The organism is Orientia tsutsugamushi str. Boryong, assembly GCF_000063545.1.
Classification (GTDB): Bacteria; Pseudomonadota; Alphaproteobacteria; order Rickettsiales; family Rickettsiaceae; genus Orientia; species Orientia tsutsugamushi_C.
On the sequence record NC_009488.1, the window covers coordinates 1,787,816 to 2,018,501 of the forward strand.

Here is a 230,686-nt window from a genome sequence, read left to right on the forward strand (position 1 = left end):
GGTCAACCTGAAACTTTTTTCAGGGACATATATAGATATATAAAAAAAATCTAAAATATCTAGATCTACTGAAGGTGAGTTAGTAGAGAATAACAAAAATGAAAATGAAGAACAAAATTTTCAAAATGTTGATGATTTTGAAAATGATATACGGACTTCAACTAAAAATCGCAATAAAGACATTGAATCACTAATAACAAAGATTCTCAAGTCTTCGAATGGTAAAAAAGAATGGTTCAAAAGGTACAAGCTAGAAGAATTTTACCCACTAACCCCAGAAGATGCAGTTACACTGCAACACAAGTCTGATAGAGCTTTTAACATATACTTTATCAACAAATTACTATTAAAGCTAGCAGATCAATATTCGAATTATCATTTTGGCTGTAAGGCATCAGTTCTAAACTATATGGCAAAAGCGTTAGCGAATGAATTACGAAATACTGATCAGGCAAATAGTGGCAACTTTAAGTTTGATAACGTAGAAAAATTTAATAAGGAAAAATATCTTTCTCAAATTGAAACAAGCACAAATCTTAGTAAGGAAAGCCAGTTGAAGCATAAAATTGCTGGTTCTTTTGAACCAGATATGGCTTATAAAATTTTGACTTCTTGTAGTTTTGGGCCAGCAGTTCGAACTAGGTTTTTTGTTAAGTTGCTTAAAAATATCACACTAACAGAATGTGATGAATCAAAGATATTACAAGCTGTACAAGATGTATATGGATACGAAATTCAAGAATTGCAAGTTACACCATTTGAGCAACTCAAAACTGTTTCACAGAAACAAATCAATGAAGAAGAGTATCTCTTGAATCTCAGTAAACAACTAGACTCCAACTCAATTTGGTACAAAGTACGAGAATCTTTGATTAAAAGTTATGGTCAAGCTATCGATAAATCATGGTTTAGTCCATTGAAAGTTGCAAATGAAGATAATGTTAATAAAAAAATATTCATTAAAGCAAAAACAGAATTTGAAGATAGTTACATCAGAGGGAATTATCTGAAAGATTTTGAGTACGCTTTTAAAGCTCAAGGGTTTTCTTTTGAGTTAGTTAAGTTCGAATAATTTTAATAAAATTTAAAGAGTGATATGGAAAAAGATCTTGCAAAGATTGCTCCAAATAATATTTAAGCAGAGCAAATGATACTTGGGGCAATTCTGATTAACAATCGTGCGCTATATAACATTAACGAATTTTTACTGCCTGAACATTTTTATGAACCATTACATGGTAAAATATATAAGTCAATTAATCTCATTATTAGTAAAGGAATTAGTGCTACTGTAATTTCGCTCAAAAATATGCTAGGCAATGAACTCGCTTTTGAGGAAATAGGTGGAGTAGATTATCTAGCTAAACTTACAACTTTAGCATTAAGTATAGTTAATGTTAATGAATACGGCAAAATAGTATATGATCTCGCACTGCGGCGTTATTTAATTGAAATTGCAGAAAAAATAGCAACGAATGTATATTCTTCTACTTTAGCAGATACAGCTATCAGTAAGATCGAAACTGCTGAATCTCAATTATATGATCTAGCTTCAAGAGGAACTTTAAGTCAAGGATTTATAAAATTATAAACTTCAATTGAAGAATCATGGACATCAATTTCATCTGCTATTAAAAATAAAAACTCTATTAACGGTATTAGTAGTGGACTACCTGACCTTGATTCAAAGCTTGGAGGATTTAAAAATTCTGACCTAATAATATTAGCTGGCAGGCCCTCAATGGGTAAAACTGCTTTAGGAGTTAACTTAGCAATAAATGCTTGTAAATATTTTCTTACTCAAAAAAATACTAAAGATAATGTACCATCAGTTGGCTTCTTTTCTTTAGAAATGTCATCTCAGCAAATCTCTACTCGAATTCTTTCTATAGAATCTGAAATTAATAGCTCTGCATTATTTAACGGTAAAATAGGTGAACAAGATGTTGATAAGTTAAAGACTGTACAAAATGAAATACAAAAGTGGAATTTTTTTATAGATGATGCTCCTGCAATCTCAATATCAGCAATTAGATCACGAGCTCGTAGACTTAAACGCACTCATAATTTAGCAATATTATTTATTGATTATTTGCAGTTAATTAAGATTGATTCAAATAGAAGTCAATATAATAGAGTAAATGAAATTTCTGAAATTACTCAAAGCCTAAAAGCACTTGCAAAAGAACTTAATATTCCAATAATTGCATTATCACAATTATCTAGAGCTGTTGAACAAAGGCCTGATAAAAAGCCGTTGCTATCAGATCTAAGAGAATCAGGCTCCATTGAACAGGATGCAGATATTGTAATGCTCATATATAGAGAGGAATATTACTTATCTAGATCAGAGCCAGCTCCTGGAACGCCAGAATATACGGAATGGATTGCTAAACAAGATAGATGTCATAATACTGCTGAAATAATTGTTGCTAAACACCGTAATGGGCCAGTTGGTACAGTGAAGTTACACTATACTAATCAGTATTCTAAATTTGGCAATATTGTTAAAAACTCTCAGCAAGGTTAATAAACACTAGATTATGCATAAATGAAAAAATGCTGGTCCAAAAAAAAAATTACAGCAAAATTTTACTCATTAACACCAGAGATATACAACTTAAGGTTAGTTTTAGCATCGTGATAACTGAATCAAAAATTTTATAATTTAATTTGCTTCTTTTCCAGTTTTTATCTGGGATTGGAGTATACAAAAAGTTTGAATTATGGTATAATTTATTAATAACCATTTAGAGATGGAAAATGATAGATTTTTATAGTGAGAGCTTAATAAATAAGCTGCTCAGAACCAACGTAAGATTTAACACCAAAATTGATCTTGATAAAGTTGAAAGAGCAATACTTTACGCTAAAAAATATCATGGCCAGCAAAAGAGAGATACTGGAGAACTATACTATACACATCCATTGAAAGTAGCTCACATGGTATCAGACCACAGCTTTGAAACAGATACAATAGATTAATTCTAGGAAATAGAATTGACAAAAAGTATAATTAACATTAACTGTATAAAAAATATTAAATTAGATAGATACTGCTATGAGTATTTTGAAATCACTTTTACAACCGTGTTATGCTGTTATATTAGCATTCGTTGTATTATCTTCACCATCGATATGTACAGCGAATAATAATGTAAACTTCAATACTTCTAAAGTTAGTATTGATACTTCACAATTCTATATAAAATTTTCAACTGGTATTGCTACTAACTACGATACATTAGAAGCTGGAATTGGTTATAGATTAGATCGTCACAGAATGGATGTAAGATTAGGATTTATGTGTCATCACAACTGTAGAGATAACTTTGTTCAAGGAAATTATTATTACAATATAATTGAAGGTAACAAAGCATCAATTTTTGTTACAGGTGGCCTAGTATCAGTTCTCGCGTGTTGCAGTGGTACTGGTATAGATTTGTGAGTTGGCACAACAATAAACTTATCAAGAGATGCATATTTAGATATTGAATGCTCCACAATAGCTAACTATAGACCACTTCCTATTCATATACGTGTTGGATGGCGGGTTCACATTTAATAACTAGCAAGTTTTATAGTTAGTAATGATTAGCTCATTAACGAGATTGCGTTTTTGATTGATTGAGTATGTAACTCCAATATGAGTAATGAAGAAGTCTTTGTATAAGTCTTTAATGAAGGTAGTGTTATTATTTGAAAGCATAATTTTAACACCTTTATTGTTTAGTTCATATACAAAATCTCGTAGTCTGATTTGCTCTTTTTCATCAAATGGAACTCTAGTGTAGAAACGTTCTCCTGATTGGTGGTAAGGCGGATCAAGATAAACGAAGTCACCTTTTTTAGGCTCTATAAATGAAAAATCTCTAGCATAAATTGATACACCAGCCAGAAGGTTACTACATTTGTTTATTCTAGAGCAAATATGAAGCTTAAGATATCACTTATCAGAAAATGTTTGAGCGGATGTGCCGTCTCTGTTTAGCCTATAAATTCCCCTAAAGGAATATTTATTAAGATATATAAATTTTGCAGTAATATCGTTAGGATCATTACTATAATAATTGTCCCTTATTTTATAGTAATAATTTTCAGAATGGTTTTTGTGATATAGATTTAGTAATCTATTAACCTCATTTGGATTCTTTTTTACAGCGTTATAACTAGTAATTAAGTTTGAGATTAATATCAGACAAAAAACATTGTTTAAACAGATGCCTAACTTGAAAAAATAAAGCCCCACCTCCAAGGAATGGTTCATAGTAATTATAGTATGGCCCTGAAGGAAGATGCTTTATTAGTTTAGCAACAATTCTCCTTTTGCCTCCAACCCAGTGAAGAAAAGGCTTTGGTTCATTAGAAATTGCTATTGACACAAGAATTTTTGATTAATTAAATCTCTACTATGAATTATAGTAGAAAATAAGCCTTAAAGCCAGTAATAATAACTGCTGCAGAGCTTTTTTTATAAATCTTTTTTGAATGATGTTTTTGAAGCTAGAGATACAATGTGATAATTTCGCATCTATTTTAAAAAAGATGAAAAAATCTTTCATAATTATGACAAAAAGTCATGTACTGACAAAAAATGAAATGATACTGTATACCTGATGTTATCTGAGATTCAAGATTTAGATAATATTCTGATAGAGATTAAAACTTAAACCGCAAAATTTTCTTTTTAATCTCTAGGAAGCAATTTAACAACTTAAATAGCAGGGTAATTCTATGCCTATAGAAGACGAAGGTCAAAACAAAATCAATAAATTAACTGAAAAATTATCTACAGAGGGAATTAATAGCACAACAATAAAACAGATAGATTCTGAAATGCAAAAACTATACTGTCAGCTGGAAAAATCTGGGCAAGTAAGCATAAATTTCATAGATTGGATACAATATTTTAGGCTAATAGTAAATAACTACGACAGAAAAAAAGTAAATATAATAGCTTCTTCTAAATGGAATGATTTTTTTATTTAGACAATACATAGCATCAACAAATATAAGGATTGAAACATTTAATAGACCTCTTTCGAAACTGGTTAAGGTAGTTCAAAATTATAAATGCCAGAGATCAAATTAAATCTAAGACCGAATCTTTTACGTCTATTTCGATATTTGTCAGCAATAATTTTGAACCGTTTTAGCATACCAATAACGTTTTCATTGACAACTCTTTCTCCTGCTAACCTACGATTATTCTTTTTATCATTTTTAGTTAAAGGATTTTTCTTGCTTTTTTTCTTTGGTAATGCAGAATTATTGTGAATTTTTTGTATACCTTGATATCCTATATCAGTAATCGCTTTAATCTTAGGATGGATAAGAATTTTGGATTCCTTAAATAATCTAAAGTCATGTTTTTTACCGTTAGAAAAATCTGTACATATTACTTGGTGTGTTTTCTTGTCTACCACTATTTGAGTCTTTAGTGTATGCCTTTTCTTCTTTCCTGAATAATAGAATTTTTGTTTTTTTTGGGTCTTTCTATTGGACTCTCAGTAGCATCAATCAAGACTACTTCATAATTCATATCGCTATTCATTAGAGCTTTACGACCTGGAAGAGCAAAGTTTGGGTGTTTAACTAAGGTGTCTTCTACCCATTTTACAGCTTTATATGCTGAACTTTCACTAATCCCATAGTTCTGACCTATATGAAAATAAGTACGGTATTCTCTAAGGTATTCTAAGGCCATCAATAACTGTTCCTCCAAATTGAGCTTATTTTTACGCCCTCCTTTTGATTTCTTAACACCATCAGCTTTCCTCAAAATATCCACCATCTTTGAGAATGTTCCCTTCCTTACTACTGTTAATCGACGAAATTTTTCATCCTTTAACTCTTTAATCTGATCTAATTTCATTATTACTTCAAATCAGATCTTTATAACACCATTTTACATCATTGTATAGTTTCGAAAGAAGTCTAATGAAGTTTGCGTATAAAATATCCTGTTAGTAAATCTTATGATGCTATTGTCGCTTTTTTTATGCTCAAACCTCATTGTAAATAACTATAGTTTATAATTCTAGAATAATAAAACATTCTTAGCTTATGAACATCTGATTCTCTGTGCCTTGATTCTAAAAATTAATCAGTTATGATGCGGAGATTGCTTTTTTTAATTTTTTTTGTAAGTTCATTTGCTAACTGGTATGCGTATACATTATCAGAATCATATTTGATAGCCAGGCTACAACTTTCAATTGCTTCTTGATGTCGCCCCAATTCATTCAAAGCAATTCCTTTATTATAGTAAGCCTCTGGAAAATCTGGTTGATACTTAATAGCCAAATCAAAATTCTCTATTACCTCTTGATATTGTTCTAGTATACATAAAGCAGATCCTTTATTATTGTAAGAGCCTGCGTAATTTGTGCTGTATCGAATAGCTTGATCATAATTGTTAATTGCTTCTAGTAGCTTTCCAAGATTTTTCAAAGCATTTCCTTTAGCATGATAAGCTTCTATCAAATCTGGTTTATACTTAATAGCTATATCATAATTTTCAATTGCCTCTTGATTGCGCCCTAATTCCTTTAAAGACGCTCCTTTATTAACATAAGCTTCTACAAAATCTGGTTTATACTTAATAGCTACATCATAATTTTTTATTGCTTCTTGATATTGCCCTAGTTCGTATAAAGAAGTTCCTTTACCAATATAATAGTCTGCATCATTTGGATTGTATTGAATAGCTGTATCATAATTCTTTATTGCCTCTTGATATTGTCCTAGTTCGTATAAAGAAATTCCTTTAGCATAATAAGTTTCTGAAAAATCAGGTTTATATCAAATAGTAGTATCAAAAGTTTCTATTGCTTTTTGATGTTGCCATAATGCCTTTAAAGCCATTCCTTTATTAATATAAGCTTCTATACAATCTGGATTACACTTAATAGCTATATCAAAATTCTTTATTGCTTTTTGATATTTTCTTAACTGAAAAAATGAATTCCCTTTATTAAAATATTTGTCTGCTAGCATATCTTTACCCTAAATTGAATACTGTTATATGAGCAGATTATTTTGATGCAATAGATGTAACTGTATTAATAATACTGTCATATATTTCATATGATTTATAAAAATTCCCCTTTAAATTTTTGATTAGCTATGATAATTGCTAAATCAAATGTGCTGTTATCAAATTTTCTTTTTTACAGCCTTATTTTTAACACTATCAGAAATTTCATCAAAATTCTTTATTTTTTTTTATTATTACCATCAGTTATGTTACTCTGGAATTCTTACTCTATATTTTCTATCAGTAGTGATATTGCTAGCTGCGCATATAGTTTGAACTATTATCTAAGACACAAGCTCAAGTTTATACTGAACATTGAGAAGGCCATTCTTTAAGGCCTCAATGTCCTTAACATTGCCGCACCATTCTTGACGAAAACTGTTCCATTTTAAGCCATGAAGGCGAATGTGGTGCTTAGTGTTTTCGTCTGGTTCAGAGGAAAATTTTAAAATCACAGCAGCTTTATTTTGCTGTTCTTTATCAAAAATATCTTTACCGATTGTAGTCCAATGATTCTGAACATTTGGATGTTGTGTTAAAGTTTCTTTTAGTGAAACCAATCGCACCAAATAAAGTGTTTGCTGATAAGTGATCAAGCTTAGCCTTAGCGACTAGTCCACCCATTTCGATAAGACGTCGAGTACGCATTTTACGTTCTTTGATTTTGAGGTTAACCTCATCCATGATTAGCTTAGCTTTTTTTGTTGGAGAGTAATTTTTTGCTGCATAAGATTTGCCATGTTAGTAATTCAGAAAGATAAAAAAATCAGGCAAGAATATATCAAAATAAAATTCCAGTAAAGAAAAAAACCGCACCTGCCAAACCAACATCAAATAATTATAGTCAAAAAAACGTGAATTCAGGTTAGAAGCTTCATTAAAGAATAAGCTTATACGCAATATGTAAACTTGAAAGTTTACTGCTAAAAAATGAGCACTCATTAGCCGATTGAGTGTTAAAAAAAAGAAGTTTGTGCTAGCAAAATCAAAAAAACCATGCTAACTTAAAACTCAGGTGAGAATTGGTGTTGAGATGGCTATACAGTTTGCAATGATTGAATTTTTAAGTAGAAGTAAAGGAGGAGATAGTTGTTGTAAGGCAGCGTATAATGCAAGAACTATTGTTAAAAATGAGCAGACAAATATAAGGTATAACTTCTCTTATAAGAAAGATAACGTATATCATACAGTACTGATACCAGATTATGTAAATCAAAAATTCAAGAATGTCCAAAGATTAATGAATGAGGTGGAACAAACAGAAAAACGAAGAAACAGTAAGTTGTTGAAGGATATCGTAATAGCACTGCCAGACGATAAGGAATTGAATTTAGAAGATAGAATAAAGATTACACATGAAATAGTTGATGCAATGGAATGGGTGCAAAATGGTCTTGGAGTACAGATAGACATTCATAAGCTTCATAGAGGAGATAAAAACTGGCATGCGCATATATTGGTTACTACAAGAAGATTAAAGAGAATGGCGAAGAATTAGGTGGTAAAGCTGTTGACTTGGAGCCTAAATTCAGAACATCAAAAGGTAAGGCATTTATTATTCTAGAAGCTGAGATGATTCATGAAAAAGTGAAGGAAATAATTAATGCATATTTTGCTAAATTAGGCTTAACAAATAGAGTTGATAAGATAAGTGCAGTACCGCAAGAGCATATTGGCCCTACTAGAATTAGGGGTTTAATTAATGAAGTTGCAAATGAAAATGAGTTACGTAAAGAGGCTAATTTAAAAATTATTAAGGATGTTGATGTAATAACGGATGCTATAACACATTACAAATCTATTTTTACTAAGCAGGATATTGAAAAAGCAGTAAAAGATATACCAGACCTAACAGAAAGGGGAATGTTAGTTCAGCAAGTGTTCAGTTCAAATAGAATACTAGAGTTATATCATGATGATGGTGAAAGTAGCAAATATTTTACTACAACTGATGTTAGAGACGAGGAAGTAAGAATAATAAGAATAGCTAATAAAATCAATAATCAAGTTTATTACAACGATATTTACAATCTTAAAAGTGATATAGAAGGTCTAGCAAATGTTAGTGAAGAACAGAAACAAGCTCTAAGGCATATTTTGCTTAGCACTAGTGGAGTTAGAGTACTAAGAGGAAGAGCTGGAACAGGTAAATCCACTGTTTTAGCAAAAGCATATAAAATTGCAACAAATCGTGGACAAAATGTTATTGGACTTGCTCCTACTCATAAAGCGGTATCAGAGCTGAGGAGCAAAGGTTATAAGGAAGTCTATACAGTAAAAGGATTTTTGTATAATCGAAAAAAAATTTTTATGCAAAATAGGTTAATAGTAGTAGATGAAGCTGGAATGGTTGCTACTAGAGAATATGCAGAGCTGTTTAGAGTAGTTAGAAACAATAATTGTCAACTGATACTTGCTGGAGATGAAAAGCAGTTAGCTTCAATAGAAAGAGGCGGAATGTTTGAGATGCTGAGTAATATTTTCAGTTCACATGTTTTAGTGAATATTCGAAGACAAAGTGAAAACTGGAGCAGAGAAGCAGCAACAAAGTTTGCTGAGAGTAATATTTTAAGCGGTATAACATTACTGAGACAAAATAAATGTATTAAGTTTGATAATACGTTGCAGGACTCAATGAGTAAGTTAAGATACAACTGGAGTCTAAGCAAGTTTAAGCTACATGAAAAATTGGTAATTACAGTACGTAATAAAGAGGTAGACATTCTTAATTCAAGTATTAGATCTTTGTTAAAAGCTAATGGCACGCTACAAGGCACAGAATATAGGCGTTCAATAGCTGGAAGGAAAGAGTCCTACATGGCTGGAGATCGAATTGTATTTCAAAAAAGCGATAAGGATTTACAAATACAAAATAGTGAATTTGCAACTTTAACTTCGGTTAATAAAAATGAATTTGTAGCTAAGACAGATGCAGGACAAGATGTGAGTTTTGACCCAAGCAAAATACAATTTAAACATGGTTATGCAAGTACTGTTTATAAGGCCCAGGGAGCTTCTATAAAAGATGTATACATTCTTCATAACTGAGTTGGTAATATAAGCAGCTCATACGTAGCCATGACAAGGCATATAGAACAGTTAAAGTTATATTGTAATAAAGAAGCTACTAGCAGTTTTAACAGCTTAGTATATCAGCTCAGCAGACCAAATGATAAATCAGCTAGCATAAACTTAAAAACTAATGAAGATTTAAATAAAGAAAATCCAACTATTTTAACTAAAATTGGTTGTTGGTTTAAGTCTATAGTAACTGATGTAGGAGACAGATTTCATAAAAACGCTAAATATTATCAGTACGATAAAAAACCAGAGCAATTAGCTGACATTAAGATCGAACAACCTAATATAGTTAATGATATAAGAAAATCAGAAATAAGTCCAAATAATGAATTAAAGGCTACAAAGACCGCAAACGATATTTCAACTACAGAAAAACTCAACACAAAGCCTGAACAACAAAATCCAAGAGTTAGTATTCGAAGGTAAAATGAGCTGCATAGAGCAGCTCAAGGATAATAAAGATATGAATTTACTAAGTAGAATGTGAAAGTTATGAAACTTAGAAAGATTCGTTAACAGAAATACTATCTCAACAATCACTCAGCAAAAATATTATACCATTTAAACGGTAAAAATACAAATAAATTTAGCGAAGGTGAGGTTCTGTATGACTGATAAAATCAATAATTCAAACAATCATAATTTAATGGAAGAATTGAGAAATAAAATAGCTTCTCATGCAGAAACCATAGCCTGTGATTTGCTTGGAGAGCCTAATAAACATTTCTCTAGACGTGGAGAAATACGTTGGGGAGATACAGGGAAAATTGTCGTCAATACTAGTGGCAAGCATGCTGGAAAATGGTATGACTTTAGTTCTGGCGAAGGTGGAGATTTATTTGACTTAGCCAGAAAAGAACGTGGGCGGTGATTTTGTTAAAGCCAAGGAATATCTAACAAGCATGGTAGGAATAACAAGTTATAAGCAGAATTACCAACGTAAAGAAACCACTCAAAACGCTGCTCAAAATGAGCTAGCTAAAATTCGAAAAGTTCAATACTTTTATAATCAGTCTTCTCCATTATATTTTACTAATAATACTGAAGTTCAAATCGTAAAAAGATATCTTGAACAACATAGAAGAATTGATTGTTTTACAATGAATTCTGACTTGAGAGCAAGCGTAATTCTTGATAGAGAAACGAATGAAAATTATCCAGCATTTTCAGCATTTGCTAGAAATGCGAAAGGTGAAATTACTGGTGTACAAGTTGTATATTTGAATTCGCAAACGTGCGATAAGGCAGATATTTCAGTCCCTAGGCGAGCTTTTGGCAAAATTTAGCGAATCGTTTGTTAGAATTAGTACATTGGCACCACATGATTCGCCTATAACAATCATAACAGAAGGCGTTGAAACAGCTTTAAGTCTAAAACAAGCAGGAATTAATGGAAAAATTATCGCTGCTGTTGGTATACATAATTTCAAGAACTATCAACCATTTGAAGGAGAAAAAATAATCATAGCGGCAGATAATGATGGACAAAATTCTATAACAATGAATACTGTTGATAAAGCGAAAAAAACACTCGAAAATAGTGGAGCAAAGGTGTTAAAAGTGATGCCAACACAAGAAGGTGATTTCACGACCTATTACAAATTCATGGGGCTGAAGCTATTAGACAGATCATAATACCTGAAATTGCTAAACTTACTAAATTTAATGAAATACAAAGTGAATTAATAACGAATCAAAGTGAGGTTAAAGAATTATATGCAAAATCTTTACCCCTATACGACTATAACAAAAAGGAAAAAGCTAATGCGGAAGTAACAACAGTCAACAAATTTTTAGAAAATCATACAGAAATTTATAGTTCAAAAATCTTTGACAATCCTAATTTAAGAGCAAATATGGTTTTTGATGAAAAGACTCAAAAATCCTGGCCTGCACTCACTATTTTTGTTAAAAATGACAAAGATGAAATTACTGGAGCTAAGATATTAGCCTTGAATTCAAAAACATGTAATAAAGCGGATGCAGCTGAAAATTCTGTTGGTACAATTAGTGGATCATTTGTTGAAATTGCTCAACAAAATTCAGACTACTCTTCTATAACAATTCTTACAGAGAATATTGAAACTGCTCTAAGCATTAAACATGCTGGAGTCGAAGGAAAAATCTTATGTGCCATTGAAGCCCAAAATTTGCAAAACTATAATCCTGCCTCAAAAGAAAAGATCATTCTAGCAGTTAAAAATGACGTAAATACTGAAAAAGCAGAAAAAGTTTTAGATGATAAGGGAGCAACAGTCTGCACAGTCAAAAATGACTTCAATAATCTATTAAAAACTCAAGGGTTATATGCTGTTAGAAATATTATCAGCCATGAAATAAGAAAACTTACTGAAAAGAATGAATCCATACAAACTAATATACAACCAAGATTATGTCTGAAAATTTAAAACACGATGGGCTATTTAAAGATTTAATGAATGAACCAAAAGCAGCTCTGGATTTTATAAATGACTTTTTACCAAATGAAGTTAAAAACGTACTAGATTTAAATACTATAAAAGTTGAGCAAGAATCGTTTGTTGAAGCCAATCTACGCCGTAGTATGTGTGACGTACTATTTTCAGTTAAAACAAAAAATAATAATAATGCATTTATATATGTACTTATTGAGGCAGAATTAAGATCTGATTATTGGATTGCGTTCAAATTATGGCAATACACATTATCAATATTAAAAAGGCATAAAAAAGGACTTAAAAAGCGTAAAAAAGAACGTGGAAAATTACCAATTGTTGTACCAATTGTAGTATATCATGGAGCTGACCGATTTAATGCTACGAGAAGCTTATGGGAACTGTTTGATGATCCTAAATTAGCTAAAGGAGTTGATGAGCTCTGAATACTTATTAATCGATTGGCAAGCAATGCCAGATAGTGAAATAAAAAGAAAAGCAACTGCTGCACTAGTTCATTTTATGAAGTATATTCATAATCAACAGGATATAATAGAGCTATGGGCAAAATTTTTTAATACACTACACGAAATAGCACAAAAAGATAAAGAAAATGGCTTTCTTTACATAAAAGCGTTATTGCATTATACTATAAGTAAGGTTAGTAAAAATGAGCAACCTAGGTTAAAACAATTACTGGACGAAAATTTATCAATTGAGGATAGAAAAAGGATTATGGAAACAATTGCTGCACAATATATTGATGAAGGCATAGCTAAAGGCAGAGCTGAAGCTGCACAAGGGCTTGCAAGGAACTTATTAAACGCTGGCTTTTCAGTTGAATTTATTGCTGAAAATACTGGGTTATCAAACGAAGAAGTGGTTAATTTAAAAGTTAGCATGGATAATTCTTGAATTAATAATTCACTAACTTAAGTTTTTTGAGCAATTTATATTCACAAACCTGACTTCCAAGCCCCTTTATCAACTTTGGGTTGGTATGTATTTTTCAACCATCATCTTAACCTTTAGATTGAAAACTGACCCCCAATTTCCTGAATTTTTTCTACCTATTTTCTACCTTTCGCCTTAATTTTTTTTGTTATATTGATAAATATTACAAATATGTTTATAGTTAAAGTTGAAGATTAATTATAAATATTAATAAAAGTTAACATAAGTTAATAGTAGGTTCTATAAAGTGCAGAAGTTAACAAAAATTAACTTTTCTTTTTCCTTATATTTAATATGTCTTTGCACCTTTACCTATAGACATGTTATATATATATGTCATATCCTTATTTTAATCTAGTGTTTATATGCCCTTATTGATATTTTTTTATTTAGCCATATCACATTTTTACGTTTAACTTAGGCTAAACTACTATATTAATTATCAACATAACAATAACAAAAGCATTTAATTTTAAAGATATGCATATTCAATCAAGGCAAAGAAAAATTTTATTTCTATATCAGCATTTTCTAAGCTATCAGACCCATGAACTGTATTTTCATCGATACTTTTTGCGATGTCTCCTCTGATTGTTCCTTTTTTAGCATCGCATGGATTAGTAGCCCCTATGATTTCTCTGTATTTTTTTACAGCATTTAGGCCATATAATACTTGTACTACTACTGGACCAGACGTCATATTTTGCACTAAACTTTGATAATATGCTCTATCCTTATGTATTATGTAAAAATTTTCTGCTTGTACTTTAGTAAGCAAAAGAGTTTTTTGAGCTATAATTTTTAGTCCAGAATTTTCTATGTAGGTGTTAACTTTTCCAATGATGTTTCTTTTAATCACATCTGGTTTTAAAATTGAAAGAGTGTATTCCATGTTCATAAACTTTAATTTAACTAATATAATAATAGTAAGAGTGTTAGTAGTATATATTTTTGAGTGTTTAATTTCTAGTAATTATTTATTTAAATAACATCTTATGTTATAATATAGCTAAACTACAATAAAACAGTTATGTTATACTGTTGAGAATAAATGTTGGACTAAACGAAGAAAAGATAAAAACAGTTGATTTAAAGAATGGTGAAATATTTAGCTTTCTGGATTTTGATTTTATGCTAGTGAAAACTAAGCAATGTAAAACTGAAATTTAGAAAATGCCTAGAATGAGAGCACGAACTTATCTGCTAAAAAGACTAAAAGAAATATTTCGCAAGTTTATATCGCAACCAGTTGATATGGTAATATAGTCATTTACAATGATGTTTGAGCATAGAAAAAAGCCATAATAGATTCATGAAATTTACTAAATTAAGTAATTTGATTTCTAATTCACAGCTTCATATCAGCTCAGCGCAAAACTTTTCTATCAGATTTAAATCTGGAGAATAAGGTAGCAAAAAAATAACTTTATAAAACCAACATATTATATTAATTTTTATCGCTTCTTTCTATGCTCAAACATCGTTGTAAATGACTATAATAATGGACTTGGTAGAGAAGAAAGTAAGACGTCATCTAATGCAATCACTTAGACTATATATCTAAACTCTTGTATTCAAATATTGATTTTTATTCAACTCTTTAAGTTGAAAAGGTATATTATAAAGTATTAATAAATTATTCTTTAGATCTGGTGGAGAGAAAGGGATTCGAACCCTTGATACGATATTAAACCGTATAACGGTTTAGCAAACCGTCGCCTTAAGCCTCTCGGCCACCTCTCCATTTGATTTTAAAACTAACTTTAATCTTATAGCATTGTTTAGTTAAGATTTCTAGTTTTATTTTTATTGCTAACAACTAAACATTGTGTATTGAATATGTAAAATTGTAATAAAAATATATATCATAAATCAAAAAGGAAGTATAGTAGAGAAAAAATAAAATGAGTTTGATAGCGAAAATCGCCTAAATCACCTGCTATATCTGATTTTTAGAGGTTAGAAATGGCGCAAAAATTGCTAATAATAACAGTAGCAATAATGACACAATATTTTATAACTTTATTGGAAATATCATTCCACCAGAATGGAGAAAGCTAAGTGGAGATAATGGAAAAGCATTAAGTAAAACATCTAAACAGCTTTTATCATTCATAGTATTTAGACTACATATCTATTACAACAAAGATATAGATGAATTACAGGAAAGTTATCAGCTTTATGAAGATAAGCTGAATGTTGGTCAAAGAAGAGTTAGGCAATGCTTAGTAGAATTAAGAGATGCAGGTTTTATTGAAGTTGAAAATAGGACAATAATTAAAGACAATGTTAAGTTACGTAATGTTCCTTGCATAAAAATTCTGAAAAATTTTCAGCACTATAGTGAAAAAGGAAAAGAAGAAAATATAGCCTTACCAGAAAAAAAATTTCGTCCCAACATGAAAGAAATTTCAGGTCAACCTGAAACTTTTTTCAGGGACATATATAGATATATAAAAAAAATCTAAAATATCTAGATCTACTGAAGGTGAGTTAGTAGAGAATAACAAAAATGAAAATGAAGAACAAAATTTTCAAAATGTTGATGATTTTGAAAATGATATACGGACTTCAACTAAAAATCGCAATAAAGACATTGAATCACTAATAACAAAGATTCTCAAGTCTTCGAATGGTAAAAAAGAATGGTTCAAAAGGTACAGGCTAGAAGACTTTTACCCAACTAACACCAGAAGATGTAGTTACACTGCAACATAAGTCTGATAGAGGTTTTAACATATACTTTATCAACAAATTACTATTAAAGCTAGCAGATCAATATTCGAATTATCATTTTGGCGGTAAGGCATCAGTTCTAAACTATATGGCAAAAGCGTTAGCAAATGAATTACGAACTACTGATCAGGCAAATAGTGACAACTGTGGACTTGATAACGTAGAAAAATTTAATAAGGAAAAATATCTTGCGCAAATTGAAACAAGGACAAATCTTAGTAAGGAAAGCCAGTTGAAGCATAAAATTGCTGGTTCTTTTGAAGCAGCTATGGCTTATCAAATTTTGACTTCTTGTAGTTTTGGGCCAGCAGTTCGAACTAAGTTTTTTGTTAAGTTGCTTAAAAATATTACACTAACAGAATGTGATAGATCAAAGATATTACAAGCTGTACAAGATGTATATGGATACGACAAGAATTACAAGTTACACCATTTGAGCAACTCAAAACTGTTTCACAGAAACAAATCAATGAAGAAGAGTATCTCTTGAATCTGAGTAAACAATTGGACTCCAACTCAACTTGGTACAAAGTACGAAAATACATACTTCAACATTACAAATATGAGCAAGTTATTGATAAAATATGGTTTAGTAAATTAAAAGTTGTAAATGAAGATAATGTTAATAAAAAAATATTCATTAAAGCAAAAACAGAATTTGAAGATAGTTACATCAGAGGGAATTATCTGAAAGATTTTGAGTACGCTTTTAAAGCTCAAGGGTTTTCTTTTGAGTTAGTTAAGTTCGAATAATTTTAATAAAATTTAAAGAGTGATATGGAAAAAGATCTTGCAAAGATTGCTCCAAATAATATTTAAGCAGAGCAAATGATACTTGGGGCAATTCTGATTAACAATCGTGCGCTATATAACATTAACGAATTTTTACTGCCGGAACATTTTTATGAACCATTACATGGTAAAATATATAAGTCAATTAATCTCATTATTAGTAAAGGAATTAGTGCTACTGTAATTTCGCTCAAAAATATGCTAGGCAATGAACTCGCATTTGAGGAAATAGGTGGAGTAGATTATCTAGCTAAACTTACAACTTTAGCATTAAGTATAGTTAATGTTAATGAATACGGCAAAATAGTATATGATCTCGCACTGCGGCGTTATTTAATTGAAATTGCAGAAAAAATAGCAACGAATGCATATTCTTCTACTTTAGCAGATACAGCTATAAGTCAGATAGATGTATGGTTTAAGAAAAATTAACTAACTAGAAGAAATAAGTTAGATTAAGAGCTATTATGAGCTTTATAAGCTTTATAAAATCTGCTATGTAGTTTATTCTCGTTTGAGTTGATACATGAATTTAACTGTAGCTGTATTAATATTATTTGTCAATATGACAATAATATCTTGATGTTAATTGCGGAAATATAACGTAAATTTATGTCTAATATTTGGCTAGTTGAAGTGCTAATTTTTAATCCAGCAACTTGAATTTATAGTTGATAAGCTTAGAGTAACCTTCAATTGATAACGTCGCTTAAAAATATTTTTTATTTTTACAAAAGTATTTGCTATTCAATAAAAACCATACTACAGACTATAAGTTTAAGCTAATTTTAAAAATTAATAAGTTATTATTTAATTACTTCAATTTTAAATTAATGAAGGGTGATAAATATGCCAGTAAAAGTATTTAAATTTACACAAGCAGCATTAAATAAAATAAAAGTACCAACCAAAGAAGAAAAAATAATCAAGTTTAGAGATATAACACAAAGGAACTTACTGTTTATAATATCATATACTGGATTTAGAAGACTATATTTATGAATAAACATTAATGGCATGTATTATAAAAAATAAAAATAGGAGATTTTCCAGATCTAACGGTAGCAGAAGCTAGAAAAAAGATACAGCAGTTAAAAAGTGATATTGCTAAAGGAATAAATCCAATGGATGAAAGACGGAAGATAAATAAAGAAAGAAGAGAAAAAAGAGAGAAGAGGCTTAAATTAAAGAATGAACTAACATTCGGACAGGTGCATGTAAAATATACTGAATATAGTAGTCTTTATCATAAAAGTTGGAAAATAATGGCTCAAAGAGTAAAGAGATATCTAGAATCTTTATACAATACAAAGATATCTGAGATTACCAAAGAAGATATTCAGAAGCTTTTTGACGAAAAAACAGCAAAGAAACACTATGTAACAGCAAACAGTATTCTAAAACTGTTAAGCCCTATATTTAATAAGGCTATAGAGTGGGGATTATTAGAAAAGAATCCTGTATGTGGAATAAAAAGGCACAAGCAAGAATCAAGATCTAGATATGTAACAAATGAAGAAATGAGAAGACTTATGGCCGTGCTAAAAGAAAAGGGAAATAGTCAATTAACAGAATCGCAAAAGCGAGCAGAACGATCAGGAAAAATTTTTACATTTATAAGTTTATTCACTGCAGCACGTAAAAGTAATGTATCAGGAATGAGATGGGACGAGATAAGCCTTAGCGAAAAAATATGGTGTATACCAAAAACTAAGAGTAAAAATGGTAAAACTCTATATATAGGGTTAGCTGATAAATTAATAGAAGTATTGCAAACCAGAAAACTATGCTCAAAAAGTGAATGGGTATTGCCAAGTTCAGCAGACAATAGTAAACACATATCAAGTTCAACAATGCATCGAGCATGGGCTAAGATTCGAAAAAAAGCCGGAATACAGAATGTAACAATACATGATCTTAGAAGAACGTTTGCAACTTGGATGAAAAATAATGGTGAAACACTAGATACAATATCTCAAATATTAGGACATAGTAATACTAATATAACTAAAATTTATACTATACATAGTTTAGATAAGGCAACAATTGCTACAAATAAAGTTGTCGAAAATATGCTGAGTATATTCGGTACCAATGTTTGTTTGAACGAGATACTATCTGGAATAGTGCCATAATTAAGTTGCGGAGAAGAAAAATTGACAACAACTTAGCTAAGTAGTTACTCTACATTAGATTTTGTAAATTTTTGAAAATCGCAGTAGCAGAATGAGAAATCTCATGCTACAATTGAGGCTGAAGGTAATTATACAAAATCAAAAATTATGTTGGGCATTATCGAGGCCGTTGAAGTATATGGGTTTGAGCATTGACGAATGGGGAGTAGTGCTAGCTGGAGTAGCTCCAGGAATTGTACTACTAAACAGCAGGCATGCTAAATTAGGCCTAGCCTTTATGGTTGGAGGAATTGCTCTATGTTATTGCTTTAAGAAAATTAAGAAGGTATCTGAGAATTTTTTGCTAAAAAGTTTTTTAGTAGCTAAAGGTTTATTGCCAGCTCCATTAGGATATCCAAGGCTTTTGGGCAAAAAAGTTGGCAAGTAATGAATCATCTCTTTAAGTAAAATGCTATACAAGAGCTGGTTAAATATAATAAATGCTTACTTTCAGTAACTATATTGCTAGCTGCAGCTAATATAATTGCGATAATGGCTGCAATTACCAAAGAAGAAAAGTGGTTATTAATTCCAGCAATGGAGCCTGATCGTAAAATGATGGTTTCATCAAAAAATTACCATGAAACCTATTTAAAGGAATGGGCAATTTATGTAACGAAACTCTTATTTACTACTTCTCCAAATGAGGTAGAAAGACAAATAGCAGACATGAAAGTTGCATCTAGTAATACTGAATCTTTAAATAAATTTTTTCATGATCACTTGCAATTTGTTAAAGGCTCAAATGTGTCTTCAGTCTTTTTTCCGAAGAAGGTTGAAGTGATAAAGGATGGAGTATTAATTAGTGGAACGCTTCGTTATTGGTTTAGCGATAGTAAACATATAGCTGTCGATAAGACTTACCTTTTGACTTACAAGCGAAGTCCTAATTACCTTTTGTTGTTAACTGGCGTTAAAGAGAATGGAATAAAAAAATGAGTATTAGAATTTTGAGGTTTATGATAGGGTTTATTGCTTTAGTCAAGTTTAGTGATGTATATGCGGTAGAATATGAGTTAGAAGTTGATAATTTGCTGAAGCTTGAGATTTCTGATAGTGGGCCAACAAGAATTAATCTTAAAGATGAAAAAATCAATGATATTTTTATGTATCCTCAAAATGCAGCCGAAGTTGTAGTTCATGAGTCTGGATGTTTGTTTATTGCTCCACGAGAAGAAGAAAAGAAGCTTTATTTAACAGTAATAGGAGAACACAAAACAATTCAAGATTTAATGTTAACTTTTACTCCAAAAACTCCAAGCCATGTAACGCTTATTAATGCTGCTACAGAAGAAGCTGAAAAGGATAATTCAAAAGGAAAAATAAAATTAGCTTAAAATGCTAGTTTTTACTTTAAAGCTTGTTAAGCTCAGCATCAAGCATATTAAAACTGCTTCAAAGTAAAATTTCATTATGGAGATATTATTGAAAACAAGGCGGAAGGCTGGTTGATAGGTGAAGATGGACGTTCTGGAATTAAAGGAATCGTGGTAGATAAATCGTCTAACATAGCAAGCATGGCTGCATTAAATGGAGTATTTAGCAATATTGCTAAGTTTCTACAAGCTAAGGCTATTAAACCTGATATGCTACCAACTTTAAACCTAGTAGCTGGAGGTCATCAACAACAAGAGTTTCAGATTGGAGATGCGCTTCAGTCTGGAGCTTACTCTGGAGCTAGTAATGCTTTTGATAAGCTAGCTGATTTTGCTATAAAACAAGCTGATTCTATGAGCCCAGTCGTTCTTATTGCGTCAGGTAGAGTCATCGATGTTGTATTTAAAAAAGGTTTTGACTTACGTGAGCACAAGAAGAAGCCACATAATTTAACTTATTCACAATCAACTAACAATGAAAAAGTTAATTTGCATAATAAATTCGACCAATCACAAAAGTTAGAGGAGCATTTATAATGAAGTTTTTATTATTGCTATTGGGCTGTATGAGCCTAACAAGCTTCTTTTTCGAAAGTAATTTTGATTGTAAAATTCCTAAAGGGCAAAAATGTAAGTCTTTATATGAAATAAAGAAAATGGCTGCTCAAGGAGTTTTTGACCCTGATAATGTTGAGAAAGTTGAAACATCAAAAATTAAATCAAAAAGGCGTTGTGTTCTATACTGTAAGCGATCTAAAGCAGTTCAAGGTGTAGCTGTTGTTAACACTTCACCTAAAAAACCAAAAATGAGTGATATTGCAACTTAAAAATGATTTATGTGATAATATAGGTTAAATTACTATATCTCTGTACTTTACAAACACTTCAATGCCAGATACTAATGCTTCTGGTAGACTTATATGTCTTTGTCCTAAGCCAGGGATTCCAATACCTGTACCTGGTATATTCCGGTAGGATTTTGGGAGCCAGTACGCCTTGTAGATGTTACAAAGTCGCCAATGTGTATGGTAAGTCTTGGAGGTTTGTCATTTGGAAGTGCTACTCAAAAAGGCATGAAAGATGAGGCTGAAGGAAGTGCTTTTTATCACATTCATTGGTATGTCTATCCTGTGATTTATTGGCTGGAAATTTTGCTTGATTTTATTTGTCTGGAAATGGCTGCAGTCGATATAGCATATTTAACAGAGTTTGATCCATTATGGAGTGATGACGCTAAATCTGCGATTTTAAATCCAGAAACGCTGTTGTTTCAAAATGTAGCTGCTTATCAAGCATGTATAGCTGATTGCATGAGTTGCAGCGCTGGTTTATTAGCAAGTGATTATGCTTTTTGGTGTGCTGAATGTCAAGGAATGCTTTACCCTTTTACTGGAACAGCTGCGGCGCATAATGGTGGAGTTGGAACATCTGTATTAATGGTAAGTAAGTTTATGGCTAGAATGCATAGGCAACTGATGTTATGGGGATATTATGGTTATAAAGGCTTATGTGGCAAGTATCCCATGCCTATTATGAAGAAAAGTCAGTATCGACTACAAATGACTTATCCGATTCCAGAAACCAGATCCTGCAAGAGCATAGGCCAAACAGAAGCTACATGGCAGGCTGGAAGAGAATTTCCAGTTAATGGTGAAGATTTTGGTTACTTGATTTGGCGAAAAAGAGATTACTGTTTGCTTTGATAAGGGTTAGAGAGGAATATGGTTATACGAGTAATGATGTTGATGGTTTTATTATTTGTTAATAATGCTAATGCTTTTTTTTGGGCCAGCAAAAAACTTTTATTTTTGTCTCATTTTCAATGAGTGATGAGGCTTTAAAAAGCTATTTTGCTGAATCTCAAAAGGCTGGAGCTCAATTGATTATGCGTGGGTTAATTAATAACTCATTTACACAAACAAAGAATAAAACTATGGAGCTTGGTATTAGCTTCGATATAGATCCTAGCTTGTTTGAACAATATAAAATTGATGTTGTTCCTGTGATAGTAATAGATGATGAAAAAAGAGGATTAACCAAGAAATTAACTGGCCATATTCCTTTAGCAATAGCATTAGAAATTATGAATGAGAATACTCAATGAGATTATTATCTATATTAACTTTTTGATAGTGCTCAATATTAGCTGTTGTTTAGCTTCAATGCAAAGCAGTTATAATGAAGCTAGCAACTATAATGTAAATCTTGGAAATTCTTCAAATACACAAGAATTATTTCATCAAGGTAGTAATGTCAATTATCCTAACAATGATGAGGATTTAACCTACCATGGCCGTAATCAGCTTGGTACAGAAAGTGGGGCAATGTTATTTCAAGCTGAAAACAGTAAAAACAATGCCTTAACTCAACATAATATCAACGATCAAAATTATATGATAGCTAATTCAATGAGAATTGAATCTGATCCTTTAAGTGCCCTTGATAGCAGTAACTTCGTAACTCAGACAAGTAAAACTAATACTGAAATTATTCAAAGTTGTAATGAAGGTAGTAATTTTAACATTGAACTTATTCGAGAATTAAATGTTGAGTGCAGATTAGAGAATGTATGGCTTTCTTGGCAAAACCGGCAAATGGAATTTGCAACAGAAGAAATAGTAGAGAATCATAGTAATTGGCTTAATGGTCGTGCAGATTTCCATGACGTAGATAAAAATAATGAAAAAATATACAAGTTAGCAGGTGATAGCCAAATGGCTGCAAGACGAATGAGGAGTGCTGTTGCTGATAGGCTTGGCGTATCTATAGAGCATATTGGAACAAAGTTTATATTATATCAAAAAGAGGTAAAATATGTATACTTCGCTATGACTACAGAGATAAGACTCAAGAACTAAGGGAAGTAGCAGAATATTGGCAAGTTGTAAAGCCTGAACTTGAACAATTAATAGAAAGTAATGAATGCTATGAGGCGAATAGACTCAACTATGAGAGTGGTGATAGAGTATTTTTTGACAAGTTTAGAGTCAATCGTTCATATTGGAAACAAAAGATTGTTTTTTCATGTACTAGCGATCCAAAAGATGGTTGCAAACACCTTAAAATTCAAAATTGTGAATTAAAAACAGCACTTGCCAAAAATCAGTAGCAAATATTTGTTTACTATGGCAGCACGATTATAGCTGTTCAACTGAGAAGCAAACAATGCTACACTCATCATTGCGTAATAACTCAATTTTTTGTTTAGGAGGTAATTGCAACACTCCAACTATTATACCAAATAGAGATATAGCTAAAGTAGCTCATCTAGCAATGCTAAATCAGATGAGCAAGGACATTAAAACAAATCCCGTTTCTGTATTTTCAGGTAAACATCGAAAATGCAAAAAAGATGTATTTAGTTTTTTGAATTGCTGCTCTTCAATGACTGGCTGGGGGCGTGATATAGGCTTATCGCAATGCAAATCTAAGGAACAAGAATTAGCTCTATATAGAAAAAAAGGTTACTGCTATTACATTGGAACCTATTGTTCTTCAAGAATTCCGATATTGGGTATTTGCCTAGCTAGAAAGTCTACTTATTGCTGCTTTCAGTCAAAACTTGCAAGAATTTTTCAGGAAGAAGCAAGAAAGCAGCTAAAAATAGACTTCGGTACACCTGAATGTCCAAAGTGTAGAGGCCTTACTGTTGAAGAGTTACAAAAAGTTGATTTCACTAAAATCAATATGGATGAACTATTTGGTGATATACTCACTAAGGCTCAAAGCAGCATGAACAAAGACATTATTGCAGGAATCAAAGATAAAGTTCATCGTATGCAACAAAGTTAGTCTAAATGAGCAGATTATTAATGTTTATGATATTAATTAGTCATTTATCCACTGTTGATGCTTCACCAACAAGATTTTTATGGTACAATGATAAACATGGTCATGAGCTTGATGACTCTGCTGCTAATTCTAAGTTGATGAGTGTGGCTCATGACCAGAGAATCGAGGAATTAAAGAAGCAATTTAATCGAGCTCAGCGTATAGCGCTGGATAATCCAACGCTCGAAAATGTGATTACAGCTCAAAGATTGCAGAAGCAAATCATGGAGAAGGCTCATAAGTTTGCTACTATGTGGCAACTAGCTACTCTACTTGATTACCAACTGATTAATGCTAATGAGCCTGCTAATAGCTTACATAGAAAGCTATATCAAGAAAAATCAGAGCAAAAAAATGATTTCAAACTCAAAAACATTGCTAAAAACTGGGGATTGATTTTGCAAGTTAAACAAGATTGCTTGCTCTGTAAGGCCTTTATGCCTATTGTTCAGTGCTTTGCTAATAAATATGCATTTCAGTTGCTAGCTGTCAGTAAGAATAATGAGTTGCTTAATAAACTAAATCCTAAGCATATTGTACCTGTATTATATTCAGTAGCTAGCGATGGTAAAAAAATATATGCAGTAGCTAGAGGCATAATCTCTGAAGATAAAATTATCGACAATATTCTAGCAATCGATAGATATTATCATAAGTTGGAGACTACATGAGCACCAAAATCAGAGTTTATGCCATTACAATGCTATTATTGCTACAAGCTCCAGTATCACTAGCTTGGAATATCGAAAACGTATTTCAAGGAATGAGTGTTAATGTTACTAGAGCTGGATCATATCAGGATCAAGCGGCTGGATATTATGCGGCTGGCGGATTATCTGCCAGAACAAGCCAAACATCATTTCAGCCATTTGCTATAACTCCACCATCTTTAAACATGAGCTGTAGCAGTATTGATGCCTATCTTGGTAGCTTCTCTGTTATTTCTGGAGAAGAATTAGTTCAATTGATGAAAAACATTGGTTCTCAAGCTAAAGTCTATGCTTTTTCATTAGGATTAAAAACCTTTGCTCCTCAAATTGAGAATGCTCTCAAAGACTTACGTAATCTAGCAATGGAGATGAATCAATTTGCCAAAGGAGATTGTGAATTAACAAAAGCATTATTTGCTACAGCTTTACCAAAGAACTGGGCTATGAGAGAAGCTGTTTGCCGTGATATACAGTCACAAAGCGGGTTTGATTATTTTGCTGCTGGTAAAAAATGTCGTAATGATTTAGCCCAAAAACAAGCTCTGCGACAAGCACAAAATAAGGATTCAGAGTTATGCTGGATGATTATAACATCTTCACTAAAGCAGCAGCAAAGGTTGGAATACCATCAAATATGCGTGATTCAATCATGTCTATGACTGGCACTATCGTGGTTACAAACAATAATGTGTACTTTTTTGACTCCTTAGCTCAGGATGAAAAAAGTTGGATTAGTCATTTAAAAGGTGGAGAATCAGCTTTAATTTACAGCTGTGATAGTGTTAGTTGCCTGCATCCAAGCCTACAACGAAATATCACAATATCACCAGAGCAGTCTTATGCAGGTAAAGCTAAGCAAAAATTGACTGATCTAAAAATTAAGTTTGATAATAATTTTGAATTTAGTAACCCTGAAATAGCCTTTTTATCTTCGATTTCGGTATTTATTATCGTGAGCCTAGTAATTTAGCCATTAGTTTCAAGACCTGTAGACAAGCTACTCCATTGATTAAAGCAGCAATTCATAAAGAATTAAATGAAGGACTTTTAACCAAGTTTGCAGCAGCGATTGGAATTCAATCTGATCAGTCAAACATGTTAAGTCAAAGACTAAAAGTCATGACTGGCGACACACTAAAATATTTACAGAGAGAGCAACAAGACATTCATGAATGGATGAAGCAAGCTATGCTTCTTAATGCTAATCGTGAGTCATATGATGACTGGCGTGAGAAGTTTTCGTTATCAAGAATTTATCCTAATCTGGCGTTATAAAGGATGTAGTATTGTTGATTTCAGTAACTATACCTAATTTAAATACAAATATCGATGATATGATTCGCAGACGAGATGTTTTAAAAGATACGTTTAGGTCAATTGGATTAAGTACTTAAAATGTGAATGCACAGCAATTATTAAAGTTTTTAAGAGTAATATTTGGCTGGCCTGATGAGGAGAAGAACATTCCAGAGATTAACCAGTATGAAATATTGTCTAAGCAAATTCTAAGTGGAGATTTTTCGTTATTTGAGAATGATGATTGTGTAAATGTAAATGATGATCAAATATTTATCAGCCTAGAAGCAAGAAAGAGGCCTGCAGAATTGAAATTATCTGCTATGGATCTGTTTTTAGGTAATGAAATGCGTCGTGATGAATATATAAAATCAAATTTCCTGATTCATTTTGGTCTGCAAATTTTACTAAATCAAGCGATGGAAAGAACTGCAGCCATAACTAAAAGAGAATCGCTAGAAAGAAATATTAAATGCAGGAATGGGTTTTTTCTGATATACAGCAAGAAGCAGAAGATTTAGCAGGCGTAGTAGCTGCTTTACAGAGTGGTGATAGAGTTGTTAATATTCACTTCAATGTTATTATGTTTGATAAAATAAAGAAAGCTAAGCAATCTGCATCAGCGTTTTGCTCTATGAAAAATTTTTTCATCTTTTTTAAAGTAGATGCGAAATTATCACATTGTATCTCTAGCTACAAAAATATCATTCAAAAAAGATTTATAAAAAAGCTATGCAAGAGTTATTATCACTGGCTTTAAGGCTTATTTCTGCTATAATCCATAGTAGAGATTAAACTAAATCAAAATTCTTGTGTCAATAGCAATTTCTAATGAACCAAAGCCTTTTCTCCACTGCGTTAGAGGAAAAAGAAGAATTGTTAATAAATTAATAGAGCATCTTCCTTCAGGGCCATATTATAATTACTATGAACCATTCCTTGGAGGTGGAGCTTTATTTTTTCAAATTAGGCGTCTGTTTAAACAATGTTTTTTGTCTGATATTAATCTCGACTTAATTACTAGTTATTATGCTGTTAAAAAGAATCCAAATGATGTCAATAGATTACTAATCTATATCACAAAAACCATTCTGAAAATCACTACTATAAAATAAGAGACAATTATTATAGTAATGACCATAATGATATCACGGCAAATCTATTTTAGATTTATCAATAAATACTATCTTATCTTTAAGTTTAAGAAAATATTCTAGAAATAAAATCATTATGTAAAAGTGCTAATACTACCTCTATAGCAATTAAGCCTACAATAATCATTTCTAACCTAGTTGAATGTAAGTAGTTTAATTCGTTTGATAGAATAGTATATAATTCATGAATCATATCTAAGCGATGATTCATAATGTTTTGTCTTAATTGAATATCTTGAAACTCTACTGTCATAAGGTATAGTGGTTCATATCTAGGTCTGCGCCAAAAAAATTGTGGAGTATCCAATATATCACTGTGTAAATTTATTGAATAACGCTCATTAAATAAAATACCTATTTGTTTTGATAATTCTTTTTTTGACAAAGATACACGCCCATTAGTAGCTAGTTCTTTTTGTAAAGGTGATGTTTTTTCTAACAGTTTTATAACTGATGACTCTAATATCTTCAATTTCACAGATTGTGCTAAAGCATGTGAAATAGATAGTTTGATTAGTACTGATTGATCATGTAGTATAATTTCATTTTCTTCTTCATCGATATAAGTTTTTTGAGCTTGGTAATCATAGCGGTAATATATTAAATCTGATACAAAATCTTGACTAAGTTCTTTATATTGAACCACAGAATCTACATCTATAATAAATTTTTGATCAATTTCTGTATCAACATTGTTTAACCAGTTCAATATACTGTGTTCATAGTTTTTATTTGTTCCCCAAATTACTACAGCTCCGAATGCGAAATAGAATACATCAACTAAATTATTAGTGAATTGTGTCTGAACATGTACTACATCATCAAAATACTTAGGCTCTAATCCAGCACTTACCAAGCTCTGTACAAGAGCTTGAATACTATAATTAGATGACTTGCAATAAGAAGAACATCTCATTAAAAAAATCTTATTGTTTTCAATTTTGCTTTAATAATGCATTGTGCTATAGCTTACCAAGCTATAAAAACCGCAACAATAAATATATCGCAGGTTAAGTATACATTTTTTAACTTAAACAATCAAACTATAAACTCTATATTAATATAAGTTTGATATAACTATAGTCATTTACAATGAGGTTTGAGAATAGACCTCTTTCGAAACTGGTTAAGGTAGTTCAAAATTATAAATGCCAGAGATTAAATTAAATCTAAGACCAAATCTTTTACGTCTATTTCGATATTTATCAGCAATAATTTTGAACAGGTTTAGCATACCAATAACGTTTTCATTTACAACCCTTTCTCCTCCGAATCTACGATTATTCTTTTTATCATTTTTAGTTAAAGGATTTTTTTGCTTTTTTTTGCTAATTCAGAATTATTACTGGTAAATATCGAAATAGACGTAAAGGATTTGGTCTTAGATTTAATTTGATCTCTGGCATTTATAATTTTGAACTACCTTAACCAGTTTCGAAAGAGGTCTAATAGAAAGAATCGATAATAGATTCATAAAATTTACCAAATTAAGTAATTTGATTTCTAATCTACATAACCAACACAGATTTATTAACTATTTTATCGCTTTTTTCTATTCTCAAACCTCATTGTAGATAACTATAAATGCTTCTCCAGCTTTTGTGATTAGTCGAATTTATTATGCAAATTAACTTTTTCATGGCTAGTTGACTATGAATAAGTTGAATTATGTAGCTTCTTTTTGCGCTCACGTAAGTCAAAACTTTTTTTAAATACAACATAGATGACTCTACCTGAGGCAACAACAATGACTGAACTTATGGAATCAGCCCAGTTTTATAGCAAAATCAGCTAACTTATCAAAAGCATTGCTAGCTCCAGAGCAAGCTCTAGACTGAAGTACATCTCCAACACTTAACTCTGATTGACCTGACCTTGAGTCATTATATTTAACGTTGGAGCTGTTGTCATATCAGGTTTTATAGCCTTAGCTTGCAGAAACTTAGCTATACTGCTAAATACTCCATTTAATGCAGCCATTCTTACTACTTTAGACGATTTATCTACCACGATTCCTTTAAATCCAGAACGTCCATCTTCCCCTATCAACTCAGCATTCCACCTGTTTCTCGATAATATCTCCTTGTTTATTGACTACTGAAAGAGTTTCGATGCGACATGTAGCTCTCTCTGAGGGAATCTCTCCGTTACAGGATCCAATTAAAATAGCCTTTTTGATTTGATAAGTTTTATATTTATCATAAAGAATTGCTGTATCAAGCAACTGCAGAACAATTTGTTTTGGTGATGAAGAGCTGTTTGTACCTGTACCTACAACGACTCCAGTAAGTAGCACATCTCTAGCAGAACTACCGCTAGTAACATAGTTCTCAACATTTTTTTTGGCTCAGATTCAGCTCTCCTAAGATTTACAAATGATTTTACTACTACTACAGGAACTTGCTTTGTTTTGTTATTATGTGGTAAATTTGAAATATGATGATTACAGAACTGAAGTCTTCGCTATCATTATTATATAGACATTGCTTAGGCTGATTTTTCAATATCTCAAGTTTTTGGTTAAAATTATTAATTTTTGTAGTAGTTTCTAAATATCTACTTTCTATTACACTTTCTAATCTATCTTCTAATGTTTTGACTTCACTAAGTATTTCATTTGTCTATTTTGCTCTCAAATCTACAGCTTGTTCTACTCCAGAAATCGTTTCTCTTGATTCACAATTTTCTGTAAAAGTTATAGATTCTTTCGTTTTACCACTTTCAGAAAAAAATACGAAACAAGCATTATTGTGATGCTTATAAAAGTTAAGGCAATTACTGGCTTTCGGCGAATAATACTCGCTAATTCTGATAACTTGCTATTAGACATAACAGATTCAGCTTTTGCTTTGTCATTTAGCTCTAAATCTTCTTCTTCTGACTCCTTATCCTAATCTTGCGTTTAAACACTTGTTTTTATATTTTTGTTCTAAACAAAGTGTTACTTTTCTACTAGATAATTTTCTTGCTCAAAGGCCCTTTACAACTTCATCACTATAGATTAGTACTGTTTTTCCCTCTAGAGTTTTAATTTTACTTAGTGCTAGTTTTGTAAACTTTAATGATATTGATGCCATAAATTGCCACATATATTAATGTTTATATTATTAATATATATATTACAATTACTTAAACAGATGATCTATATTATGCTTTTTTTGATAGCAAATTTTTTATACTAATTTGTTCATAATACATATAACTTGAAAATTACTTATCAAACCCAGGTTGCATATGTTTTTCGACCATCAGATTAACCTTTAGATTGAATACTGTCTCCCAATTCCCTAATTTTTTTCAACCTATTGCTTTAATTTTTTTGTTATACTGACAAATATTGCAAATATATTTACAGTTAAAGTTGAAGATTAATTATAAATATTAATAAAAGTTAACATAAGTTAATAGTAGGTTCTATAAAGTGCAGAAGTTAATAAAAATTAGCTTTTTTTCTTCCTTATATTTGATATGTCTTTGTAGCTTTATCAGTAGATTCAGTAGGTAAAGAATTTTTCTTTCCTTATCTTCATTGCCTTTGCAGCTGTTATGCTTACAATAAATTCAAGTACCTAGTGTAATAGCTCAAAATTAGTTACTATATTTTGAATAAAAAGGAAAGTTGTTAATATCAAAATAGCGCCTACTTGATGTGTTAAAGCAGCTAATATTGGGACATGATAAAGCAAAGTTATAATGCCAGTAGTAACCTGAACTAAAACTAAACATGCTGCTACCATCCCCATTCCTCTTAGAGCGTGTTTATTAAGAATAATTAGCCAAATAGCATAACATATTATTAAGCCGCTAATTAGTATGCCAAACCACCTATGTATAAATTGCATCAACACTTGATTATCAAACATAGTAAAATCTATAGATTGATTTAATATTTCAATTGGAATTAAACTATCACCCATATTAGGAAACTCATTGTATATTAATCCTGCATCAAGTCCAGCAACTAAAGCTCCAAACATAATCTGAGTATAAAGTAGAAAAATAATTATCTTGTTAAAGATTATTAATTTTATTTTTAAGTTAATAACATTAATACTTGTACTATTACTGTTATTAGCTTTGCTAGTTGCTAACGTATAGCATTTAAATGGTTGTATAATAATTAACAACTCAGCTATTAATTGATGATAAATAATAACTGCTAATAACAAATGCCCTGCTAGTCGGCAGTGATTAATATACGGGGTTTCTTTTAACCCACTCTTTACCATATACCATCCCATAAAGCCTTGTATTACCACTAAACAAGTAATCAAAAGTAACCTGTAATATTGCAACTTAGTTAAAGATTTTAAATAACAAAAGATTAAAAATGGTATAATGATTATTATTCCAGTTATTCTTCCCAATAATCGATGAATATATTCGATAAAAAAGATATATTTAAATTCAGAAATAGTTATCTGATTATTAATTAACTTAAACTCTGGTGAAGCTGTATATTTATTAAACTCATTGTTCCAATCTTCTGAAGATATCGGAGGGATAATTCCTGATACTGGATTCCATTCTACAATAGATAAACCAGCATTAGTCAATCTAGTTATTCCTCCTACTACAATCATAAGTAATAATAGCAATGTTGATACTATTAACCAGATTGACATTATTTGAGTATGTGGCTTATCCATTTAGTATCTAAATATAATTAATATGCCTTTATCAGCAATTTTAAAATCATTAATTGACTACTAAGCATGTAAACCTAACATACTATAAAAAATCAAAGAAGCAAGTTAGCATAAGCCTTTCATGTATAAGAATTATTAAGACAGTCTTTTTTCCACCATATTTTCACTCACAAAAAAACATCTTTTTAAAAGCTAAATATGCTCTGCACTACTGTTATGTCTGATATTTTTTGAGATAAGAATGCTACCAAGATTCCAACATTTTGCAAGCAATAATTGCAAATAATGATAGTAGTGATAATGCAACAATCTTTTATTAGACCTCTTTCGAAACTGGTTAAGGTAGTTTAAAATTATAAATGCCAGAGATCAAATTAAAACTAAGACCGAATCTTTTACGTCCATTTCGATATTTATCAGCAATAATTTTGAACTACCTTAACCAGTTTCGAAAGAGGTCTATTATTCTGTTGGAAATTTTCCTCTAGCAAAATTGTGATGGCTAACTAATGTTGATGAAAAAGCTGAAAAGCAGTAGCTAGCACTAATAGTTCGCTAGCTACAATACATAGCTATACTATTATAAAACAGTTATAATAGTATAGCTATCACGATGGCTTAGGTATGCTATTCAGAAAGTATATCATATAACTGTTTTATAGTGGCTTAGTTATAATTTTTCTCTCTTGCCTTTATCGTTAGCACTGTTTTCCAAAAATCTATAGAATTAGAAATTCTATTAAAAACTCTATTGCTGGAAATACGTTTGTTATGACAAATTCCTAACTTTGTAGAATCGATATAATATATACCAGTCTCTTCTCCTTTCAGATAATGCATTAATACGGCTGTTGTATTATCCTACTATAGCTTGGTAAACAAAAGTATTCTTTATACTTATAACTCACGTAATATAGATAATAATTTTTAAAATCTTTGCATGGAGACAAATAAAAATATATCACTATTGTTAATAACTCAGCTAAGGACAACTTCCCATCTCTGTTCCTTTGATTACTACTTGGTATTAATCTCTTTCTCTCCCACTCTTGATATATCTTGCAAAAATTGTCTATTAAATAGTATACTGTTATAATAGACCTCGTTCGAAACTGGCTAAGGTAGTTCAAAATTATAAATGTCAGAGATCAAATTAAATCTATGTGAGTAGACCTAACCAATTGCTCAATTAGGCCCCTCCTCAGAACCGGACTTGCAGAATTACCGCATCCGGCTCTCAAAAATAAGATAAGCATTATGCCTTATTTGTTGTCTAGAACATTGAGACAATCTTTCCAATTTTAGGAAAATTTACTCTTTTAAGTATCTCGGTTAGTCTTTTCCAATTCATCTTACGTTTTCCTCCCATTCTATTAAACCAGTTATATATTGCCCGTTTACTTTGGTTGATAAATGAACTTACTCGTCTTTTATTATCAGATATACCATGATAGTTGATCCATTCACCTAATAACTCTAATGACTTGTGATAATGCCTGCGTTTTGTCTTGCGTATTTAGCTGACCACGCAAATATTTTCTCAGTCCTTTCAGTTTCTCAGTAAAACGATCTCTTCTTGAGGTATATTTTAGTCTCCATGTTGTGCCAAATCTTGATTTACCACAATAGCAAGTAAATCCAAGAAAATTATAACTTGTGATCTTCTTGCCTTGTTTGGCTAAATTTGCAGCATGGTCTCTACCAGATTTTATCATTTGTGATTTAGCTTCATTGATATTTAGCCCATACTTATTTAACCTTTTAGGCAAAACATCATAAAACCTTTTCGCATCTGTTTCCTTTTCAAAGACAAATACCATATCGTCGCAGTACCTCACCATTCCTGTTTGTCCCATTAAGTTTTCTTTGCTGATTTTTGCAAACCAGCTATCTATAACATAATGCAGAAAGACATTTGCCAGAATTGGTGAAACTATTGATCCTTGACGACAACCTTCTTTGTTAGTAACTATAGTACCATTTTCTATGATTGGTGTTTCAATCAGTTTCATAACTAGTCTTAGAAATTTCTTGTCAGATATTCTCTTTCTTAGAAATTCCATCAACTCACAATGCTTGATTGTATTGAAACACTTTGTTATATCAATCTCTACTATAGCCCCTTTATTGAAGTTATACGTAAGTCTATTTAACTCCCTTAAAGCGTCGTGTGCATTTAATTTAGGTCGAAATCCATATGAATACTTTAAGAATATTTGCTCAAACACAGAGTTTAGTATCTTGCTTACTGTAGACTCGATTATCTTATCTTCAAAACATGATATTACCAAAGGTCTTTTGCCTCCATCTTCTTTTGGAATTTCTGTTATTCGTGCAGGTTTAGCCTGATATTTCCCATTGCAAATTCTAGTAAGAAGCGAGAGCAGATTTGCTTTCAACTTCTTACCATAATCCTCTTTGGTTATACCATCTATTCCTATCGCTTTCTTGCTATCGAGTTCCTTATATTGTTCTTCTAATATCTTTAAATCAATGATATGTCCAAGATTATTAAACTTTATGTCTTGATTTAGATTATTAAACTTTATGTCTTGATTTTTCGATGATAGCAACTTTATACGCTCAAGTTTCGTTAACCATGTATTTCTGTCTATGCTGTGTACAGCCATTGTTTCCCTCTTGCATTCTTACTTTTCTGCTAACCCTTTGCTCCACCCACATTACTAGGTTTCATCACTACTATGGCTAACTCAGCCATCCTTACACCATCTCCAAAGCCTTATGTTTCATCACTTGTACTTTGAATACTTACTTAATTACGTAAGAGTTATAAGGACTTCTCAAGTTGTGTCATTAATCTTTACAAACTCGCTGACGCCTGCGACCCCGGTGGTTGAAAATTTTTGGATTTTTACTAGTTTGACCTCCAATCTTCTTTTGCCTACTATGTGCTAGAACATATCGGCTTCCACTACATCTCACTTTCAGGGCTATCACGTTCACCATTTGGTTTCGGCTCGAATGTTTCACTGTCTACGCTTTACTACTGTCGTTACCTTCAGCAGCACAAGACTCGCTATATGGTGGATCTAGCTTCTCCTTCCATAACTGGACTTTCACCAGTGAGATTAATTCACCTTTTCTTGACGCACGGACCGAATCTTTTACGTCTATTTCGATATTTATCAGCAATAATTTTGAACTACCTTAAGCAGTTTCGAAAGAGGTCTAATATATTTTTTCATGTTGGGTTATTCCTTGTTTATTTAAATTTTTTTTATAACTCAACATTCTCTCTTTGTATACCTTTTATTCTATACATTTCATGTTTCCACTTATCCTAATCTTGCGTTTATAGTCATTTACAATGAGGTGTGAGCATAGAAAGATGCGATAAAAATTAATAGAATCTGTTGGTTATAAAGTTATTTTTCTGCTACTCTATTCTCCAGATTTAAATCTGATAGAAAAGTTTTGGGCTAATATAAAGATGGTGGATTAGAAATCAAATTACTCAATTTGCTAAATCTTATGATGAGGCTATTGTAGCTTTTTTCTATACTCAAATCTCATTGTAAATGACTATAATTAATAATAAAGGTGAAATAATGACAGTTAAAATGACTAAAGCTGATAAAAGTGACTTATCTGCAGCTTTAGTCATTTCAAAAGCTTTATCAGGTAGATTGTTTGCTGATAAAGCTTGCATATTAAAAGCGTTATTTCATCGACTTTTCACTAATGGTCTACTTTTATTCACTAATCTTAGTAAAGATATGCAAACATATTTATTTGGACATAAGATGATAAGCTTTTATTAAATAGACGTTTCTTACATCCTTCTCCTATTTAATTTCTTGGTTTATATAATTGCTTCTCTTGCAACTTATTCTATCTCCTCCAGCTTAATTCCAATCTTATCTCCTCTTCTTTCTCTTCTAACTCATTATCCTTGGTGTTTATAAATTGTTTCTCTTTTTGCGATTAAACAGTAGGAGGTTTTATTTTCTGAAAAATAAGCAAAGAAATTAATGAAAATACTACTACTAATATCGAAAGAGGTAATATCGTACCATTATAGAGATAACTGATTATTTTTATACCTAAGGATCCTAAAAGCATTTCAGTAGAACCTATGATTGCAGAGGCTGTTCCATAGTTTGTAATTTGCATTAAAGATAATGCTGATGCATTACCTAAAGTAAATCCAACTCCAATAGCAGCTGGTAACTTAAGAAGTAGAACTATATATGCTGTCAGAGTAAAATAGATTGTACCAAAAGTTAATGATATACCGCTGAATAGTATTAATACAATACCATATAGTATCATTTTTTCAGGTCCTTTAAATTGGACAAGTTTTTGATTGGCTACAATACCTATAATATAGACTGTAACATTTGCAATAATGTAATATCCGTAGTGCTCTGTTGGAACATTCATATCTTTAATAAAAATAAATGGTAAGTTTACTATATCTGCCCATAACCATCCAAATGTTAAAGATTGAATCAATAAATAACATATAAAATTTTTATTAGATAATACTTCCTTAAAGCTAGCTTTAATATTATTAAAATTAATTCCTATATTTGTCTGAGTTAAAGTTTCCTTGAATAAGGTTATTAGTAATAAAAGTACTGGAAATGCAAGAGAAGGAATGATAGCAAGCGGTAAATACCACCTATTATCATATGCTGCTATCTGACTACCAATTATAGGTCCAAGTGCTGGAGAAAAAGCAACTACCATATTTAGTCTTGACATCATTTTTGCTCTTTCGTTACCTTTATATATATCGCTTATTGTAGCCAACCCAACTGTAACTGAGGCTCCACCTCCAATTCCTTGTAATAATCTCCAAAATACTATTAACTCAATCGTGCTTACGTATATACAAAATAAACTCGAAAAACAAAAAATTGTTATTCCTAATAATAAAACTTTCTTACGCCCTATTGCATCAGATAATGGACCATATAATAATCCAGATAATGATAATCCCATTAAGTTGATACTTACAGTCAACATTACTTTATACTCTGATGTATTAAATGCGCTAGCTATTCTAGGTAAGCTAGGAACATAAATATCAGTTGCTAACTCTGTAATAAATATTAGCAGAGTGATTATCGTTAAATTATACTTCCAATGGTTATTTATCATTGTATCAACATTATAAAACTATTGTTTAACTTTACTTAGCATGATTTCTGCAAAAATGAGCATATAATAATACAATTAAACTACTTAATACATAAGCATTGATTATATCAGGAGTATTGTAGTTTTAATCTTGATTTATTTTTTACTTTAAAAGTAATTATAGGTATACAGTATCATTTCGATTTTTATCAGTACATGACTTTTTGTCATAATTATGAAAAATTTTTTTCATCTTTTTTAAAATAGATGTGAAATTGTCGCATTGTTATTTACAGCTGAAAAAAAACAAAATATCTCTTAAAATTAGATATACAATTTTGATTCTGAGTTATAAAAAGACTTTGATAATTTAGTATATTAACTGAAAAAGTTCTGGACTTATCTTATTGCTCTTAATTTAAACATCAGGTTCGAACACGTCTTTAAGAAGATAAATCTTTTTCCATTAAAGATTGAAAACGCTCTTGATGAGAGGTTATCATGCAATTCATAGCTTCAATTTTTTTTGGCATCATCATCACCTTGGCTTATACTATTGATTAATGCATTTAAAAAACTTTTCTTTTGTTCCTCATCACGCCAAAGTTGCTTGTTTTGCTCTTCACTATTTATATTCTGCTTACTTGCTTATGCTTCTGTTTATGTATAGCTTGTAACCTTATTTTTGCAAGCTTTACATGTCGTTGGGCTATCTTGTACACACTTGAAGAATTATGTAATTTTTCCTTACATTTACTTTTAATTTCCATATATCGCATGTTTATCAAATATTTTATAGATTAAGTTCAAAATAAACTTAGACAAGAAATAATAATAAATAATTATTCATGAATTTTCACCTTTTTGAGCCTTCACAATTTATTAAAGAATTATCATAATAATTGTAGCAGTTAACAAAACAATAAATAAAGCGCAACGATTATTCTGGCAGCACTCTGTATTTCACAGATATTAATCATTAATCTAACTTGCCACAAACTGAACTAATTCAAACGAAAACCCTTGAGCTTCAAAAGCACGCTCTAGAATGGGTTTAAAATTTGATTTGATATAGCTATCTGCAAAGCTTGTTAGAGCCTTAATGAATATCTTTTTATTAATAAGATGTTCTATAGGTAAAAATGCAAAGGTAGATCAAATATAAGGGAGAAGAAAAGTTAATTTTTATTAACTTCTATACTTTATAGAACCTACTATTAACTTGTGTTAACTTTTATTAATATTTTTAATCAAGCTTCAACTTTAACTATAAATATATTTCCAATATTTGTCAATATAACAAAAAAATTAAAGCAAAAGGTTGACAAAAGGTTGACAGAAAATTTAGGAAATTGGGGGCCAGTTTTCAATCTAGAGGTTAATCTAATGATCGAAAAATATATACAACCTGGGATTGATAAGTGATTTTTAAGTTATATGTATTATGAACAAATTAGTATAAAAATTTGCTATCAAATAAAAAGTATAATATAGATCATCTGTTTAATTAAACGTAATACTTTAATAATAAATATTAATATTATGTGGGGTGATTATGACTTCAATATCATCAAAGTTTATAAATCGAGCACTACGTAAAATTAAAATTCCTAAGGGAGAAAAATTATTAATTATCCACGATCCAGATATAATAGGACTTAAACTGAAAATCTCATGTACAGTCTGTGGAGGAATAGTAAGAAAAACATGGATTTTAGAACAAAAATATAAAAACCAGAGTTTAAAAATAAGGATAGTGGAATTTCCATATTTATCTATTAAAGAAGCTAGAAAAATAGCAAGAGAATTAAAGACATTAATGGCGAACGGAATAGATCCAAGAGCAGTAAAACATCAACAACAGATAGAAGAAAATGAGAATCGTATAAAAGAAAGAGAAAGAAAAGCTAACGATATTACATTCAAAGAGCTGTGTTATAAGTATATTGAAGAGTATGCCAAAATATATACTATAAACTGGAAAGAGAATGCTGACAGAGTACATACTTATGCACAAGCATTATATGAAAAAAAGATAAGCAAGATTCGAATGAGTGATATTGAACCAATATTCAATGATATCAGCAAAGAGGGAAAATATGCCACAGCAAATGCATTGCTAGCAACCTTACGCACTATATTTAATAAGGCAATAAAATGGGGATTAATAGAAAACAATCCTACTCTAGGGATAGAGCAGCATAAACTGCAAGCAAGAGAGAGACGTCTAAGTTACGATGAAATGGGTAGATTTTTACAAGTATTATGCGGAGAAGCAAGTCCATTGATAAGAGATTTTGCATTACTAGCGTTATATACTGGAGCTAGAAAAAGTAATGTGTTAGAGATGGAATGGGACAATATAGATTTTGAAAGAAAAATATGGCATATACCAAAAACTAAGAACGGAAAGGCGCAAAATATACCATTAACAGATGAGGCAATGGAAATATTGCAAGCAAGGAAATTAATATCTACAAGTAAATGGGTACTACCAAGTTCTACTAGCGAAAGCGGACACTTATCGCATCCAAATACCGCATGGAAGATAATTTGTGAAAAGGCAAGCATAAAAAATTTCAGAATACACGATCTAAGAAGGACGTTTGCAAGTTGTATGGGGGATGCAGGCGAAAGTCAGAGGACAATTAGTATAGCATTGAATCATATTAATCCAAACTCAACAATACCTTATACTATAGCTTGTATGGAGTTAGTACGAGAGTATATGTCTAAGGCTATACAAATAATTAGTGAATGTGCTAGAAGTTATAATATTTATAATACTATCTGACTGATATAAACGTTGTGGTAAGAATAGTGCGATTTCATGTCGCACATGCATATATGAACACTAATTATTGCAGGTAAAATCTGTGTTTGAAGATATTTAGCTAATTTAAACATTATAGTAGCAGAATGAGAAATCTCATGCTACAATTGAGGCTGAAGGTGATTATACAAAATCAAAAATTATGTTGGGCATTATCGAGGCCGTTGAAGTATATGGGTTTGAGCATTGACGAATGGGGAGTAGTGCTAGCTGGAGTAGCTCCAGGAATTGTACTACTAAACAGCAGGCATGCTAAATTAGGCCTAGCCTTTATGGTTGGAGGAATTGCTCTATGTTATTGCTTTAAGAAAATTAAGAAGGTATCTGAGAATTTTTTGCTAAAAAGTTTTTTAGTAGCTAAAGGTTTATTGCCAGCTCCATTAGGATATCCAAGGCTTTTGGGCAAAAAAGTTGGCAAGTAATGAATCATCTCTTTAAGCAAAATGCTATACAAGAGCTGGTTAAATATAATAAATGCTTACTTTCAGTAACTATATTGCTAGCTGCAGCTAATATAATTGCGATAATGGCTGCAATTACCAAAGAAGAAAAGTGGTTATTAATTCCAGCAATGGAGCCTGATCGTAAAATGATGGTTTCATCAAAAAATTACCATGAAACCTATTTAAAGGAATGGGCAATTTATGTAACGAAACTCTTATTTACTACTTCTCCAAATGAGGTAGAAAGACAAATAGCAGACATGAAAGTTGCATCTAGTAATACTGAATCTTTAAATAAATTTTTTCATGATCACTTGCAATTTGTTAAAGGCTCAAATGTGTCTTCAGTCTTTTTTCCGAAGAAGGTTGAAGTGATAAAGGATGGAGTATTAATTAGTGGAACGCTTCGTTATTGGTTTAGCGATAGTAAACATATAGCTGTCGATAAGACTTACCTTTTGACTTACAAGCGAAGTCCTAATTACCTTTTGTTGTTAACTGGCGTTAAAGAGAATGGAATAAAAAAATGAGTATTAGAATTTTGAGGTTTATGATAGGGTTTATTGCTTTAGTCAAGTTTAGTGATGTATATGCGGTAGAATATGAGTTAGAAGTTGATAATTTGCTGAAGCTTGAGATTTCTGATAGTGGGCCAACAAGAATTAATCTTAAAGATGAAAAAATCAATGATATTTTTATGTATCCTCAAAATGCAGCCGAAGTTGTAGTTCATGAGTCTGGATGTTTGTTTATTGCTCCACGAGAAGAAGAAAAGAAGCTTTATTTAACAGTAATAGGAGAACACAAAACAATTCAAGATTTAATGTTAACTTTTACTCCAAAAACTCCAAGCCATGTAACGCTTATTAATGCTGCTTTGAAAGAAGATGAAAATGATAATTCAAAACAAAACAATAACAATTTGTTCAGTAATGACGTTAATACAAAAGAATTAACAGCGAAACCTTCTAAAAAACAAAATAGAAATACTAAGAAAAAATAAAACTGGCTTAAAATGCTAGTTTTTACTTCAAAGATATCAAGCTCTGCATCAAGCCTATTAACACTACTTCAAAGTAAAATTTCATTGGTATGGAATAACTAGCATTAGGAGAATAATGCAAAATTTACTAATAAGCAATAACAATGTTCAGATATAAAAAATCGCGACTAAAAATGCTAAAACCTACATTTGGAATACAGTGGAATAATGTAGTTACAGGCCTGTTAATTATAATTACTGCTTGTGTTTTTTCTTTTGAGCCAGCATTAGCTGATACCCTTGAAGGGCAGCTTAATAAAATAGACGGACTTTTTAGTGGAAAACTAAAAACAATAGGTATATCAAGCGCAACTATTTTATCATCGATTTGGGCTGTAGCAAGAGGAAATATAAAGCTTGCCGGAGTAATGGTGGCAAAATTGGTGTTATTTTAGGCTTTTACCTAGTGAATTGCTGGTGGTATGAAAATAAATTAGCCTAAATTAATTTATTGATAAGGTAGAAATATCAACACTCAAAAAGCGGAGGAATAGTGCAACAGGACAATTCAGACAATGATAATACAAAAGAAGAAGAAGATTTAGAGCTAAATGATAAACCAAAGATTAGATCTACTGTAAGGTCTAATAGCAAGTTATCAGAGTTAACAAATATCATTCGCCGAAAGCCAGTAATTGCCTTAACTTTTATAAGCATAACAATAATGGTTGTTTCGTATTTTTTATCTGAAAGTGGTAAAACGAAAGAACCTATAACTTTTACTGAAAATCGTGAGTCAAGAGAATCAATTTCTGGAGTAGAACAAGCTGTAGATTTGAGAGCAAAATGGACAGAAGAAATACTTAGTGAAGTCAAAACATTAAAAGATAGATTAGAAAGTGTAATAGAAAGTAGATATTTAGAAACTACAGCCAAAATTAATAATTTTAACCAAAAACTTGAGATATTGGAGAATCAGCCTAAGCAAGGTCTATATAATAATGATAGCGAGGAGTTTCTGATCTTAATCAGCATATTTCAAATTCACATCATGATAACAAGACAAAGCAAGCTCCTGTAGTAGTAGTAAAATCATTTGTCAATCTTAGGAGAGCTGGAGCTGAACCAAAAAAGAATGTTGAGAACGTTACTAGCAGCAGTTCTGTTAGAGCTGTGCTACTTACTGGAGTCATTGTAGGTACTGGAACTAACAGCTCTTCATCACCAGAGCCAATTATTCTGCAGCTAGTAGATACAGCAATTCTTTACGATGAATATAAAACTGATCAAATCAAAAAGGCTATCTTAATTGGATCTTGTAATGGAGACATTTCCTCAGAAAGAGCTAAATGTCGCATCGAAACTCTTTCAGTAGTCAATAAACAAGGAGATATTATTGAAAAGCAGGTAGAAGGCTGGTTGATAGGTGAAGATGGACGTTCTGGAATTAAAGGAATCGTGGTAGATAAATCGTCTAAAGTAGTAAGAATGGCTGCATTAAATGGAGTATTTAGCAGCATGGCTAAGTTTCTGCAAGCTAAGGCTATTAAGCCTGATATGACAACGGCTCCAACGTTAAATATAATGACTCCAGGTCAGGCTCAATCAGAGTTAAGTGTTGGAGATGCACTAAAATCTGGAGCTTATTCTGGAGCTAGCAATGCTTTTGATAAGTTGGCTGATTTTGCTATAAAACGAGCTGATTCCATGAGCCCAGTCATTGTTGTTGCCTCAGGTAGAGTCATAGATGTTGTGTTTAAAAAAGGTTTTGACTTATGCGAGCACAAAAAGAAGTTAAAAAATTCAACTTATGTACCATCAACTAGCCATGAAAAAGTTAATTTGCATAATAAATTCGACCAATCACAAAAGTTAGAGGAGCATTTATAATAGACTTCTTTCGAAACTGGTTAAGGTAGTTCAAAATTATAAATGCCAGAGATTAAAATAAATCTAAGACCTAATCTTTTACGTCTATTTCGATATTTGTCAGCAATAATTTTGAACCGTTTTAGCATACCAATAACGTTTTCATTGACAACTCTTTCTCCTGCTAACCTACGATTATTCTTTTTATCATTTTTAGTTAAAGGATTTTTCTTGCTTTTTTTCTTTGGTAATGCAGAATTATTGTGAATTTTTTGTATACCTTGATATCCTGTATCAGTAATCGCTTTAATCTTAGGATGGATAAGAATTTTGGATTCCTTAAATAATCTAAAGTCATGTTTTTTACCGTTAGAAAAATCTGTACATATTACTTGGTATGTTTTCTTGTCTACCACTATTTGAGTCTTTAGTGTATGCCTTTTCTTCTTTCCTGAATAATAGAATTTTTGTTTTTTTTGGGTCTTTCTATTGGACTCTCAGTAGCATCAATCAAGACTACTTCATAATTCATATCGCTATTCATTAGAGCTTTACGACCTGGAAGAGCAAAGTTTGGGTGTTTAACTAAGGTGTCTTCTACCCATTTTACAGCTTTATATGCTGAACTTTCACTAATCCCATAGTTCTGACCTATATGAAAATAAGTACGGTATTCTCTAAGGTATTCTAAGGCCATCAATAACTGTTCCTCCAAATTGAGCTTATTTTTACGCCCTCCTTTTGATTTCTTAACACCATCAGCTTTCCTCAAAATATCCACCATCTTTGAGAATGTTCCCTTCCTTACTACTGTTAATCGACGAAATTTTTCATCCTTTAACTCTTTAATCTGATCTAATTTCATTAGACCTCTTTCGAAACTGGTTAAGGTAGTTCAAAATTATAAATGCCAAAGATCAAAATAAATCTAAGAACGAATCTTTTACGTCTATTTCGATATTTGTAAGCAATAATTTTGAACTACCTTAACCAGTTTCGAAAGAGGTCTATTATTACTTCAAATCAGATTTTTATAACACCATTTTACATCATTGTATAGTTTCGAAAGAAGTCTAATGAAGTTTTTATTATTGCTATTGGGCTGTATGAGCCTAACAAGCTTCTTTTTCGAAAGTAATTTTGATTGTAAAATTCCTAAAGGGCAAAAATGTAAGTCTTTATTTGCCAACTTTTTTGCCCAAAAGCCTTGGATATCCTAATGGAGCTGGCAATAAACCTTTAGCTACTAAAAAACTTTTTAGCAAAAAATTCTCTGATACCTTCTTAAATTTCTTAAAGCAATAACATAGAGCAATTCCTCCAATCATAAAGGCCAGTCCTAATTTAGCATGCCTGCTGTTTAGTAGTACAATTCCTGGAGCTACTCCAGCTAGCACTACTCCCCATTCGTCAATGCTCAAACCCATATACTTCAACGGCTTCGATAATGCCCAACATAATTTTTGATTTTGCATAATCACCTTCAGCCTCAATTTTAGCATGAGATTTCTCATTCTGCTACTGCGATTTTCAAAAATTTACAAAATCTAATGTAGAGTAACTACTTAGCTAAGTTGTTGTCAATTTTTCTTCTCCGCAACTTAATTATGGCACTATTCCAGATAGTATCTCGTTCAAACAAACATTGGTACCGAATATACTCAGCATATTTTCGACAACTTTATTTGTAGCAATTGTTGCCTTATCTAAACTATGTATAGTATAAATTTTAGTTATATTAGTATTACTATGTCCTAATATTTGAGATATTGTATCTAGTGTTTCACCATTATTTTTCATCCAAGTTGCAAACGTTCTTCTAAGATCATGTATTGTTACATTCTGTATTCCGGCTTTTTTTCGAATCTTAGCCCATGCTCGATGCATTGTTGAACTTGATATGTGTTTACTATTGTCTGCTGAACTTGGCAATACCCATTCACTTTTTGAGCATAGTTTTCTGGTTTGCAATACTTCTATTAATTTATCAGCTAACCCTATATATAGAGTTTTACCATTTTTACTCTTAGTTTTTGGTATACACCATATTTTTTCGCTAAGGCTTATCTCGTCCCATCTCATTCCTGATACATTACTTTTACGTGCTGCAGTGAATAAACTTATAAATGTAAAAATTTTTCCTGATCGTTCTGCTCGCTTTTGCGATTCTGTTAATTGACTATTTCCCTTTTCTTTTAGCACGGCCATAAGTCTTCTCATTTCTTCATTTGTTACATATCTAGATCTTGATTCTTGCTTGTGCCTTTTTATTCCACATACAGGATTCTTTTCTAATAATCCCCACTCTATAGCCTTATTAAATATAGGGCTTAACAGTTTTAGAATACTGTTTGCTGTTACATAGTGTTTCTTTGCTGTTTTTTCGTCAAAAAGCTTCTGAATATCTTCTTTGGTAATCTCAGATATCTTTGTATTGTATAAAGATTCTAGATATCTCTTTACTCTTTGAGCCATTATTTTCCAACTTTTATGATAAAGACTACTATATTCAGTATATTTTACATGCACCTGTCCGAATGTTAGTTCATTCTTTAATTTAAGCCTCTTCTCTCTTTTTTCTCTTCTTTCTTTATTTATCTTCCGTCTTTCATCCATTGGATTTATTCCTTTAGCAATATCACTTTTTAACTGCTGTATCTTTTTTCTAGCTTCTGCTACCGTTAGATCTGGAAAATCTCCTATTTTTATTTTTTATAATACATGCCATTAATGTTTATTCATAAATATAGTCTTCTAAATCCAGTATATGATATTATAAACAGTAAGTTCCTTTGTGTTATATCTCTAAACTTGATTATTTTTTCTTCTTTGGTTGGTACTTTTATTTTATTTAATGCTGCTTGTGTAAATTTAAATACTTTTACTGGCATATTTATCACCCTTCATTAATTTAAAATTGAAGTAATTAAATAATAACTTATTAATTTTTAAAATTAGCTTAAACTTATAGTCTGTAGTATGGTTTTTATTGAATAGCAAATACTTTTGTAAAAATAAAAAATATTTTTAAGCGACGTTATCAATTGAAGGTTACTCTAAGCTTATCAACTATAAATTCAAGTTGCTGGATTAAAAATTAGCACTTCAACTAGCCAAATATTAGACATAAATTTACGTTATATTTCCGCAATTAACATCAAGATATTATTGTCATATTGACAAATAATATTAATACAGCTACAGTTAAATTCATGTATCAACTCAAACGAGAATAAACTACATAGCAGATTTTATAAAGCTTATAAAGCTCATAATAGCTCTTAATCTAACTTATTTCTTCTAGTTAGTTAAATCATCTTAAACATGAAAGGTACATGATTGTTTCCAATCATACAGCGCAAGCCTCTTTAAGTTCAATTTCTGTTGAACCGGTGTTACACTTTGACCTTGGATTATGAATAAAATCTGGTGTAGATCAAGTTTCCCAATCTATATTAGCAGTTCTTTTTCCTCAGTTTTCTGTCACTCTTCTAACTGCAATTGTCTTACCGCTAAAAGAATGTGTAAGCAACCGTTGGAAAGCTTTCACTCTGTTCCATCTGCTTTCCTGTATTGCCTCTTTATGATATGCGTTTGATGACTTCTAATAACTTTATTAGACTTCTTTCGAAACTATACAATGATGTAAAATGGTGTTATAAAAATCTGATTTGAAGTAATAATGAAATTAGATCAGATTAAAGAGTTAAAGGATGAAAAATTTCGTCGATTAACAGTAGTAAGGAAGGGAACATTCTCAAAGATGGTGGATATTTTGAGGAAAGCTGATGGTGTTAAGAAATCAAAAGGAGGGCGTAAAAATAAGCTCAATTTGGAGGAACAGTTATTGATGGGCCTTAGAATACCTTAGAGAATACCGTACTTATTTTCATATAGGTCAGAACTATGGGATTAGTGAAAGTTCAGCATATAAAGCTGTAAAATGGGTAGAAGACACCTTAGTTAAACACCCAAACTTTGCTCTTCCAGGTCGTAAAGCTCTAATGAATAGCGATATGAATTATGAAGTAGTCTTGATTGATGCTACTGAGAGTCCAATAGAAAGACCCAAAAAAAACAAAAATTCTATTATTCAGGAAAGAAGAAAAGGCATACACTAAAGACTCAAATAGTGGTAGACAAGAAAGCACACCAAGTAATATGTACAGATTTTTCTAACGGTAAAAAACATGACTTTAGATTATTTAAGGAATCCAAAATTCTTATCCATCCTAAGATTAAAGCGATTACTGATACAGGATATCAAGGTATACAAAAAATTCACAATAATTCTGCATTACCAAAGAAAAAAAGCAAGAAAAATCCTTTAACTAAAAATGATAAAAAGAATAATCGTAGGTTAGCAGGAGAAAGAGTTGTCAATGAAAACGTTATTGGTATGCTAAAACGGTTCAAAATTATTGCTGACAAATATCGAAATAGACGTAAAAGATTAGGTCTTAGATTTATTTTAATCTCTGGCATTTATAATTTTGCACTACCTTAACCAGTTTCGAAAGAGGTCTATTACATTTCTTCCAGTTTATACTTTGCAAATGTATTTTGTTATCAGTAGACGTACTGGCTGTAAAATTTTCTCATAATAAGAGGCCATTTCATGTGGAATGATGTTTCAACTCCATTAGAAAAGATACAGGCTTATTGTGTTCTATCTATATGATATAAATGGGTTAGGTTCTACATATCTGCCGATGATCTTAAAGTCTACGTATTGCCATGGACTAGCTCAAATAACCAGATCACTTCTCTTTTGAGCAAAGCCTTTCAGTATCTTTTGCTTTTTATTAATAACGACATTTATTAGTAGTTCACTGTATGTTAGCCTGACCATTCTAGCCTAACCTCTGACCACATGAAACTAGTAGTCTAATCTTCCTCTCACAATTCTGATCCACTTTTGAGCCGAGTACATTGTCCTGATAGCTTTATACTTTATACATCAAATCACTTCTTTGCATATACCAGTAGGCTTATGTTGATAGAACAACAGATTTGATCTTTCCTTAGTCAAACAGTCATATATATAACCTTACATTGTACAATCTTCATAAAGATATGAAAACATACTTATTAGACATAGAAGATAAGCATTTATTAAATAGACGTTCCTTAATTGAGTCTGTCTTTAAATATACTAAAAAACCATATGCATTTAGAACATGCTAGACACCTAATTTCTTAGTTCATATAATTGCTTCTCTTGCAAGTTGCCACATCTCCAAACTTAATACCAATCTTATTACATCTTCTTTTTTTCTCATTCATTATCCTAATCTGACGTTTTAAATATAATAAATATAACAACAAAAGCTAAGAAATTAGTAAAAACCATTGTTGCTGTAGTAGGAGTATCAAGATATATAGATACCACTATTCCAATAAGATTAAACATTACAGATAGCAGATTAGAGTAAATTATCATCTTAGCTGCAGAATTGCTGATTATTCTTGCAGTTGCTGCTGGAATTACAAGCCATGCAGTTAGAAACAAGCCACCAAATATTTTTATAGTAACAATGATCGTAGTTGATAAAATAACCAAAAACATCATTTCAATAACTCTAGGATGTCTTTCTAAAATTACTACAGCAAGTTCTTTATTTAAAGACATTAATATAATTGCCTTAAAATTTGTATATATTAGCGCTCCTATTATTAATACTAAAATAAATAAAATTATTATGTCAGTTGAATTTATTAGCCATAATTCTCCACCAAACAAAAGGCTAGAAACAGTTGGTGCGCCTGGAACAATAGTTGATAAAATAGCTGATAAAGCCAACATACCATTTGAAACAATAAAAACTACTGTTGATTTATTGTAATTATTGTTACTAAAAAAAAAAATTGCTCCAGAATATATTAGTGCTACTAAAAATGCAGAAATTAGTGTTGGTAAATTAAATATAGCTACCATGCTTCCAGCTAATACGCAAGAATGTACTAATCCATCGCTAAAACTTGTGTAACGCTGCCACAATATTATGCACCCAAGTGATGCAAGCAGTATACTTATTAATACTGTTGCAATAACTAAATTAATTATGAGTATGGTCATGATTATGAGTATATATTCCTATTTGAGAATCTAACTCCATCAAATTAGCAACGCAGGCTCTATTCTCTTTTGAATATTTAAATAAATAGCTACTACAGCATATATGTTGATTAATACATAAAACTTGATCAGTATTTAACATAACAGTATGTAAATCATGCGAAATTATGAATATAGCTGTTTTTCTAATCTGCTTACATTTTTTCAATAGATCATACAGTTGTTGTTGAGCTATAACATCAAGCCCTTGAGTAGGTTCATCTAGAACTATCAAATCAGATTCTTTGAGTAAGCTAGCTGCTATTGCAACTCTTTGCATTTGGCCTCCAGATAAGTCAGTAAGCTGTTTATTTTTTATGAACTCAAAATTAATAAAGTCCATCACTTGAGTAACTGTATTCTGGTGATTAGAAGCTACATATGATAAAAATTCAGACACGTTAATTGGTAAGTTATAATTCAAGTGAATTTTTTGTGGAACATATGATAAAGATATCCAATCTTGTTTAACAATATCACCTGAAGTTGGTTGTTCAAGTCCTAGTAACAGCTTTGCTACTGTTGTTTTACCAGCACCATTAGGCCCAACTAAAGTAGTAATTTCATTGGCTTTAATCTTAAAGTTTATATCCTTAATTGCTTGATAATTATGGCTATAAGATTTTGATACTTTTTTAAACTCCGCTATTGTCATTGTTATTAAACCACTCCCGCAACTGCTATACTATCTAAAGATTTATTATTGCTCTTAACAAACAATCACCAACTATAACTTTATATTAAATTTGTATATAATAAGCTTAATCTAGCGCTACATAAACTGTAATTTAAAATAGCATGATTAATGGAATTTTATAAGCATAATTTATCAAAATAAGAATTTTGATTTAATAATTCACAAGTACTCAAATTATAGCAGAGTTAAACGAACTACTATATAAAACTAATCTCATTAGTTAAATCAAAATACTGATTTTCTTCCACCTAACAAATCTGACATTGCATTAGAAGTTTTAGCATCAAATTTACGTTTAGCATTAGAATAAGATACTACAAGCAAATCTTCTAACATAGCTTGATCATTAATCACGGAAGAATCAATTGTTATAGATTTAATATTGCCATTACCATTCAGTATAATGTTGACTAAATTTCCTCCAGCACTACCATCAAACTCAGCATTTCCTACCTTATCATCTATTTTATCAAGCTGAGGATACTTCATCTTAGATAGTTTACTAGTTAACTTACCTAACATATTTGACATCATCTTAGACGCTTCTGTATTAATCTGTTGAAAAGCATCATTAAAAGCTGTTATTACTAATTTTTCTAATAGTTCACTTGTAGTGTTACTAGTTAAAGCAAGATCAATAGAAATTGATTTAACATTTGCCTGCCCATCCAAAATTACAGTAACTACTTTCTTGTGCTCAATTACAGCACTCCCGCTATATTTTTTCTGCGAAACCTGCTTTTGAGCCTCTTCAACTTGTCTTAATAACTGTCTTAATTTTCTCATAGAGCGCCTAACTATTTTTTATTCATTATAATATCAACGACCTTAACATCTTTAAAATTAGTTGTAATTACACCCCAAGCTTTAGAAACTTTAAACCTTTGAATCAGCTCTGCTTTTAATGGCAATTTTGTATCATTTTCTACAGTTAAAACATTCCAATTATTAGGCTTCCAGTTACATAAATGCATTGTCAATTGACTGTTCATCTTTGCATTACTACCTTTGCTGCTTACAAAAACAGTACATCCATTAATATCAATAACTGAAACTATGTTCATTAAATAATAATAAAGATCAACCTCTCCAATTTGGTTAAGATACTTTAAAAAATCTACTAAAATCATCAAATAATTATTACTATTATTAGATTCACTCAACATTTTTCTATTATTTACATCAGAATAGCAGTCATAAGATTGTAGCTCATATTTATTCATGCTAGCAGGTAAAGATTCAGGTACAGCAGGCGAATTAGCGGCATTATCAACATTAGTTTTAGCATCAGTTAATTCATTCTGCAATTGCCTCAATGCATCTATAGGAGTAGGTAATGAAAAACTGTAAATAGCTTTTATAACAACAACCTCAAAACAAAGCCTTGTGTTATGACTAATCTTTAACTCTTGTATAGATTTACTGAATATTTGCCATAGTACAGTCAATCGCGATAAAGATAATTTCATACTAAGAGAATTTAATATATTATTATGGCTCGCATAAATAGATTCAGTATAGCCATCTATCGTTTTCACTTTAATTAAATACCCAATCAGATCTAGTATATTTTGACTGCATACTATAAAATCAGTCCCACTTATATATAAATCTGTAACAATATTAATACCTTTTTCTGCATTTTGCTCGGCAATTGCTGATAGAAGATCTGTTAATTTTCCTAAACATAATACCCCGCACATCTGTTCTACAGTGTTTAAACTAATCACTACTACATCAGAACTTGCAGTATCTGCAATATTTTGGGCTAATGCTCTAGCTTGCTCAAGTAATGATACTGCATCCCTTGCAGATCCATCTGCTTTAACAGCAATAAATTCTAATATTTCTTTAGTAGCACTAACATTTTCCTTAGCTATAATGTTACTCAAAATTTGAACAATATTATTTATATCCAATCGTCTTAAGTCAAATTTTTGACATCTAGAAATCACTGTCAAAGGGATTTTGTTAATCTCAGTTGTTGCAAAAATAAAAATAGTATGACTTGGAGGTTCTTCAAGAAGCTTTAACAATGCATTAAATGCACTCTTAGAAAGCATATGTACTTCATCAATGATAAATATCTTATATTTAGAAATTAAGGGCTTATATTCGCTATCATCAATTATTGTTCTGACATCATCTACTCCAGTTCTACTAGCTGCATCAATTTCATTAATATCAGGATGGCTATTATTTTCCATAGCTATACAGCTATTACACTTAGTACAAGCAAATATTGTTTTTGAAGTTACTACTGGCTGCAAACAATTAATTGTTGTAGCAATGATTCTAGCTGCAGTTGTTTTTCCGACACCGCGAATACCACTCAACAAATAAGCTTGCGATAAGCAGCCAGTAATCATACTATAAGTTAAAACTTTAGTTAATACTTCCTGCCCTATCAACTCACACATAGTTTTAGGTCTATATTTCCTAGCCCAAACTACATAGTTACTTTGCCTTTCTAGCATTAATTTAATTAAATTTCAAGAGAAAAAAGAATGTAAAAATACACTCATCGTTAAGATAAAACTACTAGCGTAACCCACCAAGCACTTACTACAGCTGCTTTTTTTCAAACCTGACTGGGTTTGTAAGGTTGATGCCTACGCCAGTTAATATAGTATAGATGAATTTAATCTTTAACGCAACTCAAATATAGCTTAGTGTACTAATGTAGTAATTTTTTGCAAAGCATAATAAAGATAGCCAAAGAATATTTAAAAACTACAATTGAAGTTTCGTATTTCATTAATATTGAATTAAAAAACAGAAACAGATCTTCAAGAAAAATCTCTATTGATAAACTAAAAGAAGATGTAAGTCAATATAGTGTGCATATCAATATAAAATAGCTGAACGACTAGTAGTAAGTAAGTCGTAGTATACAAAAAGCATTAAATCGTCAGCACTGTTTTCAGAAAATCTATAGAATATGTCATACTAATTACTTTTTTATTACATCTTATTATTATAACTGTTTTATAGTAGTTTAGCTATATTTCCAAACTTAATTCCAATCTTATCTCCTCCTTATTTATCTTCTACTTCCTTATCCTATTCTAGCATCTTTTAGGCTTCTGTGTAGTATTTGGTAGTATATATTTTTTTATTCATTCTTCAAAATACTTACAAAAGTTATTTATTAAGAAAAAATATTTAATATAGGGATTATATTCAGTTCTCCTTTTTTATTCTTCAGATCTTTATACTCTATCATATCTTTTTTACAATTCAGTTTTTGCTATTCATTCTATCATACTCATGTTAAACTACCACTCTAATCCTTATTTTGTCTATCTCTATTCTATCTTCTTATATCAAATTCTGGTTATATTTTTCTTAATCTCTACTCCATCCTAGTTTTAAAAGAGGTCTATTTTCTGCCTGATTTTTATATTGAACTGGAAAGTTACATTAATTATTATTTATTTAATATGTTATAAAATACTTGGCTTATGAATTAAATTATATTAATATTTATTTATATTATTTTTATATTTAATGAATAAATAGCCGCATATTATGAAAAACAACAAAAAAATAGCCATAGTAATTATTTCTACATTATTCTTTACCTATACGATTCAAAGTATGGCAAATGAACCAAATACTAAAAGCAGTACTGCCAATTTTAAAGAACAATTAAGTGAGCGACTACGAATGCATCAACAGTCACCTAATGAATCTGATGATGAGGATGATATGGAGGCAGACATAAAATCCCAACAACAATTTGCAGACTTCAAAAAACATCAAAACAGTAATAATAAATATGTATCAAAAATTTTTGCACCTGAAACTTTGATCACTAAAGTGCCTAGAATACCTGACAAAGAAAATAACACAACACCAAGCCAAAACAACGATGCAACTGATGAATGGGATGACGATAATATCAGCAGTAAAGATTTAAATTCTAGTCAGAAAGCTTTAACTTTTAAGGAAAGTGTAAATATCATCGGGACAAAATTAGTACCTATGTTTGCAGAAAAATCAAAGACTAACACTAAACAACAGACTGATAATAACGCCAAGAACAATGTCACAGCGATACCAAACTCTAATACAACTTCTATAGCTACTACGCATTCTAACTATAATATCAGCAGTAAAGATTTAAATTCTAGTCAGAAAGCTTTAACTTTTAAGGAAAAGGTAAATATCATCGGGACAAAATTAGTACCTATGTTTGCAGAAAAATCAAAGACTAACACTAAACAACAGACTGATAATAACGCCAAGAACAATGTCACAGCGATACCAAACTCTAATACAACTTCTATAGCTACTACGCATTCTAACTATAATATCAGCAGTAAAGATTTAAATTCTAGTCAGAAAGCTTTAACTTTTAAGGAAAAGGTAAATATCATCGGGACAAAATTAGTACCTATGTTTGCAGAAAAATCAAAGACTAACACTAAACAACAGACTGATAATAACGCCAAGAACAATGTCACAGCGATACCAAACTCTAATACAACTTCTATAGCTACTACGCATTCTAACTATAATATCAGCAGTAAAGATTTAAATTCTAGTCAGAAAGCTTTAACTTTTAAGGAAAAGGTAAATATCATCGGGACAAAATTAGTACCTATGTTTGCAGAAAAATCAAAGACTAACACTAAACAACAGACTGATAATAACGCCAAGAACAATGTCACAGCGATACCAAACTCTAATACAACTTCTATAGCTACTACGCATTCTAACTATAATATCAGCAGTAAAGATTTAAATTCTAGTCAGAAAGCTTTAACTTTTAAGGAAAAGGTAAATATCATCGGGACAAAATTAGTACCTATGTTTGCAGAAAAATCAAAGACTAACACTAAACAACAGACTGATAATAACGCCAAGAACAATGTCACAGCGATACCAAACTCTAATACAACTTCTATAGCTACTACGCATTCTAACTATAATATCAGCAGTAAAGATTTAAATTCTAGTCATAATCCTTTGACTGTTGAGCAAACAGAGAATATCGAACGAAAATTATTGCCTATCATATCAAAAACTGCAGCAGAATTAAAGAATATTAACACTAAACTGACATTAATATGTTCAGATCAATCCAACGCTGAAATAGACGATATATATCATGATGCTGAATATAATCAATCCAACGCTGAAATAGACGATATATATCATGATGCTGAATATAATCAATCCAACGCTGAAATAGACGATATATATCATGATGCTGAATATAATCAATCCAACGCTGAAATAGACGATATATATCATGATGCTGAATATAATCAATCCAACGCTGAAATAGACGATATATATCATGATGCTGAATATAATCAATCCAACGCTGAAATAGACGATATATATCATGATGCTGAAGATGTTCTAGATTGCTCAACAAATCAACCTTCATTACTGCTACCTAGTACTCTAAATAATTCCGCTGTTCAACCACTAAATAATAATAACCAACAGTTCGATAATTCTGAACAAAATAAAACTATAGAATCGGAACTAAAAGTAAAAGAGTATTTTAAAGAACAAGAGAAAGTACTGTTAAAGGCTGCACAAACCAATGAGATAGCAACAACTAGCGCTATTGCTGCTGTTACTGTTGCTACGGTAAGTGATATAACATCAAGCATATCTAAAATGTGTCAAAATCATCGAAATATTATAAGTTCTGGCTCAAATATCAATAATAATACTAGTTGGAGTATTCAAGGAAAATTTTTTACTGCTGCTATCAATCCAAATGAGTCTACAGAAAACAACCAATATAACTTAAATAGCAATGGTATATTTGTCACAGCAAATAAATATTTAACTGAAAAGATTATTATTGGTATTACAGGACTATATACAAATTCTAGCATTAACTATGATCAAAGTGTATTAACGACCACAGACTGTACAACGTACTCGTTATCTTTAAATGGAAGATATTATTTACAACGGAATATATTTATACAAGGAATAACAGGCTTTATCAACTATGATGGAAAAAATAAGTACACTACTCAGTCTTCTAGCAAAATTAGTGGCGTGAGTTACTATGGCGATTTTATGTTAGGCTGTGATTTATATCATACTAATTCACAATTAATTTTATCACCAATAGTTGGTATCAGATATAATAGGATTCATAACTCAAGTTATGAATTGTTTGATGATATTACTATAGGTAGTATGGATAGCAATATATTAGCTGGCAGAGTAGGATTGTCAACAAAATATACTATTAATAATATTAGTAAAAACATTTCAGTAATACCTGAATTCCAAGCATTTATTCATACTAATTTATACACTAATAGTAGTAATAATATCATGCTAGAGTATGCTAATTCTATTAATTATAATGATGTGGATAATGCTAAACCTATTAGTATAGAAGATACTAAGCCAACCTGTCAGTTAGGCGCTGCAATTACTCTACTACTAACTAATAAAATAGAATTAGGAGGATCGTATAACGTTTATTTTGCTGAAAAGTATATTGTTAAAGTAAGCACTATAAGTATAAAAGCTAATTTTTAGCTTTTATACTTTAGCAAGTATATGATCCAGAGTTCGATATTAATTTATGTTCTACCGACTTTACATCATTCTACTCATATCGAGTTCTGGATTATCTAAAACTAGCCCAATTACAAATTTTGTTGTTCAGCAATCTTTTTTTCCATAGTAAATAATGTATAGCTGTGCTAGTAATAAATACACCTAAAATTGCTATTACAATATCATATTGCATTTTTTCTAGATTTAACTCATTATATTGATAGTCAAGGCAATTGAGAAAAATAATAGTCCATATTACAATAACCATAAAATTAATTTCACTATAAACATCCTGTATTGCGTTATATCTACACAATACACTTCGAACAATACATCCTATGCTAGAAAATAATAATACAAACACAGGACCCCATAACATTATTGGATACATGGGAATCATTAATGATACAATAATTCCCACTATCATAAATATAGACTGCACCAAAGCATCACATATGATAAATAAATAACTTAAAAAGTTTTGGTCACACTTTATTTTACTACCTTGCCATCCTAATAATCTTACTAAAAAAAATCCTATTAACACAATAATGAGATTGCAATATATATATATTGGATTAGAAAAAACTCCTTGTGACTGCTTATGCATTATTATGTCTAATGCAATATTACTGAAACTTGCAGGTAACAATGCTAGCATTATTATGCTAAATAAAGAAGAATTGTTTGTTAAGGCTAAAATAATACTTGGTAAGGTAAATAATATTCCTGCAATAATACTTAACCCATAAAACCAACTTGAATGAATAGATTCAATTAATAAAAACAAGTAAATTCGGCTTTTAACAGTTTTAGCTTCAAATTTCTCTATTTCTCTCTTCAGATCTGTTATTAACCCGATAGGCAAAGTTTTTTTATTAAACATAAAATATACAGGTACTTTATTCGTAATAACAATGTGCTTTATTCTATTTATAGCATGATAACACTGAACTACCGAAGCTACTCCTGAAGAGGTTATTGTAATCCATCCATCAATTTCATTATTTAATAGAGCTTTTAATGCTTCATCATTAGTCTCGTATTCAAATATTATATCCTGATTGTCTGGACTTTGAATCAATTTGCTAATTTCGTTATCTTTATAAGCACAATTCTTCATTACTCCAAGACGAAACCCATGAAACCTAATAAGGTCAGCAAATTCAGAGCTATCACTAAATTCTAAATTTTTCTCACCTAATACAAACAATGAATAATTTTCATAACGATGTGGAGTAGATGATAAGTAAGCGTACTCCTTAATATCAGTAGGAATTTCTGAGCTAGAAATAATGTCAACACCACCATCAGATAAAGCATTTAATTTTTGGTCAGCAGGTACATGTTTAAGAAACAAACTTATATGCATCTTTGCAGCAATTTCTGACGCAATAGCAATATCTGTATTAGAAATACTTTCAGATTCTATTCCAAGCCTTAGATTGAATCTTTCTAACTGCAATTGAGCATAGCCTTGATTTTGTGTAAAAGCGAATAAACAAAGCAATAATAATATAAATAATGTACTTTTATAATGCGACATAATATAAGCTTAATAATCACATAAATTTTAAACAGTAAAAAATGCAGCTAATATTAATTAAGAATCAATTGTAGCTTGTCGTACTCCGTCTTGTAATTGTATCTTTATTTTGTCATTACTTTTAAGCTGAGACAATGAAGATACCACTGGCCCTTCTACTAACCTTATAATTGCAAATCCTCTTTTAAGTACTCTTGAATAATCCATATTATTTAAGAGGGAATCTAACAAATACACTTTGTTATCTAAGTTAACAAATAGTCTTTTTACAAGTTGATATAACTTATTATTAAGGTTTTCAAGTTTCAGTGCGTATAATTGCACCAATTTACTAGGATCAATAAGCACATTATTTTGTAAAATTCTTTTTTGAAGTTCTACAAATTGCTCTATTTTTGCATCAAATCGAAATACAAGCTCATCAAATTTTTGATAATTTAAATCTATCATTGTTTTTAGCTTTTGAACAATATTACCGCAATTATTCAGCAACATAACACTACATTTTAAATAATTGAAAGTAACATGATTTATCTGGTTCATTGAATTATTTAAACGCATTTTTATATCAGCTAAAACTGGCACTACCATCTCAGCAGCAGCTGATGGCGTTGGGGCTCTTAGGTCAGCAGCAAAATCTGCAAGAGTAAAATCTACTTCGTGGCCAATAGCTGATACTATTGGAATAACTGAGCTAGCTATAGCCCTAACAACAATTTCTTCATTAAATGACCATAAATCTTCCACAGATCCACCACCTCTAGCTATAATAATAACTTCTGGAGCTAGATCATGGTTACTAGCTAGCATATTGTTACATTCTTGAATAGCACTTGCTACCTCATTAGCAGAATTATTGCCTTGTACCGTTACTGGCCATATTAATAATCTGCTAGGAAAGCGGTCATTAACTCGATGCGCAATATCTCTGATAACAGCACCAGAAATGGATGTTATTACTCCAATAATCATTGGAAAGGCTGGTAGCTTTTTTTTTCTAGAATTATCAAACAGCCCTTCTTTCATTAATTTTTCTTTACGTTGAAAAAATATTTGCATCAATGATCCTAACCCAGCAATACAAATATTTTCAACTACAAGCTGATATCTAGATTGGCCTGAATAAGTAGTGAGCCTACCAGTAGCTATAACCTCTATTCCATCTTCAACCTTAATTTTCACAAGATTTAAAGTTGTTTTCCAACATACACAATTTAAAACTGCTTTATCGTCTTTTAAGTTAAAATAGCTATGACCTGAACTAGCAATTTTCAATCCAGAAACTTCACCTCGTACTTTTAGCACACCGAACTGATATTCAATAGCTGATTTTATGTGCAACGAAAGCTCATGAACTGTATATTCCTTAGCATTGAATTCGTCACTTAGATAGTTAACATCAAAACTACTTATATTTTTTGCATGCATAAAGATTCATTTTTATATAATCCATAATTTTATTTTATACTAAAATTTTTTATTTTATGATAAAAAATACGCTAACTTAATTTAACAATCACAATTATTTTAATCAAAAAACATGTTTAACTAGCGTTTTAGCTATGCCACAGTTAATTTATGTAAGATTATTGTTAACAATGACTTATAATATTATACCTTCGAAGATTGTTATCTCAAATTGTTTGGTTACATTAACTTATTATTATATATAAAACTCTAAACCATCATAAGCTAGTGCAATATTTCTTGAAAGCATTGGCTGAATGCCATAGTAATCTATAGTATGATTCATATTAGTCAAATAGATTTTTTTCGGCATAAACTGCTCATTCCATTGCATAACTTCATTCAAGCCAGCATGAGCATCAGTTGCTATTACCTGTAGGCAGTCTAACATCCAAACATCTATTTTACTGAGAAATTGATAACTTTTTCTAGGAAATTTTCTAACATCATTTGAATAAACAAAATTCTTAATTCTTATACCTAAGCTATTAATGTCTCCATGATTTTGCTGAAAAGTAGTTATTTCTTTACCTTTAATATTAACTGTACCATAGTCATCAATTTTTATAGCATTTAATAAATTTCTCTCAAATAAATAACTATAGTTTTTAGTAATATAATCAACAGTTTCTACATTAGCATAAACATCTAAAGAGCAGCCATTTTGATATGTAAAAACTCTCAAATTATCTATACCAGCAATATGGTCAGAATGAGGATGGGTAAGAATTACAGCGTCCAATTTTGTAATATTAGCTCGTAACAATTGAAACCTGATATCACAACCGCTATCAATTAAAATTGAGATTTCATGGTTATATTGAAGATATAATGATGAACGCAATCTTTTATTGAACTCGATATTAGACATACAAACTGAGCACTTGCATCCAATAACAGGCACTCCTAAAGACGGCCCGCATCCTAAAACAATAACTTTCCACATAAATTTTACAAATTTACCTTAAAATTATATTGATTAGTACTTATTTAACATATAATATACCAACCAATAATTTATATAAACTCAAATACAATAAGGAAAAATAATGAAACCGTGGTTATATGATTTTAATGGATGGAATGTCAAATTATTCTTAATCATCAATCAAATTACCAATAGTAATGAATGTATCGCTAAAATGTTCTACTATTTATCTAGAATAGTCTATGCTAAAAATTTTACAATATATTATTTATTACTAGCAGTTTATTTATTAATCAAACTTAGAAATTATCATGGTGAAAAACGCGCTTATCAATTTAACATAACTTGTAATTATTTGTTATATGTAGGAACAGCATACACTATATTTTTACTAGTATACAGCAAATTGAAACGTCTCTTCTCATTTACTAGGCCTTGTTGCTCACTTTCATCATCAGAAATACAAACAGTTATAGATTTTAATACAGAATATGTTAATTGTTTTACTAGTTTCCCTAGTGCTCATACTGGAATCACATTTTTCATCGTGGCATGTTTATGGCATAAACTAAACAGAATAGGTAAATTCGCAGGAGTAGTGCTAGTCATAATGGTTGGTATATCAAGATTGTCATTGGCAATGCATTATCCGTCTGATATTATATATTCTTGTATAATTACAGCAATGATTTTATATACTACTAAGGCTATATTAGAAATTCAAATAATAAAATCATTTACTCAAGCTATTCAAAATAAAATATATATGCTAGCTTGCAAAATAAAGTGATGTTATGAAAGTTATAGCAGCTTTTTTTATTAAGGATTATAAATAATCATCCTTAATTTATGCTGCTGTGTTTGTCATTGACTTCAGTAGCATAAATATATATTATATGGACATCGGATTAAAAGTAGGTATTTTAATGTTTGCAGTTATTAAAACAGGTAGTAAACAGTACAGAGTTGCTAAAGATAGCATAATAAAAATAGAAAAAATTGATGGTGAGCCAGGCTCAACTATTGAATTTAAAGAAGTTCTAATGATTGGAGAATATAGTAAGCCTTCCTTTATTGGCACTCCAATTGTTAAAGGAGCTTCTGTGACAGCTCAAATATTAAATCAATTACGTAATCAAAAAGTTATAGTTTTTAAGAAAAAACGAAGAAAAAACTATCGTAACAAAAGAGGTCATAAACAGGAGGTTACAAAAGTTAAGATTATAGATATCGCTAAAGCATCTAATTGCTAAAAGTCAAACTATTTTAAGTAAAGCAGTATTAAGGAGAGTTCAGATGGCAACGAAAAAAGCAGGTGGTAGTTCAAAAAATGGCCGTGATTCAGCTGGTAGAAGATTAGGTTTAAAAAAAACTGACGGTCAGTTAGTAAATGCTGGTAATATTATTGTTAAGCAAAGAGGTACAAAGTTTTATCCAGGAAAAAATGTAGGATTAGGTAAAGATCATACAATTTTTTCATTAGTCTCAGGAAAAGTAAAATTTTTTCGAAAAAAAAAGAACAGGGTTTTCATTTCTGTAGTAGTTGATGATTCTACTGCTGCATAGCATCTTTTTAACTTGGATCTTAGTATATTTGATCTTAAACTACAACTACTTCAAAAGTAGTATAATTAGCTTGCTATTGTAAATTACACATATCTAATTTACCTAATTTATTACATCATACGCTTTACTACTTCTATATATTCTTGTTTAATAGTATAAGGTAAAGCATGCTGTTTGTATTTCATCAATAAAAAAATATTCCTTGAACTTGCATACAGCATGCAAGAATAAGTCAGCAAATAATTTATTCATAGTTCTTTGCTCTTTGTCCTAAAATTAACATGAGATGTAACAAGGTAGCATTTAAACCTAAGTTACAGCTATTGATATACAAGATTAGCAACAATTTTGTACTAAGAGCGATATGAATCCTAACTAGAGTACTGATCTAGACAGGAAATAGTGGTAAAGTAAAGTTAAAATTGGTTAAACGAAAGTGAATCTTCGTATAAAAAATATATCATCAAGGCAAAAGCAGATACTCTAGATAAAGGCTGTTATATGGATAAAGCTGGAAAAGCTTAGCTGTAAGAATGGATTTCTTACCTTCTTTAAAAAATGCAAGTTTCACTGTATATATAAGGTAATATCTTTGATAAGTAAACCATAGCAAGCCTATTAGATATGCCTTTTGAAAAGTACACAGTATAACTGTTTTATAGTAGCTTAGCTATAGTAGGCAAGAGATATCTTGGAAAGCTAATGACACTGAGTTGAAAAACTACAGGAATTAATAACTGGATGTATAAGCATTTATATGGTTATGTAACACAAAGAAATGTTTACATATCTCTGTTTCCTAAGGTAAGATTGAGTAAATATGAGGTAGTTTAGTTATTCTCCTTTCCATCACCAGCAACATCAAACGCAATGTACGGATTTCATCAAGTATTACGCTTTCCTGATAACTTCATATCATTGCCTATAGCATATCGAAAGTTATTGCTTTTAAAGATCTATAATATCTAATTTAGTAATCATTACACAATCCAATTTTCTCATAATAATTCTCTTCTATTCCACCTTTTCCAGCCGAAGCTTTTCCAATCTACGTAATTGCATTAAACAACATCTTACTTTCCTCTCTACTAACTCCATTACATATCCAAAATAACTGCTAGAGTTACCAATACTAAAGTAAATTTATCCAGTCTCGTAATATCTTATTGATAAGATGTATTACTCCTATCAATTAGTTGTGATATAAATTTGCGAAATATTTCTTTTATAGTCATTTTAGCAGAGAAGTTTGGCTCTTATTTTAGGCATTTTCTGAATTCCAATTTTACATTGCTTAGTTTTCACTATCCTAAAATTAAAAACCAGAAAGCTAAATGTTTTACCATTCTTTAAATCAACTGTTTTTATCTTTTCTTCGTGTAGTTCAACATTTATTTTCAACAGTTCTTGTCTTAGCCATATATTAATTTCTTTTTCTAACCACTGCTATTTTCTATAGCCATCAATTAGTATGATCAAATCATCAGCACATCTAACCTACTCTAGGTTATAGCCATCTCTTAGCTTACTCACGATCTTTGCTCTTTCTAGCATTTGATCTCTACTTCATTAAGATAAATATTGCTTCAAAAATATGCTATAGTCATTTAGAATGTAGCTTGAGCATAGCATTCTGAAAAGAAAATCTAAAATCATATAGCCAAGACTTTCGAGAGAAAGTAATGAAATGTGTTAATTAAGGAAAAAATTGTAATGCTAACTCAGTAAAATTTGATATAGCGGCAAACACAGTAAGAAATTGGTATAAAAGATATAAATCAGAAAATCATTATAAAGAAAGAGCTTATCTTGGTAAAAAAGAAAAAATATATAAGATAGAATTTGAAAAATACATTTTGCTAAATCCAAATCTAACTCTGGTACAAGTAGGAAAACATTTTGGAATTTCAATAATGGTAGTGAGTTATTACATGATAAAACTTAGCTATAGTTATAAAAAAAACGTTTACCCACATGGAAGTAAAACTAGAAGTAAGAGAAAAATATCAACAAGTGATAAGTCGATACTCAAAGAAAACTTGGTACACATAGATGAAAGTTGCATTGAAATCTATATGCAAGGATAGATTGTGAAGTAAAAAAGGAACTCATATAACCAGCAAAAAGCGTGGTAAATATTTACGAGCGTACAAATATTATAGCTTGTTATGTTAATAATAAATCAATCGTACCTATGATATTTAATGGGGCCTATAATGCAAGATTATTTGAAACTTGGGTACAGCAGGTATTAATTAATGAGTTAAAGCCTGCTCAGTTTGTAGTAATGGACAATGCTGCGTTTCATAAATCTAAAAAACTAAAGAGTTAATAGAATCTGTTGGTTATAAAGTTATTTTTCTTCCACCTTATTCTCCAGATTTAAATCCGATAGAAAAGTTTTAGGCTAATATAAAGCGGTGGATTAAACATCAAATTACTCAATTTGCTAAATCTTATGATGCTATTAGGCCTCTTTCGAAACTGGTTAAGGTAGTTCAAAATTATAAATGCCAGAGATCAAATTAAATCTAAGACCAAATCTTTTACGTCTATTTCGATATTTGTCAGCAATAATTTTGAACCGTTTTAGCATAGCAATAACGTTTTCATTGACAACTCTTTTTCCTGCTAACCTACGATTATTCTTTTTATCATTTTTAGTTAAAGGATTTTTCTTGCTTTTTTTCTTTGGTAATGCAGAATTATTGTGAATTTTTTGTATACCTTGATATCCTGTATCAGTAATCGCTTTAATCTTAGGATGGATAAGAATTTTGGATTCCTTAAATAATCTAAAGTCATGTTTTTTACCGTTAGAAAAATCTGTACATATTACTTGGTGTGCTTTCTTGTCTACCACTATTTGAGTCTTTAGTGTATGCCTTTTCTTCTTTCCTGAATAATAGAATTTTTGTTTTTTTTTGGGTCTTTCTATTGGACTCTCAGTAGCATCAATCAAGACTACTTCATAATTCATATCGCTATTCATTAGAGCTTTACGACCTGGAAGAGCAAAGTTTGGGTGTTTAACTAAGGTGTCTTCTACCCATTTTACAGCCTTATATGCTGAACTTTCACTAATCCCATAGTTCTGACCTATATGAAAATAAGTACGGTATTCTCTAAGGTATTCTAAGGCCATCAATAACTGTTCCTCCAAATTGAGCTTATTTTTACGCCCTCCTTTTGATTTCTTAACACCATCAGCTTTCCTCAAAATATCCACCATCTTTGAGAATGTTCCCTTCCTTACTACTGTTAATCGACGAAATTTTTCATCCTTTAACTCTTTAATCTGATCTAATTTCATTATTACTTCAAATCAGATTTTTATAATACCATTTTACATCATTGTATAGTTTCGAAAGAAGTCTATTATCTCTTTTTTCTATGCGTAAACTTCATTGTAAATGACTATAAATACGTCTACTAAGATTATTAACCTTTTGTATAATTGCTTTCCAATCTATTGAACGCCAATAGATTTTCTTGAAATTATCTTTAGTCTCAATTGTTACATTTGCGTTTAGCATTCACTTTTCTAATTAATTCATAATCTTGTTTACCTATTTAGGGTAAAAATCACAAGTCTTAAGTTAGCATCATTTCTGATTAGCATATAAATGCCTATACACTCAGTTATTAATTCCTGTAGTCTTTCGACTTAGTATCATTTGCTTTCTAAGGCCTCTCTTACCTACTATCAGTTGCCTAATAATAGGCTTACCATGTTTCACTCACAAAGAGATACGTTAAGTTTGCTATCTTCTTTATACCGAGGAGGAGCTGGCATTTTTAAAGAAAGCTGCGTATTCCTTCTTACAGCTAAGCTTTTTAGCTTTATTCCTATAACAGAATTTATCTGGAGTATCTGCTTCTGCATTGACGATATTTTTCATATGAAGATTCACTTTCGTTTAACCAATTTTAACTTTACTTTTCCCCTATTTCCCATCCAGATTAGTACTTTAGTTAGGCTTTCTATCATGCTTAGTACAAGATCGTTACCAATCTCGCACCGCAATAGCGGGTAACTAAGGTTTAAATGCAACCTTGCTATATCTCTGTAGTCTCTGTTTGAGCGACCTCATGTCACACTACGCAATACGCAATCTATAAAGATTGCCGCTAAAAAATGAGTACTCATTAACCGATTGAATGTTAAAAAAAAGAAGTTTGTGCTAGCAAAATCAAAAAAACCATGCTAACTTAAAACTCAGGTGAGAATTGGTGTTGAGATGGCAATACAGTTTGCAAGAATTGAATTTTTAAGTAGAAGTAAAGGAGGTAATAGTTGTTGTAAGGTAGCGTATAATGCAAGAACTATTGTCACAAATGAGCAGACAAATATAAGGTATAACTTCTCTCATAAGAAAGATAACGTATATCATACAGTGCTGATACCTGCTTATGTAAATCAAAAATTCAAGAATATTCAAACATTAATGAATGAGGTGGAACGAACCGAAAAACTAAGAACCAGCCAGTTGCTAAAGGATATAGTAATAGCACTACCAGACGACAAGGAGTTGAATTTAGAAGATAGAATAAAGATTTACACATGAAATAGTTGATGCAATGGAATAGGTGAAAAATTGTCTTGGAGTGCAGATAGATATTCATAAGCCTCATAGAGGAGATAAAAACTGGCATGCACATATATTGGTTACTACAAGAAGATTTAAAGAGAATGGTGAAGAATTGGGAGGTAAAGCTATTGACTTAGAGCCTATAAATTCAGAACAGTGAAAGGTCAGCCGTATATTATTCGAGAAGTTGAAATGATTCATGAAAAAGTAAAAGAAATAATTAATGCATTTTTCGCTAAATTAGGCTTATCAAATAGAGTTGACGATATAAGCACAGTGCCGCAAAAGCATATTGGTCCTACTAGAATTAAGAGTTTAATTAATGAAGTAGCAAATGAAAAAGAGTTACGTAAAGAGGCTAATTTAAAAATTATTAAGGATGCTGATGTAATAACAGATTCTATAAACACATTACAAAGCTATTTTTACTAAGCATTGTGTTGAAAAAGCCGTATAAAAGATATACCCGATCCAAACTGTTCATCCAAATTGAGCTTATTTTTACGCACACATTTTGATTTCTTAAGACCATCAGCTTTCCTCAAAATATCTACCATCTTTGAGAATGTTCCCTTCCTTACTCTTGTTAATCGACGAAATTTTTCATCCTCTAACTCTTTAATCTGATCGAATTTCATTATTACTTCAAATCACATATTTATAACACCATTCTACATCATTCTCTAGTTTCAAAAGAAGTCTATTGTTCTATTATTAAGATCAATAAAACCTGCATTCTCTTAATTCTACTAAGCACTACCTAACCCTTCTGCGGCGAAGACCTAATGACTCTTCAAAAAAGTAATAACTCTCCTGTAATTCTTCTATATCTTTATTGTAATAGATCTATAATCTAAATACTATCAATGATAAAAGCTGTTTAGATGTTTTGCTTAATTCTTTTTCCATTATCTCCAGTTAGCTTTCTCCATTCGGCTGGTATAAAATTTCCAATAAAACGATAAAATATTGTGGTATTATTGTTACTATTATTTTTAACAAAATTACAACCATTAGTTAAAATATCGCGTACTATATGTTGCACTTTTTACCTCCAAAAATGCAGCTATAGCAGGTATTTTAGAAAATAATTTTTTTATAAATTATTCTAAAATTTTTATACAAAAGGTAGAAAATAGGTAGAAAAAATTTTTATACCAAACCTATATAAATCTTTATACTGATACTATCTACCCTAGAAGACCAATTTTACCTATAGATAATGTTATATGTAAAAACACACATTTTTTTATAATAAAATTATTATTTATTTTCTTGATTTTTAACATAGTATCTAATATAATTAAATTTATTAACTCTCTAGTAGTTTCTAACTACAGAATATTTTTTTAAAATCCTGTAACTACTTTTTTAGTTATGTTCAGAGTTTGAGCATAAAGTAAATAATTTAGTTATAAAACTATCTAAATTAGAGTATTACAGTGTAGTATTGTTTAACTTCAATGTCAAAAATGGGGCTATAGCTCAGTTGGTAGAGCTTTTGAATGGCATTCAAAAGGTCAGCGGTTCAATTCCGCTTAGCTCCACCAATTTTTTTTGATGAAATAACATAAAAGAAGTACTATGTAAAAGCAAACAATACTCTTATGAACTTAAATCCTATATTCAATAATGCTATAGACTGTGGATTATTAGATAAAATCCTGTATATAGAATAAAAAATCGTAAGCAAAAATCAAGATCTAGATATATAACAAATGAAGAAATGGAAAGACTCATGAAAGTGCTGAAAGAGTAGGAAGTCATCAATTAACAGAATACATAAATTTAGGATATAAATATATTACTTATAGTGGACAAAAATCTTATAATGGAGTAGCAATCTTATCCAGAATTTCATTTGAATCTACGTTTGCAATAAATCTATATAATGATGAAAAAAAGCATATTGCTATTAACATAGGAGAGTTAAGCATCCATAATTTTTATGTACCTGCAGGAGGAGATATTCCGGCTGCAAATGTAAATATAAAGTTTAAGCATAAATTATGCTATGTTGATTTTATGAATGCTTGGTTTTTGAATAATAAGTCTAAAAAAGATAAGATTATACTGCTTGGAGACCTTAATATTGCGCCATTAGAAAGTGATGTATGGTCAAGTTATCAATTACGCAATGTTGTGTCTCATACAGATATTGAACGAAAAAAATTAATGCATAATATTACTAGCTTTGATTGGATTGATGCAGTGCGCTTTTTTTCAGGTAAACACGAAAAATTGTATTCCTGGCGGAGCTATCAAAATGTCGACTGGAGTAAATCCGATCGCGGCCACAGGCTAGATCATATATGGATTAGTTATCCTTTAGAGAATCCAAAATTAAATCTTGTATAATCATCAAAGATGCCAGGGGATGGGATATGCCATCTGATCATGTTCTAGTTATGCTAGAAATAGAAACTTAAATGCTATATCAACCTACTGCGGTATTTAAAAACTAAGATACAAGCTCAAGTTTATACTGAACATTGAGAAGTCTATTCTTTAAGGCCTCAATGTCCTTAACATGTACTTTTCATGCAGTTGTTCGAACTAGATCGTTCTATATAGCAACCCTCTTCTCTCATTTCTTTATTTATCTTGCCTTTTTCATACATTTGATTTATTCATCTAGCAATATCCATTTTTAATTTCTGTATCTTCTTAAGTTAAATTATCTTTTCCTTTCTTTCTCAGATTATATTGAAACTCTAGTTTTCAAAGTTATTTAATTAAAAATATTTAATACATGCTTTCAAGTAAGAATATCCAGTAATAATAGTCAAGATTGCTGCTATCCACAAAGTAATTTGTCCTACTATATCTAACATATGAATTCCAGATCCCTTAGAACCTAATAGTAAAATAGCTAAAGCAGAAAATTGACATGTAGTTTTTATTTTTGCAAGCCTAGATACTGGAACACTAACTTTAATTTGGCTTAAGAATTCTCTCATGCCAGCTACTAAAAATTCTCGACATAAAATTAATAAGCATGGTAACTCTTGAGCTCTTCTAAATTTTACTATCATTATAAGAATGCTGCCAACTAATAATTTATCAGCAATATGATCAAGCATTCTACCAAAACTGCTATGTAAATTAAGTTTTCTAGCTATATACCCATCAAAAAAATCTGTTATACCAGCAATAACGAATAATGTAGCTGCCAATTGATGGGAAAAAATAACATCATCAAAATAAAAAGTAATTAGTATAATTGGTATTATACTAATTCTAGTAGCTGTTAGAATATTTGGTATTTTTCTGGTTAACTGCATATTGTTTTTAGCTCTTTAATAATTCTTTAAGACTACGGTTATAAAATTATTCTATAAGAAATTAAACATATACATATATACTGTTGCTTACTGCAACTATTTTTTGTTCTATTATATGAGATTTTTATTGTCTAGCATTACAAATTAATTTGTTTAAAGATATAAATACAATTGATTATTTGTGATAACAGAATTGGGATTTTATCTGAAAAAGCGAAAAAGATAAATCATTAGCTTAGATAGAAAGAGAAAATGTTGAGTTATGAAGAAAAATTTAAATAAAAAATTAATAATCCAACATAAAAAATGTATTGTGAAAGTATACTATTTAATAAACAATCTTTGCAAGATATATCAAAAGTTGGAAAGAAAGAGGTTAATACCAAGTAGTAATCAAAGAACCAGAGATAAACTGTTATCCTTATGTAGCTTATTAACAAAAAGATGTAAGTTTTTATAAAATTATTAAGCGAGTATGGAAGCACCTTTCTCCTAACAAAGAAAACAGTACGAGCGAATTAGTTCGTATACGGCTCAAGCACAATGTACCCTATAAACGTCAATTTAGGATAAGGAGTCAGGAGAAGAAGAAGAGATAGGATGGTGATTAAGTTTAGAGATAGAATAACTAGCAAGAGAAGCAATTATATGAACAAAGAAATTAAGAGGAGAACGGTGTCTCTAGTATGCTCTAAATGCATGTGTTTTTTTAGTACATTAAGGACAGACTCAATTAATGAACGTTTATTTAATAACTGCTTATCATCTATGTCTAATAAATATGTTTTCATATCTTTAAGAAGATTAGTAAATAAACGTAGACCATTGTAGAAGAGTTGATGAAATAACTCTTTAGATATGTAAGCTTTATCACCAAACAATTTACCAGATAAGCATTTAGAAAAAACTGAAGATACAGATAGGGTGCTTTTATTACATTTAGTAAATTTAACTAACATTTTATTTCACCTTTATTATTAATTACAAGATGAAGCTTAAAGCCTAAGAACCAGCCATAACTACTCTTACCAATTTTAGAAATTCTGTTGAAAAATCTATTACTGGAAATGCGTTTGTAATGAAGATCAGCAGCAAAATTTGAAGTTTAAATATACTGAATCTGATGATTTTATAGAAATTGAGTTAGTAGGAAATGAAAAAGAAGATCAACAGCAACAACAGAATTTGAATTTTTATGAGCTTAGTGATGTTAGTAATGACAAGCCATCAAACAATGATTATGAGCAAAACAGTAAGTTAGCAACTCCAGCTATTATCGATAATTCAGAGGTTGAAAAGAATGAATGCTGCCCCAAAAGAAAAAGACTAGCAGATTATTATCCACTAACACCAGAAGATGCAGTTATACTACAACGTATGTCTAGTAGAAGCTTCAACATATACTTCATAAATCAATTACTGTTGAAGTTATCAAATAAATATTCATTCCGTTATTTTGAAAATAAGATAGCAGTGCTAAACTATATGGCAAAAGCCTTAGCAAATGAATTACTAACTACTGATCAGGCTAATAGTGGAAATTTTCGATTTAATGATGTAGGAAGATTTAAAGAACAGTATCTAGCAAATATTGAATCTGATACAGATCGTAGTATGAAGGCTCAGTTGAAGCGTAAAATAGCTGGAGTCTTTGAAGCAGATATGGCTTATAAAATTTTAACATCTTGTGATTTTGGGGTAGCAGTTTAAAACAAATATTACATCAAGTTGATTAAGAATATTTCACTGTCAGATAATATTAAATTCAAGATATTACAGGAGGTACGAGCTGTATATGGCAACGATATTGAGCTGTTACAAGTTATACCATTTGATGAATCAAAACAAGTTACCAATAGTACAACGGAGTATCAAAAAACAACAGTTTTACAGCAACAAATAAGTGATGAAGATTACCTTTCAGAACTTAGTAAAGAGCTAGGTTCTAACTCTATATTGTTCAAAGTACGAAAATACATACTTCAACATTACGAATATAAGCAAGTTATTGATAAACTATGGTTTAGTAAATTAGAAGTTGTAAATGAAGATAGTGTTAATAAAAAAATATTCATCAAAGCAAAAACAGAATTTGAAGATGATTACATTAGAAACAACTGTATGCAAGGTCTTGAATATGCTTTTAAAGCTCAAGGATTTTCTTTGAGTTAGTTAAGTTTAGTAATTTTAATAAAATTTAAAGAGTGATATGGAAAAAGATCTTGCAAAGATTGCTCCAAATAATATTCAAGCAGAGCAAATGATACTTGGAGCAATTCTGATTAACAATCGTGCGCTATATAACATTAACGAATTTTTACTGCCTAAACATTTTTATGAACCATTACATGGTAAAATATATAAGTCAATTAATCTCATTATTAGTAAAGGAATTAGAGCTACTGTAATTTCGCTCAAAAATATGCTAGGCAATGAACTCGCATTTGAGGAAATAGGTGGAGTGGATTATCTAGTTAAACTTACAACTTAGCATTAAGTATAGTTAATGTTAATGAGTACGGCAAAATAGTATATGATCTCGCACTGCGGCGTTATTTAATTTAAATTAGAGAAAAAATAGTAACAAATGCATATTCTTCTACTTTAGCAGATTCAGCTATAAGTCAGATCGAAACTGCTGAATCTCAATTATATGATCTAGGTTCAAGAGGAACTTTAAGTAAAGGATTTATAAAATTACAAACTTCAATTGAAGAATCATGGATATCAATTTCAGCTTCCATTCAGAATAAAAACTCTATTAATGGCATTAGTAGTGGACTACTGGATCTTGATTCAAAGCTTGGAGGATTTAAAAATTCTGACCTAATAATATTAGCTGGCAGGCCCTCAATTGGTAAAACTGCTTTAGGAGTTAACTTAGCTGTAAATGCTTGTAAATATTTTTTATCATCATCTACTCAACAAAATAGCAAAGTTTCTAATATAACACTATCAGTTGGCTTCTTTTCTTTAGAAATGTCATCTTAGCAAATCTCTACTCGAATTCTTTCTATAGAATCCGAAATTAATAGCTCTGCATTATTTAATGGAAAAATAGGTGAACAAGATGTTGATAAGTTGAAGACTGTACAAAATAAAATACAAAAGTGGAATTTTTTTATAGATGATGCTCCAGCAACCTCGATATCTGCAATTAGATCTCGAGCTCGTAGACTTAAACGTACTCATAATTTAGCAATATTATTTATTAGACTTCTTTCGAAACTATACAATGATGTAAAATGGTGTTATAAAGATCTGATTTGAAGTAATAATGAAATTAGATCAGATTAAAGAGTTAAAGGATGAAAAATTTCGTCGATTAACAGTAGTAAGGAAGGGAACATTCTCAAAGATGGTGGATATTTTGAGACAAGCTGATGGTCTTAAGAAATCAAAAGGTAGGGGTAAAAATAAGCTCAATTTCGATTTCGATGAACAGTTGCTGATGGACTTAGAATACCTTAGAGAATACCGTACTTATTTTCATATAGGTCAGAACTATGGAATTAGTGAAAGTTCAGCATATAAAGCTGTTAAATGGGTAGAAGATACACTAGTTAAACACCCAAACTTTGCTCTTCCAGGTCGTAAAGCTCTAATGAAGAGTGATATGAATTATGAAGTAGTCTTGATTGATGCTACTGAGACTCCTATAGAAAGACCTAAAAAAACAAAAATTCTATTATTCAGGAAAGAAGAAAAGGCATACACTAAAAACTCAAATAGTGGTAGACAAGAAAACGCACCAAGTAATATGTACAGATTTTTCTAACGGTAAAAAACATGACTTTAGATTATTAGACCTCTTTCGAAACTGGTTAAGGTAGTTCAAAATTATAAATGCCAAAGATCAAAATAAATCTAAGAACGAATCTTTTACGTCTATTTCGATATTTGTAAGCAATAATTTTGAACTACCTTAACCAGTTTCGAAAGAGGTCTATTTAAGAAATCCAAAATTCTTATCCATCCTAAGGTTAAAGCGATTACTGATACAGGATATCAAGGTATACAAAAAATTCACAATAATTCTGAATTACCAAAGAAAAAAATTCTTTAACTAAAAATGATAAAAAGAATAATCTTGGTTAGCAGGATAATGAGTTGTTAATGAAAACGTTATTGGTATGCAAACGGTTCAAAATTATTGCTGACAAATATCGAAATAGACGTAAAAGATTCGGTTTTAGATTTAATTTGATCTCTGGCATTTATATAATTTTGAACTACCTTAACCAGTTTCGAAAGAGGTCTATTGATTATTTACAGCTAATAAAAATTGATTCCAGAGGAAGTCAGTATAATCGAGTGCAGGAGATTTCTGAAATTACTCAGAACTTAAAAGCTCTTGCTAAAGAGCTCAATATTTCAATAATTGCGTTATCTCAATTGTCTAGAGCTGTAGAACAAAGGTCAGATAAAAAGCCTATTCTCTCAGATCTACGAGAATCAGGTTCAATTGAACAGGATGCAGATATTGTAATGCTCATATATCGGGACGAATATTATCTATCTAGATCAGAACCAGATCCAGGTACTCCAGAATACACAGAATGGGTTACAAAACAAAATACATGTTATAACATTGCTGAAATAATTGTTGCTAAACACCGTAATGGGCCAGTTAGTACAGTGAAGTTGCACTATAATAGTAGGTATTCTAAATTTGGCAATATTGTTAAAAACTCTCAGCAAGGTTAATAAACACTAGATTATGGATAAGATGAAAAAATGCTTGTCCAAAAAAAAATTACAGCAAAATTTTACTCATTAACATCAGAGATATGCAACTTAAGGTTAGTTTTAGCATCGTGATAACTGAATCAAAAATTTTATAATTTAATTTGCTTCTTTTTCAGTTTTTATCTGGGATTGGAGTATACAAAAAATTTAAATTATGGTATAATTTATTAATAACCATTTAGAGATGGAAAATGATAGATTTTTATAGTGAGAGCTTAATAAATAAGCTGTTCAGAACCAACGTAAGATTTAACACCAAAATTGATCTTGATAGAGTTGAAAAAGCAATACTTTACGCTAAAAAATATCATGGCCAGCAAAAGAGAGATACTCAAGAACTATACTACACACATCCATTAGAAGTAGCTTATATGGTTGCAGACTACAGCTTTGAAACAGATACGATTATTACAGCAATACTACATGATACACTTGAAGACACAAAACTAACTAAAGAAAGAATAAGGTACGAATTTGGTGCTAATATTGCAGAACAGGTTTCAGACCTTACCAGGGTTAGGGATAATAAGAAAATCAGTGCTATGGAAATGATACAAATATTACGCAGCCAAAATAAAACAGAACTATTACTGATCAAACTTTTTGATAGATTCCATAATATTCAAACCATACACATAAAACCTTATGGAAAAAGACAAAAAATCGTCATTGAAACTCAGCAAGAATTTATACCTCTTGCTCAATATCTTAAATTACCAGAAATTACCATAGAGCTAAATAAATACTGTGAGCTTTATGTTAGTTAGAATGCAAACTTTTTCTAACTAGCAAACATAGCATTAATATATATTTCGCTTTGCAGAATCAAGCATAGCTGCTTGGCATAGATATATTATCGTTCAATTAATAATATATCACCTACAAAATCTCTAAATTGATCAATATCTAAAACACTAATGCTACTTTCATTGTGATTCATACATTGTTGAGTAAAAAAAGTCATCTAATTGTTTCTGTAAATTTTCATTGTAAGTATTGTATACAATAGTTAGGTTAGATTTATAAGGCATACACCATATAGATAAATAATAATGCTTTTCTACTATTAATCTTAGTGTATTAAAAGTAAAACTTACTTGTATATAATACATTTCGTTTACCTGGCTCTATACATATTCTAACGTAAGTTTATGGCAAAAAAAGATGAAAGGTATAATGTAATAGGTATACAAGAGATAATGTACAACTATAATTTTGTAATATATTAAACATAATTTTAATTAATAGTTGTTTCTATTGCTAATATATGTGCAATTATTCTTTTGTAATACTATACCTAATAACCTAACATTTACCATTGTATATTATCTCTTTCTACTTTTTCTTATCTTAATCCTGCGTTACAAATATAATTCTTATTCTTGTTATCATCTAACCTATCACTTTATATCAAACTCTAGTTTATATAAATAACTTCACGTAGAAACTTAAGATTTTTTAATAGATAATTTAAATTAATTTAATCTTGTTAGTTTTTTGTTTGATTTTGAGTTAAGTAATGCTATATTTGTGTTATTATTTATTTAGAAAATGAGTATATAGGAAGCAATTTTATTTAATGAATTAATAAAGAAGAGTTATATGACATATGAAAAACAAGATAGTTTATATACCTTCAACCAATACCTTGATAACAAAGATGCCTTAGAAAACAAAATTATTAGACCTCTTTCGAAACTGGTTAAGGTAGTTCAAAATTATAAATGCCAGAGATCAAATTAAATCTAAGACCGAATCTTTTACGTCTATTTCGATATTTGTCAGCAATAATTTTGAACCGTTTTAGCATAGCAATAACGTTTTCATTGACAACTCTTTCTCCTGCTAACCTACGATTATTCTTTTTATCATTTTTAGTTAAAGGATTTTTCTTGCTTTTTTTCTTTGGTAATGCAGAATTATTGTGAATTTTTTGTATACCTTGATATCCTGTATCAGTAATCGCTTTAATCTTAGGATGGATAAGAATTTTGGATTCCTTAAATAATCTAAAGTCATGTTTTTTACCGTTAGAAAAATCTGTACATATTACTTGGTGTGTTTTCTTGTCTACCACTATTTGAGTCTTTAGTGTATGCCTTTTCTTCTTTCCTGAATAATAGAATAGACTTCTTTCGAAACTATACAATGATGTAAAATGGTGTTATAAAGATCTGATTTGAAGTAATAATGAAATTAGATCAGATTAAAGAGTTAAAGGATGAAAAATTTCGTCGATTAACAGTAGTAAGGAAGGGAACATTCTCAAAGATGGTGGATATTTTGAGGAAAGCTGATGGTGTTAAGAAATCAAAAGGATGGCGTAAAAATAAGCTCAATTTGGAGGAACAGTTATTGATGGCCTTAGAATACCTTAGAGAATACCGTACTTATTTTCATATAGGTCAGAACTATGGGATTAGTGAAAGTTCAGCATATAAAGCTGTAAAATGGGTAGAAGACACCTTAGTTAAACACCCAAACTTTGCTCTTCCAGGTCGTAAAGCTCTAATGAATAGCGATATGAATTATGAAGTAGTCTTGATTGATGCTACTGAGAGTCCAATAGAAAGACCCAAAAAAAACAAAAATTCTATTATTCAGGAAAGAAGAAAAGGCATACACTAAAGACTCAAATAGTGGTAGACAAGAAAACATACCAAGTAATATGTACAGATTTTTCTAACGGTAAAAAACATGACTTTAGATTATTTAAGGAATCCAAAATTCTTATCCATCCTAAGATTAAAGCGATTACTGATACAGGATATCAAGGTATACAAAAAATTCACAATAATTCTGCATTACCAAAGAAAAAAAGCAAGAAAAATCCTTTAACTAAAAATGATAAAAAGAATAATCGTAGGTTAGCAGGAAAAAGAGTTGTCAATGAAAACGTTATTGCTATGCTAAAACGGTTCAAAATTATTGCTGACAAATATCGAAATAGACGTAAAAGATTCGGTCTTAGATTTAATTTGATCTCTGGCATTTATAATTTTGATCTACCTTAACCAGTTTCGAAAGAGGTCTAATTTTTGTTTTTTTTATGTCTTTCTATAGGAGTCTCAGTAGCATCAATCAAGACTACTTCATAATTCATATCGCTATTCATTAGAGCTTTACGACCTGGAAGAGCAAAGTTTGGGTGTTTAACTAAGGTGTCTTCTACCCATTTTACAGCTTTATATGCTGAACTTTCACTAATCCCATAGTTCTGACCTATATGAAAATAAGTACGGTATTCTCTAAGGTATTCTAAGGCCATCAATAACTGTTCCTCCAAATTGAGCTTATTTTTACGCCCTCCTTTTGATTTCTTAACACCATCAGCTTTCCTCAAAATATCCACCATCTTTGAGAATGTTCCCTTCCTTACTACTGTTAATCGACGAAATTTTTCATCCTTTAACTCTTTAATCTGATCTAATTTCATTATTACTTCAAATCAGATCTTTATAACACCATTTTACATCATTGTATAGTTTCGAAAGAAGTCTATTAGAAGGTCATCCATGGTCGAAGAAATTTTTAAGTAAAATTTTTCATGACAATCATGAAAGTGCTTACTCAAATGAAAATTTTGATAAATTCATTTCTAAGCTAGACTTAGATAATTTAGAAAAACTACTACAACCAGCTAGAATAATAGAAGCTGCAAGTATCACAAGTATGATATGTTATTCGAATCGTACGATCAATCTAGATGTATTAGCAGACACATTAACCGTATTAACTTCAAATATTGAGATATTAAAATACTTATACACCCTAGACATACCTTTTTCTGCTATTTCCGGTAAGTTAGGTCATATAGAATTTAGTGCTAAAGATTGTTTGGAGAAACTATTTAAAATTCTTGAGATAAAAAGAGAATCACAGAAAAATGTCAAAGATTTTGTAAGCTACTTCAAAACACTTGAACAGAAATTAGATATTGTGAAAAATAAGGATCTAGAAACTCGTAAAAACGTCATAGATAGTATGCTCAAAGAATATAGCAATATTCAAGAGACAAATAATGATAATGATGAAAAAATAAGCGAAACAGTATCTGAATTAACAAATAACTTAACAATCAATAATACTCAATCTCAGATAATAGATAAACACAGAGAAGATGATATTGAAACCAATAGTGATGAGATAAATACGCATAGTAATAGTCAAGAATTAGCTAACATATCAGATTCTGTTCTAGTAGCTACAGAAGAAGTACAATATTGTTATGAAGAATCTGTATCTACGCAGAATGAGATATAGTCATTTACAATGAAGTTTGCATATAAAATATCCTGTTGGTAAATCTTATGACGCTATTGTCGCTTTTTTCTATGCTCAAACCTCATTGTAAATGACTATATATCTAGAAGATGGTGATTTTGCAAAGAATAGTAATGAGATAAATACGAGTGATCCAGAATTAAATGATATATTAGAGCTTTCGCTAGCTATAGAGGATGTAAAAAATAATGTAGTATTCGAAGCAGTAAATAACTCAACTGTTAACAATCAATCTCAACCGATAGAAAGCTATCAAGAAAATAATATTGAAAATCTGCAAATAATAAGACAGATGCATACTGAAGAAGTTATGCCATCAGTAAGAAAAGCGAAAATTATGTTATGATAAGCATGAAGATCTTTATACTTATAAACGTCAGTGTAATAATCATGAGGTAAATAACGGTAATATCACAGAACTAGCACTAAATGAACAAGAAAATAGCATTAATGTAGATTGTCCTACTTCTGTTTCTATTAGTCATCTAGCAGGAGAATCGACTTACATCCTTAGTGATACAGCAGGGTATTAAGCTTACATCTTAGCATAAGTATCAAAAGAGGTATCAGATCAAGTAAGAATTAATAATAACTCTTTAATTATTATTTGGTATTAATCTCTTTTTTTCCACTCTTGATATATCTTGCAAAAATTGTCTATTAAAAAGTTATTTTTTTGCTACCTTATTCTCAAGATTTAAATCTGATAGAAAAAATTTGGGCTAGTATGAAGATGGGTACTAGAAATCAAATTACTCAATTTGCTGAATCTTATGAACCTATTGTTGCTTCTTTCTATGCTTGAACCTCATTGTAAATGACTATATATACGCCAGTTTAGGATAAGAAAAAGCAGGGAAAGCATAATGTAAAAGGTCTACGAGAGATAATGCACAATTAAATTATGCGATATATTTAAATATAATTTCAATTAATAACAGTTTATTTATTGCTCATATTTCTACAAGTATTAGTTCATAATACTATACTTAATAACCTGAACATTGACCATTGTAATACTTGTATATATATCTCTTTCTAACTGTTTCTTATTCTAAATTTGCATTTGCAAACATGCGAGCAATAAATAAATGGCTATTAATTAAAACTATATTTAATATATCACATAATTATAATTGCATATTATCTTTTGTATACCTTTTGTATTATGCCTTCCCTGCTTTCTCTTATCCTAAACTGGCGTTATATAACTTCACATTGCACTATGTTCTTATAGTTTGAAGTTGCATCAAAAAAGAATTGTGAAACCTACAGCTATACTATCTTGTATCTTAAAAGATCTTTATTACGAAATTATTTAATACAAATGGTTAAATCTCAAAGGTAGCTTTTGAGTAAATACTACTATTGTTGCTTTCTTTTATTTTTCAACATTATGTAATAGTAAGAAGTTTTATGTTTCATATTTAGTGATTTGATGTAGTAATCAGTACTACACAGTATATTTTTAGCTATTATACTCTTTGGTATATTAAATAAAATCATATTCAGTAGTTTCTGAGTTTCGGAATGCATTAATTCTATTTTAACTTTTGTTATACCTTGGCGTATAAACCCTAACAATTCTGCCCCACGTTTTGATATATCTAAAACTCTACGTTTTGCAAAAGGGCCACGATCATTTACCATTAAAATCAAGGTGCGAGTATTTTGCAGATTAGTTACTTTTATTATACTTGGCATAGGCAGTATATGATGAGCTGCGGTTAAATGAGATGGATTAAATGTATCTGAATTTGCAGTTTTACTGTTGCTATTCTTACAGCTATACCAAGATGCATAACCTACCTGCTGAAAATTATTAGCAACTTGCCTAGGACTATATACCTTTCCATTTATTTTATAAGGTTTGCCTATTTTATAATGTCCTTCAGACATAATTAGTAACTGCTTATTAATTTGGCATATTGAATTATTTTGTGCTGCTATGCATATAGAAGGAAGATTGTATAGTAGTATACTGACAGCAAAACCTATAAGTTGCATATTTATTTTCTGAAAAAGATTCATTTGATTAAGGTTTTATTTTTATGAATTAGCATTTACTACTACACATTAATTTAATATTTCAAGTAATCTCACAATAAAAAAGTATAAACTAAATCTTAACAAAATTAAATTTATTAAGCTAAAACTACAAAAAATTAGTAGATTTATATTTAAGAAAAAAATATAGCATAAATTAAAAAGGAAGTTATAACATGAAAGAAATGAGTCTGGTAACAAAGAAATGTTTCCATATCTTAGTCCTGTAAGGCAGGGATGAGTGAATGTTTGGTAGTTTAGTTATGCAAGTTTCCATCATCCGCCACATCAAACGTAATATATGAATTTTCCGTGTTATGCTTTCCTGATAACTTCATATGATTAAACTACTATAAAACAGTCATAATAGTTTGACTATCACTATGACCTGGATATGCTTTTTGGAAAATATATAATATAACTGTTTTATGGCAACCTAGCTATATATAGTGTTTTTCAATGGTTACTCTTAGTTTTTGGTATACACAATATCTTCCATCCAAATCTTATCTCTTCTTAACACATTTTTGCTATATTATCTTTAACGTGCTCCGGTGCATAAACCTATAAATGCAAAAAGTTTTACTAATCGATCTAATTTCTTTTCAGCTTCTGGTTAATTGGCTATTATTATTCTCATTCAGCGCTGTGATAAGTCTTACCATTTCTTTCTCTGTTACATATCTATCTCTTGATTCTTCTTTATGCTTTTCATTTTATGAACAGGATTGTCATCTACTAGTCCATAATCTATAGCTTTATTAAATATAGGACTTAAGTGCATAAGAATATTGTTTTTGCATAAATCCTAATTATGTTAACATGTCTGATCTGATTATATAATATGCTTAATGTTAACCAATCTTTTACTTTCATAAAAATACCTATTATAGTATATAATGTAATTAAAATACTAAATCACATTGTATTAGGATTACTGCAGTTTCTTTGTCGCTTCAAAATTAATTATTTTGTTGTTTTGCATGATGGTTGCATTAATAAAATATCTATAAGTTATGATTCAGACATTAAAAGATGCTTTAAATATTATATTGGAAATATGGAACTTTCCATTAGTTCACATTAGCCAAGATGCTGATATTTATGTAGGAAATATATTTTTAGCTGCAGTATTATTATTATTGGGTATAAGACACTATAAAAAGTTCAAAAAGTTTGTTAGAGTAGCTATAGTCAATCATATTACTACTGAACTTCATACAGCAAAAGTTTTAGGGAGAATATTTGAATGGTTAATCTCTGCTGTTTATTTAATAACAATTTTACAAATGTCTAACATTCCATTAAGCGCTTTTGCTGTTATTAGCGGAGGAGTAGGTATAGGTATTGGGCTAGGCGCAAAAAATTTCTTTAATAATTTTATGAGTAGTGTAATTATTATGATTGAAAGACCATTTAAAATTGGTGATATAATCAGTGTCGCTGGAGTAAGTGGAGTTGTTAGTGCAATTGGAGGCAGATGTATTACTATCATTAATGAAAACAATGTAAAAGTTTTAATTCCTAATAGTAAAATTATACAGGAGAATTTAATTAACTGGACTTCTGCAACTCAGATAATAAAATGTAAGGCTGAGCTTAGAATTACTAAGGTAGGAAATGGTAAGTATAATTCAAATTGTTGCAAAGATACAATTAAAACTATCGAAAAAATTATGGAAGGTTCTCCAATGATAAGTAATACTCCTTTGCCAAGGTGCTACTTAACTAACATTGATTCTAGCCACTATATTTATCAACTTGAGTTTTTTTGCTATTTAACAGATATATCATCAATCTATATGGTAGAAAATGATCTGAGTTGTAGTATTGATAATCAATTAAAAAGTGAATTTACTATTTCATATTATACTGTAGTGTGAAGTGTTAACAAACTTCTAACTTAAAAAAGTAAGAGCAATAAAAGCTAAGAAATAATGATCAAGATTGGCTAGAATCCATAAGAACTCTAGCATTCATATTCTATCTGGGATCAAATTACAGATACTAGATATCAACTAATTCATAAGCTAAATTAAAATCTGCATAGTAAAGGAAGGTATTCGAACAAGAGAGAAAAAGAACCATAGCAAATTATCTGCTAAATGTATTTCATGTGAGAACACTCAAAATTATACCTTTTGCTAAACTTGGGAGGAAGGTGTAAAGTTTCGAAAGCGGTAAGTGAGATTACAAAAAAGAACTACAATAGCACCAGCTCTATATAAGAAAAATTGCATAACTTAGTAAGAATAAGTGTTATTGCTTTTTTAATGCTTATATCTAGAGTTAAACCTGTTTTTATACTTCTTTTTTTAAGATACTTACTAAAGTTTTCTATTAGGCAAAAACCTTAAGCTAGATAAAGCATAGCAGTTCTCATTGTTTTTTTATGAGTATTCTGTCTGTCTTTATATGTCATACTAATTACTTTTTTACTACATCTTATTATTATAATTGTTTTATAGTAGTTTTGCTATATTTTTTCCTAAAATTTTAACTATATGTTCTTGATGATACTGCTACCTTCAAGCTAGCTCATCGTTAAATCTGTTTGACATAATTTACTATATACCGAACTCTGCTGGTTATAATATCAAGCGTTTGGTATAATGAGATAGGTTAGAGTATAGTAGCAATAAGGATTGCAGCAACAGTTTAACAAGAGTGAGGTAGCATTATGATCCATCTCTATTAAGAAAAGAAGCAGAAAAATATTATATTGACTTAACAAAGCTTGCTGTGTGTCATAATTCAAGAATTTATGAGCAATAAAACGTTTCAAAATATAGAGCGAATGTGTAATATTTATGCAGTATAAAACATACTTCTTATATTGAACTGTTGTATATATCTGCCTTTAAGAATAGTTTTTGAAAATTATTAGTTGTTATCTTTGCTAGTTCATTAACTGTAATATTTTTGATTCTGCTAACTACATCAGCAATATATACTAAATACGCTGGTTCATTTTCTTTGCTTCGCATAGGTACAGGAGCTAAATATGGAGAATCTGTTTCTATTAATAGGCTAGACATTGGTATATCATAAATAGTTTTTCTTAGATTTTCTGCGTTTTTAAAAGTTATGATACCTGAGACTGAGATATAAATTCCTAGATCTAACATTTTAATAGCAAAGTCTTTTGAGGCTGTAAAACAATGAATGACCGCTTTAAAGTCATATTTCTTACATGCGTTACATAAGATTTCATAAGTATCATGTTCAGCATCTCTGGTATGTACAATCACAGGCAATTTAGTTATATGAGATGCTTTAATATGTTCAATAAATATTTTCTTTTGTAGTAACTTATGCTCATTAGAACTATTATGAAAATAATCTAATCCTGTTTCTCCAATAGCAACAGTTTTAGGATTTTGGGCTAAATCTGATAATAACTCAGCACTAACATGCTGATAGTTTGCTACTTCAGTTGGATGAACGCCTACTGAAGAAAAAATGTTGGAATATTTTTGAGTTATAGCGCATATTTCTGGAAACTCAGTTAGGTTAGTACTGATTGTTAACATAGATTTAACACCATTAGCTACAGCGTTTTTAATTGCTAAGTTTTGTTCAGTTAACATATTTAAATGGCAGTGCGAATCAATTAACATACATTGTTACTTTTATTCTTCGATTTTAACAAAAATTGGTTTTGGTTCTAAAATAGTTTTTCCTGGTTTTATAGCATAAGAACTATTAATACAACTAAACGTTCTTTCTGTTTTTTCTATAGCTATTAGGTCTAGAATTGTATTTGCAGATTCAGGTATAAAAGGCTGTAATAAGATTGCTATACATCTTATAGTTTCAATTAATGTATATAATATTGTTGCTATCTTCTGAGAGTTACTATCCTTAAACTTCCAAGGGGTTTGCTGATCAAAGTATATATTAGCTTGATTAACAATTTCCATGATTCTGTTTAGAATAACAGTAACATTCTCATTATCAATTATATTAGCGAGATTATCGCTCAACATAACAATCTTTAACAAGAGTGATTCAGATTTGTATAGATTAGTAATAGTTATTCCGTCTAATTGTGGTATTTTGGCTTTATTATATTTATAAATAAAAGACAAAGTTCTATGGACTAAATTACCAAGTTTATTGCATAGCTCACTATTAATTCTATTGATAAAACTAATTTTGCTAAAGTTACCGTCGTTACCAATTGTTATTTCTCGTAACAAGAAATAACGTACTTGATCAATTCCAAACTTACTTGTTAATTCAACTGGATTAATAACATTTCCTACTGATTTAGAAATTTTTTGTCCTTCATTAGTCCACCATCCATGTACCAAAATGGCTTTTGGTAAAGGTAATCCAGCCGACATAAGAAATGCTGGCCAATAAACAGCATGAAACCTTAGTATATCCTTACCAACTATATGAAGATCAGCTGGCCAAAAGTTAGTCATTAATGTACCATTATCACTTGCATAACCTAATGCAGAAATATAATTTACTAGTGCATCAAGCCAAACATATATTACGTGTGACGAATCATTAGGTACTGCTATTCCCCATTTAAATGTAGTACGTGAAATTGAAAGGTCAATAAGACCATTTTTAATAAAGTTGATTACTTCATTTCTAAAAAATGCAGGTTTAATAATATCATGGTTGTTTTCATACCAATCTAGTAATTTTTGCTGCCATTTGGATAATGCAAAGAAGTAACTAGATTCTTCTACCCATTCTACTTCAGCTCCAGTTGGAGCTTTACCATCGGTAGTAAGCTCTGATTCTGAATAGAAAGCTTCATCCTTGATTGCATACCATCCACAATATTTACCAAGATATATATCTCCTTGTTGCTTAAGAATATTCCACAACTTTTGTACTGCTTTAATATGTCTTGTGTCAGTTGTTCTAATAAAGTCATCATTTGATAAATTAAGGTCAACACTAAGTTTTACAAATGATGATGCTATCTTATCAACAAATTCTTTAGGTGAAACACCTGCATTGCTAGCTGCTTTTTCTACTTTTTGACCATGTTCATCAGTACCAGTTAAAAAGATTACTTCTTTTCCTAGTAACCTCATAAATCTAGCATAAACATCTGCTAGAATGCTAGTATATGCATGCCCGATATGAGGTATATCATTAACATAATATATAGGGGTAGTAATATAATATTTGCTTTTCATAGTATAATAATATTATATCTCAAAATATCATGAAAATTTATTTTATGATTAGCTGATAAATTTATTAAGTTAAATCAATATTTACTTGATAATTTTTAATATGTCTGTTTATTGTACAGAATTTAATATTTGAGAATAGTATATTAATCTATAAATATACTTTAAGCAAGTTTATTAATAACTCATGTTTATTAGAGTATTATTACCAAAGCTAAAGTTATTTCCGCTGGAGTATAAATCAACTACACATTTGTTATCCATTGGAGATTTAGTAGTTGTCCCTTTTCGAAACAAGCAAATTACTGGTATTGTATGTGAAGTTAATATTATTCCACAACACAAAAACATTAAGGAAATTATAGCAAAGCAATTTCAAGGATATTCTATTAAGCCAATAAACTTAAAATTTATTGATATTGTAGCAAGGTACTATATAGCAGATTTAGGAACTGTAGCAAAAATGACTTTACCTATTGAATTAAATGAGAAGCCATATGTTGCTGAATCGCAAGAGGTTAATCATAGTTTATTTCAGTTACTAGATCTGTCGCCAGAACAGCAGTTAGCATTTGATGCTATTAGAAAAACTACAGGTGCAACCTTACTGCAAGGTATTACAGGATCAGGTAAAACAGAGATATATTTTCATTTGATTGCTGAGGCATTGAGACAGGGATTACAGGTACTTCTACTAATGCCGGAAATTAATCTTGCTGGTCATATAGCATTCAGATTTGCTAGTAGATTTAAATTTAATGCAGTTATATGGAATTCATCTGTTAGTAAATCTTTAAAGAAAAAAACACTCCGAGGAATATTAACTAATGAAATAAAAGTAGTTATTGGTACACGTAGTAGTATATTTTTACCATACTCATCGCTTGGATTAATTATAGTAGATGAAGAACATGATCAATCATATAAACAAGAAAATAATATACTGTATAATGCTAGAGATATGGCGGTTATGAGAGGGCATATTGCTAATATACCAGTAATTTTAGCTTCAGCAACTCCATCTCTTGAGAGCATATATAATACGTATAATAAGAAATACAGTCTTGTTAAGCTTAAAAGTAGATTTGGCAGTTCTACTTTGCCTAATATCAATATTATTGATATGAAGAAGGAACATTTACCAAATGGAATGTGGTTATCTACTAGCTTAAAAAATGCTATGGAGCAAACTTTAAAACTGAATAAACAAATATTGCTGTTTTTAAACCGTAAAGGTTATGCTCCCATAATACTCTGTCGTAATTGTGGTTTTCGCTTTATGTGTTCATCATGTTCTTCATGCTTGGTTTTTCATAAATCAAAAAATAAATTGCAATGTCATCATTGTGGTAGTTTTAAACCATTTGCCCAATCTTGTCCTGAATGTAACGAACAAACATTATCAGCTTATGGACCTGGAATTGAGAGAATTGCTGAGGAAGTTAAAGTCTATTTTCCTAAATATAAAACAGCGATTGTTAGCAGAGATACTACTAATACTATTGATAATAGTACTGAAATTTTACAGCAAATTATTAATAATGAAGTAGATATTATCATTGGCACGCAAATGCTTACAAAAGGATACCATTTCCCAAATCTAAAACTAGTTGGAATAATTGATGCTGACCTAGGATATGGCGGTGATTTAAGAGCTAATGAAAAGACATACCAGCTCCTTAACCAAGTAGCAGGAAGAGCTGGCAGAGAAGAAGATAAAGGATATGTTTATATACAAACTTATTATCCTGATAGTTCACTATTAAAATATCTTATTAATTACAAAGATGATGATTTTATTAACTATGAAATGAATTTACGAATTAGTAATAATATGCCTCCAGCAACTAGATTTGTTGCTATTAGTGTTATATCTACTTCGGAACAGAATGCTCAAGAAGTAGCAAAAAACATTGTTAGAACTGCTAAGCCATGTTCTAGTTTGAGAATATTAGGCCCAGCTCCGGCGTTATTATACAAATTGAAAAATAAATATCGTTTTAGAATATTACTGATTTTTGAGCGAAAACTAGATATTCGGAGCTACATCAAACACTGGAATATTTTGTCATTTCACTCTAAAAGAGTTAGCTTGAAAATAGATATTGATCCATACAATTTCTATTAATAACTTTAGATTTTCTGTAAAATGAGAGATAGTAATATAAACATGAGTTCGATATAAAACATAGATCAGATAGTGTAAAAGTATGTAGTCTTTATTTTGCCTGTATTTTGTGACATATTGTTTATTTAGAACTAGTGTTATATATTGATATGAGATAATATCGCATCATAATTATGAAAAATTTTTTGCGAAGTAGTTATGTGTATTTGATTTTTAGTTCAATTTCAGCTTTTAATTATGGTAGCATTTAAAGTATTTTGAGTAATTGTTTGTTAATATATGTTTAAGTAGATGTTAAGTTGAGTTTTGTCTATGTTATCTATGTATTATTAACTATTTATATTATACTAAATTTACTTGAAGAAGGAAATTATATGTTAGGAAAATTAGAAGCTGATCCTTTGTTTTTAGGATTAACTAGGCCTCCAATGATATTTGGAGTAAGTCTTCCATATGCATTGTTAAATATTATGCTTTCAACTATGTATCTTACTGTAGCATCAAATTTTTATGTTGTTCCTGTATCATTAGTAGTACACGGGGTAGGGTATTTGCTCTGTTTTAAGGAACCACGTTTTATGGAAATTTACTTAATGAGAGCTCAAAAGTTTAATAAATGTCCTAATAGACTTTATTATGGCGCTAATTCATATGGTATATAGTATTTAAATAATGAAATTTTTTAAGACTAAAGTAGCAAGGGAGTACTACTCTAAGAGAGAGGTTCATGTTGCTAAATTTATTCCATATGCTTATCATTGGAATAAATCTACTATTATTACAAAAAAGAATGAGCTAATTAAGGTTATTAAAATTAGCGGGTTTGCTTTTGAAACAGCTGATGATCAAGATCTAGATATTAGAAAAAGGCTTCGAAATCTTTTATTTAAAGGTATGGCTTCAGGTAGCCTAAATTTATATTTTCACATAATTAGACGTCGAAAGCAGCTAGCTTCAGCTATGGATGAAGGTGACATTGATCCTACTGCAGGTAGGGCAAAAGATTTTGTTACTTATGTTGATAATGAGTGGAAAAAGAAATATTCTGATTTTCAGTCTTTTGTAAATGATATTTATATCACTATTTTATATAAACCTGATGTTGAAGGTGGAGAAATTTTAAAGTATTTTTACAATAAATTATTGCAAAAGTCTGATAAAAATGCATGGATGCAAAGTATGAATGAAATGTATGCTAACCTTGATGAGATGGTATCAAGAGTAGTGACTACATTTAGCGATTATGATGCACAAATATTAAAGGTTAAAAATGAACCTAATGGAGTTTTTTGTGAGATATTGGAATTTTTAGCTACTATAGTTAATTGCGGCAGTTCTATGCCTGTACTTTTACCTAGAGGGTCAATAGATAGTTATATACCTACACATAGGTTATTTTTTGGAGATCGTTCAATTGAAGCTAGAGGAGCAGGGCAGCGTAGATATGCTGGCATAGTTAGCATTCAAGAGTATGGACCAAAAACTTCAGCTGGAGTATTAGATTCATTTTTGCAACTTCCTTTTGAGCTTATTATTAGCCAAAGTTTTCAGTTTTCTAGTCGTACAGCTGCAATTAATAAAATGCAATTGCAACAAAATAGAATGATTCAAACTGAAGATAAAGCAGTATCCCAGATTGCTGAGATTTCTCAGGCATTAGATATGGCGACCAGTGGTGAAATTGGTTTTGGCGAACATCATTTAACAGTATTATGTATAGCTGATAGTTTGAAAGCCTTGGAAAACGCACTTTCTATTGCTTCAGTTGAAATTGCAAACACTGGTATGCAGCCAGTACGTGAGAAAGTGAATTTAGAAGCTGCTTATTGGGCACAACTGCCAGGGAATATAGAATATGCTGTAAGAAAATCAGTAATTAATACTTTAAATCTTGCAGGGTTTGCATCTATGCATAATTACCTGCCTGGAAAAGCTAAGGGAAATCACTGGGGAGATAGCGTTACAGTATTGGATACAAGCTCTGGTACTCCGTTTTACTTTAACTTTCACGTACGTGATGTTGGACATACTTTATTAATTGGGCCTACTGGAGCTGGGAAAACAGTGTTAATGAATTTTTTATGCGCTCAAGCTCAAAAATTTTATCCTAGAACTTTCTTTTTTGATAAAGATAGAGGTGCAGAGATTTTTATCAGAGCTCTAGATGGAAAGTATACTGTAATTAATCCGTTTCAACAATGTAATTTTAATCCTTTACAATTGCCTGATACTAATGAAAATCGTAATTTTTTAGTAGAATGGATAAAAACGTTAGTTACTTCAAATGGTGAATCTATTAGCGCAGACGATATGCATTATATTACGTTAGCTGTGGAAGGGAATTATAAGCTTAATCCATCTGATCGTTACTTAAGTAATATAGTAGCATTTTTAGGAATTGGGGGTCCTGATACTCTAGCTGGAAGGATTGCAATATGGCATGGCACAGGTGCTAAAGCTGGAATATTTGATAATATTCATGATAATATGGATTTGCAAAGTGGTAGAGTTTTTGGTTTTGAGATGGGTGAGTTATTAAAAGATCCTGTTAGCTTAGCTCCAGTATTATTATATTTGTTTCACCGTATCAATTTATCGTTGGATGGTTCACCAACTATGATAGTATTAGATGAGGCATGGGCTTTGATTGATAATCCTGTTTTTGCTCCTAAGATTAAAGATTGGTTGAAGGTATTGCGTAAGTTAAATACTTTTGTTATATTTGCTACTCAGAGTGTGGAAGATGCTTCAAAGAGCTCAATTAGTGATACTCTGATTCAGCAAACTGCTACTCAGATTTTTTTACCAAATTTAAAAGCAACCGATATCTATAGAACTGCTTTTATGTTGAGTGAAAGGGAATTTTCTATTATTAAATCCACAGATCCTGGTTCACGGTATTTTCTAATAAAACAAGGAATTGGTTCTGTAGTAGCTAAATTAAATTTAGCTGGCATGAATAATATCATAGGAGTGCTCTCAGGCCGAGTTGAAACTGTAATATTATTAGATCAGTTAAGAAGCGAATATGGAGATGATTCTAGAAAATGGTTGCCTAAATTTTATAAGCACTTAGAAACAGCGAAATAATGCAGTGGTTGTATCAATTAGCTAAAATAGTTATATTAATATCAGTATTTGCACTACAAATTGAAGCTATTAAGGCTATTCCCGCAATTGATATGATTAATATGGGTGATATTATACCTGATGAAGTAAAGGATGTAGCTGACGATATTAAAGATGGAGTTAAAAAAGTTGTAGATACATTATCAAATATAACTTGCGAAACTAGAGGAGTTAACAATTTATTGTTTAAAGATGAATTTTCTCATACTTGTACTCCTGCTCCATTTTTTAGTTTAGCAACATCATCTATCTTAGGAGTAGGCACGTATCTTCCAATGGTATTAAAGTTAAATATGACTAATGCAGAGTTATTTGGTGAACAATTTCCTGGAGGACAATGTCTTAAAAAAAATCGCGCTGATCCTGCTGATCCGCGAATTAGCTTTGCTTTATGTAATAATGTTAAGTTAATGGTAGCAGCAGCAACTGCTATAGGTGGAACTGTAGTCAATGCTGCTGTTGCTATTGCATCTGGTGATAATGTTTGGGAGGCTGTTGCCAAAGCATGGCATATTAAGGCTCAAGATATCTTTGAAGTATATAAGGATAAAGAGGTAGGATATTCTCATCACTTTGTGGATATTAATCTTGCTGGATCTCCTTATATACCTTATAAAATAGTACGAGATAAAGATAAAATTTGTGTTGCTGCATGGACTTTATTGGGGGGATATTTAAATGTAGGGTGTAAGTATATTAGTGAACCTTGTAGTAGCTCTATATATAGTAATTTTTTAAATAACTCTTCTAGTGTATCAGATATATCAAAGCCAGTATGCCATACCGGAAATGGTAATAAAGAATCAAAAGAATTGTCTGATAAAAATAGATTAGTTGAATGTGGAAATATGAGCGGGTGTTATGCAGATGCAGTAGAAAATTCTAAAACTCTGCTACCTATTACTGGTCCTATAGTTAAGTGTTTTGTACAGATGGCTCGTAAAATCCTTGGAGAATCAACTGTATGCAAGCTAAATGCTAAAGGGGATGAGGTTATAACAAATGCTAGTGATGTTAATATGATTAGTAAATTTAGCCGTCACATGCGCAGGGCAGTTGCTGCTTTTATGTGTTTATATATCATTTTTTGGGGATACAATATTTTGTTATCGCCAAATGAAATAAGTCGTAAAGATGTTATTAATACTGTTTTAAAGATAGTGTTAGTAACATATTTTTCAATTGGAATTAGTACTGGTGATGATAAAAAATTAATTAATGGAGTACAAAGTTGGGGTATGGAGTTGCTACGCGGAGATGTAATGGCAAAAGTAGCAGCTTGGGTAATGACAAAATCTAGTAATGAAGAAGGTAAAAAAGTATCTGGTTTATGCAATTTTCAGCCTAGTGATTATGATTCTAGTAAACACGGAGCTGATGCTAGGCAGCTTTTAGCATTATGGGATTCTATTGATTGCAGGCTAACACATTATTTAGGAATAAATGCTATTAAAGATTATGTTAGGCAAAAAATTCAAGCTGTAAAGGGTAGTGGTGGAGATCCTTTAGGTAATTCCATACCTCCATATTATTATTTGTTAGTTCCTGCTTTATGGAGTGGCAATATGACTTTATTGGGGCTAGTTTTGTTTTATCCATTGCTTGTAATATCAATAGCAGCATACATGGTTAATGCATATATAGTATGTATTATTGGAATATTAATCTTAGGATTATTGGCTCCTATATTTGTACCTATGGTGCTTTTTGAATATACTAAAAGTTATTTTCATAGTTGGTTAAAATTAGTAATATCATTTGTACTACAGCCTATGGTTGTTATTGTTTTTATGATGATGATGTTTCACGTTTATGAATATGGCTTTTATACTGATTGTGCATATGATTATAGACTTGTAAAAGATAGTAGTGGCAATGTTTCAAGAATGAGAAAGATGTTTTTTATTAATGTCAATGATAAAAATTTATATGATGGTGATGCTGATCAAAAAATTGCTAGATGTAAAAAAAGTTTAGGATGGATGTTAAATAATCCTCTGTTTGCAGTGATTAATACTGCTAAAACTGTAGCTAAGGATGTTATCTCAGTAGACAATGTAGGATCAGAAGATGCTTCAGAAAATCATCAGTTTAGTGATACAGTAGAAGTGGATCAGGGATTATTTTTTAAAACTACTCGCTCTATTTTTCAATTAGTTAAAGATTTAATAATGGCGCTACTAGTTGCTTGTTTAACTTTATATTTGATTTATCACCTTAGTGATTCACTGTCACAGTTTGTATCATCATTAGTAAGCGGAATAAATCTTTCTGGTATGACTGTTAATCCTAAGCAAATGCATGATACTTTAGGCGTTTTGGCAAAAAAGGGAGGAGGAAAAGCGAGTTCAGCTATGAAAGGTGGAGGAGATGGTGGGCAATCTATGAGAAGCGGTTCTCTAAAATAATATGGTATAAGTATTAATGAAATGATAAAGCATTTGCTATATAACTTTAGGATAGTAATTAACAATCATTCAATTCTTAAAGCTTTTAAAGAAGCAATTTATAGTATATTGTTGCTAGTTATTGCACTGCCATCAATGGCTTATGCTGAAAAGAATTGCTGTGTTAGGCAGAATAATAAGAAGAGGTGTTGTACTTACGATCAACGATTTTGTTATGCATATGTACAGTCTAAATGTATCCAAAAAGAGGAATTACGTTATCAGAATCCTGATGTATTACAAGAAAAGGTAAAGTTACTTGAATCTTCAGCTAAGCAAGCATGGAATAATGCTCAAGATCATCGATTTTCATCTAATTTAGAAAAATTTAATGCTGTAACTAATGCTAGTGCTCAAACTAGAGAAATCATTAGTTTATCTGAACAATTGAAAAAAGCTTTAGTAAATGAAGGTAAGGCTAGGCAGGCTGCGTTTACGGAAAGCAGTAAAACTGGTAAAGATAAAATTAATCGTAAGATGAGTGAAGATTTTCAGCAATTAATAGAAGAGCGAAAAGCTGCATTAAAATTAGCTCAAGAATCTGGTGACAAAGCTTCAAGTCAATATAAGATAATTAAAGCTAGCGCTAGAGATTTAGTAGTAGTTGCTGGAATGGACTTTTGGAATGCGTTGTTACTATACAAAAAAATTGATGAGGAATTAGATTCGAAAGTGAGAAATGGTGCTGATAAGAAAAGTATATTAATTGCAAAAAAGAAAGTGCTTTATGAAATAGAAAAAGTTTTGAAAGCTTTTGTAGAGGGAAGAGATATGTACAATAAATTTGTGGCATGGGTTATAGGTTATTCTGATGTAACAGAAGAAAAAGAAAACAAGGCTATTGAGTTTTTATTACAAAATTTGAGCTATAGTACAGTAAGGAGATCAGCCTCATTTGAGACCACTTTGAAAGCAGTAATAGAGGTATATAAAAATGGTGATTTTATCAATGAATTAAAACTTCAAAATGAAAGTGTAAAAACTGATATTGCTAAAATAGAGCATAGCATACAAGTTGCTGAAGATGAGATGAAGAGAAAACAGGAAGAGGAAGAAGCTAAAAAATTATTAGAGTTTCAAAATAAAGTTAAAAAAGCTAAAGAAGAAGTTGATGCTGCCAAAGATAAATTTAAAGAAAAACAGACTCAAGCTCGTGAAGCTCATGATCAAGCTAGTGCTAGTGGAGATTTAGAAGATAAAATTGAAGCTCTAAACAAAAAGAAAAAGGAGTATGAAGCTGCTAAAAAATATAAGGAGGCTTTGGACAAAGCAATTGATATTGGTAACAACAATCCTGATTTAGTTAGAGAGCGTGATAGTTTAGGAAATGATATAGATAATTTATCTCAAAGTATTGATCAGATGACAGATGATGTTAATAGAGATAAAGAGATATATAAGCAACAATTTGAAGAAGATAAAAATTCATCAGTTAGTGCAAACTGTGATTTTAGCCAGTATAGAAGCATCTCTCCTGAAAGCAGCGTTTTTACTTTAGCTTCTTTTGTATATCAAAATATTAATTTTAAGTGTGGAAATGTATGTAATACTGCAGATAAGGGATTTAATCTTTGTTTAAAGGTTAAAAAGTCAGATCTGTGTAGAGATTGTATTCCAATATATATTGGTCCGCAATCTGAATTTAAGTCTATTAGTGAGTTATTTGATACTAGTGGAGTAAAGAAAGGTAGAAGAGATCCTATACTAGTAACTGAAAATGCAGTAAAAAATATTGGATTTAAGGTTGAACATACTGATAAAATTTCTTGTTTAAAAATCAAAACATCTTATGGAGATATTCCTATAGTCTGTAAAAATATTAGTGCTGATATTGATTTAATACCTCAAGCTAGGAGTAATAATAGAATTTGTAGTTTAAGTACTACAAAAAGTAGAGTGCCTTTTAATTTTTCTGGTAGAGCTATAGGTTGTTTAAAAGAAGCATTGGATAAGATGTTTTATGCTGATTCAATTACTCATGATCAGGTATCTTCTGCTAGTATATTGAAGCCTCTTTCAAGCTTTCAGCGTGGTATGACAGTAACTGTTAAAGCGGCTTTAATGTTATACATAATATTTTTTGGCATCAAAATGATATTTGTTGAGCGTTTTTTTAGCCTAGAGAGATTAGTTACTGGAGTATTACAGATACTAATTGTAATGTATTTTTCTGTTGGGCTAGGTCCAATGACTAATAAAGATGGAAAAATAAGTTATAATAACGGTATGCAAGATCATTTTTTGCCATTTTTAAGTTCAGTTACCTCAGAATTAGCTCATATGGTATTTTCATCAGTTGGTAGTGATTCTGCTGTTGGTGGTACTAAATTATGTTATTTTGATCCTAACAAGGATTATACACCGGATGCTCGTTATTATGCATTATGGGATGCAATAGATTGTAGAATAGGATATTACTTAGGTTTTAGATTATTACATAATTATACTGTAGATAGGTCAAAGCCATCACTTGGTGGTAAGTTAGTTGGATCATCTATTGGGACTAGCGCTAATGATGATATTACCAAGCATTTGAGTAATATTAAGGATGATCACGCACTTAAGAAAGATGATACTTTCTTAGTATTTCCTACTTTGTGGGGATTGTTATTAAGTGGTGAAATTATCTTTTTCTTAGTAATGCTACTATTTGTTATAATCTTTTTAACGTTATTTTGGAGGTTTATGGCTGTATTTATTACTAGTTTGGTAAATTTATATGTCATGTGCTATATATCTCCTATTTTTATTCCTATGGTATTGTTTGAAAAGACAAAATCAATGTTTAATAATTGGTTGCATTTGACATTATCTTTTGCATTGCAGCCTGCAATTGTTGCAGCATTTATTGCGTTATTTGTGACTTTAATGGATTCAATAACGTATAAAACATGTCAATTTGCAAGGTATGATTATCAGCAGGGGAATAAAATTTTGAGTACTTTTGAGCTTCGTGTACCTGATCGTTATATTCAAGACCATAGTCTCTTTGATGATGCATATAATAGTGATGCTGCTAAAATATGTAGAGAGAGTGCTGGATATAGGTTAGTAGAATATTTTAATGGAAAAAATTGGCATCAAAGAATATTTCTTTTCTTTAAAGCATTTGTAGTATATCCTGAACCAGATTTTTTACCTACTATGATTGTTGTATTACTATTTTGTGGAATTTTTTATTACTTCTTTCAGGAAGCACATAGGTTTGCGGCAGTTATTACTAGTGGTATTACTGCTGTAAATATGGAGTTACCAAGCTTAAGAATTCCTAGCTTTAGGAATAAGAGCACTAGAACCAAAGGTGGTAAAGATGATAAAGAAGAAGAGTCAAGTGATAAGTTTAGCTCTAGAGGTGGTATAGATAAAACTGCTACAGATAAAATTAGCAGTCGGTCTAACATCGAATCATCAGCTCAGGATAAAATTAGTACTGGATTAAAAAGTAATGGTATTAGTGGCATTGAACATGGCTTAAAAAAAGATCATGATGCTATTAGAGCTGCTAAGAAGTTTGACATTAGTAATAATGATGAAGTTATTGGTGCTGATAAGTTTTGTACTAGTGGAAATAAGCAGACTGATAAGTTAAGTTCTGAAAATATTAAGCCAAGAGATACTAGTGTAGTTTCTGCAGAAGATAAATTTAGTACTTCTTTCAAACTTAAAGATCATAAAGATATTGTTCAGTCTGAGATTGATAAGAAACTAGAATCTAATGTTAGCGATAAAATTAGCAATAATCAAACAATCGAAACAAGAAAGAGTAATATTGAATCAGATGCCTTATCAAAAAAGATAGATGCTAATGATTTAAATGAGATTAAAAAAGGTAGTGATGATAAGAAAAACATCTAAACATTTCTGATAGTATGAAACTAAAATAAAAATGGAAATATTAATGAAAGATTATGCAATCTAAAATTATCAAATTTGCAATTATAGCAGTTTGTATAGCTGTAGTAAGTTTTATCTTAATGCTTTTTGGCGCATTAAGATCAGGCGATGATTGTTGGTACCGTTATAATGCAGATGGGCAAGATTTAGATGTTATTCGATTAACTCAGAATGTTAGAGCTTCTGGACAATATGATAGCTTGCGCCTTGGAGGAATAGTTGATCCAAGTAAGCCATGTGGTCTTTGGATAAAATCAGATTTTTATGTTTCAGTACATGAAGAAAATGGGCAATTAAAACCTGTAAATATTGATTTTCTTATTGATGGAACAGTGAGCCTTTGTCAGGCATACTTACCAAAAAATGCTTTAACTTGTAAGCTGAAATATAATGATGGTAAAGAATGTAATATTAGTGATATTAATAAATTTTTTAATGGAGAGAAGAGTGATTGTATAGAAGATTGTGAAGATAATACTGATGATAGTGGTAATCTTATTCCTATTCCTAGAATTTTAGATCCAGGCGATGGTTTACCAGTAATATTAAAGGCGAATGTTGGAGAGTGGCGTAATCTTGCTCAGGTATCTGCTGGTGATGAAATAGAAGTCAAAATTGGTAGAAATCAAAATTTTAGTCACGGAGGGGTTGAGAATACCGAAATAGGCTATGCTTATAGTAGACCAGAATTTGATTGGTTTAACGATACAAGTCTAGATTGGCAAAAGGGTACTAATGATACTTTTGGTATAATTAAAAGGACTAAGCAGGTTAGAGCTGATTGTCAAGAAGGAAAAAAGAATTATAGTCCACTATGCGGAAGGTATTCTCCATGGGGAGAAGGTGATAATTATATCAAACAGTGTGATGAATGTAAAGGATGTACTTGTGAAGATTGTGGTATGAAACCAAAATGTCCAGGATCAAAGCCGGTATGCCCAGCACCTGAGTGTGAAATGGCAGGTTCACATGGATGGTTTTCTAAGCACTTTGCAGTATTTAACTCAGAACTTGGTAAAGACAAATGTTTTTATACAGGTACTGTTAAAGATATTTTTGGAGGAAAAGATTGTCCAGAGAAATATTTGCTAGATTGCAAGCGTGCTGTTTTAGCCGATGGACTGCCTGAAGAATATCGTGATGATGGTACTAGGACAGTACCTGCAACTTTAACTGAGCAAGATAGAAATGATATTAAGAGTTTAGGTAGAATAGCTTGCTCTAATCGACTAGATGAACAATTAGTAAAAAATAGACAAAAAGTTTACTCTTGGAGGTCTGCTACTTATGCTACTGATTTAAAGTATCGCTTTAGTAGTGTACAGGACAAAGATTCTATATTAGGCAATAAATGTAAAAGTGATTTTCCTTCAGGTAAGGATTTAGCTACTGGTTGTTATGGAATAACTAAAGTAAATCAGGATTTAATAATATATAAAGATCAGATTTCAGAAACGTTATTTAGTGGACCAAGATACTTACAATATATGATTCGACCTGATATTAATATTGAAAGTATGAAAAATAGTGTTGGAGGATATGTATTATATTTAAAACAAAATTCATGTGTTAGAAAGTCTGGAGTTGCTTTTGATGATAGTAAATTTCATGGTCGAGGAAAAATATTATACGCGATAGTACCTGCAGGAGTAGATGTAAATAAACTAAAATCACATGAGCTTGATGTATATACTACAGGATCACTTGATGTAAAGGTTGAAGATTTAGTAGGTAAAGCTAAAATCAGTTCTTCGCAGTCAGGGTACATTTGGTTTAAAATTCTAAATGATGAAAAAGATTATAAAGCTAGTGTTGGTGAATATAAAATTACTATGAGTACCATAGTACCTAGAGGAAAGTTTATAAGTAAAGTGTTAAATCCAATAATAAGGATATTTGAGAATAAAATTGCTAATGCTTCAAAGACAATGTTTAAAAATATAACTTGTTATCAACAGAATGATAAGTCTAGATGTACAAATTTCTTTAATTACATTAGGGCAATGTTAACTCTTTATATTATGGGTTGTGGGTTTGCATTTATGCTAGGAGCAGTTAATTTTACTGCTAAAGAATTAGTTATTAGAATTGTCAAGGTAATAATTGTTAGTGGGCTGATAAATGAGGGGACTTTTAATTTTTTTAATGCTTATCTATATGATTTGATTATGAATTTTAGCAAACAGTTAATGGTTAATGTATCAGGGTATGAGTATGATCAAAATATAGGAACATTTCTATTTTTAGATGAATTGATGAGTAAAATATTTTTTAATAAAACATTTTATGTTCAGTTATTATCTCTTTTAAGTATGGGGCTAATGGGAGTAGTTTATTATATTATAATATTTGTTCCTATAATTTTGATAATTATATCTTTGTTAAAGACTATTATGGTATATTTGGTATCAACTACTGCTGTTGCTTTATTGGTAGGACTTGCGCCATTATTTCTTTCTTTTATGCTTTTTAATAGAACTTGGTATTTATTTGATAATTGGGTTAGAATGCTATTTCGGTATTTAATAGAGCCAGTTATATTAATGGCAGGAATAACAATTTTAACTCAGCTTTTTATTGTTTACTTAGATTTTGTGCTCGGATATAGCGTTTGCTGGAAATGTGCTATAGTATTTAAGCTTCCAAAAATAGATGCATTAGGAGGTGTACTAGGTAGCTATGGTGGGCAAGAGTTATTTTGTATAAATTGGTTTGGTCCATGGGGGTATGATAATAGAGCTGATAATAACATAGGATTAGCAATGAATTATATTATTGCTTTAGTAATTATTGCTTACTGTATGTATAGTTACATTGACTTTTCAAGTTTAATGGTGGATATTCTTACAGCTGGAGGCGCTGGAGGGATTGCGCCTTCTGTAGGCCATGTTGCACCTCAAGTTTGGGATACTGCAGTACAATGGACTGAAAAGGCTGTTATGAAGGTGGCATCGATAGGTAAAAAAGGTAGCTTTGCGGTACGGAAAGGAATAGGTAAGGGGATATCTCATGCAAAAAGTAAGTATTCAAGTTCACAAACTGAAAAGTCTAAAGATAAAGATAATGTGGTTAATAGAAGAACCAATCTTGAAAATAAAAGCCTAAATGACAAAAGAGGCTCTGCTATTAGAGGAAAAAATAGCAATGTTGAGAATGTAAAGCCTAACCAGAATACTTACCTAAGGGTGAATAATCAAGAAATTGATTTGAATAGCCCAAAACCATCGCATAATGAATCTTCTGTTAGAAGGCATGATTTGAATAAGAAAAATTTTGAGAATAATGACTAAAATACTTAAAATTCTAATAACAAAAAACAAATCATTGATGACTTATTACATAAATATATTGATTTTGCTATCATATATTTTTGTGTCTACCAGTATTCAAGCTTCAAATGAATTACTTCAAGCTGGAGAGCAACTACCTACTTCTAATTCTCTTCAATGGATGGATAAATATCCTAATGATAATAATACAGGATGTACAAATGTATCACCTACATGGTTGAGTGTTGCAGATGTAAAATGGATAGATATACAAGCTAACTCCAATAATAATTGGATTGATTCTGGTATTATGACTAAAGCTGGCAAAAGTATTTCAGTTGAGATTCCAAAGATTAGTCAAAATTTTAGAAAGTTACAGAAAAGATATCTAGTATTACATAGAGTTGATCCGCGATTTCCTGTAATTGGGAAAACTTTTATTATTGAACTAGGCACAAACAATAAGCCTATTTCACGTCTTCATAATTTTGAGAATGGTAAACTATTGAATTACCAAAATGAGAATAGTAGTAATTTTCAAAATGGTAGTACTAATTTTACGAATGCTATAAATCTGCAGAAAAAATTTTTTAATGGCGCAGACACTAAAATTAGTGTTAAAGCTGGTGATATTATCGATATAGCTTTAATTTCGTCTGTCGATTTTTTTAATAAGTTGCAGTTAAAAGGTGGTACTGAAAAATCTGGATTTACTGGAGAGTTATATCCTAGGTGGGATGATTATAAATATTATAAACCTTATGGCATATATACTGTATCACTAAAGTCTAATGTTGGTGTTGTTGATAATGCTTTATTGGTTACTGGTCAAACTTCTGATAAGAAGGCATTAAGTAAGTTATTAGTTGGTGTTAAGAGTATTGATAGTATAAGCAGTTTTGAAAAATGTAATTTGAATAACTTGTCTAAGTCTCAATCCTGTATAATGCAATCTGGAATAGGAATGGAAATTAAATTGGATCAAGAAGTTCTAAAGTCTAAGTTTGATAAATTTTTAGTTGGTTATAATGTGGGGAATGCGAATAGCAGCGCTTTTCTCGATAAGCCAATAGAGGGAATGTATCATATAGTAGCAAAAAGTGATGGTGACTTGAGTTTTTCTACGCCATTGTTTAATAATAATGTAAAATACCGTACTAATGGACTGCAAGATGTGGAATATAGCAGTATATTAAGTAGCTGTAGTACATTGAATGAATTTGAACAAAAATATTTAAATTCTATTCTTAGTTCTAAGCAAGAAATAATTCAAGGAATAGTTGTTGATAAAACATTAGTAGGGCGGTACTTGATGTACATAACTATTGATAGACATAATATAGTTAGTGATGAATATGATGGTGATATAGAGTATATTATTTCAAATACAACTCCAAACTTATCTACTAAAGGTACTACTTTACCTCGAAATGGAATAAATATAGTTACTCCTGAATCAGCAAAGCTATGGTTTCGTTTTGTAAAAACAAATAATGAACAATTTAATTTGAAGGTAACAGTTCCACCTGATAGTGAAGGTAAAATAAAGGTTGCTGGATTTTTTTATGATAATATTTATATACCAATCAAGCAAAAAGTTGAAAAGTTTTCTAAATTGTTTTATTTTGGCTTAGCTAAGAATGCAGCCTTAAAAAAGGTATTCAGTATTTTAGCAATTCTATACATTACACTATATGGTATTTATTTTTTATTAGGAGTAGTAAAAGTTACTGCTTACGACTTACTTATACGATGTAGTAAAATTATAGTTATAGCAGCACTGTTTAACGAAAGTAGCCAATATATTTTTTATGATACTCTATTTCCAATGTTTGATGGTGGTATAAATAGTTTAATTAGCTATGCTGTTAAAACTACTGCCAGTGATGTTGACAATCCGTTTAAGTTCTTTGATTTAGTTGTTAGTAGATATATTGATGTTAACTTTCTAAAGATAATATTAATTGAAATAGTTAACATACATAATGGTTTGACGATATTAGGAATATTAACTTTATGGTCAATTATGAGGTTTATAATCATTATGGTTAAAGTATGTATGGAACTTTTGATGTCTATGATTGCCATTGCAATATTAGTTGGGTTGGCTCCGATGTTTATAATTTTTATATTATTTGATAGGACAGCTGAGATTTTTAAAAGATGGCTTACTGCTCTTTTATTAAATACATTAATGCCAGTGATAATGATTATCTTTATATTAATTATTAATGAATTGATGTTAGTTGCAGTGGAAGCTGCTTTTCCTGAAATTAGAATTTGTTGGGGCACATTGTTTGATATAGAATTAAATCTTGACTTATCTGCAATTGGATTACCAACAGCATTTAGTATTCCTCTGATGGCTGTACCTTTCTACAACGTTGTTTTCGTTGGTGGAAATTTATTTAATGCTATGGATTTAGGTAACAGTTTTGCAGGTTCGTTAGCAGGAGTTTTTTTACTATATAACTTAGTTTTACTAGCTGGAACACTAGTTGGTTCTCAAGTATTTACTAAGGGAATAAATAGAAAGGGAATGAGCTATGTAAAAAGTATCATGATGCAACTTTTAAGTTAGTGTCATGATATTCAGTATTTTAGGAGAATAAGATTTATGAACAAGAAGGTTCTAATTTTATCTATGCTTGTAACTTTAGCTCATTATTATGATTATCATTTATTTGGCTTATTAGCTTCTCAAATTTCTGAGTGTTTTATTACTAAAAGTGATAGTATTACACAATTAAGGAATACTTATCTTATTATGGGAATAGCTATTTTTGGTAAAGCAATTGGAGCTGTTATTTTGGGGAGAATAGGTGATCTTTATGGTCGAGATGCTACTTTTAGTATAAGCTTAATAGGAACAGCTAGTGGGTCGTTATTAATTGCTATTTTACCATGTTATAATATCATTGGAGTGTTATCAGTTTTCGGCTTATTATTGGCTAGAATTTCTATATGTATGTTTACTTCGCCAGGAACTGATGGAGTAAGATTATATGTATATGAAACTATAGGTAATAAATATAAATGCTTAGGTGGAGGTATAGTTAATGCTTCAACAAACTGTGGGTCATTTATTGCTTCTATATCAGCACTGTTTTTTACTTTAGATATCATGCCTAAATATAGCTGGCGCTTTGCTTTTATACTTGGAGGACTATTTGGAGTATGTGTGGTAATTATACGCAGGATGTTTATTCAATCTATTCAAGATGATCAAGTAAAAAATTCTCAGTATCATGAATATAAAGATTGTTCAATTTTGCAGATTGTGCGTAAGAATTTAAATGTATTTATTTTAGCTGTATTAATAGCTGGTACTATTGGTAGCACTAATCAATTTTGCACGATATTTTTTGGTACCTATATTTTTAAAATATTGCAATATTTAGATGAAGCTACAGCGAAATATTATGTTACGCTTGGAATCGCAATACAGATGTTATTTGCAATTATAGGAGGATATACTGCTGATATTATAGGTAAAAAATTAGTTTCTTCTATTGCTTTTTGTTGCTTAGGAATAGCTGTCATTATTATGGCTTATATGATAAATTTAGGCAACTTTATTCCAGTATTATACCTGACTATATGTATGCTTGTACCGTTTTTAACTATGCCAGCTTTAGTTTTTCTTAAGGAAAGTATTCCTAAGACTATAAGATATAGATTATTTAGTGCTGCGCATGCTTGTGGATCAAGCTTAATTTCTGGTCCAACAACGTTTGTTGCGACTAGCTTATATCAGATAGGTAGTGCATGGTGGCCAATGATGTATTTTTTAGTAATAATAGTTATTATGATTACAGTAATTTATTTGCTTGATTATTGTAGCAAAAATCAGCAAAATCTAAGTTTCTAATTTAAATGTATGGTAGTGGTAAAGTTGTATGGGTGTAATAAAATATTTGTCTGATACTACTATAAACCGTATAGCTGCTGGAGAGGTAGTAGAGCGTCCTGCTTCTGTTGTTAAAGAACTAGTTGAGAACTCAATTGACTCAGGAGCAATGAAAGTTGATATTACACTAGAAAAGTCTGGTAAGAATTTAATTATAGTTTCAGATAATGGCTGTGGTATGTCTGCTGAAGACTTAGAAACTGCAATTGAACGTCATACTACTTCGAAGTTAAATGAAAATGATATTATGAATATTAATACTTTTGGATTTCGAGGTGAAGCTTTGCCTTCAATTGCTTCTGTCAGTAGAATGCGCATTGTAACTAAATCTAAACTTCATGATCAAGCTCATGAAATTAATGTTCATGGTGGAGTTAAAACTAAAATAAATTCGTTACCTCAATTGCAGCTAACAGGAACTAAAATAGAAGTAAGAGACCTTTTTTTTGCTACTCCAGCGAGATTAAAATTTTTACGTTCAGATCGTACTGAATATATAGTGTGTTATGATGTAGTAAAAAGATTGGCAATTTCTTATCCTCATATTGCATTTTCATTAGTACATGATGATAAAACTATTTTAAAACTTAAAGCAAATGCTCAATTATCTTTTGATGATGCTAGAAAATCTAGAATATCTGAAATATTATCAAAAAATTTTATTGATAATGCAATATCAATAGGCATAGAAAGAGATGAATTATCTATTACTGGCTTTGTTAGCGTTCCAACATATAATAAGGCTTCAGCTGAAGATCAATTATTATTTGTTAATAATCGTCCAGTAAAAGATAAACTGTTAATGACAGCAATCAGATTAGCATATCAAGGAGTATTAGCTCGTGAAAGATATCCAATAGTTGTAATTTTTATTAGCGTTGCTCCTCATTTTATTGATGTTAATGTTCATCCTACTAAAAGTGAAGTAAGGTTTCATGACTCTAGTTTAGTTAGAGGTATTATAATTAGTGCTATTAAACAAGCATTATTGAATACATCTCAGTTAGTTTCGTCGGTAGCTGCAAGTGATGCGAATAAATATATGAAACCTCAATACGATACTGGTATATCTGAAAAACTAGAATTAAGTAAGGATATTAAAAATATTCAGCAGTTTCCATTACAAGAACTAGTAAATAATTTTAGCAAGGATTTTAATGTAAATTTGAAATCTAAATTTCAAGATGTTCAAGCAAACAATTTTGTCAGTGATAACGAGCAGCAGAAAATAGAATCAACAATCGAGAATATAAAATTTTTTTCTGCATTTAATCAATTAGGGAGTAATACAGAATCAAATCAGCATATTAGTATTTTGGATGATGATAAGACTACAGATGATATAACTGCTCCTAACATAGCTACTAATGAGAAAGTGGATGCTAATAAGCAAGAAAGTGTACAGAAATTAAATGATAGTTTCTGTAATAATTTTGGAGATAGTTATCAACTGCCTTTAGGATTAGCTTGTGCTCAATTTCATGGTAATTATATTCTTGCTCAAACTATAGATAGCTTAATAATTGTAGATCAGCATGCAGCTCATGAAAGGATAACTTATGAGAATTTACGTTCTCAATTTCAGGCAGGGCAAATTATCAGGCAGCGATTGTTGATGCCGCAAGTTGTTATTTTGCCTGATATTGTTAGAGTAGAAAAATTATGTGATAAAATGCAAGAAATTTTAGCATTAGGTATGGGATTTGAACGTTGTGGTGATGTACAAGTAAAAGTTTTAGAAATGCCTGCAATATTACAATCTGTTGATATTGAAGCTGTTGTGAATGATGTTGCTGATTATTTACTTACTACTGATGATCATATATTATTAGCTGATATGGTGGAAAAAATATTACAATCTTATTCATGTTATCATTCTATAAGATCAGGTAGAATATTAACTATTGCAGAGATGAATAGTTTATTACGTCAAATTGAAACAACGCCATTTTCTGGACAATGTAATCATGGTCGCCCAACTTATGTTAGATTTGAGCTAAAAGATATAGAGAAGCTATTTGGCAGGAGATGATTTTTTCAGTCTACTACTTTATTTTCCTTATATCAAACGCAGGCTAAAAAGCAGTACATATAATCTGTTCTTTTCTTGCTAATCCTAAGTTAAATGAGTATAGGTATTGCAATAATGTCATAATCTTGCATAATAAATATCCATTAGCATCCTTTTTTGATAATTTAAATTTAGAAAAAATGACTGTAATTACTAGATTTGCTCCTTCTCCCACAGGAAAATTACATATTGGCAATGTTAGAGTTGCTTTAGTAAATTGGTTGTATGCCCAAAAATATAATGGAAATTTTATTCTGCGTATTGATGATACAGATCGTGACCGTAGTAAAGTAGAGTACCATGAAGCTATTATTAAAGATTTGCAGTGGTTAGGAATAAATTGGAATAGCAGCTTTTTACAGTCTATTAGATTCAATAAATATAAAGCAGCTAAGCAATATTTAATTAGTAGTGGTAGATTATATGAATGTTATGAAACGCCTGAAATGCTAGAAATAGAGCGAAAGAGACAGCTTACATCTGGTTATCCACCAATCTATAGCAGAAAAGCTCTTGAACTAACAAAGGCCCAGAAGGTGCAATTGCAAGCTGAAGGATATAAAGTTCATTATCGATTTTTAATTGATCGTAATAAACCAATAATCTGGAATGATTTAATTAAGGGAGAGATCAAATATGATGGTTCAAATATTAGTGATCCGATAGTTATAAAAGAAGATGGTACCATGATATATATGTTATGTTCTGTTATTGATGATATAGAATATCGCATTAGTCATATAATACGTGGTGAAGATCATATTACTAATACAGCTATTCAAATTCAGATGTTTGAAGCATTAGGTGCTGCAATACCTCAATTAGGACATCTAAGTTTAATTAAGTCAGATAGTGGCAAAATTTCTAAAAGAATAGGGGGCTTTACAATCGATTACCTCAGAGATCAGTTAGGTATTGAACCAATGGCTGTGAATAATTTATTAGCCTTATCTGGCACATCAAATAACGTTGATGCATATTTCAGTTTAGAATCGCTTATTACTAAGTTTGATCTTAGTGCATTTTCAAAAAGTGCAATTATTTATAATGAAAATGAGCTTGTTACGCTAAATCATAAGCTTCTTGTAAACACTGAGTATGATACCATTAAACATAGGTTAACTGCAATTGGATTACCTGATGTTACTAAAGAATTTTGGTTAGCGGTACGCCATAACCTGAATACATTAAATGATATCAAGATTTGGTGGCAAATATGCTATTTACCTACTTTAGATAAATTTCAGGAGCAGGATGCAGAGTTTTTAAAGCTTGCTGCTGGATTGTTGCCTTCAGGAAAGTTAACTGATAATAGTTGGGATGATTGGGTTCAAAATATTATTAAAGCAACTAATAGACGTGGTAAAGCATTATTTATGCCTTTAAGATTAGCTTTAACTGGTATAACATATGGCCCTGAATTAAAATATTTATTACCTTTAATTGGAGGAGAGGAAGTTAAAGCAAGACTTCTAAGACATCAATAAACAAGAAAATTTAACAATTCAGGTATTCATATAATAAAAGACGATAAATATTAGAATATAGTATATGAACTTATATATTTATAACACCCTTTCTAGGAAAAAAGAAAGATTTGTTCCACTAAACTGCAAATCAGTAAAGATGTATGTATGTGGTCCTACAGTATATGATATACCTCATATTGGCAATGCTCGTTCGGTTGTCGTATATGATCTTTTATATCGAGTGCTAAGTTTCCTTTATGATAGACAGAATATAACTTATGTAAGAAATATTACGGATATTGATGATAAAATTATAAACCGAGCTAAAGAACTTAAGATTAACATATTCAAATTAACACATGAAACTACAATTAAGTTTCACGAGGATATGTCATATCTAGGGTGCTGGAATCCTACCATTGAACCAAAGGCTACAGATAATATTGATGTTATGATTAATATTATTACATCGTTAATTCAAACTGGTAATGCTTATAGTACTGATGATGGGCATGTTTATTTTGCTGTTAAAACTTTTCAGGATTACAATCTACTATCACGTCGCACATTTGATTCAATGATGTTAAACAGTAGTGAAAGTTCTGAACAACAAAAGTCTTATTTTGCTGATTTTGTTTTGTGGAAACCAGCTAATGCAGATAATGAAGATATAGATGCAGTTTTTGATAGCCCATGGGGGAAGGGACGTCCGGGTTGGCATATTGAGTGTTCTGCTATGAGTTATAAATTTTTAGGAGAGAATTTTGATATACATGGTGGAGGAGCTGATTTAATATTTCCGCATCATACCAATGAAATAGCTCAGAGTAGATGCGCTTTTCCTAAATCTCGTCATGCTTCATATTGGGTGCATAACGGGTTTTTAACTGTAAAAGGTGAAAAGATGAGTAAATCTTTGAATAACTTTGTTACTGTAAGAGACTTACAAAAACAAAATATTAACGGAGCAGCAGTAAGATTGATGTTTCTTAGTACACATTACCGAAAACCATTAGATTTTAATGATAAATCTTTAAATGATGCTAAAAACATTATTAATTATTTATATGATACTATTGATTCTGTAAACGTAACAGTACAGCAGCAAGATAACACCAAAGCCGAATTTAAAGGTAATGCCTTTACTGTGGAGTTTATTAATGCTCTGTTAGATGATTTAAATAGTCCTAAAGCAATTGTATGTTTATTAAATATTGCAAAACAAATTAGACGTCAAAATCAAAGTGAATATAAGTTAGCTTTAACTCAGGCATTATTGTATGCAAGCAATTTATTAGGAATACTACATAATTATCAATTTATCAAAGACAGCAATGATGTAAAAGATAATAGCAATGTAATACCTCATGAGATTGATTTATTAATTGCTAAGCGTATACAAGCTAAACAAGATAAGGATTGGAACTTAGCTGATCAAATTCGTTCTCAATTACTAAGCAATGGAATTAGCTTAACTGATAAAGCAGATGGTACCACTAGTTGGAAGGTAATAAAATAGCTTTAATGTAAAATTCAACATACACCGTGAATGGCATATAAACGCCAATTTAGGGTAAGTGGAAATATGGAAGGTAGTGAATAAAAGGTATACAAAGAGAGAATGTTGAGTTAAAAAGAAAATTTAAATATAAAAGGAATAACTCAACATGAAAAAATGTATTATAACAGTATACTATTTAATAGACAATTTTTGCAAGATATATCAAGAATGGGAAAGAAGGAGATTAATACCAAGTAGCAATCAAAGAAACAGAGATGGAAAGTTGTCCTTAGCTGAGTTATTAACAATAGTGATATATTTTTATTTATCTCTATGCAAGGATTTTAAAAATTATTATCTATTTGTTTACCAAGTTATAGTATAATAATACAACTGTGGCCTAGAATTTTACTACTGCTAGCTGTATTAATGCATTATCTGAAAGGAGATGATACTGGTATATAATTACATCGATTCTACAAAGTTAGCAATTTGTCATAATAAACGTACCTCCAGCAATAGAGTTTTTAACAGAATTTCTAAAATTGGTAAGAGTAGTTATGGCTTGTTCTTAGGCTTTAAGCTACATATTATAATCAATAATAAAGGTGAAATAATGTCAGTTAAAATTACTAAAGGCAATAAAAGCGATCTATCTATAGCTTCAGTTATTTCTGAAGGCCTATCTGGTAAATTGTTTGGTGATAAAGCTTACATATCTAAAGAGTTATTTCATCAACTGTTCTCCAATGGTCTACGTTTATTTACTAATCTTCGTAAAGATATGAAAACATATTTATTGGACATAGATGATAAGCGTTTATTAAATAAACGTTCATTAATTGAGTCTGTCTTTAATGTACTAAAACATATGCTTTTAGAGCATACTCGACATCGCTTTCCTATTAACTTCTTTGTTCATATAATTTCTTCTCTTGCTAGTTATTCTATCTCCAAACTTAATCCCTACCTTATCTCCTCTTCTTTTTCTTCATTCAACTTATCCTAATCTAGCGTTAATAGTTAAGAATTGCTGTTTTATAGTTTTTATTCCACCAACGTAAAATGCTACTTCAATGTTATCATTCATAATTCTTATTACTGTGCCTTGCCCAAATTGTTTATGCAGAACTTTCGCGCCTGTAAAAAATTTGCTTGAAGCTTTAGATTGAGAATTAGGCATTGCTGCTGATAATGATTTTTGAAAATAGTTGTTATTAGCAGCACTGCTATAATGTATCATTGAAGTTGTAGATAATGATATACTATCAGGTATATCTAATAAAAATCTTGAAGGTTGTAGTTTTACAAATTCATTAAATATTCTTCTTTGGTCAGCATAACTAATGTATAAACTTTGTTTAGCTCTGGTAATTCCAACATAAGCTATCCTTCTTTCTTCCTCTAAAGCTCTTTGATCTTCAGCAATAAGTGACTTTTGATGAGGGAAAACTCCTTCTTCCAATCCAGGTAAAAATACTACATCAAATTCTAAACCCTTAGATGCATGTAAAGTCATTAAGCTAACTGCGCTATTATCTTTAGCGTTAATACCATTATCTCGTTCCAAAAATAAACTTGTATGTTCTAAAAACTCTTCGATACTATTATAATCTAGCATTGCTCTAATCATTTCTTGAATATTTTCTATTCTTCTGTCGCTCTGAGAAGATTTATCATCTTTTAACATTTGTAAATAATTAGAGTCCTCGCAAATAATTTCAGTTACCTTAGCAGGAGTATAACCAGCTTTATATAGAGAATGCCATTCTTTAAATTTGTTAATTAAACTTTGTAATGTTAACTCTAGCTGAGGTTTTAAAAGTTTTTTACTTAATATCTGCTCAATCGCAGTAAACATTGAACTTTCATGTTGCTGAGCATACTCCTTAATAGTATGTAATGTTGCAGGGCCAATAGATCTTTTAGGTACATTAATAATTCTAGTTAATGCTAAATTATCATTGTGATTTACTAGTACTCGCAAATATGCTATCATATCTGCAATTTCCATTCTATCAAAAAATCTAAACCCACCAATTACTTGATATTTTATATTATTGCTAAAAAATGACTCTTCTAAAACATGAGCTTGTGAGCTAGATCTAACTAGTACAGCAATGGAAAGATTAGGTGATTTAGTTATTAATTTTTTAATTTCAGAGCTAATAAACCGTGCTTCTTCACGATCATTATAACAATATACAATCCTTATTGGTTGATCAGATTGTTTATTAGTCCATAGTTTTTTATCATGACGATATTTATTGTTGCAAATGATACTACTAGCTGCTGTTAAAATGCTATTAGTTGATCTATAATTTTGCTCAAGCTTAATTAACTTAGCGTTTTTGAAGTCGTCTTTAAACTTTAAAATATTTTCTATGTTTGCTCCTCTCCAACTATAAATTGATTGGTCGTCGTCACCTACACAACATAGATTTTCATGCAAATTGACTAAAGCTTTAGCCCAAAAATACTGAACATTATTAGTATCTTGATATTCATCAATAAAAACATACTTAAATTTTGTTTGATAAAAATTTAAAACATCAGGATATTCACTGAAAATTTTCATGTTGTATAATAATAAATCTCCAAAATCAACTACATTGGATTTTTGTAATTCTGTTTGATAATGTTGGTAGATTTTTTGTGCAACTTGATAAATAGGAGTATGGCAATCTATCTTAGGTTGCTCGCCAAGATCTTTCCATCTACTTATTATTTCGCAAATATCTTTTGGGGAATAATTTTTTGTTGAAATGCCATGTGTTTCACAAATATTTTTAATAACTCTTACTTGTTCAGATTGGTCTATTATTGAAAATGATGATGTTAACCCTACCAACTCAGCATGCGCTTTAAGAATTTTAGTAGCAATAGCATGAAAAGTTCCAATGTATATACCTGTAGTATTGTTAGTTATTTCTGCGACACGTGATTGCATTTCTGTTGCAGCCTTATTAGTAAATGTTACTGCAAGAATTTCTTCTGGTGATGCCATAAATTGGTCAATAATATAAGCAATACGATAAGTTATCACTCTTGTTTTACCTGTACCAGCTCCAGCTAATACTAACAATGGACCATTAGTAGTTATTACTGCTTCTCGTTGTTCTGGATTTAGATCTAATAAATACTGACTCATATTTTCTTAATTTAACATAAATTTTTACATATTGTTACACATACTTGAATGAATGTAATTAAAAATTATTAACAGAAGTTCTGCAAAAGGATATTAAGGATATTAGACTTCTTTCGAAACTAGAGAATGATGTAGAATAGTGTTATAAAGATCTGATTTGAAGTAATAATAGACCTCTTTCGAAACTGGTTAACGTAGTTCAAAATTATTGCTGATAAATATCGAAATAGACGTGAAAGATTCGGTCTTAGATTTAATTTGATCTCTGGTATTTATAATTTTGAACTACGTTAACCAGTTTCGAAAGAAGTCTAATGAAATTAGATCAGATTAAAGAGTTAAAGGATGAAAAATTTCGTCGATTAACAGTAGTAAGGAAGGGAACATTCTCAAAGATGGTGGATATTTTGAGGAAAGCTGATGGTGTTAAGAAATCAAAAGGAGGGCGTAAAAATAAGCTCAATTTGGAGGAACAGTTATTGATGGCCTTAGAATACCTTAGAGAATACCGTACTTATTTTCATATAGGTCAGAACTATGGGATTAGTGAAAGTTCAGCATATAAAGCTGTAAAATGGGTAGAAGACACCTTAGTTAAACACCCAAACTTTGCTCTTCCAGGTCGTAAAGCTCTAATGAATAGCGATATGAATTATGAAGTAGTCTTGATTGATGCTACTGAGAGTCCAATAGAAAGACCCAAAAAAAACAAAAATTCTATTATTCAGGAAAGAAGAAAAGGCATACACTAAAGACTCAAATAGTGGTAGACAAGAAAACACACCAAGTAATATGTACAGATTTTTCTAACGGTAAAAAACATGACTTTAGATTATTTAAGGAATCCAAAATTCTTATCCATCCTAAGATTAAAGCGATTACTGATATAGGATATCAAGGTATACAAAAAATTCACAATAATTCTGCATTACCAAAGAAAAAAAGCAAGAAAAATCCTTTAACTAAAAATGATAAAAAGAATAATCGTAGGTTAGCAGGAGAAAGAGTTGTCAATGAAAACGTTATTGGTATGCTAAAACGGTTCAAAATTATTGCTGACAAATATCGAAATAGACGTAAAAGATTAGGTCTTAGATTTATTTTAATCTCTGGCATTTATAATTTTGCACTACCTTAACCAGTTTCGAAAGAGGTCTAATGTTATATGTAAATTTAACGCATCGAAGCAACCAACAAGGATAAGCATTTTGTGTATACCACTATCAGATAAACGATGAGAAAAGCCTAATAATACAATTATGTTTTAATGCAAACATAGCAGGTATATAAAAAGCTTTACGTAGGTCTAGAATTACTAGTTCTCTATAGATTCCACTAACACAACCTACAGGATTGGCTATGTTTATGATTAAGGACTACAAAAGCTACAACTTGTTTAGCAGAACTAAATTTTTCAATATTTGCTAAAAAAGCAAGAACTATAGCTTGTATTTTTGCTCCTATACCTGTTATTGATACAAGTAATGCAGCCTTATTGAAAAAATCTTTATTATTCTTAATATGATCATTAATCATTTGTTCAATTTTTATAATTTGCTTTTCAAGAAATTCAATATAAATTTGAATATTATTAACGCCAGATTAGGATAATGGAAAGTATGAAAAGCGTAATGAAAAAGGTCGGTAAGAGATAATGTACAATTATAATTATGTGATATATTTAAATATAATTTCAATTAATAATGGTTTATTTATTGCTTGCATGTCTGCAAATGCAAATTTAGAATAAAAAACAGTTAGAAAGAGATAATATACAACTGTTACAATAGGCAATGTTCAGGTTATTAAATATATATAGTATTATGAACTAATTATTGTAGAAATATGAGCAATAAATAAACCATTATTAATTGAAATTATATTTAAATATATCACATAATTATAATTGTACATTATCTCTTATAGACCTTTTTTAGCGCCTCGCAGAAATATGCTATTAATACACTGTCTGCTTTATCTGTGTTTTTTTTGTACGACTAAGTTTACTCATGGCAAAACCTTTAATACGTGCAGGATTTACTACGCTCACTAATTGTACAAATATTTCGCTAAGTTTTTCCAGTAAGTAGATACCTGTTGCTTTCATACAAACGTGTCCAGGTCCTCTGCTTTTTAAGCATGTTACTAATTTGTTAAACCATTCAGAAGTATTATTAAATTTTCTTGTTTGAACTTTATTATTAATTAACACAGCTGCATCAAATGTTTCTTTAGAAACGTCAATTCCTACAATTATACTATTCATAATCACCAAATTTTATGTTAAATATCTCAAAACCAACCTTGTAAATACAGGCTTTTTTGCCTAAGAATACAGTCCGGTTTTTAGTTAAAAAAGCTAGTTACTTATCTCTAGCACAGGCTATTAGCCTTAGGAGCACTACTGTATACTAGCTTTCTTTTGCGCTATTGCTATAATCTTTTATTTTATTGCAATTTCACTTGTTTTTATCATACAAGGTACTATGGTAAAAAAAGCTTATCAGCACACACGAAGAGTAAGTATAATAGCTGCTTTTTATAATGGTAAAGTTATTGCCCATTTTTTATTTGAAGGCAATTGCAATAAAAGTATTTTCTAGTCTTACATACAAGCTCTATTTATCAAAGAGTTAAATTCTGAACAAATCTCTACTACTAAAACTTTTATTTGTTTATACTGCATTATTTTCAGCAAAAACTAGAGCATAGTTGACTATATCTTTTCGCTATATGCAAGACGTATATTATTATTTATGCTTCTCTAGAACGTAAATATCTTTTTTGCCAGTTATCAAGGTAAATCTTAGCAACATCGCTATTCTGAATAATGATAACATTTTCAGCATTACTCTTATCAGCTGCTTCTGTAAAATTAAAAGATCCAGTAATTACTGTACTATCATCAATAATCATAACTTTATTATGTGCAATGCCAGGTACAGTATCTATTCTAACATTAATATTATATTGCTTTAATAGTTTCATCTTTGAATGTTTACTACTAATATTACTTTTATCTAATATTACAGATACTGCAACACCGCGTTTTTTAGCCTTTACTATCTCGTCTGCTATACTAGCAGATGTAAATCCATAAGCTTGTATATATATACTATTATTAGCACTAGCAATTGCTCGAGTTATTACAGTAGTACATCCAGAAGATGAAGGAGTAAAACAAATATCTAAATTAGCATCTTTACTAATTATAGTCTGATGCCTTGGCTCTAAGTCTGCATACTTAATACCAGCAACAGCTCCAATTGCAATATTAACAAGCATAACTGCTAAAGTTTGACCTTTAATCAGTTTGGACTTCTTTGATGAGTTGATATTTTTCATATTACATAATATATGCTAAATAAAATATAATATTTTAACATTACATTAGATTAAAGATGATAAACTGAAAATTTACTTTTTAATCTTTAGCTGATATGCAACTAATACAGCATGAGCATGATATGCCTATTGAAGACAAAAGTCAAAATAAAATCAATAAATTAACCGAAAAATTATCCACAGAGGGAATTAATAGCACAACAATAAAACAGATAGATACTGAAATGCAAAAACTTACTGCTAGCTAGAAGAATCTAGGTAAGTAAGCATAAAATTCATAGATTAGATACAATATTTTAGGCGAATAGTAAATAACTATGACAGAAAAAAATAAATATAATAGCTTCTCTCTAAATGGAGTGATTTTTTTGTTTAGACAATACATAGCATCAACAAATGTAATGATTGAAATATTTAACACAGAATTGCTAATAAATAATAGACTTCTTTCGAAAGTAGAGAATGATGTAGAATAGTGTTATAAAGATCTGATTTGAAGTAATAATGAAATTCGATCATATTAAAGAGTTAAAGGATGAAAAATTTCGTTGATTAACAGTGGTAAGGAAGGGAACATTCTCAAAGATGGTGGATATTTTTAGGCAAGCTGATTGTCTTAAGAAATCAAAATGTGTGTGTAAAAATAGCTCAATTTGGATGAACAGTTGCTTATGGTCTTAGAATACCTTAGAGAATACCGCACTTATTTCCATATAGGTCAGAACTATGGGATTAGTGAGAGTTGAGCATATAAAGCTGTAAAATGGGTAGAAGATACCCTAGTTAAACACCTAAACTTTGCTCTTCGAGGTCGTAAAGCTATAATGAAGAGTGATATGAATTATAAAGTAGTCTTGATTGATGCTACTGAGACTCCTATAGAAAGACCAAAAAAAACAAAAATTCTATTATTCAGGAAAGAAGAAATGGTATACACTAAAAACTCAAATAGTGTTAGACAAGCAAACATACCAAGTAATATGTACAGATTTTCTAACGGTAAAAAGCATGACTTTAGATTATTTAAGGAATCCAAAATTCTTATTCATCCTAAGGTTAAAGCGATTACTGATACAGGATATCAAGGTATACAAAAAATTCACAATAATTCTGAATTACCAAAGAAAAAAAGCAAGAAAAATCCTTTAACTAAAAATGATAAAAAGAATAATCCTAGATTAGCAGGAGAAAGGGTTGTGAATGAAACCGTTATCGGTATGCTAAAACAGTTCAAAATTATTGCTGATAAATATCGAAATAGACGTAAAATATTCGGTCTGTGCGTCAAGAAAAAAGGTGAATTAATCTCACTGGTGAAAGTCCAGTTATATGGAAGGAGAAGCTAGATCCACCATATAGCGAGTCTTGTGCTGCTGAAGGTAACGACAGTAGTAAAGCGTAGACAGTGAAACATTCGAGCTGAAACCAAATGGTGAATGTGATAGCCCTGAAAGTGAGATGTAGTGGAAGCCGATATGTTACACAACATAGTAAGACTCATTATAAGTTGACATTCCTACCATGCTTGTTAGATATTCCTTGGCTTTAACAAAATCACCGCCACGTTCTTTTCTGGCTAAGTCAAATAAATCTCCACCTTCGCCAGAACTAAAGTCATACCATTTTCCAGCATGCTTGCCACTAGAGTATTGACGACAATTTTCCCTGTATCTCTCCCCAACGTATTTCTCCACGTCTAGAGAAATGTTTATTAGGCTCTCCAAGCAAATCACAGGCTATGGTTTCTGCATATGAAACTAAGCCTTTAATCAGCATAGCAAACTCTCTTGATCTTTATGATCATCCTTTTAGAAAGGATGAGTATAGTCTATATCGAGGAATGCCAGGTGAAAGAATGGAAGAAAAAGAATATAATTTTATTTATGGAACAAATGCTTTGCAAGAAAGTTTAATAAAATATGACTTTCTAAGTCAGGTGGATGGAAGAGCGAGGTTTTTAGTACATAGAAGAGTATTAGATAAGTTACAGGAAATGTGTCCAGATGATTTTCAAGCATTTCCAGCTACAATAAAAAATATAAAGAAAAAGAATCCTGATTTTGAAAATCATGACTATTACATATAATACCATTGATAGATGCAATTGATAAGGATAAAACTATGGTAAAAGTTATACATGAAGAATGGTGGGAGATAAAAAATTTAATCTTTAAAGAAAACTGTATGGGAAAACATTTATTAGCAAGAGTTAAGTATAAAGTAGGAATATATATATTTGCCACAGAATTAGCAAGAGAGTTTGCTTACAGTAGAGGTATAGAGTTTTACTCAGATATAGAACATCATAGTTGGAGACTTAATTTCTTCATATAATATTATGAACTAGATATCAAGAATGATTCAGAAAAGTTGTTATTGGTAGGTTTAATTTTTAATTCTTTAGCCAGAATAGATCATTAGTACTTGATAACATAGCTAATATATTTTATACAGTATACAATAATTTTCTTAAGTGGGTGGTTATGTATAAAGCTAATTTTAGCAATTCATTAGAAGTAGTAAAAGTAGCTATAGATCGTTTATCTGCTGGAATAAACGTGAATGATACTTTCTTAATTGGCTGGAGTGTAGATGAATATCTTAATGCTTATAAACAGAGTAAGAATTATTCTAAAGTTACACATATTGTGTACCAGTCTCCTCAAGGTATATATTATGTGATATTTGATTATTTTGATTGCAAGAAAAAGATATGGAATATGTTATATGCATACACTGAATTTAACAATAGGATGAAAATTATCAGATATCAAAATGATATATCTATTGTATTCAATAATTTAAAGAAAAATGTGTACTTAGAATTAGAGAAAGTGAGCTATGACAAAAGTATTACTTGTGATAACACATCGGTTTTAAATGCTGATGATTTTATAAAACTTTCACATAATGAATCAAACGATATAGATTCAGAAGAGAAATTATATATTGGAATGAATTCAGAAACTTATATTCCTAAATGCGTTATTTCATGAATAAATGCAAGGCTAGGTTTTAACTAGTAAAATTTGCAATATTCGTTCAGGAGTTCTCCAATCTCTGGTAGATTAAGGTATTGAGCAAGAGGTATAAATTCTTGCTGAGTTTCAATGACGATTTTTTGTCTTTTTTCATAAGGTTTTATTGATACAGTCTGAATATTATGGAATCGATCGAAAAGCTTAATTAATAATAGTTCTGTTTTATTTTGGCTATAAAATGTTTGAATCATTTCTCTAGAACTGATTTTTTTATTATCCTTAATCCTTGTGAGTTCTGAAACCTGTTCTGCAATTTTTTTACCAAATACCTTAACAATCTTTTCTTTAGTTAGTGTTGTGTCTTCGAGGGTATCATGTAGTATTGCTGTAATAATCGTATCTGTTTCAAAACTGTAGTCTGCTACCATATAAGCTACCTCTAATGGATGCATATAATATGGCTCTCCTGTATCTCGAAGTTGTTTGTCATGATATTTTTTAGCGTAAAATATTGCTCTTTCAACTTTATCAAGATCAATTTCAGCGTTAAATCTTACGTTGATTCTAAACAGCTTATTTAGTAAGCTCTCGCTATAAAAGTCTATCATTTTCCATCTCTAAATAATCTTTAATAAATTATACAATAAATTAAACTTTTTATATACTTCAATCTCAGATAAAAACTGTGAAAGAAGCGAATTAATTTGATTAAAAAAGTTGTACTGGAATATTGCAAGTAATGGTTGTAAACTTGTCTTTTTCGCTTTCTATTTCCATTTCTCCATTAAGTTGATTAACAAGGTAATTTACAAACCATAATCCTGATTCCAGCATTTGTGGATAGTCTCGTACCAACTCAAAATCAGCTATTTTTGCTTTTATATCTCCTAATTTTTTCTTTGAAATACCGCTTCCTTTATCGTGTATTCTAAATTGTAGTATGTTATCGCTTTTTATATAATTTTTTATAGTAAACAAATGAACTGTAATTATAACCTTGCAGCTGTGATTAAATCTAATCGTGCTGCCTATTAATTGACTTAATATAGCTTGTAAGTGATCACTATTTCCAATCACAATATCCTTCATTTTGTACTGAAAATTGTAATTGATTTTTATATCTTTCTCTTTTGCAATGTCTTCTAGTCTCCTGACGGCATCCTTTACTAGCTTTTGTATGCTAAATTTTTTTAAACATAAATTTTCATTCTCAATTTCGCTTCTAAGCGTGTAAACTACATCGTTACAGTACCTTTGGAGATTTGCTGCTCGATTTAATATTGTTTCCAGCTTATCTTTATTTTTTGAATCATTTAACATGATATCGCTTGCTAGCCTTACAATTTCGCTAGTTGCAATATTAAATCTATATTTGATATTCTGTATCAGATTCACACAATATTCTTTCAATGATTCAGCTACCTCGACCTGATACTTAGCTTTTCTTAACTTTGTTATTATCTCCATATATTCATCGATATTCTCCCTCTCTCCATTCAGCAACATAACTGGTATTGGAGGTATCTGTACTATCCATTGGTTAATTGTTTTATTCTTTTCTTTCATAGCATTCTCATAAAGAAGAGTTAAAACTAGTTATTGGTACATCAAATGAAAAAGTTATGTAATTATTTTCCTCTTTTGCTCTTAGTCTTCCTTTTAGCTGATCTGTAAGATGTTTAATAAATGCTAATCCTTCTCCTAGTTCTTGATATGTTACCAAATTCAAATTCTCTAGTTCAGCATTTATTCTTTCTAATTTTTCTTTAGAAGGGCTTAGTCCTATGTTTTGTACTGTAAATTGTAATATTTCTGAATACTGATTGATGTTAATAGTAATCTTGCTATTCTTACTACTATTTATAATAGCACTACCAATTAACTGACTTATTACTGCTTTTATTCGAAAACTATCTCCAATCAGAATTGTCTTTATGTCATTTTGAACATTTAGCTTTATATTCTCATTTTCAAAATGTTCCCTCATTCTGATAACGGTATTATTTATTAGCAATTCTATGTTAAATGTTTCAATCCTTACATTCGTTGATGCTATGTATTGTCTAAATAAAAAAATCATTCCATTTAGAGAAGCTATTATATTTACTTTTTTTCTGTCGTAGTTATTTACTATTAGCCTAAAATATTGTATCCACTCTATGCAATTTATGCTTACTTCCTCAGATTCCTCTAGCTGGCAGTATAGTTTTTGCATTTCAGCATCTATCTGTTTTATTGTTGTGCTATTAATTCCCTCTGTGGATAATTTTTCAGTTAATTTATTGATTTTATTTTGACCTTCGTCTTCAATAGGCATAGAATTCTCCTGCTATTTAAGTTGTTAAATTGCTTCCTAGAGATTAAAAAGAAAATTTTGCGGTTTAAGTTTTAATCTCTATCAGAATATCATCTAAATCTTAAATCTCAGATAATATCAGGTATACAGTATCATTTCGATTTTTGTCAGTACATGACTTTTTGTAATATTTCTGAAAAATTTTTTCATAATATTACACATTGATGCGAAATTATCGCATTGTTATTTACATCTAAAAAAACAAAATATCTCTCAAAATGAGATATACAATTGATTCTGAGTTATAAAAAGACTTTGATAATTTAGTATATTAACTGAAAAAGTTCTGGACTTATCTTTTTTGCTCTTAATTTAAACATCAGGTTCAAACACATCTTTAAAACGACCTATAATATCCAAAATATAAAAATCAAGGGCTGTATTAACTAAGTCAAAATCTTTTTTCTCTATCGAATTAAGATCTTCTTTTATTTCAAGTTGTCCTGGAGCCAATAGTAGTTGTTTGATAGTTACTTTTCTTTGTTTCGAATTAATGCAATGATCATACTTAAGTGTGCGGTATAGTAGCTTTTGTTCAAGATAAATTATATTCTTAAAATGTTCTGGTGTAATAAATTCCTGAAAGGGTTTGATACCTTTATTTATTAGCATATTGCTAGAACATTTTTTGATTGGTATTTCAAGTGCTATGGAATGCATTCGTATAATTTTATACATACAAAAATCAAGAAAGTTTTGACCTTTCTTATTCCAAATAAAATCATTTTCATTTATTAATTTTAAAATATATTTTTGTTCCTTTCTGGTTAAGTTATAATTTGGATCAGTTAAATAACCAGTTAAACACTTTTTTTGCTGATTTGTTTTTAAATTAGATTTTATCTTTATAAGATGAGTTATTAGAAGTTGTATTAAATTTTTTTGTTCTGTATGACTGTGCAAGTCATTAAAAAAAGCAAACCATTTTTCCTGTGAAACTGAAAAAATTTGTGTTACTTTATTTTGTTTGTATAGGTTAAACATTCGATAGAACAAGTGTTTTGCTGCGCTTAAGACTTGTATATGCATACTTTACCCTTTAAAATCCCGCATAATATTTAACAATTATATATTTATTATTAATCTTGAGTTATAAATTGAGATAGCCTAAAATAATTAGGCCATTAATAACCATAGCATTACTTTTGCTATTTGAAGTAGCAATTAAAGTGTAGCTAGAGATTCATTTATACCTTTAATAGCAGATTTTGAAGTTTTAATGAAATAACCTCTAGCTAAATATTATCTAAATCTTGAATCTCAGATAATATCAGGTATACAGTATCATTTCAATTTTTATCAGTACATGACTTTTTGTCATAATTATGAAAAATTTTTTCATCTTTTTTAAAATAGATGCGAAATTATCGCATTGTATCTCTAGCTACAAAAATATCATTCACAAAAGGTTTATAAAAAAGTTCTACAACAGTTATTATTACTGGCTTTAAGGCTTATTTTCTGCTATAATTCATAGTAGAGATTTAATTAATCAAAAATTCTTGTGTCAACGGCAATTTCTAATGAACCAAAGCCTTTTCTTCACTGGGTTGGAGGTAAAAGGAGAATTGTTAATAAATTAATAGAGCATCTTCCTTCAGGGCCATACTATAATTACTATGAACCATTTCTTGGAGGTGGGGCTTTATTTTTTCAAGTTAGGCATCTGTTTAAACAATGTTTTTTGTCTGATATTAATCTCGACTTAATTACTAGTTATCACGCTGTAAAAAAGAATCCAAATGAAGTCAACAGATTACTGAATCTATATCACAAAAACCATTCTGAAAATTACTACTATAAAATAAGAGACAATTATTATAGTAATGATCCTAATGATATCACGGCAAAATTTATATATCTTAATAAATACTCTTTTAGGGGAATTTATAGGCTAAACAGAGATGGTACATCTGCTCAAACATTTTCTGATAAGCGATATCTTAAGCTTCATATTTGCTCTAGAATAAATAAATGTAGCAAACTTTTAACCGATGTATCAATTTGCGCTATGGATTTTTCGTTTATAGAACCTAAAAAAGGTGACTTCGTTTATCTTGATCCGCCTTACCACCAATCTGGAGAACGTTTCTATACCAGAGTTCCATTTGATGAAAAAGAGCAAATCAGACTACGAGATTTTGTTTATGAACTCAACAATAAAGGTGTTAAAATTATGCTTTCAAATAATAACACTACCTTTATTAAAGCTTTATACAAAGACCTCTTCATCACTCATATTGGAGTTACATACTCAATTAATGAACAACGCAATCTCGTTAATGGGCTAATAATTACCAACTATAATTAAATTTAAATGTATTAACTTATTATATTATTAGTAATGAAACCGTACGCTTGCATGTATAGAAACAAGAAGTGGCCTGCTAGGAGCCATGGTACTACATTCAATATCTAAATACATTCTGTCTTTCACTAAGTTTGTAGTTAATCCAACTCCTAACGCAACTCCAGTATCTCTAGAGCGTCTAATATCTGATATTAATCCACCAGTAATAAAAATTGATGCTTTGTTACCATCAAAGATATTATAATAGTAATGTCCTTGTATAGAGTTTGCCCAACCAATATAATCACGTAGTAACCCTAGCCTTAGTTCCATTCTATGTGGAGCACTGATGTAACCTAATCCTATACCTGATACATAATCTCCAATACCTGTAACACCTGTTGAAAGTTTTAGATAAAATGGAAAAGCATTAGACTCAATACTGGATTTAGAATTTTCAGAGTTTATATAGTTATATCTATCTGCTGAATATATCGACGGTGAAAATAATACAGCTAACATAACAGCATAACACGGTTGTAAAAGTAATTTCAAAACATTCATATTAACTTCTCTTTTTAGCATTAACATATTAGCTGTCTGTTGAAAACTAAGACCATGGAACTGATTGTTGCGTTAGAATAGCGAATACATCTGTATTACCGCTTTCATCAGCATAATCTTTAGTAGTCATGCCCTTATCATCTTTTGCATCAATATCAGCTCCATAATCAATCAAAAGCTGTATAACATCTATGCTTTCATCGCGAACAGCAATATGTAGTAGTGTTTCTCCTTCATCATATTTTTTATTAATACTAGTAGAATTATGTTTTAGCATAATTTCTAAAGGTTCTATACAGTTTGATCTAACAGCATCAGATAAAGGAGTATTACCTTGATTATCTTTGATATTTACGTCAGCATTATATTTTAACAGTAATGCTATATGATCATCGCAATAGGGAGGATATTTTTCGAAAAATCCACAACATACTTGAATTGTGTCAACAACAAGATGTAAAGGAGTTAGGCCATGCACATTCTGCATATTGGGATCAGCATCGTGATCAAGTAGAAGCTGTACAATATCTAGGTTGTTAATAAAAGAATTTGCTGTACAATGTAATGGAGTTTGATCAACATTGTCTTTTACATTTGTATTAGCGCCATTCTTTACTAAAAACTTGATAATTGCATTTATATCGTCATTTACACTGTGGTTATTAGTCTCATGCTGTGTTAAAATCCCGACAGAATCTGCAATATTTTTACCATTATAATTACTACCATTCGGAATAATAGACATATGCAACGCTGTATGTAAAGCCGTGTGTCCACTATTATTTTTTGCATTGATGTCAGCTCCATTGTTCAGCAAAATCTTAGCAATAGGTAGATTCTTATATTTTAAAGCAACAGATAAAGCTGTAATACTGTCTTTATATTTTGAATTGACAAGTGTACTATCATTATTAATAAGATGCTTCACTTTTTCAATATCACCATCTTTAATAGCGCGATGTAAAGCATATTTAGCCTTAGATTCAGACATATTTTACTCCCAAAATTATACTATCACTATTGTAATATAATCTTCAGTACAGCTTTACTTAGCAGCAAAGCATAGAACGATAAATAATTATTCATGAATTTTCACCTTTTTGAACCTTCGCAATCTGTTAAAGGATTATCATATAACTTACAATATAACAAAAAAATAAATAAAGCACCATAATTTTTCTGAGTAGAATTTTGTATTTCACAGCTATTAATCATTAATCTAACTTTCTACAAACTCAACTAATTCAAACGAAAACCCTTGAGCTGCAAAAGCACGCTCTAGAATGGGTTTAAAATTTGATTTGATATAGCTATTTGCAAAGCTTGTTAGAGCCTTAATGAATATCTTTTTATTAACATTATCTTCATTTACAACTTCTAACTTACTAAACCATAGTTTATCAATAACTTGCTCATATTCGTAATGTTGAAGTATGTATTTTCGTACTTTGAACAATATAGAGTTAGAACTTAGCTCTTTACTAAGTTCTGAAAGGTAATCTTCATCACTCATTTGTTGCTGTAAAATTGTTGTTTTTTGATACTCCGTTGTGTTATTGATAACTTGTTTTGATTCATCAAATGGTATAACTTGTAACTGCTCAATATCATTGCTATGCACAGCTCGTACCTCCTGTAATATCTTGAATTTAATATGATCTGATAGTAAAATATTCTTAATCAACTTGATGTAATATTTGTTTTTAACTGCTGCCCCAAAATCACAAGATGTTAAAATTTGATAAGCAGTATCTGCTTCAAAGACTCCAGCTATTTTACGCTTCAACTGAGCCTTCATACTACGATCTGTACCAGATTCAATGTTTGCTAGATACTGTTCTTTAAATCTTCCTACATCATTAAATCGAAAATTTCCACTATTAGCCTGATCAGTAGTTAGTAATTCATTTGCTAAGGCTTTTGCCATATAGTTTAGCACTGCTATCTTATTTTCAAAATAACGGAATGAATATTTATTTGATAACTTCAACAGTAATTGATTTATGAAGTATATGTTGAAGCTTCTACTAGACATACGTTGTAGTATAACTGCATCTTCTGGTGTTAGTGGATAATAATCTGCTAGTCTTTTTCTTTTGGGGCAGCATTCATTCTTTTCAACCTCTGAATTATCGATAATAGCTGGAGTTGCTAACTTACTGTTTTGCTCATAATCATTGTTTGATGGCTTGTCATTACTAACATCACTAAGCTCATAGAAATTCAAATTCTGTTGTTGCTGTTGATCTTCTTTTTCATTTCCTACTAACTCAATTTCTATAAAATCATCAGATTCAGTATATTTAAACTTCAAATTTTGCTGCTGATCTTCATTTTTATTTTGATCATTCTCTACTAACTTAACTTCAGTAGATCTAGATCTATTATTATTTTATTATATCTATATATGTAGCTGCAATTTTTTGCAGGTTCACCTGCAAATTCTTGCAAATTGATGTGAAAATTTTATGTAAAATGGCGAAGAATCAATTTTTATATTATCATTCACTACATGTGTAGATGGAAAAAATAATATAGCTGCGTTTATATTATTTGCTGTACATATTGATGGTAAAAATAATACAACAGATGCTAGCATAACAGCATAACACGGTTGTAAAAGTGATTTCAAAACATTCATATTAACTTCTCTTTTTTTAGAATTAACATATTAGCTGTCTGTTGAAAACTAATAACTATGGGACAGATTGTTGCGTTAGAAGAGTGAATACATCTAAATATTTTACGTAAATCCTCATCTAGATAGTACCTGGTCTAAAGATAGCATTTTTGCTATTTGCAATGTATCTGATTGTTATACATCTAAATAAAGCAGAATAAAACATCACTATGACTTAAGACGTTATTTTCGAAAAGTATATAGCATAACTGTTTTATACTGGCTTAGCTATATTAGTTTTGCATAGATACTACAGTGATTAGTTATACTCATTTAACTTGTTGAATTGGAAAATTTGCGCAACATTATAAATCTTCAGTTGATAATTTATTAAATTAAAAGTATATAATCTAGTAATGTTATCAGGTATGGCATTGAAAATAAAGATTACATGTGTGGATTTAATATGAAAAATAGAATAAGAATAGCTATCAAGACTGTTTTTAGAGTTTGCTGAAAAAATAGAGAAGCTTATAATCCATCTAGTAATGTGTTTAGCTCAATATAATTATTTTGAACAAAGAAAAGAAGCATAAGTATATGTTTATATAATAATAATAAAAAGAGCTATAATGCTTATTCTTGTTAGCTTTCAAGCTGTTGTTTGTGTCAGTCGTTGTTACTTTGCAATGCTTAATTTTATAAAACTGTTTTGCATCTTTCAATGTGTTTATTGCGTAACATTATTATATTTAGTAAATTCAAAATAGTATGAATAAAATTTAATTATGAAAATGAGAAAATTTTGGCTAGCCATAGCTTTATCATTACCTTGTTCACTTCCAGCTGTTGTTGCTTATGATTTAAGTGATTTAAAAAAACTAGAAGAGTTAGAGCAGCTTAAAAAATTGCAACACTTACAACAGCAGCTAGAACAGGAAGAAAAGATATTAAGTTATTATTTTAGATTATATGGAGGACGCTCTTCCTGTGTTCAAGAAGAATTAGATCTTTCAGCATCAGTTAATGCTTCAGATCGCCGTATATTTACTGAGGTAAGTAATTTTGCTAATCAATACGCTAATAGTCCTATTTGGGGGCTATCTTTAGGTGTGTATTGCACTAGATCGCTTATGCTAGAACTATCTCTTAGTTACATGCAAAATATGATATTTGGATGCGATATGGACATTAGTACAACTAGAGGCTTGATAAAACTAAAGAATGTTCCACTAGGAGCATGTATAAAAGCAATTGCTGACTTAGCAGAAACTTCTATTCCTAGTGTTTCAGCTGAATGTAAGTTATGTTGGGATATATGTAGTGGAAGCTTTGGATCACTTTTTGTTACTGGAGGTATATGTATTCAATCTATCTATGGAGACACTACAACAATGAACAATAAAGTTATTTTGCCTGGTAGTACAGTAGGAATAGGTGCTGCTATTAGTATAACCAAAAGTACAAGCTTAACTATGGAAATTAATGGTATATGCTTAAGTTCATCTCATGTGTTCCGTAATGAAAATATTAAGATAGAGAGTTTGTATGGCTATAATGTATTACTAGGTGTCAAGCATAACCTTTAGATACTAAACCACATTTCATTGCTAATTATCATGGTTGTTATATAGATTATAGATATTTTGTTATTAACATAGTTAATGGTATGCGTTAAGCATTTAAAATAAGCCAAAATCATAACACAAGTACATAGTGCTAAAGTTGTAAAAATAGCAAAATTCTACCTTTACAACTGCTTTTGCAATGAAGAGTTTATTGCAAGAAAGTCACGAGAAGTAATTGTAGCTAAAAAAATTGCACAAATTAGATCAAGGAAATATCATATTTTTATCTTTTATATGAGTTATTAATGTTTATTTCTAAATAAAATCTTCTATATCAATGTAATGCTCTAGAACCAGCAGTCCTCTTTTTTGCATATTTCTTGATCTTGCTATTTTTTCTTTAGAGTATCATCTTATTGTATAGCTTAAATTTTGCAAAGATTAGATTTACTAATGATGCTGTTTGCGCTTCTCTATTCTTAGTTTCTGGTATATACTATATTCCTTCTCTCAATCTTATATTTTCCAAACACATTGCTAATACAGTATTTCTATGAGCCGCAGTATATAAACTTATATAAACAAAAATATTTTATGTGTGGATTCTTTTATCTACTTCTAATGCTGCTAAGAATTGAGGCATTTGTTCTAGAGTTATATATCTTCTCTTGTTTGCAGTTTATGACTTTTTATTCCATTAGCTGAATTTTTTCTATTAATTCTAACTCTACTGCCTTGTTCAGTATTGCATTTATTATGCCAGATTAGGATAAGTGGAAATATGAAATGTAGAGAATAAAAGGTATACAAAGAGAGAATGTTGAGTTATAAAGAAAATTTAAATAAAAATAAAATAACCCAACATGAAAAAATGTATTATAACAGTATACTATTTAATAGACAATTTTTGCAAAATATATCACGAGTTGGAGAGAAAGAGATTAATACCAAGTAGAGTAATCAAAGGAACAGAGATGGGAAGTTATCCTTAGCTGAGTTATTAACAATAGCGATATATTTTTATTTATCTCCATGCAAGGATTTTAAAGATTATTATCTATATTACCTGAGTTATAAGTATAAGGGATACTTTTGTTTATCAAGTTATAGTAGAATAATACAGCTATGACCTGGAGTGTTGCTATCACTAGCTGTATTAATGCATTATATGAAAAAGAGAAGAAACAGATATATATTACATCGATTCTACAAAGTTAGCAATTTGTCATAATAAACGTACCTCCAGCAATAGAGTTTTTAACAAAATTTCTAAAATTGGTAAAAGTAGTTATTGCTGGTTCTTAGTCTTTAAGCTTCATCTTATAATCAATAAGATGTTCTATAGGTAAAAGTGCAAAGGTAGATCAAGTATAAGGGAGAAGAAAAGTTAATTTTTATTAACTTCTATACTTTATAGAACCTACTATTAACTTGTGTTAACTTTTATTAATATTTTTAATCAAGCTTCAACTTTAACTATAAATATATTTCCAATATTTGTCAATATAACAAAAAAATTAAAGCAAAAGGTTGACAAAAGGTTGACAGAAAATTTAGGAAATTGGGGGCCAGTTTTCAATCTAGAGGTTAATCTAATGATCGAAAAATATATACAATCTAGGATTGATAAGTGATTTTCAAGTTATATGTATTATGAACAAATTAGTATAAAAATTTGCTATCAAATAAAAAGTATAATATAGATCATCTGTTTAATTAAACGTAATACTTTAATAATAAATATTAATATTATGTGGGGTGATTATGACTTCAATATCATCAAAGTTTATAAATCGAGCACTACGTAAAATTAAAATTCCTAAGGGAGAAAAATTATTAATTATCCACGATCCAGATATAATAGGACTTAAACTGAAAATCTCATGTACAGTCTGTGGAGGAATAGTAAGAAAAACATGGATTTTAGAACAAAAATATAAAAACCAGAGTTTAAAAATAAGGATAGTGGAATTTCCATATTTATCTATTAAAGAAGCTAGAAAAATAGCAAGAGAATTAAAGACATTAATGGCGAACGGAATAGATCCAAGAGCAGTAAAACATCAACAACAGATAGAAGAAAATGAGAATCGTATAAAAGAAAGAGAAAGAAAAGCTAACGATATTACATTCAAAGAGCTGTGTTATAAGTATATTGAAGAGTATGCCAAAATATATACTATAAACTGGAAAGAGAATGCTGACAGAGTACATACTTATGCACAAGCATTATATGAAAAAAAGATAAGCAAGATTCGAATGAGTGATATTGAACCAATATTCAATGATATCAGCAAAGAGGGAAAATATGCCACAGCAAATGCATTGCTAGCAACCTTACGCACTATATTTAATAAGGCAATAAAATGGGGATTAATAGAAAACAATCCTACTCTAGGGATAGAGCAGCATAAACTGCAAGCAAGAGAGAGACGTCTAAGTTACGATGAAATGGGTAGATTTTTACAAGTATTATGCGGAGAAGCAAGTCCATTGATAAGAGATTTTGCATTACTAGCGTTATATACTGGAGCTAGAAAAAGTAATGTGTTAGAGATGGAATGGGACAATATAGATTTTGAAAGAAAAATATGGCATATACCAAAAACTAAGAACGGAAAGGCGCAAAATATACCATTAACAGATGAGGCAATGGAAATATTGCAAGCAAGGAAATTAATATCTACAAGTAAATGGGTACTACCAAGTTCTACTAGCGAAAGCGGACACTTATCGCATCCAAATACCGCATGGAAGATAATTTGTGAAAAGGCAAGCATAAAAAATTTCAGAATACACGATCTAAGAAGGACGTTTGCAAGTTGTATGTGGGATGCAGGCGAAAGTCAGAGGACAATTAGTATAGCATTGAATCATATTAATCCAAACTCAACAATACCTTATACTATAGCTTGTATGGAGTTAGTACGAGAGTATATGTCTAAGGCTATACAAATAATTAGTGAATGTGCTAGAAGTTATAATATTTATAATACTATCTGACTGATATAAACGTTGTGGTAAGAATAGTGCGATTTCATGTCGCACATGCATATATGAACACTAATTATTGCAGGTAAAATCTGTGTTTGAAGATATTTAGCTAATTTAAACATTATAGTAGCAGAATGAGAAATCTCATGCTACAATTGAGGCTGAAGGTGATTATACAAAATCAAAAATTATGTTGGGCATTATCGAGGCCGTTGAAGTATATGGGTTTGAGCATTGACGAATGGGGAGTAGTGCTAGCTGGAGTAGCTCCAGGAATTGTACTACTAAACAGCAGGCATGCTAAATTAGGCCTAGCCTTTATGGTTGGAGGAATTGCTCTATGTTATTGCTTTAAGAAAATTAAGAAGGTATCTGAGAATTTTTTGCTAAAAAGTTTTTTAGTAGCTAAAGGTTTATTGCCAGCTCCATTAGGATATCCAAGGCTTTTGGGCAAAAAAGTTGGCAAGTAATGAATCATCTCTTTAAGCAAAATGCTATACAAGAGCTGGTTAAATATAATAAATGCTTACTTTCAGTAACTATATTGCTAGCTGCAGCTAATATAATTGCGATAATGGCTGCAATTACCAAAGAAGAAAAGTGGTTATTAATTCCAGCAATGGAGCCTGATCGTAAAATGATGGTTTCATCAAAAAATTACCATGAAACCTATTTAAAGGAATGGGCAATTTATGTAACGAAACTCTTATTTACTACTTCTCCAAATGAGGTAGAAAGACAAATAGCAGACATGAAAGTTGCATCTAGTAATACTGAATCTTTAAATAAATTTTTTCATGATCACTTGCAATTTGTTAAAGGCTCAAATGTGTCTTCAGTCTTTTTTCCGAAGAAGGTTGAAGTGATAAAGGATGGAGTATTAATTAGTGGAACGCTTCGTTATTGGTTTAGCGATAGTAAACATATAGCTGTCGATAAGACTTACCTTTTGACTTACAAGCGAAGTCCTAATTACCTTTTGTTGTTAACTGGCGTTAAAGAGAATGGAATAAAAAAATGAGTATTAGAATTTTGAGGTTTATGATAGGGTTTATTGCTTTAGTCAAGTTTAGTGATGTATATGCGGTAGAATATGAGTTAGAAGTTGATAATTTGCTGAAGCTTGAGATTTCTGATAGTGGGCCAACAAGAATTAATCTTAAAGATGAAAAAATCAATGATATTTTTATGTATCCTCAAAATGCAGCCGAAGTTGTAGTTCATGAGTCTGGATGTTTGTTTATTGCTCCACGAGAAGAAGAAAAGAAGCTTTATTTAACAGTAATAGGAGAACACAAAACAATTCAAGATTTAATGTTAACTTTTACTCCAAAAACTCCAAGCCATGTAACGCTTATTAATGCTGCTACAGAAGAAGCTGAAAAGGATAATTCAAAAGGAAAAATAAAATTAGCTTAAAATGCTAGTTTTTACTTTAAAGCTTGTTAAGCTCAGCATCAAGCATATTAAAACTGCTTCAAAGTAAAATTTCATTATGGAGATATTATTGAAAACAAGGCGGAAGGCTGGTTGATAGGTGAAGATGGACGTTCTGGAATTAAAGGAATCGTGGTAGATAAATCGTCTAACATAGCAAGCATGGCTGCATTAAATGGAGTATTTAGCAATATTGCTAAGTTTCTACAAGCTAAGGCTATTAAACCTGATATGCTACCAACTTTAAACCTAGTAGCTGGAGGTCATCAACAACAAGAGTTTCAGATTGGAGATGCGCTTCAGTCTGGAGCTTACTCTGGAGCTAGTAATGCTTTTGATAAGCTAGCTGATTTTGCTATAAAACAAGCTGATTCTATGAGCCCAGTCGTTCTTATTGCGTCAGGTAGAGTCATCGATGTTGTATTTAAAAAAGGTTTTGACTTACGTGAGCACAAGAAGAAGCCACATAATTTAACTTATTCACAATCAACTAACAATGAAAAAGTTAATTTGCATAATAAATTCGACCAATCACAAAAGTTAGAGGAGCATTTATAATGAAGTTTTTATTATTGCTATTGGGCTGTATGAGCCTAACAAGCTTCTTTTTCGAAAGTAATTTTGATTGTAAAATTCCTAAAGGGCAAAAATGTAAGTCTTTATATGAAATAAAGAAAATGGCTGCTCAAGGAGTTTTTGACCCTGATAATGTTGAGAAAGTTGAAACATCAAAAATTAAATCAAAAAGGCGTTGTGTTCTATACTGTAAGCGATCTAAAGCAGTTCAAGGTGTAGCTGTTGTTAACACTTCACCTAAAAAACCAAAAATGAGTGATATTGCAACTTAAAAATGATTTATGTGATAATATAGGTTAAATTACTATATCTCTGTACTTTACAAACACTTCAATGCCTGATACTAATGCTTCTGGTAGACTTATATGTCTTTGTCCTAAGCCAGGGATTCCAATACCTGTACCTGGTATATTCCGGTAGGATTTTGGGAGCCAGTACGCCTTGTAGATGTTACAAAGTCGCCAATGTGTATGGTAAGTCTTGGAGGTTTGTCATTTGGAAGTGCTACTCAAAAAGGCATGAAAGATGAGGCTGAAGGAAGTGCTTTTTATCACATTCATTGGTATGTCTATCCTGTGATTTATTGGCTGGAAATTTTGCTTGATTTTATTTGTCTGGAAATGGCTGCAGTCGATATAGCATATTTAACAGAGTTTGATCCATTATGGAGTGATGACGCTAAATCTGCGATTTTAAATCCAGAAACGCTGTTGTTTCAAAATGTAGCTGCTTATCAAGCATGTATAGCTGATTGCATGAGTTGCAGCGCTGGTTTATTAGCAAGTGATTATGCTTTTTGGTGTGCTGAATGTCAAGGAATGCTTTACCCTTTTACTGGAACAGCTGCGGCGCATAATGGTGGAGTTGGAACATCTGTATTAATGGTAAGTAAGTTTATGGCTAGAATGCATAGGCAACTGATGTTATGGGGATATTATGGTTATAAAGGCTTATGTGGCAAGTATCCCATGCCTATTATGAAGAAAAGTCAGTATCGACTACAAATGACTTATCCGATTCCAGAAACCAGATCCTGCAAGAGCATAGGCCAAACAGAAGCTACATGGCAGGCTGGAAGAGAATTTCCAGTTAATGGTGAAGATTTTGGTTACTTGATTTGGCGAAAAAGAGATTGTTGTTTGCTTTGATAAGGGTTAGAGAGGAATATGGTTATACGAGTAATGATGTTGATGGTTTTATTATTTGTTAATAATGCTAATGCTTTTTTTTGGGCCAGCAAAAAACTTTTATTTTTGTCTCATTTTCAATGAGTGATGAGGCTTTAAAAAGCTATTTTGCTGAATCTCAAAAGGCTGGAGCTCAATTGATTATGCGTGGGTTAATTAATAACTCATTTACACAAACAAAGAATAAAACTATGGAGCTTGGTATTAGCTTCGATATAGATCCTAGCTTGTTTGAACAATATAAAATTGATGTTGTTCCTGTGATAGTAATAGATGATGAAAAAAGAGGATTAACCAAGAAATTAACTGGCCATATTCCTTTAGCAATAGCATTAGAAATTATGAATGAGAATACTCAATGAGATTATTATCTATATTAACTTTGATAGTGCTCAATATTAGCTGTTGTTTAGCTTCAATGCAAAGCAGTTATAATGAAGCTAGCAACTATAATGTAAATCTTGGAAATTCTTCAAATACACAAGAATTATTTCATCAAGGTAGTAATGTCAATTATCCTAACAATGATGAGGATTTAACCTACCATGGCCGTAATCAGCTTGGTACAGAAAGTGGGGCAATGTTATTTCAAGCTGAAAACAGTAAAAACAATGCCTTAACTCAACATAATATCAACGATCAAAATTATATGATAGCTAATTCAATGAGAATTGAATCTGATCCTTTAAGTGCCCTTGATAGCAGTAACTTCGTAACTCAGACAAGTAAAACTAATACTGAAATTATTCAAAGTTGTAATGAAGGTAGTAATTTTAACATTGAACTTATTCGAGAATTAAATGTTGAGTGCAGATTAGAGAATGTATGGCTTTCTTGGCAAAACCGGCAAATGGAATTTGCAACAGAAGAAATAGTAGAGAATCATAGTAATTGGCTTAATGGTCGTGCAGATTTCCATGACGTAGATAAAAATAATGAAAAAATATACAAGTTAGCAGGTGATAGCCAAATGGCTGCAAGACGAATGAGGAGTGCTGTTGCTGATAGGCTTGGCGTATCTATAGAGCATATTGGAACAAAGTTTATATTATATCAAAAAGAGGTAAAATATGTATACTTCGCTATGACTACAGAGATAAGACTCAAGAACTAAGGGAAGTAGCAGAATATTGGCAAGTTGTAAAGCCTGAACTTGAACAATTAATAGAAAGTAATGAATGCTATGAGGTGAATAGACTCAACTATGAGAGTGGTGATAGAGTATTTTTTGACAAGTTTAGAGTCAATCGTTCATATTGGAAACAAAAGATTGTTTTTTCTTGTACTAGCGATCCAAAAGATGGTTGCAAACACCTTAAAATTCAAAATTGTGAATTAAAAACAGCACTTGCCAAAAAATTGAGTATTGCTTTATATTTTTATTTTAAGATATAATAACCACATATATTTTTAGGGTGAAAAATATATGAATAACGATGATTTAGCACGTAACTTATATTACGCAGCCGCACAGAACAATGTAGAGAATGTAGAGCGTATTCTAGCACAAGATAATGCTTGTAACATTATCAATACAGTATTTGTTAATGAGGTACTTGGTCCGAGTGGATCTGCTTTGCATGCAGCAGTTTCGCGTGGGTACATAAATATAGCAATACTTCTGTTAAAAAAGGGCGCTGATGTCAATATCAAAAAACAATATGGATCCACTCCTTTGCATCTTGCTAGTAAGTTGAACCATGACATAAATATGTTAACGCTTCTGTTAAACAGTGACGCTGATGCCAATTTACCAGATGGTAATGGTATCGCCCCTGTACATTGTATTATCAATGCTGAATGCGACATCGATAAATTAAAGCTTCTACTTGATAATGGAGCTAATGTTAATTTGATGGATAATGATGGTTGCACTACTTTACATCATGCTTCTGGATGTGGGCGCATAGATATAGTAGAGTTTTTATTGAATAATAATGCTGATATTAATATAACAGGTAAGAATACTGTAGTACATTCTGCTGCTAAAAATGGCTACAAAGACATGGTACAGTTTTGGTTAGATAGATATCCTAACATGATAAATTTAAATTTACAAGATAATGATGGTAACACTGCCTTACATTTAGTTGCCAAGCATAGATTCACCATATTACCACATGACTTCACCATATTACCACATGATATACATATGCCCAACCTTATAAATGCTGATAATAATGACAAGCGCTTTATAGATATAGCGGAAATGCTGTTGAATAGAGGAGTAGATACAAACATACAAAATAATGATTGTCAAACTGCTTTACATTTAGCTCTTTTAAGCTACTCTGGATTGTTAGATATAATACATCTAATGATGGATAATTTAGATAGTTTTTTATGCCGATCAATAGATTTGATAAAAAGTTTATGTAAGAATAATAATGTTAATTTTATTTTAAAGAATAACGATGGTTATACAGTTTTAGATTTAGCTTTAGCTATTGAACATGATCAGCACAAAATCGCAGAGCACTTGCAAGAGAAAAGGCTATTATGGAGGACAGAACAAATAGATGCTATAAATGAATCGCTGACAATAATAGCAAGAAATAATGAGCAGATATTAAAAACCTATCCAGAAAAAAATGATGCTGAGAAATTTTTGGGAAATTGGCGTGAGTTAGCACGTCTCGGAATGGCTGAGCGGATATTAGACGCATTGGATGATGATGATTTTAGAACATTTCAACAGCTTAACGAAGAACGTAAAGTAGAGTTGGATAAAGTAGCGTTGGGAGAGAACACTAATTCAGGACTGGATTGTTAGATATAATACATCTAATGATAGATAATTTAGATAGTTTTTTATGCCGATCAATAGATTTGATAAAAAGTTTATGTAAGAATAATAATGTTAATTTTATTTTAAAGAATAACGATGGTTATACAGTTTTAGATTTAGCTTTAGCTATTGAACATGATCAGCACAAAATCGCAGAGCACTTGCAAGAGAAAAGGCTATTATGGAGGACAGAACAAATAGATGCTATAAATGAATCGCTGACAATAATAGCAAGAAATAATGAGCAGATATTAAAAACCTATCCAGAAAAAAATGATGCTGAGAAATTTTTGGGAAATTGGCGTGAGTTAGCACGTCTCGGAATGGCTGAGCGGATATTAGACGCATTGGATGATGATGATTTTAGAACATTTCAACAGCTTAACGAAGAACGTAAAGTAGAGTTGGATAAAGTAGCGTTGGGAGAGAACACTAATTCAGGACTGGATTGTTAGATATAATACATCTAATGATAGATAATTTAGATAGTTTTTTATGCCGATCAATAGATTTGATAAAAAGTTTATGTAAGAATAATAATGTTAATTTTATTTTAAAGAATAACGATGGTTATACAGTTTTAGATTTAGCTTTAGCTATTGAACATGATCAGCACAAAATCGCAGAGCACTTGCAAGAGAAAAGGCTATTATGGAGGACAGAACAAATAGATGCTATAAATGAATCGCTGACAATAATAGCAAGAAATAATGAGCAGATATTAAAAACCTATCCAGAAAAAATGATGCTGAGAAATTTTTGGGAAATTGGCGTGAGTTAGCACGTCTCGGAATGGCTGAGCGGATATTAGACGCATTGGATGATGATGATTTTAGAACATTTCAACAGCTTAACGAAGAACGTAAAGTAGAGTTGGATAAAGTAGCGTTGGGAGAGAACACTAATTCAGGAAATGATTTAAGGTTTAACGGCATCTATTTTTAGTTGCTTTGTTTTGATTTGTTATGTGCTTAGATTTGTAGTAACTAGTATTATCGCAAATAAGATAATAACTATTATGGGTTATAGTTGAAGCATTTCAGCAATCTTTGATTGTGTCATGCTTCCCTTCTTTGACTAAACTTCATTTTAGATAGATATAAAAATAATTCAATAATGAATCCATTAGCAATAATGCTAATTATGGGGCTACTTAATTACTTGTCGATAGAATTAGCTGATACTAACTCTTTGGCTACAGGGGTTTTTATGGTACAATGATAAACATGGTCATGAGCTTGATGACTCTGCTGCTAATTCTAAGTTGATGAGTGTGGCTCATGACCAGAGAATCGAGGAATTAAAGGAGCAATTTAATCGAGCTCAGCGCGTATAGCGCTTGATAATCCAACGCTCGAAAATGTGATTACAGCCCAAAGATTGCAGAAGCGAATCATGGAGAAGGCTCATAAGTTTGCTACTATGTGGCAGCTGGCTACTCTACTTGATTATCAACTGATTAATGCTAATGAGCCAGCTAATAGCTTACATAGAAAGCTGTATCAAGAAAAATCAGAGCAAAAAAATGATTTCAAACTCAAAAACATTGCTAAAAACTGGGGATTGATTCTGCAAGTTAAACAAGATTGCTTGCTCTGTAAGGCCTTTATTCCTATTGTTCAGAGCTTTGCTAATAAATATGCATTTCAGTTGCTAGCTGTCAGTAAGAATAATGAGTTGCTAAATAAACTAAACCCTAAGCATATTGTACCTGTATTATATTCAGTAGCTAGCGATGGTAAAAAAATATATGCAGTAGCTAGAGGCATAATCTCTGAAGATAAAATTATCGACAATATTCTAGCAATCGATAGATATTATCATAAGTTGGAGACTACATGAGCACCAAAATCAGAGTTTATGCCATTACAATGCTATTATTGCTACAAGCTCCAGTATCACTAGCTTGGAATATCGAAAACGTATTTCAAGGAATGAGTATTAATGTCACAAGATCTGGATCATATCAAGATCAAGCGGCTGGATATTATGCGGCTGGCGGATTATCTGCCAGAACAAGCCAAACATCATTTCAGCCATTTGCTATAACTCCACCATCTTTAAACATGAGCTGTAGCGGTATTGATGCCTATCTTGGTAGCTTCTCTGTTATTTCTGGAGAAGAATTAGTTCAATTGATGAAAAACATTGGTTCTCAAGCTAAAGTCTATGCTTTTTCATTAGGATTAAAAACCTTTGCTCCTCAAATTGAGAATGCTCTCAAAGACTTACGTAATCTAGCAATGGAGATGAATCAATTTGCTAAGGAAGATTGCAAATTAACAAAAGCATTATTTGCTACAGCTTTACCAAGAAACTCAGCTATGAGAGAAGCTGTTTGCCGTGATATACAGTCACAAAGCGGGTTTGATTATTTTGCTGCTGGTAAAAAATGTCGTAATGATTTAGCCCAAAAACAAGCTCTGCGACAAGCACAAAATAAGGATTCAGAGTTATGCTGGATGATTATAACATCTTCACTAAAGCAGCAGCAAAGGTTGGAATACCATCAAATATGCGTGATTCAATCATGTCTATGACTGGCACTATCGTGGTTACAAACAATAATGTGTACTTTTTTGACTCCTTAGCTCAGGATGAAAAAAGTTGGATTAGTCATTTAAAAGGTGGAGAATCAGCTTCAATTTACAGCTGTGATAGTGTTAGTTGCCTGCATCCAAGCCTACAACGAAATATCACAATATCACCAGAGCAGTCTTATGCAGGTAAAGCTAAGCAAAAATTGACTGATCTAAAAAATAAGTTTGATAAGAATTCTGAATATAGCAACTCTGAGATAGCCTTTTTATCTTCGATTGGAGATATATTTCCAATTTATGATTATATCACATTAGAAGCTATTTCTGGAGTCACAATTTTAGAGATCTCATCAGAATTAATAGCTAGCTATACATTAGTTCAGCATTTGAAGGAAGTAATCACCGAAATACGTAGAGCCGTTACTTCACTAGGTGCTAAGCAAGTTTCGAATGAACATTTAGAAAGATATTTGAAGGAATTGAATCGAGTACAACTTTTTGCAAATGAAAAATGGACTAGCCTACAAACCGATGCAAGTCGAATAGATAAAAGGGCTAGATTAATAGAGCAGCATTTAATAGCGAAGGAGAAAAGTTAATGGATTACGTAATATACACATTTGGTGGTGGAGATCTGTTATGGCATGTGTTTAATGGCATAGGCAGAGGTCTTTGCTTCAAATAGCGAATACTTCACTCCAGTGGGTCACTTAGCCTTGACTATTGGTGGCATATGGGCTGCTACTAGGGCTATTTTTAGAGGAAATATCGGCATCTTTGCTATGGGAATGGTTTTTTCCATCGATATTTATTTTTACGCTGTTATTTGCCCCCAAATCTACTGTTTGGCTGAAGGATGAAGTATCAATGAGTGCGCCAGTAAAGGTTGATAATATTCCCATAAGTATTGCAATGTTTGCTTCTCTTTCATCGCAAACGAGTTACTTTGTATCTAAAATGTTGGAACAGCATCTTTTGCCAGCTTATGAAGGACTATCGAGCAGAAAAACTGGTATTATGTTTGGAGCTAAGGCTGTAGCTAAGATTCGAGATGTGCAAATACAGGATCCAATAACTTTAACTAATACGAAGGAATTCCTTAGACAATGCTTTATGAAGCCTTACATCATAGGCAATATTCTAGGTAAAAAAGCTGCTGCTCAACAAACTAACGACATTATAGGATTTATCGAGCAAAATATACCTAATAATTTTGGTATTTATTATCGCGAGCCTAGTAATTTAGCCATTAGTTTCAAGACCTGTAGACAAGCTACTCCATTGATTAAAGCGGCAATTCATAAAGAATTAAATGAAGGACTTTTAACCAAGTTTGCAGCAGCAATTGGAGTTCAATCTGATCAGTCACACATGTTAAGTCAAAGACTAAAAGTCATGACTGGAGATACACTAAAATATTTACAAAGAGAGCAGCAAGATATTCATGAATGGATGAAGCAAGCTATGCTTCTTAATGCTAATCGTGAGTCATATGATGACTGGCGTGAGAAGTTTTCGTTATCAAGAATTTATCCTAATTTAGTTAGTATGCATGCAATCAGAGGCCTCTTTCAACAATCATTTTCGTATCTAGTAGCTGGAGAAATGGCTGCTCACATGATGCCTATTTTACAATCTGTATTTTTTGCTTTAGTAGTCTCGATGATCTTTATTGTATTTCCAATGGCCTTACTACCTGGCGGCTACAACATACTAAAAACATGGATTTTGTTAATAATATGGGTCAGCAGCTGGCCAGTATTTTTTACAATAATCCATTGCCTCGGAATGATCAGCCTAGCCAGCAAATCTGGAGCTTTTGGTAATGATTATGGCTTGAATATGCTATCACAAGGAAGCTTTGCAGAGATGATTTTATATAGCTATGCGACGTTTCAAATGCTTGCATCATCTATACCAATGCTTTCTTGGGCAGTACTAAAAGCTTGCGCTCATGCTACAGCTAACTTAGCAAGCCAGTTCTCTCCTATACCAGTTGCTAGCAGCTTAGGAAGTAACATAGTCGACAATAACTTGAGTATGGATAATTACAGCATAGGCAATAGAACTATCTCTCAACAAAACCTAGCTCCTTCATTACATATGGCTGCTGGTATTATCGATGATGGTAGCTACAGAGTTGTTACTGCAAATAATGGCAAGCAATTTGTAACTCAAGCTGTAGATTCTTTGGTAAATAACTTCCGAGCTTCTGCTATGCTACAAGCTGGATATCAAAACCAGTTTATGCGTTCTCAGAGCATTCTTGATTCACTGACAAAAAGAGAGGCCGATCTTATTTCAACAGGAAACTCCATGGCCATGGAAATAGGACAAAGACTAACTCACGATGAAGCTGAGTCTATAGGCATGACTGATAGTGAATCTCAAGCTCTGTGCAAGAGGTTGGTTCTAGTAGCATTGCTACTACTGAGTATACAGGTAGTAGCCACAATAAAAGTAGCGGTACTAATGTAGAAGTAGGAGCTGGGAAATTTTTTGTCAAAGGTGTAGTTTCAGGAAAAAATCAAGATGATCAAAATAAAGGTATATCAGCTAATCAACAACAGTCATATAATGAAGCATTATCAAAAATTAAAAGTGCAGTTGAAGAAAGAAGACTGAGTAGTACAAATAGCGAAGTACAGTCACTAAGTGAGAATCTAAATGCTAATCTTTCTGAGCAACAATCGATTGGGCAAGAGATAGCTAAAACTAAACAAGAAATGGAGCAACTTAGTTATAGCATGAATTATGTATCTCAAAACTCTACTACTATTGATCGTAACATTAATGAACTTGTATTAAATGAAATTATAGCTCGAAATCCTGAAATAAGAAGCAAGGAGCAAGCAGCTAGATGGATAATGCATCACTCTGCTGAAGCAGAAAAAATTGCTTTTGAGGTTGCTCAAATCAACAATGAAATACCTGAAGATTTGAATGATCATATTAATGATGGTAACTTTTCTACTAAACAAGATGTACAAGAAATTTTTAATAAAAAATCTGAAGAGTTAAAATGTCAAAACGCTAATTATATAAATAATAAGGCTTATAATAAGAATATGGAACAAACTTTTATTGATAATGAAAAAGTAGAGAATCTTGATCGAATTTCTGATAGTATTAAGAATAAGACTAAAGAAATACAGAATGAATTTAATAATACGTCTAATTCAGCAGTTATTTTGACTGGTAAACAAGCAATAAAAAATTTAAATGGTAATAAATGATTAGTAATTAATATGAAAAACGCGTGTAAAAAATTAGCCATTATTTTATCATTAATATTATTAAATACAGCAGCTGTTGCAGCAGAGCAAAGCATACAACAAGATTTAATCTATGATAAAGATATTCTAGCAGAAGAATATTTTAATATTGGAAGCTCTTTCTTGAGATTAAAAAAATATCATGAAGCAATTAAAAATTATGATATTGCTATTAAGTATGATCCAAGTTATGCGTCAGCATATAATAGCAAAGGAATTGCTTTAAATAATCTAGAAAAGCCAAAAGAAGCTATAGAAAATTTCGATTTAGCTATTAAATACAATCCCCATTTTGCAGAAGCATATAATAACAAGGCTGTATCATATGGAAAGTTAGGAAAAAATAAAGAAGCTATAGTACTTTGTGATCTTGCTATTAAATATAAACCTAACTATGTAACTGCTTATAATACAAAAGGAGCTTCTTTAAATGACCTAGGAGAGTATGAAGAAGCAATGGAAAACTTTGATATTGCTATCAGGTATAACTCCAGTTATCCAGAAGCTTATTATAACAAAGGCATAGCTTTAATGAATTTAGGTGACATTCAAAATGCAATCGAAAACTATGATATGGCTATTAAATATAGACCAAATTATGCAGAAGCTTATATTAATAAAGGTTTAACTTTAGCATTTTTAGGCCAATTGCAGAATGCAATAGAACATTTTGATTTAGCTATTAAATACGATCCTAGTTGTGTGAAATCACACTGTAATAAGGGTTATGTATTAAGCTTATTAAAGAGATATTCGGAAGCAGTAGAAAGCTGTAACTTAGCTATTAAATATGATCCAAATTGTGCGGATATTTATTATAACAAAGGAATGATTTTTGAGAAATTAGGAAAACATCAAGAAGCTGTAGAAAATTTTGATATTGCTATTAAGTATAACCCTAATTTTGCTGAAAATTATCTTGAAAAAGGAATTTCATTAGTAAGTTTAGGACAGTACTCAAAGGCTAAGGAGAATTTTAACTTAGCTATTAAATATATGCCTAATCTTATAGCAGAATATGAAGCAACAATTAAAAGGTTAACAGAATTCGAGAATTTTACTATTGCAAAAGACTATGAGCAAAAACTACAGATTTTGAAAAAATACTCTTGAGATAGATGAATTTTCAGAATCAAGGCAATTTCACAAGGGGATCGCAGTTATTTGCCCATAAGTTTAAGAATGTTTGGGCAAGGTAGTACCAATGTTTTTACGATTGGGTTAGGATTATCAATATTCTGGATTATATGTCGATTATATCAAAAAGTTTTTCTGAGCAGCTTGTATTATTTCGCAATTGAAAGATATGTGCAGCTTAAGTTAGTAATTGGTGAACATTTTTATGATATCGATCAAATAGGAATCGTATTTTATAGTTTAAGGTTTAAAAAATGGACACACCTCAATGCCCAAGACTTTTTGCATGAGTTTTATACAGGCCAACATGGATTTAAAATACAGCAATTATGGGAATTCCTAATCAATTCAGCATTATTAGAAGGATTAATTGTTTTTGCTATTGGTGTGATAATCTCAATTGTTTTCTTTACGGCTCAAGGTAAAAAAACGATTATTAAGGCCAAAATTAGAGGTGCTGATTTTGTACGGAGTAGAAATCTAGCTAAAATGCTAAAAAGCGCTAAAAAGGCCTCGAAAATCTGTTTTGGAGGCTTGCCATTAGTAAAGAATAGTGAAAGGCTGCACATTCTTATTACCGGAACAACAGGTACTGGTAAAACTAATATGCTTAACGAACTGCTACCACAAATTCGATCACAACAGGATCGAGCAATAATTATAGACCTTACTGGAGCTTTTACTGATAGATTTTTTGATTCTAAATGTGATAAGCTGCTTAATCCTTTGGAAAAAAATAGCGAGCAATGGTTGCCTTGGAACGATTGTTTTGAAGCAGCTGATTTTCATGATATAGCTAGTAGTTTTAGTAATTATACCCATAGAATCGATGACTTTTTTGCTAAAAATGCTGAATTAGTCTTGTCTGAAGCATTGAAGCTATATCAGGATAATAAAGATATCATAAAATTAATTCATACAATCATTTACTCTGATAATAGACAATTTGTAAAAGCTTTTAGAAACACCGCTGTATCAGGCATTATAAGCGAAAGCGCGCCTGAAACTTCTGCGGGAATTCAATCTACTCTTGGAAAGAATATTACTTCGCTACAATATTTAAAGCCTGGAGGTAATTTTAGCATCAAGGAATGGTTTAGTAATTCTGCTGAAACTGGATGGCTATTTATCACAGCTACTCCAAGTCAAAGAGCTACTTTACAGCCACTTATTTCAGCATGGATAAGTATAGCTATCAAAGCTTTGATGTGTAGAAATCCTAATCATGATAACAAAAACATATGGTTTATACTTGATGAACTGCCAGCTCTACAAAAAGTTTCATCTTTACCAGTTGCTTTAGCTGAAAGTAGAAAGTATGGAGGCTGCTTTGTTGCTGGGTTGCAGAACATTCATCAATTAGAAGCAATATATGGTTCTGCTGAATGTGCTTCTATGCTTGATTTGTTTAATAGTAAATTTATTTTTCGAGTTAGCGATCAGGTTACAGCTTATAAATCAGCATTAACACTAGGTGAGCAAGAGATAATTGAAACTCAAGAAAACTTGTCATATGGATCAAATACTATGCGAGATGGAGTAAATATGAATAATGTTGAGCGTAAAAAGCTTTTAGTTATGCCATCTGAAATTATGAATCTACCAGACCTTACATGTTATGTAAAGCTTGTTGGTAACTTTCCCATCACAAAACTAACTATGAAGCTACAAAACTTAAATATAGCATATGTTTGGGGATATACATTGCTCAAAAAACTTAAGTTAGTGAATTATTAATTCAAGAATTATCCATGCTAACTTTTAAATTAACCACTTCTTCGTTTGATAACCCAGTATTTTCAGCAATAAATTCAACTGAAAAGCCAGCTTTTAATAAGTTCCTTGCAAGCCCTTGTGCAGCTTCAGCTCTGCCTTTAGTCTCACCAATCTCTATACCTTCAGCTCTGCCTTCAGCTCTGCCTTCAGCTCTGCCTTCAGCTCTGCCTTCAGCTCTGCCTTCAGCTCTGCCTTCAGCTCTGCCTTTAGCTTTGCCTTCATCAATATATTGTGCAGCAATTGTTCCCATAATCCTATCTCTATCCTCAATTGATAAATTTTCGTCCAGTAATTGTTTTAACCTAGGTTGTTCATTTTGACTAACCTTACTTATAGTATAATACAATAACGATCTTATGTAAAGAAAGCCCTCTTCTTTATCTTTTTGTACTATTTCTTGTAGTGTATTAAAGAATTTCGCCCATAGCTCTATTATATCAGGTTGATTATGAATATACTTCATAAAATGAACTAGTGCAGCAGTTGCTTTTCTTTTTATTTCACTATCTGGTATTGCTTGCCAATCGATTAATAAGTATTCAGAGCCCATCAACTCTTTAGCTAATTTAGGATCATCAAACAGTTCCCATAAGCTTCTCGGAGCATTAAATCGGTCAGCTCCATGATATACTACAATTGGTACAACAATTGGTAATTTTCCACGTTCTTTTTTACGCTTTTTAAGTCCTTTTTTATGCCTTTTTAATATTGATAATGTGTATTGCCATAATTTGAACGCAATCCAATAATCAGATCTTAATTCTGCCTCGATAAGCACATATATAAATGCATCATTATTATTTTTTGTTTTAACTGAAAATAGTACGTCACACATACTACGGCGTAGATTTGCTTCGACAAATGATTCTTGCTCAACTTTTATAGTATTTAAATCTAGTACGTTTTTAACTTCATTTGGTAAAAAGTCATTTATAAAATCCAGAGCTGCTTTTGGTTCATTCATTAAATCTTTAAATAGCCCATCATGTTTTAAATTTTCAGACATAATCTTGGTTGTATATTAGTTTGTATTGATTCATTTTTTTCAGTAAGTTTTCTTATTTCAGGGCTGATAATATTTCTAACGGCATATGATCCTTGAGTTTTTAATACATTATTGAAGTCATTTTTGACCGTACAGACTATTGCTCCCTTATCTTCCAAAACTTTTTCTGCTTTTTCAGTATTTACGTCATTTTTAACCGCTAGAATGATCTTTTCTTTTGAGCCAGGATTATAGTTTTGCAAATTTTCAGCTTCAATGGCACATAAGATTTTTCCTTCGACTCCAGCATGTTTAATGCTTAGAGCAGTTTCAATATTCTCTGTAAGAATTGTTATAGAAGAGTAGTCTGAATTTTGTTGAGCAATTTCAACAAATGATCCACTAATTGTACCAACAGAATTTTCAGCTGCATCCGCTTTATTACATGTTTTTGAATTCAAGGCTAATATCTTAGCTCCAGTAATTTCATCTTTGTCATTTTTAACAAAAATAGTGAGTGCAGGCCAGGATTTTTGAGTCTCTTCATCAAAAACCATATTTGCTCTTAAATTAGGATTGTCAAAGATTTTTGAACTATAAATTTCTGTATGATTTTCTAAAAATTTGTTGACTGTTGTTACTTCCGCATTAGCTTTTTCCTTTTTGTTATAGTCGTATAGGGGCAAAGATTTTGCATATAATTCTTTAACGTCACTTTGATTAGGTATTTCAGATGATTTATTTTGTATTTCGTTCAATTTAATAAGTTTGGCAATTTCAGGTATTATAATCTGTCTAATAGCTTCAGCCCCATGAATTTGTAATAGGTCGTTGAAATCACCTTCTTGTGTTGGCATCACTTTTAACACCTTTGCTCCACTATTTTCGAGTGTTTTTTTCGCTTTATCAACAGTATTCATTGTTATAGAATTTTGTCCATCATTATCTGCCGCTATGATTATGTTTTCTCCTTCAAATGGTTGATAGTTCTTGAAATTATGTATGCCAATAGCAGCGATAATTTTTCCATTAATTCCTGCTTGTTTTAGACTTAAAGCTGTTTCAACGCCTTCTGTTATAATTGTTATAGGCGAATCATGTGGTGCCAATGGAGTAATTCTAACAAACGATTCGCTAATTTTGCCAAAAGCCCTCCTAGGGACTGAAATATCTGCCTTATCGCACGTTTGCGAATTCAAATATACAACTTGTACACCAGTAATTTTACCTTTCGCATTTCTTGAAAATGCTGAAAATGCTGGATAATTTTCATTCGTTTCTCTATCAAGAATTACACTTGCTCTCAAGTCAGAATTCATTGTAAAACAATCAATTCCTCTATGTTGTTCAAGATATCTTTTTACGATTTGAACTTCAGTATTATTAGTAAAATATAATGGAGAAGACTGATTATAAAAGTATTGAACTTTTCGAATTTTAGCTAGCTCATTTTGAGTGGCTTCTTTATGTACCTGCCGAGGATAAGACTCATTATAAGTTGACATTCCTACTATGCTTGTTAGATATTCCTTAGCTCTAACAAAATCACCGCCACGTTCTTTTCTAGCTAAGTCAAATAAATCTCCACCTTCGCCAGAACTAAAGTCATACCATTTTCCAGCATGCTTGCCACTAGTATTGACGACAATTTTCCCTTTATCTCCCCAACGTGTCTCTCCACGTCTTGATAAATGTTTATTAGGCTCTCCAAGCAAATCACATGCTATGGTTTCTGCATGAGAAGCTATTCTGTCTCTCAATTCTTCCATTAAATTATGATTGTTTGAATTATTGATTTTATCAGTCATACAGAACCTCACCTTCGCTAAATTTATTTGTATTTTTACCGTTTAAATGGTATAATATTTTTGCTGAGTGATTGTTGAGATAGTATTTCTGTTAACGAATCTCTCTAAGTTTCAGGACTTTCGCATTCTGCTTAGCAAAGTCGTATTTTTATTACCCTTGAGCTGCTCTATGCAGCTCATTTTACCTTCGAATACTAATTCTTGGATTTTGTTGTTCAGGCTTTGTGTTGATTTTTTCTGTAGTTGAAATATCGTTTGCGGTCTTTGTAGCCTTTAATTCATTATTTGGACTTATTTCTGATTTTCTTATATCATTAACTATATTAGGTTGTTCGATCTTAATGTCAGCTAATTGCTCTGGTTTTTTATCGTACTGATAATATTTAGCGTTTTTATGAAATCTGTCTCCTACATCAGTTACTATAGACTTAAACCAACCACAAATTTTACTTAAAATAGTTGGATTTTCTTTATTTAAATCTTCATTAGTTTTTAAGTTTATGCTTGCTGATTTATCATTTGGTCTGCTAAGCTGATTTATTAAGCTGTTAATGCTTCTAGTTGCTTCCTTATTGCAATATAGCTGTAATTTCTCTATATGCCTTGTCATAGCTACGTATGAGCTGCTTATATTACTTACTCCATTATGTAAAACGTATACATCTTTTATAGAAGCTCCCTGGGCCTTATAAACAGTACTTGCATAACCATGTTTAAATTGTATTTTGCTTGGGTCAAAACTCACATCTTGTCCTGCATCTGTCTTAGCTACAAATTCATTTTTATTAACCGAAGTTAAAGTTGCAAATTCACTATTTTGTATTTGTAAATCCTTATCGCTTTTTTGAAATACAATTCGATCTCCAGCCATGTAGGACTCTTTCCTTCCAGCTATTGAACGCCTATATTCTGTGCCTTGTAGCGTGCCATTAGCTTTTAACAAAGATCTAATACTTGAATTAAGAATGTCTACCTCTTTATTACGTACTGTAATTACCAATTTTTCATGTAGCTTAAACTTGCTTAGACTCCAGTTGTATCTTAACTTACTCATTGAGTCCTGCAACGTATTATCAAACTTAATACATTTATTTTGTCTCAGTAATGTTATACCGCTTAAAATATTACTCTCAGCAAACTTTGTTGCTGCTTCTCTACTCCAGTTTTCACTTTGTCTTCGAATATTCACTAAAACATGTGAACTGAAAATATTACTCAGCATCTCAAACATTCCGCCTCTTTCTATTGAAGCTAACTGCTTTTCATCTCCAGCAAGTATCAGTTGACAATTATTGTTTCTAACTACTCTAAACAGCTCTGCATATTCTCTAGTAGCAACCATTCCAGCTTCATCTACTACTATTAAACTGTCTCTAGTAACGCTATTTTTATATAAAAATCCTTTTATTGTATCACATTTCTGGTAGCCATTATCCTTCAGCACTGATATAGCCTTATGTGTAGGAGCAAGTCCAATAACATTTTGTCTACGATTTGTTGCAATTTTATATGCTTTTGCTAAAACAGTGGATTTACCTGTTCCAGCTCTTCCTCTTAGTATTCTAACTCCACTATTACTAAGCAAAATACGTCGTAGAGCATGTTTTTGCTCTTCACTAACACTTGTTAAGCTTTCGATATCGTTTTTAAGATGATAAATATCATTGTAATAAGCTTGAGTATCGATTTTATTAGCTATTCTTATTATTCTTGCTTCCTCATCTCTAACCTCAGTTGTCGTAAAATATTTACTACTTTCACCATCATCATGATATAACTCTAGTATTCTATTTGAACTAAGCACTTGCTGAACTAACAGTTCTCTTGCTGTTAGGTCTGGTATATCTTTCACGGCTTTTTCAATATCATGCTTAGTAAAAATAGATTTGTAATGTGTTATAGAATCCGTTATTACATCAACATCATTAATAATCTTCAAATGAGCCTCTTTACGTAACTCATTTTCATTTGCAACTTCATTAATTAAACCCCTAATTCTAGTAGGTCCAATATGCTCTTGCGGAACTGTACTTATCTTATCAACTCTATTTGTTAAGCCTAATTTAGCAAAATATGCATTAATTATTTCCTTCACTTTTTCGTGAATCATCTCAGCTTCTGGAATAATAAATGCCTTACCTTTTGATGTTCTGAATTTAGGCTCCAAGTCAACAGCTTTACCACCTAATTCTTCGCCATTCTCTTTAAATCTTCTTGTAGTAACCAATATATGCACATGCCAGTTTTTATCTCCTCTATGAGGCTTATGAATATCTATCTGTACTCCAAGACCATTTTTTACCCATTCCATTACATCAACTATTTGATGAGTTATTTCTATTCTATGCTCTAAATTCAATTCCTTATCGTCTGGCAGTGCTATTACGATATCCTTCAACAACTTACTGTTTCTTCGTTTTTCTGTTTGTTCCACCTCATTCATTAATCTTTGGACATTCTTGAATTTTTGATTTACATAATCTGGTATCAGTACTGTATGATATACGTTATCTTTCTTATAAGAGAAGTTATACCTTATATTTGTCTGCTCATTTTTAACAATAGTTCTTGCATTATACGCTGCCTTACAACAACTATCTCCTCCTTTACTTCTACTTAAAAATTCAATCATTGCAAACTGTATAGCCATCTCAACACCAATTCTCACCTGAGTTTTAAGTTAGCATGGTTTTTTTGATTTTGCTAGCACAAACTTCTTTTTTTTAACACTCAATCGGCTAATGAGTGCTCATTTTTTAGCAGTAAACTTTCAAGTTTACATATTGCGTATAAGCTTATTCTTTAATGAAGCTTCTAACCTGAATTCACGTTTTTTTGACTATAATTATTTGATGTTGGTTTGGCAGGTGCGGTTTTTTTCTTTACTGGAATTTTATTTTGATATATTCTTGCCTGATTTTTTTATCTTTCTGAATTACTAACATGGCAAATCTTATGCAGCAAAAAATTACTCTCCAACAAAAAAAGGCTAAGCTAATCATGGATGAGGTTAACCTTAAAATTAAAGAACGTAAAATGCGTACTCGACGTCTTATCGAAATGGGTGGATTAGTTGCTAAGGCTAAGCTTGATCACTTATCAGCAAATACTTTATTTGGTGCAATTGTTTCACTAAAAGAAACTTTAACACAACATCCAAATGTTCAGAATCATTGGACTACAATCGGTAAAGATATTTTTGATAAAGAACAGCAAAATAAAGCTGCCGTGATTTTAAAATTTTCCTCTGAACCAGACGAAAACACTAAGCTCCACATTCGCCTTCATGGCTTAAAATGGAATAGCTTTCACCAAGAATGGTGCGGCAATGTTAAGGATATTGAGGCCTTAAAGAATGGCCTTCTTAATGTTCAATATAATCTAGAATTGGTATCCTGAATTGAAAATATTTAAGCAACAAAAAAGTTATTGCTAATTAGCTAGTATAATTTATAAACTTATAATATAAACTTACTTAACAATAGGGTGATTATGTATAGAAACAATTTGTACCATAATTCAGCTAATAATCCTACTTCCACAGAAATAGTACAGTTAGCTACTAATTTTATATTTAAAAAAGAAAGTAATAATTCTTTACTCTTGATTGGGTGGGATAATAGCCAATACAATGACATTATTAAAAAAGCTAAATCTGATTGTACCAGAGCAAAAGAAGCGATTAGTTATATTTTTTCAGGTATAAAACAGTATACAGTAGTTGAACACTATGAATATGCTAAAAAAACATATAACACATTATATGCAGTAGAAAAGCTTAATCATAACCAGCTAATGCCTATAGTAGTAAAATATGATAATGAATCTATTCTAAATAGTAGCAAAAAATTATTAACTGATAAAGAGTTAACTATTGTATATAATGATCTGAAGGAGAGACCATCAGAATTAGATACATTTACTGATGATAACAGAATTGCTTACTATGAAGATAATATTCATATTTATACACCTAATCAATTTAAAGATTGTATAGGTGACATATCAAGTTGTACATCCGAATAAATAATAGAGATAATATTTTACTAGTTAAACCATATTCTAGCTAGCATTAAGTTTGCAATATTCGCTTAAGCGTTCTCTAATCTCTGGTAGATTAAGGTATTCAGCAAGAGGTATAAATTCTTGCTGAGTTTCAATGACGATTTTTTGTCTTTTTTCATAAGGTTTTATTGATATAGTCTGAATATTATGGAATCGGTCGAAAAGCTTAATTAATAATAGTTCTGTTTTATTTTGGCTATAAAATGTTTGAATCATTTCTCTAGAACTGATTTTTTTATTATCCTTAATCCTTGTGAGTTCTGAAACCTGTTCTGCAATTTTTTTACCAAATACCTTAACAATCTTTTCTTTAGTTAGTGTTGTGTCTTCGAGGGTATCATGTAGTATTGCTGTAATAATCGTATCTGTTTCAAAACTGTAGTCTGCTACCATATAAGCTACCTCTAATGGATGCATATAATATGGCTCTCCTGTATCTCGAAGTTGTTTGTCATGATATTTTTTAGCGTAAAATATTGCTCTTTCAACTTTATCAAGATCAATTTCAGCGTTAAATCTTACGTTGATTCTAAACAGCTTATTTAGTAAGCTCTCGCTATAAAAGTCTATCATTTTCCATCTCTAAATAATCTTTAATAAATTATACAATAAATTAAACTTTTTATATACTTCAATCTCAGATAAAAACTGTGAAAGAAGCGAATTAATTTGATTAAAAAAGTTGTACTGGAATATTGCAAGTAATGGTTGTAAACTTGTCTTTTTCGCTTTCTATTTCCATTTCTCCATTAAGTTGATTAACAAGGTAATTTACAAACCATAATCCTGATTCCAGCATTTGTGGATAGTCTCGTACCAACTCAAAATCAGCTATTTTTGCTTTTATATCTCCTAATTTTTTCTTTGAAATACCGCTTCCTTTATCGTGTATTCTAAATTGTAGTATGTTATCGCTTTTTATATAATTTTTTATAGTAAACAAATGAACTGTAATTATAACCTTGCAGCTGTGATTAAATCTAATCGTGCTGCCTATTAATTGACTTAATATAGCTTGTAAGTGATCACTATTTCCAATCACAATATCCTTCATTTTGTACTGAAAATTGTAATTGATTTTTATATCTTTCTCTTTTGCAATGTCTTCTAGTCTCCTGACGGCATCCTTTACTAGCTTTTGTATGCTAAATTTTTTTAAACATAAATTTTCATTCTCAATTTCGCTTCTAAGCGTGTAAACTACATCGTTACAGTACCTTTGGAGATTTGCTGCTCGATTTAATATTGTTTCCAGCTTATCTTTATTTTTTGAATCATTTAACATGATATCGCTTGCTAGCCTTACAATTTCGCTAGTTGCAATATTAAATCTATATTTGATATTCTGTATCAGATTCACACAATATTCTTTCAATGATTCAGCTACCTCGACCTGATACTTAGCTTTTCTTAACTTTGTTATTATCTCCATATATTCATCGATATTCTCCCTCTCTCCATTCAGCAACATAACTGGTATTGGAGGTATCTGTACTATCCATTGGTTAATTGTTTTATTCTTTTCTTTCATAGCATTCTCATAAAGAAGAGTTAAAACTAGTTATTGGTACATCAAATGAAAAAGTTATGTAATTATTTTCCTCTTTTGCTCTTAGTCTTCCTTTTAGCTGATCTGTAAGATGTTTAATAAATGCTAATCCTTCTCCTAGTTCTTGATATGTTACCAAATTCAAATTCTCTAGTTCAGCATTTATTCTTTCTAATTTTTCTTTAGAAGGGCTTAGTCCTATGTTTTGTACTGTAAATTGTAATATTTCTGAATACTGATTGATGTTAATAGTAATCTTGCTATTCTTACTACTATTTATAATAGCACTACCAATTAACTGACTTATTACTGCTTTTATTCGAAAACTATCTCCAATCAGAATTGTCTTTATGTCATTTTGAACATTTAGCTTTATATTCTCATTTTCAAAATGTTCCCTCATTCTGATAACGGTATTATTTATTAGCAATTCTATGTTAAATGTTTCAATCCTTACATTCGTTGATGCTATGTATTGTCTAAATAAAAAAATCATTCCATTTAGAGAAGCTATTATATTTACTTTTTTTCTGTCGTAGTTATTTACTATTAGCCTAAAATATTGTATCCACTCTATGCAATTTATGCTTACTTCCTCAGATTCCTCTAGCTGGCAGTATAGTTTTTGCATTTCAGCATCTATCTGTTTTATTGTTGTGCTATTAATTCCCTCTGTGGATAATTTTTCAGTTAATTTATTGATTTTATTTTGACCTTCGTCTTCAATAGGCATAGAATTCTCCTGCTATTTAAGTTGTTAAATTGCTTCCTAGAGATTAAAAAGAAAATTTTGCGGTTTAAGTTTTAATCTCTATCAGAATATCATCTAAATCTTAAATCTCAGATAATATCAGGTATACAGTATCATTTCGATTTTTGTCAGTACATGACTTTTTGTAATATTTCTGAAAAATTTTTTCATAATATTACACATTGATGCGAAATTATCGCATTGTTATTTACATCTAAAAAAACAAAATATCTCTCAAAATGAGATATACAATTGATTCTGAGTTATAAAAAGACTTTGATAATTTAGTATATTAACTGAAAAAGTTCTGGACTTATCTTTTTTGCTCTTAATTTAAACATCAGGTTCAAACACATCTTTAAAACGACCTATAATATCCAAAATATAAAAATCAAGGGCTGTATTAACTAAGTCAAAATCTTTTTTCTCTATCGAATTAAGATCTTCTTTTATTTCAAGTTGTCCTGGAGCCAATAGTAGTTGTTTGATAGTTACTTTTCTTTGTTTCGAATTAATGCAATGATCATACTTAAGTGTGCGGTATAGTAGCTTTTGTTCAAGATAAATTATATTCTTAAAACGCCAATTTAGGATAAGGTAAAGTATGAAAGGCCTAATACAAAAGGTATACAAAGAGATAATGTACAATTATGATTATGTGAGATATTAAATATAGTTTTAATTAATAGCCATTTATTTATTGCTCACATATCGGCAAACGCAATTTTAGAATAAGAAACAGTTAGAAAGAGATAATATACAAGTGTTACAACAGTCAGTGTTTAGGTTATTAAGTATAGTATTATGAACTAATTCTTGTAGAAATATGAGCAATAAATAAATGGCTATTAATTAAAACTATATTTAATATATTGCATAATTTAATTGTATATTATCTCTTGTAGACCTTTTTCATTATGCTTTCTATACTTTCTCTTATCCTAATCTGGCGTTTAAAATGTTCTTGCGTAATAAACTCCTGAATAGGCTTGATCACTTAAAAAATCAACAAAAACTGCTACGATTTCTATAGAAAGATTTTTTGCCTAATAGAAAACTTTAGTAAGCTTTTTGAACAAAAGAAGTATAAAAATACATATTTAACTCTAAACATAAGTATTAAAAGAGCTATAACACCTATTCTTTATAAGTTTTGCTATTTTTTTATATCGAATAAGCAAAAAATCTTGGCTATAGAAATCTTAGCAGTTCTGAAAAAATATTTTGACATGAATATTTTTTCAGTTAGTATGTAAACAACGTATTACATTATTATTAATTTTTATTAAAACTCTTAAAGAATGATAAAATATGAACAATATACCAAACGAAATAAAGATACAAGCATTTCGATATGCAAGCCAAGGTAATATAGATGCACTCCTTGAGTTAATAATTGCCCATCCTGATCTGATGAAAGCAAGATCGAACAGGAATGGTAATACATTACTTATTAGCGCATGTGATAATGTGCAAAAAGAAATGATGGAATTCTTAATAGCTAATGGATCTGATCTTGATGCCACAGACTATAACAATGATGATTATCTAAGCGCGCTACATTCTGCTCTTCTGAGACTTGGAGATAAGGATATAGCCAGGACTATAGCAACATTGCATGATTTTAAGCCTAAATATACATGTGAAAGTACTGCATTGATGGCTGCAGTAACAAACAAAGCATTAACATATGCACAGTACATCATTGATATATCTAAACTAGATAAAAATACAATAGTAAAAAATATTGTACAAGCTATTATAAAGGTAGCTGGGCCAACGAGTATGGAAAAAAATAATGTAATATCCATGGTAGAAAAATATTCTGATATCACAGATAAAGAATTCGCTTTTGAATTAACAAAAATAGTTTTTCAGAAAAAGTTACGTGAAGTATCAGTAGGAAGTGATACAACTTTTCATTGTCCAAATTTACTAAAAGAAAATCCTTTTGGAAATTTTGGATATAAAATTTTCAATACAATTGATGTCATGTTTATAAAATTATTATATAAAAGATGGGGAATTGACTTAAGCCAATATGAGAAATTTACTAATAATTTGCATTCTCTAAAAGATGAATTACTAAAAGAAGGCGAAATATGTTCTGCAGTAATACTTGAATCTAATAAGCAAGAGATATTATGTATAGTTAAAACTAGCAGCATAGTACATAATAATGCATCAAAATTATATAATGAAAATTTAGATGATTCAATGAATTTAATGCTAGAGAGAATATGCTATTTAATGAATATAGGCAATGCTAATAATGAGTCTAATAAAGAAGAATTCAAAACTATATTTGGATTTATTAATGAGCATAAAACTGTAGGATATAACCTATCTGATAATTTTATAAAAATAATAATATCTGAGTGCGCTAGTAATATACGTTTACAAGAAGTGCTTAAAAATAATAGTGAAATAATAAAATTAGTTGAAGATTATATACCTTGTGTTACAACTAACCTTAATGGATTAGAGGATGAATTTAAAAAAGACTTATCCATTTTAGCTAATGAAGTTATAACAATATTAGATAACAATCCTTTTTTACAGAAAGAATTATGTACTAAAGGTACTCTAGTAGATACTGCATATTTTTTACAGACAACAGTATTACCTGTAGATATTTTTTTAAATTGTATCAGTGATGAAGCTAAAGAACAAAAACAACTTACTGATTATGAAAAAGAGTTAATAAAATCTCATTTAAACTTTTTCAATTATGAAAATACATATCAATCTCCTAAGTTTGATGAACTAAATGATGATAATATCAAGGATACAATTCAGTACTATAAAAATAATTCAAAAGCTTTATTGCCTATTTCAATGTTATTGGAAATTGCGCATGATAAAAATAAATTAGCTGAATTAGATAATACTTTGAATAGTAATTATGAAAAAACAAGTGTACATGTTAAAAAGTGTGTAAATACAATGTCAAAATTCAGGGAATATTATAACAGTATAAAGTATTTAGACTTATCTACAAATATACCGAAGCAACATTTTGAAGAAAAAATATTACCAGAATTAAATAATCAGATACAATGTGAGCTTACTGATATTAGGCTAGAAAGATTAAATAATATTACTGCTTTATCACATAAAGTAAACAAATTTTTAAATATATCTCAGATGACTTCAGTGTTTGAAAGATATAATAATGATTATATACAACTGAATGAAGATGCTAACTCTGAGAATCAATTACTACTTGAATTATTGGATGGAAACATTGATAATCATACGAGCGACTTTCATCATATGTGCTAGAATATAATATGTATCTTTCAAAACTAGAAAATTCAAGTTTAACAGTTTAAAAATATAGCAAGAAGAACAATAAAGTTAAACTTATGTTTAACTTTATTTCCATTTTTTCTTGGCTTAAGTAAAAGTAGCTTTTGGTGTTAAGAACATATATTAGACATTTTATAACATAGAAAACTGAGCTATGGAGATATCGTGTTTTTTAGATTTTTTTTTGTTTATCGTTATTCTTATCACTAATAATCATAGCATTACTTTTGCTGTTTGAAGTAGCAATTAAAGTGTAGCTAGAGATTCATTTATACCTTTAATAGCAGATTCTGAAGTTTTAATGAAATAACCTCTAGCTAAATATTATCTAAATCTTGAATCTCAGATAATATCAGGTATACAGTATCATTTCAATTTTTATCAGTACATGACTTTTTGTCATAATTATGAAAAATTTTTTCATCTTTTTTAAAGTAGATGCGAAATTATCACATTGTATCTCTAGCTACAAAAATATCATTCACAAAAGGTTTATAAAAAAAGCTCTGCAACAGTTATTATTACTGGCTTTAAGGCTTATTTTCTGCTATAATTCATAGTAGAGATTAAACTAAATCAAAATTCTTGTGTCAATAGCAATTTCTAATGAACCAAAGCCTTTTCTTCACTGGGTTGGAGGCAAAAGGAGAATTGTTAATAAATTAATAGAGCATCTTCCTTCAGGGCCATACTATAATTACTATGAACCATTCCTTGGTGGGGGTGCTTTATTTTTTCAAGTTAAGCATCTGTTTAAACAATGTTTTTTGTCTGATATTAATCTCGACTTAATTACTAGTTATCACGCTGTAAAAAAGAATCCAAATGAGGTCAATAGATTACTAAATCTATATCACGAAAACCATTCTGAAAATCACTACTATAAAATAAGAGACAATTATTATAGTAATGATCCTAATGATATCACGGCAAAATTTATATATCTTAATAAATATTCCTTTAGGGGAATTTATAGGCTAAACAGAGATGGTACATCTGCTCAAACATTTTCTGATAAGCAATATCTTAAGCTTCATATTTGCTCTAGAATAAATAAATGCAGCAAACTTTTAACTGGTACATCAATTTATGCGATGGATTTTTCATTTATAGAGCCTAAAAAAGGTGACTTCGTTTATCTTGATCCGCCTTACCACCAATCAGGAGAACGTTTCTACACTAGAGTTCCATTTGATGAAAAAGAGCAAATCAGACTACGAGATTTTGTTTATGAACTAAACAATAAAGGTGTTAAAATTATGCTTTCAAATAATAACACTGCCTTCATTAGAGACATATACAAAAACTTCTTCATCACTCATATTCCAGTCACATACTCAATCAATCAAAAACGCAATCTCGTTAATGAGCTAATCATTATTAACTATTTTCAAAATTAGTTAGTAATGCCAGATTAAAATAAGGAAAAGTATGCAATGTATAATCAAAAAGCTATACAAAGAATAATATTTTGTTATAACTTTTCTAATAGTTTTAGCAAATATGCATTTGTAATACCTATTCTTAATAAATGCATATTCTTTCTTTATCTTATTCTAAACTAGCGATATAAAGGCGCTTGCAAAGAAATTATTTTAGCTCATTGAAATTCCTGCAACTTCCATATTAACTTCCATATTGGTTTCAATATCTGATAGTTCCAAATTATCTAACGCATCTAGATTTTTATGAGATAATTCTTGCTCAGATAGTTTTATGCAGGTACTCTGGATATGATCATTTTGTGTGTTACTATCATTACATGTATAATTATCATACCAACTATGCTCATACTTAGTGATCACATTGCCACCGTTAGTCTGAAATCCAAATATTTTATGTATTAAAGGCCTTTTTCCTTTTTCCCACTCATGTAGTTTGTTATTATATTCCTGTGTGCTAGTATAATTATTGATAGGACAATGATCATAAAGATCCCTTATAATAACATCAACAGCATTTGTAGTGATATGATATATATTACTGCGAAGATGACGTAGATCAAGATAGCATTCCGTCCACAGCAATTTCACATCATTACAAATTTTTGCAATTATATTTTTGCCTGAATTGCCAACAGCAATAATGGAATTTTCCAAATGATTATCAGTACTTGTAGTATCAACAACTTCATTAAACAAACAACCTTTTTCAGCTATAATTTTGCCAATTTTGTAATCTTTTTTAGGAAAAATATCAAAATCTAAATAAATTATCGGAGAATCTATTGCATAAAGCGTGAGCATACGCATAGTATCTATTTCAACAGCGAAGTTTACTCTTTCTTCTTGAGGAATTATAGAGTATAACTGGCTATAATATTCAGATATGGTGTATTTAGGGAATTTAGCCTTATTAATCCAAAGGTTAGTATGTGCATGAAAGCTAAAATCATATTCTTTGAGATCAAATTTATTAAAATCTATCAATTCTATATTACCATACTGATTAAACTTTTTATCAGATATTTTATCTTCTAATTTTTTATATTGTTCAGGAGTAAATCCTGATCTATTTATTACTAATTTTATTAAACGCTGATTTTCAATTTTTGCCCATGTACTTAATCTATCTAAATAACATTCTGGAATTGGCGAACCATAATCCCTTGGAAGCCACTGAAGTAATAAACCTGTAGTATCTTCAAGTGTGTCTTTACTTCCAGTTGCTACTTCCTGCTCACTATCGCTTTGCATAATTGTTACTATTATATTAATTTATATTAAATGATATTATAAGCCTCAAATTACTCATTTATCAAGTAATATTAATATAGTTATCAAAATATTTTGAATTGATAAGTGTACTATCATTATTAATAAGATGCTTCACTTTTTCAATATCACCATCTTTAATAGCGCGATGTAAAGCATATTTAGCCTTAGATTCAGACATATTTTACTCCAGAAATTATACTATCACTATTGTAATATAATCTTCAGTACAGCTTTACTTAGCAGAAAAGTATAGAACGATAAATAATTATTCATGAATTTTCACCTTTTTGAACCTTCGCAATCTGTTAAAGGATTATCATATAACTTACAATATAACAAAAAAATAAATAAAGCACCATAATTTTATTCTGAGTAGAACTTTGTATTTCACAGCTATTAATCATTAATCTAACTTTCTACAAACTCAACTAATTCAAACGAAAACCCATGAGCTTCAAAAGCATGCTCTAGAATGTGCTTATAATTTGATTTGATATAGCTATGTGCAAAGCTTGTTAGAGCCTTAATGAATATCTTTTTATTAACATTATCTTCATTTACAACTTCTAATTTACTAAACCATATTTTATCAATAACTTGCTCATATTCGTAATGTTGAAGTATGTATTTTCGTACTTTGAACAATATAGAGTTAGAACCTAGCTCTTTACTAAGTTCTGAAAGGTAATTCTCATCACTTATTTGTTGCTGTAAAACTGTTGTTCTATTGGTAACTTGTTTTGATTCATCAAATGGTATAACTTGTAACTGCTCAATATCATTGCCATACACAGCTCGTACCTCCTGTAATATCTTAAATTTAATATGATCTGACAGTAAAATATTCTTAAGCAACTTGATGTAATATTTTTTTTTAACCGCTGCCCCAAAATCACAAGATGTTAAAATTTTATAAGCCATATCTGCTTCAAAGACTCCAGCTATTTTACGCTTCAACTGAGCCTTCATACTACGATCTGTACCAGATTCAATATTTGCTAGATACTGTTCTTTAAATCTTCCTATGTCATTAAATCTAAAATTTCCACTATTAGCCTGGTCAGTAGTTAGTAATTCATTTGCTAAAGCTTTTGCCATATAGTTTAGCACTGCTGTCTTATTTTCAAAATGACGGTTTGGATATTTATTTGATAACTTCAACAGTAATTGATTTATAAAGTATATGTTGAAGCTTCTACTAGACATACGTTGCAGTATAACTGCATCTTCTGGTGTTAGTGGATAATAATCTGCTAGTCTTTTTCTTTTGGAGCAGTATTCATTCTTTTCAACCTCTGAATCCTTAGTAATAGCTGGAGTTGCTAACTCACTATTTTGCTCATAATCCTTGTTTGATGGCTTTTTATTACTAAAATCACTAAGCTCATAGAAATTCAAATTCTGTTGTTGCTGTTGATCTTCTTTTTCATTTTCCACTAACTCAATTTCTATAAAATCATCAGATTCCGTATATTTAAACTTCAAATTTTGCTGTTGGTCTTCATTTTTATTTTGATCATTCTCTACTAACTTATCTTCAGTAGATCTAGATCTATTATTATTTTTTTTATTATTATTATATCTATATATGTACCTGAAACTTTTTTCAGGTTGACCTGAAATTTCTTTCAGGTTGGAGCGAAAAATTTTTTGGGTTAGATCAATAATTTTTTCTCCTTTTGTTTCTTTTTCAGTGAAACGCTGAAAATTTTTTAGAAGTTTTATACATGGAACATTACGCAACTTAAAATTGTTTTTAATTATTGTCCTATTTTCAACTTCAATGAAACCAGCTTTTTGTAGTTCAACTAAGCATTGCCTAACCCTGCGTTGACAAACCTGCAACTCCTTTTCAAAAGAGTAATAACTGTCTTGTAATTCCTCTATATCATTATTATAATAGATCTGTAGTTTATATACTATCAATGATAGAAGCTGTTTAGATGTCTTGCTTAAAGCTTTAGCATTATCTCCAATCAGATCTTTCCATTCTGCTGGAACAAAATTTCCAATAAAACGATAAAAGACAGTTGCATTATTGCTACTGTTATTATTAGCAATTTTACAATTATTGCTTGCAAAATTACGCAAATCTTGCGCCATTTCTAACCTCCAAAAATGTCAGATATGGCAGGGGGTTCAGGCGATTTTCGCTATCCAAAACCACGTTTTTATGCCGCGTAAATATAGCAATTTTGTAGCTATACTCGAAATTTAACACTCTGAAAGGCTTATAACAACACAGTAGTCTTAAATATTGAAAGGTATATATTACATCGATTCTACAAAGTTAGCAATTTGTCATAATAAACGTATTTCCAGCAATAGAGTTTTTAACAGAATTTCTAAAATTGCTAAGAGTAGTTATGGCTGGTTCTTAGGCTTTAAGCTACATATTATAATCAATGATATGTCCAAGATTATTAAACTTTATGTCTTGATTTTTAGATGATAGCAACTTTATACGCTCAAGTTTTGTTAACCATGTATTTCTGTCTATGCTGTGTACCAGTCATTGTACATTTCAATGTTTAAGACTACTGTGTTATTATAAGCCTTTCAGAGTGTTAAATTTCGAGTATAGCTACTAAATTGCTATATTTACGCGGATAAAAACGTGGTTTTGGATAGCGAAAATCGCCTGAACCACCTGCTATATCTGACATTTTTGGAGGTTGAAATGGTGCGAGATTTGCGTAATTTGGCAAGCAATAATTGCAAAATTGCTAATAATAACAGTAGACTTCTTTCGAAACTATACAATGATGTAAAATGGTGTTATAAAGATCTGATTTGAAGTAATAATGAAATTAGATCAGATTAAAGAGTTAAAGGATGAAAAATTTCGTCGATTAACAGTAGTAAGGAAGGGAACATTCTCAAAGATGGTGGATATTTTGAGGAAAGCTGATGGTGTTAAGAAATCAAAAGGAGGGCGTAAAAATAAGCTCAATTTGGAGGAACAGTTATTGATGGCCTTAGAATACCTTAGAGAATACCGTACTTATTTTCATATAGGTCAGAACTATGGGATTAGTGAAAGTTCAGCATATAAAGCTGTAAAATGGGTAGAAGACACCTTAGTTAAACACCCAAACTTTGCTCTTCCAGGTCGTAAAGCTCTAATGAAAGCGATATGAATTATGAAGTAGTCTTGATTGATGCTACTGAGAGTCCAATAGAAAGACCCAAAAAAAACAAAAATTCTATTATTCAGGAAAGAAGAAAAGGCATACACTAAAGACTCAAATAGTGGTAGACAAGAAAACATACCAAGTAATATGTACAGATTTTTCTAACGGTAAAAAACATGACTTTAGATTATTTAAGGAATCCAAAATTCTTATCCATCCTAAGATTAAAGCGATTACTGATACAGGATATCAAGGTATACAAAAAATTCACAATAATTCTGCATTACCAAAGAAAAAAAGCAAGAAAAATCCTTTAACTAAAAATGATAAAAAGAATAATCGTAGGTTAGCAGGAAAAAGAGTTGTCAATGAAAACGTTATTGCTATGCTAAAACGGTTCAAAATTATTGCTGACAAATATCGAAATAGACGTAAAAGATTCGGTCTTAGATTTAATTTGATCTCTGGCATTTATAATTTTGATCTACCTTAACCAGTTTCGAAAGAGGTCTAGTAGCAATAATGCAACTGTTTTTTATCGTTTTATTGGAAATTTTGTTCCAGCAGAATGGAAAGATCTGATTGGAGATAATGCTAAAGCTTTAAGCAAGACATCTAAACAGCTTCTATCATTGATAGTATATAAACTACAGATCTATTACAATAATGATATAGAGGAATTACAAGACAGTTATCACTCTTTTGAAAAGGAGTTGCAGGTTTGTCAACGCAGGGTTAGGCAATGCTTAGTTGAACTACAAAAAGCTGGTTTCATTGAAGTTGAAAATAGGACAATAATTAAAAACAATTTTAAGTTGCGTAATGTTCCTTGTATAAAACTTCTAAAAAATTTTCAGCGTTTTACTGAAAAAGAAAAAAAGAAGAAAAAATTGTCCTTCTACAACAAAAAAATTTTCACATCAATTTGCAAGAATTTGCAGGTGAACCTGCAAAAAATTGCAGCTACATATATAGATATAATAAAATAATAATAGACTTCTTTCGAAACTACACAATGATGTAAAATGGTGTTATAAAAATCTGATTTGAAGTAATAATGAAATTAGATCAGATTAAAGAGTTAAAGGATGAAAAATTTCGTCGATTAACAGGAGTAAGGAAGAAAACATTCTCAAAGATGGTGGATATTTTGAGGAAAGCTGATGGTGTTAAGAAATCAAAAGGAGGGCGTAAAAATAAGCTCAATTTGGAGGAACAGTTATTGATGGCCTTAGAATACCTTAGAGAATACCGTACTTATTTTCATATAGGTCAGAACTATGGGATTAGTGAAAGTTCAGCATATAAGGCTGTAAAATGGGTAGAAGACACCTTAGTTAAACACCCAAACTTTGCTCTTCCAGGTCGTAAAGCTCTAATGAATAGCGATATGAATTATGAAGTAGTCTTGATTGATGCTACTGAGAGTCCAATAGAAAGACCCAAAAAAAACAAAAATTCTATTATTCAGGAAAGAAGAAAAGGCATACACTAAAGACTCAAATAGTGGTAGACAAGAAAACACACCAAGTAATATGTACAGATTTTTCTAACGGTAAAAAACATGACTTTAGATTATTTAAGGAATCCAAAATTCTTATCCATCCTAAGATTAAAGCGATTACTGATATAGGATATCAAGGTATACAAAAAATTCACAATAATTCTGCATTACCAAAGAAAAAAAGCAAGAAAAATCCTTTAACTAAAAATGATAAAAAGAATAATCGTAGGTTAGCAGGAAAAAGAGTTGTCAATGAAAACGTTATTGCTATGCTAAAACGGTTCAAAATTATTGCTGACAAATATCGAAATAGACGTAAAAGATTCGGTATTAGATTTAATTTGATCTCTGGCATTTATAATTTTGATCTACCTTAACCAGTTTCGAAAAAGGTCTAATGAATTGAGCTGATGGTTTTATTCCTAAATGTCCAAATGCCCATATGGAATTAGCTAACCCTTGAGGTATAAAATCCTCAATTAGATTTATAGCTTTATTTGTCCAAGCATGAAGAAATTCAGTACTTATACCATAGTCTAATTTTGCCAATTGGTATACAATTGTTGCTAAACCTCTGGCATCAAACTGCAGTCTATTGTATCTTGTATCTTCAGTTTGTAGTAAAAACAAAGCTCTATTTAAAATCTCTGTTATAATAGTTTCAGATAATATCTTTCTATCTTTAAGCATACGACATAGTTTAATGCTGTCCATTGCTTGGATATTAAGTTGCGTAGTGCTTCTGCAACGCATGTTCTAGGCTCCTTATATAATTTAGCTTTGCAATACTAAGCGTTGCTTTTTAGAAAGGTTATAATATGCATTAATTGAGTACTATATATCACACTATTCTTTTAGAATCAATATTTAGTTAATATAAGTTTATAAATTTGAAAAATATATAACATAACTGTTTTATAGTACTTTAGCTATACCATCTATTCTTATATAGTCATTTTCAATGAAGTTTGAGCATAGAAAAAAGCGACAATAGCTATAAAATTTACCAATAGGATATTTTATACGCAAACTTCATTGAAAATGACTATAGCTTTATTGCTATCGAGTTCCTTATATTGTTCTTCTAATATCTTTAAATCAATAAGATGTTCTATAGGTAAAAGTGCAAAGGTAGATCAAGTATAAGGGAGAAGAAAAGTTAATTTTTATTAACTTCTACACTTTATAGAACCTACTATTAACTTGTGTTAACTTTTATTAATATTTTTAATCAAGCTTCAACTTTAACTATAAATATATTTCCAATATTTGTCAATATAACAAAAAAATTAAAGCAAAAGGTTGACAAAAGGTTGACAGAAAATTTAGGAAATTGGGGGCCAGTTTTCAATCTAGAGGTTAATCTAATGATCGAAAAATATATACAACCTGGGATTGATAAGTGATTTTTAAGTTATATGTATTATGAACAAATTAGTATAAAAATTTGCTATCAAATAAAAAGTATAATATAGATCATCTGTTTAATTAAACGTAATACTTTAATAATAAATATTAATATTATGTGGGGTGATTATGACTTCAATATCATCAAAGTTTATAAATCGAGCACTACGTAAAATTAAAATTCCTAAGGGAGAAAAATTATTAATTATCCACGATCCAGATATAATAGGACTTAAACTGAAAATCTCATGTACAGTCTGTGGAGGAATAGTAAGAAAAACATGGATTTTAGAACAAAAATATAAAAACCAGAGTTTAAAAATAAGGATAGTGGAATTTCCATATTTATCTATTAAAGAAGCTAGAAAAATAGCAAGAGAATTAAAGACATTAATGGCGAACGGAATAGATCCAAGAGCAGTAAAACATCAACAACAGATAGAAGAAAATGAGAATCGTATAAAAGAAAGAGAAAGAAAAGCTAACGATATTACATTCAAAGAGCTGTGTTATAAGTATATTGAAGAGTATGCCAAAATATATACTATAAACTGGAAAGAGAATGCTGACAGAGTACATACTTATGCACAAGCATTATATGAAAAAAAGATAAGCAAGATTCGAATGAGTGATATTGAACCAATATTCAATGATATCAGCAAAGAGGGAAAATATGCCACAGCAAATGCATTGCTAGCAACCTTACGCACTATATTTAATAAGGCAATAAAATGGGGATTAATAGAAAACAATCCTACTCTAGGGATAGAGCAGCATAAACTGCAAGCAAGAGAGAGACGTCTAAGTTACGATGAAATGGGTAGATTTTTACAAGTATTATGCGGAGAAGCAAGTCCATTGATAAGAGATTTTGCATTACTAGCGTTATATACTGGAGCTAGAAAAAGTAATGTGTTAGAGATGGAATGGGACAATATAGATTTTGAAAGAAAAATATGGCATATACCAAAAACTAAGAACGGAAAGGCGCAAAATATACCATTAACAGATGAGGCAATGGAAATATTGCAAGCAAGGAAATTAATATCTACAAGTAAATGGGTACTACCAAGTTCTACTAGCGAAAGCGGACACTTATCGCATCCAAATACCGCATGGAAGATAATTTGTGAAAAGGCAAGCATAAAAAATTTCAGAATACACGATCTAAGAAGGACGTTTGCAAGTTGTATGGGGGATGCAGGCGAAAGTCAGAGGACAATTAGTATAGCATTGAATCATATTAATCCAAACTCAACAATACCTTATACTATAGCTTGTATGGAGTTAGTACGAGAGTATATGTCTAAGGCTATACAAATAATTAGTGAATGTGCTAGAAGTTATAATATTTATAATACTATCTGACTGATATAAACGTTGTGGTAAGAATAGTGCGATTTCATGTCGCACATGCATATATGAACACTAATTATTGCAGGTAAAATCTGTGTTTGAAGATATTTAGCTAATTTAAACATTATAGTAGCAGAATGAGAAATCTCATGCTACAATTGAGGCTGAAGGTGATTATACAAAATCAAAAATTATGTTGGGCATTATCGAGGCCGTTGAAGTATATGGGTTTGAGCATTGACGAATGGGGAGTAGTGCTAGCTGGAGTAGCTCCAGGAATTGTACTACTAAACAGCAGGCATGCTAAATTAGGCCTAGCCTTTATGGTTGGAGGAATTGCTCTATGTTATTGCTTTAAGAAAATTAAGAAGGTATCTGAGAATTTTTTGCTAAAAAGTTTTTTAGTAGCTAAAGGTTTATTGCCAGCTCCATTAGGATATCCAAGGCTTTTGGGCAAAAAAGTTGGCAAGTAATGAATCATCTCTTTAAGCAAAATGCTATACAAGAGCTGGTTAAATATAATAAATGCTTACTTTCAGTAACTATATTGCTAGCTGCAGCTAATATAATTGCGATAATGGCTGCAATTACCAAAGAAGAAAAGTGGTTATTAATTCCAGCAATGGAGCCTGATCGTAAAATGATGGTTTCATCAAAAAATTACCATGAAACCTATTTAAAGGAATGGGCAATTTATGTAACGAAACTCTTATTTACTACTTCTCCAAATGAGGTAGAAAGACAAATAGCAGACATGAAAGTTGCATCTAGTAATACTGAATCTTTAAATAAATTTTTTCATGATCACTTGCAATTTGTTAAAGGCTCAAATGTGTCTTCAGTCTTTTTTCCGAAGAAGGTTGAAGTGATAAAGGATGGAGTATTAATTAGTGGAACGCTTCGTTATTGGTTTAGCGATAGTAAACATATAGCTGTCGATAAGACTTACCTTTTGACTTACAAGCGAAGTCCTAATTACCTTTTGTTGTTAACTGGCGTTAAAGAGAATGGAATAAAAAAATGAGTATTAGAATTTTGAGGTTTATGATAGGGTTTATTGCTTTAGTCAAGTTTAGTGATGTATATGCGGTAGAATATGAGTTAGAAGTTGATAATTTGCTGAAGCTTGAGATTTCTGATAGTGGGCCAACAAGAATTAATCTTAAAGATGAAAAAATCAATGATATTTTTATGTATCCTCAAAATGCAGCCGAAGTTGTAGTTCATGAGTCTGGATGTTTGTTTATTGCTCCACGAGAAGAAGAAAAGAAGCTTTATTTAACAGTAATAGGAGAACACAAAACAATTCAAGATTTAATGTTAACTTTTACTCCAAAAACTCCAAGCCATGTAACGCTTATTAATGCTGCTACAGAAGAAGCTGAAAAGGATAATTCAAAAGGAAAAATAAAATTAGCTTAAAATGCTAGTTTTTACTTTAAAGCTTGTTAAGCTCAGCATCAAGCATATTAAAACTGCTTCAAAGTAAAATTTCATTATGGAGATATTATTGAAAACAAGGCGGAAGGCTGGTTGATAGGTGAAGATGGACGTTCTGGAATTAAAGGAATCGTGGTAGATAAATCGTCTAACATAGCAAGCATGGCTGCATTAAATGGAGTATTTAGCAATATTGCTAAGTTTCTACAAGCTAAGGCTATTAAACCTGATATGCTACCAACTTTAAACCTAGTAGCTGGAGGTCATCAACAACAAGAGTTTCAGATTGGAGATGCGCTTCAGTCTGGAGCTTACTCTGGAGCTAGTAATGCTTTTGATAAGCTAGCTGATTTTGCTATAAAACAAGCTGATTCTATGAGCCCAGTCGTTCTTATTGCGTCAGGTAGAGTCATCGATGTTGTATTTAAAAAAGGTTTTGACTTACGTGAGCACAAGAAGAAGCCACATAATTTAACTTATTCACAATCAACTAACAATGAAAAAGTTAATTTGCATAATAAATTCGACCAATCACAAAAGTTAGAGGAGCATTTATAATGAAGTTTTTATTATTGCTATTGGGCTGTATGAGCCTAACAAGCTTCTTTTTCGAAAGTAATTTTGATTGTAAAATTCCTAAAGGGCAAAAATGTAAGTCTTTATATGAAATAAAGAAAATGGCTGCTCAAGGAGTTTTTGACCCTGATAATGTTGAGAAAGTTGAAACATCAAAAATTAAATCAAAAAGGCGTTGTGTTCTATACTGTAAGCGATCTAAAGCAGTTCAAGGTGTAGCTGTTGTTAACACTTCACCTAAAAAACCAAAAATGAGTGATATTGCAACTTAAAAATGATTTATGTGATAATATAGGTTAAATTACTATATCTCTGTACTTTACAAACACTTCAATGCCAGATACTAATGCTTCTGGTAGACTTATATGTCTTTGTCCTAAGCCAGGGATTCCAATACCTGTACCTGGTATATTCCGGTAGGATTTTGGGAGCCAGTACGCCTTGTAGATGTTACAAAGTCGCCAATGTGTATGGTAAGTCTTGGAGGTTTGTCATTTGGAAGTGCTACTCAAAAAGGCATGAAAGATGAGGCTGAAGGAAGTGCTTTTTATCACATTCATTGGTATGTCTATCCTGTGATTTATTGGCTGGAAATTTTGCTTGATTTTATTTGTCTGGAAATGGCTGCAGTCGATATAGCATATTTAACAGAGTTTGATCCATTATGGAGTGATGACGCTAAATCTGCGATTTTAAATCCAGAAACGCTGTTGTTTCAAAATGTAGCTGCTTATCAAGCATGTATAGCTGATTGCATGAGTTGTGGCGCTGGTTTATTAGCAAGTGATTATGCTTTTTGGTGTGCTGAATGTCAAGGAATGCTTTACCCTTTTACTGGAACAGCTGCGGCGCATAATGGTGGAGTTGGAACATCTGTATTAATGGTAAGTAAGTTTATGGCTAGAATGCATAGGCAACTGATGTTATGGGGATATTATGGTTATAAAGGCTTATGTGGCAAGTATCCCATGCCTATTATGAAGAAAAGTCAGTATCGACTACAAATGACTTATCCGATTCCAGAAACCAGATCCTGCAAGAGCATAGGCCAAACAGAAGCTACATGGCAGGCTGGAAGAGAATTTCCAGTTAATGGTGAAGATTTTGGTTACTTGATTTGGCGAAAAAGAGATTGTTGTTTGCTTTGATAAGGGTTAGAGAGGAATATGGTTATACGAGTAATGATGTTGATGGTTTTATTATTTGTTAATAATGCTAATGCTTTTTTTTGGGCCAGCAAAAAACTTTTATTTTTGTCTCATTTTCAATGAGTGATGAGGCTTTAAAAAGCTATTTTGCTGAATCTCAAAAGGCTGGAGCTCAATTGATTATGCGTGGGTTAATTAATAACTCATTTACACAAACAAAGAATAAAACTATGGAGCTTGGTATTAGCTTCGATATAGATCCTAGCTTGTTTGAACAATATAAAATTGATGTTGTTCCTGTGATAGTAATAGATGATGAAAAAAGAGGATTAACCAAGAAATTAACTGGCCATATTCCTTTAGCAATAGCATTAGAAATTATGAATGAGAATACTCAATGAGATTATTATCTATATTAACTTTTTGATAGTGCTCAATATTAGCTGTTGTTTAGCTTCAATGCAAAGCAGTTATAATGAAGCTAGCAACTATAATGTAAATCTTGGAAATTCTTCAAATACACAAGAATTATTTCATCAAGGTAGTAATGTCAATTATCCTAACAATGATGAGGATTTAACCTACCATGGCCGTAATCAGCTTGGTACAGAAAGTGGGGCAATGTTATTTCAAGCTGAAAACAGTAAAAACAATGCCTTAACTCAACATAATATCAACGATCAAAATTATATGATAGCTAATTCAATGAGAATTGAATCTGATCCTTTAAGTGCCCTTGATAGCAGTAACTTCGTAACTCAGACAAGTAAAACTAATACTGAAATTATTCAAAGTTGTAATGAAGGTAGTAATTTTAACATTGAACTTATTCGAGAATTAAATGTTGAGTGCAGATTAGAGAATGTATGGCTTTCTTGGCAAAACCGGCAAATGGAATTTGCAACAGAAGAAATAGTAGAGAATCATAGTAATTGGCTTAATGGTCGTGCAGATTTCCATGACGTAGATAAAAATAATGAAAAAATATACAAGTTAGCAGGTGATAGCCAAATGGCTGCAAGACGAATGAGGAGTGCTGTTGCTGATAGGCTTGGCGTATCTATAGAGCATATTGGAACAAAGTTTATATTATATCAAAAAGAGGTAAAATATGTATACTTCGCTATGACTACAGAGATAAGACTCAAGAACTAAGGGAAGTAGCAGAATATTGGCAAGTTGTAAAGCCTGAACTTGAACAATTAATAGAAAGTAATGAATGCTATGAGGCGAATAGACTCAACTATGAGAGTGGTGATAGAGTATTTTTTGACAAGTTTAGAGTCAATCGTTCATATTGGAAACAAAAGATTGTTTTTTCATGTACTAGCGATCCAAAAGATGGTTGCAAACACCTTAAAATTCAAAATTGTGAATTAAAAACAGCACTTGCCAAAAATCAGTAGCAAATATTTGTTTACTATGGCAGCACGATTATAGCTGTTCAACTGAGAAGCAAACAATGCTACACTCATCATTGCGTAATAACTCAATTTTTTGTTTAGGAGGTAATTGCAACACTCCAACTATTATACCAAATAGAGATATAGCTAAAGTAGCTCATCTAGCAATGCTAAATCAGATGAGCAAGGACATTAAAACAAATCCCGTTTCTGTATTTTCAGGTAAACATCGAAAATGCAAAAAAGATGTATTTAGTTTTTTGAATTGCTGCTCTTCAATGACTGGCTGGGGGCGTGATATAGGCTTATCGCAATGCAAATCTAAGGAACAAGAATTAGCTCTATATAGAAAAAAAGGTTACTGCTATTACATTGGAACCTATTGTTCTTCAAGAATTCCGATATTGGGTATTTGCCTAGCTAGAAAGTCTACTTATTGCTGCTTTCAGTCAAAACTTGCAAGAATTTTTCAGGAAGAAGCAAGAAAGCAGCTAAAAATAGACTTCGGTACACCTGAATGTCCAAAGTGTAGAGGCCTTACTGTTGAAGAGTTACAAAAAGTTGATTTCACTAAAATCAATATGGATGAACTATTTGGAGATATACTCACTAAGGCTCAAAACAGCATGAACAAAGACATTATTGCAGGAATCAAAGATAAAGTTCATCGTATGCAACAAACTTAGTCTAAATGAGCAGATTATTAATGTTTATGATATTAATTAGTCATTTATCCACTGTTGATGCTTCACCAACAAGATTTTTATGGTACAATGATAAACATGGTCATGAGCTTGATGACTCTGCTGCTAATTCTAAGTTGATGAGTAGGCCTCATGACCAGAGAATCGAGGAATTAAAGGAGCGATTTAATCGAGCTTAGCGTATAGCGCTGGATAATCCAACGCTCGAAAATGTGATTACAGCTCAAAGATTGCAGAAGCAAATCATGGAGAAGGCTCATAAGTTTGCTACTATGTGGCAACTAGCTACTCTACTTGATTACCAACTGATTAATGCTAATGAGCCTGCTAATAGCTTACATAGAAAGCTATATCAAGAAAAATCAGAGCAAAAAAATGATTTCAAACTCAAAAACATTGCTAAAAACTGGGGATTGATTTTGCAAGTTAAACAAGATTGCTTGCTCTGTAAGGCCTTTATGCCTATTGTTCAGTGCTTTGCTAATAAATATGCATTTCAGTTGCTAGCTGTCAGTAAGAATAATGAGTTGCTTAATAAACTAAATCCTAAGCATATTGTACCTGTATTATATTCAGTAGCTAGCGATGGTAAAAAAATATATGCAGTAGCTAGAGGCATAATCTCTGAAGATAAAATTATCGACAATATTCTAGCAATCGATAGATATTATCATAAGTTGGAGACTACATGAGCACCAAAATCAGAGTTTATGCCATTACAATGCTATTATTGCTACAAGCTCCAGTATCACTAGCTTGGAATATCGAAAACGTATTTCAAGGAATGAGTATTAATGTCACAAGATCTGGATCATATCAAGATCAAGCGGCTGGATATTATGCGGCTGGCGGATTATCTGCCAGAACAAGCCAAACATCATTTCAGCCATTTGCTATAACTCCACCATCTTTAAACATGAGCTGTAGCGGTATTGATGCCTATCTTGGTAGCTTCTCTGTTATTTCTGGAGAAGAATTAGTTCAATTGATGAAAAACATTGGTTCTCAAGCTAAAGTCTATGCTTTTTCATTAGGATTAAAAACCTTTGCTCCTCAAATTGAGAATGCTCTCAAAGACTTACGTAATCTAGCAATGGAGATGAATCAATTTGCTAAGGGAGATTGCAAATTAACAAAAGCATTATTTGCTACAGCTTTACCAAGAAACTCAGCTATGAGAGAAGCTGTTTGCCGTGATATACAGTCACAAAGCGGGTTTGATTATTTTGCTGCTGGTAAAAAATGTCGTAATTATTTAGATCAAAAACAAGCTCTGCGACAAGCACAAAATAAGGATTCAGAGTTATGCTGGATGATTATAACATCTTCACTAAAGCAGCAGCAAAGGTTGGAATACCATCAAATATGCGTGATTCAATCATGTCTATGACTGGCACTATCGTGGTTACAAACAATAATGTGTACTTTTTTGACTCCTTAGCTCAGGATGAAAAAAGTTGGATTAGTCATTTAAAAGGTGGAGAATCAGCTTCAATTTACAGCTGTGATAGTGTTAGTTGCCTGCATCCAAGCCTACAACGAAATATCACAATATCACCAGAGCAGTCTTATGCAGGTAAAGCTAAGCAAAAATTGACTGATCTAAAAAATAAGTTTGATAAGAATTCTGAATATAGCAACTCTGAAATAGCCTTTTTATCTTCGATTGGAGATATATTTCCAATTTATGATTATATCACATTAGAAGCTATTTCTGGAGTCACAATTTTAGAGATCTCATCAGAATTAATAGCTAGCTATACATTAGTTCAGCATTTGAAGGAAGTAATCACCGAAATACGTAGAGCCGTTACTTCACTAGGTGCTAAGCAAGTTTCGAATGAACATTTAGAAAGATATTTGAAGGAATTGAATCGAGTACAACTTTTTGCAAATGAAAAATGGACTAGCCTACAAACCGATGCAAGTCGAATAGATAAAAGGGCTAGATTAATAGAGCAGCATTTAATAGCGAAGGAGAAAAGTTAATGGATTACGTAATATACACATTTGGTGGTGGAGATCTGTTATGGCATGTGTTTAATGGCATAGGCAGAGGTCTTTGCTTCAAATAGCGAATACTTCACTCCAGTGGGTCACTTAGCCTTGACTATTGGTGGCATATGGGCTGCTACTAGGGCTATTTTTAGAGGAAATATCGGCATCTTTGCTATGGGAATGGTTTTTTCCATCGATATTTATTTTTACGCTGTTATTTGCCCCCAAATCTACTGTTTGGCTGAAGGATGAAGTATCAATGAGTGCGCCAGTAAAGGTTGATAATATTCCCATAAGTATTGCAATGTTTGCTTCTCTTTCATCGCAAACGAGTTACTTTGTATCTAAAATTGATGACTTTTTTGCTAAAAATGCTGAATTAGTCTTGTCTGAAGCGTTGAAGCTATATCAGGATGACAAAGATATCATAAAACTAATTCATACAATCATTTACTCTGATAATAGACAATTTGTAAAAGCTTTTAGAAACACCGCTGTATCAGGCATTAGACTTCTTTCGAAACTATACAATGATGTAAAATGGTGTTATAAAAATCTGATTTGAAGTAATAATGAAATTAGATCAGATTAAAGAGTTAAAGGATGAAAAATTTCGTCGATTAACAGTAGTAAGGAAGGGAACATTCTCAAAGATGGTGGATATTTTGAGGAAAGCTGATGGTGTTAAGAAATCAAAAGGAGGGCGTAAAAATAAGCTCAATTTGGAGGAACAGTTATTGATGGCCTTAGAATACCTTAGAGAATACCGTACTTATTTTCATATAGGTCAGAACTATGGGATTAGTGAAAGTTCAGCATATAAGGCTGTAAAATGGGTAGAAGACACCTTAGTTAAACACCCAAACTTTGCTCTTCCAGGTCGTAAAGCTCTAATGAATAGCGATATGAATTATGAAGTAGTCTTGATTGATGCTACTGAGAGTCCAATAGAAAGACCCAAAAAAAACAAAAATTCTATTATTCAGGAAAGAAGAAAAGGCATACACTAAAGACTCAAATAGTGGTAGACAAGAAAACACACCAAGTAATATGTACAGATTTTTCTAACGGTAAAAAACATGACTTTAGATTATTTAAGGAATCCAAAATTCTTATCCATCCTAAGATTAAAGCGATTACTGATACAGGATATCAAGGTATACAAAAAATTCACAATAATTCTGCATTACCAAAGAAAAAAAGCAAGAAAAATCCTTTAACTAAAAATGATAAAAAGAATAATCGTAGGTTAGCAGGAGAAAGAGTTGTCAATGAAAACGTTATTGGTATGCTAAAACGGTTCAAAATTATTGCTGACAAATATCGAAATAGACGTAAAAGATTTGGTCTTAGATTTAATTTGATCTCTGGCATTTATAATTTTGAACTACCTTAACCAGTTTCGAAAGAGGTCTATTATAAGCGAAAGCGCGCCTGAAACTTCTGCGGGAATTCAATCTACTCTTGGAAAGAATATTACTTCGCTACAATATTTAAAGCCTGGAGGTAATTTTAGCATCAAGGAATGGTTTAGTAATTCTGCTGAAACTGGGATGGCTATTTATCACAGCTACTCCAAGTCAAAGAGCTACTTTACAGCCACTTATTTCAGCATGGATAAGTATAGCTATCAAAGCTTTGATGTGTAGAAATCCTAATCATGATAACAAAAACATATGGTTTATACTTGATGAACTGCCAGCTCTACAAAAAGTTTCATCTTTACCAGTTGCTTTAGCTGAAAGTAGAAAGTATGGAGGCTGCTTTGTTGCTGGGTTGCAGAACATTCATCAATTAGAAGCAATATATGGTTCTGCTGAATGTGCTTCTATGCTTGATTTGTTTAATAGTAAATTTATTTTTCGAGTTAGCGATCAGGTTACAGCTTATAAATCAGCATTAACACTAGGTGAGCAAGAGATAATTGAAACTCAAGAGAACTTGTCATATGGATCAAATACTATGAGAGATGGAGTAAATATGAATAATGTTGAGCGTAAAAAGCTTTTAGTTATGCCATCTGAAATTATGAATCTACCAGACCTTACATGTTATGTAAAGCTTGTTGGTAACTTTCCCATCACAAAACTAACTATGAAGCTACAAAACTTAAATATAGCATATGTTTGGGGATATACATTGCTCAAAAAACTTAAGTTAGTGAATTATTAATTCAAGAATTATCCATGCTAACTTTTAAATTAACCACTTCTTCGTTTGATAACCCAGTATTTTCAGCAATAAATTCAACTGAAAAGCCAGCTTTTAATAAGTTCCTTGCAAGCCCTTGTGCAGCTTCAGCTCTGCCTTTAGCTATGCCTTCATCAATATATTTTGCAGCAATAGTTCTCATAATATTACCTTTTTCTTCTTCAGATAAATACTTAGCCAGAATCTGCTCTAATTCTGGTTGCTGATTCTCTAGTAATTTAGTATCAGTATACCATAAAAATGATCTTAGGTAAACATAACCTTTTTCTTTATCAAGTATTAAAACATGTTTGAAGTTTATTAGAAACTCTTGCCAAAGCTTTAACATATCTCGTTGATGAATGTGTTTTAGCATATATTCGAGCATTCCGATATGCTTTTTCCTAATAATTTCATCATTCGACATACTTTGCAAATCGACTAATTGATAGTCAGAGGTCATTAATTGCTTAGCTATCATTGAATCGGTAAATAAATCCCACAAATTTCTAGGTGCGTTGTAGACTTCTTTGCCGTTATAGATCACTAAATTATACACTAATGGTAATTTAGTTTTTTCTTTCTTATGCCTTTCGCACAATAACAATGTGTATCTCCATAACCGCAGAGCTGTCCAATAATCAACGGTTGATTGAGCTTCAATTAATATATAAATAAAAGCATTGCCATGCTTTTTGGTTGCAACTTTATAGACGATATCGCTATATTTTTTTTAACGATTCTTCTATATAACTTTCTTGCTCTACTTTTATTTTTGATAAATCTATTAAACTCTTGAAATCACTTGGTAAATAATACTCTAGAAATTCTTGTGCAGCCACTGGATCGCTCATGATTGTCTTTGCCAATGAATCATGCTTTAATTTTTTTGTCATATTTTTCAGCCTATAGTTTTTTTTATAAAAAATGCTGCGTCATACTCTGCCTAGTGTTTCAGACATAATCTTGGTTGTATATTAGTTTGTATGGATTTATTCTTTTCATTAAGTTTTCTTATTTCAGGGCTGATAATATTTCTAACAGCATATAATCCTTGAGTTTTTAATACATTATTGAAGTCATTTTTGACTGTACAGACTACTGCTTCCTTATCCTCTAGAACTTTTTCAGCTTTTTCAGTATTTACGTCATTTTTAACTGCTAGAATGATCTTTTCTTTTGGGCCAGGATTATAGTTTTGCAAATTTTCTGCTTCAATTGCACATAAGATTTTGCCTTCGACTCCAGCTTGTTGAATGGTTAACGCTGTTTCAATATCCTTTGTAATGATTGTTACAGGTGAATATTTTGAATTTTGTTGAGCAATTTCAGCAAATGAGCCACTAATTGTACCAACAGATTTTTCAGCTACATCAGCTTTATTACATGTTTTTGAATTCAGAGTTAATATCTTAGCTCCAGTAATTTCATCTTTGTCATTTTTAACAAAAATAGTGAGTGTAGGCCAGGATTTTTGAGTCTTTTCATCAAAAACCATATTTGCTCTTAAATTAGGATTATCAAAGATTTTTGAACTATAAATTTCTGTATGGTTTTCTAGATATTTATTCACAACTATCGTTTCCACCTTAGCTTCCTCTTCTTGTTTACAGTAGTATAGAGATGAAGATTTATTATACAATTCTTTAACATTCGTAATATCATTTTGTTTTGCTATACTATTATTTTCTGTTTGAGTAAGTTTGGTTGTTTCAACTGCCTTAGTCAGTTTAGTAATTTCAGGTTCTATAATGTCTCTAATTGACTGGTCTCCACAAGTTTGCAGAAGATTATTAAAATCACCATTTTCTGGTGGTTTGACTATACAAGTTATCGCTCCCTTCATTTCTAACGTTTTTGCAGCTTTAATTACAGTATTATTAGTTAGAGAAATTTTTCCATCATTATCTGCTGCAATGATGATTTTTTCGCCTAGAAATGGTGAATAATTTGTCAAATTTGAAATTCCTGCACTGGCAATGATATTACCTTTAATGCCTGATTGCTGTAAGCTCAATGCTGTTTCAGCCCCTTCGGCTATAATTGTTATATTAGGGTCATTCGCATTTCGTTTTGCGATTGTTATGAACGATCCACTGATTTTACCGAAAGATCTTAATATATTTTAATTAAATTGCATATTTTCTTGTTATTTAATTGATAATATATTAATAATTAAATAAAATTATTAATATATTATCAATTAAATAACTTAGGTAATTATGTACGAATATGAATCTGATAGACCATTATCAGAAAATGGAAAGTTAATTCTCGATTTTTTGTTTAAATTAAAATCAAATTCAAATAAGGATAGGGAGTTGATTTTTATTGGAGGAGATGATGATGAGCAGTATAATATCGCTAAAACAGCTAGTTTTTATCAGTCAAAAGTTAGTGGACGTGTTGATTATGATATGATACCTGCTATACTAACAACAATAAAATATGTTAATTCTAATTTCAGGGATGTAGTATATCAAGTACCAAACTTTGAGGATCATGCTGATGGAGAAGATAAGCTAAAAACACTAGAATCCAAAATTATAGAATGTCAACAGCAACACTCGCAACCTGTAGATTTTACTTTTGTATGTAGCGATTCAAGCCAAGGTTTTATAAATGCAGTGCGCGAGTTTGCTCAATATCAGCAAAGTAATCATCGCTGTGATGAAGTTAATGTCTTTACTATTGAGGAATTTAGAGAACACTGCTTATCAGGTGATGTAAGTGATACAACAAGCAACAATAATTAAAGTTGCTAATTTTGCTTTTATTTTATAAAGCAAAATTGTAGCGTCTTTATTTCTTTGATTTGCATAAACAATGGAGTAGAAATGTCTTTTGAGTGAGCATTACTTTATGATGTTCTCTTGCCTTAGCTCTCTACTTCAGCTGATTCATCTACTTCATAAGGAAACTTGTAATATTCTTCGTTCGCATGATATCTGTCATTGATATCAGTTGCTACCGACTTAAACCAATGTTCAATTTTACTAAAAACAGTTGTTTTTCCTGGATCCATCCTTCATTGAAATTGTACGCGATTTTCAGAGTTATGCTAGCTGAGTTTTTATTTGCCTTGCTTGAACTAATTTACTAAACTGTTAACGCTTTTAGTAGCTTCTTTTACAATATATGTCTATAGCTACGAGAGTTACTTATATTGCTTACTCCTCCATTATGCACAATATATACATCTTTTATAGATGTTCCATTATAGATGTTCCATGTTTAAAGCTTATTTTATTCAAATCAAAGCTTACCTCGTTTCCTGTATCTGTCTTAGCTACAAACTTATTTTCATCAATTGATACTAGAGTTGCAAATTCACTGTTTTGTATTTGTAAATCCTTATCGTTTGTTTGAAAAATAATTCTGTCTCCAGCCATGTAGTTAGCATATTTTTTTGATTCAGCTCCTGAAATTAAAATGCTGTATTCTGGGCCTTTTAGATCACCATTTTCCTTCATATAATTTCTGATGTGTTGATTAATATTTTCAGCTTCCTTATGACCAGCAATTATCAAGCGGTCATGCGGCTCAACTTTACTATTTTTCCAATCATTGATTAATTGGTTTATTGATTCTTTCAGAGTGTTATTAGCCTTTAAGCTATTATGATCACTAAGCAGCACTATACCATCAGCAATATCACCATTTATCAACTTTACAGCCACGTTGTGGTTCCAGCTGTTAGCCTTAGAATTTTCTATCTCTGTTTTTGAATTATGAATGTTATTGAAATTATTTGAATCATTGATTTTGTCAGTCATATAAAACCTCACCTTCGCGTCACTAAATTGTTTTGCGGTATAAACATTTGCTATTTTTACCGTTTGAATTATAATTTTATTGCTAAGTGATTATTGAGATAGTTTTCCTGTTAAATGTAGAGCTTGCAAAAGTTCAAATGCTTTCAGTATTCTCTTAGCGTGGCATAATGCGAATTACATAGATTATACTGTGAGATGTTTTATATCTATTACTTTAACTTGAATAGTTAATAAAAGAAGTAGCAATAATTGGAGTATTAAGATATACTGACGGTATAATTCTAGATTAAGTATTTATTGGTTAAAGCTGCGATATAAAAATAAGACGTAGATATACACAATAATTGATGCAATTATAAGATTAAACACAAGATTAAGACGCCATGGTCAGTATTATTGCCATAGTGCGACAGAAGAGTATATTAGTTTTATTATAGTTGCATCAATTATTATGTATACTATACTTAATCACTACAAATCTAAGTTAGTTTAATAATACATAGTAAGATTAGATTTTTCAATAATAATCTTTGGAGTCTAAATTTCTCAACTATTTGACACTAAATTAGAGCTTTATTTGTTTATTTACTATTTTTACGTAGGCATGTGTGTAATTTCTATCTTCAGTACTACCGTCTAACTCCAATTTTTGGAGATATATCAGTTTTTACAATTTGTTCAGGGTCTGTTTTTACGTTCTGATTATTAACTAATTTCATGATTTCAGGTATCACAAGCTCCTTAACAGCTGTGGCTCCTTTATTTTTTAGCATTTCGTTAAAATCTTCACCTTCTGAAGGAACTACGATGCTAGTGATTGCTCCTTTACTTTTCAGTACTTTTGCAGCATCGTTTATAGTGCTTACATATTCTTTATTCTGTTTATCATTATTTGCAGCTATAAGAATCTTTTCTCCTTGAAATGGTTGATAGTACTTCAAATTATTAACATTTGAGCTATATACCATTCTGCTATCAATGCCAGCTTCCTGAAAACTTGATATCGTTTTTCCTTCTGCAGACAAAATGGTTACATCATAATTGTACTGTCTTTGTTCTTTGATTTGCATAAACAATGGAGTAGAAATATCTTTGGTGGTACATTGCTTTATGCAATTCTCTTGCTGGACTCTTTCTACTTTAGCTTCTTGCTCTGGTTTAGCAGTAAAGTGATAATATTCTTCATTCACATGAGATCTATCATTGATATCATTGATTATAGACTTAAACCAGTTTTCGATTTTACTAAAAACAGTTGTCTTTGTCCGTGCTTTCTCCAAATCATGAGCAGTTTTCAGAGTTATGCTAGCTGATTTATCATTTGGTCTGCTAAGCTGATTTATTAAGCTGTTAATGCTTCTAGTTGCTTCCTTATTGCAATATAGCTGTAATTTCTCTATATGCCTTGTCATAGCTACGTATGAGCTGCTTATATTACTTACTCCATTATGTAAAACGTATACATCTTTTATAGAAGCTCCCTGGGCCTTATAAACAGTACTTGCATAACCATGTTTAAATTGTATTTTGCTTGGGTCAAAACTCACATCTTGTCCTGCATCTGTCTTAGCTACAAATTCATTTTTATTAACCGAAGTTAAAGTTGCAAATTCACTATTTTGTATTTGTAAATCCTTATCGCTTTTTTGAAATACAATTCGATCTCCAGCCATGTAGGACTCTTTCCTTCCAGCTATTGAACGCCTATATTCTGTGCCTTGTAGCGTGCCATTAGCTTTTAACAAAGATCTAATACTTGAATTAAGAATGTCTACCTCTTTATTACGTACTGTAATTACCAATTTTTCATGTAGCTTAAACTTGCTTAGACTCCAGTTGTATCTTAACTTACTCATTGAGTCCTGCAACGTATTATCAAACTTAATACATTTATTTTGTCTCAGTAATGTTATACCGCTTAAAATATTACTCTCAGCAAACTTTGTTGCTGCTTCTCTGCTCCAGTTTTCACTTTGTCTTCGAATATTCACTAAAACATGTGAACTGAAAATATTACTCAGCATCTCAAACATTCCGCCTCTTTCTATTGAAGCTAACTGCTTTTCATCTCCAGCAAGTATCAGTTGACAATTATTGTTTCTAACTACTCTAAACAGCTCTGCATATTCTCTAGTAGCAACCATTCCAGCTTCATCTACTACTATTAACCTATTTTGCATAAAAATTTTTTTTTTCGATTATACAAAAATCCTTTTACTGTATAGACTTCCTTATAACCTTTGCTCCTCAGCTCTGATACCGCTTTATGAGTAGGAGCAAGTCCAATAACATTTTGTCCACGATTTGTTGCAATTTTATATGCTTTTGCTAAAACAGTGGATTTACCTGTTCCAGCTCTTCCTCTTAGTACTCTAACTCCACTAGTGCTAAGCAAAATATGCCTTAGAGCTTGTTTCTGTTCTTCACTAACATTTGCTAGACCTTCTATATCACTTTTAAGATTGTAAATATCGTTGTAATAAACTTGATTATTGATTTTATTAGCTATTCTTATTATTCTTACTTCCTCGTCTCTAACATCAGTTGTAGTAAAATATTTGCTACTTTCACCATCATCATGATATAACTCTAGTATTCTATTTGAACTGAACACTTGCTGAACTAACATTCCCCTTTCTGTTAGGTCTGGTATATCTTTTACTGCTTTTTCAATATCCTGCTTAGTAAAAATAGATTTGTAATGTGTTATAGCATCCGTTATTACATCAACATCCTTAATAATTTTTAAATTAGCCTCTTTACGTAACTCATTTTCATTTGCAACTTCATTAATTAAACCCCTAATTCTAGTAGGGCCAATATGCTCTTGCGGTACTGCACTTATCTTATCAACTCTATTTGTTAAGCCTAATTTAGCAAAATATGCATTAATTATTTCCTTCACTTTTTCATGAATCATCTCGGAATCTCGAATAACAAACTTTTTGCCATTAACTGTTCTGCATTTGGGGTTTAAATTTACTGCTTTATCTCCTAAACCAGTTCCATCTTCTCTAAATCTTCTTGTAGTAACCAATATATGCGCATGCCAGTTTTTATCTCCTCTATGAGGCTTATGAATGTCTATCTGTACTCCAAGACCATTTTGCACCCATTCCCCCATTGCATCAACTATTTGATGAGTTATTTCTATTCTATGCTCTAAATTCAATTCCTTATCGTCTGGCAGTGCTATTACGATATCCTTCAATAGCTGACTGTTTCTTCTTTTTTCAGTCTGTTCCACCTCATTCATTAATATTTGAAACTCTAATTTAGGATAAGAGAAAATATGAAAGGTAGTGAGTAAAAGGTATACAAGAGGTAATGTATAATTATATATTATCTGTAGTTTCAATTAATAACCGTTTATTTATTGCTCATATTTCTACAAATATTCTTTCGTAATACTATACTTAATAACCTGAACATTCACCATTATAACACTTGTATATTACATATTTCTAATTGTTTCTTATCCTAAAATTGCATTTACAGACATGTGAGCAATAAATAAACTGCTATTAATTGAAACTATATTTAAAGATATTACATAATATCTCTTGTATACCTTTTTATTATACCTTTCATACTTTTTCTTATCCTAATCTGGCGTTTATATACTTTTCGAAAAGCATATCTAGGTCATAGTAATAGCCAAGCTATTATAACTGCTTTATAGTAGTTTGGTTATACATATTTAATAGATAATTTTTGCAAGATATATCAAGAGTAGGAAAGAAAGATACTAATAGCAAGTAGTATAACCAAAGTAACAATTAAGCTTAGCTGAGTTATTAACAGTAGTGATATATTTTTACTTGTTGCCATACAAGAATTTTAAAAATTATTATCTATTTACTTGCATCATAGATATAAAGTGATACTTTTGAGTGCAGTACAAAGAATATATGTTTCCTTTATTCTTATCATTTTTCTGTTTTTAATATCAATCTATCACTGTAACTATTATTCTACTTACTATCGCACTCTGAATAATATAGTACAATAAAATGTAGTTTATCATATTTATCATTCATAATATGAATAATAAATTACTAGCAATATTGTACCAACAAAAATATATAAATCAGCTAAATTAAATATTATCAAATATATATCTATAAAATCAAAAACAGCACCATATAGCATTCTATCTATGATATTGCTAGTACCACCAATAATTACTAGCATATAAGCATTAAACTGCAATAATTTCTTAGCTTTTGTTATCAAGTAGCAAATGCATAGTACAATTATAGTATTAACAATAAGAAAAAAAATATTGCCAATATCATAATAATAGTTAAATATTCCAAAACTAATACCATAATTCCAAACATATGATATTTTGAAGTACTTAAAAATTGAAATTGCTATTCCAGGAGTCTTTTTTAAAAAGTTAATAAAAAATGACTTAACTAATTGATCAATAATCAATAATTGAGTTCCAAAAATTAATGACCATAACTTATTTCTACTACTATTATTTTTAGACACTTCTAAATTACACATAATATATATAACCTGTTCTAATAACATTAATGATATTCTATAAACATAAAATTTTTATAAAACTGCTTCAAATAATATGAACGTATTGTAAAATTTAGTAGTGTCATAATTTAATTACTGTTAGAACATTAAATCTTTTAATTTTTATAAATAAGTTGTATACTTCATGCAAGTATTAATTGCCTTTGTGGTGGAATGGTAGACACAACAGATTCAAAATCTGTCGCTCATAAAAGCGTGCTGGTTCAAGTCCAGTCAAGGGCACCAACTGTTTTATTATTTATTTAATATTTGTACAATAAAATAATATTAAATTTAGTAATGTATAACCTAAATACTATAATAAATAAATTACTTAATATGTTTAGATTTATTTGCACTCTTTTTGTTTTGTTATGTTTTACTAACTGCATAATCTTTGCAAAAGAAAAAACAATAATTACTTACCTTTCAGAAGATGATGCATACTCAAGAGCTGAGTTGCTCTTTCAGAAGAAAAAATATAATGCTGCTGCAAAGCAATTTTTTGATATTTTTGTTCAACATCTTGGCTCAAATACTGCAACAAAGGCAGAATTAATGCAAGGCTATAGTCTATACTTAGCAGGACAATATTCAGAAGCATCTGAGGTGCTAGATAATTTTATTAGATTACACCCTGTGCATCAAAAAATTGCGGATGTATACTATTTAAAAGCTCTGGCAGAATACAAGCAAGCTCATAATCAACAAGATCTAGAGCAGCTTCTTCATGCAAAATTAGCGCTACAGCAAGTAATAGATAAATTTCCTAAAAGTGATTTTGCTGTAAAAGCAAAAGAAAAAATAAATGTTATCTCTAAAAATTTAGCTAGTAGTCAAATTGATATCGGAAAGTTTTATTTAAATAAGAAAAATCCTATTGCAGCTTTAAATAGATTTAATACTGTAGTGGATAAGTATTCTCATACATCATATTATCCAGAAGCTATTTATAGAATTGCTCAAAGCTATGCACTGTTAGGACGCAAGCAAGAAATGAAAGAACAATTAGCTATTTTGAACATTAAATTTCCAAACGGTACTTGGTCTAAACGAGCTAGCTCATTATTACAGCTCAATGATTGTAATGCGTAAAGCAATTCCATGTAATGCAGCATTTTTATACTAGATAGACTGGATGTTGCCATCTCTTCCATTCAAAAAGCATATTTGAATAATTGCATAGTAGTTTTTGTTTATCATATTTTCTATATAAGGCAGCTTCACCAAATGTAATATACAGATAGTTGTAAGTGAATCAAGATAAGGTGAATTAATCTTACTGATGAAAGTGAAGTTATGGAAGGAGAAGCTAGATCCACCATATAGCGAGTCTTGTGCTGCTGAAGGTAACGACAGTAGTAAAGCGTAGACAGTGAAACATTCGAGCCGAAACCAAATGGTGAACGTGATAGCCCTGAAAGTGAGATGTAGTGGAAGCCGATATGTTAGACTACATAGTAGGCAAAAGAAGATTGGAGGTCAAACTAGTAAAAATCCAAAAATTTTCAACCACCGGGGTCACAGGCGTCAGCGAGTTTGTAAAGATTAATGACACAACTTGAGAAGTCCTTATAACTCTTACGTAATTAAGTAAGTATTCAAAGTACAAGTGATGCTTTGGAGATGGTGTAAGGATGGCTGAGTTAGCCATAGTAGTGATGAAATCCAGTAATGTGGGTGGAGCCCGAAGGGTTAGCAGAAAAGTAAGAACGTAAGAGGGAAACAATGGCTGTACACAGCATAGACAGAAATACATGGTTAACGAAACTTGAGCGTATAAAGTTGCTATCATCGAAAAATCAAGACATAAAGTTTAATAATCTAAATCAAGACATAAAGTTTAATAATCTTGGACATATCATTGATTTAAAGATGTGCTATAGGAAAAATTGGTCTTCTAAGGCAGATAGTATAAGTATGAAGATTTATATATGTTTGGCATAAAAATTTTTTTCAACCTATTTTCAACCTTTTGAACAAAAATTTGACTGTAATTTTATAAAAAAATTATTTTCTAAAACACCTACTATAGCTGTATTTTTGGAGATGAAAAATGCGCCCTGTAGTAATAGTTGTAATATTATTAAAAATAATAGTAACAATAATGACACAATATTTTATAACTTTATTGGAAATATCATTCCACCAGAATGGAGAAAGCTAAGTGGAGATAATGGAAAAGCATTAAGTAAAACATCTAAACAGCTTTTATCATTCATAGTATTTAGACTACATATCTATTACAACAAAGATATAGATGAATTACAGGAAAGTTATCAACTTTATGAAGATAAGCTGAATGTTGGTCAAAGAAGAGTTAGGCAATGCTTAGTAGAATTAAGAGATGCAGGTTTTATTGAAGTTGAAAATAGGACAATAATTAAAGACAATGTTAAGTTACGTAATGTTCCTTGCATAAAAATTCTGAAAAATTTTCAGCACTATAGTGAAAAAGGAAAAGAAGAAAATATAGCCTTACCAGAAAAAAAATTTCGTCCCAACATGAAAGAAATTTCAGGTCAACCTGAAACTTTTTTCAGGGACATATATAGATATATAAAAAAAATCTAAAATATCTAGATCTACTGAAGGTGAGTTAGTAGAGAATAACAAAAATGAAAATGAAGAACAAAATTTTCAAAATGTTGATGATTTTGAAAATGATATACGGACTTCAACTAAAAATCGCAATAAAGACATTGAATCACTAATAACAAAGATTCTCAAGTCTTCGAATGGTAAAAAAGAATGGTTCAAAAGGTACAGGCTAGAAGACTTTTACCCAACTAACACCAGAAGATGTAGTTACACTGCAACATAAGTCTGATAGAGGTTTTAACATATACTTTATCAACAAATTACTATTAAAGCTAGCAGATCAATATTCGAATTATCATTTTGGCGGTAAGGCATCAGTTCTAAACTATATGGCAAAAGCGTTAGCAAATGAATTACGAACTACTGATCAGGCAAATAGTGACAACTGTGGACTTGATAACGTAGAAAAATTTAATAAGGAAAAATATCTTGCGCAAATTGAAACAAGGACAAATCTTAGTAAGGAAAGCCAGTTGAAGCATAAAATTGCTGGTTCTTTTGAAGCAGCTATGGCTTATCAAATTTTGACTTCTTGTAGTTTTGGGCCAGCAGTTCGAACTAAGTTTTTTGTTAAGTTGCTTAAAAATATTACACTAACAGAATGTGATAGATCAAAGATATTACAAGCTGTACAAGATGTATATGGATACGACAAGAATTACAAGTTACACCATTTGAGCAACTCAAAACTGTTTCACAGAAACAAATCAATGAAGAAGAGTATCTCTTGAATCTGAGTAAACAATTGGACTCCAACTCAACTTGGTACAAAGTACGAAAATACATACTTCAACATTACAAATATGAGCAAGTTATTGATAAAATATGGTTTAGTAAATTAAAAGTTGTAAATGAAGATAATGTTAATAAAAAAATATTCATTAAAGCAAAAACAGAATTTGAAGATAGTTACATCAGAGGGAATTATCTGAAAGATTTTGAGTACGCTTTTAAAGCTCAAGGGTTTTCTTTTGAGTTAGTTAAGTTCGAATAATTTTAATAAAATTTAAAGAGTGATATGGAAAAAGATCTTGCAAAGATTGCTCCAAATAATATTTAAGCAGAGCAAATGATACTTGGGGCAATTCTGATTAACAATCGTGCGCTATATAACATTAACGAATTTTTACTGCCGGAACATTTTTATGAACCATTACATGGTAAAATATATAAGTCAATTAATCTCATTATTAGTAAAGGAATTAGTGCTACTGTAATTTCGCTCAAAAATATGCTAGGCAATGAACTCGCATTTGAGGAAATAGGTGGAGTAGATTATCTAGCTAAACTTACAACTTTAGCATTAAGTATAGTTAATGTTAATGAATACGGCAAAATAGTATATGATCTCGCACTGCGGCGTTATTTAATTGAAATTGCAGAAAAAATAGCAACGAATGCATATTCTTCTACTTTAGCAGATACAGCTATCAGTAAGATCGAAACTGCTGAATCTCAATTATATGATCTAGCTTCAAGAGGAACTTTAAGTCAAGGATTTATAAAATTATAAACTTCAATTGAAGAATCATGGACATCAATTTCATCTGCTATTAAAAATAAAAACTCTATTAACGGTATTAGTAGTGGACTACCTGACCTTGATTCAAAGCTTGGAGGATTTAAAAATTCTGACCTAATAATATTAGCTGGCAGGCCCTCAATGGGTAAAACTGCTTTAGGAGTTAACTTAGCAATAAATGCTTGTAAATATTTTCTTACTCAAAAAAATACTAAAGATAATGTACCATCAGTTGGCTTCTTTTCTTTAGAAATGTCATCTCAGCAAATCTCTACTCGAATTCTTTCTATAGAATCTGAAATTAATAGCTCTGCATTATTTAACGGTAAAATAGGTGAACAAGATGTTGATAAGTTAAAGACTGTACAAAATGAAATACAAAAGTGGAATTTTTTTATAGATGATGCTCCTGCAATCTCAATATCAGCAATTAGATCACGAGCTCGTAGACTTAAACGCACTCATAATTTAGCAATATTATTTATTGATTATTTGCAGTTAATTAAGATTGATTCAAATAGAAGTCAATATAATAGAGTAAATGAAATTTCTGAAATTACTCAAAGCCTAAAAGCACTTGCAAAAGAACTTAATATTCCAATAATTGCATTATCACAATTATCTAGAGCTGTTGAACAAAGGCCTGATAAAAAGCCGTTGCTATCAGATCTAAGAGAATCAGGCTCCATTGAACAGGATGCCGATATTGTAATGCTTATATATCGTGACGAATATTACTTATCTAGATCAGAGCCAGCTCCTGGAACGCCAGAATATACGGAATGGATTGCTAAACAAGATAGATGTCATAATACTGCTGAAATAATTGTTGCTAAACACCGTAATGGGCCAGTTGGTACAGTGAAGTTACACTATACTAATCAGTATTCTAAATTTGGCAATATTGTTAAAAACTCTCAGCAAGGTTAATAAACACTAGATTATGCATAAATGAAAAAATGCTGGTCCAAAAAAAAAAATTACAGCAAAATTTTACTCATTAACACCAGAGATATACAACTTAAGGTTAGTTCGTGATAACTGAATCAAAAATTTTATAATTTAATTTGCTTCTTTTCCAGTTTTTATCTGGGATTGGAGTATACAAAAAGTTTGAATTATGGTATAATTTATTAATAACCATTTAGAGATGGAAAATGATAGATTTTTATAGTGAGAGCTTAATAAATAAGCTGCTCAGAACCAACGTAAGATTTAACACCAAAATTGATCTTGATAAAGTTGAAAGAGCAATACTTTACGCTAAAAAATATCATGGCCAGCAAAAGAGAGATACTGGAGAACTATACTATACACATCCATTGAAAGTAGCTCACATGGTATCAGACCACAGCTTTGAAACAGATACAATAGATTAATTCTAGGAAATAGAATTGACAAAAAGTATAATTAACATTAACTTTATAAAAATATTAAATTAGATAGATACTGATATGAGTATTTTAAAATCACTTTTACAACCGTGTTATGCTGTTATATTAGCATTCGTTGTATTATCTTCACCATCAATATGTACAGCGAATAATAATGTAAACTTCAATACTTCTAAAGTTAGTATTGATACTTCACAATTCTATATAAAATTTTCAACTGGTATTGCTACTAACTACGATACATTAGAAGCTGGAATTGGTTATAGATTAGATCGGCACAGAATGGATATAAGATTAGGATTTATTGGGCATCACAACTGTAGAGATAACTTTGTTCAAGGAAATTATTATTACAATATAATTGAAGGTAACAAAGCATCAATTTTTGTTACAGGTGGCCTAGTATCAGTTTTCAATGGTGATAGTGGTACTGGTATAGATGTAGGAGTTGGTACAACAATAAACTTATCAAGAGATACATATTTAGACATTGAATGTAGCACAATGGCTAACTATAGACCACTTCCTATTCATATACGTTTTGGATGGCGGGTTCACATTTAATAACTAATAAGTTTTATAGTTGGTAATTATTAGCCCATTAACGAGATTGCGTTGTTCATTAATTGAGTATGTAACTCCAATATGAGTGATGAAGAGGTCTTTGTATAAAGCTTTAATAAAGGTAGTGTTATTATTTGAAAGCATAATTTTAACACCTTTATTGTTGAGTTCATAAACAAAATCTCGTAGTCTGATTTGCTCTTTTTCATCAAATGGGACTCTAGTGTAGAACCTTTCTCCTGATTGGTGGTAAGGAGGATCGAAATAAACAAAGTCATTTTGTTGAGGCCCTATAAATGAAAAATCCATTGCGCAAATTGATACATCGGTTAAAAGTTTACTACATTTGTTTATTCTAGAGCAAATATGAAGCTTAAGATATTACTTATCAGAAAATGTTTGAGCGGATGTGCCGTCTCTGTTTAGCCTATAAATTCCCCTAAAGGAATATTTATTAAGATATATAAATTTTGCAGTAATATCGTTAGGATCATTACTATAATAATTGTCCCTTATTTTATAGTAATAATTTTCAGAATGGTTTTTGTGATATAGATTTAGTAATCTATTAACCTCATTTGGATTCTTTTTTACAGCGTTATAACTAGTAATTAAGTTGAGATTAATATCAGACAAAAAACATTGTTTAAACAGATGCCTAACTTGAAAAAATAAAGCCCCACCTCCAAGGAATGGTTCATAGTAATTATAGTATGGCCCTGAAGGAAGATGCTTTATTAGTTTAGCAACAATTCTCCTTTTGCCTCCAACCCAGTGAAGAAAAGGCTTTGGTTCATTAGAAATTGCTATTGACACAAGAATTTTTGATTAATTAAATCTCTACTATGAATTATAGTAGAAAATAAGCCTTAAAGCCAGTAATAATAACTGCTGCAGAGCTTTTTTTATAAATCTTTTTTGAATGATGTTTTTGAAGCTAGAGATACAATGTGATAATTTCGCATCTACTTTAAAAAAGATGAAAAAATTTTTCATAATTATGACAAAAAGTCATGTACTGATAAAAATCAAAATGATACTGTATACCTGATATTATCTGAGATTCAAGATTTAGATAATATTTAGCTAGAGGTTATTTCATTAAAACTTCAGAATCTGCTATTAAAGGTACAAATGAATCTCTAGCTACACTTTAATTACTACTTCAAATAGCAAAAGTAATGCTATGATTATTAGTGATAAGAATAACAATAAACAAAAAAAATCTAAAAATACGATATCTCCATAGCTACGTTTTACGTTTTATGGAGGATCTATTATCTATTGCACATATCAATCTCTTCTTTGAGATACTGCTTAATATCAGTTATTGCAAAATAAAAAATCATTGCTAGAATACAAATTAAGCGAATTTAATTTTATTTAAATTAAGGTTAATAAATTATTATGTCTAGAGAGGAACTTTTGCTATGGTATAAAGAGCAATTTAGTGATAGTGCTTATATAAACAAATCAGATATACAGAAAATAAGTAAAATTTCTCCAGAAAATGCTACTGATTTGCTACCCTATGCAGTTGTCACTAATAATTTTCCTGTAGCCAAATTTTTGATAAAAAGGAAAGCCACAATATGTACAAAAGATGAATATGATAATTTCCCAATAAATTATGTTGATATTGATCATGAGAAATTAGCAGTCAAGTTAATTAAGCTTTTTGTAAAAAAGGATAAGAATTGCATAAATAAACAAAATAGCTTAGGCAGAACTATCCTACATACTGCAGCTAGCAAAGGAAAATATAACATAACAAAGTATCTATTGAAATCTTGTGCAAAACAGAATATTACTGATGAAGACGGTGATACAGCAGAAAAGCTAGCTTTGAATTATAAGACTAAAATGTTGTTTCAGTCTTATAATTCAATAAGTGAAGAAGTATGTGATGTACAGCGCAATACACAAAATCTAACCAATGAAGCATCATGTACAATAAAGTATCTAGTAAATAATAATACTGATGTAAGATTTAACTTTAACACACAGATATATGCTGATACTCTGCTTGCAAATTATTTAAGCGAAAATGGTATATTGATAAACCGTATTGAATGTGTAGGGAGTAGTATAGTAAAAAGTTTTTCTTTGAATTACAAGATTAAAGAACTACTAAAACGATATACAATAACAGGCATAGAAAAAGATAATATCCAGCCTCTTATACAAAAAGTACCTAGTAATGTAATATTAGTATATTTTAGTACAAGATATAACGCTATATCAGAAGACTTACCTGTAGATTATTTTATGCAGAAACTATATATATCAGTTGAAGAAGATGCATATCTTCTAGGGCAAAATACCACTAATAATGAAGGATACTGTTATGTATAGGCAAATATTAAATAATATACATAAAAGGCAGTTTAATAGTGATTTTGCTCTTGCTGGTGGAAGATATAAGAATACATCTAGGACTGAAGAACAAAAAGCTTTCGATTCCTTAGCTAAGATTCTAGCGGTTTATAACAAGAAGGTATGCGTAGCCATAGCTGTAGCAGGGACTTTTTTTGACAAAAGATATTATGTTACTTATAACGCTAATACTGGCAGTGAAAGTGAATGTGATAAATTTTTACTGAATACTAAAAAAATAATTACGTCGTGTATAAATAATCAAGAAGATAGCCTATCAGATGAATTAGTTAAATCAGTTCTCAATGATAACAAATTAAAAAACAAACTTGTGAATTCTGTATTTAAGCTTAATACTGGATATATTGGACAATCTAAACAGCTTATATTTGGCATCATGAGAAATGTAGAAACGCATTACAAGCAAGCTAAGCTTGCTACAACAACAGTAGATGATCGACATGAGCATTATAATTTTCTTTGTGAAGCATATAGTCAGATAAAAGATTTTCTCAATAGTAATGAAGTTTTAGGTAAAAATTATCGTTTAATTAATCAAGTTAAATCATCACTGTCAGAATTTTATAAAATAAACCTTAATATAAAAAGGGTATGCAGCTATTTTAAAGACAATGGTGATTTCATTAAAAATTTAATAATAATTCAGAATCACTCTACTCCTAATAATCAAATACACGCTGAAATGATTTTGTTAGAACATATCCACAGTGATTATCATGAATCATATAATAGCGAAGCATATATTGGAATATCAAAATTATCTTGTATGCCTTGTAGTAAAGTTATTAAGCTTTATAATGAGAGTGCAAATAATCTTGATGTTCAATACCATGGTACACATGGGAAAGTGTATGAAAACTGGAATTATCCAAACAAAATATGTTCCATTGTATCAGAAGAGAACTTTGTTAGTGAATTAGAAAATTGCGAATCATTATTTCTCCCACTAGGAAGAGATGATGCTACTACTAGTGATTCTAACTAATTAGAAGAATAGCAAAAACAAGATTTGCAATAAACTATTATTTGCTTTAGGAGTTAGCTAAGAATAAGGGAAAAAAACTGATAATAATCACCGTTTTGCATATGCAAGATAGCTTGATTAACAGTAAACAGAAAATTATCACAAAAATTTTATAAAAACACACAGCTCGATATAAATGCTAGAATAGAATATAGCAAAGAAGATAAGTCCAGAACTTTTTCAGTTAATATACTAAATTATCAAAGTCTTTTTATAACTCAGAATCAATTGTATATCTCATTTTGAAAGATATTTTGTTTTTTTTAGATGTAAATAACAATGCGATAATTTCGCATCAATGTGTAATATTATGAAAAAAAATTTCATAAATATGACAAAAAGTCATGTACTGACAAAAATCGAAATGATACTGTATACCTGATATTATCTGAGATTTAAGATTTAGATAATATTCCGATAGAGATTAAAAGCATATAAACAACTAAATTTATCTTTTTAATCTCTAGCATAACAGTTTTAACACTTAAAACAGCAGGGTAATTCTATGCCTATAGAATACGAAGGTCAAAATAAAATCAATAAATTAACTGAAAAATTATCTACAGAAGGAATTAATAGCACAACAATAAAACAGATAGATTCTGAAATGCAAAAACTATACTGCCAGCTAGAGGAATCTGAGCAAGTAAGCATAAATTGCATAGAGTGGATACAATATTTTAGGCTAATAGTAAATAACTACGACAGAAAAAAAGTAAATATAATAACTTCTCTAAATGGAATGATTTTTTTATTTAGACAATACATAGCATCAACAAATGTAAGGATTGAAACATTTAACATAGAATTGCTAATAAATAATACCGTTATCAGAATGAGGAAACATTTTGAAAATGAGAATATAAAGCTAAATGTTCAAAATGACATAAAGACGGTTCTGATTGGAGATAGTTTTAGAATAAAAGCAGTAATAAGTCAGTTAATTGGTAGTGCTATTATAAATAGTAGTAAGCATAGCAAGATTACTATTAACATCAATCAGTATTCAGAAATATTACAATTTACAGTACAAAACATAGTACTAAGCCCTTCTAAAGAAAAATTAGAAAGAATAAATTCCGAACTAGAGAATTTGAATTTGGTAACATATCAAGAACTAGGAGAAGGATTAGCATTTATTAAACATCTTATACATCAGCTAAAAGGAAGGCTAAGAGCAAAAGAGGAAAATAATTACATAACTTTTGCATTTGAAGTGCCAATAACTAGTTTTAACTCTTCTTTTGGCGAATGTTATGAAAAACCAATGGATGGTACAAATTCCTCCAATACCAATTACGCTAGTGAATGGAGAAAGGGAGAATATCGATGAATATATGGAGATAATAACAAAGTTAAGAAAAGCGAAGTATCAGGTCGAGGTAGCTGAATCATTGAAAGAATATTGTGTGAATCTGATACAGAATATCAAATATAGATTTAATATTGCAACTAGTGAAATTGTAAGGCTAGCAAGCGAGATCATGTTAAATGATTTAGAAAATAAAGATAAGCTGGAAACAATATTAAATCGAGCAGTAAATCTCCAAGAGTACTGTAATGATGTAGTTTACACGCTTAGAAGCGAAATTGAGAATGAAAATTTATGTTTAAAAAAATTTAGCATACAAAAGCTAGTAAAGGATGCTGTCATGAGACTTAAGACATTGCAAAAGAGAAAGATATAAAAATCAATTACAATTTTCAGTACAAAATGAAGGATATTGTGATTGGAAATAGTGATCACTTACAAGCTATATTAAGTCAATTAATAGGAGGAGTCATTAGATTTAATCACAGCTGCAAGGTTATAATTACAGTTCATTTGTTTACTGTAAAAAATTATATAAAAAGCGATAACATACTACAATTTAGAATACACGATAAAGGAAGCAGTATTTCAAAAGAAAAATTAGGAGATATAAAAGCTAAATTAGCTGATTTTGAGTTGGTACGAGACTATCCACAAATGTTAGAATCAGGATTATGGTTTGTAAATTACCTTATTAATCAACTTAATGGAGAAATGGAAATAGAAAGTGAGAAAGGCAAGTTTACAACCATTACTTGCAATATTCCAGTACAATTTTTTTAATCAAAAATAACACATTTTAATGATTAAAAATTTTACAATTTGATTTGCTTCTTTCCTAGACTTTGTCTGAGATTGAAGCATATAAAAAGTTTAAATTATGGTATAATTTATTAAAGATTATTTGGAGATGGAAAATGATAGACTTTTATAGCGAGAGCTTACTAAATAAGCTGTTTGAAACCAACGTAAGATTTAATACTAAAATTGATCTTGATAAAGTTGAAAGAGCAATACTTTACGCTAAAAAATATCATGACAAACAACTTCGAGATACAGGAGAGCCATATTATATGCATCCATTAGAAGTAGCTTATATGGTATCAGACTACAGCTTTGAAACTGATACAATTATTACAGCAATACTACATGATACACTCGAAGACACAACACTAACCAAAGAAATAATAAGTCAAGAATTTGGTAATAATATTGCAGAACAGGTTTCAGACCTCACCAGAATTAAGGATAATAAAAAAATCAGTTCTAGAGAAATGATTCAAACATTTTATAGCCAAAATAAAACAGAACTATTATTAATTAAGCTTTTCGATCGACTACATAATATTCAAACCATACACATAAAACCTTATGAAAAAAGACAAAAAATCGTTATTGAAACTCAGCAAGAATTTATACCTCTTGCTGAATATCTTAAATTACCAGAAATTGCCATAGAGCTAAATAAATACTGTGAGCTTTATGCTAGTTGGAATACAAACTTTTTCTAACTAGCATACATAGCATTACATATATTTCTACTTTCACAATGGAGTATAGCTGCTTGGCATAGATATATTATCGTTCTGGATCATCAATTAATAGTATATTACCTACAAAATCTCTAAATTGATCCTGATTATGAACACGAATATTATCACTATAATAGGCAAGTCTATCGTCATCAGTGAATGTATCTAATTGCTCTAGTAGATTTTCACTCAAATCATTACATGCAATGGTTAAATCCTTATTATCTAATGACTTTTGTCTTTGATAATTAAGAGGTTCATGATCATACTTTAATACTACAGACATAAGTTGGTCATAATTAAAGTTTTCTACTGCGTATAATGTATTGCATGTTTGTACAGCGTACTCATGATATTCTATTGCTATATAACTACTATCACTATCTACATAACGATAACTAACTGATTCTTTTTCTCTATTACAATTCAATTTTACTTGTTGAATAATATTGGCATATTCAATATTACTCCATCCAATCAAGATTAAAGTATTATTGCCTTCTTTTTTTAATGTAAAAGTTGTAGCTAGCTGCGCTATATTTATCGAACTTTCGCTACTAGATTCAGCTTGATAAAAATTAGTACTATACATAAATCACCCTTGTTGTTAATAAATATTGTATTACACTTCTGATTTATAAATTATATTAGCTATATTATCAAGTTCTGTTTAGTTCATATAAGTATTTAAAAACTAAGATACAAGCTCTAGTTTGCACTGAACATTGAGAAGGCAATTCTTTAAGGCCTCAATGTCCTTAACATTGCCGCACCATTCTTGACGAAAACTGTTCCATTTTAAGCCATGAAGGCGAATGTGGTGCTTAGTGTTTTCGTCTGGTTCAGAGGAAAATTTTAAAATCACAGCAGCTTTATTTTGCTGTTCTTTATCAAAAATATCTTTACCGATTGTAGTCCAATGATTCTGAACATTTGGATGTTGTGTTAAAGTTTCTTTTAGTGAAACCAATCGCACCAAATAAAGTGTTTGCTGATAAGTGATCAAGCTTAGCCTTAGCGACTAGTCCACCCATTTCGATAAGACGTCGAGTACGCATTTTACGTTCTTTGATTTTGAGGTTAACCTCATCCATGATTAGCTTAGCCTTTTTTTGTTGGAGAGTAATTTTTTGCTGCATAAGATTTGCCATGTTAACGCCAATTTAGGATAAGGAGTTAGAATAGGAAGAAGAGGAGATAAGATAGGGATTAAGTTTGGAGATAGAATAAGTAGCAAGAGAAGCAATGATATGAACAAAGAAATTAATGGGAGAGCGATGTCTAGTAACGCCAATTTAGGATAAGGAAAATATGAAAGGTAGTGAATAAAAGGTATACAAAGAGATGATGTTGAGTTAAAAAGAAAATTTAAATAAAAAAGGAATAACCCAACATGAAAAAATGTATTATAAACGCCAGATTAGGATAAGGGAAAGCATGAAAAGCATAATGAAAAAGGCCTACAAGAGATAATATACAATTAAATTATGCGATATATTTAAATATAATTTCAATTAATAACGGTTTATTTATTGCTCGCATGTCTGCAAATGCAAATTTAGAATAAGAAACGCTTAGAAAGAGATAATATACAAGTATTACAATGGTCAATGTTTAAGTTATTAAGTATAGTATTACGAACTAATACTTGTAAAAATATGAGCAATAAATAAACCGTTATTAATTGAAATTATATTTAAATATATCGCATAATTTAATTGTATATTATCTCTTGTAGGCCTTTTTCATTATGCTTTTCATGCTTTCCCTTATCCTAATCTGGCGTTATAAATACTGGTGGAGTTGGAACTTCTATATTAATGGTAAGCAAGTTTATGGCTAAGATGTATCAGCAATTTATGCTATGAGGTAAATATAATCTACTGTGACAGTAGCGATAATGTATTTTTTGATAAATTTAAGGTTAATTGCAAATGTTTGCAACAAAAGATCGTTACATCTCATCTGCTTATAGTATATTTTTTATTTCTGCCTCTTAGTATTAATTGATCTTTCTTACTATTTAAATCTAACGCATGCTTGGCCTCCTTTACATATCCTTTTTTTATCACATTTGTTTCTAAAATTACTTTTTCTTTTTTTATAGAATGTTCAAATACATTTATCGGTGCAGCATCTCCACCAATTATTTGCGCTTTAATAATCGAAGCAATTTTTGAATCTTGTAGACAAGCATTACGCCAAGAATTAAGAACTTGATTTAAATCTTCACTTAACATTAAAGCATCTGATGTAAATTTACTGTTATAGTCTGCAATACATTGCAATAATCTTTCCTTAATAGGCAAAAGTAATGGTTTAGTTAAATATAAATCATTATCTTGAATTACTGGAAAAAACAGCTTTCTAACTATATACTTGATATTTTCTACACTCATACATTGATTTGCAATATCAGATGACAAAATCATGGTTGTTATCTCATTAATTAAACATTTTTTAGTAATAAAGTTATATCCTTGATCATATAAATTGCCAAAATTTAAGTAGAGGTCAGTACTATATACTACTTCTGCTTGTGATTTATCTACATTCTTTTGTATAATATCAGCATCAATAAGCTTCATAGCAATAACATCAGCTAGAAATTGATAGCCATCGTCTAGTAACATTAATGGGTGAGTTGTGTCTAGAAGTTTTATAAGCTGTAAATTTTTAACAGATGCATCTGAGCTAATGCTCAAAATATTATTAACTTTATATTGTAACTCACTAAAAAATCTTTCATTTGGAGTAAGTGATTTTTTGCATTCTTCTAAAATTGGCATTCCAATTGCTAATGGTTTATCTATTAGTTTTTCCAACATTTTCAACTTACTTGAATATGGAACTAATGTAATAAAGCAGTATAAGTCTCTAAATACTGCTTCATCAATATTATCTCGTACTGCTTCTCTAATACATCTGGTAGTACAATTACCATATAATTGCTGTGTTACTAATTTTGTACTAGCAGCACTTGGGTTATTAAATGAACTTTGTAGCGCACGATCGTATAACTCTGCAGTTATTAATTCTTCTATTTCTTCTGTAGAGAAGATATCTTCAGGTATATAATACTTAATTCCGCTGTAATATGCATTCAGTGTCTTGTTTTTATAATCAGTAATTTTTGCAACTTTTAATAATTCCTCTTTATCTTGAAGAGCCATATTAGCCTTCCTAACTCCGTAACCAGCATTATAAATTATTTTATAATATCCATTATCATCTTTAGAATACTTTACAATAGTAGCATGTTTGCCATCAACAATGGTGCCATCTTCTCTACTGAATACTGCTCGCTCAACATGAGCTATGTAAGCTGCTTTTTTATTTTCTATATCATCCATTCTTTTACTTAATAGATTCTTGTAATACTTACGATCGAATCCATCAGCTAAATCAATATAAAGTCTGTGCTTAAACATCTCATTAATATGATAGCTTATTTCTTCAAGTTCCAAACAGGTATTATCAGACAGAAATAGATAACAATCAATAAGCAGTTGATAACCCTTCAAGGCTTGAGCAAAAGAAGCAATGCCAGGTATATTTACACTATGTTCTTCTTTGTATGAATCTGTATAATCAACAGATTCATAATGCTGAACTTGGTTTATTTCATAGGTATATGCCTTAAATTTCTCACATAATTTTTTTACTGCTATTCTATAATTTTCATCTTTTGTACGCATGTTATTTGTCGCTAGTTGCTATATGCCAAAGTTTAAGAAATCTGAGTTTAATATAACGAGTAGGCTAGAACATATATTTTGTATACTCATTTAACTTATAAAATTTGAAGATATACAAATTAAGTTATAGTTATTATCGTTTCTTTTCTTTAAAATTACTGGAAATTTTCCTGTTTTTGAATACTTTTTTAATTAAAAATAATTAAGGCTTATGCAAAGCTTACATAGTGTCAGTAAATTAAAGAAGCAGTTACCATAAGCCTTTCAGATATAAGAATTAAAAAAAAAATTTCCACCATATTTCCCTGCAAAAAAACGGCTTTTTAAACGCCAATTTAGGATAAGGAGTTAGAATAGGAAGAAGAGGAGATAAGATAGTGATTAAGTTTGGAGATAGAATAAGAAGCAAGAGAAGCAATGATATGAACAAAGAAATTAATAGGAGAGCGATGTCGAGTATGCTCTAAATGCATATGTTTTTTTAGTACATTAAAAACAGACTCAATTAAGGAACGTTTATTTAATAAACGCTTATCATCTATGTCCAATAAATATGTTTTCATATCTTTGCGAAGATTAGTAAATAAACGTAGACCATTGGACAACAGTTGATGAAATAACTCTTTAGATATATAGGCTTTATCACCAAACAATTTACCAGATAAGCCTTCAGAAATAACTGAAGCTATAGATAGATCGCTTTTATTGCCTTTAGTAATTTTAACTGACATTATTTCACCTTTATTATTGATTATAATATGTAGCTTAAAGCCTAAGAACCAGCCATAACTACTCTTACCAATTTTAGAAATTCTGTTAAAAACTCTATTGCTAGAAATACGTTTATTATGACAAATTGCTAACTTTGTAGAATCGATGTAATATATACTAGTCTCTTCTCCTTTCAGATAATGCATTAATACAGCTAGCGGTAGCAACATTCTAGGCTACAGTTGTATTATTCTACTATAGCTTGGTAAACAAAAGTATCCTTTATACTTATGACTCAAGTAATATAGATAATAATTTTTAAAATCCTTGCATGGAGACAAATAAAAATATATCGCTATTGTTAATAACTCAGCTAAGGACAACTTTCCATCTCTGTTCCTTTGATTGCTACTTGGTATTAATCTCTGTTTTTCCCACTCTTGATATATCTTGCAAAAATTGTCTATTAAATAGTATACTGTTATGATACATTTTTTCATGTTGGATTATTCCTTTTTTATTTAAATTTTCTTTTTAACTCAACATCCTCTCTTTGTATACCTTTTATTCACTACCTTTCATATTTTCCTTATCCTAAATTGGCGTTGTTAGTAATTCAGAAAGATAAAAAAATCAGGCAAGAATATATCAAAATAAAATTCCAGTAAAGAAAAAAACCGCACCTGCCAAACCAACATCAAATAATTATAGTCAAAAAAACGTGAATTCAGGTTAGAAGCTTCATTAAAGAATAAGCTTATACGCAATATGTAAACTTGAAAGTTTACTGCTAAAAAATGAGCACTCATTAGCCGATTGAGTGTTAAAAAAAAGAAGTTTGTGCTAGCAAAATCAAAAAAACCATGCTAACTTAAAACTCAGGTGAGAATTGGTGTTGAGATGGCTATACAGTTTGCAATGATTGAATTTTTAAGTAGAAGTAAAGGAGGAGATAGTTGTTGTAAGGCAGCGTATAATGCAAGAACTATTGTTAAAAATGAGCAGACAAATATAAGGTATAACTTCTCTTATAAGAAAGATAACGTATATCATACAGTACTGATACCAGATTATGTAAATCAAAAATTCAAGAATGTCCAAAGATTAATGAATGAGGTGGAACAAACAGAAAAACGAAGAAACAGTAAGTTGTTGAAGGATATCGTAATAGCACTGCCAGACGATAAGGAATTGAATTTAGAGCATAGAATAGAAATAACTCATCAAATAGTTGATGTAATGGAATGGGTAAAAAATGGTCTTGGAGTACAGATAGATATTCATAAGCCTCATAGAGGAGATAAAAACTGGCATGTGCATATATTGGTTACTACAAGAAGATTTAAAGAGAATGGCGAAGAATTAGGTGGTAAAGCTGTTGACTTGGAGCCTAAATTCAGAACATCAAAAGGTAAGGCATTTATTATTCCAGAAGCTGAGATGATTCACGAAAAAGTGAAGGAAATAATTAATGCATATTTTGCTAAATTAGGCTTAACAAATAGAGTTGATAAGATAAGTACAGTTCCGCAAGAGCATATTGGACCTACTAGAATTAGGGGTTTAATTAATGAAGTTGCAAATGAAAATGAGTTACGTAAAGAGGCTCATTTGAAGATTATTAATGATGTTGATGTAATAACGGATTCTATAACACATTACAAATCTATTTTTACTAAGCATGATATTGAAAAAGCCGTGAAAGATATACCAGACCTAACAGCAAGAGAACTGTTAGTTCAGCAAGTGCTTAGTTCAAATAGAATACTAGAGTTATATCATGATGATGGTGAAAGTAGTAAATATTTTACGACAACTGAGGTTAGAGATGAGGAAGCAAGAATAATAAGAATAGCTAATAAAATCGATACTCAAGCTTATTACAATGATATTTATCATCTTAAAAACGATATCGAAAGCTTAACAAGTGTTAGTGAAGAGCAAAAACATGCTCTACGACGTATTTTGCTTAGTAATAGTGGAGTTAGAATACTAAGAGGAAGAGCTGGAACAGGTAAATCCACTGTTTTAGCAAAAGCATATAAAATTGCAACAAATCGTAGACAAAATGTTATTGGACTTGCTCCTACACATAAGGCTATATCAGTGCTGAAGGATAATGGCTACCAGAAATGTGATACAATAAAAGGATTTTTATATAAAAATAGCGTTACTAGAGACAGTTTAATAGTAGTAGATGAAGCTGGAATGGTTGCTACTAGAGAATATGCAGAGCTGTTTAGAGTAGTTAGAAACAATAATTGTCAACTGATACTTGCTGGAGATGAAAAGCAGTTAGCTTCAATAGAAAGAGGCGGAATGTTTGAGATGCTGAGTAATATTTTCAGTTCACATGTTTTAGTGAATATTCGAAGACAAAGTGAAAACTGGAGTAGAGAAGCAGCAACAAAGTTTGCTGAGAGTAATATTTTAAGCGGTATAATTACTGAGACAAAATAAATGTATTAAGTTTGATAATACGTTGCAGGACTCAATGAGTAAGTTAAGATACAACTGGAGTCTAAGCAAGTTTAAGCTACATGAAAAATTGGTAATTACAGTACGTAATAAAGAGGTAGACATTCTTAATTCAAGTATTAGATCTTTGTTAAAAGCTAATGGCACGCTACAAGGCACAGAATATAGGCGTTCAATAGCTGGAAGGAAAGAGTCCTACATGGCTGGAGATCGAATTGTATTTCAAAAAAGCGATAAGGATTTACAAATACAAAATAGTGAATTTGCAACTTTAACTTCGGTTAATAAAAATGAATTTGTAGCTAAGACAGATGCAGGACAAGATGTGAGTTTTGACCCAAGCAAAATACAATTTAAACATGGTTATGCAAGTACTGTTTATAAGGCCCAGGGAGCTTCTATAAAAGATGTATACGTTTTACATAATGGAGTAAGTAATATAAGCAGCTCATACGTAGCTATGACAAGGCATATAGAGAAATTACAGCTATATTGCAATAAGGAAGCAACTAGAAGCATTAACAGCTTAATAAATCAGCTTAGCAGACCAAATGATAAATCAGCAAGCATAAACTTAAAAACTAATGAAGATTTAAATAAAGAAAATCCAACTATTTTAAGTAAAATTTGTGGTTGGTTTAAGTCTATAGTAACTGATGTAGGAGACAGATTTCATAAAAACGCTAAATATTATCAGTACGATAAAAAACCAGAGCAATTAGCTGACATTAAGATCGAACAACCTAATATAGTTAATGATATAAGAAAATCAGAAATAAGTCCAAATAATGAATTAAAGGCTACAAAGACCGCAAACGATATTTCAACTACAGAAAAAATCAACACAAAGCCTGAACAACAAAATCCAAGAATTAGTATTCGAAGGTAAAATGAGCTGCATAGAGCAGCTCAAGGGTAATAAAAATACGACTTTGCTAAGCAGAATGCGAAAGTCCTGAAACTTAGAGAGATTCGTTAACAGAAATACTATCTCAACAATCACTCAGCAAAAATATTATACCATTTAAACGGTAAAAATACAAATAAATTTAGCGAAGGTGAGGTTCTGTATGACTGATAAAATCAATAATTCAAACAATCATAATTTAATGGAAGAATTGAGAGACAGAATAGCTTCTCATGCAGAAACCATAGCATGTGATTTGCTTGGAGAGCCTAATAAACATTTATCAAGACGTGGAGAGACACGTTGGGGAGATAAAGGGAAAATTGTCGTCAATACTAGTGGCAAGCATGCTGGAAAATGGTATGACTTTAGTTCTGGCGAAGGTGGAGATTTATTTGACTTAGCCAGAAAAGAACGTGGCGGTGATTTTGTTAGAGCTAAGGAATATCTAACAAGCATAGTAGGAATGTCAACTTATAATGAGTCTTATCCTCGGCAGGTACATAAAGAAGCCACTCAAAATGAGCTAGCTAAAATTCGAAAAGTTCAATACTTTTATAATCAGTCTTCTCCATTATATTTTACTAATAATACTGAAGTTCAAATCGTAAAAAGATATCTTGAACAACATAGAGGAATTGATTGTTTTACAATGAATTCTGACTTGAGAGCAAGTGTAATTCTTGATAGAGAAACGAATGAAAATTATCCAGCATTTTCAGCATTTTCAAGAAATGCGAAAGGTAAAATTACTGGTGTACAAGTTGTATATTTGAATTCGCAAACGTGCGATAAGGCAGATATTTCAGTCCCTAGGAGGGCTTTTGGCAAAATTAGCGAATCGTTTGTTAGAATTACTCCATTGGCACCACATGATTCGCCTATAACAATTATAACAGAAGGCGTTGAAACAGCTTTAAGTCTAAAACAAGCAGGAATTAATGGAAAAATTATCGCTGCTATTGGCATACATAATTTCAAGAACTATCAACCATTTGAAGGAGAAAACATAATCATAGCGGCAGATAATGATGGACAAAATTCTATAACAATGAATACTGTTGATAAAGCGAAAAAAACACTCGAAAATAGTGGAGCAAAGGTGTTAAAAGTGATGCCAACACAAGAAGGTGATTTCAACGACCTATTACAAATTCATGGGGCTGAAGCTATTAGACAGATTATAATACCTGAAATTGCCAAACTTATTAAATTGAACGAAATACAAAATAAATCATCTGAAATACCTAATCAAAGTGACGTTAAAGAATTATATGCAAAATCTTTGCCCCTATACGACTATAACAAAAAGGAAAAAGCTAATGCGGAAGTAACAACAGTCAACAAATTTTTAGAAAATCATACAGAAATTTATAGTTCAAAAATCTTTGACAATCCTAATTTAAGAGCAAATATGGTTTTTGATGAAGAGACTCAAAAATCCTGGCCTGCACTCACTATTTTTGTTAAAAATGACAAAGATGAAATTACTGGAGCTAAGATATTAGCCTTGAATTCAAAAACATGTAATAAAGCGGATGCAGCTGAAAATTCTGTTGGTACAATTAGTGGATCATTTGTTGAAATTGCTCAACAAAATTCAGACTACTCTTCTATAACAATTCTTACAGAGAATATTGAAACTGCTCTAAGCATTAAACATGCTGGAGTCGAAGGAAAAATCTTATGTGCCATTGAAGCCCAAAATTTGCAAAACTATAATCCTGCCTCAAAAGAAAAGATCATTCTAGCAGTTAAAAATGACGTAAATACTGAAAAAGCTGAAAAAGTTCTAGAGGATAAGGAAGCAGTAGTCTGTACAGTCAAAAATGACTTCAATAATGTATTAAAAACTCAAGGATTATATGCTGTTAGAAATATTATCAGCCCTGAAATAAGAAAACTTAATGAAAAGAATAAATCCATACAAACTAATATACAACCAAGATTATGTCTGAAACACTAGGCAGAGTATGACGCAGCATTTTTTATAAAAAAAACTATAGGCTGAAAAATATGACAAAAAAATTAAAGCATGATTCATTGGCAAAGACAATCATGAGCGATCCAGTGGCTGCACAAGAATTTCTAGAGTATTATTTACCAAGTGATTTCAAGAGTTTAATAGATTTATCAAAAATAAAAGTAGAGCAAGAAAGTTATATAGAAGAATCGTTAAAAAAATATAGCGATATCGTCTATAAAGTTGCAACCAAAAAGCATGGCAATGCTTTTATTTATATATTAATTGAAGCTCAATCAACCGTTGATTATTGGACAGCTCTGCGGTTATGGAGATACACATTGTTATTGTGCGAAAGGCATAAGAAAGAAAAAACTAAATTACCATTAGTGTATAATTTAGTGATCTATAACGGCAAAGAAGTCTACAACGCACCTAGAAATTTGTGGGATTTATTTACCGATTCAATGATAGCTAAGCAATTAATGACCTCTGACTATCAATTAGTCGATTTGCAAAGTATGTCGAATGATGAAATTATTAGGAAAAAGCATATCGGAATGCTCGAATATATGCTAAAACACATTCATCAACGAGATATGTTAAAGCTTTGGCAAGAGTTTCTAATAAACTTCAAACATGTTTTAATACTTGATAAAGAAAAAGGTTATGTTTACCTAAGATCATTTTTATGGTATACTGATACTAAATTACTAGAGAATCAGCAACCAGAATTAGAGCAGATTCTGGCTAAGTATTTATCTGAAGAAGAAAAAGGTAATATTATGAGAACTATTGCTGCAAAATATATTGATGAAGGCATAGCTAAAGGCAGAGCTGAAGCTGCACAAGGGCTTGCAAGGAACTTATTAAAAGCTGGCTTTTCAGTTGAATTTATTGCTGAAAATACTGGGTTATCAAACGAAGAAGTGGTTAATTTAAAAGTTAGCATGGATAATTCTTGAATTAATAATTCACTAACTTAAGTTTTTTGAGCAATGTATATCCCCAAACATATGCTATATTTAAGTTTTGTAGCTTCATAGTTAGTTTTGTGATGTGAAAGTTACCAACAAGCTTTACATAACATGTAAGGTCTGGTAGATTCATAATTTCAGATGGCATAACTAAAAGCTTTTTACGCTCAACATTATTCATATTTACTCCATCTCTCATAGTATTTGATCCATATGACAAGTTCTCTTGAGTTTCAATAATTTCTTCCTCACCTAGTGTTAATGCTGATTTATAAGCTGTAACCTGATCGCTAACTCGAAAAATAAATTTACTATTAAACAAATCCAGCATAGAAGCGCATTCAGCAGAACCATATATTGCTTCTAATTGATGAATATTCTGCAATCCAGCAACAAAGCAACCTCCATACTTTCTACTTTCAGCTAAAGCAACTGGTAAAGACGAAACTTTTTGTAGAGCTGGAAGTTCATCAAGTATAAACCACATGTTTTTGTTATCATGATTAGGATTTCTACACATCAAAGCCTTGATAGCTATGCTTATCCAGGCTGAAATAAGTGGGCGTAAAGTAGCTCTTTGACTTGGGTTAGCTGTGATAAATAACCATCCAGTTTCAGCAGAATTACTAAACCATTCCTTGATGCTAAAATTACCTCCAGGCTTTAAATATTGTAGCGAAGTAATATTCTTTCCAAGAGTAGATTGAATTCCTGCAGAAGTTTCAGGCGCGCTTTCGCTTATAATGCCTGATACAGCGGTGTTTCTAAAAGCTTTTACAAATTGTCTATTATCAGAGTAAATGATTGTATGAATTAATTTTATGATATCTTTGTCATCCTGATATAGCTTCAATGCTTCAGACAAGACTAATTCAGCATTTTTAGCAAAAAAGTCATCGATTCTATGGGTATAATTACTAAAACTACTAGCTATATCATGAAAATCAGCTGCTTCAAAACAATCGTTCCAAGGCAACCATTGCTCGCTATTTTTTTCCAAAGGATTAAGCAGCTTATCACATTTAGAATCAAAAAATCTATCAGTAAAAGCTCCAGTAAGGTCTATAATTATTGCTCGATCCTGTTGTGATCGAATTTGTGGTAGCAGTTCGTTAAGCATATTAGTTTTACCAGTACCTGTTGTTCCGGTAATAAGAATGTGCAGCCTTTCACTATTCTTTACTAATGGCAAGCCTCCAAAACAGATTTTCGAGGCCTTTTTAGCGCTTTTTAGCATTTTAGCTAGATTTCTTACTCCGTACAAAATCAGCACCTCTAATTTTAGCCTTAATAATCGTTTTTTTACCTTGAGCCGTAAAGAAAACAATTGAGATTATCACACCAATAGCAAAAACAATTAATCCTTCTAATAATGCTGAATTGATTAGGAATTCCCATAATTGCTGTATTTTAAATCCATGTTGACCTGTATAAAATTCATGTAGAAAGTCCTGAGCATTGAGGTGTATCCATTTTTTAAACCTTAAACTATAAAATACGATTCCTATTTGATCGATATCATAAAAATGTTCACCAATTGTTAGCTTAAGCTGTACATATCGCTCAATCGCAAAATAATACAAACTGCTCAGAAAAACTTTTTGATATAATCGACATATAATCCAGAATATCGATAATCCTAACCCAATTGTAAAAACATTGGCACTACCTTGCCCAAACATTCTTAACTTATGAGCAAATAACTGCGATCCCCTTGTGAAATTGCCTTGATTCTGAAAATTCATCAAGAGTATTTTTTCAAAATCTGTAGTTTTTGCTCATACTCTTTTACTCCAGTAAAATTCTCTAATTCTGTTAACTTTTTAAACATTGCTTCGTATTCTGCAATGATATTAGGATTATATTTAATAGCTAAGTTAAAATTCTCCTTAGCTTTTGAGTACTGTCCTAAACTTACTAATGAAATTCCTTTTTCAAGATAGTTTTCAGCAAAATTAGGTTTGTACTTAATAGCGATAGCAATGTCAAAATTTTCTATCGCTTTTTGGTGTTTACCTAATTTCTCAAGAATCATTCCTTTATTATAATAAATATCCGCACAATTTGGATCATATTTAATAGCTATGTTACAGCTTTCTATTGCTTCAGAATATCTATTCAATAAGCTTAATATATACCCTTTATTACAGTATGATTTGACACAACTAGGATCGTATTTAATAGCTAAATCAAAATGTTCTATTGCATTCTGCAATTGCCCTAAAAATGCTAAAGTTAAACCTTTATTAATATAAGCTTCTGCATAATCTGGTCTATATTTAATAGCTATATCATAGTTTTCGATTGCATTTTGAATGTATCCTAAATTCATTAACGCTATGCCTTTGTTATAATAAGCTTCTGGATTATCTGATCTGTACTTAATAGCAATATCAAAATTTTCCATTGCATCTTCATACTGTCCTAATCTAGCTAAAGAAGCTCCTTTATTGTTATGTCTTTCCACTCCTTCAACTTTAACTTGTGCAAAAAATGCTCTACCACCAGCACTAGCACTAGTTCCACTACTTTTACTGTGGCTACTACCTGTATGATCAGTAGTAGCAATGCTACTAGAACCAACCTCCTGTAGAGCTTGAGATTCACTATCAGTGATGCTTATAGACTGAGCTTCATCGTGAGTTATCCTGTCGGCTCTATTTCCATGGTAATGGAGTTTCCTGTTGAAATAAGATTGGCCTCTCTTTTTGTCAGTGAATCAAGAATGCTCTGAGAGTGCGTAAACTGGTTTTGATATCCAGCTTGTAGCATAGCAGAAGCTCGGAAGTTATTTCCCAATGAATCTACGTTTTCATTTATAATTTGTCGACCATCAGCCGTTGTAGTGACTGTTCTACCACCATCATTGATAATATTAGCCATATGTAATGAAGGAGCTAGGTTTTGTTGAGAGATAGTTCTATTGCCTATGCTGTAATTATCCATACTCAAGTTATTGTCGACTATGTTACTGCCTAAGCTGCTAGCAACTGGTATAGGAGAGAACTGGCTGGCCAAGTTAGCTGTAGCATGAGCACAAGCTTTTATCACTGCCCAAGAAAGCATTGGTATCGATGATGCAAGCATTTGAAACGTCGCATAGCTATATAAAATCATCTCTGCGAAGCTTCCTTGCGATAGCATATTCAAGCCATAATCATTACCAAAAGCTCCAGATTTACTGGATAAGCTGATCATTCCTAGGCAATGGATTATTGTAAAAAATACTGGCCAGCTGCTGACCCATATTATTAATAGAATCCAGGTTTTGAGTATATTGTAGCCGCCAGGTAATAGGCCCATTGGAAATACAATAAAGATCATTGAGACTACTAATGCAAAAAAAACAGATTGTAAAATAGGCATCATGTGAGCAGCCATTTCGCCAGCTACTAAGTACGAAAATGACTGTTGAAATAGCCCTCTAATTGCATGCATACTAACTAAATTAGAATAAATTCTTGATAACGAAAACTTCTCACGCCAGTCATCATATGACTCACGATTAGCATTAAGTAACATCGCTTGCTTCATCCATTCATGAATATCTTGTTGCTCTCTCTGTAAATATTTTAGTGTGTCTCCAGTCATGACTTTTAGTCTTTGACTTAACATATTTGACTTATCAGATTGAACTCCAATCGCAGCTGCAAACTTTGTTAGGAGTCCTTCATTTAATTCTTTATGAATTGCCGCTTTAATCAATGGAGTAGCTTGTCTACAGGTCTTGAAACTAATGGCTAAATTACTAGGCTCGCGATAATAAATACCAAAATTATTAGGTATATTTTGCTCGATAAATCCTATAATGTCGTTAGTTTGTTGAGCAGCAGCTTTTTTACCTAGAATATTGCCTATGATGTAAGGCTTCATAAAGCATTGTCTAAGGAATTCCTTCGTATTAGTTAAAGTTATTGGATCCTGTATTTGCACATCTCGAATCTTAGCTACAGCCTTAGCTCCAAACATAATACCAGTTTTTCTGCTCGATAGTCCTTCATAAGCTGGCAAAAGATGCTGTTCCAACATTTTAGATACAAAGTAACTCGTTTGCGATGAAAGAGAAGCAAACATTGCAATACTTATGGGAATATTATCAACCTTTACTGGCGCACTCATTGATACTTCATCCTTCAGCCAAACAGTAGATTTGGGGGCAAATAACAGCGTAAAAATAAATATCGATGGAAAAAACCATTCCCATAGCAAAGATGCCGATATTTCCTCTAAAAATAGCCCTAGTAGCAGCCCATATGCCACCAATAGTCAAGGCTAAGTGACCCACTGGAGTGAAGTATTCGCTATTTGAAGCAAAGACCTCTGCCTATGCCATTAAACACATGCCATAACAGATCTCCACCACCAAATGTGTATATTACGTAATCCATTAACTTTTCTCCTTCGCTATTAAATGCTGCTCTATTAATCTAGCCCTTTTATCTATTCGACTTGCATCGGTTTGTAGGCTAGTCCATTTTTCATTTGCAAAAAGTTGTACTCGATTCAATTCCTTCAAATATCTTTCTAAATGTTCATTCGAAACTTGCTTAGCACCTAGTGAAGTAACGGCTCTACGTATTTCGGTGATTACTTCCTTCAAATGCTGAACTAATGTATAGCTAGCTATTAATTCTGATGAGATCTCTAAAATTGTGACTCCAGAAATAGCTTCTAATGTGATATAATCATAAATTGGAAATATATCTCCAATCGAAGATAAAAAGGCTATTTCAGAGTTGCTATATTCAGAATTCTTATCAAACTTATTTTTTAGATCAGTCAATTTTTGCTTAGCTTTACCTGCATAAGACTGCTCTGGTGATATTGTGATATTTCGTTGTAGGCTTGGATGCAGGCAACTAACACTATCACAGCTGTAAATTGAAGCTGATTCTCCACCTTTTAAATGACTAATCCAACTTTTTTCATCCTGAGCTAAGGAGTCAAAAAAGTACACATTATTGTTTGTAACCACGATAGTGCCAGTCATAGACATGATTGAATCACGCATATTTGATGGTATTCCAACCTTTGCTGCTGCTTTAGTGAAGATGTTATAATCATCCAGCATAACTCTGAATCCTTATTTTGTGCTTGTCGCAGAGCTTGTTTTTGATCTAAATAATTACGACATTTTTTACCAGCAGCAAAATAATCAAACCCGCTTTGTGACTGTATATCACGGCAAACAGCTTCTCTCATAGCTGAGTTTCTTGGTAAAGCTGTAGCAAATAATGCTTTTGTTAATTTGCAATCTCCCTTAGCAAATTGATTCATCTCCATTGCTAGATTACGTAAGTCTTTGAGAGCATTCTCAATTTGAGGAGCAAAGGTTTTTAATCCTAATGAAAAAGCATAGACTTTAGCTTGAGAACCAATGTTTTTCATCAATTGAACTAATTCTTCTCCAGAAATAACAGAGAAGCTACCAAGATAGGCATCAATACCGCTACAGCTCATGTTTAAAGATGGTGGAGTTATAGCAAATGGCTGAAATGATGTTTGGCTTGTTCTGGCAGATAATCCGCCAGCCGCTTGATCTTGATATGATCCAGATCTTGTGACATTAATACTCATTCCTTGAAATACGTTTTCGATATTCCAAGCTAGTGATACTGGAGCTTGTAGCAATAATAGCATTGTAATGGCATAAACTCTGATTTTGGTGCTCATGTAGTCTCCAACTTATGATAATATCTATCGATTGCTAGAATATTGTCGATAATTTTATCTTCAGAGATTATGCCTCTAGCTACTGCATATATTTTTTTACCATCGCTAGCTACTGAATATAATACAGGTACAATATGCTTAGGATTTAGTTTATTAAGCAACTCATTATTCTTACTGACAGCTAGCAACTGAAATGCATATTTATTAGCAAAGCACTGAACAATAGGCATAAAGGCCTTACAGAGCAAGCAATCTTGTTTAACTTGCAAAATCAATCCCCAGTTTTTAGCAATGTTTTTGAGTTTGAAATCATTTTTTTGCTCTGATTTTTCTTGATATAGCTTTCTATGTAAGCTATTAGCAGGCTCATTAGCATTAATCAGTTGGTAATCAAGTAGAGTAGCTAGTTGCCACATAGTAGCAAACTTATGAGCCTTCTCCATGATTTGCTTCTGCAATCTTTGAGCTGTAATCACATTTTCGAGCGTTGGATTATCCAGCGCTATACGCTAAGCTCGATTAAATCGCTCCTTTAATTCCTCGATTCTCTGGTCATGAGGCCTACTCATCAACTTAGAATTAGCAGCAGAGTCATCAAGCTCATGACCATGTTTATCATTGTACCATAAAAATCTTGTTGGTGAAGCATCAACAGTGGATAAATGACTAATTAATATCATAAACATTAATAATCTGCTCATTTAGACTAAGTTTGTTGCATACGATGAACTTTATCTTTGATTCCTGCAATAATGTCTTTGTTCATGCTGTTTTGAGCCTTAGTGAGTATATCTCCAAATAGTTCATCCATATTGATTTTAGTGAAATCAACTTTTTGTAACTCTTCAACAGTAAGGCCTCTACACTTTGGACATTCAGGTGTACCAAAGTTCATTTTTAGCTGTTTTCTTGCTTCTTCCTGAAAAATTCTTGCAAGTTTCGACTGAAAGCAGCAATAAGTAGACTTTCTAGCTAAGCAAATACCTAATATCGGAATTCTTGAAGAACAGTAGGTTCCAATATAGTAGCAGTAACCTTTTTTCCTATATAAAGCTAATTCTTGTTCCTTAGACTTACATTGCGATAAGCCTATATCACGCCCCCAGCCAGTCATTGAAGAGCAGCAATTCAAAAAACTAAATACATCTTTTTTGCATTTTCGATGTTTACCTGAAAATACAGAAACGGGATTTGTTTTAATGTCCTTGCTCATCTGATTTAGCATCGCTAGATGAGCTACTTTAGCTATATCTCTATTTGGTATAATAGTTGGAGTGTTGCAATTACCTCCTAAACAAAAGATTGAGTTATTATGCAACGATGAGTGTAGCATTGTTTGCTTCTCAGTTGAACAGCTATAATCGTGCTGCCATAGTAAACAAATATTTGCTACTGATTTTTGGCAAGTGCTGTTTTTTAATTCACAATTCTGAATTTTAAGGTGTTTGCAGCCATCTTTTGGATCGCTAGTACAAGAAAAAAGAATCTTTTGTTTCCAATATGGACGATTGACTTTAAACTTGTCAAAAAATACTCTATCACCACCATCATAGTTGATTCTATTGACCTCATAGCATTCATTACTCTCAGTTAATTGCTCAAGTTCAGGGTTTAAAACTTGCCAATATTCTGCTACTTTCCTTAGTTCTTGAGTCTTATCTCTGTAGTCATAGTGAAGTATACATATTTTTTCATTTACTTCTAATAAAAAATTTCTACCAATATGGTGTATAGATACACCAAGCCTATTAGCAATAGCCCATTTCATTTGTTTTACAATTGCTTCGGGATCATCTACTAGGCAGTATATTTGTGCACCTAATTCATCATCATAGACATCGCTACGACTCTTAAGCCAATTACTATGATTCTCCTTTATTTCTTCTGTTGCAAATTCCATTTGCCGGTTTTGCCAAGAAAGCCATACATTCTCTAATCTGCACTCAACATTTAATTCTCGAATAAGTTCAATGTTAAAATTACTACCTTCATTACAACTTTGAATAATTTCAGTATTAGTTTTACTTGTTTGAGTTACGAAGTTACTGCTATCAAGGGCACTTAAAGGATCAGATTCAATTCTCATTGAATTAGCTATCATATAATTTTGATCGTTGATATTATGTTGAGTTAAGGCATTGTTTTTACTGTTTTCAGCTTGAAATAACATTGCCCCACTTTCTGTACCAAGCTGATTACGGCCATGGTAGGTTAAATCCTCATCATTGTTAGGATAATTGACATTACTACCTTGATGAAATAATTCTTGTGTATTTGAAGAATTTCCAAGATTTACATTATAGTTGCTAGCTTCATTATAACTGCTTTGCATTGAAGCTAAACAACAGCTAATATTGAGCACTATCAAAAAGTTAATATAGATAATAATCTCATTGAGTATTCTCATTCATAATTTCTAATGCTATTGCTAAAGGAATATGGCCAGTTAATTTCTTGGTTAATCCTCTTTTTTCATCATCTATTACTATCACAGGAACAACATCAATTTTATATTGTTCAAACAAGCTAGGATCTATATCGAAGCTAATACCAAGCTCCATAGTTTTATTCTTTGTTTGTGTAAATGAGTTATTAATTAACCCACGCATAATCAATTGAGCTCCAGCCTTTTGAGATTCAGCAAAATAGCTTTTTAAAGCCTCATCACTCATTGAAAATGAGACAAAAATAAAAGTTTTTTGCTGGCCCAAAAAAAAGCATTAGCATTATTAACAAATAATAAAACCATCAACATCATTACTCGTATAACCATATTCCTCTCTAACCCTTATCAAAGCAAACAGTAATCTCTTTTTCGCCAAATCAAGTAACCAAAATCTTCACCATTAACTGGAAATTCTCTTCCAGCCTGCCATGTAGCTTCTGTTTGGCCTATGCTCTTGCAGGATCTGGTTTCTGGAATCGGATAAGTCATTTGTAGTCGATACTGACTTTTCTTCATAATAGGCATGGGATACTTGCCACATAAGCCTTTATAACCATAATATCCCCATAACATCAGTTGCCTATGCATTCTAGCCATAAACTTACTTACCATTAATACAGATGTTCCAACTCCACCATTATGCGCCGCAGCTGTTCCAGTAAAAGGGTAAAGCATTCCTTGACATTCAGCACACCAAAAAGCATAATCACTTGCTAATAAACCAGCGCCACAACTCATGCAATCAGCTATACATGCTTGATAAGCAGCTACATTTTGAAACAACAGCGTTTCTGGATTTAAAATCGCAGATTTAGCGTCATCACTCCATAATGGATCAAACTCTGTTAAATATGCTATATCGACTGCAGCCATTTCCAGACAAATAAAATCAAGCAAAATTTCCAGCCAATAAATCACAGGATAGACATACCAATGAATGTGATAAAAAGCACTTCCTTCAGCATCATCTTTCATGCCTTTTTGAGTAGCACTTCCAAATGACAAACCTCCAAGACTTACCATACACATTGGCGACTTTGTAACATCTACAAGGCGTACTGGCTCCCAAAATCCTACCGGAATATACCAGGTACAGGTATTGGAATCCCTGGCTTAGGACAAAGACATATAAGTCTACCAGAAGCATTAGTATCAGGCATTGAACTGCTAACTACCTTAAATCCAGCTATAGTAATTGGAAACAAGAACTTCCAACATACATCTGTTATAGGATTTACAAATCTTCCAACACATCCAGCAGCTGCATAACAGTTATTAGCTGTTATAGACATTACTATCGCTAACAAAATTACCAGTTCCTTCACTTACCAGCTTTTCTTGATTATGTATACTTCCTTTTTTTATATTTTCGAAATTTGCTAGCAGTATTTTCTATATCTTTTACACCTGGCACTAAATATGCAGTTTCACCACTCGAATTTACTATCTCCTGTATTTCACCACTTATAAGCGTATAATTGAATATTTTGACTAGATCTTGTTCTAATTGCTGTAATTTCCAACTTTTCATATAAAACCTTCTTTTAAGTTGAATCGACTAGTATATTGAGTTATACTATTTACAGCGTACTTCCATCGTACGTCATATGGTTTTAATAGGTGCTTACTTCGCTAATTTTAAGCACGTTATTTTCTTGCTCTATTATGGCTGGCACAGCTTGTATTTTAAATTTTCTAATCAACATACCAAATTGATCAAAAAATATGTGTCGGCCTAATAGATTGCTCAGTTCAATAGGATTTCCATTAACTAACACTATCTTTCCTGGTCTTGATTTTACCCAAGCGACCTGATCTTCATCATCTCCATCAATTAATATTAGTGGTTCACCCCAATTTATCATCTCTAAAGGATTTATTTTAGTTCCTCTCCTTACTATTATTATACCATTTTTTGTCTTAATGTCATCCTTTTGAACATAGGTAGAATCATATATTCGCGTTTTATTTTCAGTAGCTTTACTCAAATTTTTTACTGGAACTGGTCTCATGATTTTTTGCCTAATTTTTTCCTGAAATTCCAGCTGCATTTGGTTCAACAATCCACTTTTTGATGCAGCATTAAGTTTAGCCATAATCACCTCCAGTAATGATTCCTCAATGATTGGAAAAACATGCCCTCTAGTACCATAATCCTTAATCTCAACACCTATATCAGCATTTAATGAATTAGCCATTGTATCACTTACCTGATAAGCAACAGCAAATAAAGCAAAGAATGCGCCTATACTCATCATTACCTGGTGCTTCATGGAATTATTTCTCGCTCTCTTATCACATAATTAATTGCCTCACTGACATTCATACCCTTAGCCATATGATCTTCTATAGCCTGATAATCTCTAGCATTCGTTGAGGTTAACAGTAGAGTAAATGGATCAATCATTAATCTGCCTATCACACCAGAGACATTAGGGCTATAAATTGCTACTTCGCTATAATATGGAGGATTTGAATGTACAGATTGCAGTAAATTCAGCTTCCAATCTTCATCAACAAAGCCTGCAAGCTTTGGATTAGCTCGCATCGCCTTAAAGGATTCCGAATTTTGCTTCAAAATTATCTTATGCGATGAGTTCTCAAAGGCCTTTTCAGACGCAGAGCCCTCTTGACGAAAGTAATCCGTGAGTTGCTGAGTAGCTAAAGCAATCGATCCATTATATTTTCGAGCTATTCTGCCAGCTTCTTCAATAAACTCTCCTGAACGCTTTCCAGCTAATAGCTTCCAGGCTTCATCTATCATAATTAAAAATGGTCTACTTCTATCTCCCTTGACCATTGTTTGATTAATATGAACAATCATGATTTGAACTATCACTGCTAGCAGCTCTGGTACAGACCTTAAATGATCAGTTTCAATTACTACGATATCAGAGTTCAATGATAACTTAGCTTTACCGCTAAAAAATCTTCCATGTTGACCATCCTTAGTAAAAGGAAAAAGCATATTTCCAAGTTCTTTAGCATATGATTCTTCTCTATTCGATAACCAGTCTGCAATATCGGTTATTTCAGCCTTAGAGCCACTTTTTTGCCAGACTGATATCAAAGCTCTCTGTAAGCATTGGTTGTTGTAAATCGCTTGTTCCATACTGTGGAGCAGCCATAGTAGCTAAAATAGATGGAAAGTTAGATAAAAATCCGATCTAGCTTCTATAGACTTTGCACTATCATCTTCTGGTACTTCGGAAAATGGATTAATTGATACAGGATTTTTCATGTCAAATTCTATGTAGCTGCCACCTAGAATCAAGCATGTACGCTTAAATGATCTTCCGTAATCAAGAACAAAAACTTTACCACCAACTCCTAAAACTGATAGCATTAGTTCTTGCATAAAAACAGATTTTCCAAACCCTGGAACTCCAGCTATACAAAGGTTAAAGTTCTCATTTGGAGCTGCTCCATGCTTATTTAATGCAGGTAATAAAGCTCCACCAAAAGGAGACCAATACATTATTTGGCCTCGTCTGCCAGCTAACAACATACCTGGAGAGCTTAAATCACCTTTCCATTCACCAATTATTGGTAATAATACTTTGCTCTCTACGGAAACAGTTTTTATGCCTCTACCTAAGCTAGAAAGGGCTACTCCAACTCCTGATGTTTTTTGACCCAATACACCTCTTTGACCTTGTTCAACCAATTGCATTGGCAGCGCTGCTAGCAACACGGCTACATGATCATATTTGCATGGAACAAAATACCATCCACTGCGTCTTAACATCGAACAAAAAGCTGATGCAGATTGCTTAGCCTTTTTTGTTTTATCAAACATAATAACATTGAAGTGAATATTAACTACTCTATCACCACTCTGTAAAGCAGCTACTACATCAGCTAAATCTTCTGCTTCTTGCTGTATATCATGAAAAAAATTTACCCATTCCTGCATTAATATTTCTTTCTAGCGCCTCTCTTTTAGTTATGGCTGCAGTTCTTTCCATTGCTTGATTTGGCAACATTTGTAAACCAAAATGAATCAGGAAATTTGATTTTATATATTCATCACGACGCATTTCATTGCCTAAAAACAGATCCATGGCAGATAATTTGCACTCTGCAGGCCTTTTTCGAGCTTCTAGGCTGATAAATATTTGATCATTATTTACATTTACACAATCATCATTCTCAAATAACGAAAAATCTCCACTTAGAATTTGTTCAGACAATATTTCATACTCATTAATATTCGAATGTTCTTCTTCAGGCCAGCCAAATATTACTCTCAGAAACTTTAATAATTGCTGTGCATTCACATTGTCAGTGCTTAATCCAATGGACCTAAACGTATCTTTTAAAGCATCTCGTCTGCGAATCATATCATCGATATTTGCATTTAAATTAGGTATAGTAACTGAAATTAACAATACTACATCCTTTATAGAACCTACTTTTTGAGCTTGATCACGCAAAAACTCTGTTCTTTTGTTGGCTAACTCAATAAATATCTCTCCTTTACGATATAACTGCCAGTTGCTTAAAAAATGTTCGATATTATTACTACCAATCATTAAGACTTGCATGCTACTTTCAGCTGGTAAATTTTCATCACTTTTTAGAAATTCAGCAATTTCATTTTGAGCCGAAACACTAGCTTCAGCCAATGGGCATGCAAGCAATACAAAACCTATTGAACCACGATTAAAGAATAGCTGAGTCTCCTCATCATACGATTCATAGACAAAGTGTTTAGAAAATCTTTCTCGATCAAAATCCTTATGTATGCTTGCGTTCACCTTGACTCTGTTTTGATTTAAATAAATTAATAAGATATTTTTTTGGTTTTTTCGGCGACTTGTGAACAACATCTACACCTTGAACTGCTTTAGATCGCTTACAGTATAGAACACAACGCCTTTTTGATTTAATTTTTGATGTTTCAACTTTCTCAAGATTATCAGGGTCAAAAACTCCTTGAGCAGCCATTTTCTTTATTTCATATAAAGACTTACATTTTTGACCTTTAGGAATTTTACAGTCAAAATTACTTTCGAAAAAGAAGCTGGTTAGGCTCATACAGCCCAATAGCAATAATAAAAGCTTCATTATAAATGCTCCTCTAACTTTTGTGATTGGTCGAATTTATTATGCAAATTAACTTTTTCATGGCTAGTTGATGGTACATAAGTTGAATTTTTTAACTTCTTTTTGTGCTCGCATAAGTCAAAACCTTTTTTAAACACAACATCTATGACTCTACCTGAGGCAACAACAATGACTGGGCTCATGGAATCAGCTCGTTTTATAGCAAAATCAGCCAACTTATCAAAAGCATTGCTAGCTCCAGAATAAGCTCCAGATTTTAGTGCATCTCCAACACTTAACTCTGATTGAGCCTGACCTGGAGTCATTATATTTAACGTTGGAGCCGTTGTCATATCAGGCTTAATAGCCTTAGTCTGAAGAAATTTAGCTATACTGCTAAATACTCCATTTAATGCAGCCATTCTTACTACTTTAGACGATTTATCTACCACGATTCCTTTAATTCCAGAACGTCCATCTTCACCTATCAACCAGCCTTCCACCTTTTTCTCGATAATATCTCCTTGGTTATTGACTACTGAAAGAGTTTCGATGCGACATTTAGCTCTCTCTGAGGACATCTCTCCATTACATGATCCAATTAAAATCGCCTTTTTGATTTGATCGGTTTTATATTCATCGTAAAGAATAGCTGTATCTAATAGCTGTAGAACAATTGGCTCTGGTGATGAAGAGCTGTTTGTCCCTGTACCTACAACGACCCCAGTAAGCAGGATAGCTCTAACAGAACTGCCGCTAGTAACATAGTTCTCAACATTTTTTTTTGGCTCAGATCTAGCTCTACTAAGATTGACAAATGATTGTACAGGAGCTTGCTCTGTTTTGTTATCATGCGGTGAATTTAAAATATGCTGATTAAGATCAGAACTAAATTCATCACTATCATTATTATATAGACTCTGCTTAGGCTGATTCTCCAATATCTCAAGTTTTTGGTTAAAATTATTAATTTTGGCTGTAGTTTCTAAATATCTGCTTTCTATTACACTTTCTAATCTATCTTTTAATGTTTTGACTTCATTAAGTATTTCTTCTGTCCATTTTGCTCTCAAATCTACAGCTTGTTCTACTCCAGAAATCGCTTCTCTTGACTCACGATTTTCTGTAAAAGTTATAGATTCTTTCGTTTTTCCACTTTCAGATAAAAAATATGACACAAGCATTATTGTGATGCTTATGAAAGTTAAGGCAATTACTGGCTTTCGGCGAATAATACTCGCTAATTCTGATAACTTGCTATTAGACCTAACAGCGGATTCAGCCTTTAGTTTATCATTTAGCTCTAAATCTTCTTCTTTTGTATTATCATTGTCTGAATTGTCCTGTTGCACTATTCCTCCGCTTTTTGAATGATGTTTCTAACTTATCAATAAATTAATTTACGCTAAGTTATTTTCATACCACTGGCAATCCAATCTAGGTAAAAGCCTAAAATAACACCAATTGCTACCATGACTCCGGCAAGCTTTATATTCCCTCTGGCTACAGCCCAAATCGATGATAAAATAGTTGCGCTTGATATACCTATTGTTTTTAGTTTTCCACTAAAAAGTCCGTCTATTTTATTAAGCTGTCCTTCAAGGGTATCAGCTAATGCTGGCTCAAAAGAAAAAACACAAGCAGTAATTATAATTAACAGGCCTACAACTACATTATTCCACTGTATTCCAAATGTAGGTTTTAGCATATTTAGTCGAGATTTTTGATATATGAACATTGTTATTGCTTATTAGTAAATTTTGCATTATTCTCCTAGTGCTAGTTATTCCATACCAATGAAATTTTACTTTGAAGTAGTGTTAATAGGCTTGATGCAGAGCTTGATATCTTTGAAGTAAAAACTAGCATTTTAAGCCAGTTTTACTTTTTCTTAGTCTTTCTACTTTGTTTTTTAGAAAGTTTTGCTGTTAATTCTTTTGTATTAACGTCATTACTGAACAAATTGGTATTGTTTTGTTTTGAATTATCCTTTTCCTCTATTTTTGTAGCAGCATTAACAAGCGTTACATGGCTTGGAGTTTTTGGAGTAAAAGTTAACATTAAATCTTGAATTGTTTTGTGTTCTCCTATTACTGTTAAATAAAGCTTCTTTTCTTCTTCTCGTGGAGCAATAAACAAACATCCAGACTCATGAACTACAACTTCGGCTGCATTTTGAGGATACATAAAAATATCATTGATTTTTTCATCTTTAAGATTAATTCTTGTTGGCCCACTATCAGAAATCTCAAGCTTCAGCAAATTATCAACTTCTAACTCATATTCTACCGCATATACATCACTAAACTTGACTAAAGCAATAAACCCTATCATAAACCTCAAAATTCTAATACTCATTTTTTTATTCCATTCTCTTTAACGCCAGTTAACAACAAAAGGTAATTAGGACTTCGCTTGTAAGTCAAAAGGTAAGTCTTATTGACAGCTATATGTTTACTATCGCTAAACCAGTAGCGAAGCGTTCCACTAATTAATACTCCATCTTTCATCACCTCAACCTTCTTTGGAAAAAATACTGAAGACACATTTGAACCTTTAACAAATTGCAAGTGATCATGAAAAAATTTATTTAAAGATTCAGTATTACTAGATGCCACTTTCATGTCTGCTATTTGTCTTTCTACATCATTTGGAGAAGTAGTAAATAAGAGTTTCGTCACATAAATTGCCCATTCCTTTAAATAGGTTTCATGGTAATTTTTCGATGAAACCGTCATTTTACGATCAGGCTCTATTGCTGGAATTAACAACCACTTTTCTTCTTTGGTAATTGCAGCCATTATCGCAATTATATTAGCTGCAGCTAGCAATATAGTTACTGAAAGTAAGCATTTATTATATTTAACCAGCTCTTGTATAGCATTTTACTTAAAGAGATGATTCATTACTTGCCAACTTTTTTGCCCAAAAGCCTTGGATATCCTAATGGAGCTGGCAATAAACCTTTAGCTACTAAAAAACTTTTTAGCAAAAAATTCTCAGATACCTTCTTAATTTTCTTAAAGCAATAACATAGAGCAATTCCTCCAACCATAAAGGCTAGGCCTAATTTAGCATGCCTGCTGTTTAGTAGTACAATTCCTGGAGCTACTCCAGCTAGCACTACTCCCCATTCGTCAATGCTCAAACCCATATACTTCAACGGCCTCGATAATGCCCAACATAATTTTTGATTTTGTATAATCACCTTCAGCCTCAATTGTAGCATGAGATTTCTCATGCTACTACTGTGATTTTCAAAAATTTACAAAATCTAATGTAGAGTAACTACTTAGCTAAGTTGTTGTCAATTTTTCTTCTCCGAAACTTAATGATGGTAAGATTCCAGATAGTATCTCGTTTAAACAAACATTGGGACCGAATATCCTCAGCATATTTTCGACAACTTTATTTGTAGCGATTTTTGCCATAGCTAAACTATGTATAATATAAATTTTAGTTGTGTTAGTATTACTATGCCCTAATATTTGAGATATTGTATCTACTGTTTCTCCATTATTTATCATCCAAGTGGCAAACGTTCTTCTAAGATCATGTATTGTTACATTCGGTATTCCAGCCTTTTTCCGAATCTTAGCCCATGCTCGATGTATTGTTGAACTTGATATGTGTTTACTATTGTCTTTTACACTTGGCAATATCCATTCACTTTTTGAGCATAGTTTTCTGTTTTGCAATACTGCTATTAATTTATCTGCTAACCCTATATATAGCTGTTTACCATTTTTACTCTTAGTTTTTGGTATACACCATATTTTTTCGCTAAGGCTTATCTCGTCCCATCTCATCGCTAATATATTGCCACTACGAGCTGCTGTGAATAAAGCTATAAATAAAAACAGAGTTTCTGATATCTTTGATTGTTTTTGCTCTTCTGTTAATTGGCTATTTTCTTTCTCTACAAGCACTTTCATGAGTCTTTCCATTTCTTCATTTGTTACATATCTAGATCTTGATTCTTGCTTATGCCTTTTTATTCCATGAACAGGATTTTTATCTATTAATCCCCACTCTATAGCTTTATTGAATATGGGACTTAAGTTCATAAGAATATTGTTTGCTGTTACATAGTGCTTTCTTGCTGTTATTTCATCAAAAATTTTCTGAATATCTTCTTTGGTAATCTCTGATATCTTTTTATTGTATAAAAATGCTGCATATATCTTTACTCTTTCAGAGGTTCTCTTCCAACTTCTGTGATGATGACTACTATATTCAGTATATTTTTCATGCACCTGTCTGAATGTTAGTTCATTCTTTAATTTAAGCCTCTTCTCTCTTTTTTCTCTTCTTTCTTTATTTATCTTCCGTCTTTCATCCATTGGATTTATTCCTTTAGCAATATCCCTTTTTAACTGCTGTATCTTTTTTCTAGCTTCTGCTACCGTTAGATCTGGAAAATCTCCTATTTTTATTTTATAATACATGCCATTAATGTTTATTCCTAAATATAGTCTTCTAAATCCAGTATATGATATTATAAACACTAAGTTCCTTTCTTTTTCATCTCTACATTGGAATGTGTTTTCTTCTTTGGTTGGTACTTGCATTTTATTTAATGCTGCTTGTGTAAATTTAAATACTGTTACTGGCATATTTATCACCCTTCATTAATTTAAAATTGAAGTAATTAAATAATAACTTATTAATTTTTAAAATTAGCTTAAACTTATAGTCTGTAGTATGCTTTTTATTTCATAGCAAATACTTTTGTAAAAATAAAAAATATTTTTAAGCGACATTATCAACTGAAGGTTACTCTAACTTTATCAACTATAAATTCAAGTTGTTGGATTAAAAATTAGCACTCCAACTAGCCAAATATTAGACATAAATTTACGCTATATTTTCGCAATTAACATCAAGATATTATTGTCATATTGACAAATAATATTAATACGGCTACAGTTAAATTCATGTATCAACTCAAACTACATGGCAGATTTTATAAAGCGTATAAAGCTCATGATAACTCTTAATCTAACTTATTTCTTCTAGTTAGTTAAATCATCTTAAACATGAAAGGTATGTAATATATACCAGTCTCTTCTCCTTTCAGATAATGCATTAATACAGCTAGCGGTAGCAACATTCTAGGCCACAGTTGTATTATCCTACTATAGCTTGGTAAACAAAAGTATCCTTTATACTTATGACGCAAGTAATATAGATAATAATTTTTAAAATCCTTGCATGGAGACAAATAAAAATATATCGCTATTGTTAATAACTCAGCTAAGGACAACTTTCCATCTCTGTTCCTTTGATTGCTACTTGGTATTAATCTCTTTCTTTCCCACTCTTGATATATCTTGCAAAAATTATCTATTAAATAGTATACTGTTATAATACATTTTTTCATGTTGGGTTATTCCTTTTTTATTTAAATTTTCTTTTTAACTCAACATTATCTCTTTGTATACCTCTTATTCACTACCTTTCATATTTTCCTTATCCTAATCTGGCGTTACTAATGCCATTAATAGAGTTTTTATTCTGAATGGAAGCTGAAATTGATGTCCATGATTCTTCAATTGAAGTTTGTAATTTTATAAATCCTTGACTTAAAGTTCCTCTTGAAGCTCAATCATATAATTGAGATTCAGCAGTTTCGATCTGACTTATAGCTGTATGGTTTAAAACTACTTAAGTTATTATAAGCCTTTCAGAGTGTTAAATTTCGAGTGTAGCTACAAAATTGCTACATTTGTGCTAAAAAAAATGTGGTTTTTGATAGCTAAAATCGCCTGAACCACCTGCTATATCTGACATTTTTGGAGGTTAGAAATGGCGCTAAATTTGCGTAATTTGGCAAGCAATAATTGCAAAATTGCTAATAACAATAGTAACAATAATGCAACTGTCTTTTATCGTTTTATTGGAAATTTTGTTCCAGCAGAATGGAAAGATCTGATTGGCGATAATGCTAAAGCTTTAAGCAAGACATCTAAACAGCTTTTATCATTTATAGTATATAGACTACATATCTATTACAACAAAGATATAGATGAATTACAGGAAAGTTATTACTTTTTTGAAAAGGAGTTAAACCTTCGTTACCGCAGAGTTAGACAATGCTTGGTTGAATTAAGAAATGCAGGTTTCATTGAAGTTGAAAATAGGACAATAATTAAAAACAATTTTAAGTTGCGTAATGTTCTTTGTGTGAAACTTCTAAAAAATTTTCAGCGTTTCACTGAAAAAGAAAAAAAGAAGAAAAAATTGTCCTTCTACAACAAAAAAATTTTCACACCAATTTGCAAGAATTTGCAGGTGAACCTGCAAAAAATTGCAGCTACATATATAGATATAATAATAATAGACCTCTTTCGAAACTGGTTAAGGTAGTTTAAAATTATAAATGCCAGAGATCAAATTAAATCTAAGACCGAATCTTTTACGTCCATTTCGATATTTGTCAGCAATAATTTTGAACTACCTTAACCAGTTTCGAAAGAGGTCTAATAAAAAAAATAATAATAGATCTAGATCTACTGAAGATAAGTTAATAGAGAATGATCAAAATAAAAATGAAGATCAACAGCAAAATTTGAAGTTTAAATATACGGAATCTGATGATTTTATAGAAATTGAGTTAGTAGGAAATGAAAAAGAAGATCAACAGCAACAACAGAATTTGAATTTCTATGAGCTTAGTGATGTTAGTAATGACAAGCCATCAAACAAGGATTATGAGCAAAATAGTGAGTTAGCAACTCCAGCTATTACTAAGGATTCAGAGGTTGAAAAGAATGAATGCTGTCCCAAAAGAAAAAGACTAGCAGATTATTATCCACTAACACCAGAAGATGCAGTTATACTGCAACGTATGTCTAGTAGAAGCTTCAACATATACTTCATAAATCAATTACTGTTGAAGTTATCAAATAAATATCCAAACCGTCATTTTGCAAATAAGATAGCAGTGCTAAACTATATGGCAAAAGCGTTAGCAAATGAATTACTAACTACTGATCAGGCTAATAGTGGAAATTTTGGATTTAATGATGTAGGAAGATTTAAAGAACAGTATCTAGCAAATATTGAATCTGGTACAGATCGTAGTATGAAGGCTCAGTTGAAGCGTAAAATAGCTGGAGTCTTTGAAGCAGATATGGCTTATCAAATTTTGACCTCTTGTGATTTTGGAGCAGCGGTTAAAAACAAATATTACATCAAGTTGATTAAGAATATTTCACTGTCAGATCATATATTAAATTCAAGA

174 protein-coding genes, 3 tRNA genes, 1 other RNA gene and 73 pseudogenes (2 of these 251 cut by a window edge) are annotated in these 230,686 nt (G+C 31.0%); 150 read left to right on the forward strand and 101 right to left on the reverse strand.

What is annotated here, in order from left to right; all coding sequences use genetic code 11:
• The 5 genes and pseudogenes from OTBS_RS14655 to OTBS_RS08435 all read left to right on the forward strand — a co-directional run.
• Positions 1-54: the 3' end of a hypothetical protein gene (locus OTBS_RS14655; protein WP_041621267.1), read on the forward strand. Its footprint begins 471 nt before the window's first position; only the last 54 of its 525 coding nucleotides appear in the window; its start codon lies off the left edge, out of view; its stop codon occupies positions 52-54.
• A gap of 355 nt (positions 55-409) precedes the next feature.
• Positions 410-1,072 carry a DnaA N-terminal domain-containing protein gene (locus OTBS_RS14660; RefSeq protein ID WP_232488988.1) on the forward strand — a complete coding sequence of 221 codons (663 nt, stop codon included), beginning with the start codon at positions 410-412 and terminating at the stop codon, positions 1,070-1,072.
• A 75-nt stretch (positions 1,073-1,147) separates the two neighbouring features.
• Positions 1,148-2,530 (forward strand): annotated as a pseudogene (locus OTBS_RS08425) (replicative DNA helicase).
• Positions 2,531-2,763: 233 nt separating this feature from the next.
• Positions 2,764-2,979: pseudogene (locus OTBS_RS08430) on the forward strand (bifunctional (p)ppGpp synthetase/guanosine-3',5'-bis(diphosphate) 3'-pyrophosphohydrolase); the annotation flags it as partial.
• Positions 2,980-3,061: 82 nt separating this feature from the next.
• Positions 3,062-3,565, forward strand: a pseudogene (locus OTBS_RS08435) (hypothetical protein).
• Positions 3,566-3,568: 3 nt separating this feature from the next.
• Here the strand turns inward: OTBS_RS08435 and OTBS_RS08440 are convergent.
• Positions 3,569-4,382: pseudogene (locus OTBS_RS08440) on the reverse strand (DNA adenine methylase).
• A 352-nt stretch (positions 4,383-4,734) separates the two neighbouring features.
• Between OTBS_RS08440 and OTBS_RS08445 the strand changes: the two are divergent.
• Positions 4,735-5,032, forward strand: a pseudogene (locus OTBS_RS08445) (sensor histidine kinase); the annotation flags it as partial.
• A 19-nt stretch (positions 5,033-5,051) separates the two neighbouring features.
• On the opposite strand, the gene OTBS_RS13155 reads toward OTBS_RS08445, so the two are convergent.
• The 4 genes and pseudogenes from OTBS_RS13155 to OTBS_RS08465 form a co-directional block, all read right to left on the reverse strand.
• Positions 5,052-5,875 (reverse strand): IS5-like element ISOt6 family transposase gene (locus tag OTBS_RS13155; protein ID WP_157866275.1). Its coding sequence is split into 2 segments (ribosomal slippage): positions 5,052-5,488 and positions 5,488-5,875, totalling 825 coding nucleotides; the frame shifts between segments, so codons are not numbered across the junction.
• Positions 5,876-6,102: 227 nt separating this feature from the next.
• Positions 6,103-6,786 (reverse strand): annotated as a pseudogene (locus OTBS_RS17725) (tetratricopeptide repeat protein); the annotation flags it as partial.
• Positions 6,787-6,804: 18 nt separating this feature from the next.
• Complete coding sequence (locus OTBS_RS14665; RefSeq protein ID WP_050897486.1) at positions 6,805-6,999, reverse strand: tetratricopeptide repeat protein; 195 nt, start codon at positions 6,997-6,999, stop codon at positions 6,805-6,807.
• Between the two features lie 324 nt (positions 7,000-7,323).
• Positions 7,324-7,779 (reverse strand): annotated as a pseudogene (locus OTBS_RS08465) (conjugal transfer protein TraD).
• A gap of 293 nt (positions 7,780-8,072) precedes the next feature.
• Here OTBS_RS08465 and OTBS_RS18560 point away from each other — a divergent pair.
• The 5 genes and pseudogenes from OTBS_RS18560 to OTBS_RS08495 all read left to right on the forward strand — a co-directional run bounded on the left by OTBS_RS18560 (position 8,073) and on the right by OTBS_RS08495 (position 13,449).
• A pseudogene (locus OTBS_RS18560) lies at positions 8,073-10,546 on the forward strand (AAA family ATPase).
• Positions 10,547-10,727: 181 nt separating this feature from the next.
• Entirely contained in the window at positions 10,728-10,991 is a 264-nt protein-coding gene (locus OTBS_RS08475) for a hypothetical protein (RefSeq protein WP_041621343.1), read from the forward strand.
• The gene (locus OTBS_RS08480) at positions 10,981-11,406 is read left to right on the forward strand and encodes a hypothetical protein (protein ID WP_157866447.1); all 426 of its coding nucleotides are present in this window, start codon (positions 10,981-10,983) and stop codon (positions 11,404-11,406) included. Before OTBS_RS08475 ends, OTBS_RS08480 begins: the two co-directional genes overlap by 11 nt.
• 25 nt (positions 11,407-11,431) lie before the next feature.
• Positions 11,432-12,528, forward strand: a pseudogene (locus tag OTBS_RS18565) (toprim domain-containing protein).
• Positions 12,513-13,449 (forward strand): annotated as a pseudogene (locus tag OTBS_RS08495) (Rpn family recombination-promoting nuclease/putative transposase). Before OTBS_RS18565 ends, OTBS_RS08495 begins: the two co-directional pseudogenes overlap by 16 nt.
• A gap of 511 nt (positions 13,450-13,960) precedes the next feature.
• On the opposite strand, the gene ndk reads toward OTBS_RS08495, so the two are convergent.
• Complete coding sequence (gene ndk / locus OTBS_RS08500) at positions 13,961-14,386, reverse strand: nucleoside-diphosphate kinase (protein WP_011945084.1); 426 nt, start codon at positions 14,384-14,386, stop codon at positions 13,961-13,963.
• 752 nt (positions 14,387-15,138) lie between these two features.
• Positions 15,139-15,231, reverse strand: a tRNA-Ser gene (locus OTBS_RS08505).
• 1,081 nt (positions 15,232-16,312) lie between these two features.
• Here OTBS_RS08505 and OTBS_RS18570 point away from each other — a divergent pair.
• The 18 genes and pseudogenes from OTBS_RS18570 to OTBS_RS08600 form a co-directional block, all read left to right on the forward strand.
• Positions 16,313-16,714, forward strand: coding sequence for a hypothetical protein (locus OTBS_RS18570; RefSeq protein WP_041621268.1), 402 nt, complete (start codon positions 16,313-16,315; stop codon positions 16,712-16,714).
• Positions 16,715-16,728: 14 nt separating this feature from the next.
• On the forward strand, positions 16,729-16,977 hold the full coding sequence (locus tag OTBS_RS18575; protein WP_232488979.1) for a DnaA N-terminal domain-containing protein: 249 nt from the start codon (positions 16,729-16,731) through the stop codon (positions 16,975-16,977).
• Between the two features lie 75 nt (positions 16,978-17,052).
• Positions 17,053-17,427 (forward strand): annotated as a pseudogene (locus tag OTBS_RS08520) (DnaB-like helicase N-terminal domain-containing protein); the annotation flags it as partial.
• Positions 17,428-17,865: 438 nt separating this feature from the next.
• Positions 17,866-18,018: a hypothetical protein gene (locus OTBS_RS17115; RefSeq protein WP_232488819.1), complete on the forward strand. Its 153-nt coding sequence runs from the start codon at positions 17,866-17,868 to the stop codon at positions 18,016-18,018.
• Between the two features lie 122 nt (positions 18,019-18,140).
• Positions 18,141-19,151, forward strand: a complete 1,011-nt coding sequence (locus OTBS_RS17125) for a tyrosine-type recombinase/integrase (protein ID WP_050897479.1) — start codon at positions 18,141-18,143, stop codon at positions 19,149-19,151.
• 91 nt (positions 19,152-19,242) lie between these two features.
• Positions 19,243-19,578, forward strand: coding sequence for a hypothetical protein (locus OTBS_RS08530; protein WP_011944246.1), 336 nt, complete (start codon positions 19,243-19,245; stop codon positions 19,576-19,578).
• Between the two features lie 26 nt (positions 19,579-19,604).
• Entirely contained in the window at positions 19,605-20,129 is a 525-nt protein-coding gene (locus tag OTBS_RS08535) for a type IV conjugative transfer system protein TraE (protein ID WP_232489023.1), read from the forward strand.
• Positions 20,126-20,527 carry a hypothetical protein gene (locus OTBS_RS08540; RefSeq protein ID WP_011944247.1) on the forward strand — a complete coding sequence of 134 codons (402 nt, stop codon included), beginning with the start codon at positions 20,126-20,128 and terminating at the stop codon, positions 20,525-20,527. The genes OTBS_RS08535 and OTBS_RS08540 overlap by 4 nt, the downstream gene beginning before the upstream one ends.
• 111 nt (positions 20,528-20,638) lie before the next feature.
• Complete coding sequence (locus OTBS_RS08545) at positions 20,639-21,103, forward strand: TrbI/VirB10 family protein (protein WP_011944248.1); 465 nt, start codon at positions 20,639-20,641, stop codon at positions 21,101-21,103.
• A complete protein-coding gene (locus tag OTBS_RS08550; RefSeq protein ID WP_011944249.1) occupies positions 21,103-21,393 on the forward strand; it encodes a hypothetical protein in 291 nt (96 codons plus the stop codon). Before OTBS_RS08545 ends, OTBS_RS08550 begins: the two co-directional genes overlap by 1 nt.
• Positions 21,394-21,445: 52 nt before the next feature.
• Positions 21,446-22,269, forward strand: a pseudogene (locus OTBS_RS08555) (TraU family protein); the annotation flags it as partial.
• Positions 22,270-22,349: 80 nt separating this feature from the next.
• Positions 22,350-22,670: a type-F conjugative transfer system pilin assembly protein TrbC gene (gene trbC / locus OTBS_RS08560; protein WP_011944350.1), complete on the forward strand. Its 321-nt coding sequence runs from the start codon at positions 22,350-22,352 to the stop codon at positions 22,668-22,670.
• Positions 22,667-24,358, forward strand: a pseudogene (traN, locus tag OTBS_RS18580) (conjugal transfer protein TraN). Before trbC (OTBS_RS08560) ends, traN (OTBS_RS18580) begins: the two are co-directional and overlap by 4 nt.
• A 5-nt stretch (positions 24,359-24,363) precedes the next feature.
• Complete coding sequence (locus tag OTBS_RS08575) at positions 24,364-25,068, forward strand: conjugal transfer protein TraF (RefSeq protein WP_011945085.1); 705 nt, start codon at positions 24,364-24,366, stop codon at positions 25,066-25,068.
• Positions 25,065-26,044: pseudogene (locus tag OTBS_RS08580) on the forward strand (conjugal transfer protein TraH); the annotation flags it as partial. The gene OTBS_RS08575 and the pseudogene OTBS_RS08580, both read left to right, overlap by 4 nt.
• A pseudogene (locus OTBS_RS08585) lies at positions 26,041-26,373 on the forward strand (conjugal transfer protein TraG); the annotation flags it as partial. The pseudogenes OTBS_RS08580 and OTBS_RS08585, both read left to right, overlap by 4 nt.
• Positions 26,373-27,085: pseudogene (locus OTBS_RS13200) on the forward strand (TraC family protein); the annotation flags it as partial. The pseudogenes OTBS_RS08585 and OTBS_RS13200, both read left to right, overlap by 1 nt.
• 130 nt (positions 27,086-27,215) lie before the next feature.
• Positions 27,216-27,559: pseudogene (locus OTBS_RS08600) on the forward strand (DNA adenine methylase); the annotation flags it as partial.
• 44 nt (positions 27,560-27,603) lie between these two features.
• On the opposite strand, the gene OTBS_RS08605 reads toward OTBS_RS08600, so the two are convergent.
• Positions 27,604-28,473, reverse strand: a complete 870-nt coding sequence (locus tag OTBS_RS08605; protein ID WP_011945086.1) for an RMD1 family protein — start codon at positions 28,471-28,473, stop codon at positions 27,604-27,606.
• Between the two features lie 210 nt (positions 28,474-28,683).
• Positions 28,684-28,884, reverse strand: a pseudogene (locus tag OTBS_RS14680) (IS5/IS1182 family transposase); the annotation flags it as partial.
• Positions 28,885-28,889: 5 nt separating this feature from the next.
• Here OTBS_RS14680 and OTBS_RS14685 point away from each other — a divergent pair.
• Positions 28,890-28,985: pseudogene (locus tag OTBS_RS14685) on the forward strand (IS5/IS1182 family transposase); the annotation flags it as partial.
• Between the two features lie 426 nt (positions 28,986-29,411).
• On the opposite strand, the gene OTBS_RS15235 reads toward OTBS_RS14685, so the two are convergent.
• The 7 genes and pseudogenes from OTBS_RS15235 to OTBS_RS14695 all read right to left on the reverse strand — a co-directional run bounded on the left by OTBS_RS15235 (position 29,412) and on the right by OTBS_RS14695 (position 35,359).
• Complete coding sequence (locus tag OTBS_RS15235) at positions 29,412-29,606, reverse strand: conjugal transfer protein TraB (protein ID WP_232488989.1); 195 nt, start codon at positions 29,604-29,606, stop codon at positions 29,412-29,414.
• Position 29,607: 1 nt separating this feature from the next.
• The gene (locus OTBS_RS08615; RefSeq protein WP_041621350.1) at positions 29,608-29,853 is read right to left on the reverse strand and encodes a hypothetical protein; all 246 of its coding nucleotides are present in this window, start codon (positions 29,851-29,853) and stop codon (positions 29,608-29,610) included.
• A 1,273-nt stretch (positions 29,854-31,126) separates the two neighbouring features.
• A complete protein-coding gene (locus tag OTBS_RS08620) occupies positions 31,127-32,206 on the reverse strand; it encodes a COX15/CtaA family protein (RefSeq protein WP_011945087.1) in 1,080 nt (359 codons plus the stop codon).
• Positions 32,207-32,543: 337 nt separating this feature from the next.
• Positions 32,544-32,639: pseudogene (locus tag OTBS_RS14690) on the reverse strand (IS5/IS1182 family transposase); the annotation flags it as partial.
• Positions 32,640-32,935: 296 nt separating this feature from the next.
• Positions 32,936-33,282: pseudogene (locus OTBS_RS10630) on the reverse strand (transposase); the annotation flags it as partial.
• A gap of 387 nt (positions 33,283-33,669) precedes the next feature.
• Positions 33,670-34,836, reverse strand: a complete 1,167-nt coding sequence (locus tag OTBS_RS08625) for a reverse transcriptase domain-containing protein (RefSeq protein ID WP_080571781.1) — start codon at positions 34,834-34,836, stop codon at positions 33,670-33,672.
• 364 nt (positions 34,837-35,200) lie between these two features.
• Positions 35,201-35,359, reverse strand: a complete 159-nt coding sequence (locus OTBS_RS14695; protein ID WP_157866449.1) for a hypothetical protein — start codon at positions 35,357-35,359, stop codon at positions 35,201-35,203.
• Between the two features lie 392 nt (positions 35,360-35,751).
• On the opposite strand from OTBS_RS14695, the pseudogene OTBS_RS18585 reads away from it, so the two are divergent.
• Positions 35,752-36,155, forward strand: a pseudogene (locus OTBS_RS18585) (transposase); the annotation flags it as partial.
• On the opposite strand, the gene OTBS_RS08635 reads toward OTBS_RS18585, so the two are convergent.
• Positions 36,152-37,333, reverse strand: a complete 1,182-nt coding sequence (locus tag OTBS_RS08635; protein ID WP_011945089.1) for a multidrug effflux MFS transporter — start codon at positions 37,331-37,333, stop codon at positions 36,152-36,154. The pseudogene OTBS_RS18585 and the gene OTBS_RS08635 overlap by 4 nt on opposite strands.
• Positions 37,334-38,536: 1,203 nt before the next feature.
• Between OTBS_RS08635 and OTBS_RS08640 the strand changes: the two genes are divergently transcribed.
• The 8 genes and pseudogenes from OTBS_RS08640 to OTBS_RS14705 all read left to right on the forward strand — a co-directional run bounded on the left by OTBS_RS08640 (position 38,537) and on the right by OTBS_RS14705 (position 43,460).
• Positions 38,537-38,737 (forward strand): hypothetical protein, encoded by a 201-nt coding sequence (locus OTBS_RS08640; RefSeq protein WP_011944860.1) that lies wholly within the window; start codon positions 38,537-38,539, stop codon positions 38,735-38,737.
• Between the two features lie 130 nt (positions 38,738-38,867).
• Entirely contained in the window at positions 38,868-40,106 is a 1,239-nt protein-coding gene (locus OTBS_RS08645; protein WP_080571797.1) for a tyrosine-type recombinase/integrase, read from the forward strand.
• Between the two features lie 125 nt (positions 40,107-40,231).
• Positions 40,232-40,567, forward strand: coding sequence for a hypothetical protein (locus tag OTBS_RS08650; protein WP_011944246.1), 336 nt, complete (start codon positions 40,232-40,234; stop codon positions 40,565-40,567).
• Positions 40,567-41,118, forward strand: a complete 552-nt coding sequence (locus OTBS_RS08655; protein WP_011944688.1) for a TraE/TraK family type IV conjugative transfer system protein — start codon at positions 40,567-40,569, stop codon at positions 41,116-41,118. Before OTBS_RS08650 ends, OTBS_RS08655 begins: the two co-directional genes overlap by 1 nt.
• Complete coding sequence (locus OTBS_RS08660; protein WP_011945090.1) at positions 41,115-41,591, forward strand: hypothetical protein; 477 nt, start codon at positions 41,115-41,117, stop codon at positions 41,589-41,591. The genes OTBS_RS08655 and OTBS_RS08660 overlap by 4 nt, the downstream gene beginning before the upstream one ends.
• A 143-nt stretch (positions 41,592-41,734) precedes the next feature.
• Positions 41,735-42,067: pseudogene (locus tag OTBS_RS08665) on the forward strand (hypothetical protein).
• 56 nt (positions 42,068-42,123) lie between these two features.
• The gene (locus OTBS_RS17150) at positions 42,124-42,651 is read left to right on the forward strand and encodes a hypothetical protein (RefSeq protein ID WP_041621351.1); all 528 of its coding nucleotides are present in this window, start codon (positions 42,124-42,126) and stop codon (positions 42,649-42,651) included.
• A gap of 92 nt (positions 42,652-42,743) precedes the next feature.
• Entirely contained in the window at positions 42,744-43,460 is a 717-nt protein-coding gene (locus tag OTBS_RS14705; protein WP_157866451.1) for a TraB/VirB10 family protein, read from the forward strand.
• Positions 43,461-43,480: 20 nt separating this feature from the next.
• Here the strand turns inward: OTBS_RS14705 and OTBS_RS13240 are convergent.
• Together OTBS_RS13240 and OTBS_RS14710 are read right to left on the reverse strand one after the other, a co-directional pair.
• A protein-coding gene (locus tag OTBS_RS13240) for an IS5-like element ISOt6 family transposase (RefSeq protein ID WP_157866453.1) occupies positions 43,481-44,304 on the reverse strand; the annotation gives its coding sequence in 2 pieces (ribosomal slippage) (positions 43,481-43,917 and positions 43,917-44,304; 825 coding nt in all).
• A gap of 20 nt (positions 44,305-44,324) precedes the next feature.
• Positions 44,325-44,420 (reverse strand): annotated as a pseudogene (locus tag OTBS_RS14710) (IS5/IS1182 family transposase); the annotation flags it as partial.
• A 95-nt stretch (positions 44,421-44,515) separates the two neighbouring features.
• On the opposite strand from OTBS_RS14710, the pseudogene OTBS_RS17155 reads away from it, so the two are divergent.
• Positions 44,516-44,623, forward strand: a pseudogene (locus OTBS_RS17155) (conjugal transfer protein); the annotation flags it as partial.
• Here the strand turns inward: OTBS_RS17155 and OTBS_RS08690 are convergent.
• From OTBS_RS08690 to OTBS_RS18055, 5 genes and pseudogenes are all read right to left on the reverse strand, one after another.
• Positions 44,618-44,953, reverse strand: coding sequence for a hypothetical protein (locus tag OTBS_RS08690; protein WP_011945092.1), 336 nt, complete (start codon positions 44,951-44,953; stop codon positions 44,618-44,620). The pseudogene OTBS_RS17155 and the gene OTBS_RS08690 sit on opposite strands and share 6 nt — an antisense overlap.
• A gap of 91 nt (positions 44,954-45,044) precedes the next feature.
• Positions 45,045-46,055 (reverse strand): tyrosine-type recombinase/integrase, encoded by a 1,011-nt coding sequence (locus tag OTBS_RS17160; protein ID WP_050897479.1) that lies wholly within the window; start codon positions 46,053-46,055, stop codon positions 45,045-45,047.
• Between the two features lie 33 nt (positions 46,056-46,088).
• Positions 46,089-46,148 (reverse strand): annotated as a pseudogene (locus OTBS_RS18590) (DUF4102 domain-containing protein); the annotation flags it as partial.
• A gap of 29 nt (positions 46,149-46,177) precedes the next feature.
• Positions 46,178-46,330 (reverse strand): hypothetical protein, encoded by a 153-nt coding sequence (locus OTBS_RS17165; protein WP_232488819.1) that lies wholly within the window; start codon positions 46,328-46,330, stop codon positions 46,178-46,180.
• A gap of 581 nt (positions 46,331-46,911) precedes the next feature.
• Positions 46,912-46,989 carry a reverse transcriptase N-terminal domain-containing protein gene (locus tag OTBS_RS18055; protein WP_332370193.1) on the reverse strand — a complete coding sequence of 26 codons (78 nt, stop codon included), beginning with the start codon at positions 46,987-46,989 and terminating at the stop codon, positions 46,912-46,914.
• 132 nt (positions 46,990-47,121) lie between these two features.
• On the opposite strand from OTBS_RS18055, the pseudogene OTBS_RS13250 reads away from it, so the two are divergent.
• Positions 47,122-47,946 (forward strand): annotated as a pseudogene (locus OTBS_RS13250) (IS5 family transposase).
• A 554-nt stretch (positions 47,947-48,500) separates the two neighbouring features.
• A pseudogene (locus tag OTBS_RS17170) lies at positions 48,501-48,746 on the forward strand (transposase); the annotation flags it as partial.
• Here the strand turns inward: OTBS_RS17170 and OTBS_RS08710 are convergent.
• The 5 genes from OTBS_RS08710 to ffs form a co-directional block, all read right to left on the reverse strand.
• Positions 48,730-49,518, reverse strand: a complete 789-nt coding sequence (locus OTBS_RS08710; protein WP_011945093.1) for a metal ABC transporter permease — start codon at positions 49,516-49,518, stop codon at positions 48,730-48,732. The pseudogene OTBS_RS17170 and the gene OTBS_RS08710 sit on opposite strands and share 17 nt — an antisense overlap.
• On the reverse strand, positions 49,499-50,212 hold the full coding sequence (locus OTBS_RS08715; protein ID WP_011945094.1) for a metal ABC transporter ATP-binding protein: 714 nt from the start codon (positions 50,210-50,212) through the stop codon (positions 49,499-49,501). The genes OTBS_RS08710 and OTBS_RS08715 overlap by 20 nt, the downstream gene beginning before the upstream one ends.
• A 267-nt stretch (positions 50,213-50,479) precedes the next feature.
• Positions 50,480-51,040, reverse strand: a complete 561-nt coding sequence (locus OTBS_RS08720) for a YbaB/EbfC family nucleoid-associated protein (RefSeq protein WP_011945095.1) — start codon at positions 51,038-51,040, stop codon at positions 50,480-50,482.
• Positions 51,041-51,051: 11 nt separating this feature from the next.
• Positions 51,052-52,731, reverse strand: coding sequence for a DNA polymerase III subunit gamma/tau (dnaX, locus tag OTBS_RS08725; protein WP_011945096.1), 1,680 nt, complete (start codon positions 52,729-52,731; stop codon positions 51,052-51,054).
• Positions 52,732-52,783: 52 nt separating this feature from the next.
• Positions 52,784-52,881, reverse strand: an RNA gene (gene ffs / locus OTBS_RS13260) — signal recognition particle sRNA small type.
• Between the two features lie 904 nt (positions 52,882-53,785).
• Here ffs and OTBS_RS08730 point away from each other — a divergent pair.
• Entirely contained in the window at positions 53,786-56,782 is a 2,997-nt protein-coding gene (locus tag OTBS_RS08730; protein WP_011945097.1) for an autotransporter domain-containing protein, read from the forward strand.
• Between the two features lie 91 nt (positions 56,783-56,873).
• On the opposite strand, the gene OTBS_RS08735 is transcribed toward OTBS_RS08730, so the two are convergent.
• From OTBS_RS08735 to OTBS_RS08745, 3 genes are all read right to left on the reverse strand, one after another.
• Positions 56,874-58,268 (reverse strand): transporter substrate-binding domain-containing protein, encoded by a 1,395-nt coding sequence (locus OTBS_RS08735; protein ID WP_232488991.1) that lies wholly within the window; start codon positions 58,266-58,268, stop codon positions 56,874-56,876.
• Between the two features lie 138 nt (positions 58,269-58,406).
• A complete protein-coding gene (gene xseA / locus OTBS_RS08740) occupies positions 58,407-59,777 on the reverse strand; it encodes an exodeoxyribonuclease VII large subunit (RefSeq protein WP_011945099.1) in 1,371 nt (456 codons plus the stop codon).
• A 235-nt stretch (positions 59,778-60,012) separates the two neighbouring features.
• Complete coding sequence (locus OTBS_RS08745; RefSeq protein WP_011945100.1) at positions 60,013-60,762, reverse strand: MBL fold metallo-hydrolase; 750 nt, start codon at positions 60,760-60,762, stop codon at positions 60,013-60,015.
• Positions 60,763-60,865: 103 nt separating this feature from the next.
• Here OTBS_RS08745 and OTBS_RS08750 point away from each other — a divergent pair, with 103 nt between their 5' ends.
• The 5 genes and pseudogenes from OTBS_RS08750 to OTBS_RS17180 all read left to right on the forward strand — a co-directional run bounded on the left by OTBS_RS08750 (position 60,866) and on the right by OTBS_RS17180 (position 64,716).
• Positions 60,866-61,534 carry a phosphatase PAP2 family protein gene (locus OTBS_RS08750; RefSeq protein WP_011945101.1) on the forward strand — a complete coding sequence of 223 codons (669 nt, stop codon included), beginning with the start codon at positions 60,866-60,868 and terminating at the stop codon, positions 61,532-61,534.
• A gap of 136 nt (positions 61,535-61,670) precedes the next feature.
• Complete coding sequence (rplU, locus tag OTBS_RS08755; protein WP_041621355.1) at positions 61,671-61,997, forward strand: 50S ribosomal protein L21; 327 nt, start codon at positions 61,671-61,673, stop codon at positions 61,995-61,997.
• A gap of 43 nt (positions 61,998-62,040) precedes the next feature.
• The gene (gene rpmA, locus OTBS_RS08760; protein WP_011945103.1) at positions 62,041-62,310 is read left to right on the forward strand and encodes a 50S ribosomal protein L27; all 270 of its coding nucleotides are present in this window, start codon (positions 62,041-62,043) and stop codon (positions 62,308-62,310) included.
• A 1,736-nt stretch (positions 62,311-64,046) separates the two neighbouring features.
• On the forward strand, positions 64,047-64,397 hold the full coding sequence (locus OTBS_RS17175) for an IS630 transposase-related protein (protein WP_232489065.1): 351 nt from the start codon (positions 64,047-64,049) through the stop codon (positions 64,395-64,397).
• Between the two features lie 107 nt (positions 64,398-64,504).
• A pseudogene (locus OTBS_RS17180) lies at positions 64,505-64,716 on the forward strand (transposase).
• Positions 64,717-64,798: 82 nt separating this feature from the next.
• Here the strand turns inward: OTBS_RS17180 and OTBS_RS08775 are convergent.
• Positions 64,799-65,623: an IS5-like element ISOt6 family transposase gene (locus OTBS_RS08775; protein WP_041621356.1), complete on the reverse strand. Its 825-nt coding sequence runs from the start codon at positions 65,621-65,623 to the stop codon at positions 64,799-64,801.
• A 910-nt stretch (positions 65,624-66,533) separates the two neighbouring features.
• On the opposite strand from OTBS_RS08775, the gene OTBS_RS18595 reads away from it, so the two are divergent.
• From OTBS_RS18595 to OTBS_RS18605, 3 genes are read left to right on the forward strand one after another with little or no spacing between them, the layout of a single operon-like run.
• Entirely contained in the window at positions 66,534-66,878 is a 345-nt protein-coding gene (locus OTBS_RS18595; protein WP_232488992.1) for a MobA/MobL family protein, read from the forward strand.
• A 40-nt stretch (positions 66,879-66,918) separates the two neighbouring features.
• Complete coding sequence (locus tag OTBS_RS18600) at positions 66,919-67,062, forward strand: MobA/MobL family protein (protein ID WP_232488993.1); 144 nt, start codon at positions 66,919-66,921, stop codon at positions 67,060-67,062.
• Entirely contained in the window at positions 67,059-67,334 is a 276-nt protein-coding gene (locus OTBS_RS18605; protein WP_050897567.1) for a hypothetical protein, read from the forward strand. The genes OTBS_RS18600 and OTBS_RS18605 overlap by 4 nt, the downstream gene beginning before the upstream one ends.
• 8 nt (positions 67,335-67,342) lie before the next feature.
• Here the strand turns inward: OTBS_RS18605 and OTBS_RS14740 are convergent.
• Both OTBS_RS14740 and OTBS_RS08785 read right to left on the reverse strand, forming a co-directional pair.
• Positions 67,343-67,540, reverse strand: a pseudogene (locus tag OTBS_RS14740) (IS5/IS1182 family transposase); the annotation flags it as partial.
• A 121-nt stretch (positions 67,541-67,661) separates the two neighbouring features.
• Positions 67,662-67,947, reverse strand: a pseudogene (locus tag OTBS_RS08785) (hypothetical protein); the annotation flags it as partial.
• Between the two features lie 429 nt (positions 67,948-68,376).
• On the opposite strand from OTBS_RS08785, the gene OTBS_RS08790 reads away from it, so the two are divergent.
• Positions 68,377-68,452: transfer RNA gene (locus tag OTBS_RS08790), tRNA-Ala, on the forward strand.
• Between the two features lie 304 nt (positions 68,453-68,756).
• On the forward strand, positions 68,757-69,260 hold the full coding sequence (locus tag OTBS_RS08795) for an endonuclease/exonuclease/phosphatase family protein (protein WP_332370194.1): 504 nt from the start codon (positions 68,757-68,759) through the stop codon (positions 69,258-69,260).
• Positions 69,261-69,637: 377 nt separating this feature from the next.
• Here the strand turns inward: OTBS_RS08795 and pgsA are convergent, their stop codons facing one another.
• Positions 69,638-70,186, reverse strand: coding sequence for a CDP-diacylglycerol--glycerol-3-phosphate 3-phosphatidyltransferase (gene pgsA, locus OTBS_RS08800; RefSeq protein ID WP_011945105.1), 549 nt, complete (start codon positions 70,184-70,186; stop codon positions 69,638-69,640).
• Between the two features lie 564 nt (positions 70,187-70,750).
• A pseudogene (locus tag OTBS_RS08805) lies at positions 70,751-71,267 on the reverse strand (IS982 family transposase); the annotation flags it as partial.
• A 17-nt stretch (positions 71,268-71,284) separates the two neighbouring features.
• On the opposite strand from OTBS_RS08805, the gene OTBS_RS17195 reads away from it, so the two are divergent.
• The 4 genes and pseudogenes from OTBS_RS17195 to OTBS_RS08820 form a co-directional block, all read left to right on the forward strand.
• Entirely contained in the window at positions 71,285-71,896 is a 612-nt protein-coding gene (locus tag OTBS_RS17195; RefSeq protein ID WP_232488994.1) for a hypothetical protein, read from the forward strand.
• Positions 71,897-71,914: 18 nt separating this feature from the next.
• A complete protein-coding gene (locus tag OTBS_RS17200) occupies positions 71,915-72,358 on the forward strand; it encodes a hypothetical protein (protein WP_232488995.1) in 444 nt (147 codons plus the stop codon).
• A 37-nt stretch (positions 72,359-72,395) separates the two neighbouring features.
• Positions 72,396-73,426 (forward strand): annotated as a pseudogene (locus tag OTBS_RS08815) (DnaB-like helicase C-terminal domain-containing protein); the annotation flags it as partial.
• Positions 73,427-73,463: 37 nt separating this feature from the next.
• Positions 73,464-73,986 (forward strand): annotated as a pseudogene (locus OTBS_RS08820) (transposase family protein); the annotation flags it as partial.
• Positions 73,987-74,010: 24 nt separating this feature from the next.
• On the opposite strand, the pseudogene OTBS_RS14745 reads toward OTBS_RS08820, so the two are convergent.
• Positions 74,011-74,106: pseudogene (locus tag OTBS_RS14745) on the reverse strand (IS5/IS1182 family transposase); the annotation flags it as partial.
• A gap of 26 nt (positions 74,107-74,132) precedes the next feature.
• Here OTBS_RS14745 and OTBS_RS14750 point away from each other — a divergent pair.
• The 3 genes and pseudogenes from OTBS_RS14750 to OTBS_RS08830 all read left to right on the forward strand — a co-directional run.
• A pseudogene (locus tag OTBS_RS14750) lies at positions 74,133-74,427 on the forward strand (transposase family protein); the annotation flags it as partial.
• A 19-nt stretch (positions 74,428-74,446) separates the two neighbouring features.
• Positions 74,447-74,893 (forward strand): annotated as a pseudogene (locus tag OTBS_RS10665) (DnaB-like helicase C-terminal domain-containing protein); the annotation flags it as partial.
• Between the two features lie 233 nt (positions 74,894-75,126).
• Entirely contained in the window at positions 75,127-75,702 is a 576-nt protein-coding gene (locus OTBS_RS08830; protein ID WP_011945106.1) for an HD domain-containing protein, read from the forward strand.
• A 159-nt stretch (positions 75,703-75,861) separates the two neighbouring features.
• On the opposite strand, the gene OTBS_RS08835 is transcribed toward OTBS_RS08830, so the two are convergent.
• Both OTBS_RS08835 and OTBS_RS08840 read right to left on the reverse strand, forming a co-directional pair.
• Positions 75,862-76,047, reverse strand: a complete 186-nt coding sequence (locus OTBS_RS08835; RefSeq protein WP_232488996.1) for a hypothetical protein — start codon at positions 76,045-76,047, stop codon at positions 75,862-75,864.
• Positions 76,048-76,637: 590 nt separating this feature from the next.
• Positions 76,638-77,072, reverse strand: a pseudogene (locus OTBS_RS08840) (transposase family protein); the annotation flags it as partial.
• Between the two features lie 53 nt (positions 77,073-77,125).
• Between OTBS_RS08840 and OTBS_RS13270 the strand changes: the two are divergent.
• Positions 77,126-77,949, forward strand: a protein-coding gene (locus tag OTBS_RS13270) for an IS5 family transposase (protein ID WP_157866457.1) whose coding sequence is annotated in 2 segments (ribosomal slippage) — positions 77,126-77,513 and positions 77,513-77,949 — 825 coding nt in all. Because the reading frame shifts where the segments join, the coding sequence is not laid out codon by codon here.
• 23 nt (positions 77,950-77,972) lie between these two features.
• On the opposite strand, the pseudogene OTBS_RS08855 reads toward OTBS_RS13270, so the two are convergent.
• Positions 77,973-78,371 (reverse strand): annotated as a pseudogene (locus OTBS_RS08855) (transposase family protein); the annotation flags it as partial.
• A 41-nt stretch (positions 78,372-78,412) separates the two neighbouring features.
• Between OTBS_RS08855 and OTBS_RS08860 the strand changes: the two are divergent.
• Positions 78,413-79,198: a hypothetical protein gene (locus OTBS_RS08860; protein WP_193777010.1), complete on the forward strand. Its 786-nt coding sequence runs from the start codon at positions 78,413-78,415 to the stop codon at positions 79,196-79,198.
• A gap of 91 nt (positions 79,199-79,289) precedes the next feature.
• Positions 79,290-79,565, forward strand: a complete 276-nt coding sequence (locus OTBS_RS17205) for a hypothetical protein (RefSeq protein WP_041621362.1) — start codon at positions 79,290-79,292, stop codon at positions 79,563-79,565.
• A gap of 1,019 nt (positions 79,566-80,584) precedes the next feature.
• Here the strand turns inward: OTBS_RS17205 and OTBS_RS08870 are convergent.
• Positions 80,585-81,226, reverse strand: a complete 642-nt coding sequence (locus tag OTBS_RS08870; RefSeq protein ID WP_232488997.1) for a septal ring lytic transglycosylase RlpA family protein — start codon at positions 81,224-81,226, stop codon at positions 80,585-80,587.
• A 1,055-nt stretch (positions 81,227-82,281) separates the two neighbouring features.
• Between OTBS_RS08870 and OTBS_RS08875 the strand changes: the two genes are divergently transcribed.
• Positions 82,282-83,148, forward strand: coding sequence for a mechanosensitive ion channel family protein (locus OTBS_RS08875; RefSeq protein ID WP_011945108.1), 867 nt, complete (start codon positions 82,282-82,284; stop codon positions 83,146-83,148).
• A 948-nt stretch (positions 83,149-84,096) separates the two neighbouring features.
• Here OTBS_RS08875 and OTBS_RS08880 read toward each other — a convergent pair.
• Positions 84,097-84,885 (reverse strand): TatD family hydrolase, encoded by a 789-nt coding sequence (locus tag OTBS_RS08880; RefSeq protein WP_011945109.1) that lies wholly within the window; start codon positions 84,883-84,885, stop codon positions 84,097-84,099.
• Positions 84,886-84,897: 12 nt separating this feature from the next.
• Complete coding sequence (gene metG, locus OTBS_RS08885) at positions 84,898-86,433, reverse strand: methionine--tRNA ligase (RefSeq protein WP_011945110.1); 1,536 nt, start codon at positions 86,431-86,433, stop codon at positions 84,898-84,900.
• Between the two features lie 184 nt (positions 86,434-86,617).
• Between metG and OTBS_RS08890 the strand changes: the two genes are divergently transcribed.
• The 12 genes and pseudogenes from OTBS_RS08890 (at position 86,618) to OTBS_RS08945 (ending at position 111,257) form a co-directional block, all read left to right on the forward strand.
• The gene (locus tag OTBS_RS08890) at positions 86,618-88,558 is read left to right on the forward strand and encodes a primosomal protein N' (RefSeq protein WP_011945111.1); all 1,941 of its coding nucleotides are present in this window, start codon (positions 86,618-86,620) and stop codon (positions 88,556-88,558) included.
• A 374-nt stretch (positions 88,559-88,932) separates the two neighbouring features.
• Positions 88,933-89,220 carry a type IV secretion system protein VirB3 gene (locus OTBS_RS08895; RefSeq protein ID WP_011945112.1) on the forward strand — a complete coding sequence of 96 codons (288 nt, stop codon included), beginning with the start codon at positions 88,933-88,935 and terminating at the stop codon, positions 89,218-89,220.
• 10 nt (positions 89,221-89,230) lie between these two features.
• A complete protein-coding gene (locus tag OTBS_RS08900) occupies positions 89,231-91,648 on the forward strand; it encodes a VirB4 family type IV secretion/conjugal transfer ATPase (RefSeq protein WP_011945113.1) in 2,418 nt (805 codons plus the stop codon).
• Positions 91,648-94,095 carry a type IV secretion system protein gene (locus OTBS_RS08905; RefSeq protein ID WP_011945114.1) on the forward strand — a complete coding sequence of 816 codons (2,448 nt, stop codon included), beginning with the start codon at positions 91,648-91,650 and terminating at the stop codon, positions 94,093-94,095. Before OTBS_RS08900 ends, OTBS_RS08905 begins: the two co-directional genes overlap by 1 nt.
• 21 nt (positions 94,096-94,116) lie before the next feature.
• Positions 94,117-97,989 carry a type IV secretion system protein gene (locus tag OTBS_RS08910; protein WP_011945115.1) on the forward strand — a complete coding sequence of 1,291 codons (3,873 nt, stop codon included), beginning with the start codon at positions 94,117-94,119 and terminating at the stop codon, positions 97,987-97,989.
• A gap of 53 nt (positions 97,990-98,042) precedes the next feature.
• A complete protein-coding gene (locus OTBS_RS08915; protein WP_011945116.1) occupies positions 98,043-101,318 on the forward strand; it encodes a type IV secretion system protein in 3,276 nt (1,091 codons plus the stop codon).
• Positions 101,311-103,878, forward strand: a complete 2,568-nt coding sequence (locus tag OTBS_RS08920; RefSeq protein ID WP_011945117.1) for a type IV secretion system protein — start codon at positions 101,311-101,313, stop codon at positions 103,876-103,878. Before OTBS_RS08915 ends, OTBS_RS08920 begins: the two co-directional genes overlap by 8 nt.
• 36 nt (positions 103,879-103,914) lie before the next feature.
• On the forward strand, positions 103,915-105,168 hold the full coding sequence (locus tag OTBS_RS08925; protein WP_011945118.1) for an MFS transporter: 1,254 nt from the start codon (positions 103,915-103,917) through the stop codon (positions 105,166-105,168).
• A gap of 28 nt (positions 105,169-105,196) precedes the next feature.
• A complete protein-coding gene (gene mutL / locus OTBS_RS08930) occupies positions 105,197-107,239 on the forward strand; it encodes a DNA mismatch repair endonuclease MutL (RefSeq protein ID WP_011945119.1) in 2,043 nt (680 codons plus the stop codon).
• Between the two features lie 179 nt (positions 107,240-107,418).
• A complete protein-coding gene (gene gltX, locus OTBS_RS08935) occupies positions 107,419-108,765 on the forward strand; it encodes a glutamate--tRNA ligase (RefSeq protein ID WP_041621553.1) in 1,347 nt (448 codons plus the stop codon).
• A 64-nt stretch (positions 108,766-108,829) separates the two neighbouring features.
• Positions 108,830-110,266, forward strand: coding sequence for a cysteine--tRNA ligase (cysS, locus tag OTBS_RS08940; protein ID WP_011945121.1), 1,437 nt, complete (start codon positions 108,830-108,832; stop codon positions 110,264-110,266).
• Positions 110,267-110,414: 148 nt separating this feature from the next.
• Positions 110,415-111,257, forward strand: a pseudogene (locus OTBS_RS08945) (IS982 family transposase).
• Here OTBS_RS08945 and OTBS_RS08950 read toward each other — a convergent pair.
• Positions 111,249-113,399: an ATP-dependent helicase gene (locus OTBS_RS08950; RefSeq protein ID WP_011945122.1), complete on the reverse strand. Its 2,151-nt coding sequence runs from the start codon at positions 113,397-113,399 to the stop codon at positions 111,249-111,251. The pseudogene OTBS_RS08945 and the gene OTBS_RS08950 sit on opposite strands and share 9 nt — an antisense overlap.
• Positions 113,400-113,597: 198 nt before the next feature.
• On the opposite strand from OTBS_RS08950, the pseudogene OTBS_RS14760 reads away from it, so the two are divergent.
• Positions 113,598-113,693: pseudogene (locus OTBS_RS14760) on the forward strand (IS5/IS1182 family transposase); the annotation flags it as partial.
• Positions 113,694-113,713: 20 nt separating this feature from the next.
• Positions 113,714-114,537 (forward strand): IS5 family transposase gene (locus tag OTBS_RS13275; protein WP_157866459.1). Its coding sequence is split into 2 segments (ribosomal slippage): positions 113,714-114,101 and positions 114,101-114,537, totalling 825 coding nucleotides; the frame shifts between segments, so codons are not numbered across the junction.
• On the opposite strand, the pseudogene OTBS_RS13280 reads toward OTBS_RS13275, so the two are convergent.
• The 3 genes and pseudogenes from OTBS_RS13280 to OTBS_RS08975 form a co-directional block, all read right to left on the reverse strand.
• Positions 114,529-114,992 (reverse strand): annotated as a pseudogene (locus OTBS_RS13280) (transposase); the annotation flags it as partial. The gene OTBS_RS13275 and the pseudogene OTBS_RS13280 overlap by 9 nt on opposite strands.
• Positions 114,993-115,356: 364 nt before the next feature.
• The gene (locus tag OTBS_RS08970; protein ID WP_080571899.1) at positions 115,357-115,665 is read right to left on the reverse strand and encodes an IS110 family transposase; all 309 of its coding nucleotides are present in this window, start codon (positions 115,663-115,665) and stop codon (positions 115,357-115,359) included.
• 488 nt (positions 115,666-116,153) lie between these two features.
• Positions 116,154-116,744, reverse strand: a complete 591-nt coding sequence (locus OTBS_RS08975; protein ID WP_011945123.1) for a phospholipase D family protein — start codon at positions 116,742-116,744, stop codon at positions 116,154-116,156.
• Positions 116,745-116,839: 95 nt separating this feature from the next.
• On the opposite strand from OTBS_RS08975, the gene OTBS_RS17210 reads away from it, so the two are divergent.
• The 3 genes from OTBS_RS17210 to OTBS_RS17220 all read left to right on the forward strand — a co-directional run bounded on the left by OTBS_RS17210 (position 116,840) and on the right by OTBS_RS17220 (position 118,090).
• Positions 116,840-116,992: a hypothetical protein gene (locus tag OTBS_RS17210; protein ID WP_232488999.1), complete on the forward strand. Its 153-nt coding sequence runs from the start codon at positions 116,840-116,842 to the stop codon at positions 116,990-116,992.
• A gap of 405 nt (positions 116,993-117,397) precedes the next feature.
• The gene (locus OTBS_RS17215; protein ID WP_232489000.1) at positions 117,398-117,490 is read left to right on the forward strand and encodes a helix-turn-helix domain-containing protein; all 93 of its coding nucleotides are present in this window, start codon (positions 117,398-117,400) and stop codon (positions 117,488-117,490) included.
• A 78-nt stretch (positions 117,491-117,568) separates the two neighbouring features.
• On the forward strand, positions 117,569-118,090 hold the full coding sequence (locus tag OTBS_RS17220; RefSeq protein WP_041621364.1) for an IS5/IS1182 family transposase: 522 nt from the start codon (positions 117,569-117,571) through the stop codon (positions 118,088-118,090).
• Positions 118,091-118,222: 132 nt separating this feature from the next.
• Here the strand turns inward: OTBS_RS17220 and OTBS_RS15255 are convergent, their stop codons facing one another.
• Positions 118,223-118,438 (reverse strand): hypothetical protein, encoded by a 216-nt coding sequence (locus tag OTBS_RS15255; RefSeq protein WP_041621365.1) that lies wholly within the window; start codon positions 118,436-118,438, stop codon positions 118,223-118,225.
• 44 nt (positions 118,439-118,482) lie between these two features.
• Between OTBS_RS15255 and OTBS_RS17225 the strand changes: the two genes are divergently transcribed.
• The 3 genes from OTBS_RS17225 to OTBS_RS09000 all read left to right on the forward strand — a co-directional run bounded on the left by OTBS_RS17225 (position 118,483) and on the right by OTBS_RS09000 (position 119,740).
• Positions 118,483-118,830, forward strand: coding sequence for a hypothetical protein (locus tag OTBS_RS17225; protein WP_050897572.1), 348 nt, complete (start codon positions 118,483-118,485; stop codon positions 118,828-118,830).
• 5 nt (positions 118,831-118,835) lie between these two features.
• Positions 118,836-119,078, forward strand: coding sequence for a hypothetical protein (locus tag OTBS_RS17230; protein ID WP_050897573.1), 243 nt, complete (start codon positions 118,836-118,838; stop codon positions 119,076-119,078).
• Positions 119,079-119,227: 149 nt separating this feature from the next.
• Positions 119,228-119,740: a hypothetical protein gene (locus tag OTBS_RS09000; protein ID WP_041621366.1), complete on the forward strand. Its 513-nt coding sequence runs from the start codon at positions 119,228-119,230 to the stop codon at positions 119,738-119,740.
• Positions 119,741-119,763: 23 nt separating this feature from the next.
• On the opposite strand, the gene OTBS_RS09005 is transcribed toward OTBS_RS09000, so the two are convergent.
• The 4 genes from OTBS_RS09005 to OTBS_RS09020 form a co-directional block, all read right to left on the reverse strand.
• Positions 119,764-120,333 (reverse strand): HD domain-containing protein, encoded by a 570-nt coding sequence (locus tag OTBS_RS09005; RefSeq protein WP_011945127.1) that lies wholly within the window; start codon positions 120,331-120,333, stop codon positions 119,764-119,766.
• A gap of 100 nt (positions 120,334-120,433) precedes the next feature.
• Positions 120,434-121,291, reverse strand: coding sequence for a sensor histidine kinase (locus tag OTBS_RS17235; RefSeq protein ID WP_011944769.1), 858 nt, complete (start codon positions 121,289-121,291; stop codon positions 120,434-120,436).
• A 7-nt stretch (positions 121,292-121,298) separates the two neighbouring features.
• Entirely contained in the window at positions 121,299-122,042 is a 744-nt protein-coding gene (locus tag OTBS_RS17240) for a sensor histidine kinase (RefSeq protein ID WP_011945128.1), read from the reverse strand.
• A 351-nt stretch (positions 122,043-122,393) separates the two neighbouring features.
• Positions 122,394-123,110: a hypothetical protein gene (locus OTBS_RS09020; RefSeq protein WP_011944767.1), complete on the reverse strand. Its 717-nt coding sequence runs from the start codon at positions 123,108-123,110 to the stop codon at positions 122,394-122,396.
• A 475-nt stretch (positions 123,111-123,585) separates the two neighbouring features.
• Between OTBS_RS09020 and OTBS_RS09025 the strand changes: the two genes are divergently transcribed.
• Positions 123,586-124,392, forward strand: coding sequence for a DNA adenine methylase (locus OTBS_RS09025; RefSeq protein WP_011945129.1), 807 nt, complete (start codon positions 123,586-123,588; stop codon positions 124,390-124,392).
• Positions 124,393-124,419: 27 nt separating this feature from the next.
• Here the strand turns inward: OTBS_RS09025 and OTBS_RS09030 are convergent, their stop codons facing one another.
• The 4 genes and pseudogenes from OTBS_RS09030 to OTBS_RS18610 form a co-directional block, all read right to left on the reverse strand.
• Positions 124,420-124,956: a hypothetical protein gene (locus OTBS_RS09030; protein ID WP_332370170.1), complete on the reverse strand. Its 537-nt coding sequence runs from the start codon at positions 124,954-124,956 to the stop codon at positions 124,420-124,422.
• Positions 124,957-124,981: 25 nt separating this feature from the next.
• The gene (locus OTBS_RS13295; RefSeq protein WP_011945131.1) at positions 124,982-125,926 is read right to left on the reverse strand and encodes an ankyrin repeat domain-containing protein; all 945 of its coding nucleotides are present in this window, start codon (positions 125,924-125,926) and stop codon (positions 124,982-124,984) included.
• A 228-nt stretch (positions 125,927-126,154) separates the two neighbouring features.
• A complete protein-coding gene (locus OTBS_RS09045) occupies positions 126,155-127,249 on the reverse strand; it encodes a hypothetical protein (protein WP_232488824.1) in 1,095 nt (364 codons plus the stop codon).
• 144 nt (positions 127,250-127,393) lie between these two features.
• Positions 127,394-127,576 (reverse strand): annotated as a pseudogene (locus OTBS_RS18610) (cell envelope biogenesis protein OmpA); the annotation flags it as partial.
• 773 nt (positions 127,577-128,349) lie between these two features.
• On the opposite strand from OTBS_RS18610, the gene OTBS_RS09055 reads away from it, so the two are divergent.
• From OTBS_RS09055 to OTBS_RS09145, 21 genes and pseudogenes are all read left to right on the forward strand, one after another.
• The gene (locus OTBS_RS09055) at positions 128,350-129,144 is read left to right on the forward strand and encodes a hypothetical protein (RefSeq protein WP_232489001.1); all 795 of its coding nucleotides are present in this window, start codon (positions 128,350-128,352) and stop codon (positions 129,142-129,144) included.
• An 842-nt stretch (positions 129,145-129,986) separates the two neighbouring features.
• Positions 129,987-130,454 (forward strand): annotated as a pseudogene (locus OTBS_RS18065) (transposase); the annotation flags it as partial.
• A 102-nt stretch (positions 130,455-130,556) separates the two neighbouring features.
• Entirely contained in the window at positions 130,557-130,757 is a 201-nt protein-coding gene (locus tag OTBS_RS09060; protein WP_011944470.1) for a hypothetical protein, read from the forward strand.
• A gap of 130 nt (positions 130,758-130,887) precedes the next feature.
• A complete protein-coding gene (locus OTBS_RS09065; protein WP_080571893.1) occupies positions 130,888-132,126 on the forward strand; it encodes a tyrosine-type recombinase/integrase in 1,239 nt (412 codons plus the stop codon).
• Between the two features lie 125 nt (positions 132,127-132,251).
• On the forward strand, positions 132,252-132,587 hold the full coding sequence (locus OTBS_RS09070) for a hypothetical protein (protein ID WP_011944246.1): 336 nt from the start codon (positions 132,252-132,254) through the stop codon (positions 132,585-132,587).
• Complete coding sequence (locus OTBS_RS09075; protein WP_011944688.1) at positions 132,587-133,138, forward strand: TraE/TraK family type IV conjugative transfer system protein; 552 nt, start codon at positions 132,587-132,589, stop codon at positions 133,136-133,138. The genes OTBS_RS09070 and OTBS_RS09075 overlap by 1 nt, the downstream gene beginning before the upstream one ends.
• A complete protein-coding gene (locus OTBS_RS09080; RefSeq protein ID WP_011944247.1) occupies positions 133,135-133,536 on the forward strand; it encodes a hypothetical protein in 402 nt (133 codons plus the stop codon). Before OTBS_RS09075 ends, OTBS_RS09080 begins: the two co-directional genes overlap by 4 nt.
• Positions 133,537-133,647: 111 nt before the next feature.
• On the forward strand, positions 133,648-134,112 hold the full coding sequence (locus OTBS_RS09085; protein ID WP_011944248.1) for a TrbI/VirB10 family protein: 465 nt from the start codon (positions 133,648-133,650) through the stop codon (positions 134,110-134,112).
• Positions 134,112-134,402 carry a hypothetical protein gene (locus OTBS_RS09090; RefSeq protein WP_011944249.1) on the forward strand — a complete coding sequence of 97 codons (291 nt, stop codon included), beginning with the start codon at positions 134,112-134,114 and terminating at the stop codon, positions 134,400-134,402. The genes OTBS_RS09085 and OTBS_RS09090 overlap by 1 nt, the downstream gene beginning before the upstream one ends.
• 52 nt (positions 134,403-134,454) lie before the next feature.
• Positions 134,455-135,278 (forward strand): annotated as a pseudogene (locus OTBS_RS09095) (TraU family protein); the annotation flags it as partial.
• Between the two features lie 80 nt (positions 135,279-135,358).
• Positions 135,359-135,679, forward strand: coding sequence for a type-F conjugative transfer system pilin assembly protein TrbC (gene trbC / locus OTBS_RS09100; protein ID WP_011944350.1), 321 nt, complete (start codon positions 135,359-135,361; stop codon positions 135,677-135,679).
• A pseudogene (gene traN / locus OTBS_RS09105) lies at positions 135,676-136,675 on the forward strand (conjugal transfer protein TraN); the annotation flags it as partial. The gene trbC (OTBS_RS09100) and the pseudogene traN (OTBS_RS09105), both read left to right, overlap by 4 nt.
• Before the next feature lie 68 nt (positions 136,676-136,743).
• Positions 136,744-138,090 carry an ankyrin repeat domain-containing protein gene (locus OTBS_RS09110; protein WP_041621254.1) on the forward strand — a complete coding sequence of 449 codons (1,347 nt, stop codon included), beginning with the start codon at positions 136,744-136,746 and terminating at the stop codon, positions 138,088-138,090.
• Complete coding sequence (locus OTBS_RS09115) at positions 138,084-138,560, forward strand: hypothetical protein (protein WP_050897539.1); 477 nt, start codon at positions 138,084-138,086, stop codon at positions 138,558-138,560. The genes OTBS_RS09110 and OTBS_RS09115 overlap by 7 nt, the downstream gene beginning before the upstream one ends.
• Positions 138,554-138,886, forward strand: a complete 333-nt coding sequence (locus OTBS_RS09120; RefSeq protein ID WP_041621255.1) for a hypothetical protein — start codon at positions 138,554-138,556, stop codon at positions 138,884-138,886. Before OTBS_RS09115 ends, OTBS_RS09120 begins: the two co-directional genes overlap by 7 nt.
• An 11-nt stretch (positions 138,887-138,897) precedes the next feature.
• Complete coding sequence (locus OTBS_RS14775; RefSeq protein ID WP_157866383.1) at positions 138,898-139,050, forward strand: hypothetical protein; 153 nt, start codon at positions 138,898-138,900, stop codon at positions 139,048-139,050.
• A gap of 417 nt (positions 139,051-139,467) precedes the next feature.
• Positions 139,468-139,947, forward strand: a complete 480-nt coding sequence (gene traF, locus OTBS_RS09125; protein ID WP_410517952.1) for a conjugal transfer protein TraF — start codon at positions 139,468-139,470, stop codon at positions 139,945-139,947.
• Positions 139,944-141,244 (forward strand): annotated as a pseudogene (locus tag OTBS_RS09130) (conjugal transfer protein TraH). Before traF ends, OTBS_RS09130 begins: the two are co-directional and overlap by 4 nt.
• A pseudogene (locus tag OTBS_RS09135) lies at positions 141,244-143,881 on the forward strand (conjugal transfer protein TraG N-terminal domain-containing protein). The pseudogenes OTBS_RS09130 and OTBS_RS09135 overlap by 1 nt, the downstream one beginning before the upstream one ends.
• Positions 143,882-143,893: 12 nt before the next feature.
• Positions 143,894-145,033, forward strand: coding sequence for a tetratricopeptide repeat protein (locus OTBS_RS09140; RefSeq protein ID WP_011945134.1), 1,140 nt, complete (start codon positions 143,894-143,896; stop codon positions 145,031-145,033).
• A 5-nt stretch (positions 145,034-145,038) separates the two neighbouring features.
• A pseudogene (locus OTBS_RS09145) lies at positions 145,039-146,794 on the forward strand (type IV secretion system DNA-binding domain-containing protein).
• A 1-nt stretch (position 146,795) separates the two neighbouring features.
• On the opposite strand, the gene OTBS_RS09150 reads toward OTBS_RS09145, so the two are convergent.
• From OTBS_RS09150 to OTBS_RS13305, 3 genes are all read right to left on the reverse strand, one after another.
• On the reverse strand, positions 146,796-147,839 hold the full coding sequence (locus OTBS_RS09150; protein ID WP_011945135.1) for an Rpn family recombination-promoting nuclease/putative transposase: 1,044 nt from the start codon (positions 147,837-147,839) through the stop codon (positions 146,796-146,798).
• Positions 147,824-148,927 (reverse strand): toprim domain-containing protein, encoded by a 1,104-nt coding sequence (locus tag OTBS_RS17255; protein WP_232489067.1) that lies wholly within the window; start codon positions 148,925-148,927, stop codon positions 147,824-147,826. Before OTBS_RS17255 ends, OTBS_RS09150 begins: the two co-directional genes overlap by 16 nt.
• A gap of 880 nt (positions 148,928-149,807) precedes the next feature.
• Positions 149,808-152,294 (reverse strand): AAA family ATPase, encoded by a 2,487-nt coding sequence (locus OTBS_RS13305; protein WP_410517955.1) that lies wholly within the window; start codon positions 152,292-152,294, stop codon positions 149,808-149,810.
• 275 nt (positions 152,295-152,569) lie between these two features.
• On the opposite strand from OTBS_RS13305, the gene OTBS_RS09165 reads away from it, so the two are divergent.
• Together OTBS_RS09165 and OTBS_RS09170 are read left to right on the forward strand one after the other, a co-directional pair.
• Positions 152,570-153,025, forward strand: a complete 456-nt coding sequence (locus tag OTBS_RS09165; protein WP_011944772.1) for a conjugal transfer protein TraD — start codon at positions 152,570-152,572, stop codon at positions 153,023-153,025.
• A 93-nt stretch (positions 153,026-153,118) separates the two neighbouring features.
• Positions 153,119-153,652, forward strand: coding sequence for a hypothetical protein (locus OTBS_RS09170; RefSeq protein ID WP_041621251.1), 534 nt, complete (start codon positions 153,119-153,121; stop codon positions 153,650-153,652).
• Between the two features lie 36 nt (positions 153,653-153,688).
• On the opposite strand, the gene OTBS_RS09175 is transcribed toward OTBS_RS09170, so the two are convergent.
• The 4 genes from OTBS_RS09175 to OTBS_RS17270 form a co-directional block, all read right to left on the reverse strand.
• The gene (locus OTBS_RS09175; RefSeq protein ID WP_011944770.1) at positions 153,689-154,264 is read right to left on the reverse strand and encodes an HD domain-containing protein; all 576 of its coding nucleotides are present in this window, start codon (positions 154,262-154,264) and stop codon (positions 153,689-153,691) included.
• 100 nt (positions 154,265-154,364) lie between these two features.
• Positions 154,365-155,222, reverse strand: a complete 858-nt coding sequence (locus tag OTBS_RS17260) for a sensor histidine kinase (RefSeq protein ID WP_011944769.1) — start codon at positions 155,220-155,222, stop codon at positions 154,365-154,367.
• Between the two features lie 7 nt (positions 155,223-155,229).
• Positions 155,230-155,973, reverse strand: a complete 744-nt coding sequence (locus OTBS_RS17265; protein WP_011945128.1) for a sensor histidine kinase — start codon at positions 155,971-155,973, stop codon at positions 155,230-155,232.
• A gap of 351 nt (positions 155,974-156,324) precedes the next feature.
• Positions 156,325-156,465, reverse strand: a complete 141-nt coding sequence (locus tag OTBS_RS17270; RefSeq protein ID WP_232489004.1) for a hypothetical protein — start codon at positions 156,463-156,465, stop codon at positions 156,325-156,327.
• Between the two features lie 837 nt (positions 156,466-157,302).
• On the opposite strand from OTBS_RS17270, the gene OTBS_RS09195 reads away from it, so the two are divergent.
• Both OTBS_RS09195 and OTBS_RS09200 read left to right on the forward strand, forming a co-directional pair.
• Entirely contained in the window at positions 157,303-159,276 is a 1,974-nt protein-coding gene (locus OTBS_RS09195; protein ID WP_011945136.1) for an ankyrin repeat domain-containing protein, read from the forward strand.
• Positions 159,277-159,890: 614 nt separating this feature from the next.
• Positions 159,891-160,703, forward strand: a complete 813-nt coding sequence (locus OTBS_RS09200) for a DNA adenine methylase (RefSeq protein ID WP_011945137.1) — start codon at positions 159,891-159,893, stop codon at positions 160,701-160,703.
• Between the two features lie 195 nt (positions 160,704-160,898).
• Here the strand turns inward: OTBS_RS09200 and OTBS_RS15520 are convergent, their stop codons facing one another.
• The 3 genes from OTBS_RS15520 to OTBS_RS09215 form a co-directional block, all read right to left on the reverse strand.
• Positions 160,899-161,999: a hypothetical protein gene (locus OTBS_RS15520; RefSeq protein WP_011945138.1), complete on the reverse strand. Its 1,101-nt coding sequence runs from the start codon at positions 161,997-161,999 to the stop codon at positions 160,899-160,901.
• A 61-nt stretch (positions 162,000-162,060) separates the two neighbouring features.
• Positions 162,061-162,198 carry a hypothetical protein gene (locus tag OTBS_RS09210; RefSeq protein WP_232489005.1) on the reverse strand — a complete coding sequence of 46 codons (138 nt, stop codon included), beginning with the start codon at positions 162,196-162,198 and terminating at the stop codon, positions 162,061-162,063.
• A gap of 230 nt (positions 162,199-162,428) precedes the next feature.
• Positions 162,429-164,123 (reverse strand): hypothetical protein, encoded by a 1,695-nt coding sequence (locus OTBS_RS09215; protein WP_011945139.1) that lies wholly within the window; start codon positions 164,121-164,123, stop codon positions 162,429-162,431.
• Between the two features lie 160 nt (positions 164,124-164,283).
• Here OTBS_RS09215 and OTBS_RS13315 point away from each other — a divergent pair.
• The 4 genes and pseudogenes from OTBS_RS13315 to OTBS_RS13325 form a co-directional block, all read left to right on the forward strand.
• Positions 164,284-164,457: pseudogene (locus OTBS_RS13315) on the forward strand (transposase); the annotation flags it as partial.
• A 367-nt stretch (positions 164,458-164,824) separates the two neighbouring features.
• Positions 164,825-165,647: pseudogene (locus tag OTBS_RS13320) on the forward strand (IS5 family transposase).
• A pseudogene (locus OTBS_RS09230) lies at positions 165,619-166,136 on the forward strand (hypothetical protein); the annotation flags it as partial. The pseudogenes OTBS_RS13320 and OTBS_RS09230, both read left to right, overlap by 29 nt.
• Before the next feature lie 75 nt (positions 166,137-166,211).
• Positions 166,212-167,035, forward strand: a protein-coding gene (locus OTBS_RS13325) for an IS5 family transposase (protein WP_157866463.1) whose coding sequence is annotated in 2 segments (ribosomal slippage) — positions 166,212-166,599 and positions 166,599-167,035 — 825 coding nt in all. Because the reading frame shifts where the segments join, the coding sequence is not laid out codon by codon here.
• Here the strand turns inward: OTBS_RS13325 and OTBS_RS09245 are convergent.
• Positions 166,995-167,348 carry a hypothetical protein gene (locus OTBS_RS09245; protein ID WP_232489006.1) on the reverse strand — a complete coding sequence of 118 codons (354 nt, stop codon included), beginning with the start codon at positions 167,346-167,348 and terminating at the stop codon, positions 166,995-166,997. The genes OTBS_RS13325 and OTBS_RS09245 overlap by 41 nt on opposite strands.
• A gap of 515 nt (positions 167,349-167,863) precedes the next feature.
• Here OTBS_RS09245 and OTBS_RS09250 point away from each other — a divergent pair.
• The 15 genes and pseudogenes from OTBS_RS09250 (at position 167,864) to OTBS_RS09330 (ending at position 178,862) form a co-directional block, all read left to right on the forward strand.
• Positions 167,864-168,064, forward strand: a complete 201-nt coding sequence (locus tag OTBS_RS09250) for a hypothetical protein (protein ID WP_011944860.1) — start codon at positions 167,864-167,866, stop codon at positions 168,062-168,064.
• A gap of 130 nt (positions 168,065-168,194) precedes the next feature.
• Complete coding sequence (locus tag OTBS_RS09255) at positions 168,195-169,433, forward strand: tyrosine-type recombinase/integrase (RefSeq protein WP_080571797.1); 1,239 nt, start codon at positions 168,195-168,197, stop codon at positions 169,431-169,433.
• Positions 169,434-169,558: 125 nt separating this feature from the next.
• The gene (locus tag OTBS_RS09260; RefSeq protein WP_011944246.1) at positions 169,559-169,894 is read left to right on the forward strand and encodes a hypothetical protein; all 336 of its coding nucleotides are present in this window, start codon (positions 169,559-169,561) and stop codon (positions 169,892-169,894) included.
• Positions 169,894-170,445 (forward strand): TraE/TraK family type IV conjugative transfer system protein, encoded by a 552-nt coding sequence (locus OTBS_RS09265; RefSeq protein WP_011944688.1) that lies wholly within the window; start codon positions 169,894-169,896, stop codon positions 170,443-170,445. Before OTBS_RS09260 ends, OTBS_RS09265 begins: the two co-directional genes overlap by 1 nt.
• Positions 170,442-170,843 carry a hypothetical protein gene (locus OTBS_RS09270; protein ID WP_011944247.1) on the forward strand — a complete coding sequence of 134 codons (402 nt, stop codon included), beginning with the start codon at positions 170,442-170,444 and terminating at the stop codon, positions 170,841-170,843. The genes OTBS_RS09265 and OTBS_RS09270 overlap by 4 nt, the downstream gene beginning before the upstream one ends.
• A 111-nt stretch (positions 170,844-170,954) precedes the next feature.
• Positions 170,955-171,419, forward strand: coding sequence for a TrbI/VirB10 family protein (locus tag OTBS_RS09275; protein WP_011944248.1), 465 nt, complete (start codon positions 170,955-170,957; stop codon positions 171,417-171,419).
• Complete coding sequence (locus OTBS_RS09280) at positions 171,419-171,709, forward strand: hypothetical protein (protein ID WP_011944249.1); 291 nt, start codon at positions 171,419-171,421, stop codon at positions 171,707-171,709. Before OTBS_RS09275 ends, OTBS_RS09280 begins: the two co-directional genes overlap by 1 nt.
• Positions 171,710-171,761: 52 nt before the next feature.
• Positions 171,762-172,585, forward strand: a pseudogene (locus tag OTBS_RS09285) (TraU family protein); the annotation flags it as partial.
• Between the two features lie 80 nt (positions 172,586-172,665).
• Positions 172,666-172,986: a type-F conjugative transfer system pilin assembly protein TrbC gene (gene trbC / locus OTBS_RS09290; RefSeq protein WP_011944350.1), complete on the forward strand. Its 321-nt coding sequence runs from the start codon at positions 172,666-172,668 to the stop codon at positions 172,984-172,986.
• Positions 172,983-174,674 (forward strand): annotated as a pseudogene (traN, locus tag OTBS_RS18615) (conjugal transfer protein TraN). Before trbC (OTBS_RS09290) ends, traN (OTBS_RS18615) begins: the two are co-directional and overlap by 4 nt.
• 5 nt (positions 174,675-174,679) lie before the next feature.
• Positions 174,680-175,384: pseudogene (locus OTBS_RS09305) on the forward strand (conjugal transfer protein TraF).
• Positions 175,381-176,681: pseudogene (locus tag OTBS_RS09310) on the forward strand (conjugal transfer protein TraH). The pseudogenes OTBS_RS09305 and OTBS_RS09310 overlap by 4 nt, the downstream one beginning before the upstream one ends.
• A pseudogene (locus tag OTBS_RS17285) lies at positions 176,681-177,198 on the forward strand (conjugal transfer protein TraG N-terminal domain-containing protein); the annotation flags it as partial. The pseudogenes OTBS_RS09310 and OTBS_RS17285, both read left to right, overlap by 1 nt.
• A gap of 64 nt (positions 177,199-177,262) precedes the next feature.
• A protein-coding gene (locus OTBS_RS13335; protein WP_157866281.1) for an IS5-like element ISOt6 family transposase occupies positions 177,263-178,086 on the forward strand; the annotation gives its coding sequence in 2 pieces (ribosomal slippage) (positions 177,263-177,650 and positions 177,650-178,086; 825 coding nt in all).
• A pseudogene (locus OTBS_RS09330) lies at positions 178,073-178,862 on the forward strand (type IV secretion system DNA-binding domain-containing protein). The gene OTBS_RS13335 and the pseudogene OTBS_RS09330 overlap by 14 nt, the downstream one beginning before the upstream one ends.
• 1 nt (position 178,863) lies before the next feature.
• Here the strand turns inward: OTBS_RS09330 and OTBS_RS09335 are convergent.
• A pseudogene (locus OTBS_RS09335) lies at positions 178,864-179,776 on the reverse strand (Rpn family recombination-promoting nuclease/putative transposase).
• Positions 179,777-179,826: 50 nt separating this feature from the next.
• Positions 179,827-180,897 carry a toprim domain-containing protein gene (locus tag OTBS_RS09340; protein WP_041621228.1) on the reverse strand — a complete coding sequence of 357 codons (1,071 nt, stop codon included), beginning with the start codon at positions 180,895-180,897 and terminating at the stop codon, positions 179,827-179,829.
• 205 nt (positions 180,898-181,102) lie between these two features.
• Between OTBS_RS09340 and OTBS_RS09345 the strand changes: the two genes are divergently transcribed.
• Complete coding sequence (locus tag OTBS_RS09345; protein ID WP_011944725.1) at positions 181,103-181,636, forward strand: hypothetical protein; 534 nt, start codon at positions 181,103-181,105, stop codon at positions 181,634-181,636.
• Positions 181,637-181,758: 122 nt separating this feature from the next.
• On the opposite strand, the gene OTBS_RS14785 is transcribed toward OTBS_RS09345, so the two are convergent.
• The 5 genes from OTBS_RS14785 to OTBS_RS09360 form a co-directional block, all read right to left on the reverse strand.
• Positions 181,759-181,905: a hypothetical protein gene (locus OTBS_RS14785; RefSeq protein WP_157866365.1), complete on the reverse strand. Its 147-nt coding sequence runs from the start codon at positions 181,903-181,905 to the stop codon at positions 181,759-181,761.
• Positions 181,906-182,083: 178 nt separating this feature from the next.
• Positions 182,084-182,656: a hypothetical protein gene (locus OTBS_RS09350; protein WP_041621227.1), complete on the reverse strand. Its 573-nt coding sequence runs from the start codon at positions 182,654-182,656 to the stop codon at positions 182,084-182,086.
• Positions 182,657-183,285: 629 nt separating this feature from the next.
• Positions 183,286-184,836: an AAA family ATPase gene (locus OTBS_RS17730; RefSeq protein WP_041621175.1), complete on the reverse strand. Its 1,551-nt coding sequence runs from the start codon at positions 184,834-184,836 to the stop codon at positions 183,286-183,288.
• Positions 184,821-185,912 (reverse strand): MobA/MobL family protein, encoded by a 1,092-nt coding sequence (locus tag OTBS_RS17735; protein ID WP_269763925.1) that lies wholly within the window; start codon positions 185,910-185,912, stop codon positions 184,821-184,823. The genes OTBS_RS17730 and OTBS_RS17735 overlap by 16 nt, the downstream gene beginning before the upstream one ends.
• Positions 185,913-186,688: 776 nt before the next feature.
• The gene (locus OTBS_RS09360) at positions 186,689-187,171 is read right to left on the reverse strand and encodes a signal peptidase II (RefSeq protein ID WP_232489007.1); all 483 of its coding nucleotides are present in this window, start codon (positions 187,169-187,171) and stop codon (positions 186,689-186,691) included.
• Positions 187,172-187,352: 181 nt separating this feature from the next.
• On the opposite strand from OTBS_RS09360, the gene OTBS_RS09365 reads away from it, so the two are divergent.
• From OTBS_RS09365 to OTBS_RS09405, 9 genes and pseudogenes are all read left to right on the forward strand, one after another.
• Positions 187,353-187,438: transfer RNA gene (locus tag OTBS_RS09365), tRNA-Leu, on the forward strand.
• A gap of 93 nt (positions 187,439-187,531) precedes the next feature.
• Positions 187,532-188,287, forward strand: a complete 756-nt coding sequence (locus OTBS_RS09370) for an outer membrane protein assembly factor BamD (protein WP_232489008.1) — start codon at positions 187,532-187,534, stop codon at positions 188,285-188,287.
• Between the two features lie 633 nt (positions 188,288-188,920).
• Positions 188,921-189,139, forward strand: a complete 219-nt coding sequence (locus OTBS_RS09375) for a hypothetical protein (RefSeq protein WP_011944659.1) — start codon at positions 188,921-188,923, stop codon at positions 189,137-189,139.
• Positions 189,140-189,241: 102 nt separating this feature from the next.
• Positions 189,242-189,766 (forward strand): hypothetical protein, encoded by a 525-nt coding sequence (locus OTBS_RS18070; protein ID WP_041621267.1) that lies wholly within the window; start codon positions 189,242-189,244, stop codon positions 189,764-189,766.
• Positions 189,767-190,122: 356 nt separating this feature from the next.
• A complete protein-coding gene (locus tag OTBS_RS18075) occupies positions 190,123-190,524 on the forward strand; it encodes a hypothetical protein (protein WP_041621268.1) in 402 nt (133 codons plus the stop codon).
• Positions 190,525-190,538: 14 nt separating this feature from the next.
• Entirely contained in the window at positions 190,539-190,787 is a 249-nt protein-coding gene (locus OTBS_RS18080) for a DnaA N-terminal domain-containing protein (RefSeq protein ID WP_232488979.1), read from the forward strand.
• 75 nt (positions 190,788-190,862) lie between these two features.
• A pseudogene (locus OTBS_RS09395) lies at positions 190,863-192,245 on the forward strand (replicative DNA helicase).
• 227 nt (positions 192,246-192,472) lie between these two features.
• Positions 192,473-192,688: pseudogene (locus tag OTBS_RS10710) on the forward strand (bifunctional (p)ppGpp synthetase/guanosine-3',5'-bis(diphosphate) 3'-pyrophosphohydrolase); the annotation flags it as partial.
• 81 nt (positions 192,689-192,769) lie between these two features.
• Positions 192,770-193,273, forward strand: coding sequence for a hypothetical protein (locus tag OTBS_RS09405; RefSeq protein WP_011944266.1), 504 nt, complete (start codon positions 192,770-192,772; stop codon positions 193,271-193,273).
• A gap of 3 nt (positions 193,274-193,276) precedes the next feature.
• On the opposite strand, the pseudogene OTBS_RS09410 reads toward OTBS_RS09405, so the two are convergent.
• A pseudogene (locus OTBS_RS09410) lies at positions 193,277-194,089 on the reverse strand (DNA adenine methylase).
• A 591-nt stretch (positions 194,090-194,680) separates the two neighbouring features.
• On the opposite strand from OTBS_RS09410, the gene OTBS_RS09415 reads away from it, so the two are divergent.
• The 6 genes from OTBS_RS09415 to OTBS_RS09440 all read left to right on the forward strand — a co-directional run bounded on the left by OTBS_RS09415 (position 194,681) and on the right by OTBS_RS09440 (position 199,517).
• Positions 194,681-195,628, forward strand: coding sequence for an ankyrin repeat domain-containing protein (locus OTBS_RS09415; protein ID WP_011945144.1), 948 nt, complete (start codon positions 194,681-194,683; stop codon positions 195,626-195,628).
• Positions 195,606-196,655, forward strand: a complete 1,050-nt coding sequence (locus tag OTBS_RS09420) for a nucleic acid/nucleotide deaminase domain-containing protein (protein ID WP_011945145.1) — start codon at positions 195,606-195,608, stop codon at positions 196,653-196,655. The genes OTBS_RS09415 and OTBS_RS09420 overlap by 23 nt, the downstream gene beginning before the upstream one ends.
• A 544-nt stretch (positions 196,656-197,199) precedes the next feature.
• Complete coding sequence (locus OTBS_RS09425; RefSeq protein ID WP_011944626.1) at positions 197,200-198,027, forward strand: sensor histidine kinase; 828 nt, start codon at positions 197,200-197,202, stop codon at positions 198,025-198,027.
• 4 nt (positions 198,028-198,031) lie between these two features.
• Positions 198,032-198,382, forward strand: coding sequence for a hypothetical protein (locus tag OTBS_RS17295; RefSeq protein WP_041621371.1), 351 nt, complete (start codon positions 198,032-198,034; stop codon positions 198,380-198,382).
• 26 nt (positions 198,383-198,408) lie between these two features.
• Entirely contained in the window at positions 198,409-198,789 is a 381-nt protein-coding gene (locus OTBS_RS17300; RefSeq protein WP_232488892.1) for an ATP-binding protein, read from the forward strand.
• Between the two features lie 134 nt (positions 198,790-198,923).
• Positions 198,924-199,517 carry an HD domain-containing protein gene (locus OTBS_RS09440; RefSeq protein ID WP_011944625.1) on the forward strand — a complete coding sequence of 198 codons (594 nt, stop codon included), beginning with the start codon at positions 198,924-198,926 and terminating at the stop codon, positions 199,515-199,517.
• A gap of 67 nt (positions 199,518-199,584) precedes the next feature.
• On the opposite strand, the gene OTBS_RS09445 is transcribed toward OTBS_RS09440, so the two are convergent.
• The 4 genes and pseudogenes from OTBS_RS09445 to OTBS_RS09460 all read right to left on the reverse strand — a co-directional run bounded on the left by OTBS_RS09445 (position 199,585) and on the right by OTBS_RS09460 (position 204,447).
• On the reverse strand, positions 199,585-200,130 hold the full coding sequence (locus OTBS_RS09445) for a hypothetical protein (RefSeq protein ID WP_011944624.1): 546 nt from the start codon (positions 200,128-200,130) through the stop codon (positions 199,585-199,587).
• 102 nt (positions 200,131-200,232) lie between these two features.
• Positions 200,233-200,689, reverse strand: a pseudogene (locus OTBS_RS09450) (conjugal transfer protein TraD).
• Positions 200,690-201,499: 810 nt separating this feature from the next.
• Positions 201,500-203,236, reverse strand: coding sequence for a hypothetical protein (locus OTBS_RS10720; RefSeq protein WP_011944623.1), 1,737 nt, complete (start codon positions 203,234-203,236; stop codon positions 201,500-201,502).
• A gap of 335 nt (positions 203,237-203,571) precedes the next feature.
• A pseudogene (locus tag OTBS_RS09460) lies at positions 203,572-204,447 on the reverse strand (IS982 family transposase).
• 400 nt (positions 204,448-204,847) lie between these two features.
• On the opposite strand from OTBS_RS09460, the pseudogene OTBS_RS13370 reads away from it, so the two are divergent.
• From OTBS_RS13370 to OTBS_RS09480, 3 genes and pseudogenes are all read left to right on the forward strand, one after another.
• Positions 204,848-207,314 (forward strand): annotated as a pseudogene (locus OTBS_RS13370) (AAA family ATPase).
• A gap of 880 nt (positions 207,315-208,194) precedes the next feature.
• On the forward strand, positions 208,195-209,298 hold the full coding sequence (locus OTBS_RS17305; RefSeq protein WP_232489038.1) for a toprim domain-containing protein: 1,104 nt from the start codon (positions 208,195-208,197) through the stop codon (positions 209,296-209,298).
• Positions 209,299-209,348: 50 nt separating this feature from the next.
• Complete coding sequence (locus OTBS_RS09480; protein WP_011944584.1) at positions 209,349-210,260, forward strand: Rpn family recombination-promoting nuclease/putative transposase; 912 nt, start codon at positions 209,349-209,351, stop codon at positions 210,258-210,260.
• A gap of 1 nt (position 210,261) precedes the next feature.
• Here OTBS_RS09480 and OTBS_RS09485 read toward each other — a convergent pair.
• From OTBS_RS09485 to OTBS_RS17320, 20 genes and pseudogenes are all read right to left on the reverse strand, one after another.
• Positions 210,262-212,017: pseudogene (locus tag OTBS_RS09485) on the reverse strand (type IV secretion system DNA-binding domain-containing protein).
• Positions 212,017-212,739: a tetratricopeptide repeat protein gene (locus tag OTBS_RS17310; RefSeq protein ID WP_162097311.1), complete on the reverse strand. Its 723-nt coding sequence runs from the start codon at positions 212,737-212,739 to the stop codon at positions 212,017-212,019. Before OTBS_RS17310 ends, OTBS_RS09485 begins: the two are co-directional and overlap by 1 nt.
• Before the next feature lie 176 nt (positions 212,740-212,915).
• Positions 212,916-214,532 (reverse strand): conjugal transfer protein TraG N-terminal domain-containing protein, encoded by a 1,617-nt coding sequence (locus tag OTBS_RS17315; protein WP_232489009.1) that lies wholly within the window; start codon positions 214,530-214,532, stop codon positions 212,916-212,918.
• 127 nt (positions 214,533-214,659) lie between these two features.
• Positions 214,660-215,945 (reverse strand): annotated as a pseudogene (locus tag OTBS_RS09505) (conjugal transfer protein TraH).
• A pseudogene (locus tag OTBS_RS09510) lies at positions 215,942-216,646 on the reverse strand (conjugal transfer protein TraF). The pseudogenes OTBS_RS09505 and OTBS_RS09510 overlap by 4 nt, the downstream one beginning before the upstream one ends.
• Before the next feature lie 5 nt (positions 216,647-216,651).
• Complete coding sequence (gene traN, locus OTBS_RS09515; RefSeq protein ID WP_232488837.1) at positions 216,652-218,277, reverse strand: conjugal transfer protein TraN; 1,626 nt, start codon at positions 218,275-218,277, stop codon at positions 216,652-216,654.
• 58 nt (positions 218,278-218,335) lie between these two features.
• Positions 218,336-218,656: a type-F conjugative transfer system pilin assembly protein TrbC gene (gene trbC, locus OTBS_RS09520; RefSeq protein WP_011944350.1), complete on the reverse strand. Its 321-nt coding sequence runs from the start codon at positions 218,654-218,656 to the stop codon at positions 218,336-218,338.
• Positions 218,657-218,736: 80 nt separating this feature from the next.
• Positions 218,737-219,683 (reverse strand): annotated as a pseudogene (gene traU / locus OTBS_RS09525) (conjugal transfer pilus assembly protein TraU).
• Between the two features lie 50 nt (positions 219,684-219,733).
• The gene (locus tag OTBS_RS09530) at positions 219,734-219,922 is read right to left on the reverse strand and encodes a hypothetical protein (protein ID WP_011944620.1); all 189 of its coding nucleotides are present in this window, start codon (positions 219,920-219,922) and stop codon (positions 219,734-219,736) included.
• 82 nt (positions 219,923-220,004) lie between these two features.
• Positions 220,005-220,664: a type-F conjugative transfer system protein TraW gene (gene traW, locus OTBS_RS09535; RefSeq protein ID WP_011944619.1), complete on the reverse strand. Its 660-nt coding sequence runs from the start codon at positions 220,662-220,664 to the stop codon at positions 220,005-220,007.
• Positions 220,661-223,151: pseudogene (locus tag OTBS_RS15535) on the reverse strand (TraC family protein). Before OTBS_RS15535 ends, traW begins: the two are co-directional and overlap by 4 nt.
• Positions 223,132-223,461: a hypothetical protein gene (locus OTBS_RS09545; protein ID WP_011945146.1), complete on the reverse strand. Its 330-nt coding sequence runs from the start codon at positions 223,459-223,461 to the stop codon at positions 223,132-223,134. The pseudogene OTBS_RS15535 and the gene OTBS_RS09545 overlap by 20 nt, the downstream one beginning before the upstream one ends.
• Positions 223,461-224,792, reverse strand: a complete 1,332-nt coding sequence (locus tag OTBS_RS13395) for a TraB/VirB10 family protein (RefSeq protein ID WP_011945147.1) — start codon at positions 224,790-224,792, stop codon at positions 223,461-223,463. Before OTBS_RS13395 ends, OTBS_RS09545 begins: the two co-directional genes overlap by 1 nt.
• Before the next feature lie 53 nt (positions 224,793-224,845).
• Positions 224,846-225,178: a hypothetical protein gene (locus OTBS_RS09555; RefSeq protein ID WP_011945148.1), complete on the reverse strand. Its 333-nt coding sequence runs from the start codon at positions 225,176-225,178 to the stop codon at positions 224,846-224,848.
• A gap of 143 nt (positions 225,179-225,321) precedes the next feature.
• On the reverse strand, positions 225,322-225,798 hold the full coding sequence (locus OTBS_RS09560) for a hypothetical protein (RefSeq protein WP_011945149.1): 477 nt from the start codon (positions 225,796-225,798) through the stop codon (positions 225,322-225,324).
• Positions 225,795-226,319 (reverse strand): type IV conjugative transfer system protein TraE, encoded by a 525-nt coding sequence (locus OTBS_RS09565; protein WP_232489068.1) that lies wholly within the window; start codon positions 226,317-226,319, stop codon positions 225,795-225,797. Before OTBS_RS09565 ends, OTBS_RS09560 begins: the two co-directional genes overlap by 4 nt.
• 26 nt (positions 226,320-226,345) lie before the next feature.
• Positions 226,346-226,681, reverse strand: coding sequence for a hypothetical protein (locus OTBS_RS09570; RefSeq protein ID WP_011944246.1), 336 nt, complete (start codon positions 226,679-226,681; stop codon positions 226,346-226,348).
• Between the two features lie 55 nt (positions 226,682-226,736).
• Entirely contained in the window at positions 226,737-228,056 is a 1,320-nt protein-coding gene (locus OTBS_RS09575; protein ID WP_050897574.1) for a tyrosine-type recombinase/integrase, read from the reverse strand.
• A 431-nt stretch (positions 228,057-228,487) separates the two neighbouring features.
• Positions 228,488-228,823: pseudogene (locus OTBS_RS18620) on the reverse strand (IS982 family transposase); the annotation flags it as partial.
• A gap of 95 nt (positions 228,824-228,918) precedes the next feature.
• Positions 228,919-229,089: pseudogene (locus OTBS_RS17320) on the reverse strand (replicative DNA helicase); the annotation flags it as partial.
• Positions 229,090-229,248: 159 nt separating this feature from the next.
• Between OTBS_RS17320 and OTBS_RS09585 the strand changes: the two are divergent.
• A complete protein-coding gene (locus OTBS_RS09585; RefSeq protein WP_041621373.1) occupies positions 229,249-229,809 on the forward strand; it encodes a hypothetical protein in 561 nt (186 codons plus the stop codon).
• Here the strand turns inward: OTBS_RS09585 and OTBS_RS14800 are convergent.
• Positions 229,801-229,896 (reverse strand): annotated as a pseudogene (locus OTBS_RS14800) (IS5/IS1182 family transposase); the annotation flags it as partial. The gene OTBS_RS09585 and the pseudogene OTBS_RS14800 overlap by 9 nt on opposite strands.
• On the opposite strand from OTBS_RS14800, the gene OTBS_RS09590 reads away from it, so the two are divergent.
• Positions 229,892-230,686: the 5' portion of a hypothetical protein gene (locus tag OTBS_RS09590; protein ID WP_232489073.1), read on the forward strand. The gene runs 417 nt beyond the window's last position; only the first 795 of its 1,212 coding nucleotides appear in the window; its start codon is at positions 229,892-229,894; the stop codon falls past the right edge of the window. The pseudogene OTBS_RS14800 and the gene OTBS_RS09590 overlap by 5 nt on opposite strands.

What these genes read in the sequence shown, in the direction of transcription:
- OTBS_RS09260 (WP_011944246.1), top strand. Translation starts at nt 169,559, where the DNA reads ATGAGAAATCTCATGCTACAATTGAGGCTGAAGGTGATTATACAAAAT.
- OTBS_RS08975 (WP_011945123.1), bottom strand. Translation starts at nt 116,744, where the DNA reads ATGAAAAATATCAACTCATCAAAGAAGTCCAAACTGATTAAAGGTCAA.
- OTBS_RS17295 (WP_041621371.1), top strand. Translation starts at nt 198,032, where the DNA reads ATGGAGATAATAACAAAGTTAAGAAAAGCGAAGTATCAGGTCGAGGTA.
- OTBS_RS08575 (WP_011945085.1), top strand. Translation starts at nt 24,364, where the DNA reads ATGAGCAGATTATTAATGTTTATGATATTAATTAGTCATTTATCCACT.
- OTBS_RS14785 (WP_157866365.1), bottom strand. Translation starts at nt 181,905, where the DNA reads ATGGATCCAGGAAAAACAACTGTTTTTAGTAAAATTGAACATTGGTTT.
- OTBS_RS09165 (WP_011944772.1), top strand. Translation starts at nt 152,570, where the DNA reads ATGGCAAATCTTATGCAGCAAAAAATTACTCTCCAACAAAAAAAGGCT.
- OTBS_RS08950 (WP_011945122.1), bottom strand. Translation starts at nt 113,399, where the DNA reads ATGAGTCAGTATTTATTAGATCTAAATCCAGAACAACGAGAAGCAGTA.
- OTBS_RS08530 (WP_011944246.1), top strand. Translation starts at nt 19,243, where the DNA reads ATGAGAAATCTCATGCTACAATTGAGGCTGAAGGTAATTATACAAAAT.
- mutL (WP_011945119.1), top strand. Translation starts at nt 105,197, where the DNA reads ATGGGTGTAATAAAATATTTGTCTGATACTACTATAAACCGTATAGCT.
- OTBS_RS09420 (WP_011945145.1), top strand. Translation starts at nt 195,606, where the DNA reads ATGAAGGATACTGTTATGTATAGGCAAATATTAAATAATATACATAAA.
- OTBS_RS14660 (WP_232488988.1), top strand. Translation starts at nt 410, where the DNA reads ATGGCAAAAGCGTTAGCGAATGAATTACGAAATACTGATCAGGCAAAT.
- OTBS_RS08900 (WP_011945113.1), top strand. Translation starts at nt 89,231, where the DNA reads ATGAAATTTTTTAAGACTAAAGTAGCAAGGGAGTACTACTCTAAGAGA.
- OTBS_RS08835 (WP_232488996.1), bottom strand. Translation starts at nt 76,047, where the DNA reads ATGTATTATATACAAGTAAGTTTTACTTTTAATACACTAAGATTAATA.
- OTBS_RS09440 (WP_011944625.1), top strand. Translation starts at nt 198,924, where the DNA reads ATGATAGACTTTTATAGCGAGAGCTTACTAAATAAGCTGTTTGAAACC.
- OTBS_RS17125 (WP_050897479.1), top strand. Translation starts at nt 18,141, where the DNA reads ATGGATGAAAGACGGAAGATAAATAAAGAAAGAAGAGAAAAAAGAGAG.
- OTBS_RS09020 (WP_011944767.1), bottom strand. Translation starts at nt 123,110, where the DNA reads ATGCATATACAAGTCTTAAGCGCAGCAAAACACTTGTTCTATCGAATG.
- OTBS_RS09065 (WP_080571893.1), top strand. Translation starts at nt 130,888, where the DNA reads ATGACTTCAATATCATCAAAGTTTATAAATCGAGCACTACGTAAAATT.
- OTBS_RS08550 (WP_011944249.1), top strand. Translation starts at nt 21,103, where the DNA reads ATGAAGTTTTTATTATTGCTATTGGGCTGTATGAGCCTAACAAGCTTC.
- xseA (WP_011945099.1), bottom strand. Translation starts at nt 59,777, where the DNA reads ATGCATGCAAAAAATATAAGTAGTTTTGATGTTAACTATCTAAGTGAC.
- OTBS_RS08875 (WP_011945108.1), top strand. Translation starts at nt 82,282, where the DNA reads ATGATTCAGACATTAAAAGATGCTTTAAATATTATATTGGAAATATGG.
- OTBS_RS09075 (WP_011944688.1), top strand. Translation starts at nt 132,587, where the DNA reads ATGAATCATCTCTTTAAGCAAAATGCTATACAAGAGCTGGTTAAATAT.
- OTBS_RS09055 (WP_232489001.1), top strand. Translation starts at nt 128,350, where the DNA reads ATGAGAAAATTTTGGCTAGCCATAGCTTTATCATTACCTTGTTCACTT.
- OTBS_RS08710 (WP_011945093.1), bottom strand. Translation starts at nt 49,518, where the DNA reads ATGACCATACTCATAATTAATTTAGTTATTGCAACAGTATTAATAAGT.
- OTBS_RS09350 (WP_041621227.1), bottom strand. Translation starts at nt 182,656, where the DNA reads ATGACTGACAAAATCAATGATTCAAATAATTTCAATAACATTCATAAT.
- OTBS_RS09360 (WP_232489007.1), bottom strand. Translation starts at nt 187,171, where the DNA reads ATGTGTAATTTAGAAGTGTCTAAAAATAATAGTAGTAGAAATAAGTTA.
- pgsA (WP_011945105.1), bottom strand. Translation starts at nt 70,186, where the DNA reads ATGCAGTTAACCAGAAAAATACCAAATATTCTAACAGCTACTAGAATT.
- OTBS_RS08625 (WP_080571781.1), bottom strand. Translation starts at nt 34,836, where the DNA reads ATGGCTGTACACAGCATAGACAGAAATACATGGTTAACGAAACTTGAG.
- metG (WP_011945110.1), bottom strand. Translation starts at nt 86,433, where the DNA reads ATGAAAAGCAAATATTATATTACTACCCCTATATATTATGTTAATGAT.
- OTBS_RS08720 (WP_011945095.1), bottom strand. Translation starts at nt 51,040, where the DNA reads ATGAGAAAATTAAGACAGTTATTAAGACAAGTTGAAGAGGCTCAAAAG.
- OTBS_RS09175 (WP_011944770.1), bottom strand. Translation starts at nt 154,264, where the DNA reads ATGATAGACTTTTATAGCGAGAGCTTACTAAATAAGCTGTTTAGAATC.
- OTBS_RS09140 (WP_011945134.1), top strand. Translation starts at nt 143,894, where the DNA reads ATGAAAAACGCGTGTAAAAAATTAGCCATTATTTTATCATTAATATTA.
- OTBS_RS17220 (WP_041621364.1), top strand. Translation starts at nt 117,569, where the DNA reads ATGAAGAGTGATATGAATTATAAAGTAGTCTTGATTGATGCTACTGAG.
- OTBS_RS08620 (WP_011945087.1), bottom strand. Translation starts at nt 32,206, where the DNA reads ATGGATAAGCCACATACTCAAATAATGTCAATCTGGTTAATAGTATCA.
- OTBS_RS09090 (WP_011944249.1), top strand. Translation starts at nt 134,112, where the DNA reads ATGAAGTTTTTATTATTGCTATTGGGCTGTATGAGCCTAACAAGCTTC.
- ndk (WP_011945084.1), bottom strand. Translation starts at nt 14,386, where the DNA reads ATGAACATGGAATACACTCTTTCAATTTTAAAACCAGATGTGATTAAA.
- OTBS_RS09215 (WP_011945139.1), bottom strand. Translation starts at nt 164,123, where the DNA reads ATGGCGCAAGATTTGCGTAATTTTGCAAGCAATAATTGTAAAATTGCT.
- OTBS_RS09110 (WP_041621254.1), top strand. Translation starts at nt 136,744, where the DNA reads ATGAATAACGATGATTTAGCACGTAACTTATATTACGCAGCCGCACAG.
- OTBS_RS08645 (WP_080571797.1), top strand. Translation starts at nt 38,868, where the DNA reads ATGACTTCAATATCATCAAAGTTTATAAATCGAGCACTACGTAAAATT.
- OTBS_RS08715 (WP_011945094.1), bottom strand. Translation starts at nt 50,212, where the DNA reads ATGACAATAGCGGAGTTTAAAAAAGTATCAAAATCTTATAGCCATAAT.
- OTBS_RS08745 (WP_011945100.1), bottom strand. Translation starts at nt 60,762, where the DNA reads ATGTGGAAAGTTATTGTTTTAGGATGCGGGCCGTCTTTAGGAGTGCCT.
- OTBS_RS09070 (WP_011944246.1), top strand. Translation starts at nt 132,252, where the DNA reads ATGAGAAATCTCATGCTACAATTGAGGCTGAAGGTGATTATACAAAAT.
- OTBS_RS08905 (WP_011945114.1), top strand. Translation starts at nt 91,648, where the DNA reads ATGCAGTGGTTGTATCAATTAGCTAAAATAGTTATATTAATATCAGTA.
- OTBS_RS08890 (WP_011945111.1), top strand. Translation starts at nt 86,618, where the DNA reads ATGTTTATTAGAGTATTATTACCAAAGCTAAAGTTATTTCCGCTGGAG.
- OTBS_RS09480 (WP_011944584.1), top strand. Translation starts at nt 209,349, where the DNA reads ATGACAAAAAAATTAAAGCATGATTCATTGGCAAAGACAATCATGAGC.
- OTBS_RS09560 (WP_011945149.1), bottom strand. Translation starts at nt 225,798, where the DNA reads ATGAGTATTAGAATTTTGAGGTTTATGATAGGGTTTATTGCTTTAGTC.
- gltX (WP_041621553.1), top strand. Translation starts at nt 107,419, where the DNA reads ATGACTGTAATTACTAGATTTGCTCCTTCTCCCACAGGAAAATTACAT.
- OTBS_RS17115 (WP_232488819.1), top strand. Translation starts at nt 17,866, where the DNA reads ATGCCAGTAAAAGTATTTAAATTTACACAAGCAGCATTAAATAAAATA.
- cysS (WP_011945121.1), top strand. Translation starts at nt 108,830, where the DNA reads ATGAACTTATATATTTATAACACCCTTTCTAGGAAAAAAGAAAGATTT.
- OTBS_RS09170 (WP_041621251.1), top strand. Translation starts at nt 153,119, where the DNA reads ATGTATAGAAACAATTTGTACCATAATTCAGCTAATAATCCTACTTCC.
- OTBS_RS08915 (WP_011945116.1), top strand. Translation starts at nt 98,043, where the DNA reads ATGCAATCTAAAATTATCAAATTTGCAATTATAGCAGTTTGTATAGCT.
- OTBS_RS17205 (WP_041621362.1), top strand. Translation starts at nt 79,290, where the DNA reads ATGACTATATATCTAGAAGATGGTGATTTTGCAAAGAATAGTAATGAG.
- OTBS_RS09415 (WP_011945144.1), top strand. Translation starts at nt 194,681, where the DNA reads ATGTCTAGAGAGGAACTTTTGCTATGGTATAAAGAGCAATTTAGTGAT.
- OTBS_RS17240 (WP_011945128.1), bottom strand. Translation starts at nt 122,042, where the DNA reads ATGCCTATTGAAGACGAAGGTCAAAATAAAATCAATAAATTAACTGAA.
- OTBS_RS08880 (WP_011945109.1), bottom strand. Translation starts at nt 84,885, where the DNA reads ATGTTAATTGATTCGCACTGCCATTTAAATATGTTAACTGAACAAAAC.
- OTBS_RS17260 (WP_011944769.1), bottom strand. Translation starts at nt 155,222, where the DNA reads ATGAAAGAAAAGAATAAAACAATTAACCAATGGATAGTACAGATACCT.
- OTBS_RS09375 (WP_011944659.1), top strand. Translation starts at nt 188,921, where the DNA reads ATGGCTGTACACAGCATAGACAGAAATACATGGTTAACGAAACTTGAG.
- OTBS_RS10720 (WP_011944623.1), bottom strand. Translation starts at nt 203,236, where the DNA reads ATGCGTACAAAAGATGAAAATTATAGAATAGCAGTAAAAAAATTATGT.
- OTBS_RS09030 (WP_332370170.1), bottom strand. Translation starts at nt 124,956, where the DNA reads ATGCTAAAAAGAGAAGTTAATATGAATGTTTTGAAATTACTTTTACAA.
- OTBS_RS09265 (WP_011944688.1), top strand. Translation starts at nt 169,894, where the DNA reads ATGAATCATCTCTTTAAGCAAAATGCTATACAAGAGCTGGTTAAATAT.
- OTBS_RS09005 (WP_011945127.1), bottom strand. Translation starts at nt 120,333, where the DNA reads ATGATAGACTTTTATAGCGAGAGCTTACTAAATAAGCTGTTTAGAATC.
- OTBS_RS18075 (WP_041621268.1), top strand. Translation starts at nt 190,123, where the DNA reads ATGGCAAAAGCGTTAGCAAATGAATTACGAACTACTGATCAGGCAAAT.
- OTBS_RS13295 (WP_011945131.1), bottom strand. Translation starts at nt 125,926, where the DNA reads ATGTCTGAATCTAAGGCTAAATATGCTTTACATCGCGCTATTAAAGAT.
- OTBS_RS17735 (WP_269763925.1), bottom strand. Translation starts at nt 185,912, where the DNA reads ATGAATGAGGTGGAACAGACTGAAAAAAGAAGAAACAGTCAGCTATTG.
- dnaX (WP_011945096.1), bottom strand. Translation starts at nt 52,731, where the DNA reads ATGCTAGAAAGGCAAAGTAACTATGTAGTTTGGGCTAGGAAATATAGA.
- OTBS_RS08970 (WP_080571899.1), bottom strand. Translation starts at nt 115,665, where the DNA reads ATGAATAGTATAATTGTAGGAATTGACGTTTCTAAAGAAACATTTGAT.
- OTBS_RS09210 (WP_232489005.1), bottom strand. Translation starts at nt 162,198, where the DNA reads ATGTCTGAATCTAAGGCTAAATATGCTTTACATCGCGCTATTAAAGAT.
- OTBS_RS08655 (WP_011944688.1), top strand. Translation starts at nt 40,567, where the DNA reads ATGAATCATCTCTTTAAGCAAAATGCTATACAAGAGCTGGTTAAATAT.
- OTBS_RS08635 (WP_011945089.1), bottom strand. Translation starts at nt 37,333, where the DNA reads ATGATAAATAACCATTGGAAGTATAATTTAACGATAATCACTCTGCTA.
- OTBS_RS09195 (WP_011945136.1), top strand. Translation starts at nt 157,303, where the DNA reads ATGAACAATATACCAAACGAAATAAAGATACAAGCATTTCGATATGCA.
- OTBS_RS08895 (WP_011945112.1), top strand. Translation starts at nt 88,933, where the DNA reads ATGTTAGGAAAATTAGAAGCTGATCCTTTGTTTTTAGGATTAACTAGG.
- OTBS_RS09545 (WP_011945146.1), bottom strand. Translation starts at nt 223,461, where the DNA reads ATGAAGCTTTTATTATTGCTATTGGGCTGTATGAGCCTAACCAGCTTC.
- rpmA (WP_011945103.1), top strand. Translation starts at nt 62,041, where the DNA reads ATGGCAACGAAAAAAGCAGGTGGTAGTTCAAAAAATGGCCGTGATTCA.
- OTBS_RS09270 (WP_011944247.1), top strand. Translation starts at nt 170,442, where the DNA reads ATGAGTATTAGAATTTTGAGGTTTATGATAGGGTTTATTGCTTTAGTC.
- OTBS_RS08910 (WP_011945115.1), top strand. Translation starts at nt 94,117, where the DNA reads ATGATAAAGCATTTGCTATATAACTTTAGGATAGTAATTAACAATCAT.
- OTBS_RS09245 (WP_232489006.1), bottom strand. Translation starts at nt 167,348, where the DNA reads ATGCTTAAAGATAGAAAGATATTATCTGAAACTATTATAACAGAGATT.
- OTBS_RS18570 (WP_041621268.1), top strand. Translation starts at nt 16,313, where the DNA reads ATGGCAAAAGCGTTAGCAAATGAATTACGAACTACTGATCAGGCAAAT.
- OTBS_RS08925 (WP_011945118.1), top strand. Translation starts at nt 103,915, where the DNA reads ATGAACAAGAAGGTTCTAATTTTATCTATGCTTGTAACTTTAGCTCAT.
- OTBS_RS09000 (WP_041621366.1), top strand. Translation starts at nt 119,228, where the DNA reads ATGTATAAAGCTAATTTTAGCAATTCATTAGAAGTAGTAAAAGTAGCT.
- OTBS_RS08540 (WP_011944247.1), top strand. Translation starts at nt 20,126, where the DNA reads ATGAGTATTAGAATTTTGAGGTTTATGATAGGGTTTATTGCTTTAGTC.
- OTBS_RS17210 (WP_232488999.1), top strand. Translation starts at nt 116,840, where the DNA reads ATGCAACTAATACAGCATGAGCATGATATGCCTATTGAAGACAAAAGT.
- OTBS_RS08650 (WP_011944246.1), top strand. Translation starts at nt 40,232, where the DNA reads ATGAGAAATCTCATGCTACAATTGAGGCTGAAGGTGATTATACAAAAT.
- OTBS_RS09445 (WP_011944624.1), bottom strand. Translation starts at nt 200,130, where the DNA reads ATGTATAGTACTAATTTTTATCAAGCTGAATCTAGTAGCGAAAGTTCG.
- OTBS_RS08920 (WP_011945117.1), top strand. Translation starts at nt 101,311, where the DNA reads ATGACTAAAATACTTAAAATTCTAATAACAAAAAACAAATCATTGATG.
- OTBS_RS14665 (WP_050897486.1), bottom strand. Translation starts at nt 6,999, where the DNA reads ATGCTAGCAGACAAATATTTTAATAAAGGGAATTCATTTTTTCAGTTA.
- OTBS_RS17265 (WP_011945128.1), bottom strand. Translation starts at nt 155,973, where the DNA reads ATGCCTATTGAAGACGAAGGTCAAAATAAAATCAATAAATTAACTGAA.
- OTBS_RS09575 (WP_050897574.1), bottom strand. Translation starts at nt 228,056, where the DNA reads ATGCCAGTAACAGTATTTAAATTTACACAAGCAGCATTAAATAAAATG.
- OTBS_RS09530 (WP_011944620.1), bottom strand. Translation starts at nt 219,922, where the DNA reads ATGAAAAGTTGGAAATTACAGCAATTAGAACAAGATCTAGTCAAAATA.
- OTBS_RS09080 (WP_011944247.1), top strand. Translation starts at nt 133,135, where the DNA reads ATGAGTATTAGAATTTTGAGGTTTATGATAGGGTTTATTGCTTTAGTC.
- OTBS_RS18070 (WP_041621267.1), top strand. Translation starts at nt 189,242, where the DNA reads ATGAAAAATGCGCCCTGTAGTAATAGTTGTAATATTATTAAAAATAAT.
- OTBS_RS08660 (WP_011945090.1), top strand. Translation starts at nt 41,115, where the DNA reads ATGAGTATTAGAATTTTGAGGTTTATGATAGGGTTTATTGCTTTAGTC.
- OTBS_RS17225 (WP_050897572.1), top strand. Translation starts at nt 118,483, where the DNA reads ATGGTTTCTGCATATGAAACTAAGCCTTTAATCAGCATAGCAAACTCT.
- OTBS_RS17300 (WP_232488892.1), top strand. Translation starts at nt 198,409, where the DNA reads ATGAAGGATATTGTGATTGGAAATAGTGATCACTTACAAGCTATATTA.
- OTBS_RS08750 (WP_011945101.1), top strand. Translation starts at nt 60,866, where the DNA reads ATGAAACCGTGGTTATATGATTTTAATGGATGGAATGTCAAATTATTC.
- OTBS_RS09555 (WP_011945148.1), bottom strand. Translation starts at nt 225,178, where the DNA reads ATGTTCATATATCAAAAATCTCGACTAAATATGCTAAAACCTACATTT.
- rplU (WP_041621355.1), top strand. Translation starts at nt 61,671, where the DNA reads ATGTTTGCAGTTATTAAAACAGGTAGTAAACAGTACAGAGTTGCTAAA.
- OTBS_RS17235 (WP_011944769.1), bottom strand. Translation starts at nt 121,291, where the DNA reads ATGAAAGAAAAGAATAAAACAATTAACCAATGGATAGTACAGATACCT.
- OTBS_RS17165 (WP_232488819.1), bottom strand. Translation starts at nt 46,330, where the DNA reads ATGCCAGTAAAAGTATTTAAATTTACACAAGCAGCATTAAATAAAATA.
- OTBS_RS09370 (WP_232489008.1), top strand. Translation starts at nt 187,532, where the DNA reads ATGTTTAGATTTATTTGCACTCTTTTTGTTTTGTTATGTTTTACTAAC.
- OTBS_RS08605 (WP_011945086.1), bottom strand. Translation starts at nt 28,473, where the DNA reads ATGAGATGTTCTTCTTATTGCAAGTCATCTAATTATAGTATTCAAGCT.
- OTBS_RS09570 (WP_011944246.1), bottom strand. Translation starts at nt 226,681, where the DNA reads ATGAGAAATCTCATGCTACAATTGAGGCTGAAGGTGATTATACAAAAT.
- OTBS_RS14775 (WP_157866383.1), top strand. Translation starts at nt 138,898, where the DNA reads ATGGCTGAGCGGATATTAGACGCATTGGATGATGATGATTTTAGAACA.
- OTBS_RS09405 (WP_011944266.1), top strand. Translation starts at nt 192,770, where the DNA reads ATGAGTATTTTAAAATCACTTTTACAACCGTGTTATGCTGTTATATTA.
- OTBS_RS09280 (WP_011944249.1), top strand. Translation starts at nt 171,419, where the DNA reads ATGAAGTTTTTATTATTGCTATTGGGCTGTATGAGCCTAACAAGCTTC.
- traN (WP_232488837.1), bottom strand. Translation starts at nt 218,277, where the DNA reads ATGCAAAGCAGTTATAATGAAGCTAGCAACTATAATGTAAATCTTGGA.
- OTBS_RS08690 (WP_011945092.1), bottom strand. Translation starts at nt 44,953, where the DNA reads ATGAGAAATCTCATGCTAAAATTGAGGCTGAAGGTGATTATGCAAAAT.
- OTBS_RS08730 (WP_011945097.1), top strand. Translation starts at nt 53,786, where the DNA reads ATGAAAAACAACAAAAAAATAGCCATAGTAATTATTTCTACATTATTC.
- OTBS_RS09150 (WP_011945135.1), bottom strand. Translation starts at nt 147,839, where the DNA reads ATGTCTGAAAATTTAAAACATGATGGGCTATTTAAAGATTTAATGAAT.
- OTBS_RS09425 (WP_011944626.1), top strand. Translation starts at nt 197,200, where the DNA reads ATGCCTATAGAATACGAAGGTCAAAATAAAATCAATAAATTAACTGAA.
- OTBS_RS09345 (WP_011944725.1), top strand. Translation starts at nt 181,103, where the DNA reads ATGTACGAATATGAATCTGATAGACCATTATCAGAAAATGGAAAGTTA.
- OTBS_RS17160 (WP_050897479.1), bottom strand. Translation starts at nt 46,055, where the DNA reads ATGGATGAAAGACGGAAGATAAATAAAGAAAGAAGAGAAAAAAGAGAG.
- OTBS_RS15520 (WP_011945138.1), bottom strand. Translation starts at nt 161,999, where the DNA reads ATGCAAAGCGATAGTGAGCAGGAAGTAGCAACTGGAAGTAAAGACACA.
- OTBS_RS08775 (WP_041621356.1), bottom strand. Translation starts at nt 65,623, where the DNA reads ATGAAATTAGATCAGATTAAAGAGTTAAAGGATGAAAAATTTCGTCGA.
- OTBS_RS09585 (WP_041621373.1), top strand. Translation starts at nt 229,249, where the DNA reads ATGGCGCTAAATTTGCGTAATTTGGCAAGCAATAATTGCAAAATTGCT.
- OTBS_RS08830 (WP_011945106.1), top strand. Translation starts at nt 75,127, where the DNA reads ATGATAGATTTTTATAGTGAGAGCTTAATAAATAAGCTGTTCAGAACC.
- OTBS_RS09255 (WP_080571797.1), top strand. Translation starts at nt 168,195, where the DNA reads ATGACTTCAATATCATCAAAGTTTATAAATCGAGCACTACGTAAAATT.
- OTBS_RS08870 (WP_232488997.1), bottom strand. Translation starts at nt 81,226, where the DNA reads ATGCAACTTATAGGTTTTGCTGTCAGTATACTACTATACAATCTTCCT.
- OTBS_RS17730 (WP_041621175.1), bottom strand. Translation starts at nt 184,836, where the DNA reads ATGCAAAATAGGTTAATAGTAGTAGATGAAGCTGGAATGGTTGCTACT.
- OTBS_RS08475 (WP_041621343.1), top strand. Translation starts at nt 10,728, where the DNA reads ATGACTGATAAAATCAATAATTCAAACAATCATAATTTAATGGAAGAA.
- traW (WP_011944619.1), bottom strand. Translation starts at nt 220,664, where the DNA reads ATGAAGCACCAGGTAATGATGAGTATAGGCGCATTCTTTGCTTTATTT.